A 230,686-nucleotide genomic window follows, 5' to 3' on the forward strand; every position below is an offset into this window, starting at 1 on the left:
ATTTCTCAAAAATCTCCATGAAATCCTCACCATAAATGTTTCGGATAATACACATCATTTCTAAAATTTCAGGGAACTTTCCGTAAATGTCATGAAGCGGCTGTGCGCCTTTGACAATACCAGTTCGGGCCGGGTCGTAATCTTCGAGTAGTTTATGGAATGTCTCTTCGCCTTTTGGCGTTAGTTCAATATACGTATTGCGTTTATCGTTTAACTTTTTAGAAAATTTTAAAAATCCTCTTTCCTCTAATTTTTTAGAGAAGTTAAACGCCGTTGATACATGCATGACGCCAAACTTTGCAATTTCTGATATTGAAGCTCCTTTTAATTGATACGCAATCCACAAAATATGATGTTCATTGATATTTAGGTTATACGGTTTGATCCACTGCTGCCAGTCCTTTTCAATGGATTTCCAAAGAGCTTTGCTCAATTGGGCCATTCTTTGACTGAATAAAAGTGCTTCTTTTACATCGAAAGGCTGTTCCGAATGATTCATCCATTTCACCTACTTCTCTTTTTCTTGTAATTCTATTATGCCAATAAAATAAAGATTAATAAAGCTGAAAATTCAAGAATTTTTAAAAGTCATGAAAAACATTGACAAAATAACCTTTTTTCAACAAAAAAAGTGCGGGATACGCACCCCGCACACTTTTGTAAACGAATATTTTTTTGTGAGTATATTAGTTTTGTAAGGTTTTCTCCAGTTGTTTGAGCTTTTCCTCAATTTCCTGAATTTCCTTTTGTAAGTCCTGCTGATGAGGTTTGATTTCCTCGCGCCATTGCTGAATGGATGTTTGCAATTCAGTGCCGACCTCTTTAATGACCTCAGCACTTTCTTTTGCGGTTTCAACAATCTGCTCTTTTAAAGCTTGTCCATCTCTTTTTAATCTTGTCAGCGTATCTTCGAATTTGTCATAGCCGTCTTTCATCTTTCCGCGTACATCTCTGCCAGAAGAGGGAGTCGTCAGGAGCACTGCCGCACCTCCGAGGAGACCGCCTACAAATAATCCTGTTAATAAAGAACGTCCACTAGCCATTCCAATCACCTCTAGTCAAATTTTACACATTCGCATGTTCTCTCTGAGCTGACGATCAGCTTCATTGAACTTCCATACATAGCTTGCTTTATTTTAGCATACTTTTGAAGAAAAGGGAGGGGAGAAGGTTGTCTGTCTTTCTGTTCGTTTTTACGTGTATGTGTGTGATTTTCGCAGGTGGTTCTATTCATTATGTAAGGCAGCTTGGGTATGCAGGGTCTTATCCGCCAAAACATGTATTAAGACAAAAAGCAATTGTGTGTGCGGCAGGTGCAGGGATTTCGCTCTCCATTTTGCTGCTTACCCTTTTTCTTTTATAGAAGCATGAAAGCATGAAAAAAACCTCTTCATCTAATGAAGAGGTTCAGTTATTCGTTAAGCGACTTCAATCATTCTTGCGCGCTTTAATATCGACTGAGCAATCGGGAAGACAAATACCATAGCTATCGTATTGATCACAGTTGCTGGCAGGACAACACCTACAAGAAGTGCTGGTAACGCAGCCGGCAGTCCAGTAATCAGTAAAGCGGCAGATAGGAAAATCACGCCCGATACGACGGTCCCAACAGCGGTGAGTACAGCGGTCAGAACGACTTTGTTCTTGATCTTCTGGCAAGATAAGAAAAGGGCTAAGAAGATAAAGGCTGTCACCGGTTTATCAATCATATTTGGAATTTGTCCGCCTGGAAAACCTGTTGTCAAAGCGGAAATGACCCCAGTGACTAGGGCGATCACAACGACATGCTGTACCTTTGGAAAAAGGATGATGCTTAAAAACATCATGACCAGCATCATATCAGGTTTCATTCCGAAAAAGATGGGCGGGAAAATCGTATGCAAAACAGCTCCCATTGCTGCAAGCAATGACATAATCACTAATTCTTTTGTTTTCATTTCTATGCTCTCCTCTGCTAAGCTCTTAGAACTCTCCAATAATATGGCTGATCATTTATTGCAAGAGTCATGACTTTATATTTCTCGTTATTATAACAAATTTATTTCACGATAGAAAAGCCTTTTTACTCATTTTCTTGCTGGAACTTTTTCATAAAGTCCGCAAGCTTTTGGCAGTCTTCTATAGAGACGGCGTTGTAAATCGAGGCTCTGCATCCGCCAACAGAACGATGGCCGGCGAGTCCAACCATTTGTTCTTGTTTTGCTTTCTCCACAAAGGATGCAGTGAGTGCATCATCACGCAGGGTAAACGTGACATTCATATGTGAACGGCTGTCAGCACGTGCATGTCCTTTGTAAAAACCGCCGCTTTGATCAATCGTATCATACAGAAGCGCTGCTTTTTGTTCATTGCGTTTTTCTGCTGCTTCTACGCCGCCCGCCTGTTTCACATGCTCCAGGACAAGGGACAGCATATAAATCGCAAAAGTCGGTGGTGTGTGATAAAGGGAATTGGCTTTGGCATGTGTTGAATATTTTAAAATTTTAGGTGTGCCGCTTTTTTCTTTCTCTAATAAACGTTTGCGCGCGATCACAATCGTGATACCAGAAGGCCCTAGATTTTTTTGTGCCCCGGCATAAATCAAATCAAATGAAGACACGTCTATTTTTTTGCTGAGAATATCACTGGACATGTCGGCAATAAGCGGGAGTGACGTGTTCGGGAACGTTTTCCACTGAGTACCGAAAATGGTATTGTTCGATGTGATGTGCAAGTAAGCACCGTCATTTAAAACGGAAGCATCTACATCTGGAATATACGAATAGTTGTCGTCTTCACTTGAAGCAAACACTGATGTTTCACCAAACCCTTTTGCTTCTGACAAGGCTTTCTCTGACCAAGCACCTGTTTGGATGAAATGAGCCGTTTCGCCTTCATGTAAGAAGTTCATCGGAATCATTGCAAATTGAAGACTTGCCCCGCCTTGTAAAAAGAGGACCTCATAATCTTCTGGAATGTCCATCAATTCTACCAAGAGTGCTTTCGCTTTATTGTGGACTTCTTCATACTCACCGCTGCGATGAGAAAGTTCCATCACAGACATCCCGGTTTGTTTAAAATCAACAAGTTCTTCCTGTGCTTTTTGAAGCACTTCTAGCGGCAGCGCCGCCGGACCAGCATTAAAATTCGTCGTTCGCTTCATCACAATCTCTCCCTATTTCTCGCGTTAATGGATCAAAAGATAAAACCATCCTATCACAAATTTGAAGCATTTGGACAAAAAATTTGAATCGTCCTAAATATCTTACGATTCAGAGGATAAGCACAGAAAAGAAGTGAAAAAAAGAAAAACCTCATCAATTAAGATGAGGTAAGGCGCGTATGGATGGCAGAAGAAATGTCTTTTAAATCCTCTGATGTATATTGATCTTGGTGAGATTTCCATACGGCACCAAAGCCGTCGCCTTTGCCATAACGTGGAATGATGTGCATATGGTAATGGAACACAGATTGCCCGGCTTTTTCACCGTTGTTGTTTAGAAGGTTTAAACCAATTGGTTCAAATTCTTGTTTGATGGCTCTAGCGATTTTTGGAATCGCTTGGAAGTAATGATTAGACACTTCTGGTGTCATGTCATAAATGTTTTCTTTATGTATTTTCGGGATTACAAGGGTATGTCCTTTTGTTACTTGGCTGATATCAAGAAAAGCCAATACATGCTCGTCTTCATATACTTTTGCACATGGAATGTCTCCATCAATGATCTTGCAAAAAATGCAGTCGCTCACGCCATGTCACTCCTCATTATTTTTCCTTTATCGTATCACAAAAAGAAGCAAAAAAGAAAACAGGACAAGCGAACTCCTTTGGTCGCTCATCCTGCTCCTGCAGAAGAAATGCTGATGCTTTCATTTGATATGCCTTTTGAATTCTCTATTTACTGAAATAAAGAATTCATATGCCTGCTATTTCTGCCGTAAACACCTCATTTGACGTTTTGGTTCGTCGTATACATATTTGTATAGGACACAAAAATCAAGAATCAGTGAAGCAAAACAGAAGCTAAGGTTTTTAGATGAAAAACCAATTTGTCATGCGGTTATTGCCTTTAACAAACACCTCATTTACGTATTGGTCATCAAGTTCATTTCTTCTACATACATTATGATGACCAGTATGCCGATGTTTTATTCATGAGTTGTCTATAGGTAAACATTTCAAATTGTCTTTCGTTTTTGGTACTATAAAGGAAAAAAGAAAGAAAGGAACGAACTGATGTCCCTTCTAACTGTAAAAGATGTAACGGGTGGATATACAAAGAATCCCGTTCTGAAAAATATTTCATTTGAATTAGAAAGAAACCAAATCGTTGGTCTCATTGGCTTAAACGGGGCGGGAAAAAGTACAACCATTCGTCATATTATTGGATTAATGAAACCTCATAAAGGAGTCATTGAGCTGAACGGACGAACCCTTCAAGAAGATCAAGAGGCGTATCGTTCACAATTTACGTTTATTCCAGAGACACCTGTCTTATATGAAGAATTAACTTTAAAAGAGCATTTAGAGCTGACAGCGATGGCTTACGGCCTTTCAAAAGAACAATTAGAAGAACGTCTGCCGTCTTTGCTGAAGGAATTCCGAATGGAGAAGCGATTGAAATGGTTCCCTGCTCATTTTTCTAAAGGGATGAAGCAGAAGGTGATGATTATGTGTGCGTTTCTTGTGGAGCCAGAGTTGTATATTATCGATGAGCCGTTTTTAGGGCTTGATCCGCTTGCGATCAACGCACTATTAGAACGTATGAATGCGGCGAAACAAAATGGCGCAAGTGTTCTGATGTCAACGCATATTTTAGCCACAGCGGAACGTTATTGTGATTCCTTTATTATTTTGCATGAAGGGGAAATTAGAGCGAAAGGAACACTGACAGAACTAAGAGAACAGTTCAACATGAGAGATGCGACACTCGATGATCTTTATTTGGAATTAACAAAGGAAGAAAGCTATGAGTAAAACAACGCAAACCATTTGGAAATCACGATTAGAAGAACACGTACAAGAAACAAGAAAATATTTAAAATATATGTTCAACGATCATCTTGTGATTGTGCTCATTTTTTTCCTTGCAGGCGGGGCGAGCTGGTACAGTAATTGGCTGAAGCATATTCCAGCTCACTTCCCATCCTATTGGGTCATGGCAGTTGTTTTCTCATTGGTACTGACTAGTTCTTACGTGCGAACGTTGATCAAAGAGGCAGATCTTGTGTTTATGCTTCCTTTGGAAGCTAAGATGGACCCTTATTTAAAACAAGCGTTTAACTTTAGCTTCATTTCTCAGTTATTTCCTTTGATTGCCGTGTCCATTATTGCACTTCCGCTATATTCGGCTGTCTCCACAGGCGATCTGATGCTATATGTGCTCATTTTGGCGCAAATGATCTTAATAAAAGGTCTGAATACAGCGATTCAATGGAGAATCACTTATTTTCAAGGGAAACATGTCAGATGGATTGATGCAGTGATTCGTTTTCTGCTCAATACAATGTTAATGTATACCGTTTTACAAGCAGCTTATGCCATTGCCATTGTTTTTTATCTTTTATATGCTGTCTATCTCATTTATCTAACAAATGCAGTAAAAAAACAGCCCTTTCAATGGGAATTGCATATTTCTGATGAGTTAAAACGAAAACAGCGTTTTTACCGCTTGGCAAACTTATTTACGGATGTCCCTCATTTAAAGAAACAAGTGAAAAGAAGGGCGTATATGGACTGGGTCTTGCAGTTTGTCCCTTATGAACAGCGTAAAGCTTTTTCTTATATGTATGTGAGGGCGTTTTTACGTTCAAATGACTATTTTGGTCTTGTGTTTAGGTTAACGGTCGTGTTTGTGCTCATCCTCTTGTATACAGGTGCAGCAGGCTGGGTGGGGGCATTACTTGTCTTGTTTACAGTCTTTATCACAGGTGTACAGCTTGTCCCGTTAACAAAGCACTTTGCTCATCTGTCGTTACAGGCACTTTATCCTGTGTCTCAGCAAGAAAAAGATCGAAGCTTTTTTGTTCTCGTACGAAATGTACTCATCATCCAGTCAATTGTACTGAGCTCCGCCGTTTTCCCAGCAGGTGGATGGAAGGGAAGCGGACTTGCTCTTCTCATTTCATTGGTATTTGTGCTTGTCCTATTCAAGCCTTACGTACAAAGCAGATTAAAAAAGATGAGATAAGCATTTTTTACAGCGTGTGTATGATGTCACCAAGGAGGGAACTGGGATGAATGCAGCTGAACGGGAACTGTATGAAGAGGCCATTTTTTTTCAAATGCGTTTTTTAAGAAAACCATCCAAGATCGAGCGGTTTTCAAAAGGTGTTCAGCAGCAAGTGAATCGTCGAATCCCTGCTCGATTTCATCAAGTCATCACAAGTGCGGTGAAAACAATGGTTGAATCCACCGTATCAGGAAGCCATTTTACTTCATTTACAGTCATTGATGAACAATTGTCTATTGTAGAGCGAAATGAGCTGGCAAAGGAAAAGGTGACATATTATCAAAAGGCCGCTGCGATTGAAGGAATTGGCACAGGTGCGGGTGGATTGTTTCTCGGAATGGCGGATTTCCCTCTCCTTTTGAGTATTAAAATGAAATGTCTATATGAGCTTGCTTGTATATATGGATTTGATTTGTCTCAAAAAGAGGAAAGACTCTTTTTGCTTTGTATTTTTCAACTCGCCTTTTCAAGCAGTGCACACCGTCAAAAAATGATGAAACTCATTGAAGAATGGGAAACAACCCGGGAAGAAATGGATTGGTATAGCTTTCAGCAGGAATATCGAGATTATATTGACCTTGTGAAGCTGTTTCAATTAATGCCTGTGGTCGGTGCCGCTGTTGGTGGGGTGGCAAATCATCAGCTGACAGGACAGCTTGGTGAAGTCGCACGCCATGTGTTTCACTTGAGAGTGTTGAAAGAATCGAAATAGAAAAGCCGCTGGTGGCAGCGGCTTTTTTTCATTCATCGTAGGAAAGGACGGCATGAGCGAGTACCTTTGCTGCGACAGGCATTGCGTTTTCGTTAATATCAAATTTCGGATGGTGGTGTGGATACACATCTTGGCTGTTTTCTGGCATAGCGCCTGTGTAGAAGAAAGTACCAGGGACATGCTGAAGGTAGTAAGCAAAGTCTTCTCCGCCCATTTGAGTTTCGGCTTCTTTTACTTCTGTGACTCCTTCTGTCTGTTTGGCTATTTCTGCTATATATTCAGTTGGTGTAGGGTGATTTTTGACTGCAGGATATCCTCTTACATATTCATAAGTATAAGAGGCATCGTGCATGTGGCAGACACCTTTCACCACCTGTTCAATTTCACGTTCAATGATATGGCGTGCACTCTCTTCAAAGGAACGTGCAGTACCTGTTAGCACGGCCGAATCTGCAATGACGTTAAAGGCATTTTCAGCGACAAATCCCCCTACAGATACCACCGCAGAATCAATCGGGTTGACTTTACGGGCCACGACCTGCTGAAGATTGGCTACAATTTGTGAACCGATGAGTACGGCATCTTTCGTCAGGTGCGGCTGTGCGCCATGTCCGCCTTTACCTTGCACTTGAATAGAGAAACGATCGGCGGCTGCCATAAAGTTCCCGCTTTTATAAAGAACAGTGCCGCATGGCTCTGAGGACCAAAGGTGGGTGCCGAAAATGACGTCAACACCGTCTAAACAGCCATCTTCAATCATTGGTTTCGCACCACCGGGGGCATATTCTTCAGCGTGTTGATGAATGAGGACGATTTTTCCTTTTAATTGATCTCGGTGCTCATGTAAGATCTTCGCTAAGACGAGAAGTGTTGCTGTGTGGCCATCGTGACCGCATGCGTGCATGACGCCAGGTTTTGTTGAACGGTAAGGTACATCCTTTTCATCATGAATGGGAAGTGCATCAAAATCAGCTCTCAGTGCAATGGTCGGTCCAGGGGAAGCTCCTTCAATAAAAGCGAGTACACCATGTCCACCTACATGTGTGCGTGTTGGGATATGTAATCTGTCATAATATTGAGCGATGTAAGCAGCGGTTTCCTCTTCCTGAAAAGAAAGTTCTGGATTCATATGGAGATGGCGTCTAATTTCAACCATTTCCTCATAATGTTCATCAAGACGTTCATTGATCCTTTTGTGTAAAGTGGATACTGTCATTGATCCGAAAACCTCCTTTAGGCTCTTTTACTGATTGTATGGTAATTGTTAGAATCTTTCAACAGAAGAGGATGTCGAGAATGACAGAAAAGGTCATTTTACATAAAAGTCGAAGGTTAAGTATGAAGCTTGAAAAAGGGGGAGTGGCATTGGGAAGCTGTCCAAATTGTTCAAAAGCATTTTCTTTCGTCGAAAAATTTCATTTATCGCATACGAGAATGATGCTTTGTCCAAGCTGCCGGCATCAAATCAAAGAAACGTTCGTTTCGAAGATGAGCTTTTTGATGATTTGTTTGATTCCACTGTTGGTACTACTTATTCAGATGAAAGGTGCTTCACCTATGCTCAAATGGCCAATCTTATTAGGGTGGATCTTGCTGAATTTTTATGTACTTCAGCCAATCATTCATCGGTACGAGCTTAGAGATAAGCGTTGAAAGCCCAGCAGAAGGGCTTTTTTTTATGAAAAAAAGAAGTGCGAAGAGCAGCACTTCCCAGCGTGTAGACAAACCCTCGCATTCGTTGTCAGTCCTGCGCTTCGGTGCTCACGAATGTCAATTCGCTCTGCTCCGGTGCTCGTCCTTCCTAGGGCTGCAAAGGTTTTCTATCACGCTGAAAAGAAGACAAAGGGCTAAAATTAAGTTCATTTTACCCCTTTGTCAATAATCTAAGAAGTGCGAAGAGCAGCACCTCCTTAATGGTCTATGACGGCATGATAGGATGTCAGATAGGCAGGACGAGAGAAGATGGAGCCAGTATCCTCGTGCGGCTGAAAGAACGCTTCTGACTCTTGGAAGTCTTGAAATAAGTCTTCAGATTCCCAAAGGGTCAAAATTAAGTACACCTCTTCATCCTTTTTTGGTCTTAACACACGAAGCGCCTGAAAGCCGCGCTGGTGTTCTGACATGTTTGTTTTTTTCTGAAAGGTGGATTCAAAAAGTGCTCTGCTTTCGAGCTTTACAGGGATATGATTCAGCGTGACAAAGCCAGATTGGACGAGCTCACCTTTTGTATAAATCACATCATAGGCATGGGGTGCTTTAAAGACTGTCTCACCCTCCGTTTCATGAAAAAGAGCCGCTTGTTCCTTACCGACCGTATAAAGCAGATTTTCAAGATGATGTTTTTTTGCGATTTTTTGCAAAAAGTCTGCTGTTCCATATGTAATATAGAAATTCATCTAAACCGCCTCCTGCTTGATAGTATAACAAAAGAATGATATATAATTCTTTGGTAGTCAATCCATAAAACATATTATGAAGCAATACATCCCATACTATCCGTATAAAGGAATGAGGTGACCTAATTTGAAGAAAAAGAAGATAATCATTCCATTAGTCATTGCAGGAAGTACAATCGTGCTTTCATTTATTGGCTATCTGACCATTTTATTTTTAGGACATTATGTCATAGATGAGAAGAAGCTCGTTTTTCACGCTTCCTCGAAAATCATTGATCAGAATGGAAAAGAACTCACAAGCATGTATTCAGAAAATCGGGACCCTGTGTCATTAAAAGAGGTCCCAGATAAAGTGGCGAAAGCTTTTGTTGCTGTAGAGGACAAGCGCTTTTATGAGCACCACGGAATTGATGCACAATCGATTTCAAGGGCGGTTTATCGAGATATATTAGCAGGTGGAAAGGTAGAAGGCGGCAGTACCATCACCCAGCAGCTCGCCAAAAATATCTTTCTCACAAATGATAAAACGTTTCTTCGAAAAACAAAAGAAGTCATTATTGCGATCAATTTAGAAAGAGATTATTCAAAGGACAAGCTGCTTGAAATGTATTTGAATCAGCTTTACTTTGGTCATGGCGTCTATGGGATCCAAGCAGCGGCCAATTACTATTTTAGTAAAGATGTAAAAGATCTCACTGTCAGTGAAGGAGCTACACTTGCTGCCATGCCAAAGGCACCTTCAACGTATTCCCCTGTTCTACACCCAGATAAAAATAAACAAAGACGGGATACCATCCTGAATTTAATGAATGAACAAGGATATTTGTCTTCTACAGAAACAGTTGAAGCAAAAGGAAGAACACTTGGTATTCATTTAAAAAAGAAATCAGAAACCCCTTGGGTGGACAGTTATGTAGATCTCATGATTAAAGAAGCAGAATCACAGTATTCGATTTCGCATGAACAATTGCTTCAAGGCGGCTATACCATTACGGTACCAATCGATATGAATTTGCAGAAAGTTGCCTATGATGCAATGAAAAACAATCGTTATTTCCCGGGAAAAAGCGGGTCACCTGAAGGAAGCGCTGTGTTTATTGACAACGCATCTGGTGGTGTAAAAGCAGCAATAGGCGGACGAGAATATCAGGCAAGAGGCTATAACAGAGTCACAGCTGTTAGACAGCCTGGTTCTGTCTTTAAGCCGATCGCAGTATATGGTCCAGCGATGCAGGAGAAAAAATTCAGACCGTATTCACTGCTTGAGGACAAGGAAAAAAGCTATGACGGCTATTCTCCAAAGAACTACGATGGACAGTACGAGGGCAGGGTCACGATGGTAGAGGCTCTCATGAAAAGTAAAAATACATCTGCCGTATGGACGTTAAGCCAGCTTGGCATCGATACGTCTAAATCCTATCTTGAGAAAATGGGGATGGATATTTCGGATAAAGGACTTGCCATAGCGCTTGGTGGTCTAGAAAAAGGGGTTTCTCCATTGCAGATAGCTGGAGCATTTCATACATTTGCAAATGAAGGCGTCTATAAAAAGCCGTTCTTCATTCAGAAAATCACGAATGATGATGGAGAAACCGTTGAAAAAAATCGAAACAAAGAAGAACGAGTATTTAGCGTACAAAATGCTTGGAATATGACAAGAATGCTTCAACAGGTCGTCAAAGGCGGAACCGCTCAGAGCGGATCATACGCTGGAGATTTGGCTGGTAAAACAGGTACAACTACGTATTCCGGTGTCAAAGGGGCAACGAAAGATGCTTGGTTTGCTGGCTACACGCCTAGTACAACAGGGGCAATCTGGATGGGGTATGACAAAACGGATAACAGTCATTATTTAACTGGCGGCAGTCAGTATCCAGTGCAGTTAATGAAAGATATTTTAACGACAGCCCAAATAACCAATGAAACATTCCAAAAACCAGAGGGAATTAAAGAACTTCAATCGCCAATCCATTTAGAAGGACTGTCAGGCTTTGAAGCACGTTATGCATTTAAAATCAAAGGGCTCTTTACATTGGAGCTGTTATGGGATGAACAGGAAGACAAACGCGTTGAATATCGTATTTATGAAAAGAGAAATGGAAGCGAGACCCTGATCGATTCTGTAACAGGAACAAACAGCTACACAATGCCGTATGCAAATGTGTTCTCAGATGCGCAGTATAAGGTTGTTCCATACAATACTCAAACACAAGAAGAAGGCGAAGGCAGTGCTTATATCAAGCCAGAGGCTTTTGGACGTTAATATTCGGCGATTTTTTGAACATTGAGCCGCTTTAGTATACCGAGCCTTGAAAAAGCGGTATAGTAAAAGCAGTGTTTGAGCCTTATACAAAGAGAGTGTGAGGCGAAAGGTGGAATGAAAGGTAATGGGAAAAACGAAGGCTTTTAATGACACGTTCTTAAAGGCGTGCAAAGGGGAAAAAACAGACCATGTACCGGTTTGGTATATGAGACAGGCAGGACGCTCGCAGCCTGAATATCGTGCCCTTAAAGAAAAATACGGGCTATTTGAAATTACGCATCAGCCAGAGCTATGTGCTTACGTAACAAGACTTCCTGTAGAACAATATGGTGTAGATGCCGCTATTTTATATAAAGATATTATGACTCCGCTTCCAGCTATTGGAGTGGATGTTGAAATTAAAAATGGAATTGGACCAGTGATTGACTCGCCTATTCGGACAAAGGCAGATATCCAGCTTCTTGGAGAGCTTCATCCTGAAGAAGACCTGCCGTATGTGCTTGATACGATCAAGCTGTTAACAGAGGAGCAGTTGAATGTTCCGCTGATTGGTTTCGCAGGTGCACCTTTTACGATGGCAAGCTATATGATCGAAGGCGGTCCATCTAAAAATTATCATAAAACAAAGGCGCTCATGTACAGTGAGCCAGAGACATGGATGCTTTTGATGAATAAATTAGCCGATATGACGATCACATACATACGCGCTCAGGTAAAAGCAGGCGTCCGAGCATTTCAAATCTTCGACTCTTGGGTTGGCGCTTTAAATGCAGCAGATTACCGGACCTTCATTAAGCCTGTCATGCAGCGTATTTTCACAGAGCTGAAGTCTGAAAACGTACCAATGATTATGTATGGTGTCGGTGCGAGCCATCTGGCCAAAGATTGGCATGACTTGCCGCTTGATGTCGTTGGACTGGATTGGCGTATGAGTGTAGACGAAGCGCGAAAAGAAGGCTTAACAAAAACGTTACAAGGAAACCTTGATCCAACGATTTTACTTTCTCCTTGGGAAGTGATTGAAGAAAGAGCAGCAGCGATTTTAGATCAAGGGATGAAATCAGATCAATTCATCTTTAACTTAGGTCACGGGGTATTTCCTGATGTCTCACCAGACACGTTAAAGAAGCTGACAGATTTTATTCACGATTATTCAGCTAAACATAAAAAAACATCCATCTAAATGATTTCAAATGATCTGAAGGAGTGTTGGTTGTGGAGAAAAAGAAAATGGGGCTACTTGTCATGGCATATGGCACCCCATATAAAGAAGAAGACATTGAACGTTACTATACACATATCCGTAGAGGCAGAAAGCCAGAGCCGGAGATGCTGCAAGATTTAAAGGACCGCTACAAGGCAATTGGCGGCATTTCTCCTTTATCAAAAATTACAGAACAGCAGGCAAATGGTTTGTGTGAACATTTGAATGAGATCCAAGACGAGATTGAATTTCATGTATACATTGGGTTAAAACACATCGAGCCTTTCATTGAAGATGCAGTCGCTGACATGCACCGAGATGGCATCACAGAAGCGGTGAGTATTGTCCTTGCACCGCACTTCTCCACATTTAGTGTGAAATCGTATAACAAACGTGCACAAGATGAAGCAGAAAAGCTTGGCCATCTGAACATTACTTCTGTTGAAAGCTGGTACGATGAACCGAAGTTTGTGGACTATTGGGTGAAACAAGTGAAAGAGACGTATGCATCCATGAGTCAGGAAGAAAGAGATTCAGCAGTGCTGATTGTGTCTGCACACAGTCTTCCTGAAAAAATTATTGCAGCAGGGGACCCATACCCTGATCAGCTTGCACAATCTGCAAAAATGATTGCTGAAGGTGCAGGAATTGAGCATTATGAAATTGGCTGGCAAAGTGAAGGCAATACGCCTGATCCATGGCTTGGACCAGACGTACAGGATCTCACGCGTGACCTATTTGAGCAAAAAGGCTATAAAACATTTGTATACGTGCCTGTTGGATTTGTCGCTGATCACCTTGAAGTGTTATACGACAATGATTATGAATGTAAAGTCGTCACGGATGAAATTGGTGCAGCCTACTATCGTCCAGAAATGCCAAATGCGAAACCAGCATTTATTGATGCACTGGCAGCAGTCGTATTAAAGAAGCTTAATGAAAGCAAGTAATCATATAAAAGAAGGCGATCCTATGCATGACAATCAAAAACACCTTGTCATCATTGGCGGTGGCATCACGGGTTTGGCCGCCGCCTTCTATTTGGAAAAGGAAATTGAAGAAAAAGGCCTTCCTATCCAAATATCTCTTATTGAAGCGAGTCCTAGGCTAGGTGGAAAAATTCAAACATTATATAAAGACGGTTATATCATTGAACGTGGACCCGATTCATTTTTAGAAAGAAAGGTCAGTGGACCCCAGCTGGCAAAAGATGTTGGCCTATCTGATCAGCTCGTCAATAATGAAACAGGGCAAGCGTATGTATTAGTCAATGAAACCCTTCATCCGATGCCAAAGGGGGCTGTCATGGGCATTCCAACTCAAATCAGTCCTTTCATTACAACTGGGCTTTTTTCAGTTGCCGGAAAAGCACGTGCAGCGATGGATTTCGTTTTGCCAAAAAGCAAACAGACGGAAGATCAGTCTCTGGGGGAATTTTTTAGAAGACGTGTGGGTGATGAAGTGGTGGAGAATTTAATTGAACCGCTACTATCAGGCATTTATGCTGGTGACATTGATCGCCTGAGCTTAATGTCTACCTTCCCGCAGTTCTATCAAACAGAACAGAAGCATCGCAGTTTGATTCTTGGGATGAAAAAATCACAGCAGCATGCAAAAGCGCAACAAGTGACAGCGAAAAAGCAAGGACAGTTCCAGACAATCAATCAAGGGCTGCAAGCACTTGTTGAAGCGGTCGAAAGTAAACTCAAGCTGACGAAGATTTACAAAGGGACAAAAGTGACCCAGATCGAAAAAGCAGAGGGAGGCTATGGCGTTCAATTAGACAGCGGTCAAACGCTTTTTGCAGATTCTGCCATTGTGACAACTCCTCACCAATCGATCTATTCCATGTTTCCAAAAGAAGCAGGACTTGAGTACTTGCATGACATGACATCGACTTCTGTTGCAACAGTTGCACTCGGATTTAAAGAAGAGGATGTTCACAATGAATATGATGGTACTGGTTTTGTCATCTCAAGAAATAGTGATTTCTCCATTACAGCATGTACGTGGACAAATAAGAAATGGCCTCACACTGCACCTAAAGGAAAAACATTGCTCCGTGCATACGTTGGGAAAGCTGGCGATGAATCAATTGTCGAACAGTCTGATCATCAAATCGTGAGCATCGTGCTGGAGGATTTGAAGAAAATCATGGATATTAAAGCAGATCCAGAGCTGACGACAGTGACTCGCTGGAAAACAAGCATGCCGCAATATCATGTGGGTCATCAAAAACAGATTTCGACGATGCGAGAAACGTTTATGCAATCATATCCTGGTATTTATATCACGGGTGCTGCATTTGAAGGTGTTGGGATTCCTGATTGTATTGATCAAGGAAAAGCTGCCATCTCAGAAGCTGTATCTTATCTATTTTCATAAAAAAACAAACTCCCTTTTCTGTCATGGAAAGGGAGTTTTTCATGTTCGTATGTTTAGAAAAGAGTGGTGAATAATAAAATTGAACAAAGTTGTTGCATCTGAGGAAAAGGATGTGGTATATTACTTTCTGTACTTAATGACCGAAACGTTCAAATAGTCATTTTGGGAGTGAGATCATGAGTGTTGATAGGAGACAAATGATTTTAGATGGAGCAACAAAGGCATTTACCCAGTTCGGGTATAAAGCCACGACAATGGACCTTGTAGCAAAGCTTGCCAACGTTGGAAAAGGAACGATTTATACTTTTTTCAAAAACAAAGAAGAGCTGTTCGATGAAATTTTCACATCACTGTTAATGGAGATGAGGAAAATTGCAGATGAAGCAATAGATGAGAAGAATAGTTTCTCAGAAAACCTTCATTTAGCACTCTTTGCAATATTAGAATTTCGAAAAAACCACCAGCTTACAATTAAAATCTTTCAGGAAAATGCGGAGCTTGGCACATCAGCAGTGAAAGAAATGATTGAAAAAATGGAGCAGATGATCATTCGCTATATTAAAACAAAAGTAAAAGAAGCGATTGAAAAAGGCGACATTAAGCCCTGTGATCCTGAATTGACGGCATTTGTGATGGTGAAACTATATATTGCACTTATTTTTGACTGGGAAAAGCGATATGAGCCTTTAACAAAAGAAGAGGTCGCTGAATCGCTCGAGCTTTATGTACTAAAAGGACTGTCTGCAACAACATAATTTTTTTTGAGTTCAAATGACCGAATTCTTAATTTAGTCATTCATCAATGGGAGGAAAACAGCAATGAATTTAATTCGGAATCAATGGAAAGACATTGTGACGAGCAAAAAACTACTGATCCCGATTTTAGCTGTCTTATTTATTCCACTGATTTATAGTGGTGTATTTTTAAAAGCTTACTGGGATCCATATGGTACAGTTGATCAATTACCTGTAGCGGTTGTCAACTTGGATGAAGGCAGTCATTATGACGGCAAAACCCTTCAAGTGGGCGATGATTTAGTGAAGGAATTGAAGAAAAACGATAGTTTTAAATGGCATTTTGTTGATAGTGAAGAAAAGGCCATCAAAGGGTTAAATAACGAAGACTATTATCTCGTCGTCGAGATTCCGAAAGATTTCTCGAAAAATGCGAGTACAGTACTAGACAAACATCCGAAAAAATCGAATCTGAAATATTATACGAATCCAGGCGCAAACTATGCTGCGTCTCAAATTGCGAATAACGCCATTATCAAATTAAAAGATTCGGTTTCAAAGGAAGTCACAGAAAATTATGCAGAGGTCATCTTTGATAACTTCAAAACGATTGCAAAAGGATTAGATCAAGCAAGCGATGGAGCGAAGAAAATTGATGACGGAACAAAAAGCGCAAAAGACGGTAGCCAAAAGTTAAAAGACAATCTGGCGAAATTGGCAGAAGGAACGTTAACGTATAGCGAAGGTGTTCATCAGTTTGCAGGAAAAATGGGTGAACTGAACACTGGAATTCAATCTCTTGATAGCGGTCTTGGTCAGCTCTTAACAGGCTATCAAACGATTGATCAGAAATTTGGTGAGCTTGGCACAGGAATTGATACATTGACCGAAGGGTTAAACACAAGCCGTGAAGGACATGAGCAGCTTTCTTCTAAAATGCCGCAATTCACAGCAGGCATTGAGCAGCTGAACAATAAAGCACAGTCATTTTCAGAAAAAATCGCTGCTGTGGAGAAAGTATTGTCTTCACCTGAATTAGCGAATCTTGAAAAGATGGCGCCTAAGATTGATCAGGTGAAAGAAGATGCAAAAACGTTCAGTACCAAACTTGCTTCTTTAAAAGAAGCATTATCTAATCGAGATGCAAAAGTAAAAAGTATTATTCAAAACAGCTCGATGACAGATGAAGAGAAAAAGGCGGCAATGGATCAGCTAGACAGTCTTCCTAAAATTGAACTGCCTGATTTGTCTGGTCTTGAGCAAAGCTTAGCGGCGCTGCAGGAACTGCCTGACGCAAGTGAAGTTCAGTCTGCGGTTGCATCTGCAAAAGCACAGCTACAGCAAGTCAAGCAGCTGCCAGAGAAAACAGAACAGCTGTATACATCGACAGTCGCCATACAAAATGCGATTGATCAAATGACATCCGGTACGAATAAATTGTATCAAGGTGCACTGAAGCTTCAAACGGGTCAAGGGAAATTACAAGATGGCCTGCAAACAGCAAATGGAAAGCTTGATACAGCGAAAAGTGGTGCGGATAAACTGGCAAATGGTTCAAGCCAGCTTAGTGCAGCATTGAATAAACTAGAAAGTGGATCAGCGAGTATCCAAAGCAACTCATCTAAACTGGCTGAAGGGTCAAAATCCCTTGATAAAGGATTAGGTGACTTAAAAAGTGGGACTGGAAAGCTTTCTGATAAGCTAAAAAGCGCTGCAGATGAAACAGGAGACATTGATGCGGGGCAGGACAATTACAATATGATTGCAAGCCCAGTCAAAACAGAGAATGATACAGCGAAAAAAATTGATAACTATGGAACAGGGCTCACACCATATATTTTATCAATGGGACTCTTTGTTGGAGCTCTTATGCTGACTGTTGTATTCCCAATGAAAGATCCTGCTGGACGCCCTAGAAATGCGTTTGAATGGTTTGTCAGCAAATATAGTGTGCTTCTCTTAGTCGGTATCTTGCAGGCAGTGATTGCAAGCTCCATGCTCATCTTTGGACTTGGACTTGAGGTGGAAAGCCTCTGGCGCTTCTATCTCTTTGCGATCATCGTCAGTCTGACATTCCTAGCGATCATTCAGCTTCTTGCGACGACGATGGGGAACCCAGGACGCTTTATTGCCGTCATTATCTTGGTTCTTCAGCTTGCAGCAAGTGCGGGTACATTCCCGCTTGAGCTTGTACCAAAATTCTTCCAAGTTATTCACAGTCTGCTTCCAATGACGTATACCATCAACGGATTTAGAACGATCATTGCAAGCGGTGATAACAGTTATTTATGGCACCAAGCAGCGATTCTTGGAACAGTAGCCATCATCATGATGGCTGCAACAACAGCATACTTTGCTTGGAACATAAGAAAAATGAAACAAGAAGAAGCTTAATCAAAAAACCTTTCTCTTTCATGAGAAAGGTTTTTTCTATTAGAAATTAGACATCAGGAACCCGAAGCGATATATTTTAAGAAGGATGCTGAAAAAAGGCATGCTTGGAAAGAATTTCTTTTAGATGAAGGAGGATATGCCGAATGACAACGGAAGTAAATGAAACGATTCAGCTTATTCAAAAGCTTGTGTCGATCCCAAGTCCATCAGGAAATACTGAGAAAGTGATTGGCTTTGTCGAACGTTTTTTACAAGATTTAAATATTGAAACGAAACGAAATCGAAAAGGCGGATTAATTGCCACCCTAAAAGGAACAGATGACAAAGAACACCGCATGCTGACAGCACATGTCGATACGCTCGGTGCGATGGTCAAAGAAATTAAATCAAATGGCCGGCTGCGTCTTGCACTCATTGGAGGCTTTCAATATAACTCGATAGAAGGCGAGTATTGTGAAATTGAAACAGTAACAGGCCGTACATACACAGGTACCATTCTGATGCATCAAACGTCCGTTCACGTATATGAGGATGCTGGAAAAGCGAAGCGAAATCAAGAAAATATGGAGATTCGCTTAGATGAGAAAGTGAAAAATGCAGACGATGTGCAAGCACTCGGCATTCAAGTAGGAGACTTTATCTCATTTGATCCTAGAGTGGAAGTGACATCTTCAGGTTTTATTAAATCAAGACACCTTGATGATAAGGCAAGTGTGGCGTTGTTGCTGAGATTGATTCACCGCATTCAAACAGAGAACATCACATTGCCGCATACGACACATTTCTTAATTTCAAATAATGAAGAAATCGGATACGGTGGGAACTCGAATATCCCGGAAGAAACGGTGGAATATTTGGCTGTTGATATGGGAGCCATCGGTGACGGTCAATCAACTGATGAATACAGTGTGTCAATATGTGTGAAGGATTCTAGCGGCCCTTATCACTATGGTCTGCGCAAACATTTAGCAGCATTAGCTGAGGCAAATAAGATCGATTACCGCCTTGATATATACCCTTATTATGGTTCAGATGCGTCGGCAGCGATTCGAGCAGGGCATGATATCATTCATGGACTGATTGGACCTGGCATTGACTCTTCGCATGCCTTTGAAAGAACCCATGAAGACTCATTGATTCATACAGCCAATCTACTGTACCACTATGTTCAAAGCAAATTAATCACAGTATAAAAAAAGAACCCCGATCGCGGGGTTCTTTTTGATTAGCTTGAAAGTTGTGTTGGCTCAGGTACATCTTGTCCAGTCATCACGCGGTGTCCTTTTTCAGGGTCATATTGCCCTTCCCATTTAGACATCACGACAGCAGCAAGTGCATTACCAGTTAAGTTGACAACGGTTCTTGCCATATCCATGATACGATCAACACCTGCAATAAAGGCTAGACCTTCAGCAGGAACACCGATCGTTCCAAGTGTTGCAAGTAATACAACAAAGGATGTACCAGGAACGGCAGCCATTCCTTTTGATGTCACCATCAATACAAGGATCAGTGTGAGCTGCTGTACGATCGTGAGGTCAATGCCATATACCTGCGCTAAGAAAAGCGCCGCAATGGCTTGATACAAGACGGAGCCGTCCAGATTAAACGTATAACCAATTGGGATAACAAAAGAAACAATTCCTTTTGGACACCCGATGCGCTCCATTTTATCCATGACTCTCGGTAAAACTGTTTCAGAGCTGGATGTACTAAAGGCGAGAAGCATTTCGTCTTTCATGTAAGCAAGAAATCTGAAAATATTGACGCCAATCATCTTTCCAATAATTCCGAATACAACGATAAGGAAGAGAGCGAGCGCAAAATAAACAAGACCTACGAGCTTACCTAATGAAACGAGAGATTCAAGACCAAATTTTGATACTGTCACACCAATGAGCGCGAACACACCAAATGGTGCAGCTTTCATCACAACATTGACGACATGGAACATCGCATGTGACACACCTTCAAAGAAGGCGAGCACTGGTTTGCCGCGTTCACCAATCGCTGAAACGCCAAGTGCGAATAATACAGTGAAGAAAATAATCGCAAGCAAATCACCTTCCGCCAATGATTGGAAGAAGTTCGTCGGAACGATATGAAGGAACGTATCAGCAACTGATTTACTGCTTTGTTCTTTTTCCGTTTCAACATACTGGCTAATATCCTGTTTTTCTGTATGTCCAAAGTCAACGCCTGCACCTGGTTGAACAAAGTTCGCAAGCACAAGACCAAGGATGATCGCAAACGTTGTGATAATTTCAAAATAAAGAATGGTTCTAAAACCAAGCTTCCCTACTTTTTTACCATCACCCGCACCTGCAACACCTAAAATTAAGCTAGATACGACAATCGGAATGACAATCATCTTAATGAGTCGTAAGAAGAAGTCTCCAATTGGTTTTAAATATGTCTCAACACCAGGGTTACCGAAAAAGATCGCACCAACCACGACACCGAGAATAAGACCGATTAGGATTTGAGTTGCTAATCCAAATTTTAATTTTTTCATAGATTTCCTCCCTAACATATTCATTAAAGGAATATTCCCATTATATTAAGTTTTAATATATGAATTAAAGTATAACTAAAATTAAAGAGGTTCGTCCACGATTAAATTATATTAAGAAAATACAAAATTATTTGAAAAAATGGACACTTCGAACCCCCTTCGTTGTTTTAAGTCAATAAAAAGTGCCTTCCGAACTAAAAGTCATCATATGAAAATACTAAAAAACCCTTCTGTACCAGGGGTTTTACCTTTTTACCTATTTTTCAGAAAAAATAAAAAGCACTTTTGACTCCAACTGACGAAGGAGGAAAAAAGTGCTTTTTTGTTCTATTTATTTCCTTATTTAAGATAACTTACTTGTGAGCATTCCTCACATTCATTACCGTAACACTCGTGCTGTTCCATTAAATCATTTCCACATTTTGTGCATTTTTTTGAAGGCAAATTTCTAAAAAACTCAGTGATTTTTCCTAGCATTTGTCATCCTCCAATACGTTTTATTGTTATCATTGTATTATAACAGATTGATAATTGTCAATCTGTTTTGTAACAATAGGCAAGAAGAATGCTTTTTTTATGAAAAATGGGTATATTGTAAGAAGGGGATTTTTTGAAAAGGAGGAAATATGACGATGAAATTAACCGTGATTGGCTGCTACGGAGGATTTCCAGCAGCTGGTGAAGCCACATCAGGTTATCTTTTTGAATCAGATGGTTTTCGTCTGCTTGTCGACTGCGGGAGCGGAGTTCTGTCAAAGCTTCAGCAATACATTGATATAGAAGAACTAGATGCTGTACTCCTTTCTCATTATCATCACGATCATGTTGCAGATATCGGACCTCTCCAATATGCGAAGCTAGTGGGTTATCATTTAGGAAAAAGCAGTGGTCCGCTGACGATCTACGGACATACCGGGGATCAAGCAGCATTTCAGCGGCTCTCTGATGATGTACATACAAAGACAAAACCTTATCACCCGGAAGAGGGCATTCAAATTGGACCATTTCAAATTGATTTTTTGAAAACGGTTCATCCGGCAGAATGCTATGCGATGAGAATTCAAGCAAATGAGGCTGTGGTGGTGTATACAGCTGATTCCAGCTATCAAGATGCATTTATCCCTTTTAGCAAGGATGCAGACTTACTTATTGCCGAAAGCAACTTTTACGCCGGACAAGACGGATCGGGTGCAGGACATATGAACAGCACTGAAGTAGGGAAGCTGGCAAGTGAAGCAAATGTTGGAGAGCTCATCATCACCCATCTGCCTCATTTCGGCCGGCATAAAGACCTAGTCAATGAAGCACAGGCGTTATATACTGGCAATATACAGCTTGCCCAATCAGGGCTTAGATGGAACAAGGAAGGAAGATAGAGATGCTGTTTATCGATAACGAGCAACATTATGACCCAATGATTAATTTAGCAATTGAAGAGTATTGCTTAAAATATTTAGATCCAGAAGAAACGTATTTGCTGTTTTACATCAACCAGCCATCCATTATTATTGGAAAGAACCAAAATACAATAGAAGAAATCAATACAAAATATGTGGAAGACAATGGCATCAAAGTCGTTCGCAGGTTATCTGGCGGTGGTGCAGTTTACCATGACAAAGGAAACTTGAACTTCAGTTTTATTACAAAAGACGATGGGGACAGCTTTCATAACTTTAAAAAATTCACCGAGCCAGTCATCAAAGCGCTTGAAAAGCTTGGCGTCAAAGCGGAATTAAGCGGCAGAAATGACATCATGGCAGATGGGCGTAAAATTTCGGGGAATGCTCAATTTGCTACACGAGGACGTATCTTCAGTCATGGCACCCTATTATTTGATTCAGAAATCGAACATGTTGTCTCGGCATTAAATGTGAAGAAAGAAAAGATTGAATCAAAAGGCATCAAATCCATTAGAAGCAGGGTTGCGAATATTAGTGAACTGATGGATCAAAAGATGACAACAGAAGAATTTAGAAAAATTCTTTTAAGCTATATTTTTGACACGAACGGAGACGTGCCTGAGTATCAGCTGACAGAAAAGGATTGGGAGAAGATTCATGAGATTTCTCGTGATCGATACCAAAAATGGGAATGGAACTACGGCCGTTCACCTAAGTTTAACTTGCAGCACTCTAAGCGTTTTCCAGCTGGATCGATTGATCTTCGATTAGAAGTGAAAAAAGGCATCATTCAAGACTGCAAAATTTTTGGTGACTTCTTCGGTGTAGGGGATATTGCTGATATTGAGAAACGACTCATCGGGCAGCAATATGATCGCAAAACCATTAGTGATGTATTAGAAGACATGGATATGCGCCATTATTTTGGTAACGTATCAAAAGAAGATTTTCTGGATTTGATTTATTAAGCAAGGACAAGCACGGCTAGAGATAGCGGTGCTTTTTCTAATGAAAGGGATGAAAGCGGTTTACATTTGATCTTGTGAATTTTTTCGATTGTCTATTATAATAGAAAGGAGGAATGTTTGGTCATAAAATGAATGGCTATTCATTCATTGATGAAGTATAAGGGGTGGGAGAATGGATTTGATCAAAAATCTTGAGCAGACTGCGATGACCAAGGGAGAGAACGTCGCACTGATCTTTGAAGGGAACAAGTGGACCTATCAAGAACTGATGACAAGTATCGAACGTTTTGCAGATGGTTTAGTGAGCGAAGGGTTTCAAGCGGGAGATCATATCGCGCTGATTTTAGGAAATTCACCGCATTTTGTGATTTCATTTTTTGGTGCATTAAAGGCAGGACTTGTTGTTGTACCTGTCAATCCAACATATACGCCAAGTGAAATCGGCTATATGCTGGTCACTGGTGATGTAAAAGGGATTGTTGCACCGGATCAGCTTCTGCCGATATACGAGCAGGTGTATGAACAGCTTCCAGCTATTGAACGAGTCATTATTTGTGCACAAAATGAATCTGCGTGCAGGTCAAGTTTAAAAGAAGTATCTGATCGTCTTGTTTTCTTCGGAAAGCTTGTGTCTGGAGATGCGCCGGAAACTGAGCATCCTTCCATACAACCTGACGATACGGCCGTTATTTTATTTACATCTGGCACAACAGGAAAACCAAAAGGGGCAATGCTCACTCATGTTAACCTATATTCAAATGCAAGAGACATTGCGGAGTACCTGTCAATTGATGAGAAGGACAAGGTGATTGCTGCTTTGCCGATGTTCCATGTGTTTTGTTTGACCGTCTGTATGAATGCCCCTTTGATTCATGGAGCGACCATCTATGTCCTGCCGCATTTCAGCCCATCAGAGCTTTTACGAATGATGGAGAAAGAAAAACCAACGCTATTTGTTGGTGTTCCAACCATGTATAACTATTTATATCGTCAGGACGGTCATGAGGAAGCGATGAAGTCGGTGAGGATTTGTATATCAGGCGGTGCATCCATGCCTGTTGCTTTACTTCACGGTTTTGAAGAAAAGTTCGGTGTCACGGTGTTAGAGGGCTATGGATTGTCAGAGGCTTCCCCAGTGACGGCATTCAATCCCCTTGATGGAAAAAGAAAACCAGGTTCGGTCGGCACTGATATTATGAATGTGAAAAATAAGATCGTGAATGAACTTGGAGAGGAAGTTGGACCAAACGAAGTCGGAGAACTGATCGCAAAAGGGCCAAACATTATGAAAGGCTATTATCAAATGCCAGAAGACACAGAAGCAGCACTGAAAGATGGCTGGCTGTACACAGGAGATTTGGCAAGGAGAGATGAAGACGGATATATTTATATCGTCGATCGAAAAAAGGATATGATTCTCGTAAGCGGGTATAATGTCTATCCAAGAGAAGTAGAAGAAGTGCTTTATCAACATGAAGCTGTAGCAGAAGCCGTTGTCATCGGTGTGCCCGATCCAAACACAGGAGAGGCTGTTGTCTGTTACATTTCCCCTAAGAAACATGCTCACATCAATCAAGAAGACATCATCACACATTGTTCACGCTATTTGGCGAAATATAAGCAGCCCCAAACGATCCATTTCATTGATGATATTCCAAAAAACACGACTGGTAAAATTTTAAGAAGAGCGCTAAAGGATAAGTACCAAGCAGAAACAAGTAAATAAAAAAAGAGTCTCTTCTTATGAGGAGGCTCCTCAGCGTGTAGACAAACCCTCGCATTCTTTGTCAGTCCTGCGTGCTTGGTTCACATTCGCTCCGCGCCTCCTAGACTGCAAAGGTTTTCTATCACGCTGAGAAGAAGACAAGGGGATAAAATCAAGTTCATTTTATCCCTTTGTCAACAATCTAGGGAGTCTCTTATGAAGAGGCTCCTTTTTGAATCGCTTCTTGTACCTGTTTTCGAAAGGAATTTGACTGTTTTTGATTTAATTCATAATAGGTGCCGTCTACTAAAAAAACAACTTGAGAGCGGTTGGTCCATAGCTGAAAAGAAGTGCCATTTGTCCGTCCGAACATGACCTTGGCGATATAATCTGGCTTCTTTACATTCTTTTTGAGATGGCTGCTTGTTTGTTTCCCTTTGTTTAATTGTTCAATTAGATCCTCAGTTGTATCTTTATCATCTATTTCATAAGAAATGGACTGGTTCGTCGGTGAAAGCAATAATTTCTCTGCTCGATTTTCATCGAAGATGTCACTTGTCCGGCTGAACACATAAAAGAAGGTAATCAGTAAAAGCCCAAAGATCACAATTCCTGCAAGGATTTTCTTCATGATGAACCTCCAACTCACTTTTTTATAGTTAGTTTCTCCGATTTTTGAACAGCATAATCATTTTTTTCACTCAAGCTTTTTCAGATAGGGCATGCTATGATGGAGCCACATGAGACAGGTTCTAAACAAAAACGTGCGTGATTACAATAGAGAGAGAAATGGAAAGGAGGCTGACCAGTGCGAGTACGCAAATGGATAGCTCTTGCAACGGTAGCATACATATTGTACGGTCTTTTTATTTATTCTTACTTATTTCTAATGGGGGATTCATCTGTCCCTGACAGTGTGAAAGGGACAAGTGCAGACCCGCATACATTTATGACAAGCCATGAGCTTTTGATCAGTGGAAATTACTCGAACATTCGTAACCTGTTGTACTTTATGACAATTCCTTTAGATTGGTATGTCTTTTTCCTTTTGCTCATTTCAGGGTTTTCAAGGAAATTAGCAGATTGGAGCTTGGCAGCAGCTCGTTTTCACCTTTTGAGCAAACTTGTGTATGTGTTTGTGCTGTCACTTTTGACGATGCTGATCACATTGCCGGTCAAGTGGGTAGGCTACCAGTTGTCCTTGTACTACGGTGTTTCAACACAAAGCACGGCAAGTTGGCTAAAAGACCAAACGCTTGATTTTTGGATTCAATATCCACTGCTTGTTCTATGCGCGATTGTGTTCTTTTGGCTCATTCAAAAGAAAAGGAAATATTGGTGGCTGTATGCTTGGTGTTTAACCGTTCCAGTTACACTGTTTCTCTTCTTTATACAGCCGGTCGTTATTGATCCACTCTACAATGATTTTTACCCATTGAAGGATCAAGCGCTTGAGAAAAAGATATTAACTCTTGCAGAGAAAGCAAACATTCCAGCAGATCATGTATATGAAGTCAACATGTCAGAGAAAACAAACACGATGAATGCTTACGTCACAGGAATTGGTGAAAATAAGCGTATTGTTTTGTGGGATACGACACTTCAAAAGCTGAAAGACCGTGAAATCTTATTTATCATGGCGCATGAGATGGGACATTACGTGATGAAGCATGTGTATATCGGTTTAGCAGGATATTTAGTGCTGTCTCTGGTTGGATTTTTTGCCATTGACCGTTTTTATTTTTCCCTTTACCAAAAAGGCGCTTCTTCATTTCGTCTGAAGGCACCACATGACTTTGCTGCTCTTCCACTTCTGTTGATCATTGTATCTATGCTGTCATTTGTTGCTTCTCCTTTTACAAATGCTGTGTCAAGGCATCAAGAACGTGCAGCTGATGAATACGCCGTGAACTTGACGAAAGATGGAGAGGCGGGGGTGACGTCATTTCAAAAGCTTGCAAAATCAGGGCTTTCCCAAGTCAATCCGCCACTTTTAGTGAAAATATTCCGCTATGGACACCCGACGATGATGGAGAGAATCATCGATATGGAAAAAGCCGCAAAAAAAGAGGAAACATCGAAAAAGCAATAAATAAAAAATCCGGCTCAGTTCGCCGGATTTTTTTGTCACACTTATTTTAGTTAGAAGCCGCTTGAACGTTAATTAATCCTTTTCCATAATAGAACGAATTACCAAGCGGTGTTGCCGTATTTTCTAAGCGCTGACGAACCTGAGACGTTGATAGATTCGGATACTTAGAAAGGATAAGCGCTGCTGCTCCTGCTACATGAGGAGATGCCATTGATGTTCCCGTATAAGACGTATATCCACTGCTTGGTACTGTACTTAAAATCGATGTACCAGGTGCAGAAACATCTAATTCAGGACCTGCGCTAGAAGAGGAGTTTCTGACATTGTTGCTGTTCACGTTGGCAACAGCAATTGTAGAGTCGTATTTTGCAGGATAGCCTACGGTGCTAGTAGAGCCAATTGAACCTGAATTCCCTGCTGCGGCAACGACAACTACTCCGCGGTTATTCGCTGTGTCTACAGCATTTTTAAGCGCTGTGGAGCCGTTTGGTCCGCCTAAGCTCATATTGATGACATCCATGTTATTGGCAACAGCCCATTCAATACCGCTGATAATCCAGCTGTATTGTCCATCTCCGTTTCGATCTAACACTTTAACGGCATACAAGGAGGCGCTTGGCGCAACCCCAAGAACACCAATCGTGTTATCAAGGGCAGCAATGGTTCCGGCTACGTGAGTTCCGTGTGATTGAAAGTCTTGTGTGGCATTTGGCTCTGAAGGGACGAAGCTAGCACCGCCTGCAACATTTAAGTCAGGGTGTGCGGCGTGGATTCCAGTATCAAGGACAGCTACTTTGACGTTAGCACCTTTATAACCTTGAGCGTGTACGGCTGGAGCTTTGATTTGAGGGATACCATAAGGGACGGTTTGGGCATATGCTTCTGCTTTGTGGTCTTCTTCTACATAAGCAATGCTAGGGTCGTGTTCAAGTTTTTTTGCGGCTTGTTCAGACATCTTCACTTGTGCAGCATTAATGAGGCGGTATTGTTTTTCTAATTTCCCACCATTTTGTGTCACTGCTTGTTTCTTAGAGCTGTTTGTGGTGGCAGAAGCTTTAAAGCCGACAATATAGCTTTTTTCGCTTTCTGACTTTGAGGCAGTCTCGGCATTTGCCATCGAGCCTCCAAACCCTGCTGAAAACAGAAGAGGGACAGCCAATAAAACACTTGTCATCACATTTTTCTTTTTCACGCACATTCCACATCCCTTTTTTCTTATTTCAGAATAATCATCCGTAGTCTATAAGAATGATCCGTTTGATTATTCTGTATTTTCAGTTTAATAGAGATAGGCAAATAAGAGTAGACCCGAATTTTTGTGGAAGTCCTAGCGAAAAATAGGGAATTAAGTCGCTTGGAAATGATGGTAAAATATGTTTATTCTATATTTCCAACGGTTTCCTATTAAAAAGGAATCGTGCTTTTTTTCTCATGATCTATTTGAGGATAAACATTCGATACCCGAAATGCCATAAAATAGGTAGAAAAGGCTATCATCTATTTCGAATTTCGATATAAAAAAATATTATTTTATCATTGTTTTTGACATGAAAAAGAACCTGCTATGAAAACAGGTTCTTTAAGAAGGGGCAGATTGTGTTAAATGGCTGACCACGTTGTAATCGCTCACCTTCCATTCACCATCTGTCCATTCCACATAATTTAAGCAGGCATTCTCAAGTCTTGTATCCTTAATACCCATATGTTCGTCAGCTAGTGAGGTGAGTAAGGCATGGATGGCAGCACCATGTGCTACGATTAGTACCCGTTGATCTGGGTAGGTTGCTCTCACTTTTTCAATACCTTCTAGCATTCGATCTTGAAGTGCCGATAATGGTTCCATATTTGGATACTGTTTATTCGGAAACAGTTTCTGACGTTCCTCAAATGACATGCCTTCAGCGTCGCCATAGTCACGTTCAATAAAATCGTCCATGATCACGAGCGGTGCATGTACATGCTGTAAAATCAAATGAGCTGTTTCTTTTGCCCTTGATAGCGGACTGGAAATGACAACATCCCAGTGGGCATCTTTTAAGTAAAGACCGGTTTGTTCCGCTTGCCATTTACCAGTGTCATTTAAAGGGATATCTGTTCGTCCTTGAATTCGTTTTGCTGCATTCCAATCGGTTTCTCCGTGTCTGACTAGGCAAATTGCTGTCAATCAAATCCCGCCTTTTCTATCTTTTCCTCTATTATACTAAAACAGAAGAAGAATGACTGGATCAGTGATTTGTCAGACTCGTTAAGGACTCGACCGAACTTGCCACTTGGGACACTGTTTGTTTGACTTCTTTCAATTCGTTTAGGAATGTTTGCAAATCTATTTCAATTTTTCCGTTTTGGTTTTTGCTTAAGTTCATGCTGCTGACGATATCATCGAATAGCGAGTTGATTTGGGTCATTTTTTCTTTACTGTCTGTCACAAGTAAATTCACATCAGCAATATGCTGTGACACAATGGCGATTTGTGAATTTGTGTTGTTGACGAGCTCAGATACAGTTGAAACCGTTTTCTTTGTATCCTCTGATAATTTGCGAACCTCATTTGCAACGACAGCAAAGCCTTTGCCATGTTCACCTGCTCGAGCTGATTCGATTGAAGCGTTTAAAGAGAGTAAATTCGTTTGCTCCGCAATACCTGTGACGATCCCAAAAATTTGTTCAATTTGTTTCGCAATTTCTTCTAAGCGTTTAATTTCTGTTTCAATCTTTGTCATACTGCCGTCAATTTGGTTCATTTGCGTCTGCTGAATTTCTAACTCTTTTTTACCGCCAATTGATTTCTCTTCAACTTGTGCTGAAATCTTTGTGCCAGCCTGTGACATATCCGCCATCTCATCAGATTTTGATACAAGTTTGTCCACTGCATTTGTTGTGTTTGAGAAGAGAGAAGCAAGTGAATTAGATGTTTCTGTAATTTTTGTATGAAGCTCTTTTTGCTGTAGTTCTGCTTCATCACGAACTTTAGAGTATTCATTTTGGAACGTATCTAGGACAAGCTGCTGCTCTAGATTTAAAATTTTCGTCGTCGCTTTCACTGCCGTCTGATATTCTTTGAAATCTTGGATATGCTGGGCAAATAAATCCATTATGGATAGCAATAGGTCTTGGAAGGCTGCCATATACCATTTAGGTTGAAGTCCAATTCTTAAATGAACTTGTGCAATTTTAATTCTTTTGGCCACATAAGATTCGTCAATCACACCGGCAAACATTTCACTAATATGAATGCGTAGTGTTTTCTTTAGACGCTCGACTGAGCTGTTATCTTGAATGATGTGCATCAAGGAAGACTCGACTTCTAGGTTTTTATAAAATTTATCGACGATATGTTCAATTTCATCTTGAACGATTGGATTCAGCTGTTTCAAGATAAAAAGGTCTTGCTGCGTCAAATCAATCATTTTAATTTGTTTGGCAATGTCCGTATTCTCCGGAAAATTGATTCGTTTTATCCCATCATCCTGCTGTGTGAAAAAAGCAGTGTTTTTCTTTTTACTCTCTTTTTTAAATAACAATGTGTTTGTCCCCCCATGATTATCAAAAATATCAGACTTTATGTTTTTTATCGGATAATTTTGGTTTTTTTAAAGGGAAAACAGTGAAATTTTACTGTTCTTTATATGACCTTTTTAGTGGTTTTTTAGCCGGACCTTCTACTACTTCTCCCGTAATGGAGAAGCGAGACCCGTGACAAGGACAGTCCCACGTGCGGTCACTATTATTCCACGCGACTTCACAGCCTAAATGAGTACAGGTTGTATCGACAAGAAAGATATCGCCGTCCTCTGACTTAAATGCGCCACATTTTTTATGCTCATAAGATACAATCCCGCCTTCACCCGGATTTAAATCATCTATTGTTTGATCAGCTCGTTTTAATTTACCGCTGATTAGCTTCGCTGCAACATTGGTGTTTTCTTTGATAAAGTCTTTTACGAATGCGTCTGACACGAGTCTTGATGGAGTAAAGATGGATTCGTAAGGATTCGATTTTCCTTCGATCAAATCTCCGATCAGTGTCGCTGCTACGTGGCTTGTGGTCATGCCCCATTTTCTAAAGCCTGTTGCCACAAAAATATTCGAATGATGTAATGTCAGGCGGCCAATGTAAGGGATTTGATCCATTGTGATCATATCATGCGTGGACCAACGGTAAAGGACTTCCGTTATACCAAGGGTGGCTTCACCAAACTTTTCTAGTGCTTCATAGTGTGCGGATTCATCTCCGCCTTGTCCGGTTTTATGGCCTTGTCCACCGATGAGCACGACATCTTCTCCATGGAATTTCGCCGTTCTTAATGAATGGGCAGGCTGATCAATTCCTAAGTACATGCCGTCTGGAAGCGGTTTTTTTGTTTTGGCTGCGACGACATAAGATTGCTCAGGATGGATTCGCGTGAAATACAGTCCTTTGCCATCGTAAAAAGGAAAGTGTGAGCATGAAATGATAGAGCGCCCCATCAGATGATGACCACTTTTTGTGATGACAGCAGGGTGTTTTCCTTCTTTTACATCGACTGCCGTTGTCTGTTCAAATATGCGCACGCCTCGGTCAATGAGCTGATCGATCAGTGCATGAAGATAATGAAGAGGATGAAATTGTGCCTGCTGCGTCATGGCGAGGGCTGCCTTGATGCCAGCATCAAACGGGAGCGCTGTTTTCCATTCGCGATCGATACCGAGCTGTTTGTACGCATCTAATTCCTTCTTTAACTTTTTGACGCCGTTTTCTTCTGTTGTATAAAGGTAAGCATCTTTTACCTCAAGCTGACAATCAATGTCATACTCTTTCACACGTGCTTGGATGAGCTCCTTTGCTTTTTCATTTGCTTCTACATATAAACGGGCTTTCGGCATACCAATATGCTGAATCAGCTCATGATAGTAAACATCATGCTGGGAAGTAATTTTCGCTGTCGTATGTCCAGTGGTTCCTTGCATTACTTGATCAGCATCTATGATGATGACATCCAGTCCGCGTTCTGTCATTTCAAATGCAGTAGCGATACCGGTAATACCGGCACCGACAATGATGACATCTGCTGTAAGGTCTTCGCTGACAGTAGGAAAAGAGGGCTTCTCACTATCAGCTAGCCATAACGACTTTGCTTGTTCCGATCCTTTATGTTCTTGTTCCATGTTGTCGCCTCCAGTCACTTATTGTGTATAATTTTTCCACGATGCTGAAAATCATACATTTTAGTGAAAACAAGAGCGAAATACATAAAAAAATGAGCAACACATAAAAATAAACGAGATAAAAGGAAGGAGTGGACTGACGTGTCAACAAAACAGCCAAAGAAAACGTTACCGCCTCAGCATCAGAACGAACGTCCAGGACTTGAATATAAAATGAACCCTAGACCTATCTTTGATCGAGAGGTGCAAGGCAAAAAGCTGACAGGGAAAACGGCGATTGTCACAGGTGGAGACAGCGGGATTGGAAGAGCAGTATCTGTCTTATTTGCGAAAGAAGGAGCCAATGTAGCGATTGTTTATTTGAATGAACATCGTGATGCGGAAGAAACGAAGGACTATATTGAAAAGATGGGAGGCCGCGTCATTTTAATATCAGGTGACCTAGGGGATGAAGCTTTTTCAAACGAGGTCGTCAAACAAACAAAAGATGCTTTCGGTTCGATTGATATTTTGGTCAACAACGCAGGTGAACAGCATCCGCAAAAAAGCATTGAACAGATTACTTCTCACCAGCTTCTTCGGACATTTCAAACGAATATATTTGCCATGTTCTATTTAACAAAAGCGGTGCTCCCTCATTTAAAGAAAGGAAGCAGTATTATTAATACAGCATCGGTCACTGCTTATAAAGGTCATGAAACCTTAATTGATTATTCATCGACAAAAGGGGCGGTTGTAACGTTTACAAGGTCATTATCTCTATCTCTTATCAAACAAGGGATTCGGGTAAATGGGGTAGCGCCTGGACCGATTTGGACACCACTGATTCCATCCACATTTACGGAAAAGGAAGTGTCTGAATTTGGTGGAGATGTCCCAATGGAGCGGCCTGGTGAGCCAGTAGAGTTAGCGCCAAGTTATTTATTTTTAGCGAGCGAAGACTCTTCTTATATGAATGGACAAATGATTCATGTGAATGGCGGAACCATATTAAATGGATAAAAACAAAAAACTTGCGGTAAAGAGACAAGTTTCTGTCTCTCTGCCGCAAGTAAAATCATCATAATTAATGTAAGCAGTGTTCTGCATATTGAGCTGACAGGTCGTTGAATCGCTTTTCATCACGCTGATCCAGTGCCTTATCAATCTCTTCTCTAAGGAAGGTTAAGCGCTGTTTATAAAGCGCCTCATCTAAAACCATTTGAATATAGATGTCTAAAATCGTCACGCCGTTTTCTTCGGTTTTTTGGGTGTTGCGGGACTTCATGAGCTCAGCATACGTTTTTTTCTCTTTCATAAAGAATCCCCCCGATGCCTTTTTTATAGTATATGGATTGGCGGAGAAAAAATCAACAAGAATTTATAATTTTTAGACAATTTATTTTTGAGCCATATCGACACCCCTTGTCCAGTCGACAAGATGCGATATATCTTTAAAAATGGCTTTTAGATAGATCGAATGTACTAAAAAACATGATAAAAAGATAATTTTAAATAAATATTGAAAAAATCCTGTCGTTTCTTATACGTTGGTGATAGATTAATAGTATCTAAAATAACCAAAAATTAACACAGGAGGAAATGAAGTGTCAGGAATTAGTGAAACACCATTAGATTCATACGTCATTAATCAAACAACAATGGCGGTCCTTCCGGTTGAAGAAGGAAAACGAGTATATTCAAAAGTGATCGAAAGAGAGACAAGCTTTTACGTTGAATTAAAGCCGCTGCAAATTATAGAACGCAGTTGCAGGTTCTTTGGCTCAAGCTATGCAGGCAGAAAAGCGGGAACATATGAAGTAACAGGTATATCACACAAGCCTCCCATCGTGATTGACTCATCCAATCATCTGTATTTCTTCCCAACCTATTCATCCAACCGCCCTCAATGCGGTTGGATCTCCCACAAATACATTCATATCTTTCAGGAATCATCCCTCGGAGACACGGTTGTTACTTTTACAAACGAGCAATCGGTCAAACTAGATGTCTCATATAAGTCATTTGAGAGTCAGGTACACCGAACAGCGTATCTCCGAACGAAATTTCAAGATCGACTTGATGGAGGTCTTCCTAAGAAACAAGAATTTATGCTGTATCCAAAGGAACAGCAGCTCAACCTTGTGTATGATTTTATCTTAAGAGAACTTCGTAATCGTTATTAGTGAGAGACCAGCGGCAGACAGCCGCTGGACTGCTTACTCATCGCCATCATTTTTTTGCAGAAAAAACCATTGATTATCGTATAAAAAAATATATAATTTATCTATATCATATAATTTTTTATATAACGAAAGGGGTCATGGGGATGATGTATGAAGAACTGGATACGCCGGCACTACTTATTGATAAACGGGTGATGATGGAGAATGTAGCGGCGATGCAGCAATATGCAGACCGTCAGCATGTCAAATTGCGCCCTCATACGAAAACTCATAAAACGCCTGCACTTGCCAAGCTGCAGGAAGAGAAAGGTGCATCTGGCATTACGGTGGCGAAAGTAGGAGAGGCTGAAGTAATGGCAGCCCATGGGCTCAAAGATATTTTTATCGCCAATCAAATTGTAGGTGAGATTAAACTCAAGCGGATTCGTAAACTGGCAGAGTCGATACAGATTTCATTCGGTATAGATTGTGTTGAGCATGTGAAGCAGATTGAGCAAGTCTTTTGTGAATCAGAGAAAAAAGCGGAGGTTTTAATTGAGATAGAGGTTGGAGAGGGAAGGTCTGGTGTCATTGAAGAACGTGATTTCTGCCACATATTAGAGGCGATTCAAACAAGTGATGCCGTTCATTTAAAGGGGATTTTTTCTCATGATGGTCATACGTATCAAGCGGAAAGTAAAGCACATTGCCGGACATTATACGAGGAGGCTGTAAATCGAACACTCCGTTTTGCGCAGATTGCAGAAGAAGCTGGTATGCCGCTAGAGGTCGTCAGTATTGGATCAACACCGCCATTTTTATTTCAATTTGATATTCCAAAAGGAGTCACTGAAATACGGCCAGGCACATACATCTTGATGGATGCTTCCCAGTCCAATGTAATCGGCACATATTCACATTGTGCAGCATCTGTGCTGACGACGGTCATTAGTAAACCGACAGAGCGCCGGGTGATTACAGATGTAGGGGCCAAGGGGCTGACGGCACAAACGCGTACAAAAGGGCTGACCAAAACAGAGGGCTTAGGCAAAGTGAAAGAATATGATGATGTATTTGTTTCAAGCGTATTTGATGAGCATGCCATTATCTATCATGAAGGCTTTCGTCAAAGTGTACAGATCGGTGAGAAGGTGCAAATGATTCCGAATCACATCTGTCCTGCTGTGAATCTTCATGAAAAAGCATATCTCATTCAAGATGGCAAGGTGGTAGAAGAGCTGGAGATTGCTTGTAAAGGAAAGCTACAATAAATGGGTAGGATCATAGAGGGTGTTGCCGCATGCATAGCAGAATATAAGGCAGCTTCCATTCTAAGAAAGATCATCATTTGAAATCCATACATCTAAGGAAAAGGCGCCGAAAGGGGTCTTTTTTATTTGAGAAAAAATGGCGAAAATGAAATAGATTGAAACCAAATGTGCCTTTCTCGTCGTCTATTGACTGTATCATCATGAAATGGCAGGGAAATGTGAACCATTAGAAGGATTTTCATTCATTTCCGCATAAATCACAGAAGTGATACATGCGGTCTGTTACAATAAAAATAAGTCATTTCTTACAAGGTGTTCGTATGAGGTAAAAGTTGATCATATTTGACCGATATGAACAAATGGGAAAGAGAAATGGGGGCCCTGTATGAAAAAACGATGGCATTTGATGCTGCTATTTACCGTGACAGTGACACTACTCACGGCCTGCAATCAAGCAGGTCAGCCGCCTTCAAAACAAAACACAAAAGAAGCTGCGTATGAACAATGGGTTCAGCGTTATATGGATGAGTTAAATGAAGCATATGAAAACATGACCGATCAATTTATTTCGGATGGACATGGAAAAATTCAAGTAAATGAAAAATTGACAAAAGCGACGAAAGCATTCGACCGTGTCATTCAAAAAGGGCTTACTCATCAAGAAGTGCCAGCTGTGTATCAAAAGGCAGACAAACAATTAAAGACAGGTCTTGCTTCATTTGAAAAAGGAATTAGCAAGGTAGAGCAGCTGTTAAAGCGTCCTGATCAAGAAAAGCTGTTTATGTCAGCTACTCAACATTTTCAAGATGGATTGCAAGAGACAGCCTCTTTCATTGAAGAAGTGGGAAACGTTCAGCAATCACAATGAAAAGCCTGGAAGGGAGACTTCCAGGCTTTTTTAGATGTGCAGTGTTTGCTTTAATCGGCGTACACCTTCTTGAATCATGGCTTCATCCGTACAGGCAAAACCAAGCAGCAACCCTTTCCTTTTGCTTTCATAACAATAGGGGCTTAATGGATAAATGCCGACACCTGCCGCTTTTGCGGCCTCAATCGTGCCTTGTTCATCAAAGTCTGATGTTCCTTCCAAAAAGACGTGAAGGCCTGTATCGGTTCCATATAAACGGAAGTGTTTGTCAAAGTGATGTGTCAAAAGAGCATCCATCATCGCTGTCTGCCGTTTTTTATACACCTGTCTCATCCGCCTGACATATCGCGTAAACTCTCCTTCTCTGAAAAAAGAGGCAAGAGTGATTTGCTCCATGATCGGCAGCTGTCTTTGAATAAGTGATTGCAGTGCAGCGATTTCTTTAATGACTGCTTTGGAGCCGATGATGGCAGCAAGGCGGATGCCTGGAGCAAGTACCTTGGAAAAGCTGACAATATAGATCACATGATCGGGTGCTTCTGAAAATAAAGAAGGAAGCGGTCCGCCATGATAACGATAATCCCCATCGAAATCATCTTCCAATATATAAGATTGAGCCTTCGTAGCAAACTGCAACAGCTCCCGTCTTCTATTGACGCTCATACAGACACCGGTTGGCCGCTGATGAGAGGGCGTTACAGCGATCAGCTTTGTACGTTCTGGCAATGTATTCACCATCATTCCTTCTTCATCGACTGGTGCGGGGTAAATATTCATTTCGCGATGTAAAAAGGACAACCTAGCTCCAGGAAAACCAGGATCTTCAACAGCGACTGTATCTCCTTTTTTGAGCATGACTTGTGAAATCAAGTCAATGGCTTGTTGTGTGCCCCCTGTTAACACCATTTGGTCTTCTTCTATATCAATGCCGCGTTCAACCGATAAGTATTGGCGAATTTCTGAACGTACTTCCCATAATCCATGCGGAGAAGAATAGCCCCAATCTTTCATATTTAAGCGCTGTAATGCTTTTAGAAGCGAGCGTTTCCATATGTTTTGAAAATGGTCGTCGATGGCTGGTTCTTGATGGCGGAAATCAATCTCAAGTGTGTCATGAAATTGATTGGCCGAGAGCCAGCGATCCATTTGTTTTTCAGCCTCGTCAAAGTGAGGTCTTGTCGGAAGTGCAAAAGGCGGTTCGTTTTGATGTGGGGGAGAAGCAGCATTGTGATCACTTGAAATGACCTTTGTTCCGCCTCTTCTAGAGGTGCTGACATAGCCTCTTGCCAGCAGTTCATCATAGGCAAGCTGTACGGTGGATCGAGATACGTTGAGCTCTTGTGCTAATACTCTTGACGGAGTCAACTGATCATCAGGATTCAGTGTGTTTGTATGAATTTTTTGAATGATGCCATTGACGATTTGCTGCCAGAGTGGGGTAGAGCTGGAACGGTCTAAATGAATGTACACAGTGCACCTTCTTTCCTTTGTCATGTCATCATTGATGATGACATGGAATTATGGACTGGTCAATAGCTTCATTTTTGGATGTGGGAAGAAATCCAAATGATGTGTACACTGGTTCATATCATTTACACAGAGGAGAGAGTCCCATGATTCCTGCATCAAAAGAAGAAACAGCACAGCTATCTATGATTCCGTTTGTATTCGTTTTATTTAGCCTTTTTATGATTACAACAGCAGTGAACCTGCAAGTCCCTCTTTATACGGAATATGCAGAGCAGGCAGGATACGGAAAGGCGTCAACAGCCCTTGTGTTTGCTGCGTATGTTTTCGGACTGATTCCAGTATTACTGTTACTTGGCGGAATGTCTGACCGGGCTGGACGAAAACCGATTTTATTGATCGCTCTTTGCTTTTCATTATGTGCCACCCTGCTCATGATCGTGCATCCGACCATACAAATGCTCTTTGTCGCCCGGCTGCTGCAAGGAGTGGGACTTGGGTTAAGTGTTGGCACATGTACTGCCTACTTGATTGCTTTATATCCAGAGAAATCGGGCTGGATCCCAACGTTTATCGCATTATGCAGTTCGATTGGATTTGGAGGAGGTGCTCTTTTTACAGCGATTCTTTCTTTTGAGCAAGTGTCACTGACGCCTCTTAGCTATTGGATTGTGTTGGTCTTGATTATGTTGACGATTGTTGCTGTATTCTTTTTGGTGCCGCCTGTACAAGGGGAGGCAAGTAAACCGCTAATGAACATGCCGAGGTTTCCAAAAGGGACAATGCCTGCGAACATAGCCATTGCTATCGCATGGTCTGTGTGCGGTCTTGTCATTTCGATTTTGCCAGCACAGCTTAAATTAAATGGCTATGAATTGTGGGTAGGCCCGGCGCTGTTTTTTATTAATATGGCAGGTGTTCTGATGCAGCCTTTTGTCCGAAAGATGAATAGCAGTGCAGCGCTTCGTATCGGTTTTATTTGTCTTCCGTGTGGATATGGCCTGTTGTTATTCGGTGCTAATAGCGGGTCCATTTTCCTTGTCCTTGCTGGAACTCTTTTAGCGGGCACAGCTTGCTATGGATTTACTTACTTAGGCGGTCTCCAGCTGATTGTTGAGAAAGGGAAGAAGGAAGCGGCTAGAGCTGTTGCTGGATATTACTTGTTTGCGTATCTAGGTCTTGGCATACCAAGTGTGTTCGTTGGTCTCTTTGCTGATATGTACGGTACTCAGACAGTGTTAACGCTCTTTTTCATGCTCGTGCTGGCTGCCTGCCTGATCTTACTTAGTTTAAGTTTCAGAGAGAGGCAAAAGTGAAATGGATTCTTTCTCTTTCCTCTCCAATTCGTTTAAAATAAAGACAGAAGAGGGGGAGGGAAATGAAAAAAGTACAGCTAAATGGTGCGATGTGCAGATCACAAGAGGAGCTTCATGATCAACTAAAAACAGTGTTACAACTTCCTGATCATTACGGCAAAAATCTTGATGCCCTTTGGGACTGTTTAACAGGAGAAGTGAGCTTGCCTTTAGAGCTCACGTGGATTCATTATCAAGCAAGCAAAGACGAGCTTGGTGATTATGCAGAGAATTTGCGGCAGTTATTTCAAGAGGCTGAAGAGGAACTGCAAGGGCAGTTTCAATTGATTATTGAAGCGTAAAAAAGCAGCTGATCCCAAAAGCTGTTTTTTTTATGCGGTTTTCACCCTCATTCTACTATTGAATATTTCACTAAATATGATAATATATGAACTGTCGCTTAATTGATAATGATAATCATTTGTGGCAGAGAGCTTGATAGAAAGTGTGAACCCTGTATGAAGTTGTACCAATTAAGTTTGTTGTTTGTGTGTTTGGCATGTGCGTCGCTGTTTGTCGGGGTACAGGACCTGTCTCTTTTACAGTTGTTTCATCTATCAGATGAACAAATGAACACCTTATTTTCAAGTCGCATCCCGCGGCTGATGAGTATTGTGCTTGCTGGCATGAGCCTGAGCTTATGCGGTTTTATTATGCAAAGCATGACGAGAAATAAATTTGTCTCTCCAACGACTGCAGGAACAATGGATTGGGCCAAGCTGGGTATTTTAACCGCCATGCTTGTTTTTACACAGGCAAGCCCGCTGATGAAAATAGCGATTGCGTTTTTATTTACGTTAGCTGGCAATCTATTATTCTTAAAAATTTTACGCCATATTAAGGTGAACGATACGATCTACGTACCGTTAGTCGGCTTAATGTTTGGCGGAATTGTTAGTTCAATTTCCACGTTTATAGCCTATAAATATGATTTGATCCAAAACGTATCCGCATGGCTGCAAGGGGATTTTTCTCTTATTGTTCAGGGGCGTTATGAACTGCTCTATGTGAGTGTTCCTCTATTGATCATCGCGTATTTATATGCTGACCGCTTTACAGTGGCTGGTATGGGTGAGAGCTTTGCCGTCAATTTAGGTTTAACGTATAAACGTGTCATGGCAGTTGGTTTGGTGATTGTTTCGATGATTACGTCTGTAACGATTTTGACTGTTGGCATGCTGCCATTCCTCGGCTTAATCATTCCGAATATTGTATCGATCTACCGAGGGGATCACTTGAAAAAAAGCCTGCCGCATACGGCTTTATTAGGGGCCATTTTTGTGCTCATATGTGATGTACTCGGACGGGTGATCATTTATCCATATGAAATATCTGTCGGGCTTATGGTTGGCATCATTGGAAGTGCGATCTTCCTGTACATGTTATTAAGGAGGAAGCGCTATGCATAAGAAACGAACATTATTTCTCATTGCAGCCATTGCAGCCGTATTCGTTGTCATCTTCGTCACCTTTCAAATGGGGTACTGGGAGTACACAGTGCCGAGCCGTTTAAAAAAGGTGCTTGCCATGACTTTGACAGGAGGCGCGATTGCCTTTTCTTCTGTTGTGTTTCAAACATTGACCAATAACCGAATCTTAACGCCAAGCATTTTAGGGTTAGACGCGCTTTACTTGTTTTTGCAAACAGCGATTATTTATCTTTTTGGATCGACCAACTTGATGATCGCGAATAAGAACCTGAATTTCTTTCTCTGCGTTGGATTAATGATTCTTTTTTCTGTGCTGCTCTATACGGTCATGTTCAAACGCAAAAACAAGCATATTTTCTTACTCCTGCTTGTCGGGATTGTGTTTGGAACATTGTTCAAAAGTCTTTCTTCCTTTATGGAAATGCTCATTGACCCGAATGAATACCAAGTCGTACAGGACAAGTCTTTTGCCAGCTTTAATCACATGAATACAGATATTTTACTCTTCGCTTCTCTTTTATTTGCGGCACTTTGTCTTTATATATGGACCTTCCGCGCGAAATTAGATGTCATGTCATTAGGAAAGGAACAGGCTGTGAATCTTGGGATTGACTATGACGGGATCACAAAAAAGATGCTGATCGTCATTGCCGTCCTTGTTTCGATTGCGACGGCCCTCGTCGGCCCGATTACGTTTCTTGGCTTACTCGTCGTAAATGTGGCAAGAGAGCTGTTTCGTACATATCGGCACACGTACTTGCTATTAGGCTCGTTTTTCATTAGTGTCATTGCGCTTGTAGGCGGGGAATTTCTTGTGGAAAAGGTATTTACGTTTCAAACACCGCTTAGTGTGCTGATTGATTTAGTCGGCGGACTGTATTTTATTTATCTACTTTTAAAGGAGAGTCGTTCATGGTCGTGATGAAGGGAGTCAGTAAGACATATAACGGAAAAACAGTGCTTCACGAAACAACTGTCAGTGTAAAAAAAGGACAACTGACCTCTCTCATTGGTCCAAATGGCGCAGGCAAAAGTACGCTTTTGTCCATCATGAGCCGCCTGATTCAACCTGATACTGGGGAAGCTTATTTAGAGGACAAACCTTATCGTGCGTACTCTCCTCAGGAGCTTGCGAAAAAAATGAGCATCTTGAAGCAGTCGAACCACATGAGTGTGCGTCTGACCGTTCGTGAGCTTGTCAGCTTTGGTCGCTTTCCTTACTCTCAAGGCCGCTTGACAAAAGAAGATGAGAACATGATTGATGTGTCTCTTCAATACATGAGACTTGTCGAAATCCAGCATCAATATTTAGATGAACTAAGCGGCGGACAAAGGCAGAGAGCCTTTATTGCCATGGTGCTAGCTCAGGATACGGATTATATTTTCTTAGATGAGCCTTTAAATAATTTAGATATGAACCATTCAGTTGAAATGATGAAGCTGTTTCAGCAGCTCGTGAAAGATCTTGGAAAAACGATTGTTGTTGTTCTCCATGATATTAACTTTGCATCTGTCTATTCAGATCACATCGTTGCCTTAAAAGAGGGTCAGGTGATCAAAGAAGGAAGCGTTGATGAAGTGATTCAAACAGAAGCACTTGAACACATTTATGACATGCGCATACCGATCGAAGTCATTCGTGGTGAGCGTATTTGCTTATATTTTTCTTGAAAAATTGAAGAGGTGATCAATCATGAAAAAATGGATTTGGATGATATCAGTATTAACAGTGATTGCTGTCCTTGCTGCCTGTGGTAACCAAGGAAAAACAGCGGGAACGAATGAGGAAACCGTAACAGTAAAGGATATGTTGAATAAAGACGGTGTGAAGGTCAAGAAAAACCCGAAAAAAGTCGTCGTCTTTGATATGGGAAGTCTCGATACACTTGATAAGCTTGGTGTCAACGTGACAGCCTTACCAAAACAAGTGATCCCTACATATTTATCTAAATTTGAAAGTGACAAATATGAGAATGTCGGCGGGTTAAAAGAGCCAAACTTTGAGAAAATTGCAGAGATGAAGCCTGACTTGATCATTATTCAGCACCGTCAAGCAGATGCATTTGATGAATTTTCTAAAATTGCTCCGACGATTTATATGGATGTAGATAATGCAAACTATATGGAATCATTTAAAAAGAATGCTGAAACATTAGGAAAGATTTTTGATAAGGAAGACAAAGTCAAAAAAGAACTTTCTGCCATTGACCAAAAAGTGGCTGCATTAAAGAAACAAGCAAAAGAGTTAAAGAAAAATGGACTCGTCATCATGGCGAACGACAGCAAAATGACGGCATTTGGTCCTAAGTCAAGATATGGTCTGATCCATGATGTATTTGGGATCACACCAGCAGATCAAAAGCTAGAGCCATCTGATAAACATGGACAAAGCATTTCGTATGAGTATATGGTCAAAACGAACCCAGATTACTTATTTGTCGTGGATCGCGGCGCGGCGATTGGAGAAAAAACATCTGCGAAACAGCTTGTTGAAAATGATTATGTGAAATCAGTCAAAGCAGTTAAAAACAATCATATGGTGTATTTAAACTCTGACATGTGGTATTTAGCAGGCGGCGGCCTTGAATCATTGAATGCGATGATTGATGAAGTGAAAAAAGGAATTGAACAAAAGTAATGGATGAAAAGCTGCTCATTTTGAGCAGCTTCAGCGTGTAGACAAACCTTCGCATTCGGTGTCAGTCCTGCGTGCTGGTGCTCACGAATGTGAAATTCGCTCCGCGCCAGTACTCGTCCTTCCTAGGGCTGCAAAGGTTTTTTATCACGCTGAAAAGAAGACAAAGGGCTAAAATCAAGTTCATTTTAGCCCTTTGTCAGCAATCTGAAGCTGCTCATTTTGAGCAGCTTTTTATTGTGGATACATAAAAATATGTTGCATGCAGGAAACTTTCATCAAAATATGTTATAGTGGAACCTACATTGTGAGACTAAGATAGAGTGAGGGTTCGGAAAGGATGAAGGAGAAAACAAGATCAAAAAGAAGGCTAAGACCTTGGGTGAAAGTCGTGCTGTTTATCATGGCATTTGTCATGATCATGGCAGTATCTGTCACAGGATACGCATACTATAAAATTTCAAAAGCGTCGAATAAAGCGCAAGTATCTTTAGAAAGAGGAGAGACCTCGCAAAAGCGTGTGAAAGCTTTTGATCCAGGAAAGGATAGCTTTTCGGTGCTGCTCTTAGGGATTGACAGCCGTCCAGGTGAAACGGTAGACGAAGCAAGAAGTGATGCGGTCTTACTGGCGACGGTGAATCGAACAGACAAAACGATGAAGCTCCTAAGTATTCCTCGTGATTCTTATGTTGATATACCGGGGAGAGGATATGATAAAATTGCTCACGCCCATGCGTTTGGGAGTGCAGATTTATCAGTCAAAACGGTAGAGAATTTGTTAAACATCCCGGTAGACTATGTGATTGCAGGAAACTTTAAGGCGTTTCAAGACATTGTCGATGAGCTAAATGGAATTGACGTAACGATTGAAGATGAAGGCATTGCAAAACAAATGGAGAAGGATTCAAAAGGAAAAGTTCATGTGGAAACAGGCACGCATACGCTCAGTGGTGAAGAAGCATTAGCGTTTGTGAGAACGAGAAAGGCAGATAGTGATCTCATGCGCGGAAAGCGCCAAATGGAAGCACTTCAAGCCATCTTTGAAAAATCAAAATCCATTTCTTCCATACCGTCTTATGACAACATCATTGATACACTTGGGGATAACGTCTCCACCAATTTATCCATGAAACAGTTGATCGGTCTATTCCCTTTACTGAGTTCATTAAAATCAGTGGATACCATCCAGTTAAAAGGGCACGATTACCAGCCTGGGAATGTGTATTACTTTGAGTTAGATGGACCAGGATTAGAAGAAGTGAGACAAGAGCTGAGAAAACAGCTCGAATTATCATAATTGAGAAAGAGCCTGCCGCTGTGGCAGGCTTCAGCGTGTAGACAAACCCTCGCATTCGTTGTCAGTCCTGCGCGCTGGTACTCACGAATGTCAAATTCGCTCCGTGCCAGTACTCGTCCTTCCTAGGGCTGCAAAGGTTTTCTATCACGCTGAAAAGAAGACAAAGGGCTAAAATAAAGTTCATTTTAGCCCTTTGTCAACAATCTAGAGCCTGCCGCTGTGGCAGGCTTTTTTTTAATAATAGAGGGTTGCAGGCATCGTTGGGTACCACACACCATTTAAAGCAAGCGCCCAGCCATACACCTTTTGACCTGATTCAATCTTGTCCTTTACCGAAGTGAGCGCTTCGTATGAAAAGACTTGATAAGCCTGTCCGGTTTTTTTAGCGACAATGACCGATAGAATATTGTCATTGAATACACTTGGCTCTTCGTCCGTACTCGTCCAAGCAATTCGATTATAGTAATTCATGTTAAAAGGATTTTCGAGTGCTTTCACTTCAAACTTCACTCGTTTTCCAACGATAGAAACCGTTGTATAGGCTACACTTGTTATTTGTGCAGATGTTGCTGGGGCTTGTTTTCCTGTTTGCAGTGGTTCTAATGCTGACACTGTGCTTGGCACAAGTAATCCTGCTGCTAAGGTGAGTGCTGTTATTTTTTTGAACATGAGTTGGAACCTCCTAATTTTTGGTATAACAATCAATTCGCCAAAAACTGAAGAGTTCCTTCTATAAATGTAAAATATAACCATATTATTTTCATGAATGGAGGAAATAATGGGTGAGCATTTCCTCTACACGATGACGTATACGGGGATTAAAATATTTATGCTTTTCTTCATAGCCATTTATCAGAAATAAATATGTCGTAAATCCTTCATCGTGTTCAATTTGCTGTACGTTCATTTTTTCTTTACGTAACTGTTGTTTCAGTTGATAAAGGGCTTTTTGTGCTTCTTTTAATGAAGAGGTGACTAGCTGAATATATGGTTCATTTAGTTTGAATGTTTGATGTTTTTTAAGGTACGTCAAATCACGATTGAGGATGGAGATGACCATTGGAAGAAAGATGGCCTGTTCCATCATCTGAAGCTGTACGCTTGATAATCTCGTCATGTCCATGCCTGCTTTCTTTGTTTATGGAACATTTGTTCTTATTTATTATATCGGATGAGTTAAAAAATCTCAAGGGGGGCTGAGAGGGATTCATTTGTATATTTTTATGTTTTCCATGTAAAATGAAAGATAGACAAACCTTGAAGGAGTCAAACAAGTTGCCATTATTTCTTTCTATATTTACTCATGAAAATATCACATCATTTTTTGAAAGCTACAAGGCTTTTGGACCCATTGTGGCTATATTACTCCCTTTAATAGAAGCATTTCTACCGTTTTTACCTCTCGTGGCATTTGCGGTGGCCAATGCAAATGCTTTTGGGCTATGGGAAGGCTTTTTATTGACCTGGATTGGTGCAAGTGCAGGGTCTATCCTTGTCTTTTTACTGATCAGAAAATTTGGACAGACGAGGATGCTGAACTTTATTAGCAGACACCCTTCTATTCAAAAGCTAATGCTTTGGGTTGAAAAGCGGGGATTTGGTCCGTTATTTATTTTACTCTGCTTTCCTTTTACACCTTCTGCTGCCGTCAATGTCGTAGCAGGTCTATCAAGAATCAGCGTCTGGCAGTTCTCATTAGCTGCTTTATCAGGGAAGTGTGTCATGCTCTTTATTATTAGTTTTATCGGCTATGACATTTCAGCTTTAGTAAAGAATCCGTTAAGAAGTGTTTTTGCGGTTCTAGTCATTGCTTTATTATGGTATGTTGGAAAGAGAGTAGAAAATAGGTTGAATATTCGGATGAGTCAGCGTGAGGACAAAGGAGGCTCTTAATGAAAAAGAAGCCATTGCTATGGTTCATGATTATTACATGCATCGTCTTGTTGTTCCAAGTAAAGAATTTCATGTTTGTCACGTACAAAGTAGAAGGGGTTAGTATGGACCCGACATTTACAGATGGAACAGAATTATTAATTAACAAGTTCTCGCCAAAACTCACGAAAATTAGCCGGTTTGACTATGTGTTATTTCATGGCCCTAAAAATCAAATCTTGATCAAACGGGTCATTGGACTTCCAGGAGAAACAATCAAATATGAAGATGATCAACTGTTTGTTGATGGTGTAAAATGGAAAGAGCCGTATTTAAAAGAGCAGAAAAAACATAAAATGGGCAACGTCCTAACAGGTGATTTTCAGCTGAAAGCCATCACCGGTCGTCAGAACATACAAAACAATCATTACTTCGTGATCGGAGATAATCGAATACATAGCTTTGACAGCCGGCATTTTGGAACGATCTCAAAGGATCAAGTAGTCGGTGTAAAAAGGAATCATGATGAATAAAAAAGAGCCGCTCTGCTTATGCAAAGCGGCTCAGCGTGTAGACAAACCCTCGCATTCGTTGTCATGTCTGCGCTCCAGTGCTCACGAATGTCAAATTCGCTCCGCTCTGGTGCTCGACCTTCCTAGACTGCAAAGGTTTTCTATCACGCTGAAAAGAAGACAACGGGCTAAAATCAACATCATTTTAGCCCGTTGTCAGACCATCTGAAAGCCGCTCTGCTTATGCAAAGCGGCTCTTTTTATTTAGCGGCTTTATAATCAGTCTGTCTTTTTGCCCAGACATGATGTAAGAAACGAAAAAACGGTGGCAGCATGGCGATGACCAAAATAATTCTAACGACTTGTACAGCCACAACAAATGTGGAATCCTCATGAAGTGTCACAGCTGTTGTGGCCATTTCTGCAATACCGCCAGGCGAAAAAGCAAGAATGGCCGTAATGACAGAAATACCTGTTATTTCTGCGATGGCAATTGAACTGAGAACGGTCGCAGCAATCAATCCGGCTGAGCTGACGACGGCCACAATCAAGGTATTTTTTAGCCCGACAAACATTTGTTTATTCATTTTTGACCCGATGGTTGCCCCTAGAAATACCTGTGACGCAATGTTCGCTTGGGCTGGCCAGTAAGGAATCAAATCATGACCTGTCAAGGCGCCTGCCCCTACTTGGAGAGCCGCCACACCTAACATACTGCCGATCAGCCATGGGGCGGGAAAGTGAAGACGCACGGCTAGGCGTGACATCAGCCATGCCCCTAAAATGAGTGCAGCAGTCCAAGAAATGTTTGATATTGTGAAAACGCCTGATGAGAAGGCGCTGCCTTGGGCGACTACCACATCTGATTGGCTTTTTGTATTTAAATAAAATACCGTAAAAGGAATGGTCAGTACGACCATTAACACGCGTATCGTTTGTACGAGACTCACTACAGCTGTATTTGCTCCAACCTCTTGGGCGATGCCCGGCATAGCGGAAAGACCGCCGGGGGCAGTGCCTACAAAGCTGGTCAGCATATCTGTTTTACTCAGCTTCCATAAGACAAACCCGGAGAGCATGGCTAATAAAATAGAAAAAACGAGCATGAAACTCACGGGAAGCCAATTTTCAGCGAAAATGTGAAGGACTTTCATGTTCATTTTTTGTCCTAGTTCGATTCCGAGAATGAATTGACCAAGGAGTAGCCATCTGCTGTGAATACGTAAGGTATTCTTTCCTTTACGCTGAAACAGGGCGGGACGGCGCAGGGCAATAAATGCAGCTGTCATTAATGTGCCAATCATCCAGCCGATAGACATCCCTGTTAGAGACAAAAGGAATCCACCTAAACCGCTTACCGCAATCAAAATGAGATCGGTTCGAAGGCTGTTTCCTTGCTTCATCACGTATAAACCTTCTTCCTGTATATTTGTTCAGTAAGTGAAATGTTGTTATCTTCACTATAATACAAAAGTCTCTATAAATAAAATACGAATTTTTTTAGTATTTTCATAAGATTATCTTATGGTTAACTCTGTTAGAAAAGAGATTTTTTTGATATAAATGACATATAATTTTCGCCAAAAACAAATACAATATACAACGATTTTCCCCTATTTTTGTTATCTGTTGACTATCATTTTCAATTACACTACAATGCTTAGTGTGAGGTGATGACATGAAAATTCCTTCTTTTAAATATAACGAAAAGGGATTGAACCGCTTTTTCGGTCCTTTAGAAGGAAGGATTATGGAGATCCTTTATCAAGGTGAGGATATGCCGATTAAAGAGGTACAGCAGAAGCTGTCAGATGAGAAGCCAATTAATTTCAACACGGTCATGACGGTACTCAATCGATTAACCGAAAAAGGAATTGTGGAAAAGAAAACAAAAGGGCGTTCATCTATCTATAACCCTGTTTTAACAAAAGAAGAATTTCTAAATGAGCAAACGAAATGGATTACTCAAGGACTGATGGATGATTTCGGCCCCCTTGCAGTCAATCATATGGTGGACGCAATTGAAAGTGCTGATCCTGAATTACTGAAGGTACTCGAAGCAAGGCTTGCATCCAAAAAAGAGGAGAAACGACATGATTAAAATGAAGTCGAGTCTGCTGTTTTTAGGCGGTATATTGATTGGCTTAGTGATCTTTTACCAGATGGGCTATTATGTACTCTCAAGCTTTTTTGGCTGGAATCAAGCATATAACCTGATCCATGTATGTCAATCTGTTCTCGAATTTTATGGATTCACTCCTTTAAAGTATTTTCTGGATGCGTTCGTCTTGTATACGCTTGGTTTTGCCGTTTTCTATATGACAAAGCAGGTCAGAAAGTATCTTCATTTCAAAAGAAATATGATGATGGCAGTCGATCAACATTCAACGCAAAGTCTATCAGACAATTATAGAAATGAGATCATTGTGTTTCATTGCCATGAACCGCTTGCTTTCGCAATGGGGATGCTTCGGCCAAAAGTGTATCTCTCAACAGCGCTTATAGACATGCTGGATGAAGGGGAAATCGATGCTGTTGTCTATCACGAATTACATCACAAATACAGCTACGATCCTTTAAAGACTTTCGCTTTCTCTATGCTCACAAAAGTGATTTGGTACATTCCTGTGTTAAAGCATATGAGACAAAGTTACTCCGTTTTTCGTGAAGTCATTGCAGATGACTATGCCATTCAGCAGACAGGGACTGAGCTTGGAGTAGGGCAAGCCCTTTTGAAACTCATTAAAAATAGAACCCAGTTTCAAAAACAAACGAAATTTGCCGTGTCCTTTGGAGACCGAGCATTGAATTTAAGAATCCAAAAGATCTTAAACCCAACATACAACATACCGTTCAATGTACCACTTATCCCAATTGTGACATCAACCATCCTCATGCTGGTCTTAATGATTATGCTCAACTTAAATTACTAATTTTTTTTACGAATGAACATTACATGATGTAGTGTAAAAATGGGAGGAAATCACTATATGAAAACAAATCAAGAAATAGGAACACTTTTTGTACGCGTCATCTTAGGCATTATTTTCTTTTTACATGGGCTTCAAGCATATCAAGGTGGACTAGGAGGCACTGCTGCATTTTTTGGTCAAATTGGTGTCCCAGAATTTATGGCCTATATTGTCAAAACAATTGAACTGGTTGGTGGAATTGCCCTGATTCTAGGTTTAGGCACACGTCTTTTCGCAGCTTTATTTGTGCCAATTATGGCTGTAGCCATTATCACAGTTGGTTTTGCAAGAGGATTTGTGGGCGGTTATGAATTTGAACTTTCTTTAATGGTCATGGCGCTTTACTTGACACTTAGTGGCAGCAAGATGCTATCGATTGATGGATTGTTAAAACAACAGCAGCAAAGCAATGAAGCAAAATTTCATTAAATAACAAAAAACTCCTTCTGCGATTTGTAGCAGAGGAGTTTTTTTATGGTCAAAAGGTCGTTTTATCATTAAAAAAGGAAAAGCGAAGAGGCGTTTTGATGATGACAGCCCTTTATTTAACATATTGAATGAGCAAAAAAGCAATTTCATTTTTTGACGGAACATACGATCTCCTATTAAAATAGGGGTAACTAAGAAACATGGTGCGTTAAAAGATATAGAAACCAGACGGCATGCTGCTGTTCATCTTGAGCAATACGCTTCATTAATTCCTTTGTTCCTTGATCACGGACATAGTCTGATACCGTTAAGTAAAAATCGACTGTTTTTTGTTCGTCTTTAAAGGCAAATAAGAGACCTTCCCTAAATTGGTCTGGACAAGGCTCTGTTATGCTTGGTTTGTGGTTTTTACCAGTCAAAGAATAGTATAGCTTTGTAAATAGCTGATAATGTCTGACTTCATCCTGACGTATTTCTTGAATGATTTTTTTTGCTTCAGGATTTTTTGCTTTTTGTGCAAGTTTTTCATAGCATTGGATCGCAGAATATTCGCCATTGATGGCCTTTTCAAGGTCTGCAATGATCCTTGTGTTTTGGCGCATGTCATATGGCGAGTAGTCATAATAACCGTAATACATGATATTGCCAGCCTCCTTTTAGATCATGATGGTTTATGATATGAAAAGAGTCGGGAAAGGTGCCTATTTTCTTTTCGATCGGAGGAGAAAGGGAAGGTGATAGGAAAATAGCTATTTACCTTTATTTTCGCTAGAATATGAGTACATAAGAAAGGTGTTGTGGAACGTGGAGATTCAGTTTTTAGCAGGCAGATCGGGGAGTGGAAAAACGACTGCAATTCTAGAAGAAATCAAAGAACAACTGCGGCTTGATCCCCTGGGTCCGCCAATCATTTTTTTAGTCCCGGATCAAATGACATTTTTAATGGAATATGAGCTTGCAAAAACGTCTGAAGCTGGTGGAATGATCAGGACAAAAGTCTTTAGTTTTACTCGGCTTGCCTGGTCTATATTACAGCAGACTGGCGGTGCGAACCGTCAATTTGTCACAAGCACAGGGATTCAAATGCTCTTAAGAAAAGTAATAGAAGAACAGAAAGACAAGTTTAAGGTATTCAAAAAGGCGAGTGATAAACCGGGGTTTGTTGAGCAAATAGAAAAGACGATGGCTGAATTCAAAAGGTACTGTATGATGCCGGAGGATATTGAAAAGATCTCGGCATCCAGCATGCATTCAGAGTATACAGAAGAAAGACGTGCGGCGGAAAAATTGCATGATCTTCATGTTCTTTATCAGCAGATGGAGCAGCATCTGCAAGATGAGTATGTGCACTCAGAGGATTACTTGACACTTCTGGCTCAGCAAATTCCTTTATCAGAAGAATTGAGAGGGGCACACATTTATATAGATGGTTTTTATCAGTTTACCCCCCAGCAGCTTCTTGTCATTGAACAGCTTTTGCTACATGCCGAAAAAATAACAGCTGCATTCACAGTGGATCGTTCCTATCATGACACGCAGCCAAATGAACTTGATTTATTTCGCATGACAGGTAAGACATATTCCCAGCTTTATCAGTTGGCCAAAGAGTGCGGAGCGGCTATTTCTGAGAACATTTTGGAGAGAAATAAGCGGCATCTTCATACCCCAGATCTAGCTTATTTAGAAAATCAATATGAACAGAGACCTTTGCAGCCGTATCAAGAAGAAACGCCTCACCTTACCGTATCGAAAAGTGCAAATAAACGAGCTGAAATTGAGGGAGTAGCGAGAGATATTCTTGATTTAGTAAGAGGTGAAGGTCTTAGGTTACGAGACATCTCAATTGTTGCAAGACATGTAGACGAATATAAAGATACGTTAAAAGAGGTGTTTCGAGATTACGATATTCCTTTCTTTATTGATGGAAATGAATCGATGCAGTATCATCCGCTCATTGAGTTCATTCGTTCGAGCCTCGATGTCATAAAAGGGAACTGGCGGTATGAGGCGGTGTTTCGCTGTGTGAAAACGGAGTTCTTATTTCCGCTTGAACTCGCCAAAAACAAAGCGAGAGAACAGGCGGATCAGCTTGAAAACTATTGTATTGCTTACGGTGTAAAAGGTGAACGCTGGACGAATGGTTCACGCTTTCATTATCGCCGCTTCCAATCACTAGATGAAGATTTTGGACAAACCGATCAAGAAATAGAAATGGAGCAAATGCTGAATGATGTAAAAGAATGGATTGTTCCGCCTCTCTTTCAATTGCAAAAAAGATTGAAAAAAGCGCAAAAGCTAAGAGACATGGTGGAGGCAGTGTATGTCTTTCTAGAAGAAGCCCAAGTGCCAGAAAAGCTTGAAAAGGCAAGGCTTGAGGCAGAAGAAGCAGGCAGGTTAGCTGAAGCGATGCAGCATGGGCAAGTGTGGGATGCTGTCATTCAATTGATGGATGAATTTGTTGAAATGCTGGGCGAGGAGGAGCTCTCATTTCCATTATTTCAACAGATGATGGATACAGGACTGTCCTCTCTCAAGTTTGCTTTGATTCCCCCTTCACTTGATCAAGTGTTTATCGGAAGTATGGATTTATCCAGAATGTATCAAGTAAAGTGTACGTTTGTCATTGGAGTAAATGATGGGGTTATACCTGCACGGCCCTCTGATGAAAGTGTATTGTCTGAAGACGACCGGGAATGGTTAAAGCGTGCAGGAGCAGAGCTGGCAGAGACAGGGAAGGAACGGCTGCTGGATGAACAATTTTTGATATATCAAGCGCTGTCCAGTCCATCGCACTACCTGTATTTATCCTATTCAGCTTCAGATACGGAAGGGCGGTCTCTTTTGCCTTCGACCCTCATCAAGTATTGTGAGGAACTGATGCCAAACCATCAGCAAGCCCTCTATGTGTTAGATCCAGAGCAGTTGGATGATCAGGAGCAATTGAAATTTGTAACAAACGAGCATGTCTCGTTATCCTATACCGTTTCGCAGCTACAACAATGGCTCAATCAATATCCGATCAGCGGCGTATGGTGGAGTGTATATAATCATTTGATGACCTCGTCCAACCGCGACGTATCAAAAAAAATCATGTCCAGCTTGTTCTTTACAAATAGAGCGAAACGTTTAAATCCGAATGTCACAAAAGAACTTTACGGTGACCATATTCAGGGCAGTGTTTCAAGAATGGAGAAATTCAATGCATGTGCATTTTCTCATTTTGCTTCCCACGGGCTAAAACTAAAAGATCGACAATTTTACAAATTAGAAGCACCTGATATCGGCCAGCTCTTTCACTCGGCTTTAAAACTGATTTCAGATACGCTTGTTGAACAAAAAAAGGATTGGAAAAACTTAACGAAGGAAGATTGTGTGACCTACTCAAGGCATGCAATTGAACAGCTGGCTCCACGTCTGCAAAAAGAAATTTTATTAAGCTCTAATCGGCATGCTTATATAAAAGAAAAGCTTCAAAAAATCCTCATCAGGGTGTCTTCTATATTAAGCGAACATGCAAAAGTGAGCGGATTCTCTCCGGTTGGACTTGAGTTAGGTTTTGGAGGTCAAGGACCTCTGCCGCCGTTTACTTTTCAATTAAAAAACGGCTGCACGATGGAGCTTGTTGGAAGGATTGACCGAGTGGATAAAGCAGAAGGATCAAAAGGACTTCTATTAAGAATTGTCGACTATAAGTCCAGTGAGAAGGGGCTTGATCTAGCAGAAGTTTACTACGGTTTAGCTTTGCAAATGCTCACTTATTTAGACCTGACCATTACGTATTCTAAAGAATGGCTTGGCATGGAGGCGACACCGGCAGGAATTTTATACTTCCATATTCATGACCCGCTGATTCAAGCCCCTATTCCGCTTGGAGAAGATGCAATTGAGCAGGAAATATTGAAGAAATTTAAAATGAAGGGTCTATTGCTCGAAGATGTGGAAGCAGTGAAGTTGATGGATCAAACACTCGAATCAGGAAGATCACATGTCATCCAAGCTGGTTTGAAAAAAGATGGTTCTTTCCGATCTGACTCTGCGGTATTAAGTGAAGATCATTTTCACATTCTCACAAAACACGTTCGGCGAACCTTTGAAGAGGCAGGAGAAAGAATTACAAGCGGTGAGGTAGAGATAAACCCATATAAATTAAAGGATCAAACCCCTTGCCGCTTTTGCTCCTTTAAGTCTATTTGCCAATTTGATGAATCAATAGAAGATAATGAATTTAGGGTGCTCACCTCTGAGAAGGATGATGTCATGTTAGACCGGATCAAAAAAGAAGGGGATCAGTATGCAAATACCAAAACCGAATAACAGTACTTGGACAGATGACCAATGGAACGCCATCGTTTCAGAAGGACAAGATATTCTTGTTGCTGCGGCGGCAGGGTCAGGGAAAACAGCGGTCTTGGTTGAACGGCTCATTCGAAAAATGACTCGGCCGGAGCAGCCAGTTGATGTGGACAGGCTGCTCGTAGTGACTTTTACCAATGCTTCAGCAGCAGAAATGAAGCACCGGATCACTGAAGCACTTGAAAAAGAACTATCTAAAAACCCTGGATCACTTCATATGCGGAGACAGCTGTCACTTATGAATCGTGCCAATATTTCTACCTTGCACTCCTTTTGTTTGCAAGTTCTTCGCACTTTTTATTATGAGATTGACCTTGATCCAGGTTTTCGTTTGGCTGATCAAACAGAAGGAGAATTATTAGGAGATGAAGTGTTAGATGAACTGTTTGAGGATGAGTATAAGGCTGGAAAGCCGTCATTTTTTGAACTCGTTGATCGTTACACATCTGATCGGCATGATTTAGATCTTCAATGGCTTGTCAAAAGAATTTATGAGTTTTCTAGGTCACATCCAGCGCCCGAACAATGGATGCGGGCATTCCTTTCTCTTTATGATGTGGATACACAGACAAAGGTAGAAGAATTACCCTTTTATCCATATATCAAAGAGGACCTTTCTCTCGTTTTAAGAAGCTGTCAGGAACTGCTGGAACAAGCGCTCACTTTGTCAAAAGAGCCGGGTGGTCCAGCACCGAGGGCGGAGAATTTTATAGATGATTTAGAGCAAGTAAATGAATTAATAAGGCATCAAGATGATTTTGGAACACTTTATGAGCTTTTGCCAAATATCAATTTTAAAAGATTAAAGACTTGCAAAGGGGATGACTATGACCCAGCTCTGTTAGAAAAAGCAACAGATGCACGCAATCAAGCCAAAAAACAATTAGAAAAGCTAAAAGATGAATACTTTATGCGCAGTCCCGATCAGCATTTAAAAAGCTTGGCTGAAATGAAGCCAGTTGTAGAAACACTTGTAGAGCTTGTGATTCAATATGGAGAGCGTTTCGAAAGAGCCAAACAAGAAAAATCAATCGTAGACTTTTCGGATCTAGAACATTATTGTTTGCGCATTTTAGCGAAGCAGGACGCAGAAGGAAATCTCATTGAAACAGAAGCGGCTAAATACTATCAAAAGCAATTTGAAGAAGTACTCGTGGATGAATACCAGGATACAAATCTTGTCCAAGAAACGATTTTAAAGCTCGTGTCTAAAGGGAAACATCCTGCAGAAGGCAACCGCTTTATGGTTGGTGATGTGAAGCAGTCCATTTATCGCTTTAGACTTGCAGAGCCGATGCTCTTTTTAAATAAATATAAACAATTTAAAGCAGACAGCAAAGAAACAGGTAAAAGAATTGATCTAAATAAAAATTTCCGCAGCCGGGCTGATGTATTAGACAGTACCAACTTTCTGTTCAAACAGCTGATGGGAGAAACAGTTGGAGAAATTGAATATGACGAACAAGCTGAATTAAAGCTTGGAGCGAGTTATCCGCAAAGCGAAGACACGACGACAGAAATGCTTCTTGTTCATTTAGATCAGCACGACACAGAAAGCGATGAAGAACGAGAAGAGCTAGAGACGGTACAATTTGAGGCGAGAGTGATTGCAAAGAAAATAAAAGAATTGGTAGAACAGCCTTTTCAAGTGTACGATGCAAAACAGCAGCTGACCCGCAACTTGCAGTATCGAGACATTGTGATCTTGCTTCGCTCAATGCCGTGGGCTCCGCAAATGATGGAAGAGTTGAAGAAGCAGGGAATCCCTGTTTATGCGAATCTTTCCTCAGGCTATTTCGAAGCGACAGAGGTATCTGTCATTCTTTCTTTGTTAAAAGTGATTGATAATCCATATCAAGATATTCCGCTCGCTGCTGTTTTAAGGTCACCTCTTGTTCATTTAGACGAAAATGAGATGGCACTGATTAGAACCAGTGATAAAAAAGGCACTTATTATGACGCTGTGAAGGCATTTATGAGTGTGACACACTCTGATCATCCGACATGCAGAAAGCTGGAGCGATTCTTCCTTCAATTACGCAAATGGCGTGATTTTTCGATTCAGCATTCGGTAGCAGAACTGATTTGGGAAGTGTACCGAGATACACAATATCTAGATTATGTCGGCGGGATGCCAGGAGGTAAGCAAAGACAGGCAAACCTTCGGGCTTTATATGATCGAGCGAAACAGTATGAAAAGGCTGCATTTAGAGGACTGTTTCGATTTCTTCGATTTATTGAAAGAATGCAAGAGCGTGGAGATGATCTTGGAGCGGCAAAAACGTTCAGTGAAACAGAGGATGTTGTCCGCATGATGACCATTCATAGCAGTAAAGGACTCGAATTCCCTGTTGTATTTACTGCAGGACTTGGCAGGAACTTTAACATGATGGATTTAAACCAGTCCTACTTGCTTGATAAAGAATTAGGTTTTGGCAGCAAATATATTCATCCTGAGCTGAGAATTAGTTATGCAACATTACCGCTGATCGCGATGAAAAAAAAGATGAGAAAAGAGTTATTATCTGAAGAACTGAGGGTTCTATATGTGGCGCTCACAAGGGCGAAGGAAAAATTATTTTTAGTCGGCTCTGTCAAAAATCAAGTGAAAGCTTTAAGCAAGTGGCAAAATGCCGCAAACGGAGACGACTGGCTCCTCCCTGATTTTGAACGTTATCAAGCGAGAACATACTTAGATTTTATTGGCCCTGCTCTTATCCGTCATCAAGCGATGTCTTCTCTTTTAGAAGAATCGAGAGAAGTCGTTCTCTTGCATCCATCATCATTTTCTATCACCTTTCATCAAGCGTCCGATCTTCTACAAGAAGACATGTCACTTGAAAAACAAAAACAAGACGAAGTGGTACAAGCATTAATGGAAGGTGTGCCTGTTCAAGGATATGGCGATTACGAGGAGGAAGTAAAAGAAAGACTTTCATGGCGTTATCCATATTTAGCGGCCTCCCAAGTAGGGACAAAGCAGTCAGTTTCCGAGATCAAAAGAATGAAAGAAATACAGGATGAATACAGTGTGCCTTCTTCCATTCGAAAAGCTCATGCGACACTGTACGAACGACCGGCTTTTATGAAGAAAAAAACACTCACAGCCGCAGAACAAGGGACGGCCATGCATACAGTCATGCAGCATATCCCTCTTCCTTCAAATGAACCATATGATGAATCTCGTGTAGAAGAGCTGCTCCATTCTTTAAAAGAGAAAGACTTACTAACAGATGAACAAATCCAGTCCATCAATCGAGAAGGAATTGTGGCCTTCTTTTCTACTGCTATTGGTCAAAAACTGCAGAAAGCGGACTGGGTGAAACGAGAAGTATCGTTTAGTATGGTTTTACCGGTTAAAGAGGTATACAGCCATATTGATGCAGAAGGTGAACCTGTGCTCATTCAAGGAATGATTGATTGTTTATTTGAAGCAGATGGCAAGCTCTATTTACTTGATTATAAAACAGATCGAGTGACTGGCAGATTCTCAGGTGGATTAGAGGAAGCTGAAGCGATGTTAAAAAAACGCTATGAAACACAAATATCGTTGTATTCAGCAGCGGTAGAACGTTTAACAAACAGAACATTAGAGGAGAAAATCCTTTATTTCTTTGATGGAAATCTAGAAATTTCTTTATAGGTGGAATGAATGAGAGGTGAATCACATGAGGATTCTGCATACAGCGGATTGGCATCTAGGGAAAACCCTTGAAGGCCGAAGCCGGCTTGAGGAACAAGCGGAGTTTTTAGATGAATTAAATCAAATCGTCAAGGATGAACACATTGATGTCATTGTGATGGCAGGCGATGCCTTTGATACAGTGAACCCTCCTGCTCGCGCAGAACAGCTTTTTTATGAAAGTTTGTCTGCATTATCTGATAAAGGAAAGCGTCAGGTGGTTGTGATCTCTGGCAACCATGATAACCCAGACCGTTTATCAGCCGCATCTCCTTTAACGAATGAGCAGGGGATTCATTTAATTGGATATCCGACAAATGATTTAATTCATGTCGATGTTTCTTCTGCAAGTGAACGTCTATCTATTGCAGCACTCGCTTACCCGTCTGAAGCAAGGCTAAACGAGGTGCTGGCTGAAACATTTGAAGAGAAACTGCTTCGTGATCAGTACAATTTAAAAATACAACAAATGTTTCAACATTTAAGCAGCCAATTTCAGGCGGATACGGTCAATATCGCAACAAGTCATATTTATGTGGCAGGTGGCAGTCAAACGGATTCGGAAAGGCCGATTGAAGTGGGAGGCGCATATACCGTTGCGGCCGAAAGTCTGCCTGAGGCGGCTTGTTATGTCGCATTGGGGCATTTGCATCGCCCCCAAACCATTAAACGTGCCAAGACGATTGCCCGCTATTCTGGATCTCCACTTGCATACAGCTTTTCTGAAGCAGGCTACGCCAAATCAGTCACCATTGTGGATGCAAAACCGAATGAAACAGCAAGCTGGAAAGAAGTGTTTTTATCAAGCGGTAAACCACTTATGAAGTGGAAGGCGACTGAAGGGCTGAGCCAAGTACACAATTGGCTGGATGAAAAGCGGGATCTTCAAGCCTGGATTGATTTAGAGATTCACTTAACAGATCAGTTGTCGATCGAACAAATTCATCAGCTTAGAAAACAGCATAGTGGATTTGTCCATATTAGACCAAAGTTTAAAGAGTTACAGCAAAAAGAAGAACAAAAACAAGTGGAAAAGCTCTCGATTGAAGAGCGGTTCGTGAAATTTTATGAGCGTCAGACAGGTGGAGGTCTACCTGATGAAAAAACCGTCAAGCTATTTTTAGAGCTTGCCAATGACATGCAAGAGGAGGAAGCGAATTGAAGCCGATCACGTTAACCATTAAAGGACTTCATAGCTTCAGAGAAGAGCAAACCATTGACTTTAGCTCCTTATGTGATGCAGGTGTGTTTGGTATTTTTGGACCGACTGGAAGCGGAAAATCGTCCATATTAGATGCCATGACACTCGCACTCTATGGCAAGGTCGAACGTGCACTCAATAATACGCATGGTATTTTGAACCAAGCTGAAGAAAAGCTGTCTGTCTCCTTTACGTTCGCTTTGCAAAGGGAACACCATATTTCTTATAAAGTGGAACGTGCCTTTAAACGGGCAGATGAAATGAAGGTTAGAACGACGTTATGCCGATTGATTGAAATTGGTGATACGCAGACAGTTCTTGCAGATAAAGCAAGTGAGGTCAATCGTAAAATAGAAGAATTACTTGGTTTAACCATTGACGATTTTACGAGAGCGGTTGTTTTACCCCAAGGAAAGTTTGCGGAATTCCTTTCATTGAAAGGAGCCGACAGACGCCAAATGCTGCAGCGTTTGTTTAATTTGGAGAAATATGGTGATCAGCTCGTCAAACGTTTACGCGCAAAGGCTCAAAATCATTATGGACAGAAAAACGAACTGCTGGCTGAACTGACTGGATTAGGAGAAGCTGGTCCAGAGGCATTAGCGAAAGCTAAAGAAGCAGCTGCGCAGGCGCAAGCTATTTTTCATGAGAAAAAACAAACGCGGGACGAAGCGTTCACTGCTTTTACAAAAGCGCAAACCATCTGGCAGTATCAAAAAGAACAAGAAGCGTACGAGAAGGAACAACACAACCTCAATCTGCTGGCATCCACAATGGAAGAGAAAAAGAATCAACTTCACATTGCAGAGCAGGCAGAGACATTAAAGCCTTATGCGGATGCATTAACAAAGGCTGAAAAGCAGCTCTCTCAAGCATCAAAAGAGAAGCAGGAAGCAGAAAAACATTTACTTCTTCAACGAACGATCTATGATCAAATGACGCAGGAGTATGAGCAAACGCGGCAAAAGAAAATGGAAAATGAGCCAGAGCTTCTTCAAAAGAAAGAGCAGCTTATTCAATTAAAAGAAATTGAACGAAAAAAAGAAACAGCTCTTCAGGAAAAGACCTTACTAGAGCAGCAAAACAATGAAAAAGCGCAGCAATTGACTCAAAAAAAAGCGGAAGCCGAAAACGTGAAATCTTTATTAGAGCGTGCGCTTGCGAAACAAACACAGTTGAAGCATGAGCTGGAACAATTACAAGTCTCTGTCAAAGAGCGGAAACTTGTACAAGACGCACTTCGTTTCAGTGAAAATGTTCAAAGAATGAATGTGAGCATTCAAAAGGAAGAACAAAAGATTGAGAAGCTAAGACAGCGTTCAGCACAGGCGACACAATCGTATGAAAAGCTTCAAAAACAGCAAAAAGATCATCATGAAAAAATAAATCAATCGTTTCAAGCGATAGAGCAATTGTATTTTTATGTATGTGAATTTGAACGAGGTCTTACAGAATGGAGTCATAAAGAGCAGGACAAAAAACAAGAAAAATTAAAACAGCGTGATGTTGTCAGATCGGCAGAATTAAGAAAAGAATTAGCGGCAGAGCTAGTAGACGGTGAACCATGTCCTGTTTGTGGATCGATTCATCATGATCCAAAGGCTGTGATAGACAATGACCATGAAGAAACGGTTGCCCAAATTGATGAATGGATTGTAAAAATGGATAAAGAGCTCAAGTTGGCAGAGGAATATGCTAGAGACATGTATGCTGCAAAGCAGCTGCTTGAAACGCATGCCAATCAATTAGTTAAACAGTTCTCCTTTTTATCTCAAAAAGCCCCTGATTCGGAAGTAGCTGCAGCAGTAGAAGCAGTACAGAATCCGCAGTCTTTGCACCAGCTGATTCAAGAATGGAAAGGCGTAAAACAAGATATTCAAGCAATCGAAAGCAAACGAGCTCGTTTAATGGACGTCACTTATGATCAAGCGGCAGAAATGAGCAAAGTAAAAGATCAACTGACATTTGAGCAGCAGCGCATACAAGAACTAGACATGCTGATCAAGGAGCTTCGATCTGAGCTTTCCGAACAACTGACGCAATTTGAACAGACCTTTCCTCACCTGACAATCAACCAAGTGCAGGAAATGCAGCAACAAATTGACGAAAAGGATCAACAAGCGGAAGGTTATCAAGAGCGTATTGAGAAGAGTATTTCTTTTCTAGAGGAAAAACAGCAGGCAAAAGAGCATCTGCAAACAGCCATATACAATCTAGAGAAGGAACTCGATAAGTTGGCGCATCAGCTGGGAAGCCAGCAACACCTGATCGATCAATATGAAACAGATTTACAGCGATATCCTTTAAAAGCGGCTTCTCTTTCTGATGAACTGTACGAAGTTCAACAATCTCTTGTTCATCTAAATGAAAAAGAACAGCAATCGTACGAGCAATTTAAGCATGCACAGCAATTATTTAGTGAGGCACAAAGCCATTTCTCAAGCAGTGAACGTCAGCTTCAAGAGGCGAAGCGGCGAAAACAAGAAGCTGAGAAAGCGTGGCAAAAAGAAACAGCATCTACTCCTTTTGCTCATCCTCAGGAGATAGCACCTGCTTTAATGGATCGATCTGTACGTCTTACAGTCAAACAGGAAATTGAGGAATTTGAGGATAAAAGAAAGCAATGTGCAGCAAACTTAAAGCGAATTTCTGAACTGTTAAAAGGTGAGTCGCTGGATGAAGACGAGTGGACAGACATTCAACTAAAAAAAGAAGCGGCGGAAAAAGCGCTTGAAGAAGCGACAGCGCTGAGTGGATCTGCACAGGAGCATCTGCGAGTGATTGAAGCAAACCATCAGCGCTTTGCAAGCATTCATGTACGTCTTGAAGAACTGCAACAAGAAATTGACCGGCTGGATAAGCTTCAAACGGTGTTTAAAGGGAATACATTTGTTGAGTTCCTAGCAGAAGAACAGCTAGAAAGTGTCAGCCGTGATGCTTCTCATCGTCTTGGAATTTTGACAAGACAAAGGTATGCCATTGAAGTCGATTCAGAGGGCGGTTTTGTGATGCGGGATGATGCCAATGGAGGTGTCAGACGTCCGGTATCCAGCTTGTCTGGGGGAGAAACTTTCCTGACGTCTTTAGCACTTGCCCTTGCTCTGTCTGCACAAATTCAGCTGAGAGGTGAGTTCCCGCTGCAATTCTTCTTCTTAGATGAAGGATTTGGTACACTCGATCAAGACTTGTTAGATACGGTGATTACAGCATTAGAGAAGCTACAATCTCAAAATTTAGCTGTTGGTGTGATCAGCCATGTGGAAGAATTAAAGATGAGACTGCCAAAGAAACTGATTGTCCACCCAGCAGATCCAAGCGGGAAAGGAACAACAGTCTCGATGGAATTAATGTAAAGTGAGGTGATCTCAGGATGGCAAAGCAAACGATTGGATTATGTGAGCTGTGCGGAAGACAAGAGGTCGTCCTTACAGAACATCACTTAACGCCAAGAGAAGAAGGAGGGGCCTTTCTACCGACTGCCTTCCTGTGTATCCCTTGCCATAAACAAGTACATGCTCTTTATACAAACCAGGAGCTTGCCGCACGTTTGAATACGCTGGATGCCCTAAGACAAGATGAAAAGCTTGTTCCGTACATCAAATGGATTCGAAAGCAGCCGGCAAGCAAGCTGGTCAAAACAAAGAAATCAAGACAACGCAGAAAGAAATAAGCATAAAAAAGCGCTCCTCTAAATGAAATGAGTGTAGAGGAGCCGCTTTATGCATTGCCTACCATATTCTGATCATTTAAGTCAGGATCCACATAGTTGGTGGCGCTAATGCCATTATTTAAAATCAAGAAATCTCCGGTATTCCCCGCTCCAGAGCCTAAAGCAGATTTTGAAGAACTTTTAGGCGAAAGATAAAATGAGTCACCGACGTTTACGACGCCCCCAGAAATCGAGTTAATGTAAATGGGTCCGACAATTGCTGGCATAATCGACATCCTTTATTCGAAGTCATATCACCATCATATGCGCAGGTAGGTCCAATTGTGAGTTTGGCGGATGTTCGTCATTGTTGCTAAATAACTCTCGAATATGTTTCACTCGCGCAACGGCATTTATTCCGCACGTAGAGCCAATTTGATAGATAGAGGAGGAAGAGACCCCTTCTACATGTATGGACGAAACTTTAATGAGAGGCTTTTCATGATAAAAGGCCGTTCTAACCGTTCGTTCTGGCAGCATCAATGGGATCGGCTCATAATACACTTCAAATTCTTTTGCATCTAGGTTTTCAGCTTCATTTCCATAAAATAAACTAATCGTTCGCTGGACAGCTAGCACCTTCACGTTCGGGCAGAGCTCCTGTGTATCACCAATTTGAACAACACTCGCAATCCCGACAGAATTCACCTTCGAGAACTTCACTTGAGATGTGCGCTTAATCATTATCGAGGGGCTAGAGGAACAAACGGGCCAATAATTAATGATTCTGGCGGTGTATCGAAAATCGATGACAGTTGTACATGGTCCGTGTCCCCGATAATAAATAGGGAAGAGGACGATACCCCAACTACTTTAATGCTTCCAGTTTCGATGTTGCGGTTGACGACTGTGAAATTCATCCGTTTTCCTCTCCTTTCGTTTCATTTGGAATATGGGCTAAAAAGTGCTCGATTGCCCGTTTGACATCATGTTTCACGTATTCAGCAATTTGCTCGGAACGTTGAAGCGGGGTCATATCTTCCCTTTGTGGCAGCTGCCCCGCATAATATTTGATTCTGCTGTCTATTTGTTTTCGAATGTCCTCAATGATATGGTGTTTGTTGCTTTCATCAAGCGAGCCTTCGTATCGCTGCTCTAGTTCTTCAAGAAGCTGCGGTGCTTCTTCATTTAAGAATGCATCGACAAGCTGGCGTGTTTGATTGAAAAATTGATCAGCCATTTCTTGCTGCATCATTCCAATTCCCGGGGTTGTTGTTTGGCCCACTTCAAAATTTTGAACACTATTTGGATCAGATGGATTGAGGCCGATATTTAATGTGCCTTCCAGCCGCTCGATTTTCAGTTGATCAAATTGATAATCAATCCGTTCAATCGTTGTTGTCGGTTTATCTTTGATCATTTGCATTTCCTGCTGAAGCTCGTTAAGCCTTTTTTCAAGCATCATGATTTGCTGTGTTTGCTTTTGAATGATGCCATACATTTGTGAAGCGCTGTTTTGATAGTCATACATATGCATACACCTCCGGGGATTGCAGATGAACTTATGTTGTTGGTGACTGAAGCGGTACAAAAGGTGCCGTGCTTGCGCCTTGAGACTCTTCAATTCCTTGTGTGCCTGCTGCGGCAGGTGCTGACTCTACATAGCTTCCAGTGTTATACAGATTGGAGAGTGCCTTGATTGATCCAGCACTGCCGATTTGCAGAACGGATGAGTTACTCACAGACTCCACACGTAAGTAATTAATTTGTATCGCTTGATTAATATAGAAGTTCAATGGATTCTCACTCCTTACAAGTTACCAACAAGCGGTTGATCAATGACATCACTATCATACGTATTTGTCACACTTTTATAGTTGCTAATGCGTAATTGATCACCAGTGTTAAAACTGCCTGCGCCGGCAAACGTTTTAACCTGACTATTTGGAGAAATGGTGATGCAGTCTCCAACATGAACGACTCCGCTCGTTCCGACGGCATTTACTTTAAAGGCTCCAACAATAGCCGGCATAGCGGTGCACATCCTTTAGAAAAATAGGGCACTTCGTTTTTGGGCGTTTCACCATAGCTTATGATGGGTCTTTTAATATGTGATTGTCTTTTTGAAGAACTTTGATGAGAGGAATGAAGTGTATGGTTTACCCTTTATTCGAGCATTCTTTAGAGGTGGTTTTGATGCCTTTATTTAAGAGTGTGTCAAGCTCTTGACTGCACCTGATGGTTTCTTCGGCATTCATTCCGAATTTTTTTGCGGTCTCAATCAAATGTAATCTTTTTTGTTCAATTTCATAATTGATCATAACGGACGCCAACTCTCACATTTTTTATCAAATAGAAGGATATGGTTAGTATACCCTATTTTTCTATAAAAAAAGCTCTTTCGTCAATATGAGAACTAAAGTGACAAAATTCGAAAGTGTGTTTACAGGCGCGATGTCTCTTTTTTAATCTCAGTTTGTAAATAACGTCGTCTTTTGTTGATATACTGTCGGATTAATTCTCGCTCTGAACGCAGCATGTCTTGTCGGTTTTTCGTATATGGATCATCTCCAATTCGCTGCTCAATCGAAGCATGCCATGTCTCAATGATGGGGAGAAGCCGTTTTTCTAAAAAATGTGTATCTAGTACGTGCTGGAAAAGGGCATAATAGTCTCTTTTAAATGCAGGGATGTCTAGTAATCTAGCGGTTAATGTATTGAAACCGCTGACTGGAATATAATCAAACGCCATTTCTTCTCCGTGAATATCACGACCCCAAGTCGCATCATAATCCCAAGGCATTACTTGAAACTTTCCTTGATCATTCACATAAAGCGCATAGTTATGAACAAACCCATCAAAGTTCTGGGTACACACGACACCAATAAGCCAGCGGAAATATTGTGTCACATCAAGATACTGCTCAATCTTATTTGCAAACGTGTCGTCCCTTGCGGTGTTCAAAAAGTAAATAAATTCACTCAGCTGCTTGTCGTGTTCAGGAGTTCCCGTTTTTTTCTCATAACCGAGAAGAAGATGTTTTTTTGGCTTTTTATCAAATGAACTTAAAAGAGAGAAATTGGCGTCATCATCTACAGCATAATAAATGCCGCCTCCATGCAGCTGTCGTTTTTGGAGGAACAGCTCATCTACAGATTCTATTTTTAAATAAATGCCTTCTTTTCTTCCATTAATGGTCAGAAACACATGAGAAGCGGATGGGCTGAATACACCCATCTGTTCAAAGAAATAAAAAGACAGCCTGTTGCGAATGAAAGAAGGATCATTGTACTCTGCATTTAAGTGAAAAAGGGATTCACCCTGTCTTTGCTTTGGTTTTCGATATTCAATTTGATAGGATTTTTTCTTGAGCTTTCGGATGTGTGATCCTCGGTATGAGGCATAAATATGTGACTTCGTTTGGCCGGTTTTCAGAATGGCCTCGACGGGTTCATCGTTCCATACGTCCTTTTTTAATTCCATGAGATCTTTTGGATGAATCCAGATATCCAGTTGTTTTAAAGGTTCTGTGTCCATGCGTTCATCACCCTCCTATATCTCCTCCACTATATGAAAATGAAGGAATGTCCTGTACCTGCTGGTAGGTATTCATGGAGTTTTCTAAGAAAGAGGCATTCGCCAAGAACACTTGTCTACCGAGTCTCGTAACATAAAGCAGAGAAGATAAACAGCTTTGTCTGTTTGTTTTGTCAGAGCACAGTTTGGGAGGGGAATTGTTCGTGAGCACATTTGATCATTCGCATATTGAACATGCAGTTGATTCACTTCGAAGTGAGGGGCGTGATCAACACTTAGATCGTGAACCAGAATCGGGACATTCGCACAAATCATCTCGTTCTCGTCATTCAAATCGCCGTCACTGGTTCTTTGGTGGAGGAGGCTGCCGTAAGTCACATCGCAGCAAAAAAAGCCATAAAAGCTATCGTTCTAAAAAAAGCTATCGCTCTAAAAAAAGTCGCTGCTCAAAGAAAAGTGTAAAGAGCGAGAAACCATGCAAAAGTAAAAAGTCGTATAGAAGCAAGAAATCATGCAAAAGCAAAAAGTCGTATAAAAGCAAAAAGTCATACCGCAGTAAAAAGAGTAAACCAAAAAAATCATGCCGCAGCAAATACAGATCTCATCATAAGAAAAGCTGCCGCAAATCACACCGCAGCCATCGATCTAAACGTTCTCATCACCACAAACGGAGTCACTCTTGCCGAAGATGCGGAAAGAAAAAACATCATTCCCGCCATCAAGGAAATGTTGATCGTAAATGGGATCAAGGGAATATGTGGGAGTATCGACGCTACCGCTAAATGTCAGGTCTTCATTTTTGAAACCCTTTTTAAAAGAGAGTATGATAAAAAAGGGTTTTTTTTATTTCGTAGAGAAATAAAAATGAGACATCATAATGTAGTGAAATGAAGATTGTGAGGGGAAGACATGAAGTTTTTTACAGGTGAGATACATAACAGATTGTTTATCGGGGTCGTCATTGATGATGAATGGGTGATGGACGTCAAAAAGGCAGAAGCAAAACTATTTGAGCTGGAGACATTGCCAAACTCTTTATCTGAATGCATCAACATGGGGGACAAGTTTGTCGAACACGTCAAACAGCTTCTTGATTGGGCGGAGAAAAAAGAAGAAGACCGCGGCTCTTATGTCTATCCGCTTTCGGACGTGACACTCCATGCACCGATTCCAAAACCAACGAAAAACATCATGTGTGTTGGGAAAAACTATCAAGATCACGTCATGGAAATGGGAAGTGCGGCAGATATTCCTAAAGACGTGATGATCTTTACAAAGGCGCCTACCTCTGTTGTAGGGCATGAAGCGGACATTCTTCTCCATGAAGATGTGACAAGTGAATTGGATTACGAAGGGGAGCTTGCCATTGTCATTGGCAAAACAGGAAAGAATATAGCTCCGGAAGAGGTCCACGATTACATTTTCGGTTACACCATTTTAAATGATATAACGGCAAGAGATTTGCAGAAAAAACACAAACAATTTTTCATAGGAAAAAGCTTAGATACAACTTGTCCAATGGGACCTTATATCGTTCACAAGTCAGTGATTGAGGATCATGGAGCACTCCATGTGGAAACAAAGGTAAACGGAGAGGTTCGTCAGTCTGCCAGTACGGAATTAATGATCTTCCCAATTGAAGACATTGTGTCAACTCTTTCAAAAGGGATGACGCTGGAAGCGGGAGACATCATTGCAACAGGTACACCTTCTGGAGTCGGCAAAGGTTTTGAACCGCCAAAATTTTTAGCCTCAGGCGATCAGGTTGAAGTAACAATTGAACCAATTGGGACGTTATCAAATCGCGTCAAATAAAGGCGTGTTGACACAGGATTGTCGCTTTGTGTTCGACTTATTTCGTGGTACGATGAGAAGGTAATTGTTCTGATAAAGGGGGAAATCACAAATGGGAACACATTTACATATTACAGCGTGGGTGCTAGGTATTATTTTATTTTTCGTTGCCTTTGCATTAGCAGGTAAAAACGATAAAGGCGCTAAAATTGTGCATATGATCGTACGACTGTTCTACTTGATTATTATTGCAACAGGTATAGAGCTGTATGTTCGCACAGGAATGAAAATCCCGGGTTACGGGGGCGAGTATGTTGGAAAAATGATACTTGGTATTCTTGTGATTGGTTTCATGGAAATGGTCCTTGTACGCAAGAAAAAAGGAAAATCGGTGAAGGGTGTATTCATTGGTTTTATCGTGGTTGCCATTGTGACCATTCTTCTCGGCTTACGTCTGCCGATCGGTTTCCATATCTTTTAAGATAAAAAGGGCATTGCTTATCAAAAGCAGTGCCCTTTTTATGTGAGATCAAACTGAGACATCAGCCGATGACCGTCAGACGTCGTCCATTCCAATTGAACTTGATTTGTACCCGAATGATGGTGGCATTGAAGGGCAAGTGATTGCATGTCTCCTGAAAACTGAAAAAAAGACACGCGATGAGAAGGATGGAAGGAAGAGAAGATACAATCATAGACGGAAAAGCCAAGCTGTTCTACATAGTCAATGATCTGATAAAAGACGCTTTCCGGTACGAACATGAGCAAATCAAGCCACCCTTTAGAAAGAGACGCTGTATATTGAATGCGTTCACCGCCTTTTACCTCCATCAACTTCCCATTCTCACAAAGAACGACAGACCCGAGCAATTCTCCTTTTGTCCATCGATCCTTTTCTTTCAAACAGATCATAGAACTTTGAAGGCTTTCAGGCAGCATGATGTCTCCTTCTTCGTCTTCAATCAGACAATGACCGTTTTCCATCAGTAAGTACCCGTTACACCATTTTGGGTGGTTTTGCTGAAGATATGTCATTCGGTTCTCCATTCGCAAAACCTCCTTTCCTCTTTCTTTTCTTACCAAATGAAGCTTGTCCTATACACAGGGGGAAAAAAGGACAAATCAACTATCAAGGAGCCGATGCATAAACTAAGAAAGGCTAAATGAGAACACTTGATGAAAAACGGATGGGAGCTGATGATGATGTGTGGAATAACAGGCTGGGCAGACTTTAAAAAGCAGCTCATCCAACAGGATCATGTAATCAATCAAATGACAGATACATTATCTAAACGAGGGCCGGATGATACAAATACGTGGAAAAGTGAGCACGTTCTTTTCGGCCATAAACGGTTAGCCGTTGTCGATGTTGAAGGCGGAAAGCAGCCGATGACATATACCCATCAACACCATGATTATACGGTGGTATACAATGGAGAACTCTATAACACGGAGGATATACGAAAAGAATTATTCAAAAGGGGGCACCGCTTTCTTGGGCATTCTGATACAGAGGTTCTTCTTCACGCCTATACAGAATGGAAGGAAGAGTGTGTGACCCATTTTAATGGAATTTTTGCATTTGTCATTTGGGATAGTGAGCGTGAATTATTATTTGCAGCGAGAGACCGGCTCGGTGTCAAGCCATTTTTCTATACAGAACGTCATCATTCCTTTTTGTTTGGCTCAGAAATCAAAGCACTTCTAGCTCATCCTGAAATGAAAGCCAAAGTGGATCATGAAGGGTTATCAGAAATCTTTGGTTTAGGGCCCTCTAGAACACCAGGGCAAGGCGTATTTAAAGGGGTGAAAGAGCTGAGACCTGCTCATGCCTTAACCTTCTCAAAAGATGGTTTGCGTGTGTGGAGGTACTGGAATGTCAAAAGCAAGCAGCATACAGATTCGCTTGATGACACCGCTCAGCACGTGAAGGAACTCTTTACGGATGCTGTTACAAGACAACTTGTCTCTGATGTGCCTGTATGTACGTTTTTATCGGGCGGAGTGGATTCTAGTGCCATTACGGCCATTGCTGCCAAGCATTTTGAGAAAATAGGGAAAGCCCCGCTGCATACGTATTCCATTGATTACGACGGAAATGAGCAATTCTTTGAAGCAAGTCAATTCCAACCGAATGCTGACGGCCCGTGGATTGATCGAATGACCAAAGCGTTTCAAACGAATCATCATAGCTGTATCATTGGGCAAAAAGAGCTGGCTTCTTATTTGAAAGAAGCGGTTGAAGTGCGAGATTTGCCGGGGATGGCAGATATTGATTCATCCTTACTATGGTTCTGCCGAGAAATTAAAAAGGATTTTGTTGTCGGTTTATCAGGTGAATGTGCAGATGAGATTTTTGGAGGTTACCCATGGTTTCACATGGCAAGCGAAACCAATGGATTTCCGTGGATGAGATCAACGGAAGCACGCATTCAGCTTCTTCAAGACTCATGGCAAAAGAAATTAACATTGAAGGAATATGCGCAAAGCAAATATGAAGAAACCGTGGCAGAAACACCTCTTTTAGATGGGGAAACTGGAGTAGATAAAGCCCGAAGAGAACTTTTTTACTTGAATATGATTTGGTTTATGACAACACTGCTGGATCGAAAAGATCGTATGAGCATGGGGGCGAGCCTTGAGGTACGTGTTCCATTCGCAGATCATCGTCTTGTTGAGTATGTATGGAATATTCCTTGGGAAATGAAAATGTATGGAAATCGGGAAAAAGGGGTTTTGAGGAAAGCATTAGAGGGAATTTTACCGAATGAAGTGCTTTATCGCAAGAAGAGCCCTTATCCGAAAACACATCATCCTGCTTATACTCAGGCGGTAAAAGAGATGTTAACAGATTGTCTCGCGCAAAAGGATTCTGTGCTTCATGAATTTTTAGATCCACATCAATTAAAACAGCTGATTGAAACAGAAGGGGCTTCTTTCCAGGTTCCTTGGTATGGTCAGTTAATGAAAGGCCCACAGCTCATTGCCCATTTGGCACAGATTCATCATTGGTTTGAAACATATCGAATTGATATAGAAGCATAACAAAGGGTCGGCTTTCTTGCACTTGTTGAAAGGAAGTCGGCTTTTTTGATACATAACATGAGACTTTTAGAGCACATCAAAAGTTGATCTAACCGCTTCAATTTGTATAATTAACTTAAAGTGAATTAATTTGGAGGAAAAAGGATAATGAAAATCGTTGTGATCGGAGCAGGACCAGGGGGACTTGCAGCAGCTATGATGTTGCAAAGCAAAGGACATGATGTTCATATATATGAAAAACAGTCCTTTGTTGGCGGACGTAACTCTAAGTTTCAACTTGGTGATTTCACGTTTGATACAGGTCCTACTTTTCTCAGTATGATTCATATTGCAGAGGAACTGTTCACCTTTGCCGGTAAAAATCTCTATGATTATATAGATGTGATTGAATTAAAAGAAATGTATAGATTAATCTTTCAAGATGAGAAGCTTGATATGATTCGAGATCGAGACGAAATGTACAAACGGCTAGAAGCCTTTGCACCCGGTGAGGGAGAGGGGTATGTACGTTTTATGAATGATACAAAACGAAAAATGGACCGCCTAACGCCGATTCTACAAAGTAAAATGGATCGTTTCCATCATTATTTGCGTCCAAAAGTCATCAAAGCACTTCCTCAGCTCTCATTAAATAAAAGCTTATATGATGTGCTGTCGGATTATTTCTCAAATGAATCAGTGAAATATGCCTTTACATTCCAATCAAAATATTTAGGGATGTCACCTTGGGAATGCCCAGGAGCGTTCTCAATTCTTTCCTTTATGGAGCATGACACAGGCGTTTATCACCCGAAAGGCGGAGTGAATCAGCTGTCAGAAGCGATGGCAAAGGCAGCTGTTGAATCTGGGGCTACCCTTCATCTATCAACTGGAGTTGACAAGTTGCTGACGAAAGGCAGGAAAGTGAAGGGCATTCGCTTAGAAACTGGTGAAGAAATACAGGCAGATGAGGTGGTCGTAAATGGTGATTTTGCACACGTGATGACAAAGCTTGTAGAGCCGGGTCTTTTAAAGAAATATAGCGAGAAGAAACTGAAAAAGAAAAAATTCTCATGTTCCACCTTTATGCTGTACCTAGGTTTAGATACGATATATGATGAGCCACATCATACCATCGTTTTTTCCGATGACTATGCGAAGTTCGTCAAAGAGATTACGAAAACCTTTGAGCTGCCGGATGATCCGTCCATTTATATTCAAAATGCAAGTGTGACAGATGATTCGCTTGCGCCAAAAGGCAAGTCCGCTCTTTATGTGTTAGCACCTGTTGCCAATAATCAAAGCGGTATTGACTGGGAAGTGTATCAAGAAGAATTTAGAGAGCTTGTGCTGGATACGCTGGAGCGGAAAACAGGCTTTAAGAATATCAGGCAGCATATTGAAGTCGAGCGGATGATCACGCCGAAGCATTGGGAAGAAGAGCTGTACGTGTATGAAGGAGCTACATTTAATCTTGGTCACCAGTTGACGCAGATGATGGTACTCAGGCCGCATAATGAATTTGATGAGTTGAAACATTGCTGGCTCGTTGGTGGAGGAACCCACCCAGGGAGCGGATTGCCAACCATTTTAGAATCAGCGCGTATCACGACAAATGCGATTCTGTCAAAAGAGAAACATACGCACAAAAGAGTGCCACATGAAGAAAAGGGGAGCGCCTCATGAAAAAACATATATTGATTGCTGGCGGCGGTATTGGCGGAATGATCTCAGCCCTCTATTTAAAAAAAGCTGGACATGATGTCACCCTTGTTGAAAAAAATGAACGGCTCGGCGGGAGACTTGCTTTTGTACGTGAGAAAGGATATAAAGTAGATGAAGGTCCGACCATTGTCCTACTTCCTGATATGTTAAGAGGCATTTTACATGACGTAGGCATTGATGAAACATCTCTTGATCTCTTGCAGCTCGATCCGCTGTATACGATCCACTATCAAGATGGAACCTCCTACACGAAATACTCTGATACACGGCGACAACTAGAAGAAATCAAACGTGTATTTCCAAAGGAAGAACAGGGATATTTAAAATTTATGCAAGAAATGACGGATCGGTTTCAAGAAGGGCAGCAAGCTTTTCTAGAAAAATCATTTCATGAAAAACGAACCTTTTTTACAAAAGCGAACATGAAGATTTTAATGAAATTAAAAGCATATCGAACCGTTCAAAGTTCTCTCAAAAAATATTTTTCGGATGAGCGCCTCCGAGATGCATATGCACTTCAAACCCTCTATGTCGGAGGAAATCCGTATGAAGCATCTGCCATTTATTCGCTTGTTTCATATAGTGAGCACGCACACGGAATTTACTATTTAAAAGGCGGATATGCGAGTTTAGTAGATATATTGGAGAGACAGCTCTTAAAGACGGGTGTACACATAAGAAAAAGTGAAGAAGTCGCACAACTTGAGTTTGAGGGGAAACGTGTGGTCAAGGCAAAAATAAATGATGAACACATAGCAGCTGATGCATTTGTGATGAACGGAGATTATCCAGCGGCGTTAAAACAGCTTGGTTTAGGTGAACAAGACCGGCGTAAATACGTTCCATCCTCCGGCTGCGTGATGGTGTATCTAGGGTTAAACAAAGTATACGATGAAGCACCTGTTCATCAATTTTTCATGGGAGAACACTTTGATCAGCATATGAGAGAGGTGTTCCAAACGAAAACGATACCTCAAGATCCATCATTTTATACTTTTAATCCATCGACCATCGATCCATCCCTTGCCCCAGAAGGCAGCAGTGTCCTATATATGCTCATTCCTGTTCCTTCAGGAGATCACATCAACTGGGAACAAGAGACAGACTTTGTGGATAAAATGGTGGAGCGTCTTGAGAAAAGAGGCTTTCCGCAGCTGCGAGAGGCGGTTGTCTGGCAAAAGGTGAGAACACCGAATGATTCAATGCGAGAAGGATTGTTTGAAGGCGGCAGCTTTGGCCTCGCTCCTAATTTGTTTCAATCAGGTGTGTTCCGCCCGCAAGTAAAGGTTGCAGAGGTAGACAATCTATATGCGGTAGGTGCTTCCATCCATCCCGGCGGCGGGGTACCGATCGTGATGCAAAGTGCAAAGCTCATGGCTTCTGTACTGCTTAAAGATCTGAACAACAGAAAGGAAGTGAAGCTAAGTGGTTGATGTACAAACAGCATTGAAAATATGTGAAGAGACCATTCAAACCCATTCAAAAACGTTTTATCGTGCCTTTTCCATGCTGCCTAAAAAGAAAAGACAGGCTGTTTGGGCTGTTTATTCCTTTTGTAGGAGAGCGGATGATATTGTAGATGAGTCTCCTTCACCAAAGGAAGAACTGACGTCTTTTCAGGAGGCATTTGATCGTTTCTTGCTAGGAGAAGTAGATCGTGATGATCCAATGTGGGTGGCACTGGAGTATACATTTCAACAGTTTCGTATGGATGAAGCCCCATTCCGTGACCTGCTGCGAGGACAGGAGATGGATTTAGAGCAGCATCGATATGAAACGTTAGATGAACTGCTCATCTATTCCTATCATGTCGCAAGTACAGTTGGATTAATGCTGCTTCCGATCATTGCACCGCGTAAAAAAGAACAGCTAAAAGAAGCAGCGATTTCCCTTGGGATTGGCATGCAGTTGACCAATATACTTCGAGACATTGGTGAGGATAAGGCGGAAAGGAATCGTATTTATTTGCCAAAACAAGTCATGGATCAATTTGGGTATACAGAGCAAGAATTACAAGAAGGGATCGTCAATCAAGCCTTCCAGCACGTATGGGAATATATTGCTTTTGAGGCAGAAGCGTACTATGAGGAATTTTTTGACCATCTCCATGAATTCCCACTTTATTCAAGGATACCAGTGAAAGCAGCTGCTCACTTTTATAAGGCTATTCTAGATAAAACTAGAGAAAACGAATACCGCGTCTTTACGAAGCGGTCATATATTTCAACACAAGAAAAAGCACTTATTTTAGAAGATATTACGTAATGAAAAGAAGACAAAGGGGTAAAATAAAGTTCGTTTTAGCCCTTTGTCAACAATCTGAAAGGACTGCACCCGCAGTCCTTTTTATGTGGAAGTAAACCGATACTCCGTCCACACCCTTGAACGCCACCGCCTATACATAAAGATGCCTCTTACCCATTCATCCACGATAAAAGAAATCCAAACCCCGATCAGGCCCATCTCAAGTTGAATGCCTAATAAATAAGCGATCGGAATGCCGATGCCCCACATTGAAATCATCGCCATATAGACTGGAAACTTCGCGTCACCAGCTGCCCGCAAGGAGTTGATGATGACCATATTAAAAGAACGTCCAGGCTCTAAAATAATCGTCAATATGAGGAGGAGGCTCGCGATTTGAATGATCTCACTGTTGCTAGTGAAAAAAGTAAGTAAATGCGTCGATGATAAAGATAAAGCAGTAGAAGAAAGAAGTGAGATGGCAATGGCCCAGTATAAGCTTTTCATGCATCTTCGATAGGCCGCATCAAATTCTTTCGCCCCGATCAGGCGCCCAATTAAAATTTGCGTTCCTTGGCTAATGGCGGCACCAAATAACATAATGAACATCATCAAATTCTGGGTATAGACTTTTGCTGCCAGTGCTTGCGTGCCCATAAATGTGATAAACAGCGTAATAATCATTTGAGAGCCATTATAAGAAAGCTGTTCTCCAGCAGAAGGAATGCCGATTTTTAGCAGTTTTTTTAAATGCGTTCGCTGGATGTAAAACATTTGCTTGAATGAAAACTGCAATCCAATGCGGTGTCGAACAATGAGGATCATGGCAGTTAGACCGATCAACCGTGCAAATGATGTGGAAAGAGCAACACCCATGACACCTAATACAGGGAAGCCAAATGGTCCGAAGATGACCAAATAATTACCAGCAACGTTTAACAGATTCATACCGATGGTGACATACATCGTATCTCTCGTGAATCCATAGCTTTTTAAAATAGCACTATAGGTCATAATGAGCGCCTGTATAAAAGAAAGCAGGCCGACAATCTGTAAAAAGACGGTTGCATCTGGCATTAGCTCGCTTGATAATCCCATCATAGTCAGGATGGGCACAGCTAACACAAACATAAGAAGACTGATCACAAAGCTAATGAGGAAGTTGGTGCCTAGTGATACATAGGCAACTTGGGTCGCTTCCTGCTTGCGGCCCGCTCCTAAAAGCTGCGCAATGACAATCGTCGTCCCAGTCGTAATGAAGCTGAACATCACAATCAATAGATTTAATAGCTGATTACTAACCCCTACTGCGGCAACACTATTGTCAGAATACTGGCTGAGCATCAGTGTATCTGCGCTGCCCATCAGCATATATAAAGAGATTTCGATAAAAATAGGCCAAGTTAATGCAAATAATGAAGGGTGGGATTTTTCACTTTTGGCTTGAACCTTTTGTATTGTCAGTGCTTGTGGTTTCATCACATCGCCTTCTTTCGTATAAATCCGATTTATAGTGTACCTTGCATCGACTATAATAAGAAGAGATGAAACCGAAACTTATTGGAGAAATCCGACTTCATAAGGGGATGAATATGGGTCCGTTTATTACATTTACTGTACCGCCATTTCCAGTCTATATTGCTTCAGGCAAAGGTGTATTCCATCCAGGAGAACGACATATCTCCAGAATTTTCACCGTATTTGATCTTCTTTATGTCACGAAAGGGGAACTATGGATCACAGAAGACGAGGTGCCTCATCACGTAAAAGAGGGAGAATATATCATCTTATCACCGGGACTTGCCCATGGTGGACATGTGCCATGCAAAGAAGAAACACTTTACGAGTGGCTGCATTTCTCAATTGATCCATTTGAGTTTACAGATCGGCCGAGAGAACACTGGTTTGACATGAAGCAAAATCAAGCCACTTTTGAAAAAGCAGCAAGCTATGAATTTCGTCTGCCCCGAAAAGGAAAAGTGAAAGGGGGAAGCGTGCTACAGAAGCATCTTTCAGCGATGCGCGCTTTAAATGATGATGCGTCTGAACTTCAGCTCAAAAAGCAGCTTCAATTTGAGGAAATGCTCATTCATTTACAAAAAGAAGCATTTCATATTCCAAGTGCAAAGGAGACTGTCGCTTCAGAAGTGGTTCACTATCTTGAACGTCATTTTACGCAAAAATTACAGATGGAGAAGCTGGCAGAGATTCTTCATTATCATCCTGATTACATGACAAGGTGCATGCAGACCGTGTACGGACTGACGCCGAGCCAGTACATCAATCGACTCAAAATTGAAAAAGCCAAAAGCCTACTTGCTTCAACGAATGAAAAAATAGCCCTCATTGCAGAACATGTAGGCATTGATGACCCTACTTATTTTTCAAAGCTGTTTCGGCAAAATGAAGGTATGACGCCTATCGAGTATCGTCATCTTGCTAAAAGAACGACAAAGTAAAGGAACGTGAACAGATGAAAGGAAAAAAAGAAGAGATTGTGAGCATACGTCCATTAGACGAAACCGATTTAGAAGTGGTATGGCATTTAAGGTTTAAAGCCCCAGACCAGGCCTATCGAAAGTGGAATGCACCGTATTTTATTGAACATGACATATCGCTTGCTGCATTTAAAAAACGCTATTTACAGGATGAATCTGTCCTGCCAAAACTATTTGGCATTGATGTAGGAGGTGAATTAAAGGGCACAGTTTCTTATTATTGGGAGAATGAACGCACACGCTGGCTGGAGTGCGGGATTCTTATTTATGACTCACGTTTTTGGAATGGGGGCGTTGGAACAAAGGCATTGCGTCTATGGATCGATGAACTCTTTTCACACATTGATATCCCACGCATCGGTCTGACCACCTGGTCTGGAAATGAACGAATGATGCGTTGCGCAGAGAAATGCGGGTTTGTCCTTGAGGGAAGACTGCGTAAGGTTCGTTACTATCAAGGGGAGTATTATGATTCGATGCGGTATGGGATGCTGAGAGAAGAATGGCAAAGCCTTCCGAATCATTCATTTGAATAGTTGTTTTTAAGATTAGGAAAAAAGTATAGTAAGATTCAATAAATTGAAAAAGAAGGGTGGCGGATGAATGTGAAATGGATTACAGGTTGGTTTGTATCCATCTTAGTCGCAATCTACCTATTCGTTGATGCACCAAAACACGGGAAAAATAAATGGTTATGGGCCATCTTAGGCCTTTTACTCGGGCTCTTTACACTTGGAATATATCTCATTCAAACAGGAAGAAAAGGGTTGGGCTGGACAGTACTGATTGTGTCCATTTTCATCTATGCGATTGCCATCCTCGTCTTTGTCTTGTACTTCCTCATGCTAGTCTTCGGGTACTCCAACGCAAATTAGAGAGTACGGCTGTGGTGATTTGTTTCACTTCAAGTTGCTACCGATTGATGGTTTGATTGCGCCAAAGCATCTTAGGATAAATGGTGATGGGGCTCGGGCAGGATGATCCTCATGTTTATCCATCTTATTTTATCTCATGTGGCTCACTGCTTTGGTCAAGTAAGTCCTTCATAAAGAAGGGCTTTTTTCTTTTATTTTTTGAGCAGGGACACCTGCAATGACAATCCGCTCTTCATGAAAGGAGCGATTCACTACTGCATTTGCTCCGATGGAAATATGATTCGCAACATAAATATTTCCAAACAGTTTAGCGCCAGGGCCGATCCATACATGATCTCCAATGACGGGCACATCTTTTTCATGATGGTTTTGACCGATATTCACGCCTTGATGAATATCACAAAACGCGCCGATTTTGGCATGCTTGTTCACAATCAACAGCCCAGTATGGTTGATTCTGAGCCCAGGTCCAAATACACCAATCGGGATATCAAAGCCAAGCTGCATGCCTTTCTTTTTATGTAAGTAACGATAAAACCATTTGCGTAACGTAGCACCGCTATTCGTATAGTACTCATATTTTCGTAAATATCTTTGATATTTCCAAATATCATCCCCAAGCCACTTTGGTCTTTTTCGATTGATGGCAAGTGCTTTCTGATCTTGTGCCAAGTAGTGGTGAAGGTCATGCTTCGTTAAAATCATCAGATCTCCCTCGATTCCCTTTCGTTTCAGAGAAATTATACCATCATAACCATTTATATCAAGGTAAAATAACGTTCATTTTTTGTTTTACTGCATTCATTTCATTCGGCCGTCCCGTATCAAACAAGGGAGCTACAACGAATAGAGCAAAAGAACCAGGAGAATTGATTTGTAATTTTTTTCAACATTTTTCATCATCAAACGTTACATCGCCCTTATGGCTGTAGATGTTTGTAAAAAATACACGAAATTACTCGTTAAAAAGAGAATATAGCATTCATATGCTTTTAGAATCATCTTTTTGAATACAATTGACTTTCGTATCTTACATCCTCTAGGCTAGTAAATGAAAATGATAATCTTTATCAATTGGAGGAGTGTTTTATTATGTCCATCAAAACCGTTTCTAAAAATCAGCAATTTTTAGAGCAACAAAGTCAAAGAGAATCTAATGCAAGGTCTTACCCGAGACGGTTCCCATTAGCCATGCAAAAAGCCGAAGGTATGATCGTGACAGATGCAGATGGTAGAGAATTTTATGACTGCCTAGCAGGTGCAGGAACACTTGCCCTTGGTCACAATCACCCGGTTGTTATAGATGCTATTGAACGTATGCTTCATGAAAAAAGACCGTTGCATACGCTGGACATCACTTCAGAGATTAAAGAAGAATTTGTGAATGAGATTTTTTCTCACTTGCCAGAAGAGTTTGCAAAAAGAGCAAAAATTCAATTTTGTGGACCAACTGGTGGTGATGCTATAGAAGCAGCAATTAAATTAGTCAAGACAGCGACGGGAAATCGTTCCATTCTATCATTCCACGGAGCATATCATGGTGCTACACATGGCACGATGTCATTAAGCGGCAACTTATCGCCAAAAGAAAAAGTACAAGGATTAATGCCAGATGTTCACTTCCTGCCTTATCCATATGAATACCGCTGCCCATTTGGAATCGGCGGTAAAGACTCACATCGCATTTCCAGTTCTTATATTGAGCGTGTATTAAATGATCCTGAGAGTGGAATTCTCCCGCCAGCAGGCATGATCTTTGAAGCGGTGCAAGGGGAGGGCGGCTCCATCCCGGCATCAATTGAATGGATACAAGAAATGAGACGAATCACAAAAGAAAAAGGAATTCCACTTATTATTGATGAGGTTCAATCAGGCATCGGCCGAACTGGTAAGATGTTTGCCTTTGAACATGCTGGTATTGTGCCAGATGTCATTGTGTTATCAAAAGCAATTGGGGGAAGCCTGCCACTATCAGTTGTGATTTATGACAAAGACTTAGATCAATGGAATCCAGGTGCACACATTGGCACGTTTAGAGGAAATCAAATGGCGATGGCAGCTGGAACTGCTACGCTTAAATATATAAAAGAAACCAATCTGCTTGATCATGTAGAAGCGCTTGGTCAGCGTATGCAGGCCAATCTAAAAGACATTCAAAAACAAGTGCCTGCTCTCGGTGATGTGCGAGGAAGAGGATTAATGATTGGTGTTGAAGTTGTGAATCCAGATGAGAAACAGGATGTGGACGGCAGTTATCCAGCAAATCCAGAGCTAGCCAGTCTCATTCAAAAGAATTGTTTTGATAAAGGCTTAATTGTGGAGACAGGAGGCCGTTTTGGAAGTGTGATTCGATTCTTACCGCCTTTGACCATGACAGAAGAACAGCTTGAAAAAGTCATCACGATTTTTAAAGAGGCAGTTTACGATGCAGTCAACTAAACCATCTGTCGATTCATTATTTATTCAACAAAGCCAGCTTGGGAGGGAGTCCTTCCAAGCGGCTCTCTACACATCCATCGACAGCTTACTGGCAGAGTGGCAAACAAGCAGAGGACCGTATAGCGGAATATTGCCTGGGAAATTAGCGACTCATGTCGAATCGTTATTCCAGATTCAACCGGCTGGTGAATCCATTGAGTCTGTTTTTCAAGATATAAAAAATCACCTTTTACCGCATTTGGTTGATGTGTCACATCCTAAATGCCTGGCACATTTGCATTGCCCACCTCTTATCCCTGCTCTGGCAGCAGAGGTGATCGTAAGTTCCTTTAACCAATCAATGGATTCCTTTGATCAAAGCGGCATTGCATCTTTGGTTGAGGAGGAAATCCTCAAGTGGTTATGTGAAAAGTTTTCTTATGGAGAACGAGCAGATGGGACCTTTACGAGCGGTGGAACCCAATCTAACTACATGGGACTGCTTTTAGCAAGAGATGCATTTTGCGAAAACACTTGGCAATGGAATGTACAGCAGAAAGGGTTGCCGAGTGAGGCAAACCGTATGCGGATTCTTTGCTCCAAGAATGCCCACTTCACTGTGAAAAAATCAGCATCTCAGCTAGGTTTAGGTGAGCAGGCTGTTGTGTTAGTTGAGACAGACGAACATCACCGAATGGACCTGCATGATTTGCAGAAGAAGCTTATGGAGCTTAAGGAGCAGGATTTGCTTCCATTTGCAGTCGTGGCGACTTGCGGGACAACTGATTTTGGCAGTATTGATCCTGTACGTGACATATATGACATGGTGAAGCCTTTCGGTTTGTGGATTCATGCAGATGCTGCCTATGGAGGAGCGCTTGTATTAAGCAAAACCTTCCGAGGAAAATTAGATGGCATCGAGCTTGCTGATTCGATCACGATCGACTTTCATAAGCAATTTTATCAGCCGATCTCCTGCGGGGCATTTCTACTAAAGGATAAAAGACATTTTGGTTTGATTGATTACCATGCAGATTATCTCAATCCAAAGGAAGATGAACTGGAAGGCATTCTGCATCTCGTGAATAAATCTGTTCAGACGACGCGCCGGTTTGATGCGCTAAAACTCCTTCTCTCTCTGCGTATGATTGGAGAAGAAGGATTTGCAAGTATCATTGACCATACCATCCAATTTGCGAAAGATGTGGCTACGTTGATTGAGAAAAATGAGCATCTTGAGGTGATCAATCCTGATCCAGAAATCAATGCAGTCGTGTTCCGTTTTATAGATGATCATCAAGCAGATGACATCAATAAAATCATTCATCGCACACTTTTTCAAACAGGAACGGCTGTCGTAGCAAAAACAGTAGCCGATGGTCAAACATGCTTAAAATTCACTTTGTTAAATCCGAGAACGACTATTACACATATTGAGGAAATCCTTTCTGACATTGTTGATATCGGGATCGCTCATATTCAATCCGGGAGGGTACTACGTTGAGTCAATATAAACAAATGGCTGAAAATGCAACGATGCAAAGCTTTTTAAACTGTTTTTTACGTGAAACAGGAATTGATCGATCTGCAAAGAAAGAGACAAAAGCAGACGGCTCACTTGTATTTGTAGCAGCATTAGCAAAACAAGATCTTGAGCTTGTCATTCCGATTCGATATTTTTCGCCTGTAGGCCGTCATCTCTTTGATTTTCCCGTTCGCTTTCGCCCGCAAGGCAGTGAGCAACAGGGAACGATCATCGATTACACCACACTTGTTGCTTTATGTTCAAAGGAACTTCTCATTGAATATGGCCGCACAGATGCAGAGGATGAGTTCATGCTTCGCATCATTTTAAGCTGTCGGAATATTGAACGATTCATCAGAGAGAGAGAAAGTGATCGAGCGGCTCTTTCTTCAGCTGATTTTGAATATATCGAAGCGGAGCAGTCACTCCTTCTTGGGCATTTAACGCATCCTACACCAAAAAGCAGACAAGGAATGACAGAAGAGGAGGAAGCTATTTATTCTCCTGAGCTGAAAGGCTCTTTCCAGCTTCATTACTTTAAAGCACATCCGTCAATTGTGCTTCAGGATTCTTCAATTTCACAGTCTGCGGCAAGCCTCATGTTTGAGGAGCTCATGCGCCAGATGCCAGAAGAAAAAGAGAGACTGACGACGTTAACAGAAGGCGGTCAATATGTCCTGATTCCGATTCATCCACTGCAAGTCCAAGTGGTGATGGAGAAAGCGTTCGTCAAGCGTTATATAGAGGACGGAAAGCTGGCGTATTTAGGGCCGCTAGGGTCTGAATACACAGCGACATCTTCCTTTAGAACGGTCTATCAAAAAGACTCTGCGTACATGCTCAAATTCTCTGTCCCTGTAAAGATCACAAACTCTTTACGCGTTAACAAACAAAAGGAACTTGATCGCGGAGTTGAGATGTCTCGTATCTTAAAAACAGAATTAGGCGTTTCTTTATATGACAAATTCTCTGGATTCCGTGTGATTGAAGATCCTGCGTATCTATCTATTCAAGGGGATGAGGCGGAATCTGGCTTTGAAGTCGTCATTCGTCAAAATCCATTTTTGCATCATGAAAAAGAGGCAAGCTTAATTGCAGGGCTATGTCAGGATCATGCATACGGAGGAAAATCAAGGCTTTCAGGCATTATCCATGAATTAGCAGACGCTGAAGGCAGATCAACAGAAGATGTTAGCCGTGATTGGTTCACACAATATTTATCGATTGCGTTAGAGCCGATGCTTTGGTTGTTTGAAACGTATGGTCTTGCCCTTGAAGCCCATCAGCAAAATGCTGTCGTACAGCTAAAGAATGGATATCCGCACACATTCTATTATCGTGACAATCAAGGCTACTATTATAGCGAATCGAAAAAGGATCAGCTTGCGAAGCTTGTTCAAAACTTAAGCGTCAGAAGTGAAACCATTTGTGCAGACGATGTAGCGGTTGAGAGACTGCGTTACTATTTCTTCTTTAATCATTTGTTTGGTCTTGTGAATGGTTTTGGTACAGAGGGGCTTGCACAAGAAGAAGATTTATTAGCCCTGATTAGAGACACACTGATTGCGCATGAAGAGACATATGGTGCATCTGAGCTGACGAACAGTCTTCTCCGGTCACAGGAGCTGCCTTCAAAAGCGAACTTACTCACACGGTTTGAGGATATGGATGAACTGACAGGTTCTTTAGAAACGCAATCTAGGTACACGTCTGTATTGAATCCGCTCTTTTTACATAAGGAGGCGCTGATTGGATGAGGCATCGAATTGGGTTCATTCGCGCTGAATATGAACGGGACGTCCAGCTTGTCCACAAGTGGATGCAAGAAGAGTATGTCCACCCATTTTGGCATTTGAATATTCCATTTCCTGCTTTTGAAAAGCACTTTTATCAGGCCATTCATGATCCGCATCAAACCCTTTATTTAGGAACCATTGATGGCACGCCGATGAGCTATTTTGAAGCATACAATGTGAAAGGGGATATCATTGAATCGTACTATCAGCCTTCTCCGCATGATCAAGGCATTCACCTGTTAATTGGAGAGCCAGATTATGTAGGGAAAGGATTTGCGGCTCCGCTGCTTCAAGCCATGACAGCATTTCAGTTTGAGCAGAACAAACGAACAGAAAAAATCGTGGCTGAGCCAGATATTCGGAACGAAAAAATGATTCATGTCTTTGAAAAGTGTGGATTCGAACGTGTGAAACCAGTCACTTTACCAGATAAAACAGGTCTTTTAATGTTTTGTCATCGAGATCGATTTGAAAGGAAGTATAACCATGACGCGGTTCAACAAGCAAAATAATGTAGTGGATGTCATTGGGATTGGCATTGGACCATTTAACCTAGGGCTTGCTGCATTATCTGAAGAAGTAAACGAAATTGACGCTTTGTTTTTTGAAAGAAGTGAAGCGTTCCACTGGCATCCAGGTATGCTCATTGAAGGGACAACACTTCAAGTCCCCTTTTTAGCGGATCTTGTCAGTATGGCGGATGTGAAAAGCAAATATAGCTTTCTCAACTATTTGCAGGAACAAAACCGTTTGTATTCATTTTACTTTCTAGAAGACTTCCATATCCCGCGCAAGGAATATAGCCATTATTGCCGCTGGGTCGCGGATCAATTAGATTCTTGCCGATTTGGCATGAATGTCGAATCTGTCTCCATTGTTGAAAAAGCTGGAGAAAAACAATATGAAGTGCATGTCCGTCATGTGAAAGATCAAACGGTAGAGGTGTTTGAAAGTAAGCATCTTGTTTTAGGTATCGGCACACAGCCTGCGGTACCAGCACCTCTTCAGCCAGCTTTAGGGGATCGGGTGTTTCATTCTGCTGATTACTTGAAACGAAAGAAAGAAGGCTGTTTTAAAGGAAAATCCGTGACGGTCATCGGTTCTGGTCAAAGTGCGGCAGAAGTATTCTATGACATTTTATCAGACGATGAGGCGAAGGATATTCATTGGTTTACACGCTCTAAAGGGTTTTTCCCAATGGAATATTCAAATTTGGGTCTTGAGTATTTCTCTCCAGACTATATTGATTTCTTTTATGAGCTTCCGCAACCTAAAAAAGATGCGCTATTAAAGCAGCAAGATTTGCTGTATAAAGGCATCAGCTCAGCGATGATCCGAGATATTTATCACTTGCTTTATGAACGTTCTGCTTGCGGAGAGCAGCTGAACACCGTGCTGCAGGCGATGACGGAAGTCAATTTGATTGAGGAAACGAGGGACGGCTTATCGCTTTCATGCAATCAATGGGTCAAAGAGGAATCCTTTACGCATGAGACAGACATTGTCGTCTTGGCAACGGGCTATCAATCTGTATTACCGCCATTTATTGATCCGATTTCCCATCATATTCAGTGGGATCATCAAGGACGCTTCCAGGTTGAACGTGAATATCGATTGAAAACAAATACATTAGGTGAAAATGATATTTTTGTACAAAATGCAGAGCTTCATACACATGGAGTAGGCGCACCAGATTTAGGGCTAGGGGCGTACCGAAACAGTGTCATTATCAATGAACTGGCTCGTCGACCTGTGTATCCACTTTATCAAAAGCATGTTTTCCAGACATTCGGTACACATAAACACGCAAATACATTTGAAGAAATCAAAGGGTAAGGAGGATGAACCGATGAGTGTACAAGATGAATTGAAAAAAGCGGTAAATCCTGCTGCTTGGAAAAAAGCAAACCAGCGAATGGTGGCAAAAATGCTGTCCGAATATATGTATGAGGATATGCTTCATCCCGTTCAGCTAGATCATCAGGATGGCATCGCCCAATACGAATTAATCATTCACGAACAGAAGAAATATCGTTATCTCGCAAAACCTCGTTTGTTTGATAGTTTTGATACGATTGCTGAATCGATCGAGTGCTGTCAAGACGGAACATGGACAAAGGATGTTAGTGCCATTGTGTTTTTACTAGACATTCAGCCAATCATCCCAATGTCTTCTGAAACAACTGGCCATCTGATCAAAGAGCTTCACCATACCTTGTTAGCGGATGTTCATTTGCTGTCGAAAAAAGCACTTCATGCGGATGAGCTAACGGATACAGACTACGCATGGATTGAAGGCGAGATGACTGGTCATCCTTGGATCGTCTATAACAAAGGGCGTATTGGGTTCAGCTACGATGATTACTTAGCCTATGCACCTGAAAGGCAGGAAAGTGTGCAGCTGTCTTGGATTGCTGTTCACCGAGAACTTGCGACATTCCATGCGGTCGATCATGAGAACTATGAGCACATCATTGCCAAAGAATTAGACGAAGTCACGATTCGTCAATTCCAACGTGTGTTAAAAGATGAAGGGCTGAATGCGGCTGATTATTATATGATGCCTGTTCATAAATGGCAGTGGACGCATATGATCATCCAGCATTTCCCCGAAGATTTGGCCATGCGCCGTATAGTGTATTTAGGAGAAGGGCTGGATCAATATATTCCACAGCAATCGATCAGAACCTTTACGAACATCTCAAATAAAGGCAAGCATCATATTAAACTGCCAATGAGTATTTTAAATACGCTAGTGTACCGGGGGCTCCCATCAGAACGTACAGTTATTGCGCCACGTATTACAGCGCATATTAAAGGAATTGCCGATCAAGACGCCTTTTTATCCGATGTATGCCGCGTGATTTTACCAGGTGAGAATGCGAGTATCAATGTTGATCATCCTTATTACAGCAAGCTACCTGGTGCGCCATATCAATACCTTGAAATGCTTGGGGTCATTTTTAGAGAAAGCATTTATACGTATTTAGATGAAGGGGAGAGCCCTGTTACGCTGGCGGCACTGACTTATGAGGATCATGAAGGCGAGCCTTATCTAAAGCAGCTCATTGAAAAATCGGGTCTGTCAGCAAAAGAATGGATGGCGTCATTCTTCCATGTTGTCATGCCGCCGCTTCTGCACTTTATGTATCAATATGGCACGGTGTTTTCACCGCACGGACAAAATACAATTCTTGTATTAAAAGATCACAAGCCGCATCGTTTGGCCATCAAAGATTTTGTTGATGATGTGAACATTAGTGATCAACCGCTGCCTGAATTGGCTTCATTAGAAGAAGATCTAAAGGAAGTGCTGCGTAGTGAGCCGCCTGAGGGTCTTGTACAATTTATTTTTACGGGCCTGTTTATTTGCAATCTTCGTTACGTGTCAAACGTGTTAGACAATCACAATCTGTTAGATGAAACGACGCTTTGGCGCTTGCTTGCAGAAGAAATTCAGCAGTATCAAAAGCAATTTCCACAGCTAAAAGATCGTTTTGCTTTATTTGATCTATTCCAGCCTCAGCTGACAAAGCTTTGCTTAAACCGTAATCGCATGATTGATTATGGCTATGGAGATGGAGACGACCGGCCGCATGCATCAGAGCATGGCAAGGTCACAAATGCACTCGCTCAAGTTCTCTCATCCGTAGGCGAAAAGTAAATAAGAAAAGCTGTAGACAACATCTGTCTACAGCTTTTTGATTTTTTAAGAAAATGCTTGTGAGGCCAGGAAATAGAGAAGCGCAGGATCGTTCTGCTTTTCGTTCCCGCGAATCATCATAAAATGTGCGACGTTTGTTTTCGTAAATCCTGCTTCTACAAGTGATGCATGCAGGCGTTCAGCTGTTTCTTCCTGCATATCTAAACGAAAGGCGCCAGAATAAGACGTGAGAAGTGATTGAATGAGTGATAGCGCCGTTTGTTCATCGTTTGCTGCAAGCGGGCCAATCATCAGATTAGCTGGTGTTTCCACACCAAACGCGAAGCCGGTGATTTCGTGGTGTTCATCCTTTGCGATCAGTTTAAATGCTGCTCGCTCCATTCGCTTTATTAAGAAGTTTGATCGATTGGTCCCTGCGCCTTTTTCATCCAGCCTTTCAATAGACGGGAGGTGCGTTTGATCAGCGGGAAAAAGATGAATCTGATGTGACGGGTGAAGGGCACTAGGATTTGTTTTTTGTGCTTTGTATGTATGAATATAACCGGCTGTCTGAAAGCCGATTTTTTCATAAACTGGGCGTCCTTGTACAGTAGCAGTTAAAACGACAGGGACACTTGGATCACTATGACGAAGCAGTGTGTCAATCATTTGACGGGCAAGACCGAGGCCTCGATGTGTCTCAGATACAATCACCGCCCCAATTGATGCCACTCTGTCATACTGAAAAAGTCCAGCGCATGAAATGACTTGTCCGTCAGTTGTTGTAAAACCGGTAAAATGTCCATTTGTTAAAAGAGATGTGAGCTCTTCCGCATTGTAATCAGGCCAGTCGACCTCTTTTGACAATGCGACAAGGTCTGGTATGTCATCAAGGGTTAAAGTTCGTTGTATAACGTTTGCCAATACACGCAACTCCTTCTTAGCTGATTTCTCTATATGTATCGTACCATAAGAACGCATAAGAAAAAGGAAAAGGGGATACCTTTTCCTTTTGTATAGTTTAATAATTGAGGTCACGGTTGTATTCATATTCAAAGGTGAGCTGTAAGTTTTTAATTGAGACAACGCCTACTTTGATTAACCGTCCACCGATCAATTGAGGAACCTCGGTTGCATTAAAAGAAACAAAAAAGCGGTCTTTTGCTGGCACTTGACTTGTTTTATAAGAAGAGATGTCAACTTTTTGACCGTTCCAAGGTACGTTCACTGTTCCGCCTTTTAAGGAAGAGACGGTGAATACATAATTATATGCATTTGTACTGCCTTTTTCAGCTTCTAATGACAGGCCAGTGACAACGGCATCCTGCGGCAAGCTACTTAAATCAAAAGAAGAATTGGGAGATCCAGCTTCATTGAAACTATTCAATGTGGCAGGTGATCCATATCGTTTGGTTGTGCCTTTTTCAATACTTTTATCAAAGACAATACGATACATGTTGTCCTCTTCATTTAATAATTGCTTTGGTTTGACGGCTAAATAGTAGTCAGTGCTTGCGGCAATTTTCGGCATATGGATGATTTCATTTTGGTTGTTTGTCCGCACAGAGGAAGACACGAGTGACCCGCTCTGATTGTAAAGATAAAGATCAAAATCATTTCCAGCTTTCACATTGACGAGTTTGATAGAAAAGCGGCCATCTGCTCCATCAAATTTAGAGCTGGTGAATCGGTAAAAATCAATGTCATTCATAGAAGAGATACTACCTTCGTGATATAAATAGGTCTTGTTTAGATGAAGAGAGTGCTGTAAGAATTGAGCTTTTTCCATCGTATCATTGTTTGCATAATCACTGTCTGGATACAGATGCTCCAATTCTTCTGTATAATATGTTGTTTGTTTCGTAGAAGTTTCACTCGCTTGAGCAGGTGATTGGAAAAGAGGGCTAGCGATAAAGAGGCCTGTAAGCAATAAAACCCCGATCTTCTTTTTGAACATGACAAACATCTCCTTTTAAGTAAATGACTTTCATTTATAATATCGGTAAATAAACGTAATTTTTCATATTTATTCCATTTTTATTTATAAAAAGAACCTCCAATTCAGGAGGTTTTTTTAGTGAACGTTAAAATATCGAGCTTCAGGATGAGAAACGACAATGGCTGAAACGGATGCTTCGGGCTCCATCATAAACCCTTCTGTGAGATGAATCCCGATTTTTTCTGGCTGCAGCAGGTGGAATAGTTTTTCTTGGTCTTCTAGATTAGGGCACGCTGGATAGCCAAAGGAATAGCGCTGACCTTGATATTTGGCTTGGAACCGTTTCTCCATCGTGAAATCGACTGGGTCTGGGAATCCCCATTTATCACGAATTACTTGGTGCGTTCGTTCAGCCAATCCTTCTGCAAGCTCAAGTGCTAAAGCTTGGACCGCATGCATTTTTAAATAGTCACCCTCTTGTTTAAATTGCTGCGCAACCTCTCGTATGCGGGCACCAGCCGTCACTGCAAATAAGGCGATATAATCTTTCTCGTTCTCTCCGCTTTTCCGCACATAATCAGAAATAGACCGGTACGGAAGTTTTTCCTGTCTTGGAAATTGGAACGTCTCAATGACGCGGTCAGGCGCTTCTGGATCGTAGATATGCAGGTCATTCCCATTTGAACTGGCAGGGAAGAATTGATAGACGAATGCAGGTGCAAACCAGTTGTTCTCTCTGCCTTCTTGAAGAAGATCTGTGATCAGCTGTTTTAACTCCAATGCTTTTGGATGCTGTTCAGCCAACAGCTTTTTGATCTTTCCTTTTAAACCGAGATGATGGCCGATCAGCATTTGCTCATTGACATAGGGCATAATGTGGTGCAAATCAATATCCCGTACATAATGGCGTTTCGTATTTTCTGGTGTGAAAATCGCTGCCTCCGGAAGTGTCGCGCGTTTTTCTAGTAATTCAATCACGGCTTTTGGCTGCGTTGTTTCTTTTTCCTTATGGAGTGTTTCTTGATCCTCTAAGGGTTTTGTTTGAAATTGAAGAGGGTTCGCTCTTAATTCATTCGCTAAAGACAGGCCGTCCATTGCATCTTTGGCGTAAAGGACGGGGCCATCATATTGAGGCGAAATTTTCATCTTCGTAAACTTCCGTGAAAGCGCCGCGCCGCCCACCAAAATGGGAACAGAGATGTTTGCTTTTTGTAAATCTTGAGCGGTCAAGACCATTTGCTGTGCTGATTTGACAAGTAAACCTGATAATCCAATCATATCTGGCTTTTCTTTTTGCACCGCTTCAATCAATGTTTGTGGGGTTACTTTGATTCCGAGATCGACGACGTGAAAGCCATTATTGCTCAAAATGATGTCGACCAGGTTTTTCCCTATATCATGGACATCGCCTTTGACGGTGGCGAGGAGAATCTTCCCTTTGCCGCTTGCGTCCTTTTTCTCCATAAATTGCTCAAGGTATGAAACAGATGCTTTCATGACCTCAGCGGATTGGAGGACTTCAGCTACAATCAATTCGTTTTGATTAAATAGGCGCCCAACCTCTGACATTCCCTGCATTAATGGTCCATTGATGACATGAAGAGGTGATTCAAATTTCTCCAAAGCAAGGGCCAAATCATCAATCAGGCCTTCTTTCGTCCCTTCGACGACATAAAGTGCCAGCCTTTCATCAAGTGATAAGGAGATCTTTGGTTTCTTCTCTGTTTTCTTTTTCCCGCGATAAAATTGGGTGAACTCAGCAAGGGTTTGATCATTTGTTTCATAAAGTAAAGTTTCAGCCAGCTTGATTTCTTCCTTTGGAATTGAAGCGAAGCGTTCAAGCTTTTCAGTATTCACGATCGCATAATCAAGCCCTGCTTTTACGCAGTGATACAAATAAACGGCATTCAATATTTCTCTGCCAACTGGCGGGAGTCCGAAAGACACGTTACTAATGCCTAAAATGGTGAGACATTCAGGCAGTGCTGCTTTGATTCGCTCAATGCCTTTAATCGTCTCTTCAGCAGCACCAATATACTGTTCGTCTCCAGTACCTACTGGAAAGACAAGAGGGTCAAAAATGATATCACTCGCAGGGATTCCATATTTTTTCGTGAGCAGGTCATGGGATCTTATGGCAATCTCAAGTTTTCGATCTGCTGTGACGGCCATCCCTGTTTCATCGATTGTTCCCACAACAAGTGCGCCGCCATATAGCTTGACAAGAGGAAGAATCTCTTCAAAGCGCTCTTCTCCATCCTCTAAATTAATAGAATTAATAATGGCTTTTCCTTGAGAATACATAAGTGCTTTTTCGATGACATGTTTATCGGTTGAATCAATGACAAAAGGAGCTTTCACTTTTTTCATGGCTTCTTTTAAAAAGCCTTCCATGTCTGCTGTTTCATCACGATCAGGGTCTGCTAGACACACATCAATGACGTGAGCGCCATTTTTCACTTGAGCACGAGCAATTTCTGCTGCCTCTTCAAACTTTTGTTCTGCAATGAGCCGTTTGAATTTGCGTGAACCAATGACATTTGTGCGCTCACCAACAAAGAGGGGGCGCATCGCTTCTTCATAAATGAGGGGCTCGATTCCTGATACGGTATGCGGTGATGACTCATGCGTCATGCTGCGGGGCTGAAGCTGACGTACTTCATCTGACAATGCCTGAATATGTGCAGGCGTTGTACCGCAGCAGCCGCCGACGATATTTAACCAGCCTTCTTTTGCAAAAGCGGCGATTTTTTTAGCAAGCGAAGCAGGGGATTCGTGATATTGCCCTTCTTCATCTGGGAGACCAGCGTTTGGATAGCAGCTGACAGCCGACTTTGAGATGGAGGAGAGTGTACGGATATGGTCTGTCATAAATTCTGGACCAGTTGCACAGTTTAGGCCGACGCTGATTGGTTTCATATGCTCAAGTGAGATATAAAAGGCTTCAATATCTTGGCCTGCAAGGGTAGTGCCCATCGGCTCAATCGTACCTGACACCATCAGTGGCAGCTCAATACCGGTCGCTTGAAAGGCTTCTTGAATGCCTTTAAATCCAGCTTTGACATTCAGCATGTCTTGACTCGTTTCTAAAAGAAGAGCATCACATTTCCCATCAATCAGGGCGCGGGCTTGTTCTTCATAATTTGCAACGAGCTCTTCAAACGTTGTGCCGCCTGTTACGGATAATGTTTTTGTAGTGGGCCCCATTGCGCCTACAACAAAGCGGGGCCACTCTGGTGTGGACAAACGGTCTGTTTCACGCTTTGCCAGCTGAGCTGCTTTTACGTTCAATTCATAGGCGAGGTGGCCAAGTCCATATTCATCGAGAACGAGCTTCGTCGCGCCGAATGTATTTGTTTCGATTAAATCTGCACTTGCTTCAAGATATTGCCGGTGGATCGTGGAGATAATATGAGGGGCTGTGACGTTCAAATATTCGTTACAGCCCTCATACTCTTCTCCGCCGAAATCCTCTGCTGTGAGATCGGCGTTTTGAATCATTGTGCCCATTGCACCGTCAAGGACGAGGATGCGTTTTTTGAGCTGTTCAGTGATAGTTGGCATGGATGTTTGGCTCCTTTTCTTTCTGATGGATGTAAGTTGTCAGTTCTGCTGTTAAATCTGATCGAAGGAAAGGGGTAATTAAATAGATGCCATTAAACAATTCACAGGCTGTATCTAATAAAGAACGGGCAATGGCTAATCCTTCTGTCCGCTGCTTTTCTTTATCTTCGCCTGCCTTGGCCATAATCTCACGAATCGAGTCAGACAATTTAATGCCGGGAATTTCATGATGAATAAACTCAGCATTTCGGCTGCTTGTCAGCGGCATAATACCGATGTAAATCGGTTTATCCAAATGTCGGCTTTCTTCATGAATCTTCACAAGCTGTTCCTCAGAGTATACAGGTTGTGAAATAAAATAATCGGCACCGTATTCGATTTTCTTCTCGAGGCGTTTGACCGCTTTATCAATATGACGGACATTTGGATTAAACGCGCCAGCCACTGAAAAATTGGTCTTTTTCCCGAGCGGCTTCCCAGAGAAAGATAGTCCCTCGTTAAATTGTTTGATCAGACGGATCAAATCAAAGGAGGTTAAATCATACACAGATGTCGCACCTGGGAAGTCTCCAATTTTAGACGGATCGCCTGTGATGGCTAAAATATCGGTTAGTCCAAGCGTGTCCAGCCCCATTAAGTGGGATTGGAGTCCAATCAAATTGCGATCACGACATGTGATATGGACAAGTGAACGCATATCAAGCTGCTGTTTTAATAAAGCGCCGCATGCCACATTGCTAATACGCGGGGTAGCTAGAGAGTTATCGGCCAGCGTGAGGGCATCAATGCCAGCACTTTTTAATTCGTTCGCTGCGACAAGGAATTTTTCAAAGTTCAGCTTCTTCGGCGGGTCCAGCTCGACGATAATCGAACGTTTTTTCACAGCCAGCTCGTCAAGACCTGGTTCTGTCCGTTGATCTTGGATGGAAATGATTTCTTCTTTTAATACTTTCACTTCTTTTTCGGTGATAGGTGCTAAATCTTTGACCGCCTCTGCCATGGCGCTTATATGCTGAGGGGTTGTTCCGCAGCAGCCTCCAATGATTCGTGCGCCCTGATTTCTAAACTCAAGTGCACTTTTTCGGAAATAATCATTATCTGTATCATAGACGAGTCTGCCTTCTTCAAGGGAGGGAAGACTGCTGTTTGGATAGACAGATAAATGCGAATTTTGCAAAAGTGGAACGCCTTCAAGTGCCTGAATCATATGATAAGGGCCCAGCCGGCAGTTAATGCCGACAACATCAGCGCCAAGTGAGGATAATTCAGATAAACCGTCTTTTAGCGGTGTACCGTCCTGCAATACACCTTGCTCATGCATGGAGACGTTCATGACAATCGGAAGCGCTGTTTCTTTGCGCGCTATCTCAAGCACGGCCTTTGCTTCTTCAATATCGTAATACGTTTCAAGCAGTAATCCATCAGGCTCTTCATTTAAAAGGATATAGAGCTGTTCTCTAAAGCTCCGTTTAATCTCGTCTAAAGAGTAGGCATTTTTGTTAAATGTTCGAATACCGCCGATCGTTCCAAGGACATAAGCTGAGCCAGCGGCAGCTTTGGCAATTTGTACAGCTTTTGTGTTAATGCGTTTTGTTTCTTCCTCTAAGCCGTAGCGGGATAGTTTAATATAATTCGCACCGTATGTGTTCGTTTGAATAATGTCCGCTCCAGCTTGCACATATGCCTCGTGCACTCTTTTGACTTCATCTTCTTTTGATAAATTTAATTCTTCAAAGCAGCGGTCAATGCCATAAGAGTATAAAAGTGTTCCCATTGCTCCATCAGCAATCAGTACGCGATTTTGTAAGTCTTGTAATAGGCCCATTGGTTTCCTCCTTATTTCTATATAACAAAAAAAGCCTTCTGATAAGAAGAAGACTTTTTGGCTGTATTGAAATTCTTCTCCTTATCTTCCAAGCAGTTGCTTGCTGGATTTAGCACCTTGGTCATAGAAAATAGATTTCTACTACACCGGTTGCTGAGGCTTCACAGGGCCAGTCCCTCTGCCTCTCTTGATAAGAAAGCGATATGAACATGTCAATGAATTGAACTTCCATCAACTGTATCGAAAAAATCGGAAATAATCAATGGAAAATTTGAAATTTATCGAAAATTTATAAATTGGACGTCAATCGGTAAATCTGCCTTGCGCATGAGCGCAATCACTTCTTGTAAATCATCTTTATTTTTTCCTGTCACACGCACTTGGTCATCTTGAAATTGCGACTTTACTTTTATACCAGATTGTTTGATCAAGGCATTGATCTTTTTGGCATTGTCCTTATCAATCCCGCTAATCAGCTTTGCACGCTGGCGAACGGTTCCACCCAGGGCATGTTCTGTTTTTCCGTAGTCAATGTTTTTAGTCGGTACGTTTCGTTTAATCAGTTTTGTCACAAGGACATCCTTTAGCTGCTCCAGCTTGAAGTCATCATCAGAAATGAGAACGAGTTCTTCTTTTTCTAGTGAAATATCACTTTTACTTCCTTTAAAATCATAACGGTTTTTAATTTCTTTCAGTGCTGCTTGAATGGCGTTTTGCACCTCTGGCAGCTCCACCTTCGATACAATATCAAATGAACTTTCTTTTGCCATCACATATGACCTCCAACTATAGATATTGCGTCTATTTTATCATGCCAATAGGGGAAGAAGAAACTTTATCGAAGAGAGTTCAGATGCATGCGGTATAATTCAAGTGCAGTTTGTCCACTTTAGCTAACAGAACTAGAGATGTTCATGATGACAGAAGTATAGTAGAATAAAGTGAATCAAAAGATGAACGAACGCTCTTTTAAGGGCAGATAGGAAGGAAGAGAACATGAGACCAGGTGAGCAACTGACCTTGCAAATAGATAACGAGATGGAATACGGCTACTTTTTAACAGATGGAGAAGATTCTGTCCTCCTACATCGCAGTGAGATGACAGAGGATATTGGAGATCGTGATGAAGTAGAGGTCTACTTATATGTAGATCATGAGGAAAGACTGGCAGCGACGATGAAAATTCCTAAAATCAATGCACATACATACGACTGGGTAGAAGTCGTAGACGTTGTAGAAGATATGGGTGCTTTTGTCGATATAGGTTTGTCAAAGGATGCACTTGTTGCAACTGAACACCTCCCGCCTTTTGAGGAAGCGTGGCCGAAAAAAGGCGACAAACTATACTGTATGCTCAAAGTGACAAGTTACGGGAGAATGTTCGCAAAACCAGCCACTGAAGATGTGATCAGTGAATTGTTTACTGAGGCGCCAGAAACGTTAATGAACAAAGAAATCACGGGGACAATTTATCGCTTAATTGCGACAGGTTCCTTTATGCTGACTGATACAGGGATTAGAGGATTTATCCATCGTACTGAGCGGAAAGAAGAACCAAGACTCGGATCGACCGTGACTGGACGCGTGATTGCAGTGAAAGAGGATGGAACTGTCAATGTGTCACTGCTTCCGAGAAAGCAGGATGCGTTATCAGTCGATGCAGAAGAAATCTTAACTTATATGAGAACGAGAAACGGTGCAATGCCTTACGGGGATAAAAGTGATCCAGAAGATATCCGGGAAAGATTTCAAATGAGCAAAGCAGCCTTCAAACGAGCACTAGGTCATCTGATGAAAAATGATCTTGTTTACCAAAAAGAAGGATGGACATACGAGAAAAAGTGAGCATTTGCTCACTTTTTTTATTTTTGTCATAAATAATGGTTTTTTTCAGTGAAAAAAGTCATGAAAAAAGCTGAAAATCCTTCACTTTATCATTGAAACAATGACTCTCAAATCCGATAAATAAGGGGTAAGGATGATAAAAGGAGTGTGTTTTTGGATGAAAGTGAAGATTTCATTACTTCTGATGGCAGCTATGATCATGGTGCTCGCCTCATGCAGCAATCAGCAGGGAGGACCACCGATATCAAATGCGAAGCATATTGGTGTCATGCTGACGGATGATGGTCTTGGTGATCAATCATTTAACGATTCATCATTTAAAGGATTAGAAAAAGCACGTGATGAGCTTGGCATTGAATTCGATTATAGAGAAATTGCAGAAACCGATACATATGAAAAAGGGCTGACCGAGCTTGTGAAAGATGGAAATGACCTGATCATCGGTGTAGGTTTCAGTATGCAAGAAGACTTAGAAAAGGTAGCGAAAAAATATCCGAAAAAGCAATTTTTACTCATTGATGCTGTGTCTGAACTGAAAAATGTCACATCAGTGACTTTTAAAGAAGAGCAGGGCAGCTATTTAGCGGGAGCACTTGCTGCCATGACAACAAAAAGTGATGTCATTGGTTTTGTTGGCGGAGTCGATGCAGAGGTTATCCACCGATTTGAACAAGGCTATCAAAAAGGTGCAAAATCAGTGAATCCGAACATCAAGATTGTATCCACGTATGCTGGCACATTTAGTGATGCAGGCAAAGGCAGTAAAATAGCGAAAGACATGATCAAAAAGAAAGCAGATGTTTTATATGCCGCAGCCGGTTATACGGGTGTTGGTGTATTAAAAGAAGCGCAAACGCAAGGCAAATATGCAATCGGTGTGGACAGCGATCAGTATTATACAGCTGAAAAAGCCGTTATTTCGTCTATGGTCAAAAAAGTCGATGAAGTCGTCTATCAATTCAGCGAACAGCTCGTCAAAAGCAGCAAAATCAAAAGCGGGCATATCGTTTATGACTTAAGTAATGACGGAATCGATATGGCAAGAATCCGGGTGCTTAAAGATGCTGAGAAATTGACCAAAAAATTAAATGGACTGAAGCAGACACTTCTGAAAGAAGAGGGGGCAGCATCATGAGCTTACGCATCAAAATTTTGCTCAACTCACTCATTTCACTTCTTTTAGCGGTTGGCGTAATTGCCTTTATTATTGTGAGTATGACAAAGATTCAGTCATCAAGCGAAACAGAAGTTCAAACCTTACTGAACGTACAAAAAACGAAGGCCAGCTTTGAAAGTGTCGAACAAGCCATGACCAATTATTCCATGACCCTTTCAGATGAACAGCTAGAGGTCGTTCAAAACGATATATCGACAGCGAAAAAACAGCTGCAAACGTTAAACAAAAACGCAGGAAATATGAACAAAGAAGCCCTAACACGGTTGAATTCAAAGTTTGACACATGGACGCAAGAAGCAAACAATGCCATTGGTGAAAAAAATGCTTCTGATGCCAGACGAGTGGCTGCCAGAATTGACGGTGTTTTAAACGACGTGCATACGATGAATAAAAGAGCACAAGAAGCGTATGAATACCATTTAGAGGAGGCGGCAGATAATGTGCAATGGATCATCACAAGCGCATCTGTCGCAGCCCTCACACTGATTGTCATCGCCGTCTTTTTAAATATTGGTTTAACGAGATCCATTGTGACACCAATCAAATCCCTTTCTTACCGGGCAAAACAGATTGCCGAAGGAAACCTCGCTGTGGAGCGGATGAACATCAAGCGTAAAGATGAAATCGGCGGATTAAATGAGTCGTTCAATCAAATGACGGATCAGCTGATTAGCTTGATTCAAGAAATCAGCCATGTCTCAAGCCAAGTAGAATCATTTTCGATTCAGCTAGATGATGAAAACAAAAAGCTTATGGAATCAGCCAATCAAGTGTCTGTATCGACAGACGAAATGGCAAATGGTTCACAAGCGATTTCAGAAGACCTTCAGCATGGCGTTAGTTTGATTGAGAAAATGGATTCACATGGCCGTAAGAATTCCGAAAGATCACATACAGTCATTCGTAGTACAGAGGATGCCATTGAAGCGGTAGAAAGCGGAAAGCACACGTTAACAGAAACAAAAGCAGCCATTGAAAAAAATACACGTGCGACGAGACAAATTGAAGAGTCTGCAGGAGAATTCACTCAGTACGCAAGCGGAATCTCCGCAATGGCCAAAACGGTTTCTGATATTGCGGACCAGACAAACCTCCTCTCGCTCAATGCGGCGATTGAAGCGGCAAGAGCAGGAGAAGCAGGCAAAGGGTTTGCCGTCGTAGCGGACGAAATTCGTAAGCTGGCAGATGAATCGTCTCGTGCAACAAGACAAATTTTTGACATGGTGAGTCATATTGAAAAAGGCATTCAATCCATTAGCCAAACTGTACAAGAAGGGGTCAAGCTATCACTTCAGCAGCAAGATGCAATGGACAAAACCTCACACTCCTTTGAAGATATAGAAACAAAAGCACAACATATTAAGCAAGAAATGGCGGTCTTAAATGACCAAATTATTCAATCAACAGAGCTTGGCGGACAAGTGCTGCACTCGATTGAAAATATTAGTGCCGTTGTAGAAGAAACGGCAGCGGGCAGCGAAGAAATTTCTGCCTCGGCAAACGAACAACTGCAATCTTTCCATCAAATGAACAAACAAGTAGAAGAACTGATGAGTATGACGGCAAGGTTAAACGAAACCGTTCACCGATTTAAGCTATCATAAGAAAAGCACCCTTCCCGTGATGATTCAGGGAAGGGTGCTTTTTATGATGGACTGCCTGTAAAGAAGATGGCAAGTGTGCTAGGGCCTGAGTGGGACCCGACAGCTGCGCCGATGACCTGGATGTCGATTTCTTTTGGATGAAATTCGGCTTCGATTAATTGTCTCATTTCTTCTGCAAGTTCAGGGTCATCTCCATGACTAATGCCAACAGTTTGGCTGGACCAGTCAGATCCGCGTTCTTTCATTAGCTCGATAATGCGTTTCAACAATTTTTTACGGCCACGAATTTTTTCAAGGGGTATCAGTTTTCCATCCTCAACGTGTAAAATGGGTTTAATACTTAACAATCCGCCAACAAATGCGGACGCTTTACTGATTCTTCCGCCTCTTGCTAAATACGATAAATCGTCTACAGTAAAAATATGTTGTAAAGATTCACAAAAATGCTTTACAGACGTTTCAATTTCTTGTATTGTATTTCCGTCAATGGCAAGTGATTGAGCGTGTTTGACAGCTAGTCCATAACCAAGTGAAGCACATTTAGAATCAATGATCCGTAAATCGAAATCAGGGTATTCTTCCTTCACTTCGTTTGCCATCATCACAGCGGTTTGGTATGTACCTGAAAGCTCTGATGAAAAGGCAACATAAATAGCCGATGTATGGGTTTGTGCTGCAGAAACAAAGGCTTCCTTTATCCGGTTCGGTGAAGCTTGTGATGTTTTTGGACTTGCACCTTGTCTCATCGCATCAAATACTTGTTTTGGTTCAATGGTAATCAAATCCTCAAATTCCTGCTCGCCGAGTAACACACGCAGCGGAATGAGTGTCATGTTTTGTTCATCATAATAAGAAAGAGGCAGATCAGCAGCACTGTCTGCTATGATATGAACGGTCATCAAAATCCCTTCTTTCTAAAAAAATCAACCATATTTTACATCTTTTTAGCCTAACTATATCATAGAAAATCATCTTTTCGTGTTCAAATTCTAAATTTTAGGGAAAACCATAGAGAGAATGGTAAGTGGAGGAATGACAACATGTTCATTGGAGAAGCAAAAAAACTCATCGTCGTCGTCATTGGTGCCTTACTCAATGCGATTGGGCTGAATTTATTTTTAATCCCTGCTGACGTATATGCAAGTGGTTTTACAGGGGTAGCCCAGCTGTTATCCAGTTTAATCGATCAATATGCACCGTTTTATTTATCAACAGGGATCCTGTTATTTATTTTAAACATTCCGGTCGGCATTTTAGGCTGGATGAAGGTTGGTCGTTCCTTTACTTTGTATAGCATTATTAGTGTGGCACTGACAACGATTTTCCTCGGCATTTTACCAGAGACAAGTGTTTCTGAAGATATTTTATTAAATGCTGTATTTGGAGGAGTCATTTCTGCACTTGGCATTGGGATTACACTGAAATATGGGGCATCTACAGGCGGCCTTGACATTATTGCGATGATTTTAGCGAAATGGAAAGACAAACCAGTCGGCACGTATTTCTTCATTTTAAACGGAATTATCATTTTTACAGCAGGATTGTTACAAGGTTGGGAGAAAGCTTTATATACCCTTGTCACATTATATGTGACGACTAGGGTAATTGATGCCATCCATACGAGACATGAAAAGCTGACCGCCATGATTGTGACAAAGAAAGCAGATGAAATCAAAGAAGCCATTTATGGAAAAATGGTCAGAGGTATTACGACTGTTCCGGCCAAAGGGGCATTTACCAATGAACAAAAAGAAATGATGGTCATTGTCATTACAAGGTATGAGCTGTATGAACTTGAACAAATTATAAAGGAAGTCGATCCAAAAGCCTTTACAAATATTGTTCAAACAACCAATATTCTTGGATTTTTCAGACGAGATTAAAAGGTGGGTAGAAGATGAAAAAAGGGTTAGTGCTTTTTCTCGTTCTATTGGTTTTAACAGCTTGTGGGCAACAAAAAAAGGATGAACCAGACAAGGAGGTATCCGGTCAAATGGGAGAAAAAACCGTTGTACTCACAGTAGACCCCGTCCAAAAAGGTTCTTCGGTTCAATTTAATATGTCACTAAAAAATGAATCAGATCGAGATATTGAATTCACGTTTAACACAAGCCAGAAATTCGAATTGAGTGTGTACGATGAAGATGGAAATGAAAAATACCGTTACTCGAAAGACCGTATGTTTACACAAGCTATCCAATCCTTTGTGCTAAAAGCAGATGAAACATATGACTTCCAAGATACGTGGTCAAACGGTGTGGAGCCGGGAACGTATGAAGCGGTCGTCACATTTAAAGGAAAAGCAGAAGGGCTAAAGCAAATCACTGAGAAGAAAACGTTCCAAGTGAAATAAGAGAATAAGAAAAGCTGTCCAGAAAATGGACAGCTTTTTTACCGTTAAAGATCATCAAGCAGGTCTTGGAACGTATGCAGCTGGTTTCTTTCTGCATCTGTCGAATTAGCAAATGCAGATGATACGGCGTTTTTAGCTCGCTGAACTGCTTGTTGACGCTCTAAACCAGATGGAAATGAAGAAGTAAGGGCTTCTTCAGTAAATGATTTGGCTTGATCAAAAAGTTCGTTTCTCACAATGAACCTCCAGAAGCATCAGTCTTCATATTTCCCCTGTCCTCCGCAGCTTCTTCAAGTGTGGAACGATACGGAAAACGTGCGTCATGCAGACTGACTGAATCTTTACCTTGTTGTATAAAGCGTTTCGATTTGCTTCTTTTACCCATTCGGAATCCGCCCCTTTACACAAGCTGACAGGACAACCTGTCTAACGGTAGTATGCCCGCTTCGACCTGCTATGTATGAATGGAAAAATTAAAGCGAGAAGTAATTCGTTAGGAATTTTGCAATCCCATCTTGTTCATTCGTATCTGTCACTTCATTAGAGACACGTTTCACTGCATCAATCCCGTTGCCCATTGCAACCCCGCATCCAGCAAATTCAAGCATCTCTAAATCATTGTCTTCATCTCCGAATGCCACAATCCGCTCCTGAGGCACACCGTAATAATCACTGATCTTTTGCAGTCCAACGGCTTTGTTCATGCCTGTTTTAATGATTTCAATGACGTGCCACGGAGCAGCCCAGCGTCTGTGGTCAATCACTTCTGCATGAACATCTGTCAAATAGCTCCGGATCGCTCCGACGTCTTCTTCTTTTGCGTGAATTAAGACGCTTGTGACATTCTCTCCAAGATTGTTCCGAAGGTCTCCAACGGTCACTTTGTTTGCATTCATATTAAATATATCAATGAGCTTTTCATCATGATAATGGAAATACAAATCGTCTAGCACTTCAGCTAACACATTGTGTACTTTATATTCCTCACTAATATCCACAAGCTGTTTCACGACTTGAAGATCAAGTGATGTGTGAAATCTGCCCCATTTTTCATCAAGAGGATGATGGACAAACGCTCCATTAAAGTTCACAATCGGTGAATCGAGCTGCAATTGCTGATAATAAGGAGAGCTGGAACGAAATGGCCGGCCAGTTGAAATACAGACATGATGCCCGCTGTCTTTCACTTTTTGAATGACATCAAGTGTGCGTGCTGAAATCGTTTTATCGTCTTTTAATAACGTGCCATCCAGGTCAAGTGCGATTAGATAAGGTTTAGTCTCCATAAAATCTCCTTTGATCTGTAAGTAATAGGAGGCAGCTGGTGCGGGTGCCTCCACCTATAGTGTATCTTTATCACATCTTCGTTGTCTACATGTTAAAATAAACAAAGACGGGAATGATAAAGGAGGATTCATAGGCTGTGATCACCATTGATGAGCAAATGACGCACGATATTCCATTTTTACATATCGTAAAAGCTGAAAATAAAGATAAACCGCTGCCACTTGTATTTTTTATACATGGATTTACAAGTGCGCGCGAGCACAACTTACACTTCGCCTTTCATTTGGCGGAAAAAGGCATGAGAGTCATTTTGCCTGACTGTGCTTATCATGGTGTAAGATCAGAAAACCTCAGCTTAGAGGAACTGGCATCAAAGTTTTGGGAAATCGTTCTGAACGAAATCCGTGAAATCGATATACTTAAGACACATTTTCAAGAAAAACAATTGATTGAAGCCGATCTAATAGGTGTTGCGGGTACATCTATGGGAGGGATCACGACCTTTGGTGCACTCGCAAAACATGATTGGATTAAAGCGGCAGTCAGCTTGATGGGCAGTCCGAAATATACGACATTCCTACAAGCACAAATCATGGACATGCGTCACAAAGGGTTGATGAAAGATATCACGGACGAAGAAGTCAATCAGCAATTAGACGCTCTGCGTCCTTATGATTTAACGCTGCAAACAGATCGACTAAACAAAAGACCGCTGTTATTCTGGCATGCAGAAAACGATCCAGTTGTCCCTTACAGACATGCAAAAGCTCTTTATGACGAGTTAGCAGAAACCCAATATAAAGAAGATCCGCACCTGATTCGTTTTATTACAGATGGACAGGCTGGCCATAAGGTCTCAAGACAAGCGATGTTTGAAACCATTGACTGGTTTGTGACACACCTGAAAAGCACAAACGTTTAGCCAAAAGGAAAAGTACGTTATACTAGTTGAAAAAGGAGTGGATATCATGGATGAAGCATTGAAAGAAAATATTTTAGGCGCCCTAGAACAGGTGATTGATCCTGAGTTAAACGTAGACATCGTCAACCTTGGACTTGTCTATGATGTCGATCTTGATGAGAATGGAAAAGCGGATATCACAATGACTTTAACATCAATGGGGTGTCCCCTTGCACCAGTTATCGTGGATGAAGTGAAAAAAGCATTAAGTGACTTGCCTGAAGTGAAAGAAACAGAAGTTCACATCGTCTGGAATCCACCTTGGACACGTGACAAAATGTCAAGATACGCTAAAATTGCGCTTGGTATTCAATAAGTAAATACGACCTGGTATGAGTTGAACTCATGCCAGGTTTTTTTATGAAAAATTAAGGTAGAGGAGGAGTATGGCTTGATATAATGGATGTAATTTTATAGAACGGAGTACCTATAATGAAACGAAAGTGGATATGGATCGTTCTTTTGATGGGATATGGCGCTGCCTTTTTTGCATCAGTCTCTATACGTGAAGGTCAAGCACACAAAAGACAAGGACTTGAGGCGTTTACAGATGTGAGTCACCTCATGCCGGTCAAAATAAAAAAAGTCGTGCGAGGAAAAGAAATAGAATCTTTAAAAGAAGTATTAGAAGAAGCAAAAGAGAAAAATCTGCCCATTTCAATCGCCGGAAAGCAGCATAGTATGGGCGGCCACACGTATTATGAAAATGGCATTGTACTAGACATGACAAAATTTCGCCGAATCGTATCATTTAATGAAAAAAAGAAGACCATTCGGGTCCAAAGCGGCGCCACATGGGATGATATTCAAAAATATGTGAACCCATATGGTCTTGCAGTAAAGGTGATGCAATCTCAAAACATCTTTACAATTGGTGGCTCGTTAAGTGCAAATGCACATGGACGGGACATTCGCTACGGCTCACTCATTGACACTGTGCGCTCTTTCACACTGTTAAAAGCAGATGGAGAAATCGTCACAGTAAAGCCTAGCGATGATTTATTTACTGCCGTGATTGGAGGATACGGCTTATTCGGTGTCATTTTAGATGTTGAGCTTTGCTTAACAAAGGATGAATTATATAAAATGGAGACAACCTCTCTACATTTCGATGAATACACTGATTATTTTCAAAAGCATGTAAAGAACAATAAAGAAGTGCGCATGCATCTCGCAAGAATCTCTACAGCGAAAACAAATTTTTTGAAAGAGATGTATGTGACGAATTATTCGCTTACTTCTGATCAACAGATCGATCCATACCGCGAGCTCAAAGAAGATCAGCTCGTCATCCCTTTAAAATTTATGCTCGGCCTTTCGAGAAGATTTGATATGGGGAAAGATTTGCTATGGAACTTGCAAAAGAAGTATTTTCAAAGTCAAAATGACCAGCTGATCACAAGAAATAACGTGATGCGGTCTGATTCTGCTTTTTTAGAATATGAAAATGAGTCAGATACCGATGTGCTTCAAGAATACTTTGTTCCAGTTGATCGTTTTCGTGCGTATATCGATGACATGAGAAGCTTTTTACAACAGGAAGAATTGAATTTAATGAACATCACAATCCGCTACGTACAAAAAAATGAAAAAGCGGATCTCTCATATGCGAAAGAAGATATGTTTGCACTTGTTTTGTTAGTGAATTATGGTTTTGAGAAAGAAGAGAAGGCAGAAGCGGAGCGGGTCATCCGGCAAATGACAGATATCACCTTGCGGCACCATGGAAGCTATTACTTACCATACATGCCGTATCAAACGAAAGCACAAATGAAACAAGCGTATCCAAAAACCGATCTATTCTTTCAAAAGAAAAAGCAAGCAGATCCAGATGGAAGATTTATCAACTACTTTTATGAAAGGTACAATACACAATGAATGCTAAAGCAATGAAATGGTTCGTCTATTCACAAAGTCTACTGTTTTTCGCCAGTAGTCTCATTTTCCCTTTTTATATTCTTTTTATTAAAAATGTTGGGTCGAGCTATTCTCAATTTGGTCTTGCCTATGGTCTGTTTGGTTTGAGCGGTGCGTTCATTCATTTATTATTAGGAAAACTTCCTGAAACGACGGACAGACGCCTCTTTTTAATCATTCATTCGTTTGGTATGGCCTTTCTTCTTCTCCTTTTTCCACATATCACAGAAGTAGAGCAAGTCTATATGATTCAGCTTGCGCTTGGTGCGCTTGGGGGTGTTCAGAAACACGGAGAGAAACTGCTCGTCACCGAACTCACAAATGAGAAAAAGCGAATGAAAGAAGTTGGGTACTATCATTTTTGGACAGCGCTTTTTTCATCCATTGCCATTATGCTTGGCGGCCTGTTTGCTGATTTCTTCACCATTCATTTGATTTTTTATGCAAGTTCCCTATTATATTTATGCAGTGCACTGCTGGTCCTCAAGATGAAAATGAATAGATAAAATCCGCATGTCTCACGAAGATATGTGGATTTTTTTATGAAAAAAAATGAAAACAAATATTAAATATACAATTGAATTAATTTTTATACATGTTATAATGTTAAATAATTTCACAAAGATCAAGAGGGTGTATTGACGTTGAAAATAGGTATTATAGGTGCTACAGGGTACGGTGGTGCGGAATTAGTTCGTATCTTTAAGCAGCATCCACATGTGGAGGAATGTATATTGTATTCATCAAGTGGTGATGGGCAATTATACAGTCAATCTTATCCGCATCTGACAACGATTACTGACCAAACATTAAAAGCCATTGATCCGGCTGCCATTGTGCAAGAAACAGATGCTGTGTTTTTAGCGACACCAGCAGGCGTATCAAGTGAACTCACACCGAAGCTCATGAATCAAGGGGTGCCAATTATTGATTTATCAGGTGACTTGCGCATTCAAGATGGGACCGTTTATGAAGCGTGGTATAAACGAAGGGCAGCGGATGAAGCATCGGTTCAACAAGCTGTATACGGATTATCTGAATTGAATCGTGAAACCATTAAGCAAGCGGAAGTCATTGCAAACCCAGGCTGCTTTCCTACTGCAGTTCTTCTAGGTTTAGCACCGCTGATGAAACAGAATCTCATCGATGAATCTATGATCATTATAGATGCAAAAACCGGGGTGTCCGGTGCAGGACGATCAGCCTCACTTGGAACACATTTTTCAGAGCTGAACGATAACTTTAAAATTTATAAGGTGAATGAACATCAGCACACACCTGAAATAGAACAAGTACTTAGAGAATGGAACCCGAAAACGGCGAACATCACATTTTCAACACACCTTGTCCCGATGACAAGAGGGATTATGGCGACGATGTATACACAATTGAAATCAGATGTCACAAAAGAAGAATTAATGAAACGGATGAAGGACTTTTATGAAGATTCCTATTTTGTAAGAGTGAGAGATCACGGGATATATCCGCAAACAAAAGAAGTATACGGCAGTAACTTCTGTGATATTGGCTTTCATTTAGATGAGCGAACAGGGAGACTGACGATTGTATCTGTCATAGATAATCTCATGAAAGGTGCAGCCGGCCAAGCGGTTCAAAACTTCAACATCATCAAAGGCTTACATGAAGAGGCGGGCCTCACAATGACACCTCTCTATCCATAAGAACAGGGGAGACAACAAACATGATCGAATTGAATGAAAAAAGTATTGTCAAAATTGACGGGGACGTATCATCACCAAAAGGTTTTGAAGCAAAGGGGATTCATATAGGATTACGCTATTCAAAAAAAGACCTTGGCTTGATCATCAGTGAAGTACCAGCAGCGAGTGCAGCGGTATACACTCAAAGTCACTTTCAAGCTGCTCCTTTACAAGTGACACAAAAAAGCTTAAAAAAGACGGGCAAACTAAAAGGTGTCATTGTCAATAGTGCGATCGCCAACGCATGCACAGGTGAGCAGGGATTAAAAGATGCATACGACATGCAGGCAGCCTGTGCAGACATGTTAGGCACAGAGCCTGATTACATTGCCGTTTCTTCTACTGGTGTCATTGGAGAGTGTCTGGATATGGATAAAATCAAAACAGGCATCGCTCAGCTAAAAGAAGCAAAAGCAGGAAATGGCCACTTTGAAGAAGCGATCTTAACAACAGATACAGTCATTAAAAATACGACATACTCCTTGACGATAGACGGGAAAGAGATTCTCATTTCTGGTGCAGCAAAAGGCTCTGGTATGATTCATCCGAACATGGCCACAATGCTCGGGTTTGTCACAACCGATGCAAATGTCGAACAAGAAGCTTTGCAAAATGCTCTTCGTGACATCACAGATGTGACTTTTAATCAAATTACCGTCGATGGAGAAACATCAACTAACGATATGGTGCTTGTGATGGCAAATGGAATGGCAGAGAACCAGGCACTGAATGAAGAACATCCAGAATGGCCATTGTTTAAAGAAGGATTAAAACTAGCCTGTGAAGATCTAGCAAAAGAGATTGCAAGAGACGGAGAAGGCGCAACCAAATTAATCGAAGCGAAAGTTGTTGGTGCAAAAAACAACTTAGAAGCTGGTATTATTGCCAAAAAAATCGTAGGTTCAAGTCTTGTGAAAACAGCCGTATACGGCACGGACGCCAACTGGGGCCGGATTGTCGGAGCAATCGGTCATAGCGCAGCTTCTGTCACGCCAGAAGAGGTTGAAGTTTACTTAGGCGGGCAATGTCTGTTTAAACATAATGAACCTCAGTCTTTCTCAGAAGAGGAAGCAAAAGCGTATCTAGAGCAGGATGAGATTACGATTTTCATTCAAATGAATGAAGGAAATGGTGAAGCGGCAGCATGGGGCTGTGACCTTACCTATGATTATGTGAAAATTAACGCGAGCTATCGCACATAATGAAGGAGATAGACATGGATAAAACGATCGTGTTCAAGTGTGGAGGCAGTGTCATTCGAGAACTTTCCGATACCTTTTATGAAAATGTCCGCTCACTTCAAGCTGCTGGATTTAAACTGGCTATCGTACATGGCGGAGGTCCTGAAATCACGAGCATGCTGCAAAAATTAGAAGTGAAAACGGAATTTGTAGATGGACAGCGCAAAACAACAAAGCCGGTGTTAGAGGTAGCCGAAATGGTCCTTTCAGGAACGGTGAATAAATACTTTGTTTCAGAACTGGCAAAGCATGATATATCATCTGTCGGTGTATCTGGTAAAGATGGACAGATGCTTGTCGCCGATTTTCTCGATCAAGATGTATATGGGTACGTTGGCGAAATCAAAGAAGTCAATCCAGAGATGGCAGAAGCACTAATGGAGAAACAATTCATTCCCGTCATTGCGCCGCTATCTATGACCGAAGAATGCCAAACGTTAAATGTAAATGCTGATCTTGCAGCATCAGCAGTCGCAGGAGCTATGAAAGCTGATAAGCTCATGTTTGTCACAGATGTGGAAGGAATTTTAAAAAATGGAGAGCTGTTAGACGTTGTCACCGAACAAGAAGCTCTCAAGCTCATCGATGAAGGCATTATTTCCGGGGGAATGATTCCAAAAGTACAATCCGCGCTCAGTGCTTTATCAGGAGATGTGGATGAAGTCATGATTGTAAATGGAAAAGGCAGTATTTTTACAGGAGATACCTTTAAAGGAACTCGAATTGTAAAACAAAAGGAGGCGGTCCTGTGAGTCATCTTTTTCAAACATACGGACGGTGGAATGTTGAAATTAAAGAGGCAGAAGGTTCTTGGGCAGTTGATACAACTGGGAAAAAATATTTAGACTTTATACAAGGCATTGCGGTCACGAATTTAGGTCACAATCATCCAAAGGTCAATCAAGCCATCAAGAAGCAGCTTGACGAGGTCTGGCACGTATCAAATCTATTTGAAAATGGACTGCAAGAAAAAGCAGCGGAAAAGCTGGCAGCCAACAGTTCAGGAGATCTCGTATTTTTCTGCAACAGCGGGGCTGAAGCGAATGAAGGGGCTATCAAATTGGCCCGAAAAGCAACAGGGAAAACAAATATTGTGACGTTTTTGCACTCTTTCCATGGGCGCACGTATGCTGGTATGGCTGCCACAGGTCAAGATAAAATCAAAACTGGTTTTGGACCGATGCTGGAAGGCTTTCATTATGTACCGTTTAATGACCCTGAAGCGATCACAGCGTGTGAAATCGATGATGTCGCAGCGGTCATGCTGGAAGTGGTGCAAGGTGAAGGTGGAGTGAATCCAGCTACAGCTGAATTTCTAGAAGCCGTTCAAACGTTTTGCAAAAAACATCAAGCACTGCTGATTGTAGATGAAATCCAAACGGGTATTGGGCGAACAGGGACAGCATTTGCCTATGAGCAATCGGGACTTGATCCTGATATTATTTCAGTCGCAAAAGGTTTAGGAAATGGGTTTCCAGTCGGTGCAGTGATAGGGAAAAAAGCTTTAGGGGATGCATTTTCTCCAGGCTCTCATGGCACAACATTTGGTGGCAACATGCTCGCTATGTCAGCTGTGAACGCAACTCTTGATGTGATATTCAAAGAAGACTTTCTTTCAGAAGTGAAAGAAAAGGGTGCGTATCTCTTAAAGAGACTGCAAGAAGTCAAACAGCTGAATATCGTGAAAGAAGTACGGGGCAAAGGATTAATGGCAGGGATTGAGTGTCACCAGCCAGTAGGTGATTACATCACAGCCCTTCGAGAGCAAGGTTTGCTGGTGCTTCCAGCTGGTCCGAATGTCATTCGTTTATTACCTCCACTGAATGTCAAAAAAGTTGAATTGGATCAAGCAATAGAAGTGGTCATTCAAGTGTTAGCAAATGAAACAGTAACGGTCTAAATTTTTTTGCATCAAAACGTATAAACATGCATTTATATTATTAATTATTCAATACGGGGTGACACAAGCATGAAAGGTTATTTAAATTTAGAAGATGGAGCCTCTTTTGAAGGAGATCTGACAGGAGAAGCTGGCATAACAGGTGAAGTGGTCTTTTTTACAGGGATGACAGGTTATCAAGAGGTGCTCACAGATCCTTCTTATAAAGGACAAATCATTGTTTTCACATATCCACTCATCGGAAACTACGGGATCAATCATGAAGACTTTGAGAGCAAAAAACCACAAGTAAAAGCGGTCGTTGTCTATGAGGCAGCTGAGCATTTTTCTCATCACCTTGCAGCCGTAAGCTTAAAAGATTATTTACAGAAGTGGAACATTCCGCTTCTTACACATACAGATACTCGCGCAGTCGTGCAGAACATTCGAGCAAATGGGACGATGAATGCAGTGCTTAGTTTAGACGAAAATGAAACGCCGCCTGCAATGAAGCAAGACAATGTGGTTGAGCAGGTTACAGAAGATGAAGTATACACACAAGGCAGCGGTGAGGAACATGTAGCGCTCATTGATTTTGGCTTTAAAAAATCAATTGCGGACTCACTCGAAGCGCGCGGTTGTAAAGTCACAGTGATTCCGTACAAACAAATGGAAAAGGTATTTGATATCAATCCAGATGCGATCCTTTTGTCAAATGGACCTGGAGATCCAAAAACAATGAAGCCATATTTAAAAACCATTCATGACATCATGATGACCTTCCCGACACTAGGCATTTGCTTAGGTCATCAATTAATTGCTCTTGCGCTTGGCGGGGATACGTATAAGCTTCCTTTTGGCCACCGCGGGGCGAATCATCCTGTACAAGATACAGAATCAAAACGTGTCTTTATGACAAGCCAAAATCATAGCTATGTGGTCAATGAAAAAAGCATGAATGACAAAGAAGTGGACGTCAAATTCCTCCACGTGAATGACGGATCTGTTGAAGGATTCATTCATAAAGAGAAGCTGATTATGTCCGTTCAATTTCATCCAGAAGCACACCCAGGCCCTGCAGAAAGTGAATGGGTATTCGATGATTTTATTGAGAAAGTGAAACAAGCAAGGAGAGAAGTCGCACATGCCTAAAGATCAAAGCATACAAACCATTCTAGTCATCGGGTCTGGTCCAATCATCATTGGTCAGGCAGCAGAATTTGATTACTCAGGAACACAAGGTTGTATGGCCTTAAAAGAAGAAGGCTACAACGTCATCTTAGTGAATAACAACCCAGCAACTATTATGACAGACGAGTCATTTGCTGATGAAATTTATTTTGAACCGCTTTCAGTTGATTCAGTGACAAGAATCATTGAAAAAGAGAAACCAGATGGTCTTTTAGCCAATCTTGGCGGACAGACAGCTTTAAACCTTGCTGTCGAGCTGGAAAAAGCCGGTGTGCTGAAAAAGCATGGGGTAAAACTGCTCGGAACGTCAGTTGAAACAATTGAAAACGGTGAAGATCGTGAGAAATTCCGTGCTCTCATGAAGCATTTGAATGAACCTGTACCAGAAAGTGAAATTGTGGATAATGCGAAAGACGCCCTTCAATTTGCAAAAGAAGTGGGCTTTCCTGTCATTCTTCGACCAGCCTACACACTTGGTGGTAAAGGGGGAGGCATCGCTTTAACTGAAGAGGCTTTTAAACCGCTGATTGAAGGTGCTCTTCTAGCGAGTCCGATTCATCAGTGCTTAGTTGAAAAAAGCATTGCTGGCTTTAAAGAAGTCGAGTATGAGGTCATGAGAGATCGTCAAAATACGTGTATCACTGTATGTAACATGGAAAATATCGATCCAGTTGGTGTGCATACAGGTGACTCGATTGTCGTTGCGCCGTCACAGACATTAACGGATCAGGATTATCAAATGCTCCGCTCAGCGAGCTTAAAAATTATTTCAGCGCTTGATGTCGTTGGCGGCTGTAATATCCAATTCGCTCTCGATCCACTCAGCAAAGAATATTTTGTCATTGAGGTCAACCCTCGGGTCAGCCGGTCTTCTGCTCTTGCATCGAAAGCAACAGGCTATCCGATTGCCAAAATGGCGGCAAAACTTGCGGTCGGTTATACACTAGATGAATTGAAAAATCCGCTTACAGGAACAACGTATGCTAGCTTTGAACCGGCACTCGATTATGTCGTGGTGAAATTCCCGCGCTGGCCGTTCGATAAATTTAAACAGGCAGACCGGAAATTAGGCACAAAAATGAAGGCGACTGGTGAAGTCATGGCGATTGACCGTAATTTAGAATCTGCCATTCAAAAAGCAGTCGCATCACTTGAAATCAAAACAAAGGGCTTCCACTTGCCTGAACTGAAAGAACATTCGACTGAACAATTATTTGAATTAATCAAAACACCGGACGATCGCCGTTTCTTCGTTGTCATGGAGCTGCTTTCCAGACAAGAAACCGTTGAAACGATTCATGAAACGACGAAGATTGATCTGTTTTTCTTACATGTTTTCAAGAATATGATCACACTCGAACAAGAATTGAAGAATCATCAGGGGACGCTATCCAAAGACACCTTAAGAAAAGTGAAGGAAAAAGGCTTTCTTGATGAAACAATCGCTTCTCTGACGGATCGCAGTGAACAAGATATCAGACAGCTTCGCCAAGAGTATGGCATTGCCGCTTCATTTAAAATTGTCGATACATGTGCGGCTGAATTCGATGCAAAAACGAATTACTTCTATTCAACGTACTTTGGCAAAAGTGATGGAGAGCATCAAGAGAAAACAAAGCAGCGTGCACTCATCATTGGCTCCGGTCCGATTCGAATTGGTCAGGGAGTTGAGTTTGATTATAGTGCCGTTCACGGCGTTCTTACTCTACAAAAGCTTGGATTTGAAACCATCATGATGAACAACAATCCAGAAACGGTTAGTACCGATTATGAGATTGCAGATCGTTTATACTTTGAGCCGATCACGTTGGAACATATTTTAAACGTAGTTGAAGCGGAGCAAATTGATTTTGTCATCGTTCAATTTGGCGGGCAGACAGCAATCAATGTGGCGGAAGGTTTAGAAAAAGCCGGCGTTACCTTGTTAGGCACGTCCTTTGACACACTAGATGCATTAGAAGATCGCGATTTATTCTATCAGCTTCTTGATGAACTGAATCTTCCTCATGCAAAAGGAGATACAGCTCATTCAAAAGAAGAAGCACTGGGGCATGCTGCAAGCATTGGATACCCTGTTCTTATTCGTCCATCATATGTCATTGGTGGAATGGGCATGATCGTTGTTCATACAGAAGCTCAATTGGCAGCAATACTTGATCAGCCAGATCATTTACCTTATCCGATCTTAATTGATGAGTACGTCACTGGAAAAGAAGTGGAAGTGGATCTCATTTCAGACGGAAAGACGACATTCATTCCAACAATCGTTGAGCATATTGAAAAAGCGGGCGTACACTCAGGTGACAGCTTTGCCATCTTGCCAAGTGTCTCTATTAGTGAAGACATCAAAGAGCAGGTGTATAACGCTTCTGAACAAATCGCAAAGAAATTAGCTTTTAAAGGCATTATGAATATTCAATTTGTGATGAAAGGGAACCAGGCGCTCGTATTAGAGGTGAATCCTCGGGCAAGCCGGACTGTTCCAGTTGTAAGTAAAGTCATGGGTGTTGACATGATCCCAATGGCGACTCAGCTGTTAGCTGGTGCAACGCTTGAAGAATTGAATCCTGTAACGAAGAATAAGGGGGGCACAGCTGTTAAATTCCCAGTCTTCTCCTCACATGCCATTCAAGATATCGATTTAAAGCTGACACCTGAAATGAAAGCGACGGGTGAAGGAATGTGTGTTGGAAAGAACGTCGAAAGCGCTTTGAAAAAAGTGTTTGCGCCGATCTGGCAACAGAAAGGGACCCTCTATATTCATGGCAGTGAATTACTCATAGATGAAGCTACACGAGCAGGCTTTAACGTCTGGACTGGCAGCTTTGAATCGTGGCTGCAACAAGACGATAAATCGCTTCACATTCATTTAGGTGATGATGAAGAGGCAAAAGAACAGCGTGTAAAAGCACTCACACATGGTGTTCAAGTTCTAACCGAATATGAAACTGCGCAAGCGTTCCTGCAAGGAAAAGATGGAGATGTATCACCAGTATCTCTCCACGAATTATATAAAAAGGAAGTGACGGCATGAGCCAAGTCGACGTGCAACCGGCATTATACGGAAAAGACTTTTTATCGTTAAAAGACTTTTCGATCAATGATATTGCGTACTTAATTGAAAAAGCAGAAGAAATGAAACAACATCCATATCAAGATTTATTCAAAGGAAAAACATTAGCGATGATCTTTGAAAAATCTTCAACTAGAACCCGTGTCTCGTTTGAAGCGGGCATGACGCAGCTAGGCGGACATGCGCTCTTCCTCAGCTCAAATGATCTGCAAATTGGCAGAGGAGAAACGATTGGTGATACAGCGCAGGTGCTGTCTGGGTATGTAGATGGCATTATGATTCGAACCTTTGAACATGAGAAGGTAGAAGAACTTGCAAAATACGCCTCTATTCCAGTGATCAACGGACTAACGGACTACTCTCATCCATGTCAGGCACTGGCTGATTTACTGACGATTAAAGAAGCGAAAGGCACACTAAAAGGTGTGAAAGTGGCGTACATCGGTGATGGGAATAATGTGGCTCATTCCTTAATGGTCGGCTGCGCGCAGTTAGGCTGTGACATTGCCGTTGCATCACCAAAAGGCTATGAACCTCTTCAAGAGGTGACAGACACTGCCCGGGAGTTTGCAAAACAATCAGGCGCAGAAGTCATCGTCACAACAGATGCAGTAGCTGCTGTTCAGGATGCAGATGTCATTTATTCAGACGTATTTACAAGCATGGGGCAGGAAGCTGAAACAGAGAAACGTCTAGCTGAATTTAAAGAATATCAAGTCAATGAGGAACTCATGCAACATGCAGCAGCAGATTATATCTTCCTTCATTGTCTGCCGGCACACCGCGGAGAAGAAGTGACGGCTGATATCATTGATGGACCACACTCTAAAGTATTCCAGCAGGCAGAAAATCGCCTGCATGTGCAAAAAGCGTTAATCAAAGAGCTCATGTATCAACAACCTAAATAAATCACAAGTGTCCCTGTCTCGACTGAGCAGGGACTTTTTACATATTGGATTGGAGAGGCAATGGACGGGACATAATAACATCAATCGAGAAAGGAGGATGGAAATGGGTCAACAGCATCAGTTTAAATCTGGTAATAAGGCACCTAATAATGGTGTTTATATCGAAATCGGTGAGACCGGTAGTATGGTGAAAGATCCTTTAAAGATAAAGCTTAAAGCAGGAGACGTCTTTCCGGATAACTCGAACCATAACCGCGTTTGGACTTACCAAAGAAAGCCGTAAGCAATTGACTAAGAGTCCATATGAATAAGTCTTTAGAGGCATGTGTCATGCCTCTTTTTTCTTTATAATAAAAAACAATTAAGTTCCAATTTTCAAATAAATAGTATGAAAAAAAGAAAGATTAAGGTAAAATATGTAAAAATAGTATAAGGTTGAAAGGATTTGTGTGATGGAAAAGATGAATCTCAGTGAAAGTGTTTGGAATAAACGCTTCACCTCATTGTTCATATCAAGACTCATAAAAAATACAGGAGAAAGTTTTGCTTTTACATCCGTTCTTTGGTTATTGATTTTAAGAGGGGATGGAGCGCTCGGTACCGGACTTCTTCTAGCAGTGACAGTTCTTCCTTCATCATTGTTGGCCCCAATACTAGGACCTCTTATGAAAAGACATCATTTATCTAAATGGATGTTTGCTTCAGATGTCATTCGAGCAACCATTGTACTCATTATTCCACTACTGCATTTTTCGCACATATTGCCTCTATGGTTATTGATCTCATTAATGGTTATTCAATCGGCAACAGGTGCAGCATATAACCCGGCTTCTGTGGCCATCCTGCCGCAGATTGTTCCAAAGCATCTCATTCAAAAAGCAAATGCGATCCTGCAATCATCTTTTGAAATTGTCGCACTTGCTGCGGTGATGGTCGCTGGTCTTTTGGTCAAATTAATTGGACCTGCAGATACGCTCCTAATCACCACTGCTTTATTCATCATATCGGGCATGTTTATTATTGGCGTTAAACTGAAGAAGTCTGACGAAGAAAAAGCAGCAGGCATTAAACAAGCAAAGAATACATATCTGTATAACTTAAAAAGAGGCTTTCTAGTCGTTAAAAATCATCATATTTTATTTGCACTGACCCTTTATTGTATTTTAATGAATGTCGCTGCAGCTCCGTGGCAGGCATTATCCGCTGTATATGTAGCAGAAGCGCTGCAAAGTGATTCAATGGTGTATTCCATTTTAAGAGGTGTCGCCGCAGTTGGTGCGTTTATGATGGGCTTTGCACTGGCGAAGGTGAAAATCAAAAGGTTTGGCTTGTTCTTTATTGTCGCAGGCATGATTGAAGGAGCTGCATTCTTTATCACTGGAATGAGTACATGGCTTCCAGTCGTTCTTCTAGCTTCCTTTATTTTTGGTGCAGCCGTCAGTGCAATCAATGTCCCAGAGATGGTCATTATTCAAACGTCTGTTGACCAAGAAGATCAGCCGCAAGTATATGCCGTGATCAATGCGTCATCAAATGTCTTTCTCCCGCTTGCAGCCGTCATATCGGGCGTCCTGGCAGAACGCTTTGGAGCAGGACCTGTCATTGCGGGGGGTGGTGTGCTTGAAATTTTATCGGGCATTGCGATCTTCCTGTTCACAGGGCTTGCGAAAAGCCATTTGTCAGCAGACAAACAGAAGTCCGAAACGGTTGAGGTGTAACTCAAAAACCCCCTGTAATTGACGGCAGGGGGTTTTAGCGTGCGCTCTCAACTTCTGGTCATCATTCTGAAAAAAAGAAAAAGAGCTAACCTCAAATCATTAGCTCTTTTCCAGCAATATTAAGAATGTTCTGTTGAACTTTCTGTTTCTTTCATTGGACTTACTTCAGCAAAGATGAATAAAATAACCGTAAACACTATGGCAAGAATGGAAGTTAACGTAAAATCATAAGCAGCTCCATTCATAGATGCAACGATGTAACCAGCCATATGTGTCAGCAGAAAAGTCCAAATGAGGGTGATAATGTAATGCATTATTCCACCGTCCTTTATGTAACAATCTATTGACTATCATACCATAGATACGAGTTCAGAGAAAAGACTGTTTTCCGCCTTTATGTGACCATTTTGAGACCTTCTACTATAAAAATAAAAAGAATTCTTCTGTCTTTAGGGGATTTCCTTATTCCTACAAGAGTTGTTGTTCATATCATAGAAAGCAGAATCACTGAAAGGAGGCTGGCCATATGGGTGTAAGCGAACGTTTTTTCCAGCTTGGTTCCCAGTGGAACGTCATTCACCTTCCTCAAAAACCAAATGGCTTTGGCATTCTAATCCTCGGTGACCGAAATCACTTTGTGCAGGAAAATACATCATTCTGGCTTCAGCATTACGGAAGAAACCAGCTTTTAACTGCTTTAAAGGATGAAGGATATACATTGTTTAATAGTCATCTTCATGGGAATCACTGGGGATGTGAAGATGCTGTTTTTAGTGCGAAACAGCTTGTTCATCACACATTAAAACAAGAAATATTAAACCGGGAAATTCATGTGCTGGCAGAGGGAATGGGAGCACTTGTCGCCATGAGTCTTGCCGAAGAAATGCCAGAAGTGCTAAGGTCTATAGCCATGATGAATCCATGTTTACACCTGCAAGCACAAAGAGAAAGAGAAAAGGAACACAAATTTTTCTACAAACAGTTCATGAAAGAACTCGCACAGAGCTATGGGTGCTCTGCAAAGGAAGCGGAAACGTATCCACTTCCTTCTTGCCCCGTTCATTCAGCTCATGTACCGATTCATATATGGCAGAGACTAAACGGCGCACCGTATGCCTATGAACTACACGCAAAGCCTTTTATTGATCAGCATATGATGAATCCAGACCATTGTCAGATGGACCTTACCTTGCATATGTTTGATCATCCAAGAAGAATCTTTCAGTCCATTCACAAGTTTTATAAATCGCATGAAAGAGAATTGTAATGAATAGGATGATAACAGCCCTTCATGGAAAGGGCTCTTCTTTTTATTCGATATGCTAAAAAAGGGGACATGAACATGGAAACAGGACTGATCATAGGTGCAGATGAATTTTTTGGCCTGACACTTTGTGAATATATGATGAAAGAGGGCATACAAGTGGATATCACATATCCTAAGGAGCAGTCAGAGGAGCAAAAAATGTTATTAGAAGAGCGAATGATGTGGCTCGGCCGCAATGATCTTGTCCGCGTTCTTGATGGTCAAGATAGGAAAGAGGCATATGACCTGATCTTTTTTCAATCAGATGATTCAATGAACAGAGAGACAGACCTCGAAGCGAAGCATGGCATATACCACTTGTTTTACGAAGAACCCGAAAGCCATTCGCATGAACAAAGCGTTTCGGCTGTTATCCTTCCACGCATGTTTGGTCCGTGGACACTCCATGAAGAGAGACGAATAAAGGATGATCACACATTTTTTGTAGAAGATGTCGCAAAGGAGCTTTTAAAGTGGGCACGCACCGATCAAAGGCAGGAAATGATCCATCAATTAAAGGTAGAAAGACAAACAGGTGACAAACAAGCAGAAGAAATCATAGCAGAATGGAAAAGACAAAACTCAACATTTTTCGACAAAAAGCAAGAATGATCTTCCATCTTATCTTTTTTCAGTATAAAATAAACCTATATTTAACATACAGGTTCATGCCTGCGTGTTGCAAAGGGAGTTGAACATGGCATGAAGTACCAGCGGCTTGTCATGATCTTTTCGTTCCTTCTTCTTATGCTATCTGCCTGCTCGCAGGCGCCGTTAAAAGGACATATTGAGAAGGTGGGTTTACTCGTCCCCGATACGATTAATGATCAAGTTTGGGGAACGAAAGGTTATAAAGGCTTATTAAATATCCAATCAACATTTGGTGTAGATGTTTATTATAAGGAAGGGATGGTCGACAAGGAGAAAATCGTTGATGCCATTGAAGAATTTCATAAAAAAGGAGTCAATTTGATTATTGGCCATGGCAATGAATACAGCGAAATTTTCAACTTGATCAGTGAAGATTATCCGAAAACACAATTTATCACGGTCAATGGAGGCAAGCCTCAAGCTGATAATGTCACAAACGTCACGTTTAAAGGAGAAGCAATGGGCTTTTTCGGAGGCATGACAGCAGCGCATATGTCCAAAACAAAAAAGATTGGTATTCTGGCTACATATGATTGGCAAAGTGAAGTAGACGGTTTTATCAAAGGTGCAAAATATCAGGACGAACATGTGCAAGTTCTAGCGGAATTTGTCGAAAACTGGGATGATGCTGACAAAGCGGTGAACCTCTATCAAAAATTGAAAAAACAAGGTGTAGATGTTGTGTATCCAGCAGGTGATGGTTATAATATCCCTGTCATTGAACAAATCAAAAACGACAATTTATCTGCGATCGGATATGTCACTGATCAATCCAACCTTGGAAGCCATACGGTGTTAACTAGCACAGTACAGCATGTCGATAAAGCGTACAGTATCATTGCAAAGAAGTTTAATGAAGGCAAGCTAAACGAACAAGGTGAGTACTCCTTTGACTTTAAAGAAGGAGTGATCGAAATGGGGAAATTTAGCTCAACCATAGACCGCGCTTTTGTGAAAGACATTGAGAAGGATATTGCGAATTACAAAAAAACAGGCAAATTGCCAAATGAAAAGTGAGGACGTTGAACATGCAACACGAAAAATCGATGGAGTTTTTACAAATTGCGATGAAGTATTTTCCACAAGCAAAAGAAGAATTAGATAAAGCAGGGATTCAGCTTGATCCAGAAGCACTTCAGCCGCTTCTCTCTTTGTTTACATCTGTCATGCAAGAGGCATATGAGCTTGGAAAAGCAGATGCAGCATCAGAAAAAGCCACAGAATAGTGGCTTTTTTTTTTATGATAATTTTTTCTTGAAGGCACTAATCATAGGGCCGACATCTTTAAACACAGGCTTCAGCTCATCGATGGAGTTCATAATGTTTCCAATTTGATTCATGACATGCATGTAGTCAATGGAGTCATCACTTGAAGAAGTCTCTGCACGCTCCTCCTTTTTTTCTGTCTTGCTTTTCTCCTTTTCAAGCGGCTGACCAAACATCATTGCTGAGAAAATATCCTTTTGCGCCATATCACATGTTCCTTTCTACTATTGGTATATCATTAATCTATGAAAAAAGTGAGAGGAAAGGTTAGACGTTTGTATTGCCAAGGAGAAAAAAATAAGGTAAAATTAGTACCAGATACTAATATAAGATCACAATATCACATGCTCGTATGAGTAAAAGGAGTCTTATTCAATGAATGCTGGAATTATTGGCCTTGGCCGCTATATACCTGAAAAAGTATTAACAAATCGTGATTTAGAAAAAATGGTTGAAACTTCTGACGAGTGGATTCGTACTAGAACAGGTATAGAAGAAAGAAGAATTGCATCTGATGATGTCAATACATCTCATATGGCGCTTGCTGCTGCAAAAAAAGCATTAGCTGACGCAGATGTGGCTGCAGAAGATATTGATATGATTCTTGTAGCGACAGTTACGCCAGATCAAGCATTTCCGACAGTCGCTTGTATGATTCAAGAGCAGCTCGGTGCACATAAAGCATGTGCAATGGATATTAGCGCTGCCTGCGCTGGCTTTATGTATGGGCTTGTTACTGGAAAACAATTTATCGAATCTGGCACTTACAAACATGTGCTTGTCGTTGGTGTAGAAAAGCTTTCTCGCATTACCGACTGGGATGACCGCAACACAGCTGTTTTGTTTGGAGATGGAGCAGGTGCTGCTGTACTAGGAACAGTCAGCGAAGGCAAGGGAATTCTATCATTTGAGCTTGGAGCCGATGGAAGAGGCGGGAAGCACTTGTACTTAGATGAAAAAGATCATACAATCATGAATGGAAGAGAAGTATTTAAATTTGCTGTGAGACAAATGGGCGAGTCAAGTGTAAACGTGATTGAAAAAGCTGGACTATCAAAAGAAGACGTAGACTTCTTGATTCCGCATCAAGCAAACATTCGCATTATGGAAGCGGCACGCGAACGCTTAGAGCTGCCAGTTGAAAAAATGTCGAAAACAGTCCATAAATATGGAAACACATCAGCAGCATCCATTCCAATTTCACTATGTGAAGAAATCGAAGCCGGAAAAATTCATGACGGCGATGTGATTGTAATGGTTGGTTTTGGTGGCGGATTAACGTGGGGCGCAATCGCTATGCGATGGGGCCGATAAAAGAGTGGGGTGCACAAATTAATGGATAAGAAACGAGTAGTTGTTACAGGATTAGGTGCTTTGACACCTCTTGGCAACGATGTAGAGACAACATGGAAAAATGCTGTAGCAGGTGTATCAGGTGTTGGCCCGATCACACGTGTTGATTCAAGTGAATATACAGCAAAAGTAGCTGCAGAACTAAAAGATTTTAACATCGAAGATTACATGGAGAAAAAAGAAGCGAGAAAGATGGCACGCTTCACACAATATGCAGTCGTTGCTGCTCAAAAGGCTTTAGAAGATTCACGCCTTGAAATTACAGATGAAAACGCACCTCGTGTTGGGGTATGGGTTGGATCTGGTATTGGAGGACTTGAAACATTCGAAGAGCAATTCGAAGTGTATTCAAATAAAGGAGCAAGACGCGTAAGCCCGTTCTTCGTTCCAATGATGATTCCAGATATGGCGACAGGTCAAATTTCGATTGCACTTGGCGCAAAAGGGGTTAACTCTTGTACAGTGACAGCATGTGCGACAGGAACAAACTCCATTGGTGATGCCTTTAAAGTCATTCAGCGCGGAGATGCAGATGCGATGATTACAGGTGGAACAGAAGCACCATTAACGAAAATGTCGTTTGCTGGTTTCTGTGCAAACAAAGCCCTTTCGACAAATCCTGATCCAGATACAGCAAGTCGTCCATTTGATAAAAACCGTGACGGATTTGTTATGGGTGAGGGAGCGGGAATTGTTGTTCTTGAAGAATTAGAGCATGCGTTAAAACGTGGTGCGACCATTTATGCAGAAATCGTTGGCTACGGTTCAACTGGAGATGCATACCATATCACAGCACCTGCTCCAAACGGAGAAGGCGGCGTACGAGCAATGAAAGAAGCAATTCGTGATGCAGGTTTAACAGTGGAAGAAATTGATTATATCAATGCCCACGGAACAAGCACACCGTATAATGATAAGTTTGAAACAATGGCGATTAAAGAAGTGTTTGGAGAGCATGCGAATCAGCTTGCGATCAGTTCGACAAAATCAATGACAGGTCATTTACTTGGCGCAGCAGGCGGAGTAGAAGCGATTTTCTCTGTTCTGGCGATTAAAGACAGTGTCATTCCGCCAACGATTAACCTTGAAACACCAGATGAAGAATGTGATCTTGATTATGTAGCAAATGAAGCACGTTCAAAAGAAGTACAAGTTGCGTTGAGCAACTCACTTGGTTTTGGCGGGCACAATGCGACAATTATCTTCAAAAAATACGAAGCGTAATATGTCTTAAGAAGGCGGCGATCTATAAACAGATCGCCGCCTTTTTGCATATGATGAAAATGGAGGTGTTCAGCGGTATGGGTCTGATCAATACACAATATCTCATCCAACAATCATCATCATTTCAGGAGCTGGCGGCACGTTTTGTCCCTTATTTTAAAGGAGCGGAGAAAAAAGAAGGATCATCTATTCTCGCCCATTTACAACATCACGGGATGGTGCGATCATGGAACGCCTGCCAGGAAATGATCGACAAGCTCAAAGAAAAAGGGTATTTCAAGCTTGTGATGAAAGAATACAAAGCGCTGCAAAAAAAGTGGGGAGGTCCTGATGTCCCCGTCTTTATTTTGCCTGTTAATGAGAGCAGCAAAGAGATCAGAGAACAATTTTACTTTCAATCCGGTATGGCATTTGATGACAAAATCTTTCTTTTTTTATCCCCGCATACACCGAAGGAACGAATCGGTACGTTGCTGACGCATGAATATCATCATGTATGCAGGTTGCATTTTCTCACGAAAGAAGAAAAAGATTTTACATTCCTTGATACAATCATGATGGAGGGGCTCGCTGAATATGCTGTGTATCATAGATATGGAGAAAGCTATACAGCAAAGTGGACGACTTTATATGACGAATCGCAGCTGCAGCGCATGTACAAGAAATGGGTATCCAGTCACCTTTATCAGAAAGTGCAGGACGACGAAAGGCTGATACAGAATCTCCTTTATGGAAAAGGGAACTACCCCAAAATGCTTGGCTATGCCACTGGATTTTATATCGTGAAAAAGTATTTCGATGAGCACCGAATCAGCGAGGAGTCTATGATTGCGGAGCCAGCGGAAACGTTTTTAAAGGCGATAGAATCATAAAGACAAACATTCACAAAAAAAGTGACATATTACAATTTTACTAAATACTTCTTGATTTCGTCATGCTGATGTAATAATATACAAATATAAATTTTGATAATTCTTTTTATTCTAAAAAGACAGAATTTTTTTGATCCGGTTCATTTAATCTATGGAGAAAGGGGCGAATGCATGAGCACACTGCTTGAAGTGCAAAACTTAAAAACCTATTTTTTTCGAAAAAAGGAACCAATACCTGCTGTTGATGGCGTTGATTTTAGTATCAAAAAAGGGGAAACAGTCGCATTAGTCGGTGAGTCTGGGTCTGGTAAAAGTATTACGTCTTTATCCATCATGGGTCTGATTAATGGGACTGGTGGGAAGATTATGGATGGTTCCATTAAGCTTGATGGAAAAGACCTTGTTACATATAGTGAAAAGGAATTGTGCAATATTCGCGGTAATGATGTATCCATGATCTTTCAGGAACCCATGACCTCACTTAATCCCGTCTTAACCATCGGGGAACAAATAACAGAAATCCTCATTTACCACAAAAAACTTTCAAAAAAAGAAGCGACCAAAAAAGCGATTGACTTGCTAAAGCTTGTAGGTTTTTCCAGACCAGAACAAATCATCAAAGATTACCCGCACCGTTTATCCGGCGGCATGCGTCAACGAGTCATGATCGCCATTGCGCTAAGCTGTGATCCGAAGCTCCTCATTGCGGATGAGCCTACTACTGCTCTCGATGTGACCATACAAGCCCAGGTGCTGACCTTAATGAAAGATTTATGTTCGACCTTTGGTACATCTATACTTCTCATTACGCATGATTTAGGTGTTGTGTCGGAAGTAGCAGACCGCGTCATTGTCATGTACTGCGGACAGGTTGTTGAAAATGGAACCGTTGAAGAGTTGTTTGATCAGCCGCTTCACCCATACACAGAAGGACTGCTTGAATCCATTCCAGTCATTGACGGAGACATTCAGCCATTAACGGCGATAAAAGGAAATGTCCCTGCGCCAGATCAGCTTCCGGCAGGATGCCGTTTTGCGCCTAGATGCCCGAAAGTACAGGAACGCTGCATAGGTGAATTGCCCAAACTGACAACCTTTGAAAATGGTAGAAGCGTCAGGTGTTTCTTATATGAGGAGGCAAGCCAAACATGACACTTGCTGAAAATCAACCATACATGACAGATCGATCTGAGAAAGAAACCATCCTGGAATTAAAAAATATACGAAAACACTTTCCGATTAAAGCTGGGGTGCTGCAAAAGAAAGTAGGAGCAGTCAAAGCGGTTGACGGCATCGACTTAAACATTTATAAAGGCGAAACGTTAGGCATCGTTGGAGAGTCTGGATGCGGTAAATCCACATTAGGACGGACGATGATTCGTTTATATGAACCAACAGAAGGACAAATTCTATTTAAAGGGCAAGATATCTCTCATGTATCAGAATCAAAACTAAGACAATCAACAAGGAAAAACATCCAAATGGTCTTTCAAGATCCCTTTGCATCACTCAACCCTAGAAAAACACTTCGAAGTATCATCAAAGAACCCTACAAAACACATCACTTATATTCCTTAAAAGAAAGAAATGAAAAAGTAGAACAGCTTTTATCCAAAGTCGGCCTTCACCCAAGTTTTGCGAATCGATACCCGCACGAATTCTCCGGCGGACAAAGGCAGCGGATCGGTATCGCTCGTGCACTTGCCATGAATCCTGAAATGATCATAGCAGATGAGCCTGTTTCAGCGCTTGACGTCTCCATTCAGGCGCAGGTCATCAATTTGATGGAAGAGCTTCAAGAAGAGTTTGACCTCACCTATCTCTTTATCTCTCACGATCTCAGTGTGGTACGTCACATTAGTGATCGAGTGGGCGTCATGTATCTTGGGAAAATGATGGAACTGGCGGATAAGCATAGCCTGTACGATGATCCGCTTCATCCGTATACACAGGCGCTTTTATCTTCCGTTCCAGTCACCCGTAAAAAAGGTCAGATGAAAAGGGAACGGATTATGCTGCAAGGGGATTTACCAAGCCCTGCAAATCCACCAAAAGGCTGTGTGTTTCATACAAGATGCCCGCACGCGAAAGAAGTCTGTAAAGAAAAAGTACCACAATTTCAAGAATTAAAAACGAACCACTTTGTGGCCTGCCACCTCTACGACGCTTGATCACGCTTGTATGATCTCATCTTTGAGAGGGGGGATAAAACGGGCTTCTGTCATCATTTTTTAAAAAAAGATAGGGGGAATTGTCTATGAAAGATAAAAAGAGAAAGTCCATTTTGGTCAGTTTGCTGCTGATCTTTACATTGATCCTTGCTGCTTGTTCTGGTGGAAATAAAACGTCTGGAGACAGTGAAAAGAAATCCACAGGTAAACCTGTACAAGGCGGCGATCTTGTCATTGGTTCGATTGCAGAGCCTACATTATTTAACTCACTTTACTCAACAGACGTGGCAAGTTCTGATATTGAAGAAAGAATCTATAGCTTTTTACTACAAACAGATGGAAAGCTAAACCCACAGCTGGCGTTGGCAGAAGATATTAAAGAATCCGATGACGGCAAACAGTTTGATGTGACCATTAGAAAAGGCGTGAAGTTTCATGATGGAGAAGAACTGACTGCTGATGATGTTGTGTTTACATACAGCATTCCGATTAATAAGGATTACAATGGTGAGCGTGGATCAGGCTTTGAAGTATTAGAGTCTGTCAAAAAAACAGGGGACTATTCGGTCGAATTTAAGCTGAATAAAAAAGATCCATATTTTTATAATGTCACGCTAGGAAGCTATGGGATTTTACCAAAGCATATTTTAGGTGATGTCCCTATAAAGGATCTTGGCGAAAATGAATTTAACCGAAAAAATCCAATCGGCTCCGGTCCATTTAAATTTGCCGAGTGGAAAGAAGGAGACTATGTCAAACTCGAAGCATTTGATGACTATTGGGATGGACGGCCATACCTTGATACAGTCACCATTAAAACGATTCCTGATCAAAATGCAGCCATGGCCCAGCTATCCGCAGGTGATATTGATTTCTTTGCAGTGCCTGGAGCAGAACTGCAAACAGCCGAAAAAGTTAGTAACATCAAAATTGAATCTGATCTAGGGCTAAATTATTCATATATTGGCTGGAATCAGAAAAACGAACTGTTCAAAAGTAAAAAAGTCCGTCAAGCTCTTACCCATGCCATTGATCGTCAAACGATTGTCGATCAAGTGTTAAATGGAGACGGGAAAGTAGCCAACATCCCAGAAAGCCCGCTGTCATGGAACTACCCAAAAGATGAAAAAGTCCCAGTATTTGAATTTGATCAAGAAAAAGCGAAAAAGATGCTGAAAGAAGAAGGCTGGGAGGATACAGATGGAGATGGTTATCTTGATAAGGACGGTAAGAAGTTCTCCTTCGTCTTGAAGACGAACCAAGGAAACAAAGTCCGTGAAGATATTGCTGTCGTTGTCCAGCAGCAGCTCAAAGAAATTGGCATTGAAGCAAAACCGCAAATTGTAGAATTTAGTGCATTAATCGAACAAACAACCCCGCCAAAATGGGATTATGATGCGTTATTACTCGGCTGGAGCTTAGCGACATTCCCTGACCAATACAGCATTTTCCATTCAAGTCAGTCTGAAAAAGGCTTAAATAACATTTGGTATAAAAATGAAGAAGTCGATAAACTGCTAGTTGATGCCAAAAACTTGAGTGATCGAAAAGAGTATTCAAAGGCGTATGAAAAAATTTATGAGCTGATTGCAGAAGACCAGCCGTATACGTTCCTTTATTATGCCAACTCACATCGTGCGATGCCATCTAATCTACAAGGCTACTCTTACCACCCGAAAGATGAATATTACAAAATCGAAAAATGGTGGATTGAACAGTAGTCTGCTAGTGAAGAAGGGGAGGGGTCTCCCCTTTTTTCATCATAGTATGGCCATCCGATGAAAAAGGAGTTGTGCATATGGTTACATATATCATTAGAAGGACACTTCTTTCCATCCCAATTTTGTTTGGTATTACGATTTTGTCCTTTGCGATTATGAAAGCAGCACCAGGCGATCCGATGTCACTCATGATGGACCCGACCATTAGTGCCGCAGACAGGGAAGCCTTTATTGATAAGTACGGCTTGAACGATCCTGAATATGTGCAATATATGAAATGGCTCGGCAATATGCTTCAAGGTGACTTTGGCACATCCATTGTAAAAAAAGGAACGCCCGTGTCGGATTTGATTTTTGCCCGGCTGCCAAATACCCTCATCCTCATGATCTTTTCTACATTAGTTGCCCTGATCATTGCCATCCCATTTGGTGTTCTTTCAGCAAAACGTCCGTATACAAAACTTGACTATGGTATTACGGTTACATCATTTATCGGACTGGCTATTCCGAATTTCTGGTTTGGTTTGATCCTGATTATGGTGTTATCAGTGAATTTAGGATGGTTTCCGACCGGGGGTGTCTCTACCTTAAATGCAGAATTTAATCTATTTGACCGGCTTCATCATATTATTTTACCGGCCTTTGTTTTAGCAACGGCTGATATGGCCGGCCTTACACGTTATACAAGGTCAAGTATGCTCGATGTGATGCGGCAGGATTACATTCGCACGGCGCGAGCGAAAGGTTTTAGAGAGAACAAAGTCATCTTCAAACATGGATTGAGAAACGGTCTGATGCCTGTTATTACGATCTTTGGACTCATGATTCCATCCTTTATTGGCGGCGCAGTCGTGGTGGAACAAATCTTCACATGGCCAGGGCTTGGGAAACTGTTTATCGATTCTGCTTTTTCAAGAGATTATCCCGTCATTATGGCGATGACTGTTATCTCAGCTGTGCTCGTGGTCGTTGGAAACTTAATAGCGGATATTCTCTATGCGATCGTTGATCCGCGTATTGAATATTAGAAGGGAGCTGAAGCACAATTGGCACAACCTAATATGGGAACACCTCCAGTTGATCTCAAATTAAAAGAAGGCATTCCGCCAAAACCAGAGACGATGCTTCGTTTATTTTGCGAGAAATTTTTCAAAAATAAATTGGCGGTTGCCGGCTCCGCTATATTATTGATCATTATCTTTTCCGCTATTTTCGCCCCGGTGATCGCACCTTACGCACCGGAACAGCAAGACTTGTTGAAACGGCTACAGCCTCCAAGTGCAGAGCATTTTATGGGAACCGACAAGTTTGGTCGAGATATTTTTTCAAGGGTGCTATACGGAGCGAGGGTGTCTCTATTAGTTGGCTTTGTCTCAGTAGTCGGAGCCATCACCATTGGTACCGTCATTGGGGCGGTAGCGGGATACTTTAAAGGCTTTGTTGATTCTGTGCTCATGAGAATGGTGGATGTCGTATTGTCTATTCCAGATATTTTTCTCTTGATCACGCTAGTGACAATTTTTAAACCGGGTATTGATAAATTGATTTTAATCTTTGCGCTGACTGGCTGGACAACAACCGCCAGGCTGATCCGCAGTGAATTCTTGTCACTTCGCACAAGAGAATTCGTACTCGCAGCAAGAACGATCGGAACGAAAAACCATGTCATCATCTTTTCGCATATTTTACCGAACTGTATCGGCCCTATCATTGTGTCTGCTACATTGAAAGTCGGTTCTGTTATTTTAGCTGAGTCGACACTTAGCTATCTAGGGTTCGGCATCCAGCCTCCAACGGCGAGCTGGGGAAACATGCTTCAAGATGCACAAAATTTCTCCATAATGGTGCAAGCATGGTGGTATCCACTGTTCCCAGGCTTACTGATTCTACTGACCGTTTTATGCTTTAACTTCTTAGGTGATGGACTGAGAGATGCCCTTGATCCTAAAAAGCTAAAATAAGGTTCTGCTTATAGAAGATCGTGAAAGGACTCTGCGAGACGTTCTCCTTTTCCCAGGAAATAAAGCCGTCCTTCCGTCAGGGCGAAGTTTTAATAAAGTTGGAATAATTTCTCTATCCCTTGCCCATACTGTGGACAACAGTTTTTAAAAAGTGAGGGATTGGTTATGTTATTTCTTCATGACGTATGGGTGAATTGGTTTGAAGGGGAAGAGAATGGCTATAATGTGTGCCATTTTCATGAGTGGCGCAAGGAGGACAGCGTGGAGCTGTTAGATCAAGTACCTTTACTCAAGGTGCAGAGTCCTTTGTTTGATTACATAGAGAATGATCTATCAGAGCTGCCAAAGACGCTGCTAGAGACTGTATTTGAGAAATCATATATTCGAAAAAATCATGAACGCCGTAAATTAGAGTATTGCTTTGTGGTCACGGACGGGATTAGAATCATCGCTGTGGATACGATTGGTTATTCCATCCCTGTGAGAAAGAGCCGATTGATTCCAAGACAGGAGCAATTGGTCTATGAAATGGTGAAAGATGTGAAGGCAGAGGAGTATGAATTCACGCCGGACAGCCTTGAATCGACGAAAGAATATCACATCCTATCATTACCACCGCAGCATATCAGCGGATTAACGAGAAAAGAAAGACAGCTGAAGCAGCTGATGTTTATGGCGCTAGATCAACTAAAGGGGCTTCAAAACCGAGCAGAAATTGCCTATTGGTATACAGAATGGAATCCGCGTATGTACAACCAGATCAAACGAATGTCTTTCGAGGAAATTTGGAACATGCTTTATAACGAAACCATTGATGGATGGTCAGAAAACCATTTAGCCTTTTGTGAAAAAATGATTAAAGGACAGCCATTTTTTGAAAAACTTTGGGAAATGGAAAACGAATCAAAAGTGAATTAGAAAAAGCTTGCAGCTCAATATGCTGCAAGCTTGTTTTATTTGCGTTTCCGGCCAAGACCCATTGCATTCTCCATTTTTTTCAGCATTTTGTTTGCCGCACGGTTTGCCTTTTCAGCACCCTCATCTAAAATGCGGTCAAGCTCATCTGACTCAATGAGTTCATAATAGCGATCTTGAATCGGTTTTAACGCATCCACGACCACGTTCGCAAGATCTCCCTTAAATTCACCATAACCTTTGCCTTCGTATTTTTGTTCAAGCTCTGCAATCGATACGTTCCCTAATACAGAATAAATCGTCAGCAAGTTGGCAATTCCAGGTTTGTTTTCTTTGTCATATTTGACGATGCCTTCTGAATCAGTCACAGCACCTTTGATTTTCTTTTCAAGCTGTTTTGGCTCATCTAATAAGGTAATGAAAGATTTTTGGTTCGGATCAGATTTGCTCATCTTTTTCGTTGGGTCTGTTAAAGACATAATCCGAGCGCCTTCTTTTGGAATTTTGACTTCAGGTACAGTAAAGATGTCGTTATACTTTCGGTTAAAGCGTTCAGCAAGCGTTCTCGTTAATTCAAGATGCTGCTTTTGATCTTCTCCTACAGGAACTAAGTCCGTACCGTATAACAAAATATCGCCAGCCATTAATGGCGGATACGTTAATAGTCCTGAAACGACTGCTTCCTTACCAGCAGATTTGTCCTTAAATTGAGTCATTCTTTCTAATTCCCCAATATAAGCGACACATTGCAGCATCCATCCTGCCTGGGCGTGGGCAGGTACCTCTGATTGGATAAACAATGTTGCCTTCTCTGGATCAAGTCCCACTGCCAAATAAAGAGCGGCTAAGCTTCTAATATTTTGTCGAAGGGCTAAACGATCCTGACTGACCGTAATGGCATGCTGATCGACCACACAAAAGTAGCCGTTGTAATCATGCTGAAGATCGACAAATTGTTTCATCGCTCCAATGTAGTTCCCCAATGTCACAGAACCGCTAGGCTGAATGCCTGAGAAAATCGTCTTTTTTGTCATACTAAAACCTCTTTTCTTCAATATAAAAAGGCCCATCCATCACTTTTCAACAGAAAAGGGACGAATGAACCGTGGTACCACCCTTGTTATTTCAATACGAAATCACTCAAGACGTTGATATCGGAGACTGCTCCGTCTAAGCCTACTGACTCTGTCAAGTGTTCGGTTAGCTGCTCCAAAGCCCATTCCATACATGCCATTATCTGCTTGCACCGACCGCAGACTCTCTGTAAACGGTGAATATATGTACTCTTCTTTTTCATCGCAAAAATGTAATTTCATTCATTATAAATAAGCAAAAATCAAAAGTCAAAACTTACATATAATAAATCAAGAGCAATATTAACATTTCAATGAGTAAACTCAAACCTAATGTTCTTAAGGTTGAAAAGTTACTTTGAAAAGATGATGATAAATGTTTGTTTAAACTGTCATCAACATGGTCCTTTTGCTTATTTAAAGAATCAAACACCTTTCGGAAGCTGTAAGATATTTGATCAAAAAATCCACTTTTTAAAGTGATGAACGATAACCACACTAGCAAAGTGCCAGAAGCTAAATAAAATGTGATGTTAATCATGCTTAAGAAAGATATGTGCCCATAAAAGAGGAAGCTTAAAATGAAAACAAGGCCATTAGAACTAAGTAAAAGAATAAAAAATCTAATAACAATCACTCCTGCGCATTAAAACTTTACTGTACTAAAATAGCAATAAAAACGTTTAATTCAAGACTTTCACTATATAAGAAAAACGAAACAAGGAACGAAGCTGTTGTTTTAATCAATTTCTTGATATCAGTTTACAATGAATCATGAAGATTGCCAATTGTATAGACAGGATTACTTCTGATTAGGTATTTAAGATCACGAAATCTCAGAAAAATAACCAAATTATTTCAATTTTTTAATAAAAATATTAAAAAACAGTGGAAATATGAAAATTTTCTTAAAAAAATGAATGCACAATTACTTATTTGCTAGTATAATAGTTCCTGTAGTTCATTTATGAAGGGGAGGTCAACAACTAGATGAAAAAGTCTAAATTTTCACTGCTTTTAGTTTTTTTATTGGTGCTGACTATTTTTGTATCTGCATGTTCAGGTAAACAAAGTAGCGACAAGGGCACTGCATCCAAAGATTCAAAACAAGAGGCTACAATTTTAGAATCACAGGAAATGCCTGCAATGGATACAATCCAAGCGAGTGATACAATCAGCTTTACGACTATGAATAACGTGTTTGAAGGTTTGTATCGTTTCAACGATAAAGAAGAATTAGTGCCTGGTATGGCTGATGGGGAACCAGTTGCTAACAAAGATAAAACAGTTTACAACATCAAAATTAAAGATGCAAAATGGTCTAATGGTGACCCAGTTAAAGCTCAAGACTTCGTATATGCATGGCAACGTGCTTTAGATCCAGAACAAAAGTCTGAGTATGGCCCATATATGATGGTTGGTAAAATTAAGAATGCTGATAAAGTTTACAACAAAAAAGCAAAGCCTGAGGAACTAGGAATTAAAGCTGTAAGCGATAAAGAACTGCAAATTACACTTGAAAAACCAATTCCTTACTTCCAATCTCTGCTTTCATTCCCAACATTCTATCCAGTGAATGAAAAATTCGTTAAAGAACAAGGTGACAAATATGCGAAGACTGCAAAGAACCTTGTATACAACGGACCATATGAACTTTCTTCTTGGGATGGACCACAAGCAACTACTTGGGAATACAAAAAGAATGAAGAATATTGGGACAAAAAGAACGTCTCTATGACAAAACTTACTTTTAAAGTATCTAAAGATCCACAAGCAGCTGTTAACGCATTTGAAGCGGGAGAAGCTGATATTACACCTAAATTATCAACACCTGCCATCATCTCTCAATACGAAGGTGATAAGCGGATGAAAAGATTACTAGAACCTACTGTGTTCTGGTTGAAAATGAACCAAGGAAATAAATCTTTAAAGAATGAAAACGTTCGTCGTGCAATTGCAACGGCAATTGATAAAGAAGCGTTTGTAAATGATGTATTGCAGAATGGTTCAGTTGCTGCATACTATCAAATTCCAAAAGATTTCGTACATGATGAAAGCGGAAAAGACTTCCGTGATGGAATGCCTAAATACTTAGAAACTAATAAAGATGAAGCGAAAAAGCTTTTTGAAAAAGGGTTGAAAGAATTAGGAACGTCTAAAGTAACGCTTAATTACTTAGGTGATGATTCTGAGACAGCTAAAACAATCGGTGCTTTCATTAAAGATCAGCTCGAGAAAACTTTACCTGGCTTAGATATCAATATTCAAAGTGTTCCTTTCGCTACTCGTATTGATCGTGATAAGAAAGAGGATTACGATCTTCAGATGGCTGGATGGGGTCCAGATTACCTTGATCCGATCACGTTCTCTGACTTGTTCATCACAGGTGGCGGAAACAACCACATGGGTTACTCAGATAAAAAATATGATCAGTTGTTAAAAGATGCATCTGGCAAATTAGCTGCTAAACCTGAAGAACGCTGGAAAGCTTTACAAGAAGCTGAAAAAGTATTATTACAAGATGACGCAGCACTTTCACCAATTTATCAGAGAGCAACTAACTATCTGATTAATAACAAAGTAAAAGGATTTGTCATTCACAAAGTTGGACCTGAATTCAGCTACAAATGGATGAAAATTGAAGGATAATTAACAATCTTATAGAAAAGAGAGTGTATTCTCTGAATATACTCTCTTTTTCACTGAGAGAAATATGTCGAAATATACAGAAAAGTCAGTTTTATCAGGAGGTGCAAGTATGCTGAAATACTTAATCAGACGGGTTGCCTACATGGTTGTTACCCTCTTCATCATTGTTTCAATCACTTTTTTCTTAATGAAACTTATTCCGGGTTCTCCTTTTGTTAATGCGCAAAAGTTATCAGAAGCTCAACAAGCTGTACTTAATGCAAAATATGGACTAGATCAGCCAATTCCTGTTCAATATTTTCATTACATGATTAATACATTCACTGGGGATTTAGGTGTTTCATTCCAATTCAACAATACCTCCGTAACAGAACTTCTTTCATATCGAGTAGGACCATCTGCTGTCCTAGGCCTTCAAGCGATTATTTTAGGAACGATTGTTGGTATCTTTTTGGGAGTAGTTGGAGCTTTAAGACAGAACACATGGGTGGATTACTCTGCTACTTTCTTGGCAGTTATCGGTAAATCAATTCCGAGTTTTGTATTCGCTGGATTACTTCAGTACTATATTGCGGTGAAATTGGGGTTATTACCAACTCAATTTTGGAATGGGTTTGAATATACAATTTTACCTACTATAGCGTTAGCAATGTTCCCTATCTCCATTTGTGCTCGTTTTATGAGAACAGAAATGGTTGAAGTACTTGAGACAGATTACATTTTACTTGCAAAAGCAAAAGGAGCAGGCTATTTTGAGATCGCATTTAAACATGCAATGAGAAATGCTTTAATACCTGTTGTCACAGTACTTGGTCCATTGACTGTTAGTTTAATGACGGGATCACTAGTAATAGAAAAAATCTTCTCAATTCCTGGAATTGGTGAGCAGTTTGTTAAAGCCATTACAGTAAACGACTACCCAGTTATCATGGGTACAACTATCTTATTTGCCGTTCTTTTTGTAGTGGTTGTATTTATTGTCGATATTCTATATGGAATTATCGATCCTAGAATTCGTGTAGCGGGAGGTAACAAATAATGAAACAGCAAGAAGAAAATATTGATAAAAGTCTGTTTGAACCCGCTGGTGTTGATACATTATCTGCTGAAAAAATTGAAAAACCAAGTCTAAATTATTGGCAAGACGCATGGCTTAGAATTAAAAAGAATAAAGCCGCTGTTGTTAGTATGGTGATTTTATTTTTAATTGTATTCATGGCGCTCGTCGGACCATTAATTAGTGGCAAAGACTTTAGTACTCAAACAACGTCTGAAGCGAACTTACCGCCGCGAATCCAAGGGTTAGAGCATGTTAGTTTCTTACCTTTTACTGGTGAAAGAACACTAAAAAATGGTGATGTGGTCAATCCATATGAACAAAAAGGGATTGAACATTACTACTGGTTCGGTACCGATAATCTTGGGAGAGATCTATTTACACGTGTGTGGAAAGGAACTCAAATCTCACTGCTTATTGCTGTTGTTGCAGCTGTGATCGATTTAATTATTGGTGTTGCCTACGGCGCTATTTCTGGTTATTTCGGTGGGAAAATTGATAATGCGATGCAGCGGATTTTGGAAGTTCTAATGGGGATTCCAAACTTAATCGTTGTCATATTAATGATTCTCGTCTTAAAACCAGGGATTATTCCAATTATTATTGCACTAAGTATTACCGGGTGGATCAGTATGGCTAGGGTCGTGCGTGCTCAAGTCATGAAGCTGAAAGAACAGGAATATGTACTAGCCGCTAGAACTTTGGGATTAAGTAACTTTAAAATTATCTTTAAGCACATGTTGCCAAACTTAACAGGTGTGATGATTATTAATACAATGTTCACTATTCCTAGTGCGATCTTCTTTGAAGCTTTCTTAAGCTTTATTGGATTAGGTCTGCAAGAGCCGCAAGCTTCACTAGGGACATTAATTGAAGATGGGTTTAAATCAATGATCGCTTTCCCATATCAGATGGTTTATCCAGCAATTATCATTAGTGTTATCATGATCGTCTTTAACCTTGTTGCCGACGGTGTGAGAGATGCACTTGATCCAAAAATGAAAGATTAGTACGGGGCGGTGATGTTGATGAATAAACAAGAAACGATTTTAAAAGTAAATGACTTAAATATTTCATTCCACACATTTGCTGGCGAAGTTAAGGCAATTCGAGGTGTGAATTTTGAATTGAAAAAAGGTGAGACGCTTGCCATTGTTGGAGAATCAGGCTCTGGTAAATCGGTAACTTCTAAATCAATCATGGGTCTGCTTCCTAAATCTAACTCCGAAGTGAAAAAAGGAGAGATTTTGTTTCAAGGTAAAAACCTAACAAAACTTTCTGACAAACAGATGCAGAAAATAAGAGGGAAAGATATTGCCATGGTCTTTCAAGATCCAATGACATCTTTGAATCCGACAATGACAATTGGCAAGCAAATTATAGAACCCATCTTAAAACATCAAAATGCAAGTAAAGAAGAAGCTAAAAAAAGAGCACTTGAGCTTTTGAGTCTTGTAGGTATTCCGAAACCGGAACAGAGGTTCAAGCAATACCCTCATCAATTTTCTGGTGGGATGCGACAAAGGGTTGTCGTTGCAATAGCTCTTGCTTGTAATCCGAAAATTTTAATTGCAGATGAGCCAACTACTGCTTTAGATGTAACCATTCAAGCCCAAATTTTAGAACTGATGAAAGATCTTCAAAAGAAGATTGAAACATCTATCATCTTTATCACACATGATTTAGGGGTCGTTGCGAATGTAGCAGATCGTGTAGCGGTTATGTATGGTGGTCAAATTGTTGAAATTGGCACCGTAGATGAGATCTTCTATAACCCAAAACATCCATATACTTGGGGATTACTGAGCTCTATGCCAAGTCTTGATGCAAAAGAGGAGAAATTGTTTGCCATTCCAGGCACGCCGCCTGATTTGCTGAATCCTCCAAAAGGAGACCCGTTTGCGGCTAGAAATCAATTTGCAATGAAAATTGATTTTGAACAGCAGCCGCCTTTATATCAAGTATCAGAAACTCATTTTGCAGCTACATGGCTTTTACATCCTAACGCACCAAAAGTAGAACCTCCTGAATCAATTAAGCAAAGAATGCGACAATTTAATGCGCAAAAAGGGGGGGATCACATTGAGTGAAAAAGATGTTATTTTACAAGTGAAAAATCTTAAGCAATATTTTAATGTGGGTAAACCTAATGAAGTAAAAGCTGTTGATGATGTCAGCTTTGACATTTATAGAGGTGAAACATTGGGTCTTGTAGGTGAATCTGGTTGCGGGAAATCCACTACTGGGAGAACCATCATTCGTCTATATAATGCAACAGGTGGCGAAGTTATTTTTAACGGGCAGAATGTGCATGATAAAAAATCAACAACAGATCTTAAACAATTTAACCGAAAAATGCAAATGATCTTTCAGGACCCATATGCCTCCCTCAATCCAAGAATGAAAGTTGTGGATATTATTGCAGAGGGTATCGATATTCATGGTCTTGCAAAATCAGCACAAGCACGTAAAGACCGTGTATATCAATTGCTTGAAACAGTTGGTTTGAATAAAGAGCATGCGAATAGATACCCGCATGAATTCTCAGGCGGTCAAAGGCAGCGTATTGGGATTGCTCGTGCGTTAGCTGTTGAGCCGGATTTCATCATTGCCGATGAGCCAATCTCTGCACTAGATGTGTCGATCCAAGCGCAGGTCGTCAACTTAATGAAAGAATTGCAAGAAGAAAAGGGCTTAACGTATTTATTCATTGCCCATGACCTTTCCATGGTGAAATATATCAGCGATCGTATCGGTGTGATGTATTTTGGGAAATTGGTTGAGCTGGCACCAGCGAATGAATTATATGAAAACCCGCTTCATCCATATACAAAATCATTACTATCTGCGATTCCGCTTCCAGATCCTGATTATGAGCGTAACCGCAAACGGATTAAATACGATCCATCTGTTCATAAAGGAACAAATACGGAATTTCGTGAAGTGAAGCCAGGTCACTTTGTCAGCTGTACTGAGGAAGAATTCAAAGAGATCAAAGCAAAACAATAAGAATAGAGAAGAAGCACTGCGATATCAGTGCTTCTTTTTTATTTTACAAAAAAACAAGTTGATGGTAATTTTTATGTAAAATGAGTAAACCAGGAGGAAATGAAATGTTGTTATGGAAGACGTTTCGCTATTCATGTCTTCACTTTTTTATCGTCACGATGCTTTTTTCAATATCTTTTTTATCGAAACCAAACGGAGGAAAGTGGATGATCGCATTTTTAGTGCTCATTTGCATCATTTCGTTTTCGGTTGAATTTGCTGTGTATCGGCGCACGAATAAACAGAAGGAAGAAGTCCGGCGTATGAAGTACCTTTATTTCATCATGTTTCAGATCGCCATGACACTTCTTTTGTTTACTTGCTTTCAAATGCTCATGAATCGTTCGATATAAAACTTTTTTGCTTTCTCTTGAAAAAAAGTGAAACCACCAATGGCATTGCTGCGTCTTACTAGTACAGGCGTTTAAATAGCAGGAAATCGGGAATAGATAAGGAAGTGGTTCTTAACTACATCATAAGGAGCGGATCCATGAATTGGTATGAAAAGCTCAGTGAATACTTCCCGATAGAAGAAATGAAGTCAAAAGAGCATATGGAAGCTTTATTAAAGGAAAGAAGTGATATTTATCATAAAGAAGAAGGGCCTCATCATGTGATGATGTACGCTGAATTTGATTCTTTCATCTTTATTGATTATTTATTTGTTTCCAAGGATGCAAGAGGTGAAGGCCTCGGCTCAAAGCTCATTCATAAGCTGAAGGAAAAAAGAAAACCGATCTTGCTTGAGGTCGAGCCTGTAGATGAAGATGATGCAGATACTGCAAAACGCCTAAAGTTTTATCAGAGAGAGCACTTCAAGCATGCTGAATCAATTGGTTATAAACGCAGGTCACTTGCAACGAATGAAGTGAACCGCATGGAAATTCTTTATTGGTCGCCTCGTACAGATAATGAGGAAGAAATGATGGAGGCCATGAGAAAGACGTACGAAAGAATCCATACGTATAAAGACGAAGAGTGGTATGGACAATCGTATGAGGATGTTGATGATGTGCTGAAGCCCGTTGAAAATAGAAAACAAAAAAATATTTTCGATCATCTCGACTAAATGAGAATGTTCAGACTTCAAACATCAGCACAAAAAGAATGAAATTGTCTAGTTTTTGTCACAAAAATTGCAAGAAAATCTGTTCACACTTACTTTTTTATAGTATAATCACTATAAAGATTACTTATTTAGAACAATTTTAATTTAAGAATACAGATCAATATTCATTCTACAAATTGAGGAGTGAAGATTTATGGTAACATTATACACATCACCAAGCTGTACATCATGTAGAAAAGCAAGAGCGTGGTTAGAAGAGCACAATATTCCATACCAAGAGAGAAATATCTTTTCTGAGCCTCTTTCAATCGATGAAATCAAAGAGATTCTTCGTATGACGGAAGATGGTACAGATGAAATTATCTCAACACGTTCTAAAGTATTCCAAAAACTAAATGTAAATGTTGAGACAATGCCGCTTCAACAATTGTATAAACTAATCAATGAGCACCCTGGTCTTCTAAGACGTCCAATTATTTTGGATGAAAAAAGACTGCAAGTTGGGTACAACGAAGATGAAATTAGACGTTTCCTTCCTAGAACGGTTCGTACATTCCAACTTCGAGAAGCTCAGCGACTCGCTAACTAATAGACAACACGAAAAGCTGCCGATCATTTGGCAGCTTTTTTTATTTATTTTCAGCCGTTTGTTCGTAAAAGAGACTGGCTAAAATAACGGTTGCGACGGTTAAAAAAGGAAGCAACAATTCAAGTGTTGTATGCTGCGCCATAAATTCATTCAGTTTTACATCACGGACAATCATTTCTCCGCCTGTAAAAGCTAAAAGGGCACTCCCTCCGTATAAGAGAATCGGAAACTTGGTTAGTGCTGCATGAATCAGCTTACTTCCCCAAATAATAATCGGAACTGAAATCATTAAGCCAAAGGCAGTGAGCACCATGTTCCCTTTAGCTGCCCCTGCAACAGCGATCACATTATCAAGTGACATAAAAAGATCTGCAATCACGATGGTCTGAACAGCACGCCAAAGGGAGCCGCTGCTTTTAATCCGAATGGATTCTTTCTTTTGTTCAATTAACAAATTGTATCCTATATAAAGGAGAAAGAGACCGCCGATAAATTGCAAATAGGGGATGGTCAATAAATAAACGGCAGCACCAGTCATGGTGATTCTCATCAGCACTGCCAAAAGTGTGCCGATCCATATGGCTTTGTTTCGTTTTTCATTTGATAAGCTTCGACTGGCCATCGCAATGATTAATGCATTATCTCCGCCTAATATGAGGTCTATGCCAATAATCATCAGTAAGGATACGATCCACTCTGTTTCCATCCAGTTCACCTCATTTCACTAAAATAGCTCGTACAACCAATATATGAGGACAATTCAAATATATGTTTCTGCAAGTTTTCTCTGCAAAAAATGCGTTTTTATTTCTTTTATTCATGTTTTATCATAAAATAGACAGTACACAGCAATACCTCATTTCTTTAAATGGTTAACATGTAGACGGAACGGGTAAAGTGTAGTAAAGTACTATTAATTGGGAGCTTGTATGTCCCTTCAACATCTTATATAGAAGGGAAGGTTGGCAAAATGGAAATCGAAAGAATAAATGAACATACAGTCAAATTTTATATTTCCTACGGTGATATTGAAGATCGCGGTTTTGACCGTGAAGAGATTTGGTATAATCGTGAGCGCAGTGAAGAGCTGTTCTGGGAAGTGATGGACGAAGTGCACGAAGAAGAAGAATTTGCAGTAGAGGGACCACTTTGGATTCAAGTACAGGCACTTGATAAAGGTCTTGAAATTGTCGTGACAAAAGCCCAACTTTCTAAAGATGGACAAAAGCTCGAATTGCCGATTCCAGAAGATAAAAAAGATCAAACAGATGAAGAAAGTTTAGATGCTCTGCTTGATGATTTTCATAAAGAAGAGCAAGATCAAGAAGATCATAATGAGAAGGACAAAAAACTTCAACTTCAGTTCGTATTGAAAATGGATGACTTTGAAGATTTGATTGCACTTTCTCAATTAAATATGCAGGATTTTACGACAAGTTTATATTCGTTTGAAAACCGTTATTATCTATATGTTGACTTCCACGAGGATTTGTCAGATGAGCAGGTGGAGAATAAGCTTAGTATTCTGCTTGAATATGCTCATGAATCAGTGGTCAGCATCTACAGACTGCAAGAATACGGTCAGCTGATTGTCAAAGAGAATGCGCTTGAAACGATTCAACAGCACTTCTCGTAACAACCAAAAGTCGATTTCTATAGAGGAATCGACTTTTTTATCTGAATGAAAAAGTAAATAAAGTGATCGGCAAGGAGAAAATGAAATGAGAAATGTAGTCAAAGTTCTATTTTTTCTTATCATTACGATAGGTGCTTATTTGATTATCCAAATTTTTGCCGGTGATCTAGCGGTAAGTGTATTAAGTTCCGTCAGTGTTCTATTCACTTTATCGATTATCTTCATCGGGTTTGTCATTTTCTTAGAAAACAGAAATCCCTCTCAAACGATTACGTGGCTTGTGCTGCTTGGGAGCTTTCCGCTTTTCGGGTTTTTGTTTTATATTTTCTTTGGACGCAATATTAAAAAGCGCAGACTTTTTGAAAAGAAAGCGGTACTGGATGAACAGCTTGTCCAGGAAGATGAACGTATCCACAGAGAAGCAATTGAAAAAATGACTCATATGGGTGACCATCAGCAGCTCTTATTTAAGCTGGCCCACAGACTTGGACATACCCCTATTACGTATCGCACATCCTCTAAAGTTCTGACCAATGGAGAAGAAACGTTCTCTCATATTTTTGAAGAGATCAAAAAAGCAACACATCACATTCATCTAGAATATTATATTCTCCGTCATGATGATCTGGGACAAGAATTAAAGGACATTTTAATCGAGAAAGCAAAAAATGGTGTGATTGTCCGCTTTTTATATGATGATGTAGGCAGCCTAAAACTCTCCCGTCAATATATTGCTGACTTAGAAAAGGCTGGCGTGCAGATCGTTCCGTTTTTACCAGTGAGACTGCCCTTATTAAATAATAAAATCAATTTCCGAAATCACCGGAAAATCGTGGTGATTGATGGAGAAGTAGGATTTGTCGGAGGACTTAACATTGGGGACGAATATATGGGTAGAAGCAGACAATATGGATTTTGGCGTGATACACACCTGATGATTAAAGGTGAGGCCGTTCGTGATTTGCAGCAGATTTTTATGCAGGATTGGTATTACATGACCAACGAAAGGTGCTCGGGTGTGGATTATTTTAAAGATTTCAGCCATATGGAGAGTCGAGCAGAAGGCGTACAAATGATTGCGGGTGGTCCTGATAAACAGTGGGAAGTCATTAAAAATCTTTTTTTCTCCATGATTATCTCCGCCAAAAAATCAATTTGGATTGCTTCACCTTATTTTGTACCTGATGATGATATTTTGTCCGCACTGAAAATTGCTGCGTTGAGCGGAGTCGATGTGCGAATCATTGCGCCGAAAAATCCAGATAAACGCATCGTATTTCATGCGTCCCGTTCATACTTCCCCGAACTTTTAGAAGCAGGTGCGAAGGTATACGAATATGATCAAGGCTTTATGCATAGCAAGTTTATCATTGTGGATAGTGAGCTAGCATCAATTGGTACAGCAAATATGGATATGAGAAGTTTTCATCTGAACTTTGAAGTGAATGCTTTCCTCTATAAAACAAAAAGCACAGAGAAGCTGGTCAACGATTTCTTAGGTGATTTAGAGCAGTCGCATGAAATTGTTCCAGAAGAATTTGCGAAGAGACCTTTGAGGGTGAGGCTGTTTGAATCAACAGCAAGATTGTTATCACCACTTTTATAAAAATTGTATTTCCCCCTTTTCTAAAAGGGGGATTTTTGATTTTACTAAGGGAAAGCAGGTTGAAATCGTGTTTTGACACGGTAAAAGTTCATTTTCGATATTCGCTTTCTTGTGAGAGAAAAAGCTATAATACGGTCATCAAAGAGCAAGGGGCGAAATATATGAATGCAGCGATCATGGAGAATGGCAAGCTGGTTCGCATCACACAACATCTGACTAAAAGGCGGCTAGAGCATGTAAGAGCTACGTGCAAATTTTACTGTCCTGAATGTAGGCAGGAGGTTCTATTAAAGCTAGGTGAGCATCGTGTCCATCATTTTGCACATAAACAGCTCTCGGCATGTCCATTAGCGTCCACCGGTGAAACAGCTTATCATCAGGCAGGGAAAATGGCTCTTAAGGATTGGCTCACGCAGCTTGGATATGAGCCGTTACTAGAGAAATATGTTTCAAACATTCAGCAGCGCCCTGATGTGACCGTTGCTATAGAAAATAAAAGCTATGCCATCGAATTTCAATGTGCAAATATTTCGTGGAAAGAGCTATATAAACGAACGGAAGGTCTCCATGCTGCGGGGCTCTATCCTATATGGATCATAGGGGCGAATCGTTTAAAACGAATGGCTGGCCAACTCTTTTCATTCTCCTCCATTCATTGGGGAATTTTAAGGCAGTCAAAGAATAGGAGACTCATTTTTTATTGTCCGATCCAAAATAGATTCATCCACCTGGATCAACTTCTCGTGTTTCAGCCAACGAAAATATGTGCCTCAATGACCGTTAGACCGCCTTCAGCTTATCGCCAACTACCAGCACTCTTATCTGTTTCCTCGAGCAATCATCAATTGTATAAAGAGTGGCTCAAGTGTATTCGGCAATTTAGGGAGCGGCCACCCCGCATTTTAGCAAATGAAAGCAAGCGTTTAAGAACCATTTTTTATGAGCATCATCAAACAGCATGGCCATTTCTACCGACAGAATTATTTATCCCCCTGACAGAAGCATATATCTTTTCAAGCCCTGTTTATGTGTGGCAAGGATGTCTTTATGATTGGATGGTTAGAAAGGGAAAAGAACAAGTGACCATTCATCTACTTTTAAAAGAAATTAAGCGATGTGTCCAGAATAAAGAAGTGAAGCTCCGATATGCCAATGTCACAATAGAAGAAATCAAAGGGGTGATCATTTCATATGTACGGGCGCTTGTGAATCTAGGGTTTTTATACATGACGAAAGAGGGTAATTATCAAGTAACGTCGAATCAAAAGCCTATACAAACAGCAGATGAAGCGATAAAACGAGATGCTTTCTTATTTCATTAGCATGTTTCATGCCCACTTTGATCATGATAAGAAAAAGGTGGTGCTGCTATTGAATAGAAAGAAACGCTTTTTTCTCATTTTTTTAGTTTGTTTGGTATTTATTTCTGCATATGATTTGACAAATATAGTTCAAAACAAAGAAGATAAATACAACACCAATTTCTTTCACTTTCCGAAAGGTTGGTTCAACACAACTCATGCAAGGGGGATTCATATGACTTCACAAAATAACAACAATCATTTACCAGACAGAAGCGAAGTAAAAGAAGAAAACAAATGGCGCCTTGAAGATATTTTTGAAAGTGTCGATTCTTGGAATAAGGAATTCGAAGCTGTAAAAAAAGAAATTCCGAAGCTCGCCCAATTTAAAGGCAAGCTGGCCCATTCTGCTGATGTCTTGTATGAAGCCCTAACATTTCAGGATCAACTTTCTGAAAAACTTGGCAAGCTTTATACATATGCGCACATGAAATACGATGAAGATACAACAAATTCATCATTTCAGGCTTTAAATGATAAAGCATCCAATTTATTTACACAGCTGTCTAGTACATCTGCCTATATTGTTCCGGAAATTTTATCTATTCAAGAAGATAAGTTGCAGCAATTTATTTTGGAAAAAGAAGAATTAAAACTTTATTCTCACGCTCTCGAAGAAATTAACAAAGAGCGTCCGCATATTTTAAGTGAGGAGCAAGAAGCTTTATTAGCTGAAGCCTCTGAACCTTTATCAACATCATCCACTACGTTTAGTATGTTTAATAATGCAGATATTTCGTTCCCTTCTGTTAAGGATGAAAATGGAGAAGAAAAGAAAATTACTCATGGCAACTTCATTACCTTTTTAAACAGTGATGATCGTGAAGTGAGAAAGAATGCTTTTAAAGCCGTTTATAAAACGTATGATCAATATAAGAATACTTTGGCGTCTACACTCAGTGGCTCGATTAAAAAGGATAATTTTTATGCGAAAGTACGTCATTACAAATCTGCAAGAGAAGCAGCGTTATCACGCAACAGTATTCCTGAAGAAGTGTATGACAATCTAATTGATACAGTTCATCAATATTTACCGTTATTACACCGCTACATTGAATTGCGTAAAAAGGTATTAAAGCTTGATGAAGTGCACAATTATGACTTGTATACACCATTAGTAAAAGATGCTGGCATGAAGCTGACCTATGATGAAGCAAAGGATTATATGCTGAAAGGGTTAGCGCCATTAGGAGAAGAATATGTTTCGGTATTAAAAGAGGGACTCGAAAATCGCTGGGTAGACGTTTATGAGAATAAAGGGAAACGAAGCGGTGCGTATTCTTCTGGAAGCTATGGTACGAATCCTTATATCTTAATGAACTGGCAAAATAATATTGATAATTTATTTACACTGGCTCATGAATTTGGTCACTCTGTACATAGCTACTATACAAGAAAGCATCAGCCATATCCGTACGGAAACTACAGTATTTTTGTAGCGGAAGTAGCTTCTACAACAAATGAAGCATTACTAGGTGAATACTTACTGAATCATTTAGAGGACAAAAAGCAGCGCTTGTATGTGCTCAATCATTTGTTAGAAGGATTTAGAGGGACGGTATTCAGACAAACGATGTTTGCAGAGTTCGAGCACCTGATTCATGTGAAAGCGCAAGAAGGGGAGGCATTAACGCCAGAGTTTATGACGAACCTGTATTACGACCTGAATAAGAAGTATTTTGGCGACGGTATGGTTGTGGATAAGGAAATCGGATTAGAATGGACGCGAATTCCGCATTTCTATTACAACTATTATGTGTATCAATATGCGACAGGCTATAGTGCGGCTCAGGCATTAAGTAAACAAATTTTAGAAGAAGGGAAACCTGCGGTGGAGCGCTATACAGACTTCCTTAAAGCAGGAAGCTCTGACTATCCAATCAACGTGCTGAAAAAAGCTGGTGTAGATATGGCATCGAAAGAGCCAATTGAGGCAGCATGTCAATTGTTTGAAGAAAAATTAAAGGAAATGGAAGAGCTCATCTCAAAGACTGGTGAGTAACGAGAAGACTTCTGTCAGATGTGTGAGTGCAAACTCACCTTTTGGCAGGAGTTTTTTCTTGAAATAAAAAGACCAGATTGTTGACAAAGGGCTAAAATGAACTTAATTTTAGCCCTTTGACTTCTTTTTAGCGTGATAGAAAACCTTTGCAGGACTGACACCGAATGCGAGGGTTTGCCTACACGCTAGACCTCGTCTATATGAACGAGGTTTGTACATTCAATGATTACGCTTTAAATCCTTTGAAGGTTTTTCGGTGATTCATTCGATAGAGTGTAAAGAGAATGGAAGCGAATAGGAGTGGAGATGTCAGGTAAAGAGGCAGCATCTTCATTAAGCCTAATATATTTAAACAGAAACATAAGCCAATGGCAACAAGTCCGATGGTTGTGCTGCGCATGCAGATCCCCCCATTTTTTTGTTACTTTCACTATATGAAAGTGACAGTCCTCTTATGTTTTGTGACAAAAATATGAACATATAGTATATCGGTTGTCATAAGTCGACAAAATTTGATATACTACAGATGTGAAATTAATCACATACAAACATTACCCCTTTGTTTGACCGTGAAAAATTTCTCCCATCCCCTTTGTTGTCGTTAAGACATAGTGAAACCGCGCTTATCCCGGCGCGGTTTCTTCGTACTTATAAATAGAACAAGTGTTCCTTTGGGAGTGAAGAAAAAAACATGGGTCAGCACCCATGTTCATTCTCACAGCGGTAGACATCAAGATCTGAATGATTGTCTCCTTCTGTATAACGCCAAAACATTTCTTGATGTACTTGTACACGTTCTACCTTTTTAGCAAATGCGAGTTTTTTCATCTCGCGTTCAACTTCTTCAAGGGTCAGGTCATATACAACGGCAATTTCTTTTGCTGATGCAAATTGAAAGTAAGCGATAAACCATTCAATTGGCGGTCGTTCTGAAGGTGTTGGTTTTTCGCCAATCATTTCAAAGAGAATTTCCTCGTAAATATCATAAGAATATGCACCTGAAATCTTTAATCCTTCTTCACCATTTATCGTATTAAAAAAGGCGAAAGTGGGAAGCTCAGACACATCCATTTCAGCTGCGATTTTCATATCACATTGGAGCGCTTTGACAGCACTTTGAGAATGGATATCTCGCTGGAACTCTTCAATGTCCAGTCCAGCCGTTTTTGCATTTTCTAGCAAGACTTGTTCACTGGTGACGTCCTGCTGATGGCAAAAAAGCGATTCTTGAATGAGTCGTAAAAATTTCATTCCGCATTTTCTGCCCTGAAGTTCAGCTGCTTTTAATGCAAGAGAGGCGAGATAAGGTGATGTCACAATTTGTTCAGACAGCATTTGTTCTTTTTTGGTCTGAGTTTTCGTGGCAAATTTCCCCCACGCTTCGGTTAGTAAATGTTTTTTTCGTTTCCGGTTCAAAGCATTAATACTAGAACTTGTAACCGTTCGTAAAGTGAAGAAACGGCCATATTTCATTTTCAACTTTTTAATTGATGGCTCTAATAACCAGCAGTCCGGGCTGAGAGGATCAATGAATACATAGATTTCAATCGGCTTTTGAGGATGTCCGTGACAATGTGAGAAATATTGCTCATGCGGATTGCAGCTCAAGATCGTCCGTCCTTTTCAGGTATTTGGTTGACCATGTGACGAGCCGTCAAAGACAGCCGCTCAAATAAAAAGTCACGAATATCGCCGGTTAGTCCTACTTGATCCATTGCATCCTCCATGCATTCAAGCCATGCGTCCGCCCGCTCCTCAGTAATCGGAAAAGGGAGATGTCTCGCCCGTAGCATTGGGTGACCATGCTCCTCAGTATAAAGCGGCGGTCCGCCTAAATATTGAGTTAAGAACTGTTTTTGTTTTCTTGCTGTTTCTTTTAAGTCATCCGGGAAAATAGGATGAAGCAAAGGATGACACTTTACATTTTCATAAAAAGTATCAACAAGTTGCGATAGAAGTTCCTCTCCAACCGCTTCGTAAGGTGCGTTAAACGATTGTACCATGTTGACTACTCCTTTAACTCGTAGCTAATAGGATGGCTCACCCTATTGCGAATTTCATGTATTTCAAAAGTGATATTCAGTTTGTTCTATTTTGTTGTTTCTATTCTTGTATACTTATTTTAACAACCTCTACTCAATTCCACAAACAAACCGCTTTGGTGCTTTGGGAATAGTGAGGGAGACAGGGTCCGTGTTCAATTGACCATATCATAACACATTCAGTCAAAAAAGGGTGAAAAGCGACATACAAAAAACCGAAGAGGTTATTCTCTTCGGTTTAGGCGAAATATTGAGCTGTGATTTTCTTTACATAATTTTGTGTTTCTTTAAATGGAGGAATGCCTCCGTACTTATCTACATTCCCTGAGCCTGCGTTATAAGCGGCTAAGGCAAGTGAGACATTTCCATTATATTTTTGCAGCATTTGTTTTAAATACTTCGTTCCGCCTTCAATGTTTTGGGCTGCATCAAAGGCATTGTTCACGCCAAGTGATTTAGCAGTAGACGGCATAAGCTGCATCAGTCCAAGTGCACCTGCATGGCTGACAGCATTCGTGCGATAACCGGATTCTTGCTTGATCACTGCGTGGATCAGCTTTTCTGGAACTCCGTGCTTTTGAGCCATTTGTGAGACGATCTGATTAATCTCTTTTGATGAAGAGCCTGAAACAGCTTTTTGAAGCGGCGGTGTGTAGCTGTTATTTAAGACGTTTCCAATACCATTTGCGGTATTCAATTGGCTGTCATTTGCATAAAGAGACTGAGATTGAAGCTGTTCACTGCCCGCTATCGCAGATAAATATGGATTCATGCGTGCATATTGCGTGTTCGGAGACGTTGATGGGTCCGATCCCATGAAAGCAGAAATGGAAAGCGGGAGACGAGATAATTCTGATCCGCCTAAAAAATCTTGCAACAGCGACTGGAATGAAGTCTCAGCGCTTGATTCTTGTCCAGCTGTGAGTTGTGTTTGTCCGTTATCAGATTGTAACGTTTTGAGTGCTTGAAGCTGCATAAAGGATTGAAGTTGATTGACGTTCATCATGTTCCTCCTTCAAGGAATTCATCTATTCTTTTGTTTTCATTTTTTCTTCATAAAAACGTACGACTTTGTTTTTCGTGTGTCTTGGTGGGATTTGAAATAGCTGAAGCAATGCTGTGAAAGCGGCTTGTCCAATGTCTAAATCGCTCACTTCAAATTCAAGTTCATAGTCCTCTACTGTTAAATATCGGCTGTGATCCAAAACAATTAAGCCTTCTTTGATCATTTTTTCTGCTCTTGACGTTTCCAGTGAACCAAAATACACGATTTGATCCTTTTGGATGTGAAGGTGTACTAATCTGTCTGCCACTTCACCTTCTGGCAGGTGGAAATGTTCAAGGCTTTCGGGAGGATCGATCGTTTGGTGAGTTTCCAAAAGGCCGATCTCATGCGGTTCCTTTAATGTGAGGACCCACTGCCCGCCTTTTTCTCTCATTCGTAATGCAGCGAATTTGGATTTTATATCAAATTGAGGTGTATCAAAATAATAGTTGGTTTGAGTGTGGAAGTCCTCGTCCTTTAATTGAAAGTATTCTTTTAGCTGTTCAAATTCTTCTTTCATTAATAATTGTTTTAGTTCTATCTCAATTTCCTGTGCCATTTTGACATCAACCTTTCATTTAGAGGAAATATGATTATTGTACATGAAAAGCTTCTTTTTTTCTTATTTATTCCTTAAAAAGAGACGTATATAGATGCTAAATGAGGCAAAATGAACAACGAAATTGAGAAATCAAATTTTCTCAAAAAGTTCGGTTTATCAATATTGAACTTGATATGATAAAATAAAGCTGTACTTTGTTGTAAAGGAGATCATGATGCAAAACAGAATTGAAATCACAGAAGCAACTTTAAAAGAAGACAGGCTGATCTTGACGGTCCAGTCAGATGAGCAAATTCAAAAAGCAAAAGCATCAGGACAAATGCTTGTTGATTCTGATCACTTTGCGTTCGTTTACATACTTGAGACTGAGGAGTCTTTTACGTATCTTATTTTAGGAGAACATACATGGGCTCCATTAAAAGAAGCAATGAATCGTGAAATCCCTGTCTATTTGGCGGCGGAAGAGCAAACGCTAGAACTCATTCAACTTCATCAGGAATTAAATTATTTAATCGACAATATTAAAGACAATGCCAATTACGGAGATATGGAAGAGAAAGTGAAGAGCACATTCCTCTGAAATAATTAGGTATTTGGAATTGGGGGAAGTTTCATGGACAAAAAACAATGGGATCAATTCCTCGCACCATATAAGCAAGCAGTCGAAGAATTAAAAGTGAAACTAAAAGGCATTCGAAAACTGTATGAATTTGAGGATGACCATTCACCAGTAGAATTTGTCACTGGCCGAGTGAAACCCGTTGCCAGCATATTGGAAAAGGCAAAGCGTAAAAACATCCCGATGCATGAGATTGAAACGATGCAGGATATTGCAGGGCTTCGCATTATGTGCCAATTTGTAGAAGATATACAAGTCGTCAAGAAAATGCTCCAGTCACGAAAAGATTTCGTGGTTGTAGATAAACGCGACTATATTGCAGAACATAAAGAAAGCGGATACCGCTCGTACCACCTTGTTGTGTTATATCCGCTACAAACGATCAATGGAGAGAAGCAGCTCCTCGTCGAAATCCAAATCCGTACATTAGCCATGAACTTTTGGGCGACCATCGAGCATTCTCTGAATTATAAATATAGCGGGAATATCCCGGAGAAGGTCAAGCAGCGCCTTCAAAGAGCTTCTGAGGCAGCATCTCTTCTTGATGATGAGATGTCTGAAATCAGAGGGGAAATTCAAGAAGCGCAAGTGGCATTTTCCCGGAAAAAGAAAAACGATAGCTGAGCCTAAGCTTGATCAAATATGATGCTGCCCTCTTATAGCAGCAAGGTGGAAAAGGAGAAGAATTCATGAAATTTGCAGTTTCTTCGAAAGGGAATTCTGTATCTGACACACTTAAAAATAAAATACAGACCTACTTATTGGATTTTGGAATGGAATTAAATGAAGAGGAACCCGATCTCGTCATTACAGTTGGCGGAGACGGAACCCTTTTATACGCTTTTCACCGGTATAGCAACCGTCTGAACGAAACCGCTTTTGTCGGCGTACATACAGGCCATCTTGGTTTTTATGCGGACTGGGTCCCGAGTGAAATTGAAAAGCTTGTGTTAGCCATTGCCAAAACGCCTTATCATATTGTGGAATATCCGATTCTTGAAGTCATCGTCAGGTACAACGATGGGGGCAGGGAAGAAAAATATTTAGCAATGAATGAATGTACGATTAAAAGTATGGAAGGTACACTTGTGGCAGATGTTGAGATTAGGGGTCAGCTTTTTGAAACATTCAGAGGAGATGGTCTTTGTTTGTCTACACCATCTGGCAGTACAGCCTATAATAAGGCACTTGGCGGGGCTATTATTCACCCATCCATTAGGGCGATCCAGCTGGCAGAAATGGCTTCAATCAACAACAGAGTGTTTAGAACGGTCGGTTCGCCGCTCATTTTGCCCGACCACCATATGTGTGTGATCAAACCGATTAATGATGTGGATTTTCAGGTGACGATAGATCATTTGTCGCTGCTGCATAAAGATGTGAAATCCATTCAATGCCGAGTGGCAGACGAGAATGTCCGGTTTGCCCGATTTAGACCATTTCCGTTTTGGAAAAGGGTGCAAGATTCCTTTATCGGCAAAGGAGAATAAGAAAGAGGTTGTTCTCGCTGGAATACTTTAAGATAAACAAAACCATATCAGCCAAAGAAGAAGGCAGGCTGCTGAAGGACTACTTAATCGATCTTGGCATTTCAAAACGAATGCTGACAGATATTAAATTTGATGGCGGTGACCTTCTGATTAATGGAGAGCATGTGACCGTGAGATATGAGCTGCGCGAGGGAGACAGGCTCACCATTTTATTTCCCGAGGAAAAAGTGAGTGAAGGGCTAAAACCTGCGGCCATTCCGCTTGATATTTTATTTGAGGACGAGCACGTGCTTGTGCTGAATAAAAAGCCGTATATCCCATCGATTCCTTCTCGAGAGCACCCTGAGTATAGTATTGCAAATGGGGTGCTTCACCATTATGCTGAACAGCCTGTTCGACTGACTGTCCATTTGGTGAACCGTCTTGATCGTGATACTTCTGGTGTCATGTTAGTCGCTAAACATCGCTTTGCACACAGCCTTTTATCAAAGGCGCAGAAAAAAGGGGAAGTCAAGCGAACGTATAGAGCCATTACACATGGCATGATCACGCAAAAGGAAGGAACAATTAGAGCAAAAATTGCTCGAAAAGGGGACAGCATTATTGAACGAATGGTGGATGAATCTGGTCAGGAAGCCGTAACACATTATACGGTGCGGGCGGTACATACTCATTTAGATATGTCTGATGTGTCCCTTACCCTTGAAACGGGAAGAACTCATCAAATTCGTGTTCACATGCAATTCCTTGGTCATCCGCTTGTTGGAGATACGCTATATGGTGGAACAAGCGAGAGAATAGGCAGGCAGGCACTTCATAGTGAAACCCTTGTTTTTCCGCATCCGATAACAGGGGAGTCCATGACCTTTTCGGCTCCTTTGCCGGATGATATGACATTATTGCTTCAGTAAACAAGTAAACCCGGTCACCTGTCATGGTGGACCGGGTTTTTTATTGCGTGAAATGCTGAAATCTTGAATCATCATATGGCATAGATGAAGGAACAGATACGGTCTCAAGCTCTGGATATCTAAGGGCAGAGAGCTTGTGGCCAAAGACGCAGCCTGTATCAATGTTAACCGTTCTACCGATAAATCTTGGTTCTTTTACGGGTGTATGCCCGTACACAATCCATGGTTTTCCGTGATATTCCTTTGCCCAGTCCTTCCTGACAGGTCGACCGTCTGGCCATGTTTCTCCGGTGACTGCTCCAAATAATAGATAAGACCTCATTTGTTTGTTCGGTTTTTTGCCAATATCCTTTTCCTTCATCGCTGCGTGTGCAATGATCAGTTCATTCGGAATCAGTACATCATAAAGCGGTGCCTTTTCAAATAAATGTTTAAATTCACGTGATAAAATGGTTTGTTCATCATGCGGCAGGTTTTTGATTTCATTCACTGTTGTTTCAATGCCATGCAGTAATTTTACGGGATTTCCTTTCAAATAGCGATACAGCTTAAAACAATGGTTACCAGGCACATAGCGGATTGCGCCCTTAGAATAGGCGTGTATGACAAATTGCATGACGGCAACTGATCGAGGGCCGCGGTCTGTTAAATCACCAACAAGGGCCAGTGTTCTCTTATCAGGGTGGACAGGTAGTCCATGTTTGAGTTCGTATCCTAGTTTGTGTATGAGGGTAAGCAGCTCTTCGTAGCAGCCGTGGATATCGCCGATGATATCGAATTTCATAAAGGTTCCTCCTGATTTTTTCATCCATTGATCGGATATAAAGAAGTTTGAATTTTAGAAAATATAACGAATGGCTTTCATTTCATTTGCGCAATTGTTAGAATCAATGCTTTAACGTAAAACTTAAAAATTAAACATGAATGTTAGGAGGCTTTAGCCAATGGAGCATACATCTGTTTCATCACTCGTTGTCGTTATTATTGTAGCCTTTTTCACCCCCATTTTATTGCACCGATTTAAGCTGACCATCCCGGTCGTTGTCGCTGAAATCATCATGGGGCTCATCATTGGAAAAAGCGGTCTTCAACTAGTTGTTGAACACGACGCATGGCTAGATACGTTATCCATGCTAGGTTTTATTTTTCTTATGTTTTTAAGTGGACTTGAAATAGATTTTTCTTCTTTTGAATCAAAGAAGAAAGCGCGAGAACTACCAAATGGATTAAAAGAACCGAATACATTTAAAACAGCGACCATTATTTTTGTTGGCGTATTTTGTATGTCCTTTATCCTGTCTTATGCGTTTGTCCTTGCAGGATTTATTCAAAATGCCTTTTTAATGACGCTTATTATTTCCACCATCTCATTGGGTGTGGTAGTTCCTACCTTAAAAGAGGAAAAGTTGATGCAGACGAATATTGGTCAAATCATTTTGCTTGTAGCCGTCATTGCTGATTTGGTGACAATGATTTTACTTGCTGTGTTTTCCTCCATTTATGGCGATGGAACAGGGAACATGTGGTTGCTCTTATTATTATTTGCGGCAGGTATTCTTCTTTATTTATTTGGCAGGGTATTTAAGACAAAGTCCATTTTTCAGTCCATGTCAAAAGGAACGGTGCAAATTGGGACAAGAGCCATCTTTACTCTCATTATAGTCTTAGTTGCCTTATCTGAATCACTCGGTGCTGAAAATATTCTTGGGGCTTTTTTAGCAGGTGTGCTTGTGTCTCTTCTTTCGCCTAATAAAGAGCTCGTACAGCAGCTGGACTCGTTTGGCTATGGATTTTTAATTCCGATCTTTTTTGTGATGGTCGGTGTGGACCTGAATATATGGTCACTCTTTAAAGATCCAACCATCATGATCATGATTCCGCTACTGTTTATCGCATTATTGCTTAGTAAACTCGTTCCGATTCTTTATTTAAAAAAATGGTATGACATGAAAAAAGTTATCGGTTCTGGTTTTTTATTAACCTCGACGTTATCCCTAGTTATTGCTGCTGCAACGATTGGTGAGCGGCTTGGTGTCATTGATCATAAAATGTCAGGAGCCCTTATTCTAGTCGCTGTGCTCACGAGTGTTTTAACACCTGTTTGGTTTAAGGCCTTATTTAAACAAGAACGTGAAACCAATCATAAAAAGCGTGTGACGTTTATTGGAGCGAATCAGCTGACGTTACCTGTGACGCTTGATTTGCATCAGGATGAATATGACATCCGTATTTTACACGTCTTTCAGGAAAATAAAGAAGCCTTGCTTGCTGACTCCATCTTTGAAGTTGAAGCGATTGAACAATATGACGATGATACGCTCAGGCAGGCTGGCATCGGGCAAGAGGATGTGCTCGTTGTGGCTACAGGCAGTGAAACGAAAAATAAGGAAATTGCTTTATTTGCAAAAGAAGAAGGGTCTAAACAAGTCATTGCAAGTGTTAACAAAGCGGAAACCGAGCTGACTTTAAAGGAAGCAGGGATCGATACCTTTTCTAACTTCTTATCATCTAAAACGGTGCTGAGGGCATTGATTGAAGCACCTGATGCGATTCGCTTGTTAACAAATGAGGATTCTTCTTTGTATCAAATTCAAATGAACAATCATCGGTATCATAATGTCATGCTGAGGGAATTTCCTTTTACCGGCGATTTGGTGTTTGTCCGTATTTTTAGAGGAATTGACAGCTTAGTACCGCATGGGGATACGACACTTAGAAGCGGTGACCGCGTGCTTGTGTCTGGCTCCCGGGAGTATGTGGCAGGACTTAGAGCCCAATTAGAGTTGCAATGAACCCTTGACCGATGAACAAATCCTGATTAAGATAGAGGTACAACAATATATGTTTGATCCACTAGGGGAGTCCTTTAAAAGGGCTGAGATAAAAGTGTAGACTTTTAGACCCTCATTACCTGAACAGGTTCATACCTGCGTAGGGAAGTGGTGCGGTGTTTGACTATGCTTTTTACAAATTCCAAACCACTTTCCACGCGGAAAGTGGTTTTTTTATATGGAAAAACAGGAGGAGAGGAACATGACATTTTCGAACGAATGTAAAGAAGCAGCAGCTAGATGGTGGAATGGGAGCTTTACACACCCTTTTGTGAAAGGGATTGGTGATGGCACACTTTCACTCGATCGTTTCACTTATTATGTGATGCAGGATTCGTACTATTTAACTCATTTTGCAAAAGTACAATCGTATGGAGCCGCTATTAGTGAGGACTTACATACGACAGGCAGAATGGCATATCATGCGCAGGGTACGTATGAAGCAGAGCTATCACTGCATAGAAAGTTCACAGAACTGCTCCAGATCTCTGATGAAGCGCTGGCAAACTTTAAACCTTCTCCAACTGCTTATGCATATACCTCGCATATGTACCGATCTGTGAAAAGCGGTCGTTTTGAAGAAATTTTAGCCGCATTATTGCCGTGCTACTGGCTTTATTATGAGGTAGGAGAAAAACTGAAACAAACAACACCTGACCATCCGATTTATCAAGAATGGATTTTGACATATGGCGGGGATTGGTTTAAAGAGCTTGTTTTTGAACAGGTGAACCGTTTTGATGAACTTGCAGAAAAAGCGCCAGAACATGTGCGGGCTAATATGAAAGAAAATTTCGTGATTTCGAGCTATTACGAATACCATTTCTGGGAGATGGCGTATGAAAAAGAAATGTGGCAAACAGCATGCTTAGATGGGGTTGGTGCAAATGGAACTCCATGCAGTGACAAATGATACGCTTCCTGTCAGGGAGCTCATCAAGCAAATAAAAGACATTGCGTCTGAAGTAGACTTTATTCATATTCGTGAACGATCGAAGGCAGCAGGTGAGCTGGTTCAACTCGTGAAACAACTCCTAGCAGAAGGTGTTCCGAAAGAAAAGCTGATTATAAATGACCGAGTTGACGTTGCGCTGCTGACCAATATTCACCGGGTTCATCTTCCAGGACACAGCTTTTCGCCAAAGGAATTAAGACAAAAATTTCCTCACCTCCATGCGGGGGTATCGGTTCATTCGATAGAAGAAGCCAAAGCAGCAGAGAAGAAGGGGGCAGAGTATGTCATGTTTGGGCATGTGTATGATACCGCATGCAAACCCGGACTTCAGGCGAGAGGCATAAAGATTGTGGAAGACATGACTTCTGAGCTGTCCATTCCAGTCGTTGTCATTGGTGGAATCACACCAGAACGACTGCCAGAATTGATGCATGTTGATTTAAAGGGAATAGCCGTCATGTCGGGGATTTTTGCTCATCCTCAGCCGCGCAAAATGGCGCAAACATTTTCTAAAAAGCGAAAGGAGAATCCTTATGAACAAGCATTATGATGTTGCAATCATTGGTGGTGGAATCATAGGGATGTCGATCGCTTATCACCTTGCAAAAGCAGGAAAGCAGATTGTCTTATTTGAGGCAAATGAGATCGGGAAGCAAACGACGAGTGCGGCTGCTGGCATGCTGGGTGCACATGCTGAAGGAGAAGGTGATGAGGATATTTTCTTTCAAGTAGGCAGACAAAGTCAGGTTTTATATGAAAAATTAACGGTCGACCTTCAGCGTGAATCGGGCATTGATATTCGGACATCAGTGGGCGGGATTATGAAGGTGGCTTTTACAGAACAAGAAAAGCGAGCGCTTTGCCGGATGCAGCATTTGCCCACATTTGAATGGCTTGAAGCAAGCAGCGTAAAAGAACGTATGCCTCAAATAGCAGATGACATCGTAGGAGCAGGCTTGATAGCAGATGATGTACATGTCGAGCCATATGCGGTATGCAGGGCTTTTTGGCAGGCGGCTGTTCGGCACGGAGCGGATGTGAAGGAGTTTACCCCCGTTATCGATGTGGAGAGGGGAAAAGAAACTTTGACAGTCAGTACAGCTAAAGGCATCTTCACATGTGATCATCTGACTGTAGCAAGTGGTGTATGGTCAGGCCGTTTTTTAGAAGAACTGGGGTTATCACATTCTCTCTATCCTGTAAAAGGAGAATGCGTATCTGTTTGGAATAACGGTCCAGCGCTTGCACACACCATCTATCATGATCATTGTTATATCGTTCAAAGGGATAGCGGTAAGCTAGTGATTGGTGCAACGATGAAACCGAATGACTGGCAGGCCGTTCCGACACTTGGCGGTATTGAAGCAGTTATTCACAAAGCATCTCAGCTCATGCCTTCTATTCGAGAGATGCCGACTGATCAATGCTGGGCAGGTCTTCGGCCAGCGACAAGCGACCGGCACCCCTATATCGGAAAACATCCAGAAGACGAGCGTATTCTTTTTGCAACGGGACATTACCGAAATGGTATTTTACTTGCGCCAATTACGGGGGAAATCATTCGCGGCTTAATAGTAGGCGAGTCGGTTCACAAGGAATGGCTTCATGCGTTTCGTATTGGGCGAAAGGAGGCATTGTTCGTATGAAAATTCAATTGAATGGAAGAATGGTTGATTTCGATAAGGAAAATGGCACGATTTTTGATCTGCTATCAGCCTATCAACTTGAAAACCGAGTGGTGATCGTTGAAAAGAACCAAGAAATTATAGATAAAGAAGCCTTTCAACAGGTAAAAATTCAACCAAATGACACGATTGAAATCGTTCACTTTGTAGGAGGAGGATGACACCATGCTGCGCATTGGCGGAAAAACATTTACATCAAGACTATTACTAGGGACAGGAAAGTATCCATCATTTGAAGTGCAAAAAGAGGCGGTCAACGTATCAGAAGCTGAAATTTTGACCTTTGCTGTGCGAAGAATGAACATATTTGAACCATCACAGCCTAATTTTTTAGAGCAGCTCGATTTATCAGCCTATACATTGCTGCCAAATACTGCCGGGGCAAGTACAGCGGAAGAAGCGGTGCGGATTGCCCGTTTAGCGAAAGCTTCTGGACTGTGTGACATGATCAAAGTAGAAGTCATTGGCTGTTCAAGGTCACTTCTGCCAGATCCAGTCGAAACGTTAAAAGCATCTGAAATGTTATTAGAAGAAGGTTTTATCGTGCTGCCATATACGTCAGATGATGTGGTGTTGGCAAGGAAATTAGAAGAACTTGGTGTCCATGCCATTATGCCAGGTGCTTCTCCAATCGGTTCAGGTCAAGGGCTTTTAAACCCTCTGAATCTATCGTTTATTATCGAACAGGCAAAGGTGCCAGTTATTATTGATGCGGGTGTAGGTTCTCCGAAGGATGCTGCTTATGCGATGGAATTGGGCGCTGATGCTGTATTACTGAATACAGCCGTGTCTGGCGCAAAGGACCCTGTGAAAATGGCTAAAGCGATGAAGCTGGCGATTGAATCTGGAAGACTCGGGTTCGAGGCAGGCCGTATTCCACTCAAAAACTATGGAACAGCCAGCAGTCCGCAGGAAGGAATGCCAGCATTTTGAGCACACGTTATTCACGCCAAGAGCTTTTTAGGCCTATTGGAGAGAAAGGACAAAAACGGCTACATGCCTCAAAGGCCGTCATTATTGGGGCTGGGGCACTTGGAACAGCGAGTGCTGAAATGCTCGTCCGTGCCGGCGTAGGATCTGTCACCATTTTGGATAGAGATTATATTGAATGGAGCAACCTGCAGCGTCAGCAGCTATACACAGAACAAGATGTTCTTGATCGGCTGCCAAAGGCTGTGGCTGCTGAGAAAAGACTCAAGCAGGTGAACAGTGATGTTCACGTGAGAGGAATCGTCCTTGACGTGACCGCTCAAAATATTGATGAGTACGTCAGCGGGGCATCCATCATCGTGGATGCAGCGGATAATTTTGAGGTGAGAATGATTGCGAACGATGCAGCCGTCAAACATCAAATTCCGTTCCTTTATGGAGCCTGTGTAGCAAGCTACGGTATTCAATTCACAGTGATTCCTGGTGAAACACCATGTTTACACTGCCTGCTTGAGCATTTACCTGCACAAGGCATGACATGTGATACAGCAGGAATTATTAGTCCAGTTGTACAGCAGGTTGCGGCCTATCAAGTGGCGGATGCACTGAAGCTTTTAACAGGACACCACATCACGCCGGTATTAAGATCGTTTGATTTATGGACAAACGAGCGATCTGATATTCGATCCGTTACGTCTTTAAAAAAGAAACAATGTCCAAGCTGCGGTCTTAAGACATACCCATTTCTCTCATATGATCAAAGAGCAAAAGCAGATGTATTATGTGGACGAAATACCGTCCAAATTCGCAGTGCACTAGGGGCACCCCCGGCGCTGCATGAAGTAGCCCGTCAGCTAAAGAAAGCAGGAATGGATGTGCTGGAAAATCCTTATTTGCTTTCGTGTCAGAAAGATGAGTACAAGCTTGTTTTATTCAAAGATGGCAGAGCGCTTGTACATGGGACAAATGATATTGCGAAAGCGAGAACGATTTATCATCAATGGATTGGCTAATGAGAGGGTGAGATGACATGACGATTAAAAAAGCATTAACCATCGCAGGTACTGATTCTGGTGGTGGAGCAGGTATTCAAGCAGATTTGAAAACCTTTCAGGAGCTTGGTGTGTACGGAATGTCCGCCATTACGGCCATTACAGCTCAAAACACACTTGGTGTTCACGGTATTTATCCACTGTCTATCGAGGCGCTCGAAAGTCAAATTGATGCAGTAGCAGAAGACTTGTTGCCAGATGCCGCTAAAACAGGGATGCTGTGGAGTGCCGACATGATCAGTGTCGTTGCTGAAAAGACGAAGCAATATGACTTGAAACTAATTGTCGATCCAGTCATGATTGCCAAAGGCGGCGCTTCTTTATTAAATGAAGATGCGGTCTCTGCTATGAAAACACAGTTACTACCTGTCAGTTATGCAGTCACACCGAATCTCCCTGAGGCAGAAGTGCTGACAGGCATGCGCATTCAGACAAAAGACGATCGCCATAAAGCAGCAGAACGACTTTATGAGCTTGGCACGTCCTATGTTGTGATCAAAGGAGGTCATAGCCCTTCAGACGGCCTCATTACAGACCTTTTGTACGATGGAAAAAGCTTTTTTGAACTCAGTAATGAACATATTGATACACCACATACACACGGAACAGGCTGTACATTTGCAGCGGCATTAACGGCAGAAATAGCAAAAGGTCGTTCCATGAAGGAAGCCTTTGAAACGGCAGAAACCTTTGTCCATGAGGCGATCAAATTCCCTCTGAATATTGGCGCTGGGCACGGACCGACTAACCACTTTGCTTATCAGCAAAACAGAGTCAAAGCATAAAAAGAAGACTGTCTTCACTTGTGAGGGCGGTCTTTTTGCTGAAATAAAAACTTTCTTTCAGCAAAATTGTCAATATCTCATGATTTGTGATAAGATTATGATCAGGTACTAATACTATGTCTTGAAAAAATAGGAGGCTTTAATACATATGAACTTTTCTTTAGAAGGCCGTAATATTGTGGTGATGGGTGTTGCCAATAAACGAAGCATCGCTTGGGGAATTGCTCGTTCACTTCACGAAGCAGGAGCTCGTTTGATTTTTACTTATGTTGGAGATCGTCTGGCAGAATCAGTAAAAGAGCTAGCAAGCACGCTAGAGCGTGATGATTCCATTATTCTTCCGTGTGATGTGACAAGTGATGAAGAAATCGAAAAATGTTTTGCAACGATTAAAGAAAAAGTACAAGTCATCCATGGTGTTGCACATGCGATTGCATTTGCGAACAAAGAAGAGCTTGTCGGTGAATATTTGAACACGAACCGTGAAGGTTTCCTTTTAGCGCACAACATTAGTGCCTATTCACTAACAGCTGTAGCAAAAGCAGCACGTCCGCTCATGACAGAAGGCGGAAGCATTGTCACACTTACTTACCTAGGCGGAGAGCGCGTTGTCTCTAACTACAATGTCATGGGTGTAGCAAAAGCAGCCCTTGAAGCAAGTGTGAAATACTTAGCAGCTGATCTTGGAGCGGAAGGCATCCGTGTGAACAGCATTTCTGCTGGTCCAATTCGTACGTTATCTGCAAAAGGAATCAGCGGCTTTAATACGATCCTGAAGGATATTGAAGAGCGTGCACCGCTTCGCCGTACAACGACTCCTGAAGAAGTTGGCGATACAGCACTATTCTTATTCAGTGATTTATCGCGCGGCATGACAGGTGAGAATCTTCATGTTGATTCTGGCTTCCATATCATTGCCCGCTAAACGAATAAATGATTTGCAGCATACCAATCACTGGTATGCTGTTTTTTATTTTTCTTCTGATTTGGGGTGTCCTCTCATATATATAAGGAATGAATCATTCGGGAGGGATCAGTATGTCAAATAAAGGTGATGAGAATCAAAAGCCGCTTATGTATATTGTTCAGCCGAGCTATGATGAATCAGCGCCGGCCATGCAAAATATTGTGAGAAAGCGCAAGAAGTCAGAAAAACCTTCAGAAACCAAAAAAAGCGCCAAAGAGGATGCAATCGAAGAAAGCGTGCAAGAACCTGTATCACAGGAAGTAAAGCAGAAAAAAGAAGAGCCGCCTGCGCTACAGCAAGAGCGGGAGATCAATCAAGAAAAAGATAATTCACAAAATCGAGAGCCAGTACAAGAACAAGAAAAACAGCCAGAAGGCGTATTTCATGAAACAAAAGAAGAACCAAGAAGAAAACGAGTGAAGAAGCCGTTAAGCCAAATGAATATCGAGGAGAAAGTCGATTTTCTTACAAGTCTGCCGCATAATATGCCGAGAGCGCTTTGCCTCATTGAAGCCGATGGAAAAACATACAGAGGAATCATCATGGAGAGAAAAGACAATATGGTGGTCATCCGCACAGCAGGCGGCGGTAATCCAGTGGAATTAGCGATTGGTGATATTTCTTCTATTCATCCACTTGGTTTTTAATGAACATAAAAAAAGTCCCATAACGGGACTTTTTTTGTTAGCAGCTACGGTTGATGAGTCTTGGATTTAAGCACTCGATTGCGCAGAAGCAGTCAAGGTCTACTTCAATGCAATATTTTGATTTTTCTAAACGGAACACATCACATACGGAATCTTTATCTGTAAAATCTAAAATATGACGATCTTTGTCAAATGCAATAAGCAAGCTGAGTGTTGCGCAGTGATCAGAGATGTGTTCGACTCTGAAAAATGCAGTGCTGAAGCAAGGGCCAGCATCTACTTCTCCGACGTTTCCGAATGCGACGAATGGTTTTGATTTTGAGGTAAATAGAACAAACGGGACAGTGTCACCTAATGAATGTGATGGAGAAAGGAGATTGCTGTAACAGCTGGTCGGGCAATCCTCTTCGACGGCATTTTGTAAGTCGTTTATGTTTTCAACAGCCTCTGCTACACAGTTCCATGAATGTTTGCGGCTCATATTCAACCCTCCTATACAAGGAAATTTGTTTGAGTGTTTGAGCACTGTCATCATCATCTATAAGCTTTATTATGTGTCTCGCCGGTTGATGCATCTAATGTCAATCAATGCGGAAGCGGCCGCCTTTTGCTGACTGCTCCGCATGATTGGTTGTCATTCGTGAGGAAGGGGATGCTTTGACTTATGACAAGTTAGATGAGCGGGCGATTGGTTTAGCCGTGGTGATGATGCTTTTTATCTTTTGTTGGCAGGACTCTGTCGACAAGTTCTGGATTTAAACATTGGATCGCGCAGAAACAGTTCAAATCAACTTCGATACAAAAGTCCGCTTTTTCTAAACCAAAGAAGTCAGGATCGCAAGGGTGACAAACGCTTAGCGTATGTCCGTGTACATCAACAGGTCTTAATACAGATAATGTGGCACAGCAGTCATGCAATTTTTCAACCCGGAAGAAAATGGATTCGAAGCATTGGCAATCGTCAACAAATCCTCCAATGTTTCCGAAAGTAGAGAACAATCCGCCCTTTTTATCAAAAAGTAAAAACGGAATCGTATCTTTTCCAGAAACTGTCGGGCTTAATAAATTACTGTAGCAGCTCGTAGGACATTTATCTTCTACAGCTTCCTGCTCTGCTAAAATCTTATCAACCGCATCGCATACACAGTTTTCATCATGTCGGCCATGGTGTTTTCCGCAGCTCATGGATTTCAGCTCCTTTAACAAGGTATTTGACTTTAGTCCTTAACAACATATGTATGCGCCCTCTAGTTGGTGTGGGTAAATGACTATTTATCTTTGTTGTATTTTTAGAAAAAGGAAAAGCAGAGCTTTTCGCTCTGCTTTTGTACATTAGAGGATACCAATTGCAACGATCGTCGCAACAAGTGTCTGTGTAAGCGTTTGGATGGCAATAGAGATGTCTGCATCGATTGTAGAGACTGTAACGTTTCTAGAGTTTTCGATGACAAGTTTCTGGCGATTTGTTTGTTTGTGGCTAGCTGCTTGCAATAGATCTTGCGTGACGCGGTCAGCTAGGTCACCATCAGCGATTGAGATGTTTGTAATGGTGATGATCGCTGTTTGAACAGCTGCTTGGATAGATGCTGCAACCTGTGCATCAACAGAAGAGACGTTAATGTCACAAGAATCTCTAACGATAATGACTTCCTCAGATGTCTGCTTTGTTACACTCACTTGATCAAAGTCTTGTAAAACATCTTCATCATCATAATAGTGGCCGTCACAAACTGCTTTTCTTTCGTAGTTATGATGGTAATCGCCGTGGTGTGTACAGTTGCGATCTAGTGCGACCCAAGAGTATGGTTTAGAATCCATTTCTTTTCCTCCTTCCGTTTACTTTATTAAATGCTGGAATGATTGGTTTTGTCTCGGGCATTTATCCTAGCAGGCAACCCATTTTTATTTAATCGTTATTTTGCTGCGCTTGACGACGCTGCTGGATACGTTCTCTAAGTGAATTTCGTTTAGGGCGCACTTGTGGTTCAGGCTCGACCTCTTCTGCATGTTTTGCTGCCTCTGCCTGACGCTTTTTCTCCTGCTGCTGCTGTACGAAATCATCTGCTTTCTTTTGTAAATCCTGAACCAGCTTCAAAATCATCCTTCTTTGATCTTCTGAAAGGTTTGCTTTCTGATCATCTGTGACATTATTTTTGTTTAAAATATCACTCACAAGAAGGCTTGTTAATGGATCAACATCAGTGTTGATTTGAAACTCCTTTTTTTCGTTCTCTTCAGCCACGATTATTTCACCTCTTTCATACGTGATGTTAGAAAAAGAAAGGGTCAAAGAATGCCGGCTTCAACTAAAAGTACATTCAGTGTTTGAGTGAGAATTTGTACGGAGTTCATAATGGATGCATCAGATAATGTAATCGTGACGTTATAACAATTGATGATTTGAATCACTGTTTTCTTTTGAACTGTCACTTGTTGTGCAGCTAAAAGCTGTTCTGTGATGTTTGCAGCCACTTCATCATCTGGTACAAGAATTTGAATTAAAAGAGTAATGATTGTCGTTACGGTCGCTTGAAGGGAGAGTGCGGCTGTTACATCTGTTTTATGAATCGTGACATTTTCGGAATCCTTGATCTCGATGAAATCATCATAATTGCTGATTAATTCGTTCAACAGTTGTGTGTATAATAAATCAGCACTTTCTTCAATAGACAATACTTTCACTCCTTTCTTATCTATACATTATTTAATGCAGCAGGGGCTCAAGGTGGAATCGGAAAGCATGAAAAAGTACAACCCAATTTTATTTGCACCCGATTCATCATGGTGGTCTTTCTTTTTGCATATATAAAGAAAGGACGGAAAAAGAAGAATGAAGGAGGTGGAGGTTCCATGAGCGGCGCTTTGTCATTTGCTATATTTGCCCTCGCATCCTTTAGGCTGACGAGATTGATCGTGTTTGATACGATTACAGCCCCCTTTCGCCGTCTATTTCATGAAGAGCAAGAAGAGGTAAACGAACAAGGTGAAGTCGAGACCTATATCGTCATTAAGGGGAAGGGACTGCGATCTTGGATAGGAGAGCTGTTAAGCTGTTATTGGTGTACGGGTATGTGGTGCACTGCTGCTTTACTACTGATATACATATTTTTTCCTGTCATCAGCATGTGGCTTAATTTACTATTAGCGATTGCCGCCGCAGCAGGCTTGATTGAAGCAGTCGTGTCGAAGCTTGTGAAATAAACAGGCATTCTGATCAGACACGCTTAAAGAAAATGCATATACTAACATGGAATAGGAAAGGAAGGGTTGCGATGAAACCAACTGAAACACCGTCACATATGCTTCAAGGGTATCCAGCGCAGTCAAATCAACAATCTGTATATACGAAGAAAATCAAGAAGACGGGCTGCGGCTGCGGGAAGAAAAAGAAACCTCAATAGGGAAAAACAAAAGCCGGATTTATCCGGTTTTTTTGTTGCCCTTTTTTTGGGTGATGCATATGTAAGAGAGAAGGGGTGACCAGAATGGATGCATTCGAACAATTAATCGGTTCCTTGTTCACTAAACCCCATGATGGGAAAGAGCAAGCGCACGAAAAAGCTGAAATGGATCTAGCGAATAAAGCGAAGGATCTTGAAGAGCACTTAAAAGCATTTGGCGAGAAAATGGATACTTTTGCGAAAGAAACAGAAGCATTCATGATCCGTCATGGAGAGGCAGATTACGTCTTTAAACAGCAGAAATAAAAATTCCGCACTTTTTTATGTGATCGTCCAAACCATTTCATGTATTTTTCATATTTTGTAAGGGAGAAGAGGAGGTGCTTAAATATGAGTTGTTACGGTTACGGTGGCGGTTATTGCGGAGGTTATGGTGGCGGCTACGGCGGCGGTTATGGTTCAACTTTTGTTCTTGTCGTCGTGCTTTTCATTCTTCTAATCATCGTTGGTGCTTCTTTCTTTAACTAAACAGTAAGAAGGTGAGGGAAGCAATAGGGAAGCCTTTTGCTTTCCTTTCTCTTTGCTAACAAGGCAGCAGGATAGGCACATATCTCGCCTATTTTCATATAGTAAGGTGATTACTCCACAAAGAGGAGGCAAAGGAATGGATAATAAGTTCTTTAAAAGTGTGGAAAATAAAACAGGTGTAAATATGAATGATGTCTTTAAGCTTGCAGGTTCTTTGCAAAACGCGAACTTTAAAGATGAGAATACCGTTCGAGGTGTCATTAAAAAAGTGGCGCAGCTTGCAAACAAACGTGTACCTAAAGAAATGGAAGACAAAATCGTTCAATCGATTACAAGTGGAAAAGAAAAGCTTGATTTTAATACAATCGCTAAAATGATGAACAACAAAAAATAAACAACAGGCTCTCCATTTAAAGGGGGGCCTGTTGTTTTTGTGTGAATAATTCACGATTTTTCTTTAAAAGGGGGTACAAAAAGCGGGAGCGGTGAGCAGTTTTTCCTCTTCTATATGATGGAACGGATAGATAAAGGGTTTGTTCTGCTCTCGTCATGGCAACGTATAATAAGCGCCGCTCCTCTTCAATGGCTTCTTCATCACCGTTTCTCAGCTCATCAAGTGCAAAGTCATGAGGGAGCGCCCCATCAACCACGCTCGTGATGTACACTGTTTGGAATTCTAGTCCCTTCGCACGGTGGATCGTCATGAGCTGAACGCCTGGTTCATCTGATTTTTCCTTTTCAGCAGATTTCATATGTTCGGCATGAGCGAGGAAGGCTTCAATTGTTTCAAAACGTTTCGCCGCTGTTTTCACATCTCGTACATCATCTGTTCCTTTTTCAAGCACATTCGTATCATTCACACGTTTTTTTAAATAATCACCAAGTCCCATCCTTTGTTCAATAAACGCTACAGCTTCAGATGGCTTTAACGATTTTAACGTTCGAAACAGGGGAACGATCGATTGTAGTTTTTTGCGCTGAAACGGCTGAATGTCTGTTAGCTTTCCAAGTGCCTCTACCATAGAACAATCTTCCGTAATGGTCAGCGCCTTCATGGTATTCAGTGTTTGCTGCTTTAAAAAGAAAACGGGCAGCAGCAGCTTCATTGCGGCGACATCATCTGCATCCTGACTTAGCGAAAGAAAAGCGAGCAGCACCCGAACAATTCTTCTGCTATAAAAGGCTTTTACACCAGCATCGGTTTGATACGGAATCGCCGATTGATGAAGACGTTCATAAATCGCACGGCCTCCTGTATTCGTTCTAAACAGCACGCAAAAGTCATTCGGTTTTGCACCGTTTTTAATTTTCTCCTGAATATCTGCTACGATCATGGTCGCTTCCTCTTCCTCGTCATATGGATAAAAAAGAGTCGGCGGAATTTTCTCCACGCGTACGGCTTTTAACGTTTTCTCGTAACGATGCTGGTTCTTCTTAATAATGGCGTCTGCACTTGCGACAATCGTATGATGAGAGCGGTAATTTGCATGTAAATGGACGATCTCGGCCGAAGGATAGTCCTGTTTGAAGTCAAGAATAAAAGCAGGATTGCTTCCTCTAAATGCATAGATGGCTTGATCATCATCGCCTACACAAAATAGCTGCTCGGATTCTCCAGCTAAAAGCTGGATTAATTGATATTGTACGGGATTAATATCTTGAAATTCATCTACTAAAATATACTTGAATCGTTCTTGATATTGTTTGAGCAATTCAGGCTGCTTATTCAGCATGTGTAAACAGGCAATCGCCATGTCATCAAAGTCAAATTGTTGATTTTCACGCTTTTGCTGTTCGTATGATTGATAGATTGTCCACATTTGCTTTTCCTTTTCATCTTTCAGCTCAGGAAGTTCGTTTGGTAAAAAAGCATTTTTCCAATAGCCGATTGATTGCAGCACTTGATCGGTTGGATAGTCTTTTTCATCAAGTCCTTCATTCATGATCGCTTTGCGAATATACTGCTCTTTTTGCCAGTCGAATTTAATCAAATGCTGTCCGTTCCATTTGCCCCGATCATCGTGAAGCAGCATTTTATAAAATAAACTGTGGAATGTGCCTGTCACAACTTGGCTCGCCTGTGAAGGATGAAGCTGATACTGCATACGCAGTCTTTCTTTCATTTCACTGCTTGCTTTTGTGGTGAAGGTCACGAGCAGGATATGGTGAGCAGGGATTTGATGGTGCGACATCAGATAAGCAGCTCTTGCTGTCAGTACCCTTGTTTTCCCGCTGCCGGCGCCAGCTAGCACAAGCATCGGACCGTCTTTGTGTGTGACTGCTTGAAGCTGCGGTGCGCTAAAGGTGATGTGTGGAAAGAGGTCAATGGTATGCACTTCTTCATTCTTTTCTAAATGAAAGGTTTCGCCAAATTGAATGGACCTTGGTTCCTGCCAGTCATCCGATTCCTCTGTTTGTGAGATGATCTGTTTGCCGGTTGGAAAGCGAAAGCCGCCAAGTTCTTTGTAGGATGCATGTTCCTCTCGTTCAGCCGGTTTCTTTTCCTCTTGTTGTTCTCTTTTTTCGCAAATCTCTTGCTGAGAAATTTGCTTATGGATAAAGGCAGGTTCTTCATGTATATTTAATCTAAAAAAGACGGGTTGTCCGCAATATGGGCAAGATAAATGCCCTTTTTTCCCCTCATCATGGAGGAATTGATAGTGTTCTCTCGAATATGTATGTAATGAGATCGTTCGATCATGTCGTCGTGCGCATTTCAAAGCTAGTCCTCCAATAGTCAATCAATCTTAAAAAGAAACACATCTAATCATATCAAATGAGGCGTGTTTCAAACAGTCATAATTAGGGAATAGTAGAGTAGAAGAGAAGCAAAGGAGGCGTTCTTGATGGGATATATAGCCCCGATTCAGCCGGATCTGTATTTTCAATATATCAATCGTCCTGCTCCTCAGGATAAAGAAGACTATGCGAAAGTGACGAAGGTCACCCGCACCTTTCATGACAAGGTATACAGAGAGCTGGAGAAAAAAGAGGACTTAGTGACAGAAGCGGAAACGAAAGTACAGCAAAAAAAGCGGGAACGCTTTGTACGAGATATGTTTATGGAAGAAGGTAAGGGCGTTCATATCAATACTTACGTCTAAATGACTGCGCTTTCTTCCTGAGCGAACGAGATGGAATCAATAAAAAGCCAGAGCATCCATGATGCCCTGGCTTTTTATTTTCGTTAAACGGATAGTGTTTTTGTCATTTTGACATGTGTAATCCCTGCTTCTTCAAACGGTTCTGAAACGGCTTTGTAGCCTTTCTTTTCGTAGAAAGGAAGAGCTTGGACTTGTGCATGCATGACAGCTTCTTTCGCTCCGTTTGCCATCGCTTCAGACTCAAGTGCTTCTAAAAGCTGGTGGCCAAGACCGAAAGAGCGCGCCTCTTTTAATACACAAATTCGTTCAAGCTTTGCCTTATGACTTTCAATTATGCGCAGTCTAGCAGCAGCTTGTGGTTTGTTGTCATCATTATAAATGACAAAGTGAATGGCTTCGTCCTCAAGTTCATCAATTTCGATCTCTAACGGGACTTCTTGTTCTTTTACGAAAACTTCTTTTCGAACATAATAAGCATCTTCTCGTTGTGTTTGTTCTTTTACGATGACTGTATTCAAATGTCTTTAACCCTCTTCTCCTAAGATAAATGTTTCATAAACGGTCCAAGAACCGTTCTCTAATTGATATAAAAGGTGGAAGCGGTCAACCGTTTCCTCGTGGTCAATTTTTCTCAGCTTCAATGTGCCTAGAACGTCTGAATGCTCATCGTCTGATAACTTTTGAGCCACTGTCACATGCGGAACAAATGCATATTCAGGTGTACCAGCAAGCGGATCAGTGTACAACTTCTCATTGAGAGTCATTAATTCTTCGTTCGGTTCTACTTTCATATAAATCACGTTGTTTACAGGAGCGAATGAACTGAATTTTTTAATACGTAACGTAATAGGAGAAGCATTTTTTGCGTACTCTCGCAAGGTGGAGACGACCTCAGCTGCTTCTAGATCCGTTAATTCAAAAGGTGTTCTTAATGTTAAATGAGGTGGTATGAGTGCATAGTTCGGATCATAACGTTTCCGATAAGAGTTCGCAATGTCTTGCAATTTTTTTGATGGAAATAAAACAACTCCGTATTTCATCATGTTCCCTCCTGATTAAGAAAGTATTTATTATTTTTTATTATAACAAAATTCAGTTGATTAACGAATATGGGAGCATTCTTTTTAAGGAAGGTGAAATGAGCGGTTGCCAAAACGTCCATTTATGATCGCCTTCGAATGTCTCAAATAAATAATCCGCACCGGACTTCTCCAAAATGACCTTTAATTCTTCGTTCGGCTGAATAAAGTCAAGCACTTGCCCATCTGTCGTTTTCACAGCTGTTTCTTCTAACCCGATTTGATGGATAATGGCATAATGAGCAAGGGATGATGACTGTTTGACTGCTTGCAGAACAGACTCATCCACGTAAGGAGACTGCAAAATCAGTCCGCCAAATAACGAAGGATAATCAATGGCTGTCATAAGTGAGATCGTAGCACCTAATGAATCACCAATAAATGTACGACCTGATCCAACTTGATACGTTGGATAGTGTTCATCAATATACGGAACTAGTTCATTTGCCAAAAAGCGTTTATACGCCTCGAACTTTGGTCCGTCTGGATGATACGTATTTCGCCTTTCAGTAACATTTTCATATGGGACACCAATGATAATCGAGCGTTCCATTTCTTTGTTTTGCATTAATTCTTCCGCTTGTCTGCCTATTTTACCTAGACGGAAATAATCATGACCATCTTGTGCAATGATGACATGATATGTATAAAGGGGGGAGTAATTGACTGGTAAATAAATCAAAATGGTCATATCTGCCCCAAGTTCTTTTGACTGTAAGGTTTCTTCTTGAATGATGCCTGTTTTCTTCACCATAATCCATTCCTCCAGCTAACCAAATTCATCATAAGTGAAACGTTTCCATTCATTGTAACACGAAAAACAGCGTTGTTCCTATATGCTAACATGCAATCAAATTGGCTTACATCCAATCTACTACAAAATACAGAAAATTTTAATTAATCGTTACATTTCCCCTTGAAAAATGAGGTTTAATGCGTTACAGTATTAAGAATTAGAACAGACAGACAACACATTCTTATCGTGAGAGGTGGAGGGACTGGCCCTTTGAAACCTCAGCAACCGGTATGCATCACTTCATGTGATGTACCAAGGTGCTAAATCCAGCAAGCAGCTTTTTTGCTTGGAAGATAAGAGGAAGCGATTAAACCCCTTCTTCTTATGAAGAAGGGGTTTTTCTGTTTTGAAATTAGATTTTTACTTAGGATGGTGTCAAATGACAGAACATGTGGAAACGAAGTTAGCGCAAATTGGAAACCGCAGCGAAGAGGTGACTGGTACTGTCAGTCCTCCCATTTATCTTTCAACAGCTTACAGACATAGAGGCATTGGGGAATCAACAGGATTTGATTATATTCGGACGAAAAACCCAACAAGGCAGCTTGTAGAAGATGCAATTGCTTCACTCGAAGAAGGAACGGCCGGTTTTGCCTTCAGTTCGGGAATGGCTGCCATCCAAACGATCATGGCGCTGTTTGAGAGCGGGGATGAACTCATTGTTTCATCAGATTTATATGGCGGTACATACCGTCTATTTGAAAACGAATGGAAAAAGTACGGACTGCGCTTTGTTTATGATGATTTTTCAGATGAAGACTGTTTACGCTCTAAAATGACGCCGAATACAAAAGCCGTCTTTATTGAGACGCCAACAAACCCACTCATGCAGGAAGCGGATATTCAAAAGGTTGCGAAAATCGCAAAAGAACACGGTGCATTGGTCATTGTGGATAACACCTTTTATACGCCCGTCTTGCAAAAACCGATTACACTCGGAGCGGACATTGTCATTCATAGTGCAACCAAATATTTAGGCGGACATAACGATGTTCTTGCCGGACTTGTCGTCACAAAAGGAGAGAAGCTATCGGAAGACATGTTCCAGCATCAAAACGCCATTGGGGCGGTTTTATCTCCATTTGACTCATGGCTTTTAATGAGAGGAATGAAAACATTGGCGCTGAGAATGCGCCAGCACGAAGCAAATGCGAAGGAATTAGCTGATTTTCTAAAGCAGCAGCCTGAAATTCAAGATGTCCTTTACCCAGGCAAGGGAGGCATGCTGTCATTCCGAGTAGCCAAAGAGGACTGGGTCAATCCATTTTTGAAGCAGCTGAAAACGATTTGTTTTGCTGAAAGCCTTGGCGGAGTCGAAAGCTTCATTACATATCCTGCAACGCAAACTCATATGGACATCCCAGAAGAGATTCGTATTGCAAACGGTGTGTGTAACAAATTGCTCCGTTTCTCAGTCGGGATTGAGCATGTGGAGGACCTAAAAGCAGACCTGAAACAGGCACTATCAAATGTGAAAGAGGAGGTACACACGAAATGACCACACACGATTGGACACTAGAAACACAACTCGTTCATAATGCGTTTAAAACAGACCGTTCAACAGGTGCAGTCAGTGTACCGATTCAACATGCATCGACATTTCACCAAAGCAGCTTCGATGACTTTGGTCAATATGACTACTCCCGATCAGGCACCCCTACACGTCAGGCATTAGAGGATACCATTGCAGCGCTAGAAGGAGGAACAAGGGGTCTTGCCTTTGCGTCAGGTATGGCAGCCATTTCAACCGCTTTTCTTCTGTTATCAAAAGGAGATCACGTTCTTGTCACAAGAGATGTGTACGGCGGGACTTTTCGAATGATCACCCAAGTTCTTTCGAGATTTGGGATTGAGCATACCTTTGTGGACATGACCAATTTGAATGAAGTGAAACAAGGCATTCAATCAAATACAAAAGTCATTTACATGGAAACACCGTCAAACCCTACACTCGGTATTACGGATATTGAAGGTGTCGTACAGATTGCGAAAGAACATGACTGTCTGACTTTCTTAGATAATACGTTTTTAACGCCTGCGCTTCAGCGTCCGCTGGACCTTGGTGTTGACGTTGTGCTGCACAGCGCAACGAAATTTTTAAGTGGCCACAGTGATGTACTGTCAGGCTTAGCCGTGGTAAAAGATGAGAAGCTAGGAGACGAACTTTATTCGCTGCAAAACTCCTTCGGGGCAGTACTTGGCGTACAGGATTGCTGGCTTGTGCTTAGAGGATTAAAGACCCTTCAAGTCAGATTAGAAAAAGCCAGTCAAACCGCATTAGAACTGGCTTCATTCCTCAAAGAACATCCTGCGGTCAAAAAAGTATATTACCCAGGATTAGATGATCACCCAGGGGCAGACATTCAGCGGAAACAGGCGAGCGGTGCAGGTGCTGTTCTTTCATTTGAACTAGAAAACCAAGCGGCTGTAAAAGAATTGGTCGATGGCGTCACATTACCTGTATTCGCGGTCAGCCTCGGAGCAGTCGAATCCATTCTTTCCTATCCGGCCAAAATGTCCCATGCCGCTATGCCAAAAGAAGAAAGAGAAAAAAGAGGCATCACGGATGGTTTACTTCGATTAAGTGTGGGCGTAGAAAACGGAGAAGATCTCAAAAGGGACTTCAAACAAGCACTAGATCAACTAAAGCCCGTCCTTGTGAACCAATCATAAAAGTCAGTAAAAAGCCGGTATGGATACCGGCTTTGTTCCTTTTTTGAACAAAACCATTGACGACTGATCATGATGGTTATATAATAGAGACTGTCAGTAACAGAAAGCCCAGAACTGATACATAACCCGATTCCGTAGCTCAGCTGGGAGAGCGCTACCTTGACAGGGTAGAGGTCGCTGGTTCGAGCCCAGTCGGAATCATCGTTTAAACCCTTGCCTAGCAAGGGTTTTTTGTTTTTCTGATAACGAATATTCGTTCTGTTTCTTTTGATTAGGGACGAACTTTATCCACCAGATTGTTTCTCAGTATCTTTAGGATCAAAACGATTAAAGTGTTCTGCAGTGTTTTAAGGGTTAATTTCTAATAATTCGCGAGCTTCTTCTTCTGTAATTTCTCCATCTCGAGAAGCGATTAATGTTTCGAGATCTTTTTAATATTCGACTTGTTGTTTCTACCTTTGGGAAGAACATCAATCGAGACATCTAAAATGTTCGATATAGCTATTAACGTATTATGGTCTGGTTCTCTTTTCCCTAATTCATAGGCTGTATATGCTGAGATACCAAGTTTATTTCCATATATTGTTACTTTAGCTATTTCTCTTTTCTATTTGTTGTTGCCTACCCTTTAATAAATACATTCTAACGTAACGTTTAGTTACATATAAGCGCATGTAACAAAAAGAAACGTTTTTTCTCAAAGTGGTTGATCTTTTAACAAACGGTGGAAACATAAGCATAATGGGGGAAAGAAGTAAACGGACTAATACCAACTTTTCAATGTTAATATTCTTAGATGGGAACAAACAAAAGGTAAAATTAGACCATTTGGAACTCATCAACAGACAGTAATTATCAAGGTTGAATTAAAATCTTGAAATCACTAACATAGGCATAGTGATGGCGGCTATATATTTTAAAGTTAGCTAATTAAAAATGATAGGAGGGTCACCCCCCTATCTATTTTGCCTGTCCAAGTACCATCACCCTTTTATGCATCTTTTAATAAAGAGACCGAAACATTTGATAGATTCTTTTTGTGTATTGGCTTTTAGATGAATAGTTTTCAGCTCATCTTGAGGAGTTATTACCTTTTGACTCATGTTGCTGTCTGCATTAGAAGTTGAAGCGAATGCAGGAGATGCAGAAACAAGTAAAGCAAAGGATAATGCCGAAAAAGTTAAAATTTTTTTTAATCTCATTTAAAACTCTCCCTTGTTTATTTTGATATTCCTGATTATCCCATTTTTTATAATAAAATCAAGGGTGTTTTTGTAAAAATATGAACGGTTTTTAGAGTTAGATAGATTATAAGAAAATTTCAATATGAACTTTCAAGGAGTGGTAAGGTGAAATCTGTATATTACCAGGGATCGATGAGAAGCAAGTTGAAATGCTCTAATCAAGGAGCTGAAGGTCTATAGGGCTCTGAAGGTGAAGGAAGAAAGGAACAGTTACATTAATTATATTGATGATCTTTTATACTGCTATTATAGTTTGGCTAAACAAAAAATTAAAGAAATTAGAACGCGAGAGCCGACTAATGATGAAATTAAAGCATCGTTCTAGGCGTATAAAAATATTAGGATTGTTGGTGCATCCGAAGCGTCTTTGTCTAAACAAGGTGAATTGATTGAGGATTTTAAAAGAACTCATGTTATCATAGAAGAAAATGGATATTGGAGGATTGTCGTTAAATGCTCAAATCAAAGTTAGTTGTTTGGACGTTTATCGTTGTGACTGGATTCTATATGCTGGTGAGTATATGGAACATTGCTGTATTTCCAGATAAAACATGGACAGATTACGCAGGACAGATTTTGATTGTAGTTTTTGGAAGTATGGTGAATGGTTTAATCGCTGCATTCTTTATGTACGCAGCAGCTATGTTAGTGAAATATATTAATGGTGATAAAGCTTAAAACAGGTGTATAAAAAGGTAACATTTTTTTCGGTTTTTAAAAAATACGAAGTAACACCAGAGGATACAGAAGGGTAAGGAAAGCTTATGTATCAAGGTTTATAAGTGAATAGAGGATATCGGTGATAATCACAGGATTCTACATATCTACCTTGACAGGGTAGAGGTCGCTGGTTTGAGCCCAGTCGGAATCATCGTTGAAACCCTTGCCTAGCAAGGGTTTTTTGTTTTTTTTCTTTTGGTTGGGGGCGAATTGGGGACGAATTGGGGACGAACTTTATCCACCAGATTGTTTCTCAGTATTTTTAGAATCAAAAAATCCCTTTTCCATACAGATCACACACTTTTAATAGTATCAGCATATCCAGTTTAAGAGGTTACTTACAAAATATCTAGAACTTTTTAGTAAGAATTCTCAGAAATGTAATACGGTTTTAAGTATTTTCATTTATAATTCTCTATTTGTCTATACTTGTCATACCGCTGTTGTATAAGCTCTTCCGAGGATAATCGTATCAATTTTTTAAGAGATGATTCGATTGCAGATTCAATCAATTTTGCTTGTGATTTTATATCATTTTGTGCTCCACCCTTAATTTCAGGAATGATTTCATCAATAATTCCTAAATGCTTTAAATCTTTTGCTGAAATTTTCATGTGTTTAGCAGCTTCTGGAGCATACTTAGCATCCTTCCATAGGATAGATGCTGCTCCTTCTGGCGAAATGACCGAGTACCATGAATACTCTAACATATGGATATGGTTACCGACACTAATACCAAGAGCTCCACCACTTGATGCCTCTCCAATTACAATACAAACAATTGGCACTTTAAGTGTAGCCATTTCCAATAGATTTCGAGCTATCGCTTCAGAAATTCCACGTTCTTCAGACCCTTTGCCTGGATAGGCGCCAATTGTATCAATAAATGTAATAATAGGGCGATTAAATTTATCAGCTTGTTTCATCAGTCTTAGCGCTTTTCTATATCCTTCTGGATGTGACATTCCAAAATTTCTTTCTATATTTTCCTTTGTACTTCTCCCTCTTTGATGACCAATAACCGTAACGGGCATCCCTTTAAATTTTGCAATACCACCTATCATTGCTTGATCATCACCATATAATCGATCACCATGAAGTTCGAAAAAGTTTGTAAACAATAAAGGTATATAATCCAATGTCGTGGGCCGGTTACGTAGCCTTGCAATTTGAACTCGTTGAAAAGGTGTAAGATTAAAATAAATTTCATCTTGCATTTTATTTAAACGTTTTTCTAATTCTTGAATTTCTGATGATAAATCTACATTATGTTCTTTCATCATTTTCTTTAATTCATCAAATTTCTCTTTTAGTTCAATAATAGGACGTTCAAAATCCAAACTCATTTTATCCTCCAAAGGGTATGATTTACCTCACTCTAATCAAAAGACTTAGAAATAGAATCAATAAATAATTCAAAACCATCCACAACTATTTTTTGTTCTGATTCTGATAAATTATTGAGGATACGTTGATAAAATGTAAGGGATTGTTCTCTTAAGCGATTAACAGTAATGTGGCCTTTTTCTGTGAGGTGCAGAAAAAGTTCTCTTCTGTTTTCTTCATTTACTTCACGATAAACAAGTCCCTTTTTTACTAACTTATCTACCAATCTACTTACAGTTGAAGTCTCTAATCTAAGTTTATTGGATAGTTGCCAAACGGTTAATTTTTCCATCTCTATTTCCTCTAACGCCATCATTTGAGAAGTTGGTAGAGGTTTTTCAAATGGTCCATTGGGCAAATTTTGAGATTCAAAAACCCCAGTTATTATAATCATCTTCTTAATATCTGATCTTAGTTTTAAGGCATCTTCTCTTTTCAAAAAGGTCACCCTCCTAAAATTCATGTGTGATACATCAATTGTATTATACATGAATATGTTTTTTTCACAAGTTTAACGTAAGCCCATATGACAACATGGACAAGAGATTTCTTCTTGTTAAAATGGTTTAAGTGGATTGATTATAGTCGATCCACCTGATTGATAGATGCATCAGGATCTTACCCTAAGTAATTGCTGTTTACTGTTCTTTCAACAAAAATAGGAAAATATGAAAAATAAAGAGAGGGGGAGAAAAATATGAAGTCATTTTTACTAATTGGACAATCTAATATGGCGGGTCGAGGCTTTAAGCATGAAGTGCCGCCAATTTATAATGAAAGAATCATGATGCTGCGAAATGGAAGATGGCAAATGATGACTGAACCGATTCATTTTGATAGGCCGGTAGCTGGTGTAGGACTGGCGGCTTCCTTCGCGGAGACTTGGTGTAAGGATCATGAGGGAGAAAAAATTGGTCTTATTCCATGTGCCGAAGGTGGCAGTTCCATTGATGAGTGGTCACGAGATGGGGTATTATTTCGTCATGCAATAAATGAAGCTACATTTGCAAAGGAAGATAGCGAATTGGCCGGGATATTATGGCATCAAGGAGAAAGTGACAGCCAAGATGGGAAATACAAAGAATACGATGAAAAAATACGAAGATTATTTCATGAGCTAAGAACTGAATTATCTGTACCTAACATTCCGCTTGTGATAGGTGGTTTGGGCGATTTCTTAGGAAAGACAGCATTTGGCGCAGGATGTGTGGAATATCAACTGATCAATGAGGTACTACAAAAATATGCACATCATCATGAAAATTGTTATTATGTTACTGCGAAAGGCCTTATATCTAATCCGGACGGAATTCACATTAATGCGTTGTCCCAAAGAATATTTGGTATAAGATACTATGAAGCATTTCGAAAAACAGAACATATACATGAACCATTACCAAATGAACATGAGCTAGTGAATGACTGTCATAATAGAATGAATACCTCAGCGGAGAATACATATATAGCACTAGAAAAATTCACGTTGGGCAAGATAACTTACGAAGAGTTGCTGCAGGCTTTAACGTAGGTAAAGGTCATGGTAGTCTTTGAATAGACAGAAACATGATATATCTTTTGAAAGGATGATTGTGGTGGTAAAAACAGATAAAGCTTCCTCCTGAATACAAGAAATTACATTCAGGAGGAGATAAAAAATGTTTAAACAAATAGATGAAAATTATCCGAGAAAAGAGCACTTTCATCATTATATGACATTATATGACGGTAACCCGATGCTCATATAGTCTGGTGATCGATCTAGACATCACGAAATTGTATGCAATATTAAAAGAAAAAAGGCTAGATTCAATGCAAATTACCTGAAGACAAAAGGTATTCTCATGGAAATCTAGAAGATGAAGGCAGACTGAAATGAGTCTGCCTTTTAGTTTTGTGATGATAAAGACATGTGCCAAAGGTTTATTGATGTACAATGGTTCTTTTTGCGGTTTCTTTTCGGTGTCTTGTAAATTTCTGTATGTCATAATAAATGTAATATAAGGAAATCTTGTAGAAGGGGAGTAAGGGGATGGAGAAGGTTCTTTCTTCACATGTTGGTGTGAAAATAAATGAATGGTATAAAATGATTCGTCAATTTAGTGTTCCAGATGCAGAGATTTTGAAAGCTGAGGTAGAACAAGAAATTGAACGAATGGAAGAAGACCAGGATTTACTGATTTACTATCAATTGATGTGCTTTCGTCATCAGCTTATGCTTGATTATATTAAGCCCTCTGATCAACGCTCTTTATCCATTGCAGACTTAGTTGATAAAATAGAAAACTCCAATCATAAATTGTCCGGCATGCTGCAGTATTACAACGCTTTTTTTCGTGGGATGTACGAGTTCAGTATAAAAGAATATGTACAGGCCATCCAATACTATAAAATGGCGGAGAAACAACTTACGCTAGTTATAGATGAAATTGAACAAGCTGAATTTCATTTCAAGGTGGCTGAAGCTTACTATATTATGAAACAAACCCACGTCTCGATGCATCATATTTTAAAAGCTCTGGAAATCTACGATCAATATGATCTGTATAAAGTAAGAAAAATTCAATGTTTATTTGTCATAGCAGGAAATTATGATGATTTGGCTCGACATGATAAATCAATTCCTCATCTAAAGAATGCAATTAAAATAGCAGAGGAAATTGGAGATCAAAAAATCCTAACTAAAGCATTTTTGAATATTGGCCATACATTTGATAGAGACGGTCAATGGGATGAAGCAATCAATTATTTTGAGAAGGCTATTCTAAAGGCAGATGATGATTCTGAGCTTCTTACAAAATTGTATTTTGCGATTAGCTGTACGCAATTTAAAGCAGGAAGACTTAAAGAAGGAGAAGCATCTTTAAAACAAGGAACTAATATACTTAAGGAAGCCCCTAATAAGCTTTATGAAAATCTATTTAACTTCTTAGAAGCGGTTTATGTTAATAATATAAATGAGGAGCAGCTGGCCGAAGTATTTCAGTATCTAGAACAGAAACAGCTTTTCGCTTACGCTGAGGCATGCTATATAGTGTATGCAGATGAGTATGGGAAAAAAGGTCAATTTGAAGAAGCAACAGCTGCTTATCAAAAGGTATTAGAAACACAACTCAAAATTCAGAGAGGGGATTGTTTGTATGAGTTTTAAGAAGGGTTTTAAGATGATTGCTCTTACTGTGGTTGCAGCTGCAGGAGTGTACACTATTGCAACTGATCGAAACACAACATCGATACAAATACAAAAAATCGATCGAAACACGACTATGATCGATCGAAACACAACTTCTCAAAACGTATAGGCAAAATTAAAACAGACCCTGCATGGTCTGTTTTTTATGGGGACGGATTGGGGACGAACCCTTTCAGCTCTCTTCAGAAATGCACATTTTTTATCAGAAAGGCTCATCATAGAACCTTATTAAATCAGTCTTTTTCAGGGAAGGTCTGTTTGCTTCGGATGAGGTCATTCACCTTGACAGGATAGAGTTCGCTGGTTCGAGCCAGTCGGAATCATAGATGTTGATACAGAGCCACTCTCGAGATAATCGAGAGTGGCTTTTGTATTTTTAAAACCAAAAAGAAAAAGGTAACATTACCAAAATAAAAACCACACTGAAAATATAGTGTGGTTAATTTAAAATGCCGTCCATTTGATCAGCTATCTGTTGGCCTGTTGAAGTTAGTACATGAGCATATGTTTGAAGCGTTACTTTTATACTTTTGTATCCTAGTCTTTCACTCACTACTTTTACAGGTGCACCATTTAACAATAAAATTTTTTATAGGTGGTGGTTCGTTGACCTGTTTTTCTTAAACAGGGAGCTACATAAAGTGGCTCTCTGCACAGAATCAATCTTTCTTTTTTTTGTAGTCTTTTACTAAGCTTGAAACAGTTAAACCCATTACACCGAAAGCTACTACATAAAATAAAATATTTGTTACAGGTGTATCAATTTTTCCTAAAATCAAGACAACAGCTATAATAACGATGGGTAAAGTAATTAACAAACTTTTGGATGCTTTATTTTCCTGTGTCATTAACCAAGAACCTCCTTTTTGTTTCAGCATCTAGGTGTGTTTTAGTACATTTTAAAAAACGAACAACATGATGGTTTTAGCAACCCACCATGCTGCATTTTCACTTCCAGTAACTTTAAGAGCACCTAAATAAATACCATGTTCAAGAGTGCCTGTATAATGTTCAATAGTTATTAGAATTGTTTCTAACCCTGTAACACCGCCTATCATTACTTTCAGTTTTGTAGGTAATTGATCATAAGCTTCTTTTATTGCTTTTATAGCCCATGTGAATTTACCGTGTGTAATAGCTTCTCCATTTGTTTTTGATTGAGCTCCTTTAATTGCTTTTTTGAACTTTTCTGTTTCTACTTCATTTAAATTCCAATACTGTGTTATTTCATCTATTGTAGGCTCTTTTGCTTGATCAAAAGAAGATTTTACAAATGAATAAGAATAGAACTGTTCTTTCTCAAAAGCTTTAGATGCATTTGCTTCTGCAAAAGGTGAGAGTATAAAAACAGAAATTCCTGCAACCATTGATAATATTAAACCTTTGGAAGTACTTGATTTTCCCATAATAAGCTCCTACTTTGGAATATTTTTTAGATTAAGCTTTCAACTAATTAATAATTCAATAATTGTTTTAGTTGTTAGAAATATTCTTCCTTCTTTAAATAATGTTATCATTTGTAAATAAATGAAGTAAATAGGTTATTTGTTATAGGATAGAATGGTATAATATACATATTAATTACGAAAAGACATGACTAGCAAAGAATTTAAATCATTCGTAGAATATAAAAAAGGAATATCTTTTTTGCTCTTAAAAACGAAGAAATACCAGAGGGGGATATTAAAGAAGAAGAGGAGGATAAATAGCTTCTACAGAAAAGATAGAAGTGAATACAGTATATCGTTAATAATTACAGGATTTTTATATCTTCTTTGTAAGCTGAGAAAGATATAGAGCACTAGAAAAGTTCACGTTAGTCAAGATCACTTAAGAAGAATTGCTGAAGGCTTTATCGTAGGCTAAGCTTATGGTAGCCATTGAATGAAAACGTTATAACTTAGAGTAGTGGTAGACAGAAACATAACCTACCGGTTGAAAGGATGATCGTGGTGGTAAAAACAGATAAAGCTTCCTCCTGAATACAAGCAATTACATTCAGGAGGAGATAAAAAATGTTTAAACAAATAGATGAAAATTATCCGAGAAAAGAGCACTTTCATCATTATATGACGGTAACCCGATGCACATATAGTCTGGTGATCGATCTAGACATCACAAAATTGTATGCAATATTAAAAGAAAAAAGGCTAAAAGTATATCCTGTGCAAATTTATTTGTTAGCAAGAGCTGTGCAGCAAATTCCTGAGTTTCGGATGGATCAAGTGAACGATGCACTTGGTTACTGGGAGATTCTCCATCCTAGTTATACGATTTTAAATAAAGAAACAAAGACATTTTCAAGTATCTGGACGCCTTATGACGAAAACTTTGCTCGGTTTTATAAAAGCTGTGTAGCGGACATGGACACTTACAGCAAAAGTAATAACCTATTTCCGAAACCTCATATGCCAGAAAACATGTTCAATATTTCAAGTCTGCCGTGGATTGATTTTACTTCTTTTAACCTTAATGTATCTACAGATATAACTTATTTACTACCAATATTTACGGTAGGTCAATTTAAGATGAAAGAAGAAAAAATCACCTTGCCAGTCGCGATTCAAGTCCATCATGCTGTTTGTGACGGCTATCATGCCGGTCAATATGTGGAATATTTGAGGTGGCTTATTGAACATTGTGAAGAGTGGTTAGACGATTCATTGGATATGTCCTAAATGTCAGGAGTGATTTGCAAGAGGTTTCCAATGGTTTATAGAAGTTAGCATAAAGCAGACTTTAACGAGTCTGCTTATTTGTTGTGTGATGAAGAAGTTATTAGTTTGCAAATAAGGCAATCATGTTTTGTTTCTCAATTATTTTTGCGGTTTCTTTTCGGTGTTTTATAAATTCCATTATGTGATAATAAATGTAATATAAAGGGAATTGATGGAGTGTGGATAGGGGTATAGAAATTTTCAGCTTGAAACTGTCTTCAAGAGTAGTAGGCCTGAAAAATGATTCTGAGTGTTTGTCATGTAAGCTTCTAAATTAATTAATGATAGGTGATGAACTACGGAGTAATGGAATATTTTGAAACTGTAAAAAGGGCGGGAGATTCTTATAGAAGAAAGCAGTGATTTTGTCGGATGTGAAAAAATGTATGCTCACTCTATCCTAAAATCATTATATTGAATTAAATGTATATGTATTTACTCTAAAAATTGATAAAGGTGGTTTACATGATGAAAAAAAGCAATACATTATTACTGTCTTCAATATTTTTAGCTAGCACGATATTCCCTGCAACTGTTTCAGCAACTACTGTTGAGAAAAATGAAACTGAATGGATAACAATTGCAGAGGATACTTCAACGGATTCTGTATCGCATTCAACTAACAAAAAATCGGCAAAAGCTGACTATGTTACGAATTGGAAACTAAGAAAAACTGGTGGATTGATTGGCGAGATATTTCAATGTAACTACAGCATGTTAACGACAGCGAAGTCAAAGGGTAAAATTGATTATATAGAAGCAAAATCACGACTATATGGAGGAGATGGAGGACTTTCTAAAAGCAAGACCGATTCTGCGAAGAAATCAAATTATGCTGGAGCGAATGCTGCCGGTGGTGTTGATGGTGGCTGGGGATGTAAAGGTAGAGCGATTGGAAACTCTTTATATAAAGATAGTGGTTATAAAACTGTTAGTCGCCAAAAGACTTTTAAAATTTAATAGTCGTGATGAGACATAGAACAATTTTATTCATAACCATTTTCATCGTATTACTAATGACTTTTATTTTATTTGTCAGACAAGGAAAAGTCTCTGGCGATATAGACTATAATGATGAAATGTTGGATGTTACTGGACCAGGAACGGAGACCGTATCATATGGTATGTATGAACCTGAGGGGAAGCTTCTTGATACTCTAGATATCGGTTTGATTAAGAAGAACCAAATGAACAAAGTTCTTTCCTTCTCACACTACATAGACGCAGATAGAAAGTACACGTTATTCTTACTAGCAAATTTTAATCAAATAGCATTTTCTGCAGATAATCATAGACCAGCTAAATCATACACATTTGAGATGACTAAAGACCAGGTGATGACATTACCAATCAAAGCGACATTACCAAAAGATGTTGGAGAAATAGCGTTTATTATTGTTCCCGAAGCAAAGTATCATTTGAAAGATAGTCATATAGATATAGCGACAGGTTTACAAGAAAATTATATTATGCGATTCATTACAAAAAAAGCTTCATCTCATCATATTAGAAGTGAATTTTCTCCAATATATAAAACGGATGAATTAACTGGAGAAGAAATTTTCATGGCTTCAGGAAAGGTTTCAAATAAAGTGCTGTATACTTCAAAAAGTCAAATGCCGGTCTATCTCCAAGTGGATAATACAAGTAAAGAAAAAATGAATTATGCTTTAGTCGCATTCTCGGAATTCGATCAACAAAAATTCAATGGAAAACCTGTGATGTATGTATCTGTAGAAAGTGAAAAAACAAATGTTTATCAAATAAAATTGCCAAAAGTGAAAAAGGAAAAGAATTTTCAAGTCATTGCTTTTCCTGCACCTTTTGATAATAGTACTAAATTTGAGGAAGTTAATTTTAGAGGCTATTCTTCTATTAGAACGTTAATTCAACCATAGGAGGCAATTTTATGTGGATGATCATTATTTTATTCATTATATTGATAGGATTTACAGGGAACATGGTATCGATTTAGAGAAATATTCAACAATCTAATGAAAAGATTATAAAATTATTAGAAGAAAATCAGACACACAAGTAGTCCATTGAGTTATGGTTTATGACAGCGTATTTAGCACACTGCTCCTGAGAGGGAGCTCTTTATTTACGGTTTCTTTTTGGAAAGAGTAGCAGAATAGAAAGGCTCTTAAAGCTCAAAATGATATTCAAAAAGGAGAGTGTCTGTATGGTGATTAAAAGACTCCTAATCATTGTATCCATTGTATTGTTAAGTGTTTCAACAGCAGAAACTTTAAAAATCATTGAAACAAAATCAATTCTGAATACAACAATGGAGGAACAAAAATCATATCGAAACACGACTATGATTGATCGAAATACAACTTCTGAAAACGTATAGACAAGATTAAAACAGACTTTAAGAGTCTGTTTTTTTATGAAGTAGAATGAGTAAATGAACAGTTGGTCAATGTTATACTTATCTCAGATAGATACGAGGAGGCATCCACTTTGAAATCATTCTGGGAGAAAGATGAAGAGAGTCCTTTTACGTTAGAAAAGATAGATGAGGAACAAATTCATGAAGCAGAGGGAACGCTTGGTGTCACTTTACCTGATACATACAAAAAACTCATTTTAGAATGGAATGGTGGTTTTACAGTTCGCAATGCTTTTCCAACCGAACGGCCGAATTCATGGGCAGAGGATCATGTTCAATTCGACCATCTAAGAGGAATCGCCAAAGATGATGTAATTATGAATAGTGTTCAGTTAAGTGATGAATTGGAGCTGCCTGAGGGACTTATTTTCATCAGCGGGGAAGAAGATACATGGATCGCCATGGATTATCGAGAAACGAAGGAACATCCTCCTATTCACTATTTCGATTTAGAGCTGGAAGTAGATTTTAAGCTGGCAGATAGTTTCGATGAATTTGTTGAGCGGTTATATACAGCTGACGACGCCATGGTTGAAGTAATAGAGATTGAGGAGGAAGCTTCGGATTTATATATCAGTAAAGAAGAGCTTGAACACATTTTTGAGAGAGGAGACCTTCGTCAGCAGAATCTCTTCAAAATAGCGCATTATCCGATGGAAGACATTGAAGAGATTGCATGGTTTTTCTTGCGCATGAAACAGTGCATTCAACAGATAAAAGATCAACATGTCTTGTATGAAACAGCTACTGCTATTCACTCCAACCTTCTGTTAAACCCAGATATGCCAAGGAATGACCGTATCAATCAAGAGCTGCAAGAAATGGCTGAATTTCTAGAAAATAGTGGAGATCCGAATATCGCCTTTTTGGGAGGGGACATTCATCCAGTGAAAAAACGATAGTGAAAGAAAAAAAGCCCCCAAAAAGGGCTTTTTTTAATCTAATTCATGAAAAAACTGTTTGAGTTGATCAATGAAAACGGATTTGGATTTTCCCTTTTTATAGATAAACTCAATATTGATGTTGAAATTGATAGATGGATCGATTGAAATTTGTTTTAATGTTCCTTGTTTTACTTCATTTCTAACACAATGATGAGGAAGAAACGATAGTCCCATTCCTTGCAGCACCAAATTTTTTGCAGTTTCCATATGATCAACCTCAATGGAAATGTTCGGTGTGATGTTGTTTTTTTGAAATAATCGGTGGAGCATCAACCAATCAAATGACCCATAGTCAAAGAAAATAAAAGGTTGTTCTTCTAGTTCTTTCATATTGATGTTGTCTAGGCTGGCGAGCGGGTGATGAGTTGGGACGAACAGCCCGATTGGATCGCTGAAAATCGGGATGGATTCAATTTGAGGATGTGTTTCAGTCCTGACAATGCCAAAGTCTACTTGGTTGTTAATCACTTTTTGGACTACATCCTTTGAATGTCCTGTTACAATTTTCACTTTCAGGTTTTCGTATTTTTCTTTTAGGGCGGGCAATATGTTAGGCAATAGATTATTGGAAATAGAGGATGCGCATCCAATCGTCAATTCATAAGGGATCATCGTTTGTTTAAGACTATGCTTTGCTTCTTGATAAGAATGGAGAATCTTTTTGGCATGCGGGTAAAACTGTTCACCTTTTTCCGTCAGAGATAGTTTATTTCTCTGTCTATCAAATAATTTCAGGTCTAATTCTTTTTCTAACGATTGAATACGTGCCGAAACAGAAGGCTGGGTTAAATACAGTGCTTCTGCAGCTTTATTGATACTGCCTAGCTGGCATACATAAATAAACGCTTCTATATTCTCAATATTCATGTTATCCCCTTATATGACGTTCTTTAAATGTTTAGCTTTTCAAGCTCATACACTAATTTTACAGCTTCTTTCGCCAAAATGACAGTAGGGTCAATCACTTTCACAGCTTTGGTTGACCTTAGAACTAAAGGAATTTCTGTACAGCCGGCAATGATGGCTTCTGCTCCTTGATTGATTAAAATTTCTGCAGCTAACGCCAGTTCAATTTCGCCTTTACTCAATTTCCCTGCTTTCACGGCATAAATCCCATTCATCACGTTTTTCTGAAGATTTTCACTAGGAGTCATGACATCAATCTTGTGATGGGCACAAGCCTTTTGATAGAGCTGGGTTTTTAATGTGCCATCAGTACATAGTAAGCCCACAGACGTATAGTGATGTTTGTTCAGGTGCTTTGCGGTTTCTAATGGCATATTCATGATAGGGATATGAGTGGATTGTTGTACGTTTTCTAAAAAGAAGTGAGCGGTATTGCATGCAATCAGAATAAAGTCCGCTCCTGCGCGTTCTAATCTTTTAGCTGATGCAATCATATATTCTGTAGGATCTTCGCCTTTCCCAAATATGGCATTGGTTCTATCAGGGATTTGCGGATAATTATCAGCAATCACATGGAGATGATCCTGATCTTTAATAGCTGGTGTATGAGAGATAATTTTTTTCATCAGATCAATCGTCGCTAAAGGGCCCATACCACCCATAATCCCAATCGTTGTAGACATCACTATCACCGCATTTCATTTTTTTCTATTATAAAAAAAGAAAGGATGGTGGGTGTTATAGAAAAGTTCTATTTGTATATAGAAGGTTGATCAAAAGCACCTTTTATTTTCTTCTTTATCTGTTTTGAGGTATGAGTTGCAATCTAATCAAAAAACATTAGAATAAAGAAAAATTGATAAAGGAGCTACCATATGAATTTCAATTTGGATGAAGCTTTAGATATGTTGAGTCGAACTCCTCGTACATTAGAAAGTCTTTTGTCAGGTTTATCGAAGGATTGGCTTCACAGTCGTGAAGGGGAGGGAACGTGGAATCCCGTTGAAGTCATTGAACATTTGATTGAAGCAGAGAAATTCAACTGGATTCCCCGATTAAATGTCATTCTTGCTGATGGAGAGGATACCCCATTTCCTGCATTTGACCGCTACTCCCATTTGAATCAAACTGAAAGACAGATAGAACAAGCACTAGCGGAGCTTCATCATGTGCGGATGGAGAATGTGGCATACATTCAGCGTATGACACATTCAAGTCTTGATCTAGAGAAAAAGGGCGTCCATCCAGAATTCGGCGTCGTGCAAGTGAGCGAATTACTTTCTGCGTGGGTTGTCCATGATTTCACCCATATTTCCCACATTGTTCGGGTCATGGCGGAACGATATCGAACCGATGTAGGACCGTGGAGCGCTTATTTAGGGATTTTGAATAGGAAATAAATGATTAATGACGCTTCGCGGCCCACTCGGATTGAAGAATCGCATATTGATACTCATCGACCCAATGTCCTTTTGACATATAATTTTGTAGCAAATGTCCTTCGCGTCTCATGTCTAAACGTTCCAGCACTCGAATAGATTTTTCGTTGCGTACATCTGTAAAGGCAATGATTTTATGTTTGTTCAGTGTAGTGAAAATATATTCGATCATTGAATTCAAGGCTTCATGAATATAGCCCTTTCCTTGAAATTCAGGCGCGAGTGTAAATCCTATTTCAACGATTCTAGGCTCGCTGCCGAGTGTATGAATGGCGCAATCTCCTATCAACTGATTGGATTCAGATAAGGCAATCGCGTATTGAAACCACGTCCCTGGTTGATTAGGTTGTTGCGTCATTTGGTGTTGTACAAATGATTCAGCGTCTTCGTGCGTGTAGTTTTCCCAAGATTGAAATGTGGCAATAGAGGGATTTGATCGGTATTGATAAAATGCTTCAATATCCTGCTGATCAAACTGACGAATCACAACCCGGTTTGTTCTTGTAAATATGCTGTTTGCATTCTTCATGTGTTACCCTCACTTTTTAGTTTGTTCTTGATTTAAAAAAGTCTATTAGCCATTCAGATAGCTGTTTTTGCGCTTTGGTCACAAATCGATCGGCATAATACGTTAATTCAAGATGCCGAACAGGAGCAGGGGCAGAAATAGGGATAGAGACAATATTAGGCCATGCTGAATGTTGCTTTAACAGCCCTCTTGGCTGGATGGTGGCGCCGATACCGGCTTCAACCAGCTGCAATAATGAAGTGGCAGACCCAACATCCATGACCGTGTCCAATTCAAAACCGTGTTCTTTACATACGTCATCGACCAAATCTCTTCCTAGATAGCCTTTTGGATACATGACCAGTGCATGTTTTGTCAGCTCTTTTAGCGTCACTTCACGCCTTTTTGCCAGTTCACTGTCTGAATGAACAAACAATTCGTAGGGCTCATCGCCAAGTGGAATTTGAATCAGTCGTTTATCCGCAGGCCCGCGCAGCCCAATTCCGATATCGACTTTATGTGAGAGCACCTCGTCACGAACAAAGATGGTCGAAAAAGCCTTTAGGTTGATCTCTGGGTACAGCGTTTTAAATTCTACAAAAAGCGGAACAAGCTGAAAGTCAAGATCAGAGGGAAGGACGGCAAGCCGAACGGTACCCCGCTGTTCAGATAACAGCTCTTTCATAGCATTTTTGGCATCTCGTTCAGCCTGAAGCATTTTCATGCCATATTGATAAAGAAGCGTACCAGCTTCAGTTGCAACTACTTTTTTACCGATTCGGTCAAAAAGCGGCATCCCAACTTCAGCTTCAAGCAGCTGAATCTGTTGGCTTAATGTAGGCTGTGATATACCTAGTTGCTCTGCAGCCTTTGTGAAATGTAAATGATCGAATACAGCCATAAAATAGGTAATGTGACGAGTATCCATATGCCATCCTTTCATTAATGATAGTATTTTCCTATCATCATAATACGAATTATTGTATTGATCAATGAATGAAGCGGATTTATACTCATAGTAACCTCAACAAGATGAGAGAGGAAGAAGAGTATTGATAAAAAAAATATTTTATTTAGCTGCTTTATTTTTAGCTGCCTTAAACTTGCGCCCAATCATTACATCCGTAGCTTCTATGATGAGCATGATTCAATCAGACCTTGGCGTTAGTGCACTCACGGCAAGTCTTTTAACCACTTTGCCGGTCTTGTGCATGGGAGTGTTTGCCCCTGTAGCAACGAAACTAAGCCGCCGGTTTGGATTAGAGAGAACTCTTTTTTTCTCGATTTTTCTTATCACAATTGCGACTGGACTCCGTGGTACAAGTCAAACGGTTACCATCCTTCTCATGACTGCTTTTGCAGGAGGAGTTGGAATTAGTTTTGCCGGACCATTGTTGTCTAGTTTTATTAAAAAGTATTTCCCGAAAAGTCCTGGGATTGTCAGTGTGTACTCTATATCGATGACAGTTGGAGCTGCACTTGCTTCGGGCTTGACCATTCCGATTTACCTTCGCAGTGAGCATAACCTTCCACTTGCGTTATCCTGCTGGGCGATTTTAGGCGTTATTGCCATGATTTTATGGCTCGGTCTAGCTCGTCAAAACCAACAAGCGGATCTTGCAGACGTGCCACTGAGATTACCGCTGCGAAACAAAAAAGCCATTCAATTCACCTTGTTCTTTGGCTTTATGTCTAGCATGTTCTATTCGTTAACAGCGTGGATTTCACCCATTGCGCTTGATTTTGGGAATAGTCCGCAGTATGCCGCCATGCTGCTTACGATATTTACACTCATTCAGATTCCGGTGGCATTACTCGTTCCAAACATCGTCAATCGTCTAGGAAAGCCGAAATTATTTCTGATCTTATGCAGTTTGTCAGAGCTGATTGGCCTCATATTCCTTCTATTGCCAATGCCGATCCTGCCAGCTGTTATTTTTCTAGGGATTGGAGCAGGTGGATTATTTCCTTTGGCGCTTATGCTGCCTATTATTGAAACGCGTACGCCAGAAGAAGCCGGTACATGGTCAGCGATGTCACAGATGGGCGGGTACGTCATGGGAGGATTTGGTCCATTTTTAATCGGTTTGATTTTCGATATCAGCGGACATTTTCAAGCTGCTATTGTCGCAATGCTCGCCATCGTGATGCTGATGATTGGTGTTCAGTTATCTATGAAGTTAGGGGGAAAACGTGAAGAAGGATCCAGCTCATAATTTTACTCGCTGGAAGCATTTCGGTCATCATGTCTAGAGGCTGCCCTATTTAATTGGAAATTGGAGGGATTCACATGCTTATACGAGAAGCAAAAACGATCGACTATCCACAATTAAGAGACATTTATTTCGAATCCCGCCGGCAAAGTTTTCACTGGCTCCATACGGAAGAAATACATCAGCATGATTTTGATCAGGATACCCGGGAGGAACAAATTTTTTTAGTCGAGAAGAACAATAAAATCCTTGGTTTCATTTCTCTATATGTACCAGATCGTTTTATTCATCTCTTGTTTGTCCATCCAAATGCGGCTGGTCAAGGGGCTGGAGATCTATTGCTTCAACATGCTATAGAAGTTCTAGGAACACCGGTCACCCTCAAATGCGTTTCCGAAAATCACAAGGCTTTATCTTTCTATCACAAAAGAGGTTGGAAGGCAGTGGTAGAAGAAGGAGAACCGGGGGCGGAATACTGGGTTCTTGTTTATGAAGAAAGATCATTTATGTTTTAGCTCCTTTACAAGGGGCTTTTTTGCGGTTTATTTTCGGTGTCGAAAGATTTATAAAATGATAATATATGTCATTATAGGGAAAATAGAGGGAGGAGTAGGGGTGGATGAAAAAAGTACTTTCTTCTCACGTCGGCTTGAAAATCAATGAATGGTATTATCATATTCAAAGATTTAATGTTCCTGATGCCGAGGCGTATAAAGAAGAAATCAAATCGATGCTTGATGATATGGAAGAAAATCAGGATCTATTATTATATTTCTCACTCATGGAGTTCAGACATAAATTAATGCTAGATTACTTGGATCCTTTAGAAAATGGGAAAGAACGAGCGAACTTCAGGGAACTTGCAGTGAAGATAAAAAAAGATCAAGAGAAATTAACAGGATTGCTAGAATATTACTTCAATTTTTTCTACGGCATGTATGAATTTGAGAACTACGAATACTTAAATGCGATTACCTTCTATAAGCGGGCAGAAAAAAAGTTAACCCTTGTAAGTGACGATATTGAACGTGCCGAGTTCAATTACAAAATGGCTGAAATCTATTACCACATGAAACAAACCCACATGTCCATGCACCATATCGCACAGGCGATAGAATGTTACCGAGAAAAAGATACATACACAGTTAGAGAAATTCAATGTTCTTTTGTCATTGGCTTAAACTATATCGATATGGGCTGTCCCGAAAAAGCCATTCCACATTTTGAACGCGCACTAGAACAAGTTGCCGATCACTCAACAAAAAGATTAGAAGGGTCAGCGCTCTATAATTTAGGGTTGAGCTATTTTCATCACGGTGACCTAGCACAAGCAATTATTCACTTTAATGACTCGATTCGAGCATTTAAAGAGCGGGGCTACGAGCATTTAAATCGGATTTTAGACCCTCTCGTGATGTTGTCAAAAGCCTATTTTAAAAAGAACGAACAGGATTTAGGTACGTATGCTTTGGATAGCGGTATAGAACTATCTGAAAAACTGAAAGATCATGTGCTGTTACGTATCTTTACGTTTTTAAAATCACTATACGTTGACAACAATTTTGAAAAACTAGAGCAAATTTCAGAATGGTTAGAGATGAAGTCCATGTATCCTGACCTTGAAGACTTAGCAAAAGATGCCGCAAAATATTATAATGAATTGGGAGATAAAGACAAGGCAATGCTGTTTTATGAAAAAATTCTTTATTTCCAAGTTCAAGTAAAGCGGGGTGACTGTCTATATGAAATTTAAAACTGTATCCATTGTATTCGTGGTGATGAGTGTGATAAGTGTTGTGAGTTATTTCACATCTGAAGTTACAGCAAGTCATGATGAAGCTAGGAGAGGTCATACAGCAAGTATCGGTTATTCTGCTTAGTAAAAGGCCCTTAAAGGGCTTTTTACTTTAAAATGGAATTTATGCAATGGATAAAGTATATTTTTCACATAAAATATACTGAGGAGGAAGTAAAATGACAATGTTAAAATCCAAATTATTTCGAAGGATTTTCATTATATTCTTTGCTTTAACCTTTATGATTAGCCTGTTAAATATGGCTGTATTTCCAGGGACGCCAGTGTCTTATTATGTTGGTCTGATTTGTAAGATGTTGTTAATCAGTTTGTTAAATGGTATGTTTTTCGGCACAATCTTCTATTTGATTGTCACCTTTCTTATCGCTAAAGATTTTAATCAAAATCAATAGTTAGCAAAGCATTCATGAATCTAACATTCTGATTGGAAGGCAGGCAGTATAAGCCGATACTAGAACAACAAAGATTCAAAAGTTCTCAAGTCTCATTTTTCATTCGCAAAACTCCACTATAAACTCATTCAAAATTTGAATTGCCAATGTTAAATTTCTCTTTCACCTTTATATCGATTCAATGTTGTTAATAATATGAGAATAGCTAGAAAAGTGTACCACATGAAAAATGATTACTAGGGGGAATCACAATTTCATGTGAGGCCTCTAAGTAAGTGAAGTGAAAAAATCTGCCCTAATAAAGGGGCAGATTTTTTTGCATTTTTACATTATTCGTAAACATAACAAGTGCCGCTTATAACAGTGACACATTCATAAGTATTAGAGTAAGACTTACCATTCGAATCTCTAAAGAAAACGGTAACGGTTGCTACTCCACTGCTATTGTAGCCATTCCATTGATATTGATAGCCATCATACTTGTCCCTAATAGGGATTAAATTCGAAGCGGCATCAGCAGGAATTGCAGAGAACATTAAAGCACCAGTGAAGAGAGTAGCTCCCACTATTTTTTTCATTTTTCCCTTAAACATTAAAACATCTCCCTTTTCCTTATTTTTCTATTAAACCAATGTTTAACAGATGCTTATAAGAATAGCACGTCTAGTAGGAGAAAAATGTCAAAAAATGTCTAAATAAATAAAAATTCAAAAAATATACATATTTAGGAATTATTTGTTTTTGGCGTGATTGAATGTTTTTTCCTAAAAATGAATAAAGATAGACTACGCATAAAAGCGAACATGGATAAAGGGATGATTAAATTGATTAGGAGGAGAAATACATGCAAAAGCTTTGCAGGGAAGTCTGGATAGAAGTCAATCTTGATGCGATAAAAAGAAATATCGAAGCGATTCAAGCGCATATTCCAAGAAAAAGTAAGATCATGGCTGTCGTGAAGGCGAATGCTTATGGACACGGTTCAGTGGAGGTAGCACGGCAGGCACTGGAAAGCGGTGTGACGGAGCTCGCAGTTGCTAGCTTAGAGGAAGGCATTGTGCTGCGAAGAGCAAAAATTGAAGCGCCGATTTTGGTTCTTGGATTTACACCGCTCGATTGTGTGAAAAGGGCCGCAGCCTGGAGAATTGATCTCTCCGGCCTTCGAGAAGACTGGATTGCTCAAGCAAATGAGATCTTAGCGGAAGAAGAAAGCCAGCGCCGGCTTGGGATTCATGTCAATGTTGACACGGGGATGGGGCGATTAGGTGTACGGACAAAGGAAGAGCTGTTAGCGGTGGTGAAGGCGCTTGAAAAGAGTGAAAACCTGAGGTGGGATGGAATATTTACGCATTTCTCCACTGCGGATGAGCCTGAACCTGATTTCACGTTGCTGCAGCACAGCATCTTCATTGATTTTCTTCGGTTTTTGAAAGAAGAAGGGATCAAACTGCCGACCGTACATATGAACAATACAGCTGCTTCGATTGCGTTTCCTGAATTTAGCGCCGATATGATCCGGCTTGGTATCGGACTTTATGGATTGTATCCCTCGCAATACATTAAAAGCTTAGACGCTGTTCAGCTAGAGCCCGCTCTCAGTTTAAAAGCAAGGATTGCGTTCGTGAAGAAAATGGTGACAAAGCCAAGAACGGTCAGCTATGGGGCAACCTATGTGGCAAAGCCTGACGAAGTCATTGCGACCATACCGATTGGCTATGCAGATGGGTACTCGCGTGCTTTATCCAATCGAGGGTTTATGCTTTTCCGCGGAGAAAGAATGCCGATTGCGGGCCGAGTCACAATGGATATGACGATGATCAGCTTAGGAGAGATGAAAGCAAAGCAAGGCGAGGAAGTCGTCATTTATGGCCGTCAAAAGGGCGGAGAAATTTCTGTTGATGAAATTGCTGAAATGCTCAATACGATTAACTATGAAGTCATTGCAACAATAAGCCGCCGTGTTCCAAGGTTTTATCGTCGAGGCGGGAAGATAATTAAAATATCGACGCCGGTGATGTATGTGTGAAGGTAAGGACAGCATGAAAGTCCAAAAATCCCCCTTTATATGGAAAGGGGGATTTTGAGTTTCATGTCTTATTTCGGCTTAAGCTCGATACTCTTTATCTAAAATAAGAATTGGTTTAATCGTAGATCCATTTTTAGAATCTTCAAAAGCTTGTTCAATCTCTTCTAATTCGTAGAATTTTGCTAGTTTCTCAACTGGGAATTGTCCATTTTTAAAAAACTTGACTAGTTTAGGAATGAATAGTTGAGGAACGGCATCTCCTTCTATCACACCTTTTAGCGTGAGCGCATTGAGCATGAGATCATTTGTGACATTAAACGTTAAATCGCGTTTTCCTACTGCTACTGTTGCACAAGTTCCTTTGACACGCAGGCAGTGAAGGGCAGCTAGTGTGACTTCTGGTACTCCAGTTGTTTCAAATGAGTAATGTGCTCCTTTTCCTTCTGTGATTTCCTTTACTTTTTCAGCTGGATTCTCATGTTTACTGTTGATGACATGTGTTGCACCTAATTCTTTTGCTAGCTCAAGGCGGCTATCATGGATATCAACGGCAATAATCGGATCACAGCCTGCAATTTTTGCTGCCATTAACCCACTTAAACCAACAGCGCCTGTACCGAACACAACAATGCTTGTACCTGGAGCTGGAGCAAGTGAATTTAAGACAGTACCGCTCCCAGTCATTAAGCCGCAGCCGAATGGTCCTAAATAACGTAAATCAGTTTCTTTGTCTACTTTCACCACATTTTTCTCATCAACCGTTGCATATGTACCAAATGACGATTGACCAAAAAATTGTGATACATCTTGATGATCATGTGTATGGATAGGCGTTTCATTATGTTTATTGCGACCAGAAAAATTCAGTGGAATCATGTTTTCACATCCACCAGCGTTCCCGTCAAGACAATTATGGCAATGACCGCAATAAGCGAAACCTAGTACAACGTGGTCTCCTTCTTGAACGGTTGTGACATTAGAACCTGCTTTCACGACTATGCCAGAGCCTTCATGTCCTAATAAAGCAGGACGTGGGACAGGGAGCGTGCCATCTAATACAGTGGCATCCGTATGACAAACGCCAGATGCAACGATTTTGACAAGCACTTCATCTGCTTTTGGATCATCTAGTAATAGTGTTTGTTTCTCGAAATCTTTTTCATTTGTTGTGACCATCGCTTGAATTTCCATATCATGTGCCCTCACTTTTTGTATAGTATGATATTCTGAAGAAGTTAGATCAAATGTCACAAAAATTCATTTCTTTATGACTAAGTTGATTGTAGGACGAAAGATTTTCCGTTTCAATCAGCAAAAAATCTTTTTTGTATAGGTTTTCAACACAAATGAATTTATGTATCTCTAATCAACATTTTTTAAAAAGTGTCTAAAGGAGGGGCCCATGATCAAAAAAGAGGATCGCCGTGTTGAGCGAACAAAAGAAACACTTCGTCAAACATTCAAAATACTAGTAAAAGAAAAAGGATATTCGCATGTAAAAGTGAAGGATATTGTGGAAAAGGCAAACTATAATCGGACGACGTTTTATGTGCATTATGAAAGTAAAGATGAATTAGCAGCAGATGTTATTCATCGAGAAATGGTAGATTTCGAATATGAATTTTGTAAGCCGACTCGTGAAAATCCACTGTTGGATTTAACTCGCATGAAACCAGATGGCACCGATGTATTTCAATATATCGTTGAAAATCGCGACTATTATGATTTATTAGTGATGGAAGACCGAATTCCCCACATACAAGAAAAATTGCTTAAGAAAATACAATATATTTTCCAAAATAGAATGTCGTTTGTGAGTGATCAGTATGCAGAAATCAACGACAGTTATTTTGTCCAGTATCGTTCATACGGCATTTTTGGTTTTATCATTGAATGGATCAGAAATGACTACAATGCATCTCCCTCAGAAATGGCACGACGTATTATCAATTTATTATATATTCAATCCTCACTCATGATTCAGTTGAAAAATGAAGAAGCGATTATGAAAAGGTAATGTCATATAAAAGTGATATATGTAGAAAGATATTAATAGAAATAAGAGCGTCCTAAATTTATGACAGGCACAACGGTAAAAATTAAATTTTATTACAAATATGTCGATAAAAGGAGGGGAATTTAAGAGATGGAGGAAAGAAACGATGAAAAAAGGATTATTTTTAGTGCTTTTGACCATTTTTATGATGGTCACAATTCATCCGTTAAAAGCTCATGCAGCTGAGACAAATGGTTGGACGAAGCGAGCGGACTTACCGGAAGAGCGTATCGGAGCAAGTGTAGGTGTAGTTGACGGAAAAATATATGTATTCGGTGGAGCTAGCCAGCAGTCTAAGTTCAATGATTCAACATATATGTATGATCCTAAAACTGATTCGTGGACAGAAAAATCAGCGATGCCTAGGTCAAGAACAGGTGCTGCTTATGCGACAGTAGATAAAAAAATCTATGTCATTGGCGGTCTCTATGAAACGACTAAAACAGTTCATAGAACTATGGATGTTTATGATACAGAACTTGACCAATGGACAGAAGAACCGATTAAGATGCCTGATAAATTTATATATACATCCTATACAACAGGTGCCTTACGAGCTGTTACAGTTGGAGAAAAGATTTATATCGTATCCTCTTTATCATCCTATAAAGAAAATTTTTATTCCTATGATACGGTAAGTGGAGAGTGGGAATCTTTAGATAGTTCCCTATTAGTGAATCACCAAGGTAGAAGTATTTCAGAAATAAATGGGAAAATATATATTGCTGGTGGTGAGGCTAATGTTAGCCGAGGGAAAGATAAAGACATTTTAGAATATGATAGGTCGCAAGGGAAGTGGCAACGCTTAAAGGATGTTCAATTAAATTCTTTTGCCTATGAAGCTGCATTTGCGACATATAATCATAAACTATTTATCATTGGTGGACAGCAAATTGGAGATAGATCTAGCAAATTATTAAAACAAGTTCAAATATTTGATCCAAAAACTAGTCAAGTTAAAGATTCTTTATATGAAATCCCTGAAGGTAGAGTTGGATCTGTGGCAGTTATTGCTGATGATCAATTATATGTTATTGGTGGAAGAGACTATGCTGAATCAATTGGTAGTCATTCTGTCAAAAACAATTTTAAATCTGTTATCTCTATTCCATTAAAAGATCTGCAAAAAGTGTCAACGGATCAGGAGGAAACAAAACCAGATGATGGTACAACCGAAGAGCCGAAAGATCAGGATGGGACAAATCCAGGTGATGGCACAACAGAAGAACCGAAAGATCAGGATGGGACAAATCCAGGTGATGGCACAACAGAAGAGCCAAAAGATCAGGACGGAACAAAACCTGGTGATGGGTCAACCGAAGAGCCAAAAGATCAGGACGGAACAAAACCTGGTGATGGGTCAACCGAAGAACCGAAAGATCAGGATGGAACAAAGCCAGGGGAAGAATCAACAAAAGGTATACTTTCAATTACTATGATAAACGGACTGCAAAAGGATTATCTGCTCTCAATGAAAGAAATCAACAATTTTCTTAACTGGTACAAAGAAAGAAGCTTTGGAATTGGGATGAACTTTTATGAGATCAATGATGAACACAATAAAGGACCTTTCACAAGTAAGAAAGATTACGTGGTGTACCAAAATATCTTAATGTTTGATATCAAGCAATATTGATAAAATGAAAGCTGCTGATAATAGATTAGCAGCTTTTTATATTTTGTATTATTGTTAAAAATAGGATGAACATCATAAAAAAACAAGATATTTTTTTAAAAATCTGCTAAACATCCCATAACCACGTCCGATAATAGAATTGTCAGGGTTGATAAGCCCTAGAATAAAGGACTTTTTTCAGACAAGGACGTCTGTCAGGTCCCACATACATGGAGGTAATAGGAAATGAGAATTAACCACAATATCGCAGCACTTAACACATTAAACCGTTTGTCTGCAAACAACGGTGCGAGCCAAAAGAACATGGAGAAACTTTCTTCTGGTCTTAAAATCAACCGTGCAGGAGATGACGCAGCAGGTCTTGCAATCTCTGAAAAAATGCGTGGACAAATCCGCGGATTAGAAATGGCTTCTAAAAACGCACAAGACGGTATCTCTCTTATCCAAATCGCAGAAGGTGCATTGACTGAAACTCACTCAATCCTTCAACGTGTACGTGAGCTTGTTGTTCAAGCTGGAAACACTGGTACACAAGATGATACAGATCTTGGTGCAATTCAAGAAGAAATTAATAACCTTGTCCAAGAAATTGGTAACGGATCTAACAAGAATGGTATCTCTGACCGTACAGAATTTAACGGTAAAAAATTGTTGAATGGCGATTTCGCTGACGGTACAGCTACTCTGACTTTCCAAATTGGTGCAAACAAAGCACAAAAATTAGATGTTAACATCGAAGCAATGTCTTCTGATGCTCTAGGTGCTACTGATGCATCTGGCGCACTTGTAACTGGTCAAGCTGTATCTGACCTTGATGTAACACAATTTACTGCTGCTACACCAACTCTTACATTTGATCAACAATTAGACATCGTTGATGGCGCTATTAAACAAGTTTCAGATCAACGTTCTAAACTTGGTGCAGTTCAAAACCGTCTAGAGCACACAATCAACAACCTTGGTGCTTCTGGTGAAAACTTAACAGCTGCTGAGTCTCGTATCCGTGACGTTGACATGGCGAAAGAAATGAGTGAGTTCACGAAGAACAACATTCTTTCTCAAGCTTCTCAAGCAATGCTTGCACAAGCGAACCAACAGCCACAAAACGTACTTCAATTACTACGTTAATGAAAAGCCCCTTGAGGGGGCTTTTTTTTATGCTCTTTTTTCTTCGTTTTTTCTCCTCCTCCTTACTTATGATTCTTAAATCCCTCTGATAAATCATGAAAAATGACCTTTAAATTTGTCATACTCTAGCGAAACGATCATAATGAATAAGACTTTTTCCTTATTTATTCCTTTTTTGTTAAACATATTCCATTAAAGTTCGATAAATGGATTGTAAGGCTTACAAAAAAATTCTAATTTAGAACTTTTGGACATGGATGTCTAATTGGTTCAAACACATGGAGGTCATTTAATATGAGAATTAACCACAATATCGCAGCACTTAACACACTGAACCGTTTGTCTGCAAATAATGGAGCAGGGCAAAAGAACATGGAGAAGCTTTCTTCTGGTCTTCGTATCAACCGTGCAGGAGATGACGCAGCAGGTCTTGCGATCTCTGAAAAAATGCGTGGACAAATCCGGGGGTTAGAAATGGCATCTAAAAACGCACAAGATGGTATTTCTCTTATTCAAACAGCTGAAGGTGCATTAACTGAAACACATGCGATTCTTCAACGTATGCGTGAATTGACAGTTCAAGCGGGTAACGTAGGTACACAGCAGACTGAGGATTTAACGGCGATTCAAGATGAGATTAAAGCACTTGTTGAAGAGATTGATGGTATCTCAAGCCGCACAGCATTTAACGGAAAGAACCTTTTAAATGGAGATGTTACAGACGGATTCCAATTCCAAATTGGTGCGAACAAGGAACAACATATTATTGTTGAAATTGGTAAAATGGATGCAGAAACATTAACAGTTAAAGATATTGATGTAAGTGTTGATGGCTTCAATTTCGATACTGAAATTGAAAAAATCGATGCGGCAATCGGCGCTGTATCTAAACAACGTTCATCACTTGGTGCAGTCCAAAACCGTCTAGAGCACACAATCAACAACCTTAGCGCTTCTGCTGAAAACTTAACAGCTGCTGAGTCTCGTATTCGTGACGTTGATATGGCGAAAGAAATGAGTGAGTTCACAAAGAACAACATTCTTTCTCAAGCTTCTCAAGCAATGCTTGCACAAGCGAACCAACAGCCACAAAACGTACTTCAATTATTACGTTAATTAAAAGCCCCCTTTGAGGGGCTTTTTTTATGTTGATTTTAGCAACAGATGTAATTGAAAATCTGGAACAGCTTCATAGAAGAAAGCTCGATTTAATTCATCATTTTTTTGATTCCACCTATGCCACCAGTTGCGGACCTCACCAGTGGAGTCAGCTTGAATCATGTCTTGCAGCTGCTCTAGGTTGATGATTTTTCTCGGTTCTATTAAGAATGAATGCATACGATGATACGCCTCAAGGCATTTAGGTTGTTTTGTTTGAACGGCATATTGTACATAATAATTGAAAAATTCTTGTACAAATGTCAGATGGGGAATGGGGGTTCCTTTTAATTCGACGCCTTCCCAAGCCATATCCGCAATTGCACAAAGCCACCAGCCAAGCTCATTGGCGTGCTGCATTTGTTGTAAGGTATGCCGTTCAAAAGAAATAAGCCCATCTTCTTGTGCTTGTTTGAGCATACGCTCAAGTGTCTGTGCCTCAAGAGCTGCCTTTGTCATTCCCTGACCATGTATTGGATCTAATGTGGATAAGGCATCACCCATGACCAATAAGCCGCTTGGCCAATCTTCCATTTGTTCATAGTGGTTTCTGACACAAGCCGGAACTCTAAATCCTTTTGGTTTCGTATAGGGAATTAAATGAGTGATGGCTTCTGCTATCGAGGGATTGGTCAGCCTAGCGGTCTCTGCATCAAACTGATCAGCGTCTGTTGTTGGATAATGAGAACCGCCAGCTGCTGAGAGAAGAACCGCTACTAAATCATGATCTACTCGTTCAAACAGTCCTGTTGGAATTTTCTTATTTGGCTGTCCAACGATGACCATTGGTTCCAGATTCGGTGCCTCAGGTGGTATTTGGTAGTATCTTGTGCTATAGCCAAGAGACACGATCAGCTCATCTGTCTGCGGCAAGGTTCGCCCTGCGCTTTTCAGCCATTTTGGCAATTTAGACATTCTTCCAGACGTATCAATGACTATGTCCGCACTCATTTTGTTGATGATTCCAGGCTTTATCCTCCGATCTTTGACCTGTAATCCACTCACTTTAGTCGTTTCTTCTTCAAAAAGAAGAGCGATCGCTTCATGTTTTTCTAAAAATTGAACACGTTCCTCACGTAACATTCTTTGCATCAGCACCCACTCTAGCATGGCACGTCGTGTGACAGCTGTTTCTTCAGTATCGGTGAGTATTAACTCGCCATCTTTTGTCATAAATCGAGATGTCTGATGCCATGTGTTGTACCCGCCCATTTCGAGTAATTCTTTTGTATAACCAGGAAATAGACGTTCCACTATTTGTTTGCCTAGTGGCAGCATTCTATGTGGATGAAAGGCTTGAGGCGTGCCAAGACGATTCTCAGGAGCGTCGGGCAATTCGTCCTTTTCAATAATCAATACTTCAAGGTAAAAACTTGATAAAACCTTTGCAGCGAGCATTCCCGTTATTCCGCCTCCGATGACGATCGCCCGCTCATACTTCATGGGTTGTGTCACAACATGCGCCTCCAGTGAATATATAAAATGGTTACATGACCATTTCATCATATGTTGATTTTATAAGTATAGCAAATTCTCGTTTTTTTGAATATAGAAAGGAATTGGCATACTTTTTACTCGTAAATATGAAAAAAACTTCAATCTTGATCATTATTTTTAAAAAATAATAATCAAATTTAAGAGGAATGACCGATAAATACATTAAGGGGGTAGAGAGAATGGATATACTACAGAGTATTGTAACAGCAGCACCTTATATGATGAAGATTTTAAAAGATGAAGTGACGATGGGGGTCATTGATCGAGAAAAATTCTTGCTGTATTTGCCATCAAAAGATGTGGATTTTCAAATACGGACAGGAGATCCCATTAAACCAGATGATCAGAATATGAAAAATGCGCTTAGAGGTGAAACATCAAGTACATTTGTACCTGAATCGGTGTATGGGACGCCTTTAAATGCAATGGGATTGCCGATTTTCGATGAAAATCAACAAGTCATTGGTGCAATCGCTTTAGGTTTTCCACTTAAAAATCAAATAGAGCTTGAGGCGTATATGGAGTCATTGAACGACATCATTCAAAGTATTCAAGAAAAAGTACATGTGGTGGCGGCTCATTCAGAAGAGCTCTCTGCGACAAGTGAGGAAATGACATTCCAAACACAGCAAACACTTGAAAGCTCGAAAAAAACTTCAGATATTACAAAAATGATCAAAGGTATCTCTAAGCAAACGAGTTTGCTAGGGTTGAATGCTTCAATTGAAGCGGCCAGGGCAGGAAAAGAGGGAGCGGGTTTTAGTGTGGTAGCGAGCGAGGTTCAAAAGCTATCAAGCGAAACCTCACGTGCAACAGAAAACATAGAAAGCTCATTGCAAGGGATTTCCTCTAATATACATACATTACTTGAGAGTATGGGCCATATGAAAGGGTCATCTTCAGAACAAGCTTTATTAGTGACGGAGTTTAGTGAAATTGTAGACAGGTTGACGACGGTTAGCAAAGAAATGAAAGAATTTATGCAAAAGGTGATGTCAACGTAAAAAACGAATCCAAAAAGGGTTCGTTTTTTTGCTGGCTCGTTATTTTCTATTTTTCTGATCAAAGCGATAATCGTATGTTTCACCTTTGACCACATTTAAAAACTCATGTCCAATTTGAACGAGCTGTGCATTTTCCCATTTGATCAGAGGATCTTTATCAGGGTACTTCCAGTAGATTGTTTTTTTGTGATGGGTGAGTTTGTTTTCAATTTCTGCTCTGACCGCATTCTCTTTTAGTTTTCCTCCGCTATGTCGATATGTGTTAATGGTATAGGTTCCATCAGGTGATGATATCGAGCGGATGAATGTTCCGTGAGACACGCCTTGAAGAGAGAAGCATTTCCAGTAAATAATTCCGGCGAAGCTAAGACATAAGATGGCAAGGATGATGGTGGTTTTCTTTTTAAACATGAATTCCTCCAGGTGTAGATCGCAATATTCTAATATATGAGAGAGATTACAAAAAGATTCATATAGTCCAAAAGTTCTATTCATTTCAATTATCGGTCATTTTTTCTCAACATTCAACAGTTAGCCCGTAAAGATAAGGAAAATTTAAGGATGCATTCAGATCACACTGGTTATTCGAAAACACTTTACAAAAGAATTTGCGATCAGTAGACTTATGCTCATATAGAGAAATGGGGCAGATGGAATGAATCAAATCATAGATACGTATCAAAATTATGAAGAGCTTTCCGCTCATGAAAGAAAAGGGATCGACTATCAGATTCTTCATCAGCGGAAAGGGGATCAGCTTCTCGTCCTGTCACCTCATGCGGGAGGGATTGAATCTGGCGTGAGCGAGCTGGTCCATGAAGTAGCAACCGATTATTCTATGTATTTATTCGAGGGCCTTAAAGTGAAAGGCAATCATGTTCTTCATATTACGAGCACACGTTTTGATGAGCCGATTTGTCTTTCTCAAGTGCATACACATCATTATACGTTTGCACTCCACGGCTATGGAGAAACAGACGTCCTACAAACTTTAGTTGGCGGTACCGACAGGGAAAAAGCTGCTGAAACAGTGAAGTATCTCACACAAAATGGCTTCCATGCCTTACTTTTATCTGAATCGGATCAATTTGCTGGAACACATCCTCAAAATATTAATAATCAATGCCTCACAGGAAAAAGTGTTCAAATTGAAATTAGCCAAGCTCAGAGAAGAGCTTTCTTTCAAGACTTTAGGCGGAGCCGTAGGCGTGATACACAAACCGAACAATTTTATCAATACACAAATGTACTGAAACAAGTGTTAAGCCTTTATGAATAAACTTCTGACGTCACGTGTGCAGACGCTTTTGTTTGATACGCAGCTTCATTTTCTGCGACCTTGCCTGCTCTCATTAAATAAGAAGTGAATTCTTTTTGAAATTGAATGCCGGCTCTTCGCTGTTCAAATAGAGCAAGCCGTTTTTCAGCAAAATCCCGAGTGACATGAAATGTTTGAGCAATATGCAAAATGGCTTGCTGCCTAAGGTTTGGGAGCGTCATTTGCAGCAGCATAAAAGTCGGAACACAAAAGTGATACATGAATTGTTTTGCTTGAAACTCTTGCAGTTCTCGAAAGAGCTTGTGCATGTTAAAGTGGTTGCCTGTATGCTTCAGCACATGACAAAGCTCGTGGGCGAAATCTTGCCACTGTTCTTCTGACGATAAGGCTCTGTTTAAAATAATACTGTAAAGACCTTGATGTTTGATCATCATGCTGCCAGTATCCTCGTAGTGTACCCATACATGAAATTCAGCGGCGATCCTATGCATGTCTACATAGGCAGGACCGCTTATTTGCAGTTGAGTGTATAACCGTTTAATATCTTCTTCTAAATGGGTTAAAAAATAAGTCATGTCAAAACCTCCATACAAACGTATGTTCTATTTTTGCCGTAAAAGAAAAGTCCATATAGGACTAAATGGCTAATAAAGCTATCGCTTACTTTTTATATCGGCTTGTTTTTAACAATTTTAACATAAAATCAAAGAAAATTGGAAGTTTTTCCTGTTTTTTATTCTATTTTTTTATATTTTACAAAGATAAAACGGCGATTGAATTCAAATTTTACCATAGTCTTATGACGAAAACAAACAAATTTGTCTTACGTTTGCCACCGATTGATGAGCAAGATCAAACATCAATTTAACAAAAAGGAGTGCAAAACATGGTACAAATTTATCAAGATTTTATTCCAGTTGGAAACGGAAATCGGCCAGGATATGCTATGACGCCGCTTTATGTAACTGTGCATAACACAGCCAATACATCTAAGGGAGCTGACGCAAAAAGTCACGCAGCATATGTCAAACGCTCAACAACAGAGGTAAGCTGGCACTTTACAGTGGATGACAAGGAAATTTTTCAGCATCTCCCTTTAAATGAAAATGGATGGCATGCTGGGGATGGACATGGAGATGGCAACCGAAAATCGATTGGCATTGAAATTTGTGAAAATGAGGATGGAAACTTTCAACAAGCTGTCAAACATGCCCAGTGGCTTATTCAAAAGCTTTTAAAAGAACATGGCATTCCATTAGCAAATGTGGTGACGCATCAGCATTGGTCAGGAAAAACATGTCCACGTCTGCTGCTAGCTACATGGGATGAATTTAAAAGAGGAATTGAGACTGCAGGTGATCCGGAAACGGTTATCACATATGTGGTGAAAAGCGGGGATACGCTAACGAGTATTGCCAAAGCCCATGGTGTCACAGTGAGTGATTTACAGACATGGAATCAGATTAGTGACCCGAACATGATTCGAGTTGGACAAGTTCTCAAGATTTATCATGCAGAAGAAAAGCTCAGTTATGAACTGCCAGATGGGGTGTTAAAGGTGACATCACCTCTGACAAAGGGGGAGCATGTACGTCTCGTCCAAAAAGCGCTGGCTGCTGTGTATTTTTATCCTGACAAAACAGCTGTAGATAAGGGCATTGATGGCGTTTATGGGGAAAAAACAGCCAATGCCGTCGCGCGATTTCAACTGATGAATGGTCTAACAAGTGATGGAGTATACGGTCCTAAAACAAAAGTGAAGTTGCTTCAACTATTAAATCAGTGAGTCTTTCTTTTTGGCCGCTTGAATGACGGCTTCACTTTTTTCATGTAATCGGCAGACATAAGGGGATGGCTTAAATTCAGCAAACTGAACATACCTCAATTGTTTAAGTTTCTTTTTCATATTGGCACCTCAATCGTTGCAGCAGTTGGTTTTATTGTATGCAAGTAGATGTGAAAACGGAAGTAGGACGCGGATGAAGTTCCGCGTCCTTTAGTGTAATCAAGCTTTTTTATTTTTATACTCATCTAGGAGCTGTTCATTCTTTTTGAAAATACGCTCCGTATGGGGACTTACTTTGTAATCAGCCATACTAATATGGCGCTTTTTCTTTAAAATCTTAAATGGGTTTTTCTTGCGATTGTTATTATCCCCTTGAAGTGCGTGTTCCATCTTCATCACCTTCCTCTTCGTCAGGCAAGATTAGGTCATAAATCGTTGTAAGTGAAGTCATTAATAAATAGTCGAATTCAGTGACAATTTCCTCAGAGGTCAGCTTAATCACAAAGTGTGCATCCGCTACTGAAAACGGGATGAGAACCAATTTGCCGAAATCATCGTAATACACTTCCTGCCTGTCAAGCTTTGCTTGAATGAGCGCTCTCTGATCAAGTGTCCGCAGCAAGTCATCTTTTTGCTCCTGCGTATCATAAGGACAAAGAACTGCTTGAATATTCATTTTTTCTGCAAAAGAATAGATCAGTCGTTCAATTCCCTCTATATAAGCTTCTATACTTCCATAATATACATGGATCGGTTCATTTTTCAATAGGTATTGGTACGTTTTTAGTTTATTGAGGTAAGAATGAAGCAGGTCGTTATTTTGTTCTAGGAGTTGATGGGTGTCGGTTTCAAGTTCATGATTTCCGAGTTTTTTTATATAGGAGCTGAGGAAAATAAAGGCATCAGTTAATGCGAAAAAAACAGCAATAATCAGGTAGTGCATCCAATCGGTGAAAATTGAAGCAGGGTCATTTGTCCAGTACACAACAGCACCCGCTACATAAATCCAATACCACGTTTTACGAATCGCAAACATCTTTTCTTTTACTTTTTGTTCAAAGCGCCATACCGCAAATACATATACAGCAAGAGCACCTAGCAATAACCAAACAGTCAATTGAAAAAATAATAGCATGTTCTTCTCTCCCATAGACAGATGGATACTTATTTATTTCTATGGATATGTTTGGAAACCCTGCTTCATGAAAAAATGGCTTGCAGAAAAAGACCATTTGAGGATGCAAACAAATAAAAAAGACCTGTTAGACAGGTCTTTTAAATTAAAGAATCGCATTTAACACAAAGTATATAAGTGCCCCTAGAGTTCCTGAAATCGGTAATGTGATCACCCAAGTGACAAGCATACGTTTTGCCGTACCCCAGTTGACTCCTTTTACTCTATGTGCAGATCCTACACCTAGAATAGAAGATGAGATCACGTGAGTGGTACTAACCGGTAAGTGAATAAATGTTGCACCGAAGATAATAGCTGCACCCGTTAAGTCTGCAGATACTCCGTTTACTGGACGAATCTTCATGATTTTACCACCGACTGTTTTAATAATCTTCCAGCCGCCAATAGACGTACCTAGTCCCATTGCAAGCGCACAAGAGAATTGTACCCAGAAAGGAATGTCGTCTGTTGTATGCAAATTACCTGCAATTAAAGCCATCGTAATAATTCCCATCGCTTTTTGCGCATCGTTTGTTCCGTGGGTATACGATTGCAGTGCAGCCGTTAAAATTTGAACACGTCGGAATTGTTTATTTGTTTTTGCGAGATTGTTGTTTCGGAATATAATTTTGATAATGGTATACACGATATATCCCAAAACAAAAGCCAGGATAGGTGAAAGCAATAGTGCTTGAATGATTTTAATGAATCCCGAATAGTTTAAAGCGCCAAAACCAGCAGAGGCAATAACAGCTCCTGCAATTGACCCGATCAGTGCGTGTGAAGAACTACTCGGAATCCCGTAATACCAAGTAAGCAAGTTCCAAGTAATGGCTGCAATTAAAGCAGCCAAAATGACGACAGATCCGTTTTGAAGTGTAAAAGGATCTGCGATGTCTTTTGTAATGGATTTTGCCACACCTGTAAATGTCATTGCTCCTAAGAAGTTCATAAACGCTGCCATAATAATAGCATGTCTAGGCTTTAACGCCTTTGTTGAAACAGAAGTAGCAATGGCATTTGCTGTATCGTGGAATCCGTTAATGAAATCAAAAGCAAGTGCACAAATGACAATAAGTATGGTAAGGATGAGTAATGTATCCATGTTTAACTAACCCCGTTACGCATTCTTCATAATGATTGTTTCTAGATTGTTGGCAACACTTTGACAGGAATCAGCGATTTCTTCAAGTGTTTCGTAAATTTCTTTGTATTGAATGACCTTAATTGGATCTGTTTCTTTTCCAAACAAGTTCTTTAGTGATTTGCGGTGAAGATTGTCACAATTATGCTCAATCTCTTTAATTTTGATTGCGTGCGGATGAATATCTTTCAAGCGATTATCAGCCAGTAATTCAATAGTCGTTAAAATTTCTTTCGCACATTCTCTGATGTAGTGACTGAATTTGTCGATATGTTCATCAGAGCTTGTAATTGAATAAATTTCTAATGTTGCTGAAAAATGCTCAATGCCGTCTAAAACATCGTCGAGGCTATTCGTCAATTGAAGTATGTCTTCACGTTCAATCGGTGTAATAAAGGCTTTGTTCAGCTCTTTAATCATGGTATGAACATGATTATCACCTTTTGTCTCATATTCCTTCAATGTGTCAGAAAATTCTTTCAGAGTGGTTTGATTTGTTACTTTATAGCTAACAAAATACTCAGCAGTTTCATCTAAATTTTTAGCAATTTCCGTTAACAAGACGGAAAACTTGTCTTTTTTCCTTTTTAACATGTAAAAACCCTCCATTGTATAAATGAGACAATGCACACATCAAATAATTATATATTCTTTTGTCGAAAAAAAACAGGTGTAGTCGAAAATTTCTTCACTTTTTCTATTTGATCTTATTCTGACCTAAAGATGTGATCTCAACTCACCTTTTTCAGAAAGGGGAAAAGAAAGCAAAAAAGCGGACCATTTTTGGCACCGCTTAAAAGTTAAGAAGCTGAATAAACAAGCTTAAATCGCTCACAAACAAGGAGCATATCTTCCTTAAATGTTAATCCGTACGGCTTAAGGGCTTCTGTGAAAAATTCTTCATGTTCTTTGTACCAATAGTCATATGAAAGATCGCCTTCACCTTCTGCTTTTGCAAATGATTCAGGAACCTCATTCATTGGCATGATATCTACTTGCGTGATCTCTATGATGGCTTTTGGTTCCTCCTGGCTATCCAAAATGACCGCATATTGACCGGGTTTTGGAAGAGGCTCTTGTTCTTTTTCGTAAAAAAGGTATCCAGAACAAGTGGCTGTTTTTTTTCCTTGTTGTACAAGGTCAAGCAAGTGATCTGGATTTGCACCAAATGCCCAAGCAGAAACAGAGGCGTGATCAGGAGTTTTTTCTGATTTTTCTTCCCAATAAGATTCCCAAAATAAAGTGCTTTTGTGGTTCATTCTTTTTCCCCCTTTGTTATGAGTTTATTATATCGTGAAGTTTCAAACTTGGAAAACGTATGTCTTTATTACTACGAGATGTGCATGTCATATGTTTTGAAAACATGTGTTTTGTTTGGCAGATATAGGATGATAGAATGAAAAATTTTGAAATTTTAGAATAATCTATTGTATTCTGGTCAAGAAGTCGGTAAGGTCAAAGTAAGAATATGGAAGGGGTGTTGTTCATGAAACGCATTTCTCTAACTGTTTTGTCCATATGTCTGTTTGTTTTCTCGTTTTTCCTGCCGGTCAGCCAAGTCACTGCAAACGAAACTCATGGGAATAAAGTAGCTGTTGGCAAAGATGGTATGGTGGCTACTGCACATCCGCTTGCATCGGAGATTGGTGCTGACGTATTGAAAAAAGGTGGAAACGCAGTGGATGCTGCTGTTGCCATTCAGTACGCACTTAACGTAACAGAGCCAATGATGTCTGGAATTGGCGGCGGCGGATTTATGATGGTTTATGATGGAAAGACAAAGGAAACATCCATCATCAATAGCAGAGAGCGAGCACCACAGGGCGCAACACCTGACATGTTTTTAACAGATGATGGAAAAGTAATTCCGTTTGCTGAGCGATCTACACATGGAAATGCGGTAGGTGTTCCAGGGACTGTAAGAGGTCTTGAAGCTGCATTAGATAAGTGGGGTACTCGTTCTATGAAGGAATTGATTGAGCCCTCCATTCAACTTGCAGAAGATGGTTTTGAAATTGATTCTGTCTTGGCAAAAGCGATTGATGATCACCAAGGAAAATTGAAAAAAACGGCTGCAGCGCCAATTTTTCTTCCAAATGATCAGCCGCTCGAAGAAGGAGATCTGCTTGTCCAGCCAGGTCTTGCAAAAACATTTAAACTCATTGCGAAAAAAGGAAGCAAAGCGTTTTATGAAGGAAAAGTAGCAAAGGCACTTGCAAATACAGTTCAAGATTTTGGCGGGACGATGACTTCAAAAGATATCAAACGTTATGAAGTCAAGACTGACAAGCCAATCTGGGGAGACTATAAAGGATATCAGCTTGCAAGCATGCCTCCACCAAGCTCAGGCGGGGTGTTTATGCTACAAATTCTCAAAATACTTGACCATTTTAACCTGTCTCAGTATGACCCCAAATCATTCGAAAAATATCAGCTGCTTGCTGAAACAATGCACCTCTCCTATGCTGACAGAGCCGCTTATGCCGGCGACCCCGAATTCGTAGATGTTCCACTAAAAGGACTATTAGACGATGATTACATTTCAGAAAGAGCCTCTCTCATTCAATTAGATCAAATGAATCGCAGCCCGAAAGAAGGAGATCCTTGGGCATATGAGGATGAGAAAAATCCATCTCCAATTGTTCCTCAGCCAGAAGATAAAACCATTGGTGAGACGACCCATTTTACTGTTGCAGATCAGTGGGGAAATGTTGTGTCATTTACAACTACCATTGAACAATTATTTGGTACAGGGATACTTGTTCCAGAGTATGGATTTTTCTTAAATAATGAACTGACTGATTTTGATGCAAGACCTGGCGGGGCAAATGAAGTCCAGCCCAATAAACGTCCGTTATCAAGTATGACTCCGACGATCATTTTTAAAGATGGAGAGCCTGTCATGACTGTTGGGTCTCCTGGTGGAACGACGATCATTGCTTCTGTTTCACAGACGATTCTCAATTTACTTGAATATGACATGGAGCTACAGGATGCGGTAGAAGAGCCAAGAATCTATACAAACAGCTTAACTTCGTATCGTTATGAAGTAGGTGTCCCTCTAGATGTAAGAACAAAGTTAAATGATATGGGTCACCAGTTTGGCAGTTCCCCTATTGATATAGGGAATGTGCAAGCTTTACTGATTGATCGAAAAGCAGGGACATTCACTGGAGTAGCTGATTCAACGAGAAATGGAACTGCTGTTGGTGTCAATCTAAAGGTAGCTGCAGATCAATAGCATTTCCCGGGAAAAGAAGCGCCTCATCAAGAAGGCGTTTCTTTTGTGTTTTCATTAAAATAAAAACATAGTTGACACCTGTGAATAGTTTGAATAATATATAGACTAACATCAATCATACATAGCTGATCGGACAACCGAAGGCTCTTGGCATTGACGTACAGAACTTTTTTGTACTTCAATCGCTGAGAGCCTTTTTTGCGTATTGAACTGAAAACGGCAAGGTTGGTGTCACTATTCAATGTGAAAGGGAGCGGATAACATGAAAAAATGGATATGGATTTCTATTGCGATGACACTTTTCATCATCACAAGTGCTGCATGCTCAAATGCGAATGAAGCCTCAAATCAAAAGGGAAAGATTGAGCTGTTGAATGTGTCATATGATCCTACCCGTGAATTGTATCAGGAATACAATCAAGCCTTTCAGACTTATTGGAAAGACAAAACCGGTGAAGATGTGACGATACAGCAGTCTCATGGAGGGTCAGGTAAGCAGGGGAGATCGATTATTGATGGACTCGAAGCAGACGTGGCTACACTTGCTCTTGGGTACGACATTGATGCCATTGCAGATCGAGGGCTACTTTCAAAGGATTGGCAAAAAGAATTTCCGAATCAGTCCACACCTTATACGTCTACTATTGTGTTTCTTGTGAAGAAAGGAAACCCCAAAAATATTAAAGACTGGGATGACTTGATTCAGCCAGGTGTATCTATCATCACACCAAATCCAAAAACGTCAGGCGGTGCAAGATGGAATTATTTAGCCGCATGGGCATATGCCGATAAAACCTTTCATGGGGATGAAGAAAAAACGAAGGATTTTGTGAAAAAGTTATATGAGCATGTCGAGGTGCTCGATTCAGGTGCTCGTGGCGCCACAACAACTTTTGTCGAGCGCGGTCTTGGTGACGTGTTAATTGCTTGGGAAAATGAAGCCTATTTAACACTGCATGAATTAGGCAAAGACAAATTTGAAATTGTCAGTCCCTCCATTAGTATTTTAGCAGAGCCGCCCGTTGCCGTTGTCGACCAAAATGTGAAACGAAAAGGAACAGAGAAAGTGGCAAAGGCTTATTTAGATTATTTGTATTCTAAAAAAGGTCAGGAAATTGCGGCGAAAAACTATTATCGACCAAGAAATCAAGAAGTGCTAAACAAATATAAAGATCAATTTAAAGAGATTGATATGGTGACCATTGATCAGGCATTTGGCGGATGGCGAAAGGCGCAGAAAAGATTTTTTGATGATGGCGGATTATTTGATCAAATATATAGCGGACAAAAATAGGGGGCGACGTGATGAAGAAAGGCTATGCTGCCGCCAATAAAAGAAAACGTGTATTGCCTGGATTCGGGCTGAGTCTCGGAGTGACACTTGTTTATGTTAGTGCGATTGTCGTGATTCCTTTATCTATGGTATTTATTTGGACGGCTTCATTAGGAGCAGAAGGAATTTGGAATGTCTTTAGTGATGCGCGGGTGCTAAAGTCGCTGCAGCTGACGGTTACGACTTCTTTTGCAGCTGCACTCATCAATGCAGGTTTCGGTGTACTGATCGCATGGGTTCTCACGCGGTACTCGTTTCCAGGAAAGAACATCCTGGATGCCCTCATCGATTTGCCGTTTGCTCTTCCAACGGCAGTGGCTGGCATCGCTTTGACGACTCTTTATTCTCCGAATGGGTGGATTGGGCAATTTTTGCATGTGAAGGTGGCATACACCCCGCTTGGTATTATTTTGGCACTGATTTTTATTGGCGTTCCATTTGTCATAAGAACGGTTCAACCGGTCATTGAGGGGCTTGAGCAGGAAGTGGAAGAGGCCGCAGCTATACTTGGTGCTACAAGAAAACAGACCTTTTTTCATGTACTGCTGCCTGCCTTGTTTCCAGCGGTGCTGACTGGATTTTCTCTTGCATTTGCAAGAGCACTCGGTGAATATGGCTCCGTTGTGTTTATAGCGGGAAATATTCCGTTTAAAACAGAGATTACACCACTGATGATCATGTCTAAGCTTGAGCAGTATGATTATCAAGGTGCCGCAGCCATTGCCTGTTTCATGCTGCTCTTATCATTTGTCATTTTGTTATTGATTCACGGATTGCAGTGGTTTGTCGAGCGGAAAAAACAAGTGGAAGTGAGGTGAGATGATTGGAAAGGGAGTTTATTAAAGAGCACCGCATCAAGTACAGGAGTCCTGTGACGGAATCAAAAGCGGTGAAGAGTATGTTGATTGGTGTGGTGTATGCTTTTTTGATTTTGTTTTTACTCATGCCGTTGATTGCTGTGTTTTCAAAGGCTTTTGAGAAAGGATGGAGTTCTTATCTTCTTGCCATCTCACATCCAGACACGCTTGCGGCAATTAAATTGACTGTTTTCATTGTGATGATCACATTGCCGCTTCAAATGATTTTTGGGGTCAGTGCTGCTTGGCTCATCACAAAATTTCATTTCCCGGGAAAACGTTTGTTAACGACTGTCATTGATCTTCCGTTTGCGGTGTCACCTGTCATTGCAGGACTTGTATTTGTACTTTTATTTGGTTCAAATGGACTTTTAGGACCGTGGCTTTTAGCAAATGGATGGAAAGTGATTTACTCTGTACCGGGGATGATTCTTGCGACCATCTTTGTGACATTTCCTTTTGTTGCGAGAGAGTTAATTCCGTTTATGCAAAATGAAGGCATTCATGAGGAAGAAGCATCGCTTACGCTTGGTGCCAGTGGGTGGAAGACCTTTTTCCTTGTGACACTTCCAAATATAAAATGGGCCCTTTTTTACGGCGCTATTTTAGCAGGGGCTAGGGCAATTGGTGAATTTGGTGCAGTGTCGGTTGTATCCGGTCATATCCGCGGAATGACGAATACGATGCCGCTTCATATAGAAATTCTATACAACGAGTATCAATTCCAAGCGGCTTTTGCCGTGGCCTCTCTCATGGCATTTGTAGCGGTCATTACATTAATCATCAAGCAGATCATTCAGCAGATGGATCATAGGCTTGGCAAGCGTTCAAAATAAATGGAGGGATCAGCCTTGGGGATTACAGTGAAACAAATATCAAAGCAATTTGGGCATACGAAGGTTTTGCAAAACGTGGATTTGACGATCGGAAATGGGGAATTGATTTCCTTACTTGGACCGTCTGGGTCAGGTAAGACGACTTTATTAAGAATTATTGCAGGGCTTGATGATGCGAATACAGGGCAGGTCTTATTTGGAGAACAGGATTATACTTATATTCCAGTGCGAAAACGGCAAATTGGTTTTGTCTTTCAGCAATATGCGCTTTTTCGAAATATGACGGTATTTGATAATGTGGCTTATGGATTGAAGATGAAACCTAGAGGAGAAAGGCTGCCTAAAAAAGACATCAAAGAGCGGGTGCATGAGCTGCTGAAAGTCGTTCAATTAACGCAGTATGAACATCGTTATCCAGAGCAGCTGTCAGGTGGACAAAAGCAGCGTGTAGCACTCGCGCGTGCACTTGCCGTCAAACCGAAAGCTCTTCTCTTAGATGAACCTTTTGGTGCACTAGATTCAAAGGTGAGAAAAGAATTAAGACATTGGCTGAAAAAAGTTCATCAAGAATTTCAAATGACGACCATCTTTGTGACGCATGATCAAGAAGAAGCGTTTGATATCGCTGATCGTGTTGTGGTGATGAATGAGGGCAGAATCGAAAAAATCGGCACAAAAAAAGAAATGACAGAGCAGACAGACAACCTTTTTGTATCTGAGTTTTTAGATATAGGAAGCCATATTTAACAAGAAGTTGATGTGATGTAATGAAAGAGATGCGGCAAAAAGCTGCATCATTTTTTATAAAAATTTTCCTAGGAACATTGACTTATAATTTCGAATATTATAATATCTTTACAAAGGTAACAGTATTGAACATTTTACAAAACATCTATTTGTAAGCGCTTCACAAAAGGTTCTATTTTAAAATGTTCATTCTTTTTGTTACATGTGTTCATATTTATACCAAATGAAAGGGGTGGTTGTTTGAACAGCTTGTTTGAGTTAGATCAACAGCTGATTGAGCTGCAATACGAAGCATCTTCAAGTGAGGAGGTGACTGCCTATTTAGCAGAAAGGTTAGAAACTGGAGGGTATATTAAATCGAGCTTTTTACCAGCAGTGCTTGAAAGAGAAAAAACATATCCGACCGGTCTTCCTCTTGCGACCTTTGGGGTAGCCATTCCCCATACAGATCCTGAACATGTAAACAAACCGGCGATCAGTGTAGCGACATTAAAGGAACCTGTTATTTTTCATAAGATGGGAAGCCCTCATGAGACAGTTCAAGCCAAAATTGTGTTCGTTCTGGCAATCTCTGAACCTAGTAAGCAGCTCGTGATGTTAGAGAAACTGATGACGCTTTTCAGAAAAGAAGAAGTAATGACAAGTTTATCTCACATGACATCGTATGAAGAAGCCGTTGATGTACTTCAAAAAGAATTAAACCAATAGCTATTCACGACATAATGTAAGCGCTTTATTTAAAATCAGGAGGTGGATGTATGATCAAGCAAGCCGTCGATTTCATCTTAGACTTAGGGCCAACAATTATGCTCCCAATTATTATGACATTATTCGGTATGATTTTAAGGCAAGGATTTAAAAAATCCTTCCGTGCAGGTATTACCATCGGAATTGGATTTGTCGGGGTCAATCTGGTCATTAATTTACTTGTAAGCGGTCTTGGACCAGCAGCCAAAGCCATGGTCAATTCTCTTGGATTAAAGCTTGATATTTTAGATGTCGGTTGGCCGATTGGAGCCGCCATTTCATTTGGTACACCTGTTGCCCCTTTGATGATTCCTCTTGTGCTCTTGTTAAATGTCATTTTGCTGTCTGTTAACTTTACGAAAACATTGAATGTGGATATTTGGAATTTCTGGCATTTGATTTTCGCTGCTTCTGTTACTTACTACGCTTATCATAATATGTTCTTAGCTCTTGCCGTTGGTTTAATCGTTTCTGCGATTACACTAAAACTCGCCGATTGGACGGCACCGACGATTGAACACCATTTCGGATTAAAAGGCGTATCGATGGCTCATGCTGAAACGGTCAACTTCGCTCCGCTCATGTATGCGTCAAACCGCGTGATTGATAAAATCCCTGGTCTAAACAAAATTCATGCGGATCCAGAAACTTTGAAAAAACGTTTTGGCATCTTTGGTGAACCGCTTGTGATGGGTCTTATACTTGGTATCATTATTGGTCTTCTTGGGGGCTATGATGCAAAAGGTGTCATGACCCTTGGAATTCAAATGGCTGCAGTGCTTGTGTTAATGCCAAGAATGGTTGCTTTATTAATGGAAGGACTTATTCCAATCTCTGAGGGTGCTCGTTCTTATATTCAAAAGCGTTTCCCTGGAAAAAATGTCTATATTGGTTTGGATACAGCGATTGTCATTGGTCATCCAGCGAATATGGCTGTAGCCCTTTTGATGGTGCCAATCACCATTTTGCTCGCTGTCGTTCTTCCTTACAATGGTATGCTGCCGTTTGCAGACTTATCGGTTCTGCCATTTACAGTAGTATGGGCAGTAGCAGCCGCTCGTGGGAATATTATTCGCGGCCTCATTAACAGTATTTTTACCTTAATGATTGTCTTCTTCATTGCAACGAACCTTGCACCACTCGCCACAACAATGGGGAAAGCAGTTGGTTTCGACTTCCCAGAAGGGGCAAATATGATCTCTGGTATCGATCTTGGTTCACACGTCATTCCTTGGATCATGGTGAGACTTCTTGATCCGAGCAATCCTTACTTCATTGCAGCGATTGTCTGTGCACTGGCATATGCGCTTCTTTGGTACTGGGTGCGAAATGATATTAAAAAGCAGTATGCAAAAGAAATGGGCTTAGATCAAAAAGATCAATAAACGAGGTGGAGGGATTCTCATGGCAAAAAAAATATTAGTATCTTGCGGAACGGCAGTTGCTACGTCAACGGTTGTGGCAAAAAAGGTAGAAGAGACATTAAAGGAAAAAGGATACGATGTCATCGTTGAACAGTGTAAGGCATCTGAGGTTCCGCAGAAAGCGGAGGGTGCTGATTTAATTGTGACGACAACGCCTGTTAGTGATACAAAAGGAACGCCTGTGATTCAAACGTTATCTTTTTTAACGGGATTTGGCATTGAAGATGATATTGAAAAAATTATCGATCATATTAAGTGAACGATGATTGCGTGGAGGAGCTGCGAAAGCTCCTTCCATGTCATTTGAAAGGGGGAGCTCTCATGCAGCAGCATGCTTATAGCCGAACGTCTGCCATGTTTTCTATTTTCCTTCCGGCCTTGTTAATATGTGTGTTTTTTCTCTGGTCTCTTTATACGTTGATGTCGGCAGGACCTGAGCCATTAGCTGTGTTAGGTGTCTATACGCTGCCTATCCTTATGCTTTCTAGCATCACTGGCCTGAATCAGCCAACGAATATCATGATTAGTGAAGATGAGCTGAAAATAGGTGCTTTTGGCAGGTGGCACACATATGCCGTGTCCGATATTAAAGGAAAATTGTTTTTAAAACCATATCCTCATATCGGGAAAGTATATGTCAGAGTGGGACCTGCGCGAATATTTGGCGGACGCTACTGGATTTCAAGTGAGATGAGTGAGTACAAGCAGCTCGTTCAATCCTTGCAGAGTCTTGCGACATGTGATGAAAAGGAGGATGCGGCTAAATGAAATCAGCTGTCTTTTATTCTTCAGAGGACATTCGTTACGAGGAGCGGAAGCGGCCAGCCATTGGTGATGATGAAGTGTTATTAAAAATGCGTGCCTGCGGGTTATGCGGGACGGATATTTATAAAGCGACACATGAGACGATACCTCCTGGCACAGTGCTAGGGCATGAAATCGCTGGTGACATTATCGAAACAGGCCGTCACGTCACACATGTTCAAACGGGAGACAGGGTGTATGTAGCGCATCATGTCCCTTGTTTTACTTGTGACTTTTGTCAAAGAGGATTTTATACAATGTGCCCGCAATTTGCAGCCACAAATGTAGAGCCGGGCGGTTTTTCGGAATATATTCGTGTTCCTGCTTTACATGTTAAGCATACAATGGGCAAGCTCCCACATGACGTCTCATATGAACAAGGAGCGATGGTCGAACCGGTTGCCTGCTGTCTTCACGGCTTTGAAAGGGCGCCCGTTCATCCTGGAGATTCGGTCTTGATTCTTGGAGCGGGGCAAATTGGCTGCATTCAATTACAGCTTGCCAAATATTATTTGGCTGGAAAAGTGATGATCACAGACGTAAATGAGAACAGGCTCCTTCAAGCAAGAAATCTTGGGGCGGACGTCGCTTTTCATCCAGCATCTGAGCCAGTAGAAAACCGCGTCATGAAAGAAACAGATGGAAAGGGAGCGGACCTTGTCATTATTTCTGTGGGTAGTAGTGCGCTTTTAAAAGAAGCATTTCAAGCTGTCGCAAGAGGCGGAACGATTTTGGTCTTTGCTCACTTTCCGAAAGGGGATGTCTCCATTCCAGCAGAACGTTTTTTCCATGATGAAGTGAAAGTAGTCGGAGCTTATTCCTCGCATCCCTATCATTATCGTGAAGCGCTAGAGCTCTTAAAAGCGAAAGTCGTTCATACAGAAAAAATGGTGACGCATCGATATCCATTAAGTCAGCTTCGTCAGGCGATAGAATGCGCTAGGCATCCAGAAGGTGAAAGTGTCAAAATCATGATGTATCCAGATGAATGAGAATGTACGAGATGGAGAGAAAGAGAAGGTCTTTGGAAAAGGGCTTTGCCTTTCTCTTTTTTTCTGAAAAAAGATGAAAACGCTTAAAAAATAAACGGAAATGCTTGACTTCAATGAGAGTTAAACGTATGATAATTACAAATGTAACATATAAGAACAAATGTAAAGGGGAGAGAAGAAATGCAAAAACAAATCACTTTGCCTGAACAGATTAGTCATGAGAAATTAGCAGATTTATATAAACAAATGTGGTTAGTAAGATATTTTGATGAAAAGGTCGATCAATTCTTTGCTAAAGGATTAATCCATGGAACGACCCATTTATGTGTTGGACAGGAAGCATCGGCTGTTGGATCTATTGCTGTGTTAAAGGATGAAGATAAGATTGTCAGTACACACCGCGGACATGGTCACTGTATTGCAAAAGGTGCAGAGGTCAATAAAATGATGGCTGAACTGTTCGGACGTGAAACGGGTTACTGCAAAGGAAAAGGCGGCTCCATGCATATTGCCGACTTAGAAAAAGGAAACCTTGGGGCAAATGGAATTGTTGGCGGCGGTATTCCGCTTGCAACAGGTGCGGCGCTCACGTCCAAGATGAAAAAGGAAGGCTTTGTGGTCCTTTGTTTCTTCGGAGACGGCGCCACAAATGAAGGCAGCTTCCATGAAGCGCTGAATCTTGCTTCCATTTGGGATTTACCTGTTGTGTTTATTTGTGAAAACAACCAATACGGCATGTCTGGTCCTGTGAAAGAAATGATCAACATTGAAGACATCTCAACAAGAGCAGAAAGCTATGGAATCCCAGGAAAATCGATTGATGGAAATGACATGGTTGAGATTATGAACACAGTAGATGAAGCGGTCAGCCGTGCAAGAGCTGGAGAAGGTCCATCACTCATTGAAATGAAAACGTATCGCTGGAAGGGTCACTCAAAGAGTGATGCGAAAAAATACCGTACACGTGAAGAAGAAACAGAATGGAGACAAAAAGACGGAATTAAACGCTTTAAGTCACTCTTAATGGAGCTAGATGTTCTGACAGAAGAGCAGGCTGCTCGTTTACAAGAAGAAGCGAAACAAGAGATCGAGGCATCTGTTGAATTTGCGAAAAATAGTAAAGAACCATCAATTGACACACTATTAGAGGATGTATACGCCTAATTAGGAGGGGAATCACGTGACAAACACGACAATGAGAGAGATTTCATATTTAGAAGCCGTTCGAGAAGCAATGAGTCAGGAAATGAGAAAAAATCAAGATGTCTTCATTTTAGGTGAAGATATCGGCGTATACGGTGGCGCATTTGGTGTCACGCGCGGGATGATCGAGGAATTCGGTCCAGAACGCGTCCGCAATACGCCGATTTCAGAGGCTGCCATCGCAGGAGGCGCAGTCGGAGCGGCTTTGACAGGGATGCGTCCGATTTTAGAACTACAATTCTCTGACTTTATTACAATTGCAATGGATCAGCTTGTAAACCAAGCAGCGAAAACACGTTACATGTTTGGCGGAAAAGGGAAGGTGCCGCTTGTTGTCAGAACACCAGCAGGTTCTGGGACAGGTGCCGCAGCGCAGCACTCCCAAAGCTTAGAAGCGTGGATGGCTCATATTCCTGGACTAAAGGTGGTTCAGCCTTCAACAGCTTATGATGCAAAAGGACTTTTAAAAGCAGCAATGGATGATGACAACCCTGTCATTTTCTATGAACACAAGCTTTTATATAAAACAATTGGTGAAGTACCAGAAGAGCAGTACTCGATTCCTTTAGGGAAAGCGGATGTGAAGAGAAGCGGAAAGGACGTCACAATTGTCGCAACAGCCATTATGGTGCATAAAGCGCTCGAAGCAGCGAAGGAACTTGAAGCGGAAGGGATCGATGTCGAGATCATTGATCCGAGAACGCTCGTCCCATTAGATGAAGAAACCATTATTGAATCTGTGAAAAAAACAGGCAAATGTATCGTTGTGCATGAGGCAGTGAAACGAGGCGGCTACGGCGGAGAGATTGCCAGTATGATAGCGGAAAGTGAAGCCTTCGACTATTTAGATGCGCCTATTAAACGACTTGGTGGTCTTGCCGTCCCAATACCGTACAACCCAACGCTGGAAAAAGCAGTCATTCCACAAGTGCCAGATATTATTGAAGCAGCAAAAGAGCTCGTGCGCTCTTAAGTAAAGGGGAGAAGATCATGCCAAAAGAGATATTTATGCCGAAGCTAAGCAGTACGATGGAGATCGGTACCTTGCTTCAATGGTTTAAAGAAGAAGGAGATTCGGTTGAAATCGGTGAGCCTCTATTTGAGATTATGACAGACAAAATCAATATCGAGGTTGAAGCCTATGATGATGGCGTTTTTCTAAAGAAATATTACGAAGCAGATGATCAGATTCCAGTTAATGCTGTCATTGGATATATCGGAGAGGCTAATGAGCAGGTACCGAGCGAGCCGCCAGCGCAGTCAGATGAAGCATCTTCTGAAGACAGCGGAACGTCATCACCATCTGAACCATCTGTTTCGACTGAAGTTGAACCAGCGGTGGGTGAGAAAGTACGCGCAACTCCTGCAGCGAGAAAAACGGCAAAAGATCACCAAGTAGCCATTCACGAAGTATCTGGTACAGGACCAAAAGGCAGAATTCAAAAACGGGATGTCGAAGCGGCCCTTCACACGAACGAGGAAGGCCAGCGCGTATCACCACTTGCAGGAAAAGTGGCTGCTCGTGAAGGGATCGACTTAGCGAATGTTGCTGGTTCTGGCGCTCACGGCAAAATCATGAAGAGTGATGTGACAGCAGCAGGCGCACAAAAGGCAGAGGCTGCTCCAGTGAGAACACAAAAACTAGCCGGGATGAGAAAAGTGATCGCAGATCGCATGTCACAAAGTGCCTTTACAGCGCCGCACGTCACATTAACAAGTGAAATTGATATGACAAAAGCAAAAGAAGTGCGCAAACAGCTGCTCCCAGCGATTGAAAAAGAGACAGGCTACAGATTGTCGTTTACAGAAATCATCATCCATGCGGTCAGCAGTGTCCTCACGCGCCATCCGCAAATCAATATGACGTTTGAACAAAATGAGCTCCATTTCCATGAGGATGTGCACATTGGTCTTGCGGTTGCTGTGAAAGACGGCTTAATGGTTCCGGTCATCTCTCATGCAAATCAAAAAGGGCTGAAACAGCTCACAAAAGAAGCAAAAGAAATTGGTCGAAATGCACGCGATCAAAAGCTACTGCCAGACCAGTTGAAGGGGTCTACATTTACCATTAGTAACTTAGGGATGTATGCCATTGACACGTTTACCCCAATTATTAATCAGCCGGAAGTGGCGATTTTAGGTGTTGGACGCATTCAAGAAAAACCTGTAGTGATCGATGGAGAAATTCAGGTGCGGCCAATGATGGGCGTCAGTTTATCATTTGATCATCGAGTGGTAGATGGTGCACCAGCAGCCGCCTTTTTAACAGACCTTAAAAAAGTGCTTGAACAACCATTTGAATTGCTAATGTAGGAGATGAATCGGATGACAAAAACGTATGATCTGACAGTCATTGGTGGAGGGCCTGGCGGATATACTGCCGCCCTTCAAGCCGCTGAACGTGGACACAAGGTTGCATTGATTGAAGAGGATTTTCTAGGGGGGACTTGTTTAAATCGAGGCTGTATCCCTTCAAAGACACTGCTCAAACATGCAGAAGTCATTGAATCCATTGAGAAAGCAAAAAGCTGGGGAATCGAAACAGGTGAGATGGTTCTTTCCTTCGATAAAATGAGAAAACGTAAAGATGATGTCATCGAAAAACTCAGGGGCGGAATCGCCTTTTTATTAAAGCAAGGAAAGATTGATGTATATAACGGCAGAGGCACAGCTGTGACAAAAAATCGCATTGACATTGAAAAACAAGATGGATCAGAAACGATTGAAACAAAAGAGCTGATCATTGCCACTGGCTCATCACCTGCTATTCCGCCTATTCCAGGGCTCAAAGAGATTCAATTTGACACAAGTGATACGATCTTTGACATCCCAGATATTCCTGCATCTGTCGTCATTATTGGCGGGGGTGTAATTGGTCTTGAGCTGGCATGCATCTTCCAGAGTCTCCAATCAAAAGTCACCATTATAGAAGCCGCTCCGTCGATTATTCCGCAGGAAGATGAAGAAGCGTCGAAATTACTAGAAAAAGAATTGAAGAAAAAAGGCATCCATATCGCAAAGAAAACGACGGTGACAGAGGTAACAGAAAGCGAAGGAGTCAAAGCAATTCATGCGACAGACGATAAAGGAGAGACGCACATCTTTACGGCTGAAAGACTGCTAGTTTGCGTCGGAAGAAGACCAAATGTCTCTGCTGTCAGTCAGCTGGACCTTCAGCTGGATGGTCCTTTTATTAAAGTAAACGATGAGATGAAGACAAGTGCTGAAGGTGTATATGCAATTGGAGATGTAGCCGGCGGCTATCAGCTCGCTCATGCGGCGATGGCAGAGGCAGCTGTTGCGGTTAGCAATATATGCGGCGAGCCTGAAAAAATGAATCACGACATCGTTCCTAGATGTATTTATACATTGCCAGAAGTAGCGAGTGTGGGACTGACAGAGAAAGAGGCAAAAGCCAAAGGGCTAAACGTGCGGGCAGAGCGATTTGATTTAGCTGCAAGCGGAAAAGCGTTGGCAGCAGGTGTTCAAACCGGTTTTATTAAACTCGTGTACGATACCGTATATGGTGAAGTCATTGGCGCTACAATGGTTGGTCCGCATGTAACGGAGATGATATCAGAGGCTTCTTCATTTATGTATTTAGAAGGAACAGCTGAAGAGATGGCCAAAATGATTCACCCGCATCCAACCATCTCAGAAGGCTTTTATGAAGCAGCTCTTGATATTGTGAGTAAGCTGAGAAAATAAATGCCAAACAAGGGATAGGGAGGAGATCCGTGTGCACGTCCAGCTTCATCAGAAAGTGGCACTTGTGACAGATAGCACAGATGGATTTGGAGAAGCCATCTGCCTGGCTTTGGCCCAGGCAGGTGCACATGTTTTCATACACGCTTTTCGTGATGAATCAAAAGCAAAGTCGATAAGCGAAGACATTGAAAAATTAGGCGGCCAATCGACTGTTGTCATCAATCCGCTTGAGACACCGCGTGATGCTACGCTTATGCTAAGACAAGTCATCGATACATGCGGCAAGCTTGATATTTTAGTCAATCAAGCCGAGCAAAAAGCAGGTGAGGAGATTGATGACGTAAATCCTGAGATCTGGGTCGATGAAGTGGAAAGATCCGTAAATACAGTCTTTCTTTCCAGTCAAGCTGCTGTTTGGCATATGGTGGATCAGAAGCAGGGCTGCATCATTAATATTTCCTCATCAGGCAGCATAACAGGTGATGGCGGGATCTCACATGCTACATCAAATAGTATGTTGAATGCCATGACAAAAGGATTAGCGCGCGAATTTAAAGACAAAGGCATCCGGGTATTGGCACTACTTCCGCCGCCTCTCCATTTGCTTCCTGACAAAGAGCAAATCAAGGAGACGGTGGCTCATATGACGGTTTTCTTAAGTACATCGTACGGTGCATTTACAGATGGAGCAGCAATTATGCTTGATGGGGGTGAGAGCGCTGGCTAATCAACAAAAACCAGTTCTCATCGTAGGTGGCGCCCAAGGCATCGGCAAAGAAATTGCTCAGCGTTTTTTAAAAGAAGGGCATCGTGTAGCTGTGTCAGATATAGATGAACAGGGACTTTCGCTTTTAAAACAACAGCATCCTCAGCTGCTGACGTTCCAAGCTGACGTTTCATCGTGGGAAAGTGTTCAGCAAATGGCGTCAGCAGCTGAAAGGGAGTTGGGTGGCATTGGGCATCTTGTCTATTCAGCAGGAATGACGAAATCCCTTCCTTTTTTAGAGGTTGATTTTTCCCTTTGGAAAAAGACACTGGCTGTGAATCTATATGGTCTTTTCTATTGCATCAAAGCATTAGCACCCTATCTATGTGAGCGGAAAGAAGGCAGCGTTGTCATTATTGGATCAGGATCTGCGATAACAGGCTCTGGCGGCGGCATCCAGTATTACGCGTCAAAAGCCGGGGCATTTGGTCTCATGCGTTCGCTTGTAAAGGAATTGGGTTCCCATCATGTCCGCATCAATGTCATTGCACCGCGCGTCATTGAATCTCAGATGCTTGATACGCTCTATCCGACTGAGCTTGAGAAAAGTCAGCTTCGATCCCTTATTCCTATCGGGAGATTAGGAAAACCAGAAGATATTGCTGGAGTCACTTTATTTCTCGCAAGTGACGAGGGAAGCTATTTGCACGGACAGATACTCTTATTAGATGGCGGGAGAACGTATCAGCCTAAATATAGCGAGGGAAAAAGAGCGGAGAGTTAATCGCTCTTTTTTTATTTTCATAACAATTGTTCCAATTAGAAACGAATGTTTGGTATACTGGTAATCATAGTATATTAAAAGGATGATGTCACATGCTGAATTGGGAAGAAAGACGACAGCTCGTCAAGGTTGCTCATCTTTATTATACAGACGGGTGGACGCAGCAGGAGATTGCAAAAAAGCTCAATGTCTCAAGACCAGTCATTTCAAAGCTCTTACAAAAATCAAAAGATGTGGGAATCGTTGAAGTGTACATTAAAGACGAAAGTATTCATACAGTGGAACTTGAAAAGCAGCTCGAAACGACCTTTCAATTAACGGATGCTGTTGTTGTCCCAAGTGTCGGGACAATGTCTGAGATGGTCAAACGGGCAGTCGGTCAAGCGGGCGCCTATTATCTTTCTAAAAACATGAAAGACGCTGAGAAAATCGGTATTTCATGGGGAACCACACTTGCCGAGCTCGTGAAGGAATATCCATTTGAGCGAAGAAACGATGTCAAAGTCATTCCTTTAGAGGGCGGAATGGGCAGGCAGGCAGTCGACATTCACGCGAATCAGCTGGCATATGAGCTGGCAAAGAAGATGAATGGTACGTGCTCCTATTTATATGCACCTGCAATTTTAGAAACAGAAGAATTAAAAGAGCGGCTGATGGCGATGCAGGACATAGAAGCTGTGCTTGAAGAAGGCAGAAATGTTGATATTGCCCTGATCGGTATTGGGAATCCGCATAAAGGCTCTACATTGAAAACAGTCGGTTATTTAAAAGAAGAAGATTTGTCTGGTTTAAGGCAATCAGGAGCTGTTGGTGATATTGGTTTTCGTTTCTTTGACGGGGAAGGGAAACCAGTCCAAGATGAGTTGAACCAAAAGGTGATTGGATTATCGTTAGAACAATTAAAGAACGTGAAAAAAGTCATCGCAGTTGTGGAAGGAACCCATAAGGCTGAAAGTATTTTAGGGGCTTTAAACGGCGGCTTTATTCAGGTGCTCGTCACCGATGAATTGACTGCGGCAGCTATTTTAAAGGAAGCATCTGTCCAATAAACAGCTGACAGCCATCGTATTGTATAAAAAGAGCAACATCAAACGAGAAAGGAGCTGTGTATCTTGAAGAAAACCGAAATGGAAGCAAACCTACACTGTACTCGGTGCCAAGAAGAGACCCTCCACAGCATCGTTTATGTGAATGATCAGATGAAAAGCGTTGAGTGTACAGAGTGTCATCAGAAGATCAGTGTGCAAGTCGACATCATGAAGGAATTTTACAAAGAAGTGTATGAAAAAATTGCCACAAAGCCGAAGCGGATGACGCAGGAGTATAAGGCGAATCTGAATGGATTTATTTCAAGACTCCCCATCC

At 40.8% G+C, this 230,686-nt stretch carries 235 protein-coding genes, 1 tRNA gene, 2 pseudogenes, 3 riboswitches and 1 other annotated feature (2 of these 242 cut by a window edge); of the genes and pseudogenes, 158 read left to right on the forward strand and 80 right to left on the reverse strand.

Features of this window, described 5'->3' with window-relative positions; genetic code table 11:
- A protein-coding gene (locus MHH31_RS05010) for an HTH-type transcriptional regulator Hpr (RefSeq protein ID WP_008348891.1) crosses the window boundary here: on the reverse strand, positions 1-499 show its 5' portion. 116 nt of this gene lie to the left of the window's left edge; only the first 499 of its 615 coding nucleotides appear in the window; its start codon is at positions 497-499; the stop codon falls past the left edge of the window.
- 187 nt (positions 500-686) lie between these two features.
- Positions 687-1,043: a YtxH domain-containing protein gene (locus tag MHH31_RS05015; protein WP_007497160.1), complete on the reverse strand. Its 357-nt coding sequence runs from the start codon at positions 1,041-1,043 to the stop codon at positions 687-689.
- 128 nt (positions 1,044-1,171) lie between these two features.
- On the opposite strand from MHH31_RS05015, the gene MHH31_RS05020 reads away from it, so the two are divergent.
- A complete protein-coding gene (locus tag MHH31_RS05020; protein ID WP_008348888.1) occupies positions 1,172-1,363 on the forward strand; it encodes a hypothetical protein in 192 nt (63 codons plus the stop codon).
- A 55-nt stretch (positions 1,364-1,418) separates the two neighbouring features.
- Here MHH31_RS05020 and MHH31_RS05025 read toward each other — a convergent pair whose 3' ends face one another.
- The 3 genes from MHH31_RS05025 to MHH31_RS05035 all read right to left on the reverse strand — a co-directional run bounded on the left by MHH31_RS05025 (position 1,419) and on the right by MHH31_RS05035 (position 3,729).
- Positions 1,419-1,937: a tryptophan transporter gene (locus MHH31_RS05025; protein WP_008348886.1), complete on the reverse strand. Its 519-nt coding sequence runs from the start codon at positions 1,935-1,937 to the stop codon at positions 1,419-1,421.
- A gap of 125 nt (positions 1,938-2,062) precedes the next feature.
- Entirely contained in the window at positions 2,063-3,142 is a 1,080-nt protein-coding gene (gene serC, locus MHH31_RS05030) for a 3-phosphoserine/phosphohydroxythreonine transaminase (protein ID WP_058337519.1), read from the reverse strand.
- A gap of 158 nt (positions 3,143-3,300) precedes the next feature.
- A complete protein-coding gene (locus tag MHH31_RS05035) occupies positions 3,301-3,729 on the reverse strand; it encodes an HIT family protein (protein WP_008348883.1) in 429 nt (142 codons plus the stop codon).
- A gap of 487 nt (positions 3,730-4,216) precedes the next feature.
- On the opposite strand from MHH31_RS05035, the gene MHH31_RS05040 reads away from it, so the two are divergent.
- Genes MHH31_RS05040 through MHH31_RS05050 form a run of 3 tightly spaced genes read left to right on the forward strand, consistent with a single transcriptional unit; the run spans position 4,217 to position 6,924 of the window.
- Positions 4,217-4,957: an ABC transporter ATP-binding protein gene (locus tag MHH31_RS05040; RefSeq protein WP_008348877.1), complete on the forward strand. Its 741-nt coding sequence runs from the start codon at positions 4,217-4,219 to the stop codon at positions 4,955-4,957.
- Entirely contained in the window at positions 4,950-6,170 is a 1,221-nt protein-coding gene (locus MHH31_RS05045; RefSeq protein ID WP_058337518.1) for an ABC transporter permease, read from the forward strand. Before MHH31_RS05040 ends, MHH31_RS05045 begins: the two co-directional genes overlap by 8 nt.
- A gap of 46 nt (positions 6,171-6,216) precedes the next feature.
- Positions 6,217-6,924, forward strand: a complete 708-nt coding sequence (locus MHH31_RS05050; protein ID WP_024719995.1) for an EcsC family protein — start codon at positions 6,217-6,219, stop codon at positions 6,922-6,924.
- 28 nt (positions 6,925-6,952) lie between these two features.
- Here MHH31_RS05050 and MHH31_RS05055 read toward each other — a convergent pair whose 3' ends face one another.
- Positions 6,953-8,140, reverse strand: coding sequence for a M20 family metallopeptidase (locus MHH31_RS05055; RefSeq protein ID WP_058337517.1), 1,188 nt, complete (start codon positions 8,138-8,140; stop codon positions 6,953-6,955).
- A gap of 80 nt (positions 8,141-8,220) precedes the next feature.
- Between MHH31_RS05055 and MHH31_RS05060 the strand changes: the two genes are divergently transcribed.
- Complete coding sequence (locus tag MHH31_RS05060; protein ID WP_017360309.1) at positions 8,221-8,577, forward strand: hypothetical protein; 357 nt, start codon at positions 8,221-8,223, stop codon at positions 8,575-8,577.
- Positions 8,578-8,834: 257 nt separating this feature from the next.
- On the opposite strand, the gene MHH31_RS05065 is transcribed toward MHH31_RS05060, so the two are convergent.
- Positions 8,835-9,320 (reverse strand): antibiotic biosynthesis monooxygenase, encoded by a 486-nt coding sequence (locus MHH31_RS05065; RefSeq protein WP_007497177.1) that lies wholly within the window; start codon positions 9,318-9,320, stop codon positions 8,835-8,837.
- Positions 9,321-9,447: 127 nt separating this feature from the next.
- On the opposite strand from MHH31_RS05065, the gene MHH31_RS05070 reads away from it, so the two are divergent.
- The 7 genes from MHH31_RS05070 to MHH31_RS05100 all read left to right on the forward strand — a co-directional run bounded on the left by MHH31_RS05070 (position 9,448) and on the right by MHH31_RS05100 (position 19,494).
- A complete protein-coding gene (locus MHH31_RS05070; protein ID WP_058337516.1) occupies positions 9,448-11,583 on the forward strand; it encodes a transglycosylase domain-containing protein in 2,136 nt (711 codons plus the stop codon).
- A 124-nt stretch (positions 11,584-11,707) separates the two neighbouring features.
- Positions 11,708-12,766, forward strand: a complete 1,059-nt coding sequence (gene hemE / locus MHH31_RS05075; RefSeq protein ID WP_058337515.1) for a uroporphyrinogen decarboxylase — start codon at positions 11,708-11,710, stop codon at positions 12,764-12,766.
- Between the two features lie 32 nt (positions 12,767-12,798).
- Positions 12,799-13,737, forward strand: a complete 939-nt coding sequence (gene hemH, locus MHH31_RS05080) for a ferrochelatase (RefSeq protein WP_017366949.1) — start codon at positions 12,799-12,801, stop codon at positions 13,735-13,737.
- 22 nt (positions 13,738-13,759) lie between these two features.
- On the forward strand, positions 13,760-15,172 hold the full coding sequence (gene hemY, locus MHH31_RS05085) for a protoporphyrinogen oxidase (RefSeq protein WP_039167644.1): 1,413 nt from the start codon (positions 13,760-13,762) through the stop codon (positions 15,170-15,172).
- A gap of 176 nt (positions 15,173-15,348) precedes the next feature.
- Positions 15,349-15,927, forward strand: coding sequence for a TetR/AcrR family transcriptional regulator (locus tag MHH31_RS05090; RefSeq protein ID WP_007497184.1), 579 nt, complete (start codon positions 15,349-15,351; stop codon positions 15,925-15,927).
- 64 nt (positions 15,928-15,991) lie between these two features.
- Entirely contained in the window at positions 15,992-18,301 is a 2,310-nt protein-coding gene (locus MHH31_RS05095) for a YhgE/Pip domain-containing protein (protein WP_045034864.1), read from the forward strand.
- Positions 18,302-18,444: 143 nt separating this feature from the next.
- On the forward strand, positions 18,445-19,494 hold the full coding sequence (locus tag MHH31_RS05100; protein WP_024720001.1) for a M42 family metallopeptidase: 1,050 nt from the start codon (positions 18,445-18,447) through the stop codon (positions 19,492-19,494).
- Between the two features lie 32 nt (positions 19,495-19,526).
- Here MHH31_RS05100 and MHH31_RS05105 read toward each other — a convergent pair whose 3' ends face one another.
- Entirely contained in the window at positions 19,527-20,816 is a 1,290-nt protein-coding gene (locus tag MHH31_RS05105; RefSeq protein WP_008348850.1) for a cation:dicarboxylase symporter family transporter, read from the reverse strand.
- Between the two features lie 339 nt (positions 20,817-21,155).
- Positions 21,156-21,293, reverse strand: a complete 138-nt coding sequence (gene yhfH, locus MHH31_RS05110) for a protein YhfH (protein ID WP_008359029.1) — start codon at positions 21,291-21,293, stop codon at positions 21,156-21,158.
- Positions 21,294-21,448: 155 nt separating this feature from the next.
- On the opposite strand from yhfH, the gene MHH31_RS05115 reads away from it, so the two are divergent.
- The 3 genes from MHH31_RS05115 to MHH31_RS05125 all read left to right on the forward strand — a co-directional run bounded on the left by MHH31_RS05115 (position 21,449) and on the right by MHH31_RS05125 (position 24,910).
- Positions 21,449-22,192 carry an MBL fold metallo-hydrolase gene (locus tag MHH31_RS05115; RefSeq protein ID WP_045034874.1) on the forward strand — a complete coding sequence of 248 codons (744 nt, stop codon included), beginning with the start codon at positions 21,449-21,451 and terminating at the stop codon, positions 22,190-22,192.
- Between the two features lie 2 nt (positions 22,193-22,194).
- On the forward strand, positions 22,195-23,184 hold the full coding sequence (locus MHH31_RS05120; protein WP_008348846.1) for a lipoate--protein ligase: 990 nt from the start codon (positions 22,195-22,197) through the stop codon (positions 23,182-23,184).
- A gap of 172 nt (positions 23,185-23,356) precedes the next feature.
- Complete coding sequence (locus MHH31_RS05125) at positions 23,357-24,910, forward strand: fatty acid--CoA ligase family protein (RefSeq protein WP_058337513.1); 1,554 nt, start codon at positions 23,357-23,359, stop codon at positions 24,908-24,910.
- 193 nt (positions 24,911-25,103) lie between these two features.
- Here the strand turns inward: MHH31_RS05125 and MHH31_RS05130 are convergent, their stop codons facing one another.
- The gene (locus MHH31_RS05130; RefSeq protein ID WP_007497192.1) at positions 25,104-25,520 is read right to left on the reverse strand and encodes a hypothetical protein; all 417 of its coding nucleotides are present in this window, start codon (positions 25,518-25,520) and stop codon (positions 25,104-25,106) included.
- Between the two features lie 177 nt (positions 25,521-25,697).
- Between MHH31_RS05130 and MHH31_RS05135 the strand changes: the two genes are divergently transcribed.
- Complete coding sequence (locus MHH31_RS05135; RefSeq protein ID WP_058337512.1) at positions 25,698-26,981, forward strand: M48 family metallopeptidase; 1,284 nt, start codon at positions 25,698-25,700, stop codon at positions 26,979-26,981.
- Between the two features lie 46 nt (positions 26,982-27,027).
- Here MHH31_RS05135 and MHH31_RS05140 read toward each other — a convergent pair whose 3' ends face one another.
- The 4 genes from MHH31_RS05140 to MHH31_RS05155 form a co-directional block, all read right to left on the reverse strand.
- Positions 27,028-28,173, reverse strand: a complete 1,146-nt coding sequence (locus MHH31_RS05140; protein WP_045034875.1) for a S8 family peptidase — start codon at positions 28,171-28,173, stop codon at positions 27,028-27,030.
- Positions 28,174-28,560: 387 nt separating this feature from the next.
- Positions 28,561-29,145 (reverse strand): histidine phosphatase family protein, encoded by a 585-nt coding sequence (locus tag MHH31_RS05145; protein ID WP_058337511.1) that lies wholly within the window; start codon positions 29,143-29,145, stop codon positions 28,561-28,563.
- A 61-nt stretch (positions 29,146-29,206) separates the two neighbouring features.
- Positions 29,207-30,502, reverse strand: coding sequence for a globin-coupled sensor protein (locus tag MHH31_RS05150; RefSeq protein ID WP_007497200.1), 1,296 nt, complete (start codon positions 30,500-30,502; stop codon positions 29,207-29,209).
- Between the two features lie 91 nt (positions 30,503-30,593).
- Positions 30,594-32,126: an FAD-dependent oxidoreductase gene (locus tag MHH31_RS05155; protein WP_342495342.1), complete on the reverse strand. Its 1,533-nt coding sequence runs from the start codon at positions 32,124-32,126 to the stop codon at positions 30,594-30,596.
- Between the two features lie 141 nt (positions 32,127-32,267).
- On the opposite strand from MHH31_RS05155, the gene MHH31_RS05160 reads away from it, so the two are divergent.
- Positions 32,268-33,128: an SDR family oxidoreductase gene (locus MHH31_RS05160; protein WP_058337510.1), complete on the forward strand. Its 861-nt coding sequence runs from the start codon at positions 32,268-32,270 to the stop codon at positions 33,126-33,128.
- A 64-nt stretch (positions 33,129-33,192) separates the two neighbouring features.
- Here MHH31_RS05160 and MHH31_RS05165 read toward each other — a convergent pair whose 3' ends face one another.
- The gene (locus tag MHH31_RS05165) at positions 33,193-33,423 is read right to left on the reverse strand and encodes an IDEAL domain-containing protein (protein WP_003210924.1); all 231 of its coding nucleotides are present in this window, start codon (positions 33,421-33,423) and stop codon (positions 33,193-33,195) included.
- A 289-nt stretch (positions 33,424-33,712) separates the two neighbouring features.
- On the opposite strand from MHH31_RS05165, the gene MHH31_RS05170 reads away from it, so the two are divergent.
- From MHH31_RS05170 to MHH31_RS05180, 3 genes are all read left to right on the forward strand, one after another.
- Positions 33,713-34,291 carry a competence protein ComK gene (locus MHH31_RS05170; protein ID WP_017366958.1) on the forward strand — a complete coding sequence of 193 codons (579 nt, stop codon included), beginning with the start codon at positions 33,713-33,715 and terminating at the stop codon, positions 34,289-34,291.
- A gap of 143 nt (positions 34,292-34,434) precedes the next feature.
- Positions 34,435-35,541 carry a D-TA family PLP-dependent enzyme gene (locus MHH31_RS05175; protein WP_217967384.1) on the forward strand — a complete coding sequence of 369 codons (1,107 nt, stop codon included), beginning with the start codon at positions 34,435-34,437 and terminating at the stop codon, positions 35,539-35,541.
- 385 nt (positions 35,542-35,926) lie between these two features.
- Positions 35,927-36,409 (forward strand): hypothetical protein, encoded by a 483-nt coding sequence (locus MHH31_RS05180; RefSeq protein WP_008348662.1) that lies wholly within the window; start codon positions 35,927-35,929, stop codon positions 36,407-36,409.
- A 30-nt stretch (positions 36,410-36,439) separates the two neighbouring features.
- Here MHH31_RS05180 and MHH31_RS05185 read toward each other — a convergent pair whose 3' ends face one another.
- Positions 36,440-37,879 (reverse strand): PLP-dependent aminotransferase family protein, encoded by a 1,440-nt coding sequence (locus MHH31_RS05185; protein ID WP_342495343.1) that lies wholly within the window; start codon positions 37,877-37,879, stop codon positions 36,440-36,442.
- Positions 37,880-38,022: 143 nt separating this feature from the next.
- On the opposite strand from MHH31_RS05185, the gene MHH31_RS05190 reads away from it, so the two are divergent.
- The 7 genes from MHH31_RS05190 (at position 38,023) to MHH31_RS05220 (ending at position 44,593) form a co-directional block, all read left to right on the forward strand.
- Positions 38,023-39,192 carry an MFS transporter gene (locus MHH31_RS05190; protein WP_203144230.1) on the forward strand — a complete coding sequence of 390 codons (1,170 nt, stop codon included), beginning with the start codon at positions 38,023-38,025 and terminating at the stop codon, positions 39,190-39,192.
- Positions 39,193-39,254: 62 nt separating this feature from the next.
- A complete protein-coding gene (locus MHH31_RS05195; RefSeq protein ID WP_342495344.1) occupies positions 39,255-39,533 on the forward strand; it encodes a barstar family protein in 279 nt (92 codons plus the stop codon).
- A 156-nt stretch (positions 39,534-39,689) separates the two neighbouring features.
- Positions 39,690-40,640: an ABC transporter permease gene (locus tag MHH31_RS05200; RefSeq protein WP_342462419.1), complete on the forward strand. Its 951-nt coding sequence runs from the start codon at positions 39,690-39,692 to the stop codon at positions 40,638-40,640.
- Complete coding sequence (locus MHH31_RS05205) at positions 40,633-41,583, forward strand: iron chelate uptake ABC transporter family permease subunit (RefSeq protein ID WP_019743340.1); 951 nt, start codon at positions 40,633-40,635, stop codon at positions 41,581-41,583. The genes MHH31_RS05200 and MHH31_RS05205 overlap by 8 nt, the downstream gene beginning before the upstream one ends.
- Positions 41,574-42,332 (forward strand): ATP-binding cassette domain-containing protein, encoded by a 759-nt coding sequence (locus MHH31_RS05210; protein ID WP_019743341.1) that lies wholly within the window; start codon positions 41,574-41,576, stop codon positions 42,330-42,332. The genes MHH31_RS05205 and MHH31_RS05210 overlap by 10 nt, the downstream gene beginning before the upstream one ends.
- 22 nt (positions 42,333-42,354) lie before the next feature.
- Complete coding sequence (locus tag MHH31_RS05215; protein WP_342495345.1) at positions 42,355-43,299, forward strand: siderophore ABC transporter substrate-binding protein; 945 nt, start codon at positions 42,355-42,357, stop codon at positions 43,297-43,299.
- 337 nt (positions 43,300-43,636) lie between these two features.
- Positions 43,637-44,593: an LCP family protein gene (locus tag MHH31_RS05220; RefSeq protein ID WP_142154715.1), complete on the forward strand. Its 957-nt coding sequence runs from the start codon at positions 43,637-43,639 to the stop codon at positions 44,591-44,593.
- A 234-nt stretch (positions 44,594-44,827) separates the two neighbouring features.
- Here the strand turns inward: MHH31_RS05220 and MHH31_RS05225 are convergent, their stop codons facing one another.
- A complete protein-coding gene (locus MHH31_RS05225; protein WP_060780949.1) occupies positions 44,828-45,262 on the reverse strand; it encodes a hypothetical protein in 435 nt (144 codons plus the stop codon).
- Positions 45,263-45,353: 91 nt separating this feature from the next.
- The gene (locus MHH31_RS05230; protein ID WP_342495346.1) at positions 45,354-45,710 is read right to left on the reverse strand and encodes a hypothetical protein; all 357 of its coding nucleotides are present in this window, start codon (positions 45,708-45,710) and stop codon (positions 45,354-45,356) included.
- A gap of 158 nt (positions 45,711-45,868) precedes the next feature.
- Between MHH31_RS05230 and MHH31_RS05235 the strand changes: the two genes are divergently transcribed.
- Both MHH31_RS05235 and lepB read left to right on the forward strand, forming a co-directional pair.
- Positions 45,869-46,486, forward strand: a complete 618-nt coding sequence (locus MHH31_RS05235) for a TVP38/TMEM64 family protein (protein ID WP_160757883.1) — start codon at positions 45,869-45,871, stop codon at positions 46,484-46,486.
- Positions 46,486-46,998 carry a signal peptidase I gene (gene lepB, locus MHH31_RS05240; protein ID WP_007499139.1) on the forward strand — a complete coding sequence of 171 codons (513 nt, stop codon included), beginning with the start codon at positions 46,486-46,488 and terminating at the stop codon, positions 46,996-46,998. Before MHH31_RS05235 ends, lepB begins: the two co-directional genes overlap by 1 nt.
- A 239-nt stretch (positions 46,999-47,237) precedes the next feature.
- On the opposite strand, the gene MHH31_RS05245 is transcribed toward lepB, so the two are convergent.
- Positions 47,238-48,380, reverse strand: a complete 1,143-nt coding sequence (locus MHH31_RS05245) for an AbrB family transcriptional regulator (RefSeq protein WP_007499137.1) — start codon at positions 48,378-48,380, stop codon at positions 47,238-47,240.
- 275 nt (positions 48,381-48,655) lie between these two features.
- Here MHH31_RS05245 and MHH31_RS05250 point away from each other — a divergent pair, with 275 nt between their 5' ends.
- From MHH31_RS05250 to MHH31_RS05260, 3 genes are read left to right on the forward strand one after another with little or no spacing between them, the layout of a single operon-like run.
- Positions 48,656-49,078, forward strand: a complete 423-nt coding sequence (locus tag MHH31_RS05250) for a BlaI/MecI/CopY family transcriptional regulator (protein WP_007499135.1) — start codon at positions 48,656-48,658, stop codon at positions 49,076-49,078.
- Entirely contained in the window at positions 49,071-49,910 is an 840-nt protein-coding gene (locus MHH31_RS05255) for a M56 family metallopeptidase (protein ID WP_025207106.1), read from the forward strand. Before MHH31_RS05250 ends, MHH31_RS05255 begins: the two co-directional genes overlap by 8 nt.
- A 57-nt stretch (positions 49,911-49,967) precedes the next feature.
- Positions 49,968-50,378, forward strand: a complete 411-nt coding sequence (locus tag MHH31_RS05260) for a DoxX family protein (RefSeq protein ID WP_008348626.1) — start codon at positions 49,968-49,970, stop codon at positions 50,376-50,378.
- A 191-nt stretch (positions 50,379-50,569) separates the two neighbouring features.
- Here MHH31_RS05260 and MHH31_RS05265 read toward each other — a convergent pair whose 3' ends face one another.
- Positions 50,570-51,016, reverse strand: a complete 447-nt coding sequence (locus MHH31_RS05265) for a ferritin-like domain-containing protein (protein WP_007499129.1) — start codon at positions 51,014-51,016, stop codon at positions 50,570-50,572.
- Positions 51,017-51,182: 166 nt separating this feature from the next.
- Between MHH31_RS05265 and addB the strand changes: the two genes are divergently transcribed.
- The 5 genes from addB to MHH31_RS05290 are packed head-to-tail and all read left to right on the forward strand — an operon-like array spanning position 51,183 to position 63,284.
- Positions 51,183-54,692 carry a helicase-exonuclease AddAB subunit AddB gene (addB, locus tag MHH31_RS05270; RefSeq protein ID WP_342495347.1) on the forward strand — a complete coding sequence of 1,170 codons (3,510 nt, stop codon included), beginning with the start codon at positions 51,183-51,185 and terminating at the stop codon, positions 54,690-54,692.
- On the forward strand, positions 54,670-58,374 hold the full coding sequence (gene addA / locus MHH31_RS05275) for a helicase-exonuclease AddAB subunit AddA (RefSeq protein WP_138278367.1): 3,705 nt from the start codon (positions 54,670-54,672) through the stop codon (positions 58,372-58,374). Before addB ends, addA begins: the two co-directional genes overlap by 23 nt.
- A 25-nt stretch (positions 58,375-58,399) precedes the next feature.
- Positions 58,400-59,575 (forward strand): exonuclease subunit SbcD, encoded by a 1,176-nt coding sequence (sbcD, locus tag MHH31_RS05280; protein WP_138278368.1) that lies wholly within the window; start codon positions 58,400-58,402, stop codon positions 59,573-59,575.
- Entirely contained in the window at positions 59,572-62,967 is a 3,396-nt protein-coding gene (sbcC, locus tag MHH31_RS05285; protein WP_342495348.1) for an exonuclease subunit SbcC, read from the forward strand. Before sbcD ends, sbcC begins: the two co-directional genes overlap by 4 nt.
- Positions 62,968-62,984: 17 nt before the next feature.
- Positions 62,985-63,284 (forward strand): hypothetical protein, encoded by a 300-nt coding sequence (locus MHH31_RS05290; RefSeq protein WP_017360217.1) that lies wholly within the window; start codon positions 62,985-62,987, stop codon positions 63,282-63,284.
- Positions 63,285-63,331: 47 nt separating this feature from the next.
- Here the strand turns inward: MHH31_RS05290 and MHH31_RS05295 are convergent, their stop codons facing one another.
- The 8 genes from MHH31_RS05295 to MHH31_RS05330 form a co-directional block, all read right to left on the reverse strand.
- On the reverse strand, positions 63,332-63,550 hold the full coding sequence (locus MHH31_RS05295) for a spore germination protein (RefSeq protein WP_003211468.1): 219 nt from the start codon (positions 63,548-63,550) through the stop codon (positions 63,332-63,334).
- Between the two features lie 22 nt (positions 63,551-63,572).
- Positions 63,573-64,007 (reverse strand): spore germination protein GerPE, encoded by a 435-nt coding sequence (locus MHH31_RS05300; protein ID WP_058337501.1) that lies wholly within the window; start codon positions 64,005-64,007, stop codon positions 63,573-63,575.
- Positions 64,007-64,183, reverse strand: a complete 177-nt coding sequence (locus MHH31_RS05305; RefSeq protein ID WP_003210893.1) for a germination protein GerPD — start codon at positions 64,181-64,183, stop codon at positions 64,007-64,009. The genes MHH31_RS05300 and MHH31_RS05305 overlap by 1 nt, the downstream gene beginning before the upstream one ends.
- Positions 64,180-64,794 (reverse strand): spore germination protein GerPC, encoded by a 615-nt coding sequence (locus MHH31_RS05310; RefSeq protein ID WP_008348607.1) that lies wholly within the window; start codon positions 64,792-64,794, stop codon positions 64,180-64,182. The genes MHH31_RS05305 and MHH31_RS05310 overlap by 4 nt, the downstream gene beginning before the upstream one ends.
- Positions 64,795-64,825: 31 nt before the next feature.
- On the reverse strand, positions 64,826-65,059 hold the full coding sequence (locus MHH31_RS05315) for a spore germination protein GerPB (RefSeq protein WP_035392485.1): 234 nt from the start codon (positions 65,057-65,059) through the stop codon (positions 64,826-64,828).
- 14 nt (positions 65,060-65,073) lie between these two features.
- A complete protein-coding gene (locus MHH31_RS05320) occupies positions 65,074-65,295 on the reverse strand; it encodes a spore germination protein (protein ID WP_003211745.1) in 222 nt (73 codons plus the stop codon).
- 127 nt (positions 65,296-65,422) lie between these two features.
- A complete protein-coding gene (locus tag MHH31_RS05325; protein ID WP_008348605.1) occupies positions 65,423-65,584 on the reverse strand; it encodes an aspartyl-phosphate phosphatase Spo0E family protein in 162 nt (53 codons plus the stop codon).
- Positions 65,585-65,706: 122 nt separating this feature from the next.
- Positions 65,707-66,801, reverse strand: a complete 1,095-nt coding sequence (locus MHH31_RS05330) for a CotH kinase family protein (protein WP_342495349.1) — start codon at positions 66,799-66,801, stop codon at positions 65,707-65,709.
- Between the two features lie 909 nt (positions 66,802-67,710).
- Here MHH31_RS05330 and MHH31_RS05335 point away from each other — a divergent pair.
- Positions 67,711-68,616: a fumarylacetoacetate hydrolase family protein gene (locus tag MHH31_RS05335; protein WP_007499116.1), complete on the forward strand. Its 906-nt coding sequence runs from the start codon at positions 67,711-67,713 to the stop codon at positions 68,614-68,616.
- A gap of 91 nt (positions 68,617-68,707) precedes the next feature.
- Positions 68,708-69,076, forward strand: a complete 369-nt coding sequence (locus MHH31_RS05340) for a YisL family protein (protein WP_342462425.1) — start codon at positions 68,708-68,710, stop codon at positions 69,074-69,076.
- A 38-nt stretch (positions 69,077-69,114) separates the two neighbouring features.
- On the opposite strand, the gene MHH31_RS05345 is transcribed toward MHH31_RS05340, so the two are convergent.
- Positions 69,115-69,642, reverse strand: a complete 528-nt coding sequence (locus MHH31_RS05345) for a DUF2777 family protein (protein WP_056705140.1) — start codon at positions 69,640-69,642, stop codon at positions 69,115-69,117.
- 156 nt (positions 69,643-69,798) lie between these two features.
- Between MHH31_RS05345 and asnB the strand changes: the two genes are divergently transcribed.
- The 4 genes from asnB to MHH31_RS05365 all read left to right on the forward strand — a co-directional run bounded on the left by asnB (position 69,799) and on the right by MHH31_RS05365 (position 75,609).
- Positions 69,799-71,640 (forward strand): asparagine synthase (glutamine-hydrolyzing), encoded by a 1,842-nt coding sequence (gene asnB, locus MHH31_RS05350; protein WP_342495487.1) that lies wholly within the window; start codon positions 69,799-69,801, stop codon positions 71,638-71,640.
- Positions 71,641-71,787: 147 nt separating this feature from the next.
- A complete protein-coding gene (gene crtI, locus MHH31_RS05355) occupies positions 71,788-73,305 on the forward strand; it encodes a phytoene desaturase family protein (RefSeq protein ID WP_342495350.1) in 1,518 nt (505 codons plus the stop codon).
- On the forward strand, positions 73,302-74,777 hold the full coding sequence (gene crtI / locus MHH31_RS05360) for a phytoene desaturase family protein (protein ID WP_282900488.1): 1,476 nt from the start codon (positions 73,302-73,304) through the stop codon (positions 74,775-74,777). Before crtI (MHH31_RS05355) ends, crtI (MHH31_RS05360) begins: the two co-directional genes overlap by 4 nt.
- Positions 74,770-75,609 carry a phytoene/squalene synthase family protein gene (locus tag MHH31_RS05365; RefSeq protein WP_342494616.1) on the forward strand — a complete coding sequence of 280 codons (840 nt, stop codon included), beginning with the start codon at positions 74,770-74,772 and terminating at the stop codon, positions 75,607-75,609. The genes crtI (MHH31_RS05360) and MHH31_RS05365 overlap by 8 nt, the downstream gene beginning before the upstream one ends.
- An 81-nt stretch (positions 75,610-75,690) precedes the next feature.
- Here the strand turns inward: MHH31_RS05365 and MHH31_RS05370 are convergent, their stop codons facing one another.
- Positions 75,691-77,067: an MATE family efflux transporter gene (locus tag MHH31_RS05370; RefSeq protein WP_342495351.1), complete on the reverse strand. Its 1,377-nt coding sequence runs from the start codon at positions 77,065-77,067 to the stop codon at positions 75,691-75,693.
- 113 nt (positions 77,068-77,180) lie between these two features.
- Between MHH31_RS05370 and MHH31_RS05375 the strand changes: the two genes are divergently transcribed.
- The 3 genes from MHH31_RS05375 to MHH31_RS05385 all read left to right on the forward strand — a co-directional run bounded on the left by MHH31_RS05375 (position 77,181) and on the right by MHH31_RS05385 (position 78,961).
- Positions 77,181-78,047 (forward strand): AraC family transcriptional regulator, encoded by an 867-nt coding sequence (locus tag MHH31_RS05375; RefSeq protein ID WP_342495488.1) that lies wholly within the window; start codon positions 77,181-77,183, stop codon positions 78,045-78,047.
- A 14-nt stretch (positions 78,048-78,061) separates the two neighbouring features.
- Positions 78,062-78,622 carry a GNAT family protein gene (locus MHH31_RS05380; protein ID WP_342495352.1) on the forward strand — a complete coding sequence of 187 codons (561 nt, stop codon included), beginning with the start codon at positions 78,062-78,064 and terminating at the stop codon, positions 78,620-78,622.
- A gap of 63 nt (positions 78,623-78,685) precedes the next feature.
- Positions 78,686-78,961, forward strand: a complete 276-nt coding sequence (locus MHH31_RS05385; RefSeq protein WP_035392471.1) for a hypothetical protein — start codon at positions 78,686-78,688, stop codon at positions 78,959-78,961.
- A gap of 168 nt (positions 78,962-79,129) precedes the next feature.
- Here MHH31_RS05385 and MHH31_RS05390 read toward each other — a convergent pair whose 3' ends face one another.
- Positions 79,130-79,666, reverse strand: a complete 537-nt coding sequence (locus MHH31_RS05390; protein ID WP_342495353.1) for a serine acetyltransferase — start codon at positions 79,664-79,666, stop codon at positions 79,130-79,132.
- Between the two features lie 387 nt (positions 79,667-80,053).
- Between MHH31_RS05390 and MHH31_RS05395 the strand changes: the two genes are divergently transcribed.
- Genes MHH31_RS05395 through MHH31_RS05420 form a run of 6 tightly spaced genes read left to right on the forward strand, consistent with a single transcriptional unit; the run spans position 80,054 to position 88,364 of the window.
- Positions 80,054-81,400: an aspartate aminotransferase family protein gene (locus tag MHH31_RS05395; protein ID WP_035392469.1), complete on the forward strand. Its 1,347-nt coding sequence runs from the start codon at positions 80,054-80,056 to the stop codon at positions 81,398-81,400.
- On the forward strand, positions 81,387-82,883 hold the full coding sequence (locus tag MHH31_RS05400) for an aspartate aminotransferase family protein (RefSeq protein WP_342495354.1): 1,497 nt from the start codon (positions 81,387-81,389) through the stop codon (positions 82,881-82,883). Before MHH31_RS05395 ends, MHH31_RS05400 begins: the two co-directional genes overlap by 14 nt.
- A complete protein-coding gene (locus MHH31_RS05405) occupies positions 82,880-84,661 on the forward strand; it encodes an IucA/IucC family protein (protein WP_342495355.1) in 1,782 nt (593 codons plus the stop codon). The genes MHH31_RS05400 and MHH31_RS05405 overlap by 4 nt, the downstream gene beginning before the upstream one ends.
- Complete coding sequence (locus MHH31_RS05410) at positions 84,658-85,212, forward strand: GNAT family N-acetyltransferase (protein WP_008348567.1); 555 nt, start codon at positions 84,658-84,660, stop codon at positions 85,210-85,212. Before MHH31_RS05405 ends, MHH31_RS05410 begins: the two co-directional genes overlap by 4 nt.
- A complete protein-coding gene (locus MHH31_RS05415) occupies positions 85,187-86,536 on the forward strand; it encodes a lysine N(6)-hydroxylase/L-ornithine N(5)-oxygenase family protein (RefSeq protein WP_193804213.1) in 1,350 nt (449 codons plus the stop codon). Before MHH31_RS05410 ends, MHH31_RS05415 begins: the two co-directional genes overlap by 26 nt.
- A 13-nt stretch (positions 86,537-86,549) precedes the next feature.
- Entirely contained in the window at positions 86,550-88,364 is a 1,815-nt protein-coding gene (locus tag MHH31_RS05420) for an IucA/IucC family siderophore biosynthesis protein (RefSeq protein WP_025207127.1), read from the forward strand.
- Positions 88,365-88,409: 45 nt separating this feature from the next.
- On the opposite strand, the gene MHH31_RS05425 is transcribed toward MHH31_RS05420, so the two are convergent.
- The 5 genes from MHH31_RS05425 to MHH31_RS05445 all read right to left on the reverse strand — a co-directional run bounded on the left by MHH31_RS05425 (position 88,410) and on the right by MHH31_RS05445 (position 96,441).
- Positions 88,410-89,267 carry a GNAT family N-acetyltransferase gene (locus MHH31_RS05425; RefSeq protein WP_144678932.1) on the reverse strand — a complete coding sequence of 286 codons (858 nt, stop codon included), beginning with the start codon at positions 89,265-89,267 and terminating at the stop codon, positions 88,410-88,412.
- A gap of 97 nt (positions 89,268-89,364) precedes the next feature.
- Positions 89,365-90,300 (reverse strand): hypothetical protein, encoded by a 936-nt coding sequence (locus MHH31_RS05430; RefSeq protein ID WP_039167392.1) that lies wholly within the window; start codon positions 90,298-90,300, stop codon positions 89,365-89,367.
- 117 nt (positions 90,301-90,417) lie between these two features.
- The gene (metH, locus tag MHH31_RS05435) at positions 90,418-93,846 is read right to left on the reverse strand and encodes a methionine synthase (protein ID WP_342495356.1); all 3,429 of its coding nucleotides are present in this window, start codon (positions 93,844-93,846) and stop codon (positions 90,418-90,420) included.
- Entirely contained in the window at positions 93,830-95,671 is a 1,842-nt protein-coding gene (locus MHH31_RS05440; protein ID WP_008348554.1) for a bifunctional homocysteine S-methyltransferase/methylenetetrahydrofolate reductase, read from the reverse strand. Before MHH31_RS05440 ends, metH begins: the two co-directional genes overlap by 17 nt.
- 78 nt (positions 95,672-95,749) lie before the next feature.
- Positions 95,750-95,868: riboswitch (SAM riboswitch) on the reverse strand.
- 81 nt (positions 95,869-95,949) lie between these two features.
- Positions 95,950-96,441 carry a YajQ family cyclic di-GMP-binding protein gene (locus tag MHH31_RS05445; RefSeq protein ID WP_007499076.1) on the reverse strand — a complete coding sequence of 164 codons (492 nt, stop codon included), beginning with the start codon at positions 96,439-96,441 and terminating at the stop codon, positions 95,950-95,952.
- A 226-nt stretch (positions 96,442-96,667) separates the two neighbouring features.
- Between MHH31_RS05445 and MHH31_RS05450 the strand changes: the two genes are divergently transcribed.
- From MHH31_RS05450 to MHH31_RS05460, 3 genes are all read left to right on the forward strand, one after another.
- Positions 96,668-97,516 carry a S1 RNA-binding domain-containing protein gene (locus MHH31_RS05450; RefSeq protein WP_017366998.1) on the forward strand — a complete coding sequence of 283 codons (849 nt, stop codon included), beginning with the start codon at positions 96,668-96,670 and terminating at the stop codon, positions 97,514-97,516.
- Positions 97,517-97,673: 157 nt separating this feature from the next.
- The gene (locus MHH31_RS05455; RefSeq protein WP_144740717.1) at positions 97,674-98,651 is read left to right on the forward strand and encodes a BMP family ABC transporter substrate-binding protein; all 978 of its coding nucleotides are present in this window, start codon (positions 97,674-97,676) and stop codon (positions 98,649-98,651) included.
- Positions 98,648-100,297, forward strand: coding sequence for a methyl-accepting chemotaxis protein (locus MHH31_RS05460; protein ID WP_060780959.1), 1,650 nt, complete (start codon positions 98,648-98,650; stop codon positions 100,295-100,297). Before MHH31_RS05455 ends, MHH31_RS05460 begins: the two co-directional genes overlap by 4 nt.
- A 41-nt stretch (positions 100,298-100,338) precedes the next feature.
- Here the strand turns inward: MHH31_RS05460 and MHH31_RS05465 are convergent, their stop codons facing one another.
- Positions 100,339-101,196, reverse strand: coding sequence for a DegV family protein (locus tag MHH31_RS05465; protein WP_272511389.1), 858 nt, complete (start codon positions 101,194-101,196; stop codon positions 100,339-100,341).
- A 141-nt stretch (positions 101,197-101,337) separates the two neighbouring features.
- Here MHH31_RS05465 and MHH31_RS05470 point away from each other — a divergent pair, with 141 nt between their 5' ends.
- A complete protein-coding gene (locus MHH31_RS05470; protein WP_025207135.1) occupies positions 101,338-102,180 on the forward strand; it encodes a YitT family protein in 843 nt (280 codons plus the stop codon).
- A 14-nt stretch (positions 102,181-102,194) separates the two neighbouring features.
- Positions 102,195-102,650, forward strand: a complete 456-nt coding sequence (locus MHH31_RS05475; protein WP_076821895.1) for a BsuPI-related putative proteinase inhibitor — start codon at positions 102,195-102,197, stop codon at positions 102,648-102,650.
- A 44-nt stretch (positions 102,651-102,694) separates the two neighbouring features.
- Here the strand turns inward: MHH31_RS05475 and MHH31_RS05480 are convergent, their stop codons facing one another.
- The 3 genes from MHH31_RS05480 to MHH31_RS05490 all read right to left on the reverse strand — a co-directional run bounded on the left by MHH31_RS05480 (position 102,695) and on the right by MHH31_RS05490 (position 103,936).
- Positions 102,695-102,886, reverse strand: a complete 192-nt coding sequence (locus MHH31_RS05480; RefSeq protein ID WP_008348541.1) for a DUF3813 domain-containing protein — start codon at positions 102,884-102,886, stop codon at positions 102,695-102,697.
- The gene (locus tag MHH31_RS05485; protein WP_008348539.1) at positions 102,883-103,035 is read right to left on the reverse strand and encodes a hypothetical protein; all 153 of its coding nucleotides are present in this window, start codon (positions 103,033-103,035) and stop codon (positions 102,883-102,885) included. The genes MHH31_RS05480 and MHH31_RS05485 overlap by 4 nt, the downstream gene beginning before the upstream one ends.
- An 88-nt stretch (positions 103,036-103,123) precedes the next feature.
- On the reverse strand, positions 103,124-103,936 hold the full coding sequence (locus MHH31_RS05490; RefSeq protein WP_007499065.1) for a Cof-type HAD-IIB family hydrolase: 813 nt from the start codon (positions 103,934-103,936) through the stop codon (positions 103,124-103,126).
- A 137-nt stretch (positions 103,937-104,073) separates the two neighbouring features.
- On the opposite strand from MHH31_RS05490, the gene MHH31_RS05495 reads away from it, so the two are divergent.
- The 13 genes from MHH31_RS05495 (at position 104,074) to MHH31_RS05555 (ending at position 118,546) form a co-directional block, all read left to right on the forward strand.
- A complete protein-coding gene (locus MHH31_RS05495; RefSeq protein ID WP_017360185.1) occupies positions 104,074-104,859 on the forward strand; it encodes an alpha/beta fold hydrolase in 786 nt (261 codons plus the stop codon).
- 46 nt (positions 104,860-104,905) lie between these two features.
- Complete coding sequence (locus MHH31_RS05500) at positions 104,906-105,214, forward strand: metal-sulfur cluster assembly factor (RefSeq protein ID WP_003211530.1); 309 nt, start codon at positions 104,906-104,908, stop codon at positions 105,212-105,214.
- 116 nt (positions 105,215-105,330) lie between these two features.
- On the forward strand, positions 105,331-106,776 hold the full coding sequence (locus MHH31_RS05505) for an FAD-binding oxidoreductase (RefSeq protein WP_342495357.1): 1,446 nt from the start codon (positions 105,331-105,333) through the stop codon (positions 106,774-106,776).
- Complete coding sequence (locus tag MHH31_RS05510) at positions 106,773-107,321, forward strand: MFS transporter (RefSeq protein WP_342495358.1); 549 nt, start codon at positions 106,773-106,775, stop codon at positions 107,319-107,321. Before MHH31_RS05505 ends, MHH31_RS05510 begins: the two co-directional genes overlap by 4 nt.
- A gap of 138 nt (positions 107,322-107,459) precedes the next feature.
- Entirely contained in the window at positions 107,460-108,497 is a 1,038-nt protein-coding gene (gene argC / locus MHH31_RS05515) for an N-acetyl-gamma-glutamyl-phosphate reductase (RefSeq protein ID WP_272511392.1), read from the forward strand.
- Between the two features lie 20 nt (positions 108,498-108,517).
- Positions 108,518-109,738, forward strand: coding sequence for a bifunctional ornithine acetyltransferase/N-acetylglutamate synthase (gene argJ, locus MHH31_RS05520; protein WP_007499060.1), 1,221 nt, complete (start codon positions 108,518-108,520; stop codon positions 109,736-109,738).
- 14 nt (positions 109,739-109,752) lie between these two features.
- Positions 109,753-110,529, forward strand: a complete 777-nt coding sequence (gene argB / locus MHH31_RS05525) for an acetylglutamate kinase (protein ID WP_017360181.1) — start codon at positions 109,753-109,755, stop codon at positions 110,527-110,529.
- Positions 110,526-111,677 (forward strand): acetylornithine transaminase, encoded by a 1,152-nt coding sequence (locus MHH31_RS05530; protein ID WP_342495359.1) that lies wholly within the window; start codon positions 110,526-110,528, stop codon positions 111,675-111,677. Before argB ends, MHH31_RS05530 begins: the two co-directional genes overlap by 4 nt.
- A gap of 69 nt (positions 111,678-111,746) precedes the next feature.
- Entirely contained in the window at positions 111,747-112,808 is a 1,062-nt protein-coding gene (locus MHH31_RS05535; protein ID WP_342495360.1) for a carbamoyl phosphate synthase small subunit, read from the forward strand.
- Positions 112,801-115,881 (forward strand): carbamoyl phosphate synthase large subunit, encoded by a 3,081-nt coding sequence (locus MHH31_RS05540; protein ID WP_342495361.1) that lies wholly within the window; start codon positions 112,801-112,803, stop codon positions 115,879-115,881. The genes MHH31_RS05535 and MHH31_RS05540 overlap by 8 nt, the downstream gene beginning before the upstream one ends.
- Positions 115,878-116,828 (forward strand): ornithine carbamoyltransferase, encoded by a 951-nt coding sequence (gene argF / locus MHH31_RS05545; RefSeq protein WP_008348520.1) that lies wholly within the window; start codon positions 115,878-115,880, stop codon positions 116,826-116,828. The genes MHH31_RS05540 and argF overlap by 4 nt, the downstream gene beginning before the upstream one ends.
- 103 nt (positions 116,829-116,931) lie before the next feature.
- Positions 116,932-117,111: a YjzC family protein gene (locus MHH31_RS05550; protein ID WP_008348517.1), complete on the forward strand. Its 180-nt coding sequence runs from the start codon at positions 116,932-116,934 to the stop codon at positions 117,109-117,111.
- Between the two features lie 169 nt (positions 117,112-117,280).
- On the forward strand, positions 117,281-118,546 hold the full coding sequence (locus tag MHH31_RS05555) for an MFS transporter (protein ID WP_008348516.1): 1,266 nt from the start codon (positions 117,281-117,283) through the stop codon (positions 118,544-118,546).
- Between the two features lie 119 nt (positions 118,547-118,665).
- Here the strand turns inward: MHH31_RS05555 and MHH31_RS05560 are convergent, their stop codons facing one another.
- A complete protein-coding gene (locus MHH31_RS05560; RefSeq protein ID WP_008348514.1) occupies positions 118,666-118,860 on the reverse strand; it encodes a YjzD family protein in 195 nt (64 codons plus the stop codon).
- Between the two features lie 212 nt (positions 118,861-119,072).
- Here MHH31_RS05560 and MHH31_RS05565 point away from each other — a divergent pair, with 212 nt between their 5' ends.
- The 4 genes from MHH31_RS05565 to MHH31_RS05580 all read left to right on the forward strand — a co-directional run bounded on the left by MHH31_RS05565 (position 119,073) and on the right by MHH31_RS05580 (position 121,729).
- Positions 119,073-119,813 (forward strand): hypothetical protein, encoded by a 741-nt coding sequence (locus MHH31_RS05565; RefSeq protein WP_007499048.1) that lies wholly within the window; start codon positions 119,073-119,075, stop codon positions 119,811-119,813.
- A gap of 75 nt (positions 119,814-119,888) precedes the next feature.
- Complete coding sequence (locus MHH31_RS05570; protein ID WP_224559526.1) at positions 119,889-120,464, forward strand: nad binding enzyme; 576 nt, start codon at positions 119,889-119,891, stop codon at positions 120,462-120,464.
- Between the two features lie 90 nt (positions 120,465-120,554).
- Positions 120,555-121,520, forward strand: a complete 966-nt coding sequence (locus tag MHH31_RS05575) for a BMP family ABC transporter substrate-binding protein (protein WP_008348509.1) — start codon at positions 120,555-120,557, stop codon at positions 121,518-121,520.
- Between the two features lie 11 nt (positions 121,521-121,531).
- Complete coding sequence (locus MHH31_RS05580; protein WP_024720057.1) at positions 121,532-121,729, forward strand: ComZ family protein; 198 nt, start codon at positions 121,532-121,534, stop codon at positions 121,727-121,729.
- Between the two features lie 12 nt (positions 121,730-121,741).
- Here the strand turns inward: MHH31_RS05580 and MHH31_RS05585 are convergent, their stop codons facing one another.
- A complete protein-coding gene (locus tag MHH31_RS05585) occupies positions 121,742-121,975 on the reverse strand; it encodes a hypothetical protein (protein ID WP_008348506.1) in 234 nt (77 codons plus the stop codon).
- Positions 121,976-122,144: 169 nt separating this feature from the next.
- Here MHH31_RS05585 and MHH31_RS05590 point away from each other — a divergent pair, with 169 nt between their 5' ends.
- The 9 genes from MHH31_RS05590 (at position 122,145) to MHH31_RS05630 (ending at position 131,989) form a co-directional block, all read left to right on the forward strand.
- Positions 122,145-123,083 carry a beta-ketoacyl-ACP synthase III gene (locus MHH31_RS05590; protein WP_024720058.1) on the forward strand — a complete coding sequence of 313 codons (939 nt, stop codon included), beginning with the start codon at positions 122,145-122,147 and terminating at the stop codon, positions 123,081-123,083.
- 21 nt (positions 123,084-123,104) lie between these two features.
- Entirely contained in the window at positions 123,105-124,346 is a 1,242-nt protein-coding gene (gene fabF, locus MHH31_RS05595) for a beta-ketoacyl-ACP synthase II (RefSeq protein WP_008348501.1), read from the forward strand.
- 77 nt (positions 124,347-124,423) lie between these two features.
- Positions 124,424-125,218, forward strand: a complete 795-nt coding sequence (locus MHH31_RS05600; RefSeq protein ID WP_056407963.1) for a DUF2268 domain-containing protein — start codon at positions 124,424-124,426, stop codon at positions 125,216-125,218.
- A gap of 171 nt (positions 125,219-125,389) precedes the next feature.
- Positions 125,390-126,370: an ABC transporter ATP-binding protein gene (locus MHH31_RS05605; RefSeq protein WP_342495362.1), complete on the forward strand. Its 981-nt coding sequence runs from the start codon at positions 125,390-125,392 to the stop codon at positions 126,368-126,370.
- A gap of 23 nt (positions 126,371-126,393) precedes the next feature.
- The gene (locus MHH31_RS05610) at positions 126,394-127,389 is read left to right on the forward strand and encodes a dipeptide ABC transporter ATP-binding protein (RefSeq protein ID WP_024720061.1); all 996 of its coding nucleotides are present in this window, start codon (positions 126,394-126,396) and stop codon (positions 127,387-127,389) included.
- Positions 127,390-127,475: 86 nt separating this feature from the next.
- Positions 127,476-129,110, forward strand: a complete 1,635-nt coding sequence (locus tag MHH31_RS05615; protein ID WP_100324882.1) for a peptide-binding protein — start codon at positions 127,476-127,478, stop codon at positions 129,108-129,110.
- 77 nt (positions 129,111-129,187) lie between these two features.
- Positions 129,188-130,138, forward strand: coding sequence for an ABC transporter permease (locus MHH31_RS05620; protein WP_342495363.1), 951 nt, complete (start codon positions 129,188-129,190; stop codon positions 130,136-130,138).
- Positions 130,139-130,171: 33 nt separating this feature from the next.
- On the forward strand, positions 130,172-131,071 hold the full coding sequence (opp4C, locus tag MHH31_RS05625) for an oligopeptide ABC transporter permease (protein WP_342495489.1): 900 nt from the start codon (positions 130,172-130,174) through the stop codon (positions 131,069-131,071).
- 165 nt (positions 131,072-131,236) lie between these two features.
- Positions 131,237-131,989: a YjbA family protein gene (locus tag MHH31_RS05630; protein ID WP_025207150.1), complete on the forward strand. Its 753-nt coding sequence runs from the start codon at positions 131,237-131,239 to the stop codon at positions 131,987-131,989.
- Positions 131,990-132,024: 35 nt separating this feature from the next.
- Here the strand turns inward: MHH31_RS05630 and trpS are convergent, their stop codons facing one another.
- Positions 132,025-133,020, reverse strand: coding sequence for a tryptophan--tRNA ligase (gene trpS, locus MHH31_RS05635; RefSeq protein WP_342495364.1), 996 nt, complete (start codon positions 133,018-133,020; stop codon positions 132,025-132,027).
- 53 nt (positions 133,021-133,073) lie between these two features.
- Positions 133,074-133,292, reverse strand: a binding site (T-box leader).
- A 44-nt stretch (positions 133,293-133,336) separates the two neighbouring features.
- Positions 133,337-133,600 carry a DUF3899 domain-containing protein gene (locus tag MHH31_RS05640; RefSeq protein WP_223255625.1) on the reverse strand — a complete coding sequence of 88 codons (264 nt, stop codon included), beginning with the start codon at positions 133,598-133,600 and terminating at the stop codon, positions 133,337-133,339.
- Between the two features lie 449 nt (positions 133,601-134,049).
- Here MHH31_RS05640 and MHH31_RS05645 point away from each other — a divergent pair, with 449 nt between their 5' ends.
- The 8 genes from MHH31_RS05645 (at position 134,050) to spxA (ending at position 141,471) form a co-directional block, all read left to right on the forward strand.
- A complete protein-coding gene (locus tag MHH31_RS05645; RefSeq protein ID WP_050827153.1) occupies positions 134,050-135,708 on the forward strand; it encodes a peptide ABC transporter substrate-binding protein in 1,659 nt (552 codons plus the stop codon).
- Between the two features lie 109 nt (positions 135,709-135,817).
- Positions 135,818-136,747: an oligopeptide ABC transporter permease gene (opp3b, locus tag MHH31_RS05650; protein ID WP_035392438.1), complete on the forward strand. Its 930-nt coding sequence runs from the start codon at positions 135,818-135,820 to the stop codon at positions 136,745-136,747.
- A complete protein-coding gene (gene opp3C, locus MHH31_RS05655; protein ID WP_035392435.1) occupies positions 136,747-137,775 on the forward strand; it encodes an oligopeptide ABC transporter permease in 1,029 nt (342 codons plus the stop codon). The genes opp3b and opp3C overlap by 1 nt, the downstream gene beginning before the upstream one ends.
- 18 nt (positions 137,776-137,793) lie before the next feature.
- A complete protein-coding gene (locus MHH31_RS05660) occupies positions 137,794-138,855 on the forward strand; it encodes an ABC transporter ATP-binding protein (RefSeq protein ID WP_035392433.1) in 1,062 nt (353 codons plus the stop codon).
- Positions 138,848-139,774, forward strand: a complete 927-nt coding sequence (locus MHH31_RS05665) for an ATP-binding cassette domain-containing protein (RefSeq protein ID WP_035392432.1) — start codon at positions 138,848-138,850, stop codon at positions 139,772-139,774. Before MHH31_RS05660 ends, MHH31_RS05665 begins: the two co-directional genes overlap by 8 nt.
- Before the next feature lie 104 nt (positions 139,775-139,878).
- Positions 139,879-140,166 (forward strand): hypothetical protein, encoded by a 288-nt coding sequence (locus MHH31_RS05670; protein ID WP_144666810.1) that lies wholly within the window; start codon positions 139,879-139,881, stop codon positions 140,164-140,166.
- Positions 140,167-140,303: 137 nt separating this feature from the next.
- Positions 140,304-140,882, forward strand: a complete 579-nt coding sequence (locus MHH31_RS05675; protein WP_277519212.1) for a GNAT family N-acetyltransferase — start codon at positions 140,304-140,306, stop codon at positions 140,880-140,882.
- A 193-nt stretch (positions 140,883-141,075) separates the two neighbouring features.
- Positions 141,076-141,471: a transcriptional regulator SpxA gene (gene spxA / locus MHH31_RS05680; protein WP_003211421.1), complete on the forward strand. Its 396-nt coding sequence runs from the start codon at positions 141,076-141,078 to the stop codon at positions 141,469-141,471.
- Positions 141,472-141,511: 40 nt separating this feature from the next.
- Here spxA and MHH31_RS05685 read toward each other — a convergent pair whose 3' ends face one another.
- Positions 141,512-142,177, reverse strand: coding sequence for a TerC family protein (locus tag MHH31_RS05685; RefSeq protein ID WP_007499010.1), 666 nt, complete (start codon positions 142,175-142,177; stop codon positions 141,512-141,514).
- A gap of 264 nt (positions 142,178-142,441) precedes the next feature.
- On the opposite strand from MHH31_RS05685, the gene mecA reads away from it, so the two are divergent.
- The 4 genes from mecA (at position 142,442) to pepF (ending at position 148,076) form a co-directional block, all read left to right on the forward strand.
- The gene (gene mecA / locus MHH31_RS05690; protein WP_008348474.1) at positions 142,442-143,107 is read left to right on the forward strand and encodes an adaptor protein MecA; all 666 of its coding nucleotides are present in this window, start codon (positions 142,442-142,444) and stop codon (positions 143,105-143,107) included.
- An 85-nt stretch (positions 143,108-143,192) separates the two neighbouring features.
- Positions 143,193-144,713, forward strand: coding sequence for a cardiolipin synthase (gene cls, locus MHH31_RS05695; RefSeq protein WP_024720122.1), 1,521 nt, complete (start codon positions 143,193-143,195; stop codon positions 144,711-144,713).
- A gap of 161 nt (positions 144,714-144,874) precedes the next feature.
- Positions 144,875-146,035 (forward strand): competence protein CoiA family protein, encoded by a 1,161-nt coding sequence (locus MHH31_RS05700; protein ID WP_024720123.1) that lies wholly within the window; start codon positions 144,875-144,877, stop codon positions 146,033-146,035.
- A gap of 214 nt (positions 146,036-146,249) precedes the next feature.
- A complete protein-coding gene (gene pepF / locus MHH31_RS05705) occupies positions 146,250-148,076 on the forward strand; it encodes an oligoendopeptidase F (RefSeq protein ID WP_282706805.1) in 1,827 nt (608 codons plus the stop codon).
- 226 nt (positions 148,077-148,302) lie between these two features.
- Here pepF and MHH31_RS05710 read toward each other — a convergent pair whose 3' ends face one another.
- From MHH31_RS05710 to MHH31_RS05730, 5 genes are all read right to left on the reverse strand, one after another.
- Entirely contained in the window at positions 148,303-148,476 is a 174-nt protein-coding gene (locus tag MHH31_RS05710) for a hypothetical protein (protein ID WP_008348466.1), read from the reverse strand.
- A gap of 296 nt (positions 148,477-148,772) precedes the next feature.
- Complete coding sequence (locus MHH31_RS05715) at positions 148,773-149,684, reverse strand: ClpXP adapter SpxH family protein (protein ID WP_007499002.1); 912 nt, start codon at positions 149,682-149,684, stop codon at positions 148,773-148,775.
- Entirely contained in the window at positions 149,681-150,079 is a 399-nt protein-coding gene (locus tag MHH31_RS05720) for a thiol management oxidoreductase (RefSeq protein ID WP_007499001.1), read from the reverse strand. Before MHH31_RS05720 ends, MHH31_RS05715 begins: the two co-directional genes overlap by 4 nt.
- Positions 150,080-150,356: 277 nt before the next feature.
- Positions 150,357-151,121: a lytic transglycosylase domain-containing protein gene (locus MHH31_RS05725; RefSeq protein WP_008348461.1), complete on the reverse strand. Its 765-nt coding sequence runs from the start codon at positions 151,119-151,121 to the stop codon at positions 150,357-150,359.
- 25 nt (positions 151,122-151,146) lie between these two features.
- Positions 151,147-151,722: a CYTH domain-containing protein gene (locus MHH31_RS05730; protein WP_025207157.1), complete on the reverse strand. Its 576-nt coding sequence runs from the start codon at positions 151,720-151,722 to the stop codon at positions 151,147-151,149.
- Between the two features lie 217 nt (positions 151,723-151,939).
- On the opposite strand from MHH31_RS05730, the gene MHH31_RS05735 reads away from it, so the two are divergent.
- The 4 genes from MHH31_RS05735 (at position 151,940) to MHH31_RS05750 (ending at position 154,745) form a co-directional block, all read left to right on the forward strand.
- On the forward strand, positions 151,940-152,305 hold the full coding sequence (locus tag MHH31_RS05735) for a hypothetical protein (protein WP_008348459.1): 366 nt from the start codon (positions 151,940-151,942) through the stop codon (positions 152,303-152,305).
- Positions 152,306-152,338: 33 nt separating this feature from the next.
- Positions 152,339-152,968: a GTP pyrophosphokinase family protein gene (locus tag MHH31_RS05740; RefSeq protein ID WP_008348457.1), complete on the forward strand. Its 630-nt coding sequence runs from the start codon at positions 152,339-152,341 to the stop codon at positions 152,966-152,968.
- Positions 152,969-153,033: 65 nt separating this feature from the next.
- Complete coding sequence (locus MHH31_RS05745; protein ID WP_342495365.1) at positions 153,034-153,834, forward strand: NAD kinase; 801 nt, start codon at positions 153,034-153,036, stop codon at positions 153,832-153,834.
- A gap of 17 nt (positions 153,835-153,851) precedes the next feature.
- Positions 153,852-154,745 carry an RluA family pseudouridine synthase gene (locus MHH31_RS05750; RefSeq protein WP_045034754.1) on the forward strand — a complete coding sequence of 298 codons (894 nt, stop codon included), beginning with the start codon at positions 153,852-153,854 and terminating at the stop codon, positions 154,743-154,745.
- 40 nt (positions 154,746-154,785) lie between these two features.
- Here MHH31_RS05750 and prpE read toward each other — a convergent pair whose 3' ends face one another.
- Positions 154,786-155,529, reverse strand: a complete 744-nt coding sequence (prpE, locus tag MHH31_RS05755) for a bis(5'-nucleosyl)-tetraphosphatase PrpE (RefSeq protein ID WP_017359667.1) — start codon at positions 155,527-155,529, stop codon at positions 154,786-154,788.
- A 160-nt stretch (positions 155,530-155,689) separates the two neighbouring features.
- Here prpE and MHH31_RS05760 point away from each other — a divergent pair, with 160 nt between their 5' ends.
- From MHH31_RS05760 to MHH31_RS05805, 10 genes are all read left to right on the forward strand, one after another.
- Positions 155,690-157,537, forward strand: a complete 1,848-nt coding sequence (locus tag MHH31_RS05760; protein ID WP_274660968.1) for a monovalent cation:proton antiporter family protein — start codon at positions 155,690-155,692, stop codon at positions 157,535-157,537.
- A 53-nt stretch (positions 157,538-157,590) separates the two neighbouring features.
- Positions 157,591-157,700: riboswitch (TPP riboswitch) on the forward strand.
- 78 nt (positions 157,701-157,778) lie between these two features.
- The gene (gene tenA, locus MHH31_RS05765; RefSeq protein ID WP_017367022.1) at positions 157,779-158,489 is read left to right on the forward strand and encodes a thiaminase II; all 711 of its coding nucleotides are present in this window, start codon (positions 157,779-157,781) and stop codon (positions 158,487-158,489) included.
- Entirely contained in the window at positions 158,464-159,081 is a 618-nt protein-coding gene (gene tenI / locus MHH31_RS05770; RefSeq protein ID WP_342495366.1) for a thiazole tautomerase TenI, read from the forward strand. Before tenA ends, tenI begins: the two co-directional genes overlap by 26 nt.
- Positions 159,065-160,177: a glycine oxidase ThiO gene (gene thiO, locus MHH31_RS05775; RefSeq protein ID WP_342495367.1), complete on the forward strand. Its 1,113-nt coding sequence runs from the start codon at positions 159,065-159,067 to the stop codon at positions 160,175-160,177. The genes tenI and thiO overlap by 17 nt, the downstream gene beginning before the upstream one ends.
- Positions 160,174-160,377 carry a sulfur carrier protein ThiS gene (thiS, locus tag MHH31_RS05780; protein ID WP_017367025.1) on the forward strand — a complete coding sequence of 68 codons (204 nt, stop codon included), beginning with the start codon at positions 160,174-160,176 and terminating at the stop codon, positions 160,375-160,377. The genes thiO and thiS overlap by 4 nt, the downstream gene beginning before the upstream one ends.
- A gap of 4 nt (positions 160,378-160,381) precedes the next feature.
- Positions 160,382-161,149, forward strand: coding sequence for a thiazole synthase (locus tag MHH31_RS05785; RefSeq protein WP_007498979.1), 768 nt, complete (start codon positions 160,382-160,384; stop codon positions 161,147-161,149).
- A complete protein-coding gene (locus MHH31_RS05790; RefSeq protein WP_342495368.1) occupies positions 161,146-162,159 on the forward strand; it encodes a thiazole biosynthesis adenylyltransferase ThiF in 1,014 nt (337 codons plus the stop codon). Before MHH31_RS05785 ends, MHH31_RS05790 begins: the two co-directional genes overlap by 4 nt.
- A gap of 17 nt (positions 162,160-162,176) precedes the next feature.
- On the forward strand, positions 162,177-162,983 hold the full coding sequence (gene thiD / locus MHH31_RS05795) for a bifunctional hydroxymethylpyrimidine kinase/phosphomethylpyrimidine kinase (RefSeq protein ID WP_047945548.1): 807 nt from the start codon (positions 162,177-162,179) through the stop codon (positions 162,981-162,983).
- A 148-nt stretch (positions 162,984-163,131) separates the two neighbouring features.
- Positions 163,132-163,908: an enoyl-ACP reductase FabI gene (gene fabI, locus MHH31_RS05800; RefSeq protein WP_003211867.1), complete on the forward strand. Its 777-nt coding sequence runs from the start codon at positions 163,132-163,134 to the stop codon at positions 163,906-163,908.
- Between the two features lie 113 nt (positions 163,909-164,021).
- Complete coding sequence (locus MHH31_RS05805; protein WP_047945549.1) at positions 164,022-164,597, forward strand: CotO family spore coat protein; 576 nt, start codon at positions 164,022-164,024, stop codon at positions 164,595-164,597.
- Between the two features lie 37 nt (positions 164,598-164,634).
- On the opposite strand, the gene MHH31_RS05810 is transcribed toward MHH31_RS05805, so the two are convergent.
- From MHH31_RS05810 to MHH31_RS05830, 5 genes are all read right to left on the reverse strand, one after another.
- Positions 164,635-165,078, reverse strand: coding sequence for a CotY/CotZ family spore coat protein (locus MHH31_RS05810; RefSeq protein ID WP_008348434.1), 444 nt, complete (start codon positions 165,076-165,078; stop codon positions 164,635-164,637).
- A 212-nt stretch (positions 165,079-165,290) separates the two neighbouring features.
- Positions 165,291-165,782 carry a CotY/CotZ family spore coat protein gene (locus MHH31_RS05815; RefSeq protein ID WP_144666782.1) on the reverse strand — a complete coding sequence of 164 codons (492 nt, stop codon included), beginning with the start codon at positions 165,780-165,782 and terminating at the stop codon, positions 165,291-165,293.
- A 147-nt stretch (positions 165,783-165,929) separates the two neighbouring features.
- The gene (locus MHH31_RS05820) at positions 165,930-166,415 is read right to left on the reverse strand and encodes a spore coat protein (protein WP_008348431.1); all 486 of its coding nucleotides are present in this window, start codon (positions 166,413-166,415) and stop codon (positions 165,930-165,932) included.
- Between the two features lie 88 nt (positions 166,416-166,503).
- Positions 166,504-166,839, reverse strand: coding sequence for a hypothetical protein (locus tag MHH31_RS05825; protein ID WP_035392394.1), 336 nt, complete (start codon positions 166,837-166,839; stop codon positions 166,504-166,506).
- Positions 166,840-166,883: 44 nt separating this feature from the next.
- Positions 166,884-167,270, reverse strand: coding sequence for a spore coat protein (locus MHH31_RS05830; protein ID WP_041092031.1), 387 nt, complete (start codon positions 167,268-167,270; stop codon positions 166,884-166,886).
- Between the two features lie 177 nt (positions 167,271-167,447).
- On the opposite strand from MHH31_RS05830, the gene MHH31_RS05835 reads away from it, so the two are divergent.
- From MHH31_RS05835 to MHH31_RS05855, 5 genes are all read left to right on the forward strand, one after another.
- Positions 167,448-167,798: a DUF1360 domain-containing protein gene (locus MHH31_RS05835; protein WP_035700339.1), complete on the forward strand. Its 351-nt coding sequence runs from the start codon at positions 167,448-167,450 to the stop codon at positions 167,796-167,798.
- Between the two features lie 71 nt (positions 167,799-167,869).
- A complete protein-coding gene (locus MHH31_RS05840; protein ID WP_008348422.1) occupies positions 167,870-167,998 on the forward strand; it encodes a hypothetical protein in 129 nt (42 codons plus the stop codon).
- A gap of 84 nt (positions 167,999-168,082) precedes the next feature.
- Positions 168,083-168,304, forward strand: a complete 222-nt coding sequence (locus MHH31_RS05845; RefSeq protein WP_008348420.1) for a hypothetical protein — start codon at positions 168,083-168,085, stop codon at positions 168,302-168,304.
- 84 nt (positions 168,305-168,388) lie between these two features.
- Entirely contained in the window at positions 168,389-168,526 is a 138-nt protein-coding gene (locus tag MHH31_RS05850; RefSeq protein ID WP_008348419.1) for a YjcZ family sporulation protein, read from the forward strand.
- A gap of 136 nt (positions 168,527-168,662) precedes the next feature.
- A complete protein-coding gene (locus MHH31_RS05855; RefSeq protein ID WP_008348417.1) occupies positions 168,663-168,920 on the forward strand; it encodes a stage VI sporulation protein F in 258 nt (85 codons plus the stop codon).
- A gap of 16 nt (positions 168,921-168,936) precedes the next feature.
- On the opposite strand, the gene MHH31_RS05860 is transcribed toward MHH31_RS05855, so the two are convergent.
- Positions 168,937-171,246: an ATP-dependent helicase gene (locus tag MHH31_RS05860; RefSeq protein ID WP_342495369.1), complete on the reverse strand. Its 2,310-nt coding sequence runs from the start codon at positions 171,244-171,246 to the stop codon at positions 168,937-168,939.
- A gap of 126 nt (positions 171,247-171,372) precedes the next feature.
- Between MHH31_RS05860 and MHH31_RS05865 the strand changes: the two genes are divergently transcribed.
- Entirely contained in the window at positions 171,373-171,630 is a 258-nt protein-coding gene (locus tag MHH31_RS05865; RefSeq protein WP_008348414.1) for a hypothetical protein, read from the forward strand.
- Positions 171,631-171,713: 83 nt separating this feature from the next.
- Here the strand turns inward: MHH31_RS05865 and MHH31_RS05870 are convergent, their stop codons facing one another.
- Genes MHH31_RS05870 through MHH31_RS05880 form a run of 3 tightly spaced genes read right to left on the reverse strand, consistent with a single transcriptional unit; the run spans position 171,714 to position 173,463 of the window.
- Entirely contained in the window at positions 171,714-172,148 is a 435-nt protein-coding gene (locus tag MHH31_RS05870; protein WP_072367632.1) for a GNAT family N-acetyltransferase, read from the reverse strand.
- A 6-nt stretch (positions 172,149-172,154) separates the two neighbouring features.
- Positions 172,155-172,670 (reverse strand): YjcG family protein, encoded by a 516-nt coding sequence (locus MHH31_RS05875; protein WP_024720139.1) that lies wholly within the window; start codon positions 172,668-172,670, stop codon positions 172,155-172,157.
- A 52-nt stretch (positions 172,671-172,722) separates the two neighbouring features.
- On the reverse strand, positions 172,723-173,463 hold the full coding sequence (locus tag MHH31_RS05880) for an esterase family protein (protein WP_342495370.1): 741 nt from the start codon (positions 173,461-173,463) through the stop codon (positions 172,723-172,725).
- A 220-nt stretch (positions 173,464-173,683) separates the two neighbouring features.
- A riboswitch (SAM riboswitch) is annotated at positions 173,684-173,805 on the forward strand.
- A gap of 79 nt (positions 173,806-173,884) precedes the next feature.
- Between MHH31_RS05880 and MHH31_RS05885 the strand changes: the two genes are divergently transcribed.
- The 3 genes from MHH31_RS05885 (at position 173,885) to MHH31_RS05895 (ending at position 176,379) form a co-directional block, all read left to right on the forward strand.
- Entirely contained in the window at positions 173,885-175,003 is a 1,119-nt protein-coding gene (locus MHH31_RS05885; RefSeq protein WP_342495371.1) for a methionine biosynthesis PLP-dependent protein, read from the forward strand.
- Entirely contained in the window at positions 175,000-176,178 is a 1,179-nt protein-coding gene (gene metC, locus MHH31_RS05890) for a cystathionine beta-lyase (protein ID WP_017367031.1), read from the forward strand. The genes MHH31_RS05885 and metC overlap by 4 nt, the downstream gene beginning before the upstream one ends.
- Positions 176,179-176,306: 128 nt before the next feature.
- Positions 176,307-176,379: transfer RNA gene (locus tag MHH31_RS05895), tRNA-Val, on the forward strand.
- A 790-nt stretch (positions 176,380-177,169) separates the two neighbouring features.
- Here MHH31_RS05895 and MHH31_RS05900 read toward each other — a convergent pair.
- Positions 177,170-177,380, reverse strand: a pseudogene (locus MHH31_RS05900) (hypothetical protein).
- 495 nt (positions 177,381-177,875) lie between these two features.
- Between MHH31_RS05900 and MHH31_RS05905 the strand changes: the two are divergent.
- A complete protein-coding gene (locus MHH31_RS05905) occupies positions 177,876-178,100 on the forward strand; it encodes a hypothetical protein (RefSeq protein WP_017359644.1) in 225 nt (74 codons plus the stop codon).
- A 443-nt stretch (positions 178,101-178,543) separates the two neighbouring features.
- Here the strand turns inward: MHH31_RS05905 and MHH31_RS05910 are convergent, their stop codons facing one another.
- Both MHH31_RS05910 and MHH31_RS05915 read right to left on the reverse strand, forming a co-directional pair.
- Positions 178,544-179,488, reverse strand: coding sequence for an acetyl-CoA carboxylase carboxyltransferase subunit alpha (locus MHH31_RS05910; protein ID WP_217967349.1), 945 nt, complete (start codon positions 179,486-179,488; stop codon positions 178,544-178,546).
- Positions 179,489-179,520: 32 nt separating this feature from the next.
- Positions 179,521-179,967, reverse strand: a complete 447-nt coding sequence (locus MHH31_RS05915; protein ID WP_047945567.1) for a MarR family transcriptional regulator — start codon at positions 179,965-179,967, stop codon at positions 179,521-179,523.
- Positions 179,968-180,225: 258 nt separating this feature from the next.
- Between MHH31_RS05915 and MHH31_RS05920 the strand changes: the two genes are divergently transcribed.
- From MHH31_RS05920 to MHH31_RS05935, 4 genes and pseudogenes are all read left to right on the forward strand, one after another.
- Positions 180,226-181,056, forward strand: coding sequence for a sialate O-acetylesterase (locus MHH31_RS05920; protein ID WP_326241615.1), 831 nt, complete (start codon positions 180,226-180,228; stop codon positions 181,054-181,056).
- A 127-nt stretch (positions 181,057-181,183) separates the two neighbouring features.
- Positions 181,184-181,331, forward strand: a pseudogene (locus tag MHH31_RS05925) (CatA-like O-acetyltransferase); the annotation flags it as partial.
- A gap of 226 nt (positions 181,332-181,557) precedes the next feature.
- On the forward strand, positions 181,558-182,676 hold the full coding sequence (locus MHH31_RS05930) for a Rap family tetratricopeptide repeat protein (RefSeq protein WP_342473996.1): 1,119 nt from the start codon (positions 181,558-181,560) through the stop codon (positions 182,674-182,676).
- Positions 182,666-182,827: a RapH phosphatase inhibitor gene (locus MHH31_RS05935; protein ID WP_178930054.1), complete on the forward strand. Its 162-nt coding sequence runs from the start codon at positions 182,666-182,668 to the stop codon at positions 182,825-182,827. Before MHH31_RS05930 ends, MHH31_RS05935 begins: the two co-directional genes overlap by 11 nt.
- A gap of 550 nt (positions 182,828-183,377) precedes the next feature.
- On the opposite strand, the gene MHH31_RS05940 is transcribed toward MHH31_RS05935, so the two are convergent.
- Both MHH31_RS05940 and MHH31_RS05945 read right to left on the reverse strand, forming a co-directional pair.
- Entirely contained in the window at positions 183,378-183,566 is a 189-nt protein-coding gene (locus tag MHH31_RS05940) for a hypothetical protein (protein ID WP_342495372.1), read from the reverse strand.
- A 51-nt stretch (positions 183,567-183,617) separates the two neighbouring features.
- The gene (locus MHH31_RS05945) at positions 183,618-184,124 is read right to left on the reverse strand and encodes a hypothetical protein (protein ID WP_342495373.1); all 507 of its coding nucleotides are present in this window, start codon (positions 184,122-184,124) and stop codon (positions 183,618-183,620) included.
- Positions 184,125-184,733: 609 nt separating this feature from the next.
- On the opposite strand from MHH31_RS05945, the gene catA reads away from it, so the two are divergent.
- The 5 genes from catA (at position 184,734) to MHH31_RS05970 (ending at position 188,735) form a co-directional block, all read left to right on the forward strand.
- Positions 184,734-185,396 carry a type A chloramphenicol O-acetyltransferase gene (gene catA, locus MHH31_RS05950; RefSeq protein ID WP_342473998.1) on the forward strand — a complete coding sequence of 221 codons (663 nt, stop codon included), beginning with the start codon at positions 184,734-184,736 and terminating at the stop codon, positions 185,394-185,396.
- 507 nt (positions 185,397-185,903) lie between these two features.
- Entirely contained in the window at positions 185,904-186,395 is a 492-nt protein-coding gene (locus MHH31_RS05955) for a hypothetical protein (RefSeq protein WP_342473999.1), read from the forward strand.
- Positions 186,396-186,451: 56 nt separating this feature from the next.
- Positions 186,452-187,333 carry a hypothetical protein gene (locus MHH31_RS05960; RefSeq protein ID WP_342495374.1) on the forward strand — a complete coding sequence of 294 codons (882 nt, stop codon included), beginning with the start codon at positions 186,452-186,454 and terminating at the stop codon, positions 187,331-187,333.
- Positions 187,334-187,620: 287 nt separating this feature from the next.
- On the forward strand, positions 187,621-187,794 hold the full coding sequence (locus MHH31_RS05965; RefSeq protein WP_342495375.1) for a RapH phosphatase inhibitor: 174 nt from the start codon (positions 187,621-187,623) through the stop codon (positions 187,792-187,794).
- A 110-nt stretch (positions 187,795-187,904) separates the two neighbouring features.
- Positions 187,905-188,735: an SMI1/KNR4 family protein gene (locus MHH31_RS05970; protein WP_058337464.1), complete on the forward strand. Its 831-nt coding sequence runs from the start codon at positions 187,905-187,907 to the stop codon at positions 188,733-188,735.
- A gap of 33 nt (positions 188,736-188,768) precedes the next feature.
- On the opposite strand, the gene MHH31_RS05975 is transcribed toward MHH31_RS05970, so the two are convergent.
- Positions 188,769-189,644, reverse strand: coding sequence for a LysR family transcriptional regulator (locus tag MHH31_RS05975; RefSeq protein WP_024720161.1), 876 nt, complete (start codon positions 189,642-189,644; stop codon positions 188,769-188,771).
- A 23-nt stretch (positions 189,645-189,667) separates the two neighbouring features.
- Positions 189,668-190,366, reverse strand: coding sequence for an amino acid racemase (locus MHH31_RS05980; protein WP_058337463.1), 699 nt, complete (start codon positions 190,364-190,366; stop codon positions 189,668-189,670).
- A 192-nt stretch (positions 190,367-190,558) separates the two neighbouring features.
- On the opposite strand from MHH31_RS05980, the gene MHH31_RS05985 reads away from it, so the two are divergent.
- Complete coding sequence (locus MHH31_RS05985) at positions 190,559-191,083, forward strand: DinB family protein (RefSeq protein ID WP_058337462.1); 525 nt, start codon at positions 190,559-190,561, stop codon at positions 191,081-191,083.
- Positions 191,084-191,087: 4 nt separating this feature from the next.
- On the opposite strand, the gene MHH31_RS05990 is transcribed toward MHH31_RS05985, so the two are convergent.
- Both MHH31_RS05990 and MHH31_RS05995 read right to left on the reverse strand, forming a co-directional pair.
- Complete coding sequence (locus tag MHH31_RS05990; RefSeq protein ID WP_035700391.1) at positions 191,088-191,651, reverse strand: GNAT family protein; 564 nt, start codon at positions 191,649-191,651, stop codon at positions 191,088-191,090.
- A gap of 16 nt (positions 191,652-191,667) precedes the next feature.
- Positions 191,668-192,573, reverse strand: a complete 906-nt coding sequence (locus MHH31_RS05995) for a LysR family transcriptional regulator (protein ID WP_019743043.1) — start codon at positions 192,571-192,573, stop codon at positions 191,668-191,670.
- 112 nt (positions 192,574-192,685) lie between these two features.
- Here MHH31_RS05995 and MHH31_RS06000 point away from each other — a divergent pair, with 112 nt between their 5' ends.
- The 3 genes from MHH31_RS06000 to MHH31_RS06010 all read left to right on the forward strand — a co-directional run bounded on the left by MHH31_RS06000 (position 192,686) and on the right by MHH31_RS06010 (position 195,596).
- A complete protein-coding gene (locus tag MHH31_RS06000) occupies positions 192,686-193,846 on the forward strand; it encodes an MFS transporter (RefSeq protein WP_058337560.1) in 1,161 nt (386 codons plus the stop codon).
- 74 nt (positions 193,847-193,920) lie between these two features.
- Positions 193,921-194,358, forward strand: coding sequence for a GNAT family N-acetyltransferase (locus MHH31_RS06005; protein WP_058337461.1), 438 nt, complete (start codon positions 193,921-193,923; stop codon positions 194,356-194,358).
- A gap of 104 nt (positions 194,359-194,462) precedes the next feature.
- Positions 194,463-195,596 carry a tetratricopeptide repeat protein gene (locus tag MHH31_RS06010; protein WP_058337460.1) on the forward strand — a complete coding sequence of 378 codons (1,134 nt, stop codon included), beginning with the start codon at positions 194,463-194,465 and terminating at the stop codon, positions 195,594-195,596.
- Positions 195,597-196,380: 784 nt separating this feature from the next.
- Here the strand turns inward: MHH31_RS06010 and MHH31_RS06015 are convergent.
- Positions 196,381-196,644: a hypothetical protein gene (locus MHH31_RS06015; protein WP_024720168.1), complete on the reverse strand. Its 264-nt coding sequence runs from the start codon at positions 196,642-196,644 to the stop codon at positions 196,381-196,383.
- Positions 196,645-196,895: 251 nt separating this feature from the next.
- Between MHH31_RS06015 and alr the strand changes: the two genes are divergently transcribed.
- A complete protein-coding gene (gene alr / locus MHH31_RS06020; RefSeq protein ID WP_058337458.1) occupies positions 196,896-198,077 on the forward strand; it encodes an alanine racemase in 1,182 nt (393 codons plus the stop codon).
- 78 nt (positions 198,078-198,155) lie between these two features.
- Here alr and MHH31_RS06025 read toward each other — a convergent pair whose 3' ends face one another.
- Positions 198,156-199,268 carry an NAD(P)-dependent alcohol dehydrogenase gene (locus MHH31_RS06025; protein ID WP_058337457.1) on the reverse strand — a complete coding sequence of 371 codons (1,113 nt, stop codon included), beginning with the start codon at positions 199,266-199,268 and terminating at the stop codon, positions 198,156-198,158.
- Positions 199,269-199,479: 211 nt separating this feature from the next.
- On the opposite strand from MHH31_RS06025, the gene MHH31_RS06030 reads away from it, so the two are divergent.
- The 4 genes from MHH31_RS06030 (at position 199,480) to hag (MHH31_RS06045) (ending at position 204,013) form a co-directional block, all read left to right on the forward strand.
- Complete coding sequence (locus MHH31_RS06030; RefSeq protein WP_058337456.1) at positions 199,480-200,094, forward strand: TetR/AcrR family transcriptional regulator; 615 nt, start codon at positions 199,480-199,482, stop codon at positions 200,092-200,094.
- A 145-nt stretch (positions 200,095-200,239) separates the two neighbouring features.
- The gene (locus MHH31_RS06035) at positions 200,240-201,769 is read left to right on the forward strand and encodes a kelch repeat-containing protein (protein ID WP_058337455.1); all 1,530 of its coding nucleotides are present in this window, start codon (positions 200,240-200,242) and stop codon (positions 201,767-201,769) included.
- A gap of 225 nt (positions 201,770-201,994) precedes the next feature.
- The gene (gene hag / locus MHH31_RS06040; RefSeq protein ID WP_058337454.1) at positions 201,995-202,897 is read left to right on the forward strand and encodes a flagellin Hag; all 903 of its coding nucleotides are present in this window, start codon (positions 201,995-201,997) and stop codon (positions 202,895-202,897) included.
- A 294-nt stretch (positions 202,898-203,191) separates the two neighbouring features.
- A complete protein-coding gene (gene hag, locus MHH31_RS06045; protein WP_024719584.1) occupies positions 203,192-204,013 on the forward strand; it encodes a flagellin Hag in 822 nt (273 codons plus the stop codon).
- 27 nt (positions 204,014-204,040) lie between these two features.
- On the opposite strand, the gene MHH31_RS06050 is transcribed toward hag (MHH31_RS06045), so the two are convergent.
- On the reverse strand, positions 204,041-205,510 hold the full coding sequence (locus MHH31_RS06050) for an FAD-dependent monooxygenase (RefSeq protein ID WP_342495376.1): 1,470 nt from the start codon (positions 205,508-205,510) through the stop codon (positions 204,041-204,043).
- 221 nt (positions 205,511-205,731) lie between these two features.
- Between MHH31_RS06050 and MHH31_RS06055 the strand changes: the two genes are divergently transcribed.
- On the forward strand, positions 205,732-206,556 hold the full coding sequence (locus tag MHH31_RS06055; RefSeq protein ID WP_019743472.1) for a methyl-accepting chemotaxis protein: 825 nt from the start codon (positions 205,732-205,734) through the stop codon (positions 206,554-206,556).
- 39 nt (positions 206,557-206,595) lie between these two features.
- Here the strand turns inward: MHH31_RS06055 and MHH31_RS06060 are convergent, their stop codons facing one another.
- A complete protein-coding gene (locus MHH31_RS06060; RefSeq protein ID WP_017359605.1) occupies positions 206,596-206,967 on the reverse strand; it encodes a DUF5412 domain-containing protein in 372 nt (123 codons plus the stop codon).
- A 244-nt stretch (positions 206,968-207,211) separates the two neighbouring features.
- Between MHH31_RS06060 and MHH31_RS06065 the strand changes: the two genes are divergently transcribed.
- On the forward strand, positions 207,212-207,835 hold the full coding sequence (locus tag MHH31_RS06065) for a poly-gamma-glutamate hydrolase family protein (protein ID WP_024719586.1): 624 nt from the start codon (positions 207,212-207,214) through the stop codon (positions 207,833-207,835).
- On the opposite strand, the gene MHH31_RS06070 is transcribed toward MHH31_RS06065, so the two are convergent.
- A complete protein-coding gene (locus tag MHH31_RS06070) occupies positions 207,826-208,410 on the reverse strand; it encodes an ImmA/IrrE family metallo-endopeptidase (RefSeq protein WP_041507425.1) in 585 nt (194 codons plus the stop codon). The two genes, MHH31_RS06065 and MHH31_RS06070, sit on opposite strands and share 10 nt — an antisense overlap.
- Positions 208,411-208,721: 311 nt before the next feature.
- Here MHH31_RS06070 and MHH31_RS06075 point away from each other — a divergent pair, with 311 nt between their 5' ends.
- Positions 208,722-209,621, forward strand: a complete 900-nt coding sequence (locus MHH31_RS06075; RefSeq protein WP_017359601.1) for an N-acetylmuramoyl-L-alanine amidase — start codon at positions 208,722-208,724, stop codon at positions 209,619-209,621.
- On the opposite strand, the gene MHH31_RS06080 is transcribed toward MHH31_RS06075, so the two are convergent.
- The 6 genes from MHH31_RS06080 to MHH31_RS06105 form a co-directional block, all read right to left on the reverse strand.
- The gene (locus MHH31_RS06080; protein ID WP_255290884.1) at positions 209,610-209,741 is read right to left on the reverse strand and encodes a hypothetical protein; all 132 of its coding nucleotides are present in this window, start codon (positions 209,739-209,741) and stop codon (positions 209,610-209,612) included. The two genes, MHH31_RS06075 and MHH31_RS06080, sit on opposite strands and share 12 nt — an antisense overlap.
- Positions 209,742-209,840: 99 nt before the next feature.
- Positions 209,841-210,017, reverse strand: coding sequence for a type II toxin-antitoxin system SpoIISB family antitoxin (locus tag MHH31_RS06085; RefSeq protein WP_008346289.1), 177 nt, complete (start codon positions 210,015-210,017; stop codon positions 209,841-209,843).
- Positions 209,986-210,756 (reverse strand): type II toxin-antitoxin system SpoIISA family toxin, encoded by a 771-nt coding sequence (locus MHH31_RS06090; RefSeq protein WP_017359599.1) that lies wholly within the window; start codon positions 210,754-210,756, stop codon positions 209,986-209,988. Before MHH31_RS06090 ends, MHH31_RS06085 begins: the two co-directional genes overlap by 32 nt.
- Before the next feature lie 145 nt (positions 210,757-210,901).
- Entirely contained in the window at positions 210,902-211,900 is a 999-nt protein-coding gene (locus tag MHH31_RS06095) for an inorganic phosphate transporter (protein ID WP_017359158.1), read from the reverse strand.
- Positions 211,901-211,915: 15 nt separating this feature from the next.
- The gene (locus MHH31_RS06100; protein ID WP_017359157.1) at positions 211,916-212,533 is read right to left on the reverse strand and encodes a DUF47 domain-containing protein; all 618 of its coding nucleotides are present in this window, start codon (positions 212,531-212,533) and stop codon (positions 211,916-211,918) included.
- A gap of 206 nt (positions 212,534-212,739) precedes the next feature.
- Positions 212,740-213,198: an ASCH domain-containing protein gene (locus tag MHH31_RS06105; protein WP_073414248.1), complete on the reverse strand. Its 459-nt coding sequence runs from the start codon at positions 213,196-213,198 to the stop codon at positions 212,740-212,742.
- Between the two features lie 227 nt (positions 213,199-213,425).
- Here MHH31_RS06105 and ggt point away from each other — a divergent pair, with 227 nt between their 5' ends.
- The 18 genes from ggt to MHH31_RS06195 all read left to right on the forward strand — a co-directional run.
- Positions 213,426-215,180, forward strand: coding sequence for a gamma-glutamyltransferase (gene ggt, locus MHH31_RS06110; protein ID WP_342495377.1), 1,755 nt, complete (start codon positions 213,426-213,428; stop codon positions 215,178-215,180).
- 262 nt (positions 215,181-215,442) lie between these two features.
- Positions 215,443-216,474 carry a sulfate ABC transporter substrate-binding protein gene (locus MHH31_RS06115; RefSeq protein ID WP_058337450.1) on the forward strand — a complete coding sequence of 344 codons (1,032 nt, stop codon included), beginning with the start codon at positions 215,443-215,445 and terminating at the stop codon, positions 216,472-216,474.
- Positions 216,475-216,485: 11 nt separating this feature from the next.
- Complete coding sequence (cysT, locus tag MHH31_RS06120; RefSeq protein WP_024719596.1) at positions 216,486-217,331, forward strand: sulfate ABC transporter permease subunit CysT; 846 nt, start codon at positions 216,486-216,488, stop codon at positions 217,329-217,331.
- A 5-nt stretch (positions 217,332-217,336) separates the two neighbouring features.
- A complete protein-coding gene (gene cysW / locus MHH31_RS06125; protein ID WP_342495378.1) occupies positions 217,337-218,206 on the forward strand; it encodes a sulfate ABC transporter permease subunit CysW in 870 nt (289 codons plus the stop codon).
- Positions 218,207-218,221: 15 nt separating this feature from the next.
- On the forward strand, positions 218,222-218,953 hold the full coding sequence (cysA, locus tag MHH31_RS06130; RefSeq protein ID WP_342495379.1) for a sulfate ABC transporter ATP-binding protein: 732 nt from the start codon (positions 218,222-218,224) through the stop codon (positions 218,951-218,953).
- 240 nt (positions 218,954-219,193) lie between these two features.
- The gene (locus MHH31_RS06135) at positions 219,194-219,661 is read left to right on the forward strand and encodes a PTS sugar transporter subunit IIA (protein WP_008346265.1); all 468 of its coding nucleotides are present in this window, start codon (positions 219,194-219,196) and stop codon (positions 219,659-219,661) included.
- 50 nt (positions 219,662-219,711) lie between these two features.
- Positions 219,712-221,085: a PTS transporter subunit IIC gene (locus MHH31_RS06140; RefSeq protein ID WP_007498866.1), complete on the forward strand. Its 1,374-nt coding sequence runs from the start codon at positions 219,712-219,714 to the stop codon at positions 221,083-221,085.
- 19 nt (positions 221,086-221,104) lie between these two features.
- The gene (locus tag MHH31_RS06145; protein ID WP_017367077.1) at positions 221,105-221,383 is read left to right on the forward strand and encodes a PTS sugar transporter subunit IIB; all 279 of its coding nucleotides are present in this window, start codon (positions 221,105-221,107) and stop codon (positions 221,381-221,383) included.
- A 62-nt stretch (positions 221,384-221,445) separates the two neighbouring features.
- Positions 221,446-221,892, forward strand: a complete 447-nt coding sequence (locus tag MHH31_RS06150) for a hypothetical protein (RefSeq protein ID WP_008346260.1) — start codon at positions 221,446-221,448, stop codon at positions 221,890-221,892.
- Positions 221,889-222,920 carry an alcohol dehydrogenase catalytic domain-containing protein gene (locus MHH31_RS06155; protein WP_342495380.1) on the forward strand — a complete coding sequence of 344 codons (1,032 nt, stop codon included), beginning with the start codon at positions 221,889-221,891 and terminating at the stop codon, positions 222,918-222,920. The genes MHH31_RS06150 and MHH31_RS06155 overlap by 4 nt, the downstream gene beginning before the upstream one ends.
- Before the next feature lie 180 nt (positions 222,921-223,100).
- The gene (pdhA, locus tag MHH31_RS06160; RefSeq protein ID WP_048001645.1) at positions 223,101-224,084 is read left to right on the forward strand and encodes a pyruvate dehydrogenase (acetyl-transferring) E1 component subunit alpha; all 984 of its coding nucleotides are present in this window, start codon (positions 223,101-223,103) and stop codon (positions 224,082-224,084) included.
- 31 nt (positions 224,085-224,115) lie between these two features.
- Positions 224,116-225,096, forward strand: coding sequence for an alpha-ketoacid dehydrogenase subunit beta (locus MHH31_RS06165; protein ID WP_026050078.1), 981 nt, complete (start codon positions 224,116-224,118; stop codon positions 225,094-225,096).
- Between the two features lie 17 nt (positions 225,097-225,113).
- The gene (locus MHH31_RS06170; protein WP_178897143.1) at positions 225,114-226,436 is read left to right on the forward strand and encodes a dihydrolipoamide acetyltransferase family protein; all 1,323 of its coding nucleotides are present in this window, start codon (positions 225,114-225,116) and stop codon (positions 226,434-226,436) included.
- Positions 226,437-226,448: 12 nt separating this feature from the next.
- The gene (gene lpdA / locus MHH31_RS06175; protein ID WP_056407862.1) at positions 226,449-227,831 is read left to right on the forward strand and encodes a dihydrolipoyl dehydrogenase; all 1,383 of its coding nucleotides are present in this window, start codon (positions 226,449-226,451) and stop codon (positions 227,829-227,831) included.
- Positions 227,832-227,862: 31 nt separating this feature from the next.
- Positions 227,863-228,558, forward strand: a complete 696-nt coding sequence (locus MHH31_RS06180) for an SDR family NAD(P)-dependent oxidoreductase (RefSeq protein WP_342495381.1) — start codon at positions 227,863-227,865, stop codon at positions 228,556-228,558.
- Entirely contained in the window at positions 228,536-229,321 is a 786-nt protein-coding gene (locus MHH31_RS06185) for an SDR family oxidoreductase (protein ID WP_024719604.1), read from the forward strand. The genes MHH31_RS06180 and MHH31_RS06185 overlap by 23 nt, the downstream gene beginning before the upstream one ends.
- A 92-nt stretch (positions 229,322-229,413) precedes the next feature.
- Positions 229,414-230,370 (forward strand): sugar-binding transcriptional regulator, encoded by a 957-nt coding sequence (locus MHH31_RS06190; protein WP_342495382.1) that lies wholly within the window; start codon positions 229,414-229,416, stop codon positions 230,368-230,370.
- A 63-nt stretch (positions 230,371-230,433) separates the two neighbouring features.
- Positions 230,434-230,686 carry the 5' portion of a hypothetical protein gene (locus MHH31_RS06195; RefSeq protein ID WP_008358910.1) on the forward strand. The gene runs 77 nt beyond the window's last position, so 253 of the gene's 330 nt are visible here — the first part of the coding sequence; its start codon is at positions 230,434-230,436; its stop codon lies beyond the right edge, outside the window.

The organism is Bacillus sp. FSL K6-1033 (assembly GCF_038630765.1).
Taxonomy (GTDB): Bacteria; Bacillota; Bacilli; order Bacillales; family Bacillaceae; genus Bacillus; species Bacillus altitudinis.

Excerpts from the sequence above, each read along its gene's own strand:
- MHH31_RS05015 (WP_007497160.1), bottom strand. The coding sequence starts at position 1,043 with ATGGCTAGTGGACGTTCTTTATTAACAGGATTATTTGTAGGCGGTCTC.
- MHH31_RS05025 (WP_008348886.1), bottom strand. The coding sequence starts at position 1,937 with ATGAAAACAAAAGAATTAGTGATTATGTCATTGCTTGCAGCAATGGGA.
- serC (WP_058337519.1), bottom strand. The coding sequence starts at position 3,142 with ATGAAGCGAACGACGAATTTTAATGCTGGTCCGGCGGCGCTGCCGCTA.
- MHH31_RS05040 (WP_008348877.1), top strand. The coding sequence starts at position 4,217 with ATGTCCCTTCTAACTGTAAAAGATGTAACGGGTGGATATACAAAGAAT.
- MHH31_RS05045 (WP_058337518.1), top strand. The coding sequence starts at position 4,950 with ATGAGTAAAACAACGCAAACCATTTGGAAATCACGATTAGAAGAACAC.
- MHH31_RS05050 (WP_024719995.1), top strand. The coding sequence starts at position 6,217 with ATGAATGCAGCTGAACGGGAACTGTATGAAGAGGCCATTTTTTTTCAA.
- MHH31_RS05055 (WP_058337517.1), bottom strand. The coding sequence starts at position 8,140 with ATGACAGTATCCACTTTACACAAAAGGATCAATGAACGTCTTGATGAA.
- MHH31_RS05060 (WP_017360309.1), top strand. The coding sequence starts at position 8,221 with ATGACAGAAAAGGTCATTTTACATAAAAGTCGAAGGTTAAGTATGAAG.
- MHH31_RS05065 (WP_007497177.1), bottom strand. The coding sequence starts at position 9,320 with ATGAATTTCTATATTACATATGGAACAGCAGACTTTTTGCAAAAAATC.
- hemE (WP_058337515.1), top strand. The coding sequence starts at position 11,708 with ATGGGAAAAACGAAGGCTTTTAATGACACGTTCTTAAAGGCGTGCAAA.
- hemY (WP_039167644.1), top strand. The coding sequence starts at position 13,760 with ATGCATGACAATCAAAAACACCTTGTCATCATTGGCGGTGGCATCACG.
- MHH31_RS05090 (WP_007497184.1), top strand. The coding sequence starts at position 15,349 with ATGAGTGTTGATAGGAGACAAATGATTTTAGATGGAGCAACAAAGGCA.
- MHH31_RS05095 (WP_045034864.1), top strand. The coding sequence starts at position 15,992 with ATGAATTTAATTCGGAATCAATGGAAAGACATTGTGACGAGCAAAAAA.
- MHH31_RS05100 (WP_024720001.1), top strand. The coding sequence starts at position 18,445 with ATGACAACGGAAGTAAATGAAACGATTCAGCTTATTCAAAAGCTTGTG.
- MHH31_RS05105 (WP_008348850.1), bottom strand. The coding sequence starts at position 20,816 with ATGAAAAAATTAAAATTTGGATTAGCAACTCAAATCCTAATCGGTCTT.
- yhfH (WP_008359029.1), bottom strand. The coding sequence starts at position 21,293 with ATGCTAGGAAAAATCACTGAGTTTTTTAGAAATTTGCCTTCAAAAAAA.
- MHH31_RS05115 (WP_045034874.1), top strand. The coding sequence starts at position 21,449 with ATGAAATTAACCGTGATTGGCTGCTACGGAGGATTTCCAGCAGCTGGT.
- MHH31_RS05120 (WP_008348846.1), top strand. The coding sequence starts at position 22,195 with ATGCTGTTTATCGATAACGAGCAACATTATGACCCAATGATTAATTTA.
- MHH31_RS05125 (WP_058337513.1), top strand. The coding sequence starts at position 23,357 with ATGGATTTGATCAAAAATCTTGAGCAGACTGCGATGACCAAGGGAGAG.
- MHH31_RS05130 (WP_007497192.1), bottom strand. The coding sequence starts at position 25,520 with ATGAAGAAAATCCTTGCAGGAATTGTGATCTTTGGGCTTTTACTGATT.
- MHH31_RS05155 (WP_342495342.1), bottom strand. The coding sequence starts at position 32,126 with ATGGAACAAGAACATAAAGGATCGGAACAAGCAAAGTCGTTATGGCTA.
- MHH31_RS05165 (WP_003210924.1), bottom strand. The coding sequence starts at position 33,423 with ATGAAAGAGAAAAAAACGTATGCTGAGCTCATGAAGTCCCGCAACACC.
- MHH31_RS05175 (WP_217967384.1), top strand. The coding sequence starts at position 34,435 with ATGATGTATGAAGAACTGGATACGCCGGCACTACTTATTGATAAACGG.
- MHH31_RS05180 (WP_008348662.1), top strand. The coding sequence starts at position 35,927 with ATGAAAAAACGATGGCATTTGATGCTGCTATTTACCGTGACAGTGACA.
- MHH31_RS05190 (WP_203144230.1), top strand. The coding sequence starts at position 38,023 with ATGATTCCTGCATCAAAAGAAGAAACAGCACAGCTATCTATGATTCCG.
- MHH31_RS05195 (WP_342495344.1), top strand. The coding sequence starts at position 39,255 with ATGAAAAAAGTACAGCTAAATGGTGCGATGTGCAGATCACAAGAGGAG.
- MHH31_RS05200 (WP_342462419.1), top strand. The coding sequence starts at position 39,690 with ATGAAGTTGTACCAATTAAGTTTGTTGTTTGTGTGTTTGGCATGTGCG.
- MHH31_RS05205 (WP_019743340.1), top strand. The coding sequence starts at position 40,633 with ATGCATAAGAAACGAACATTATTTCTCATTGCAGCCATTGCAGCCGTA.
- MHH31_RS05210 (WP_019743341.1), top strand. The coding sequence starts at position 41,574 with ATGGTCGTGATGAAGGGAGTCAGTAAGACATATAACGGAAAAACAGTG.
- MHH31_RS05215 (WP_342495345.1), top strand. The coding sequence starts at position 42,355 with ATGAAAAAATGGATTTGGATGATATCAGTATTAACAGTGATTGCTGTC.
- MHH31_RS05220 (WP_142154715.1), top strand. The coding sequence starts at position 43,637 with ATGAAGGAGAAAACAAGATCAAAAAGAAGGCTAAGACCTTGGGTGAAA.
- MHH31_RS05225 (WP_060780949.1), bottom strand. The coding sequence starts at position 45,262 with ATGTTCAAAAAAATAACAGCACTCACCTTAGCAGCAGGATTACTTGTG.
- MHH31_RS05230 (WP_342495346.1), bottom strand. The coding sequence starts at position 45,710 with ATGACGAGATTATCAAGCGTACAGCTTCAGATGATGGAACAGGCCATC.
- lepB (WP_007499139.1), top strand. The coding sequence starts at position 46,486 with ATGAAAAAGAAGCCATTGCTATGGTTCATGATTATTACATGCATCGTC.
- MHH31_RS05245 (WP_007499137.1), bottom strand. The coding sequence starts at position 48,380 with ATGAAGCAAGGAAACAGCCTTCGAACCGATCTCATTTTGATTGCGGTA.
- MHH31_RS05250 (WP_007499135.1), top strand. The coding sequence starts at position 48,656 with ATGAAAATTCCTTCTTTTAAATATAACGAAAAGGGATTGAACCGCTTT.
- MHH31_RS05255 (WP_025207106.1), top strand. The coding sequence starts at position 49,071 with ATGATTAAAATGAAGTCGAGTCTGCTGTTTTTAGGCGGTATATTGATT.
- MHH31_RS05260 (WP_008348626.1), top strand. The coding sequence starts at position 49,968 with ATGAAAACAAATCAAGAAATAGGAACACTTTTTGTACGCGTCATCTTA.
- MHH31_RS05265 (WP_007499129.1), bottom strand. The coding sequence starts at position 51,016 with ATGTATTACGGTTATTATGACTACTCGCCATATGACATGCGCCAAAAC.
- addA (WP_138278367.1), top strand. The coding sequence starts at position 54,670 with ATGCAAATACCAAAACCGAATAACAGTACTTGGACAGATGACCAATGG.
- sbcD (WP_138278368.1), top strand. The coding sequence starts at position 58,400 with ATGAGGATTCTGCATACAGCGGATTGGCATCTAGGGAAAACCCTTGAA.
- MHH31_RS05290 (WP_017360217.1), top strand. The coding sequence starts at position 62,985 with ATGGCAAAGCAAACGATTGGATTATGTGAGCTGTGCGGAAGACAAGAG.
- MHH31_RS05295 (WP_003211468.1), bottom strand. The coding sequence starts at position 63,550 with ATGCCAGCAATTGTCGGACCCATTTACATTAACTCGATTTCTGGGGGC.
- MHH31_RS05300 (WP_058337501.1), bottom strand. The coding sequence starts at position 64,007 with ATGATTAAGCGCACATCTCAAGTGAAGTTCTCGAAGGTGAATTCTGTC.
- MHH31_RS05305 (WP_003210893.1), bottom strand. The coding sequence starts at position 64,183 with ATGAATTTCACAGTCGTCAACCGCAACATCGAAACTGGAAGCATTAAA.
- MHH31_RS05310 (WP_008348607.1), bottom strand. The coding sequence starts at position 64,794 with ATGTATGACTATCAAAACAGCGCTTCACAAATGTATGGCATCATTCAA.
- MHH31_RS05320 (WP_003211745.1), bottom strand. The coding sequence starts at position 65,295 with ATGCCGGCTATTGTTGGAGCCTTTAAAGTAAATGCCGTCGGAACGAGC.
- MHH31_RS05325 (WP_008348605.1), bottom strand. The coding sequence starts at position 65,584 with ATGATCAATTATGAAATTGAACAAAAAAGATTACATTTGATTGAGACC.
- MHH31_RS05330 (WP_342495349.1), bottom strand. The coding sequence starts at position 66,801 with ATGGACACAGAACCTTTAAAACAACTGGATATCTGGATTCATCCAAAA.
- MHH31_RS05335 (WP_007499116.1), top strand. The coding sequence starts at position 67,711 with ATGAAGTTTTTTACAGGTGAGATACATAACAGATTGTTTATCGGGGTC.
- MHH31_RS05340 (WP_342462425.1), top strand. The coding sequence starts at position 68,708 with ATGGGAACACATTTACATATTACAGCGTGGGTGCTAGGTATTATTTTA.
- MHH31_RS05345 (WP_056705140.1), bottom strand. The coding sequence starts at position 69,642 with ATGGAGAACCGAATGACATATCTTCAGCAAAACCACCCAAAATGGTGT.
- asnB (WP_342495487.1), top strand. The coding sequence starts at position 69,799 with ATGTGTGGAATAACAGGCTGGGCAGACTTTAAAAAGCAGCTCATCCAA.
- crtI (WP_342495350.1), top strand. The coding sequence starts at position 71,788 with ATGAAAATCGTTGTGATCGGAGCAGGACCAGGGGGACTTGCAGCAGCT.
- crtI (WP_282900488.1), top strand. The coding sequence starts at position 73,302 with ATGAAAAAACATATATTGATTGCTGGCGGCGGTATTGGCGGAATGATC.
- MHH31_RS05370 (WP_342495351.1), bottom strand. The coding sequence starts at position 77,067 with ATGAAACCACAAGCACTGACAATACAAAAGGTTCAAGCCAAAAGTGAA.
- MHH31_RS05375 (WP_342495488.1), top strand. The coding sequence starts at position 77,181 with ATGGGTCCGTTTATTACATTTACTGTACCGCCATTTCCAGTCTATATT.
- MHH31_RS05380 (WP_342495352.1), top strand. The coding sequence starts at position 78,062 with ATGAAAGGAAAAAAAGAAGAGATTGTGAGCATACGTCCATTAGACGAA.
- MHH31_RS05385 (WP_035392471.1), top strand. The coding sequence starts at position 78,686 with ATGAATGTGAAATGGATTACAGGTTGGTTTGTATCCATCTTAGTCGCA.
- MHH31_RS05390 (WP_342495353.1), bottom strand. The coding sequence starts at position 79,666 with ATGATTTTAACGAAGCATGACCTTCACCACTACTTGGCACAAGATCAG.
- MHH31_RS05395 (WP_035392469.1), top strand. The coding sequence starts at position 80,054 with ATGTCCATCAAAACCGTTTCTAAAAATCAGCAATTTTTAGAGCAACAA.
- MHH31_RS05400 (WP_342495354.1), top strand. The coding sequence starts at position 81,387 with ATGCAGTCAACTAAACCATCTGTCGATTCATTATTTATTCAACAAAGC.
- MHH31_RS05410 (WP_008348567.1), top strand. The coding sequence starts at position 84,658 with ATGAGGCATCGAATTGGGTTCATTCGCGCTGAATATGAACGGGACGTC.
- MHH31_RS05415 (WP_193804213.1), top strand. The coding sequence starts at position 85,187 with ATGACGCGGTTCAACAAGCAAAATAATGTAGTGGATGTCATTGGGATT.
- MHH31_RS05420 (WP_025207127.1), top strand. The coding sequence starts at position 86,550 with ATGAGTGTACAAGATGAATTGAAAAAAGCGGTAAATCCTGCTGCTTGG.
- MHH31_RS05430 (WP_039167392.1), bottom strand. The coding sequence starts at position 90,300 with ATGTTCAAAAAGAAGATCGGGGTTTTATTGCTTACAGGCCTCTTTATC.
- metH (WP_342495356.1), bottom strand. The coding sequence starts at position 93,846 with ATGCCAACTATCACTGAACAGCTCAAAAAACGCATCCTCGTCCTTGAC.
- MHH31_RS05440 (WP_008348554.1), bottom strand. The coding sequence starts at position 95,671 with ATGGGCCTATTACAAGACTTACAAAATCGCGTACTGATTGCTGATGGA.
- MHH31_RS05445 (WP_007499076.1), bottom strand. The coding sequence starts at position 96,441 with ATGGCAAAAGAAAGTTCATTTGATATTGTATCGAAGGTGGAGCTGCCA.
- MHH31_RS05450 (WP_017366998.1), top strand. The coding sequence starts at position 96,668 with ATGAGACCAGGTGAGCAACTGACCTTGCAAATAGATAACGAGATGGAA.
- MHH31_RS05455 (WP_144740717.1), top strand. The coding sequence starts at position 97,674 with ATGAAAGTGAAGATTTCATTACTTCTGATGGCAGCTATGATCATGGTG.
- MHH31_RS05460 (WP_060780959.1), top strand. The coding sequence starts at position 98,648 with ATGAGCTTACGCATCAAAATTTTGCTCAACTCACTCATTTCACTTCTT.
- MHH31_RS05465 (WP_272511389.1), bottom strand. The coding sequence starts at position 101,196 with ATGACCGTTCATATCATAGCAGACAGTGCTGCTGATCTGCCTCTTTCT.
- MHH31_RS05470 (WP_025207135.1), top strand. The coding sequence starts at position 101,338 with ATGTTCATTGGAGAAGCAAAAAAACTCATCGTCGTCGTCATTGGTGCC.
- MHH31_RS05475 (WP_076821895.1), top strand. The coding sequence starts at position 102,195 with ATGAAAAAAGGGTTAGTGCTTTTTCTCGTTCTATTGGTTTTAACAGCT.
- MHH31_RS05485 (WP_008348539.1), bottom strand. The coding sequence starts at position 103,035 with ATGGGTAAAAGAAGCAAATCGAAACGCTTTATACAACAAGGTAAAGAT.
- MHH31_RS05490 (WP_007499065.1), bottom strand. The coding sequence starts at position 103,936 with ATGGAGACTAAACCTTATCTAATCGCACTTGACCTGGATGGCACGTTA.
- MHH31_RS05500 (WP_003211530.1), top strand. The coding sequence starts at position 104,906 with ATGGATGAAGCATTGAAAGAAAATATTTTAGGCGCCCTAGAACAGGTG.
- MHH31_RS05505 (WP_342495357.1), top strand. The coding sequence starts at position 105,331 with ATGAAACGAAAGTGGATATGGATCGTTCTTTTGATGGGATATGGCGCT.
- MHH31_RS05510 (WP_342495358.1), top strand. The coding sequence starts at position 106,773 with ATGAATGCTAAAGCAATGAAATGGTTCGTCTATTCACAAAGTCTACTG.
- argJ (WP_007499060.1), top strand. The coding sequence starts at position 108,518 with ATGATCGAATTGAATGAAAAAAGTATTGTCAAAATTGACGGGGACGTA.
- argB (WP_017360181.1), top strand. The coding sequence starts at position 109,753 with ATGGATAAAACGATCGTGTTCAAGTGTGGAGGCAGTGTCATTCGAGAA.
- MHH31_RS05535 (WP_342495360.1), top strand. The coding sequence starts at position 111,747 with ATGAAAGGTTATTTAAATTTAGAAGATGGAGCCTCTTTTGAAGGAGAT.
- MHH31_RS05540 (WP_342495361.1), top strand. The coding sequence starts at position 112,801 with ATGCCTAAAGATCAAAGCATACAAACCATTCTAGTCATCGGGTCTGGT.
- argF (WP_008348520.1), top strand. The coding sequence starts at position 115,878 with ATGAGCCAAGTCGACGTGCAACCGGCATTATACGGAAAAGACTTTTTA.
- MHH31_RS05550 (WP_008348517.1), top strand. The coding sequence starts at position 116,932 with ATGGGTCAACAGCATCAGTTTAAATCTGGTAATAAGGCACCTAATAAT.
- MHH31_RS05555 (WP_008348516.1), top strand. The coding sequence starts at position 117,281 with ATGGAAAAGATGAATCTCAGTGAAAGTGTTTGGAATAAACGCTTCACC.
- MHH31_RS05560 (WP_008348514.1), bottom strand. The coding sequence starts at position 118,860 with ATGCATTACATTATCACCCTCATTTGGACTTTTCTGCTGACACATATG.
- MHH31_RS05565 (WP_007499048.1), top strand. The coding sequence starts at position 119,073 with ATGGGTGTAAGCGAACGTTTTTTCCAGCTTGGTTCCCAGTGGAACGTC.
- MHH31_RS05570 (WP_224559526.1), top strand. The coding sequence starts at position 119,889 with ATGGAAACAGGACTGATCATAGGTGCAGATGAATTTTTTGGCCTGACA.
- MHH31_RS05575 (WP_008348509.1), top strand. The coding sequence starts at position 120,555 with ATGAAGTACCAGCGGCTTGTCATGATCTTTTCGTTCCTTCTTCTTATG.
- MHH31_RS05580 (WP_024720057.1), top strand. The coding sequence starts at position 121,532 with ATGCAACACGAAAAATCGATGGAGTTTTTACAAATTGCGATGAAGTAT.
- MHH31_RS05585 (WP_008348506.1), bottom strand. The coding sequence starts at position 121,975 with ATGGCGCAAAAGGATATTTTCTCAGCAATGATGTTTGGTCAGCCGCTT.
- MHH31_RS05590 (WP_024720058.1), top strand. The coding sequence starts at position 122,145 with ATGAATGCTGGAATTATTGGCCTTGGCCGCTATATACCTGAAAAAGTA.
- fabF (WP_008348501.1), top strand. The coding sequence starts at position 123,105 with ATGGATAAGAAACGAGTAGTTGTTACAGGATTAGGTGCTTTGACACCT.
- MHH31_RS05600 (WP_056407963.1), top strand. The coding sequence starts at position 124,424 with ATGGGTCTGATCAATACACAATATCTCATCCAACAATCATCATCATTT.
- MHH31_RS05605 (WP_342495362.1), top strand. The coding sequence starts at position 125,390 with ATGAGCACACTGCTTGAAGTGCAAAACTTAAAAACCTATTTTTTTCGA.
- MHH31_RS05610 (WP_024720061.1), top strand. The coding sequence starts at position 126,394 with ATGACAGATCGATCTGAGAAAGAAACCATCCTGGAATTAAAAAATATA.
- MHH31_RS05615 (WP_100324882.1), top strand. The coding sequence starts at position 127,476 with ATGAAAGATAAAAAGAGAAAGTCCATTTTGGTCAGTTTGCTGCTGATC.
- MHH31_RS05620 (WP_342495363.1), top strand. The coding sequence starts at position 129,188 with ATGGTTACATATATCATTAGAAGGACACTTCTTTCCATCCCAATTTTG.
- opp4C (WP_342495489.1), top strand. The coding sequence starts at position 130,172 with ATGGGAACACCTCCAGTTGATCTCAAATTAAAAGAAGGCATTCCGCCA.
- MHH31_RS05630 (WP_025207150.1), top strand. The coding sequence starts at position 131,237 with ATGTTATTTCTTCATGACGTATGGGTGAATTGGTTTGAAGGGGAAGAG.
- trpS (WP_342495364.1), bottom strand. The coding sequence starts at position 133,020 with ATGACAAAAAAGACGATTTTCTCAGGCATTCAGCCTAGCGGTTCTGTG.
- MHH31_RS05640 (WP_223255625.1), bottom strand. The coding sequence starts at position 133,600 with ATGATTAACATCACATTTTATTTAGCTTCTGGCACTTTGCTAGTGTGG.
- MHH31_RS05645 (WP_050827153.1), top strand. The coding sequence starts at position 134,050 with ATGAAAAAGTCTAAATTTTCACTGCTTTTAGTTTTTTTATTGGTGCTG.
- opp3b (WP_035392438.1), top strand. The coding sequence starts at position 135,818 with ATGCTGAAATACTTAATCAGACGGGTTGCCTACATGGTTGTTACCCTC.
- opp3C (WP_035392435.1), top strand. The coding sequence starts at position 136,747 with ATGAAACAGCAAGAAGAAAATATTGATAAAAGTCTGTTTGAACCCGCT.
- MHH31_RS05660 (WP_035392433.1), top strand. The coding sequence starts at position 137,794 with ATGAATAAACAAGAAACGATTTTAAAAGTAAATGACTTAAATATTTCA.
- MHH31_RS05670 (WP_144666810.1), top strand. The coding sequence starts at position 139,879 with ATGTTGTTATGGAAGACGTTTCGCTATTCATGTCTTCACTTTTTTATC.
- MHH31_RS05675 (WP_277519212.1), top strand. The coding sequence starts at position 140,304 with ATGAATTGGTATGAAAAGCTCAGTGAATACTTCCCGATAGAAGAAATG.
- spxA (WP_003211421.1), top strand. The coding sequence starts at position 141,076 with ATGGTAACATTATACACATCACCAAGCTGTACATCATGTAGAAAAGCA.
- MHH31_RS05685 (WP_007499010.1), bottom strand. The coding sequence starts at position 142,177 with ATGGAAACAGAGTGGATCGTATCCTTACTGATGATTATTGGCATAGAC.
- mecA (WP_008348474.1), top strand. The coding sequence starts at position 142,442 with ATGGAAATCGAAAGAATAAATGAACATACAGTCAAATTTTATATTTCC.
- cls (WP_024720122.1), top strand. The coding sequence starts at position 143,193 with ATGAGAAATGTAGTCAAAGTTCTATTTTTTCTTATCATTACGATAGGT.
- MHH31_RS05700 (WP_024720123.1), top strand. The coding sequence starts at position 144,875 with ATGAATGCAGCGATCATGGAGAATGGCAAGCTGGTTCGCATCACACAA.
- pepF (WP_282706805.1), top strand. The coding sequence starts at position 146,250 with ATGACTTCACAAAATAACAACAATCATTTACCAGACAGAAGCGAAGTA.
- MHH31_RS05710 (WP_008348466.1), bottom strand. The coding sequence starts at position 148,476 with ATGCGCAGCACAACCATCGGACTTGTTGCCATTGGCTTATGTTTCTGT.
- MHH31_RS05720 (WP_007499001.1), bottom strand. The coding sequence starts at position 150,079 with ATGGTACAATCGTTTAACGCACCTTACGAAGCGGTTGGAGAGGAACTT.
- MHH31_RS05725 (WP_008348461.1), bottom strand. The coding sequence starts at position 151,121 with ATGAACGTCAATCAACTTCAATCCTTTATGCAGCTTCAAGCACTCAAA.
- MHH31_RS05730 (WP_025207157.1), bottom strand. The coding sequence starts at position 151,722 with ATGGCACAGGAAATTGAGATAGAACTAAAACAATTATTAATGAAAGAA.
- MHH31_RS05735 (WP_008348459.1), top strand. The coding sequence starts at position 151,940 with ATGCAAAACAGAATTGAAATCACAGAAGCAACTTTAAAAGAAGACAGG.
- MHH31_RS05740 (WP_008348457.1), top strand. The coding sequence starts at position 152,339 with ATGGACAAAAAACAATGGGATCAATTCCTCGCACCATATAAGCAAGCA.
- MHH31_RS05745 (WP_342495365.1), top strand. The coding sequence starts at position 153,034 with ATGAAATTTGCAGTTTCTTCGAAAGGGAATTCTGTATCTGACACACTT.
- prpE (WP_017359667.1), bottom strand. The coding sequence starts at position 155,529 with ATGAAATTCGATATCATCGGCGATATCCACGGCTGCTACGAAGAGCTG.
- MHH31_RS05760 (WP_274660968.1), top strand. The coding sequence starts at position 155,690 with ATGGAGCATACATCTGTTTCATCACTCGTTGTCGTTATTATTGTAGCC.
- tenA (WP_017367022.1), top strand. The coding sequence starts at position 157,779 with ATGACATTTTCGAACGAATGTAAAGAAGCAGCAGCTAGATGGTGGAAT.
- tenI (WP_342495366.1), top strand. The coding sequence starts at position 158,464 with ATGGAACTCCATGCAGTGACAAATGATACGCTTCCTGTCAGGGAGCTC.
- thiO (WP_342495367.1), top strand. The coding sequence starts at position 159,065 with ATGAACAAGCATTATGATGTTGCAATCATTGGTGGTGGAATCATAGGG.
- thiS (WP_017367025.1), top strand. The coding sequence starts at position 160,174 with ATGAAAATTCAATTGAATGGAAGAATGGTTGATTTCGATAAGGAAAAT.
- MHH31_RS05785 (WP_007498979.1), top strand. The coding sequence starts at position 160,382 with ATGCTGCGCATTGGCGGAAAAACATTTACATCAAGACTATTACTAGGG.
- thiD (WP_047945548.1), top strand. The coding sequence starts at position 162,177 with ATGACGATTAAAAAAGCATTAACCATCGCAGGTACTGATTCTGGTGGT.
- fabI (WP_003211867.1), top strand. The coding sequence starts at position 163,132 with ATGAACTTTTCTTTAGAAGGCCGTAATATTGTGGTGATGGGTGTTGCC.
- MHH31_RS05805 (WP_047945549.1), top strand. The coding sequence starts at position 164,022 with ATGTCAAATAAAGGTGATGAGAATCAAAAGCCGCTTATGTATATTGTT.
- MHH31_RS05810 (WP_008348434.1), bottom strand. The coding sequence starts at position 165,078 with ATGAGCCGCAAACATTCATGGAACTGTGTAGCAGAGGCTGTTGAAAAC.
- MHH31_RS05815 (WP_144666782.1), bottom strand. The coding sequence starts at position 165,782 with ATGAGCTGCGGAAAACACCATGGCCGACATGATGAAAACTGTGTATGC.
- MHH31_RS05820 (WP_008348431.1), bottom strand. The coding sequence starts at position 166,415 with ATGGATTCTAAACCATACTCTTGGGTCGCACTAGATCGCAACTGTACA.
- MHH31_RS05835 (WP_035700339.1), top strand. The coding sequence starts at position 167,448 with ATGAGCGGCGCTTTGTCATTTGCTATATTTGCCCTCGCATCCTTTAGG.
- MHH31_RS05840 (WP_008348422.1), top strand. The coding sequence starts at position 167,870 with ATGAAACCAACTGAAACACCGTCACATATGCTTCAAGGGTATCCAGCG.
- MHH31_RS05845 (WP_008348420.1), top strand. The coding sequence starts at position 168,083 with ATGGATGCATTCGAACAATTAATCGGTTCCTTGTTCACTAAACCCCAT.
- MHH31_RS05850 (WP_008348419.1), top strand. The coding sequence starts at position 168,389 with ATGAGTTGTTACGGTTACGGTGGCGGTTATTGCGGAGGTTATGGTGGC.
- MHH31_RS05855 (WP_008348417.1), top strand. The coding sequence starts at position 168,663 with ATGGATAATAAGTTCTTTAAAAGTGTGGAAAATAAAACAGGTGTAAAT.
- MHH31_RS05865 (WP_008348414.1), top strand. The coding sequence starts at position 171,373 with ATGGGATATATAGCCCCGATTCAGCCGGATCTGTATTTTCAATATATC.
- MHH31_RS05875 (WP_024720139.1), bottom strand. The coding sequence starts at position 172,670 with ATGAAATACGGAGTTGTTTTATTTCCATCAAAAAAATTGCAAGACATT.
- MHH31_RS05880 (WP_342495370.1), bottom strand. The coding sequence starts at position 173,463 with ATGGTGAAGAAAACAGGCATCATTCAAGAAGAAACCTTACAGTCAAAA.
- MHH31_RS05885 (WP_342495371.1), top strand. The coding sequence starts at position 173,885 with ATGACAGAACATGTGGAAACGAAGTTAGCGCAAATTGGAAACCGCAGC.
- metC (WP_017367031.1), top strand. The coding sequence starts at position 175,000 with ATGACCACACACGATTGGACACTAGAAACACAACTCGTTCATAATGCG.
- MHH31_RS05905 (WP_017359644.1), top strand. The coding sequence starts at position 177,876 with ATGCTCAAATCAAAGTTAGTTGTTTGGACGTTTATCGTTGTGACTGGA.
- MHH31_RS05910 (WP_217967349.1), bottom strand. The coding sequence starts at position 179,488 with ATGAGTTTGGATTTTGAACGTCCTATTATTGAACTAAAAGAGAAATTT.
- MHH31_RS05920 (WP_326241615.1), top strand. The coding sequence starts at position 180,226 with ATGAAGTCATTTTTACTAATTGGACAATCTAATATGGCGGGTCGAGGC.
- MHH31_RS05930 (WP_342473996.1), top strand. The coding sequence starts at position 181,558 with ATGGAGAAGGTTCTTTCTTCACATGTTGGTGTGAAAATAAATGAATGG.
- MHH31_RS05935 (WP_178930054.1), top strand. The coding sequence starts at position 182,666 with ATGAGTTTTAAGAAGGGTTTTAAGATGATTGCTCTTACTGTGGTTGCA.
- MHH31_RS05940 (WP_342495372.1), bottom strand. The coding sequence starts at position 183,566 with ATGACACAGGAAAATAAAGCATCCAAAAGTTTGTTAATTACTTTACCC.
- MHH31_RS05945 (WP_342495373.1), bottom strand. The coding sequence starts at position 184,124 with ATGGGAAAATCAAGTACTTCCAAAGGTTTAATATTATCAATGGTTGCA.
- catA (WP_342473998.1), top strand. The coding sequence starts at position 184,734 with ATGTTTAAACAAATAGATGAAAATTATCCGAGAAAAGAGCACTTTCAT.
- MHH31_RS05955 (WP_342473999.1), top strand. The coding sequence starts at position 185,904 with ATGAAAAAAAGCAATACATTATTACTGTCTTCAATATTTTTAGCTAGC.
- MHH31_RS05960 (WP_342495374.1), top strand. The coding sequence starts at position 186,452 with ATGACTTTTATTTTATTTGTCAGACAAGGAAAAGTCTCTGGCGATATA.
- MHH31_RS05965 (WP_342495375.1), top strand. The coding sequence starts at position 187,621 with ATGGTGATTAAAAGACTCCTAATCATTGTATCCATTGTATTGTTAAGT.
- MHH31_RS05975 (WP_024720161.1), bottom strand. The coding sequence starts at position 189,644 with ATGAATATTGAGAATATAGAAGCGTTTATTTATGTATGCCAGCTAGGC.
- MHH31_RS05980 (WP_058337463.1), bottom strand. The coding sequence starts at position 190,366 with ATGTCTACAACGATTGGGATTATGGGTGGTATGGGCCCTTTAGCGACG.
- MHH31_RS05985 (WP_058337462.1), top strand. The coding sequence starts at position 190,559 with ATGAATTTCAATTTGGATGAAGCTTTAGATATGTTGAGTCGAACTCCT.
- MHH31_RS05990 (WP_035700391.1), bottom strand. The coding sequence starts at position 191,651 with ATGAAGAATGCAAACAGCATATTTACAAGAACAAACCGGGTTGTGATT.
- MHH31_RS05995 (WP_019743043.1), bottom strand. The coding sequence starts at position 192,573 with ATGAAAGGATGGCATATGGATACTCGTCACATTACCTATTTTATGGCT.
- MHH31_RS06005 (WP_058337461.1), top strand. The coding sequence starts at position 193,921 with ATGCTTATACGAGAAGCAAAAACGATCGACTATCCACAATTAAGAGAC.
- MHH31_RS06010 (WP_058337460.1), top strand. The coding sequence starts at position 194,463 with ATGAAAAAAGTACTTTCTTCTCACGTCGGCTTGAAAATCAATGAATGG.
- MHH31_RS06015 (WP_024720168.1), bottom strand. The coding sequence starts at position 196,644 with ATGTTTAAGGGAAAAATGAAAAAAATAGTGGGAGCTACTCTCTTCACT.
- alr (WP_058337458.1), top strand. The coding sequence starts at position 196,896 with ATGCAAAAGCTTTGCAGGGAAGTCTGGATAGAAGTCAATCTTGATGCG.
- MHH31_RS06025 (WP_058337457.1), bottom strand. The coding sequence starts at position 199,268 with ATGGAAATTCAAGCGATGGTCACAACAAATGAAAAAGATTTCGAGAAA.
- MHH31_RS06030 (WP_058337456.1), top strand. The coding sequence starts at position 199,480 with ATGATCAAAAAAGAGGATCGCCGTGTTGAGCGAACAAAAGAAACACTT.
- MHH31_RS06035 (WP_058337455.1), top strand. The coding sequence starts at position 200,240 with ATGAAAAAAGGATTATTTTTAGTGCTTTTGACCATTTTTATGATGGTC.
- hag (WP_058337454.1), top strand. The coding sequence starts at position 201,995 with ATGAGAATTAACCACAATATCGCAGCACTTAACACATTAAACCGTTTG.
- hag (WP_024719584.1), top strand. The coding sequence starts at position 203,192 with ATGAGAATTAACCACAATATCGCAGCACTTAACACACTGAACCGTTTG.
- MHH31_RS06055 (WP_019743472.1), top strand. The coding sequence starts at position 205,732 with ATGGATATACTACAGAGTATTGTAACAGCAGCACCTTATATGATGAAG.
- MHH31_RS06060 (WP_017359605.1), bottom strand. The coding sequence starts at position 206,967 with ATGTTTAAAAAGAAAACCACCATCATCCTTGCCATCTTATGTCTTAGC.
- MHH31_RS06065 (WP_024719586.1), top strand. The coding sequence starts at position 207,212 with ATGAATCAAATCATAGATACGTATCAAAATTATGAAGAGCTTTCCGCT.
- MHH31_RS06070 (WP_041507425.1), bottom strand. The coding sequence starts at position 208,410 with ATGACTTATTTTTTAACCCATTTAGAAGAAGATATTAAACGGTTATAC.
- MHH31_RS06075 (WP_017359601.1), top strand. The coding sequence starts at position 208,722 with ATGGTACAAATTTATCAAGATTTTATTCCAGTTGGAAACGGAAATCGG.
- MHH31_RS06080 (WP_255290884.1), bottom strand. The coding sequence starts at position 209,741 with ATGAAAAAGAAACTTAAACAATTGAGGTATGTTCAGTTTGCTGAATTT.
- MHH31_RS06085 (WP_008346289.1), bottom strand. The coding sequence starts at position 210,017 with ATGAAGATGGAACACGCACTTCAAGGGGATAATAACAATCGCAAGAAA.
- MHH31_RS06090 (WP_017359599.1), bottom strand. The coding sequence starts at position 210,756 with ATGCTATTATTTTTTCAATTGACTGTTTGGTTATTGCTAGGTGCTCTT.
- MHH31_RS06095 (WP_017359158.1), bottom strand. The coding sequence starts at position 211,900 with ATGGATACATTACTCATCCTTACCATACTTATTGTCATTTGTGCACTT.
- MHH31_RS06100 (WP_017359157.1), bottom strand. The coding sequence starts at position 212,533 with ATGTTAAAAAGGAAAAAAGACAAGTTTTCCGTCTTGTTAACGGAAATT.
- MHH31_RS06105 (WP_073414248.1), bottom strand. The coding sequence starts at position 213,198 with ATGAACCACAAAAGCACTTTATTTTGGGAATCTTATTGGGAAGAAAAA.
- ggt (WP_342495377.1), top strand. The coding sequence starts at position 213,426 with ATGAAACGCATTTCTCTAACTGTTTTGTCCATATGTCTGTTTGTTTTC.
- MHH31_RS06115 (WP_058337450.1), top strand. The coding sequence starts at position 215,443 with ATGAAAAAATGGATATGGATTTCTATTGCGATGACACTTTTCATCATC.
- cysT (WP_024719596.1), top strand. The coding sequence starts at position 216,486 with ATGAAGAAAGGCTATGCTGCCGCCAATAAAAGAAAACGTGTATTGCCT.
- MHH31_RS06140 (WP_007498866.1), top strand. The coding sequence starts at position 219,712 with ATGATCAAGCAAGCCGTCGATTTCATCTTAGACTTAGGGCCAACAATT.
- MHH31_RS06145 (WP_017367077.1), top strand. The coding sequence starts at position 221,105 with ATGGCAAAAAAAATATTAGTATCTTGCGGAACGGCAGTTGCTACGTCA.
- MHH31_RS06150 (WP_008346260.1), top strand. The coding sequence starts at position 221,446 with ATGCAGCAGCATGCTTATAGCCGAACGTCTGCCATGTTTTCTATTTTC.
- MHH31_RS06155 (WP_342495380.1), top strand. The coding sequence starts at position 221,889 with ATGAAATCAGCTGTCTTTTATTCTTCAGAGGACATTCGTTACGAGGAG.
- pdhA (WP_048001645.1), top strand. The coding sequence starts at position 223,101 with ATGCAAAAACAAATCACTTTGCCTGAACAGATTAGTCATGAGAAATTA.
- MHH31_RS06165 (WP_026050078.1), top strand. The coding sequence starts at position 224,116 with ATGAGAGAGATTTCATATTTAGAAGCCGTTCGAGAAGCAATGAGTCAG.
- MHH31_RS06170 (WP_178897143.1), top strand. The coding sequence starts at position 225,114 with ATGCCAAAAGAGATATTTATGCCGAAGCTAAGCAGTACGATGGAGATC.
- lpdA (WP_056407862.1), top strand. The coding sequence starts at position 226,449 with ATGACAAAAACGTATGATCTGACAGTCATTGGTGGAGGGCCTGGCGGA.
- MHH31_RS06185 (WP_024719604.1), top strand. The coding sequence starts at position 228,536 with ATGGGGGTGAGAGCGCTGGCTAATCAACAAAAACCAGTTCTCATCGTA.
- MHH31_RS06190 (WP_342495382.1), top strand. The coding sequence starts at position 229,414 with ATGCTGAATTGGGAAGAAAGACGACAGCTCGTCAAGGTTGCTCATCTT.